This is a genomic window from Pseudomonas sp. TE12508, from assembly GCF_056279485.1.
The window spans coordinates 1-183,494 of record NZ_JBWCCN010000019.1; the positions used below are offsets into that span (position 1 = coordinate 1).

The window sequence follows — 183,494 nt, forward strand, 5'->3', positions numbered from 1 at the left end:
GTTTCCCCATGTGAGAGTAGGTCATCGTCAAGATTAAATTCCGAAACCCCTATCTGCGTATGCAGGTAGGGGTTTTGTTTTGCCCGCAGGAAAGTGCCGTGCTGGCTATTTTGGGTAAAGCTGCATTGTTCATGAAGTTTCGGGAGAACGGGCGCTAAAGTATCCATGCCGTTTTTGGAATGGTGCAGCCCTTTTGCACGGGCTGATTTCAAGCCTACGAATCGGCACCTCCTCTACAGTCAAAGAGCTGCTGCAGAAATGCCTGAACCGATACCAATCAAGGACCACGAAAAAGAGACGCGCCTGGTCAATAAAAGACTGATGGCCTGCGCCTTGTTCGTCGTTGCTATCACCTGCGCGCTGGTGGTGCGGCTGTATGTTCTGCAAGTGGTCGAGTACGACTACCACTCGACGATCTCCGAAAACAACCGTGTACACGTATTGCCGATCGCTCCTACCCGCGGGCTGATCTACGACCGCAACGGCGTGCTTCTGGCGGACAACCGGCCCAGTTTCAACCTGACCATCACCCGCGAACGCGCCTCCGACGTCAAAGAAGAGCTGGATGAGGTGGTCAACCTCCTGCACCTGCCAGATGAAGACCGCACACTGTTCGACAAGGCAATGAAGCAGGCTCGACACCCCTTCGTGCCCGTCACCTTGTTCTACGAACTCAGTGAAGAACAGATCGCCGTGCTGGCGGTCAACGAGTTCCGTCTGCCAGGGATCGACGTAGAGCCACAGTTCGTTCGCCACTACCCGATGGGCGCACACTTCGCACACTCGATCGGCTACGTCGGCCGAATCAACGAGAACGAATCCAAAGCCCTGGATACGGTGGAATACCGTGCCACCCAAACCATCGGCAAGACCGGCATCGAGAAATTCTACGAGCCCGAGTTGCACGGCCATGTGGGTTATGAAGAAGTCGAAACCAACGCTCAGGGCCGCGTGCTGCGAGTGCTCAAACACACCGATCCGATCCCCGGCAAAAACATCGTTCTGAGCCTCGACGTCAAACTTCAGGAAGCTGCCGAGGAAGCCTTGGGTGATCGTCGCGGTTCGGTTGTCGCTCTCGACCCGTCGACCGGCGAAGTGCTCGCGATGGTCAGCAAGCCAAGCTTCGACCCGAACCTGTTCGTGACCGGCATCAGCTTCAAGGAATACGCGGCGCTACACGATTCCATCGACCGGCCGCTGTTCAATCGTGTACTGCGTGGGCTCTACGCGCCGGGCTCGACCATCAAGCCGGAAGTGGCTATTGCCGGCCTCGACGCCGGGGTGGTCACTGCGCAGACCCGCGTCTTCGATCCGGGTTATTACCAACTACCGGATTTCGATCATAAATACCGTAACTGGAACCACAGTGGCGATGGCTGGGTGGACATGGACGCGGCGATCATGCGCTCCAACGATACTTACTTCTACGACCTGGCCCACAAGCTGGGTATCGATCGCCTGCATGACTACATGGCCATGTTCGGTCTCGGCGAGAAAGTCTCGCTGGACATGTTCGAAGAGTCTGCCGGTTTGATGCCATCGCAAGCCTGGAAGCGTGCCACGCGCCGTCAGGCATGGTTCCCGGGTGAGACCGTGATCCTCGGCATCGGCCAGGGTTACATGCAGGTCACGCCGCTGCAGCTGGCCCAGGCGACTGCACTGATCGCCAACAAAGGTGTCTGGAACCGGCCGCACCTGGCCAAGACCGTGGACGGTGTTGCACCAGTGGATGAGCATCCAATGCCAAACATCCTATTGAAAGACCCGCGTGACTGGGAGCAGGTCAACCACGGCATGCAGATGGTGATGCACGATGCTCGCGGGATTGCTCGAGCGGCAGCGGCGGGGGCTCAGTACCGCATCGCCGGCAAAAGTGGCACCGCGCAAGTGGTGGCAATCAAGCAGGGTGAACGCTACAACCGGGCTAAAACCCTGGAGCGCAACCGTGACAACGCCTTGTTCGTCGGTTTCGCCCCGGCCGAACATCCGAAGATTGTCATTTCGGTGATGATCGAGAACGGCGAGGCTGGTGGTCGCGTCGCCGGTCCCGTGGTGCGGCAGATCATGGACGCCTGGCTGCTCGATCAGGACGGCCACCTGAAGCCGCAATACGCCGTGCCGGGCAAAGCGTCGGGAGATCCTCACGTCTAAGGATCACCAACGAGACGATGAGCAACCTGTTACGGTCTTGAGACACCCGTTATTGAGGATTAGAATTTTCCGGCTAATGGGTGAATGAGGGAGCATTTGCCCGGCCATACACCTGGCGTAATGGAGGTAGCGATGTTCCTTTCAACCCTGGAAATTCAAAACATCATTGAACATAGTTTTTTGCCGGCTGTGTGCACTTGCAGCATGGAGGCGGACCAGTCCCTGACAATTCGGGTCTGCGATTGCATGACCGGGAAAGTGGATTTGGTGGCCACCCATGTTCCGGTATGGACACTGGATAGCCCCCACGCGATCGCATCACTGGTGGCTGATATGCGGCAAGAAATCGAGGCTCATAAAGGCATTCACGCGCCGTTTTACCGTTGAGCCTGCGTCACGCCGCACCACGTTGGTGGTGCGGCGTGACTCCCGAAGCCGAGAAGGAAGACTCGGCCACCGCCGAACACTCTATAGCCTGAAGCAGATCGGCAACATCAAGTTGTCGGGTGGATTTTTGGAGAACACACAATTTGTGTACCGCCAAGCCCCTTGCAGGTGCGAGGCTTGCCCGCGAAGAGGCCCTCAAGCACACCGCAGCATCAAGCCTCAGGTACCGGACAACTCAAATCCCCTTCCTGGCACTTCAAGTAAGTCTTGAACGCATCGACTCGCGCCTTGGTCAGCTCGGTGGTGCAGTTGCTGTAGATCAGCGGATACACACTGCCACCCGCCACCCCGGACGCCGAGAATTTGCACTCGGCATCGCGAAACGCAATCCATGAGCGCTGCGCACCGACCAACAGCTTTTTCGCGTCGGGGTCGTCCTTCAGCCGTGTGGTGATCTGCTGGTAAAGCGCATTCAGCTCCTTGTCGGCGGCCTTGTTCTGCTGCGCCGCGCATTGATTCATCGTCGACTGGTCAGTGGCGTTGTCGCAGTCGATGGCATGCGCCACGGTGGTGAACAGCAGCGGCGTCAACGCAAGGAGAAAACGTGGGGGCATGGTGGGCTCGTAGTGGTGATGGAAAGTTGGGGGGCAGTGTAGCGGGGCGCCGCCAGTCAACAAATCAGCAGCCTGATGCTGCACTTGTGGCGTGTCCGGAAACTATGTCTGCCATTCAGGACATTTCTCATTCGATTCAGATTCAAGCCAGGGCACGTCATGGGACGTCCAGATGTGAGCCTGAGGTGTCATTTTCGGATCATCGTCGAGAGTCGCCACGCGAACGATTACATGGGGTTGGGCCAAGCGCTCCGCCATCAGATGCGATCCGCAGATCGAACAGAAATGCCGAAGCTTGCCCGGCGACGACTCATAGGTGCTTAGCCGGTCCTGTCCTTTTATCCAGCGAAAATGCTCACGCATGACCCCGGCCGTCGAGGCGAATGCCGCTGCGTGTGCCTTGCGGCAGGTGTGGCAGTGGCAGTGACTGATGGGCATGTCGAGGCCATCAAGTTCGTATTCAACGGATTTGCACAAGCAGCTGCCATGCAGATTATTCATGGGGTTTCCCTGGTTGCACGATAACGTTCCGTGAGTGAAGGCTGCATGAATCTTCCTTGTAAGGGGGCACGTCGCTGCAAACGTTAGCAGTTTCAGCCCGCTGACTCCCCCTCCAAACCAGAACTTATGGCCAGAACTAAGGCCGAATATTTCAGGTACGGGTGATTGCGGCACCCATTTGATACAACTTTTAGGTTGGTCTTATGGTCTTTACGGGCCTACTGTTCAATACAGGAGGTGACTTATGAACCCAGCATCAGATCGCATCGAAAGGAAAATCCTGCTCAAGGTGCCGCGCTCGCAGGTCTGGCGCGTGCTGGCCAATGCCGAAGCCTTTGGGCAATGGTTCGGCGTGGCACTCGAAGGTAAGCGCTTTGTCGCCGGCGAGTGGACCCAGGGGCAGATTACTTATCCTGGTTATGAGCACTTGTTGTGGAATGTACTGGTGGAGCGGGTCGAGCCGGAGCGGGTGTTTTCATTTCGCTGGCACCCGTATGCGGTGGAGCCGGAAACCGATTACTCCCAGGAGCCCACCACGCTGGTGAAGTTCGAACTCCAGGATATGGACGAAGGCACGTTGTTGACGGTCGTCGAGTCCGGTTTTGATCACATCCCTCAATCGCGCAGGCTCAAGGCGTTCCGCATGGACAGCCGGGGTTGGGATGAGCAAATGAGCAATATCGAAAAATTTCTGGTAGACACCAAGGACCACGAGCGTCAGGGCGGCTGATGGCTGCAGGCCATGAAACTCGTGGCTTCAGCGCATGATGGCTGATCGATCTAAGGGTTTTCGGAGGGGCGGTTATAGCGAATGTCTTACACGCGGTAGTAGCTATGTCGTCTATTTCGGATTGGATCCGAAGGGTAATCTAGCTCCATCAACTGAAGCACAGGAAGTGCTCCAGGGTCACGGATGATCGACCATAGCAAGGATCGCTGCCGACAGGGAGTCGATATGGTCTTGGGAAAAACCCGCTTCGGCGGGTTTTTTTTCGTCTTTAGAAAACTGCAACCTGCATTGAATGGTCAATGGCTTACACGCAGCCAGTGGTATGTCGTCTTTTTAAGCTTCGCCGATGCGTTTAATCTGGATCCATCAACTGAAGCACAGGACGTGCTCAGGATCACGGATGATCGACCATACGCCAGGATGGCTGCCGACAGGATGTCGCAATGGTCTTGAGAAACCCGCTTAGGCGGGTTTTTTTATGGGCGTCAGAAAAGTCTGTCAGATGTCCACGACTTCACACAGTGTCTCCAGGGCGCGCTTCAACACGTCGAGGCTGATCGATCCCATGGCCACCCGCAGGGCAGGCGGCACATGAGTGGTCGTGGCAAAGGGTTCGGCGCTGGTCACCTGCACGCCTTTACGTTCCAACTCGGCAACCACCGTTTCGGCCCGTAATCCTTCGGGCAATCTGAGCCAAAGGTAGTAGGAACCGGGATGCGCCACCAGCTCGCAATTTTTCAGGATTTGCTGAGCCAGGTCTTGTCGCTGCCGGGCGTCCAGGCGCTTTTGCTCTTCGAGGTTGTCGACTTCGCCGCTATCGATCCAGTGGCAGGCCAGTGCAACGGTCAGCGACGGGGTGCTCCATGTCGACACGCGGATGGCTTGTTCCAGCACCGGCATCATCGCTTTCGGTGCAACGATGAAACCAATGCGCAGGCCCGAGGCAACGCTTTTCGACAGACCACTGATATACAGCGTGCGCTGCGGGGCCAAGGTAAACAGCGGTTTGGGTGCCGGTTCGGCGAGGAAGGCATAGGCGCCGTCTTCGATGATCAGAAAGTCGTAGCGTTCGGCCAATTGCACCAGGCGTTCACGGTCGGCGATGGACATCACCGTCCCCAACGGATTGTGCATCGTTGGCATGCTGTAGAGCGCCCGCACGGGGCGCCGTTTGCACAGCGCTTCCAGGGCGTCGAGATCGGTGTGCCCGGCGATTTGCGGCAGGGCTTCGAGGTCCAGCCGATGGGCCTGGGCCAGGGTTTTCAGGCCAGGGTAGGTGAGGGCGTCGAGGGCCAGAATATCTCCCGGTTTGAGCAGTGCCATCAGCGTCACGGCAAGACCTTGCTGGGCGCCGTTGACGATCAGCACCTGATCGCCCCCCACCCGAATGTCCCGATTGCGTAAATGCCGGGCCGCCGTCTGCCGTTCATGTGCGCGTCCGCCCTGAGGCGCGGAATGCAATAGCGCATCGATATCGCCGGAGGCGGCAATCGCTCGCAAACCCTCGCGCAATAACTCGTCCTGACCGGGTACCGACGGGTAATTGAAGGTCAGGTCCACCATGCCGACGCCCAGTGGTTGCTGTTCCAGCCCCAGTCCGCGTGGCAAGGACGTGTCGCGTACAAAGGTGCCACGGCCGGTTTCGCCGACCACCAGGCCAATCGCCTCCAGCTCGTGATAGACCCGCAATGCAGTGGCCAGGGCAATCCGCTCGCTCTGCATCAACGCACGAATGGGCGGCAACTGTGTGGCGGGTGGCAGTTCACCGCTGCGAATCTTCCCGGCGAACTGATCCACCAGGCGTTTGTAGCGAATACGGGTCATGGGTGAGTGCTCTTTGTATCTGGATCAATTTTTTGTTTGTATCAGATTGGCGTTCTAATCTACAGGCTTTCCAGGACGGAGACTTCGCTGTGATTGACCCTGCGAACTTATTGTTTTTCGTCGGCGCGGTGATGTTGTTGCTGCTGTCACCCGGACCGAACATGGCCTTCGTGATCAGCCATGGCGCCAGTTATGGCTGGCGCGGTGGTGTGGCGTCAGGATTGGGCATTGGCCTGGCCGATCTGATCCTGACGGCGCTGACTGCGATGGGTGTTACGGCACTGGTTGCCAGCTGGCCGCCGGCCTTCGACCTGATCCGTTATGCCGGGGGCCTGTACCTGCTGTGGCTGGCGTTCAAGGCATTGCAAAAAACATCGGCCAGCGGCACGTCGGATGTGGCGCAGGTGCCGCTCAAGACCCTGCTGATCCGGGCGATGCTCAACAGCCTGCTGAACCCCAAGGCTTTACTGTTTTTCATGGTGTTCCTGCCGCAATTCGTTAACGCGCAGCGGGGCTCGATTGCCGTACAGCTGGTGCTACTGGGCATGGTGCTGACCCTGGTCAGTGGCGTGTTTCACACCCTGCTCGGGGTTTTCGGCAGTACGGTCAGCCGGCTTGTTTCCAGTACTTCGACATTCGCCAAATGGCAGTCATTGGGGCTGGCCGCAGTACTGCTGTTGCTCGCCGTCCGGCTAGTCCTGATGACTCGTCCGGCCTGACTCATTCGCTGAAAAGGAACCTCTGCATGTACATCGCATCGTTTATCTACAAACCCGGGCAACGGGACGAGGAGTTCAACCGGTTGAGCGCGTTGATCGACGAAGTCGCGATCAGCATCGAAGGGTTTGTCGGCACCCAATCCTGGTGCTCGGCCGATGGCGAGTTAGTCAACGCCAGTTACTACTGGCAGGACGAAACCTCTATACGGGAATTCGCCAGCCATCCCAGGCACCTGGAGGCCAAGCGTCAGTACCGCAAGTGGTACGCGGGTTATCAAGTGGTGATCGCTAAAGTGGAGCGGGCTTATGGTGATGACTCGTTCGAGCTGTTTGTGCCCAATGGTCGACCTGAGTGACTGGCTGCGGGGGCGATAGCACCCGCAGCCGTTTCTTTCACTGGCGGGCGAGTTTCGCCGCTGCACGTTCGGTGATTTCCGAGCGCAGTTTCAACGACGCGGCAGCGCGTTTGCGGGCTTCTTCCAGCACGCTGACCGGCGCTGTCTCGGGACTGCCCGAAGCAAACGGTGGCGCCGGGGCGTATTCCAGCTGCAACTGCACCAGTTGCGCGGTGTCCTTATCGAACAATTCAGCCGCCAGGGTCAGGGCAAAATCGATCCCCGCGGTGATCCCGCCGCCGGTCAGCAGATTGCCGTCGCGCACCACTCGATCGTTCACCGGAATCGCTCCCAACAGCCCAAGCAATTCGTGATACGCCCAGTGAGTGGTAGCGCGCTTGCCCTTGAGCAACCCCGCCGCGCCAAGCACCAGCGCACCGGTGCAGACGGAGGTGACATACCGCGCGTTGGCGGCCTGGGCCTTGATGAAAGCCAGGGTTTCGTCATCCTCCATCAACGGCCCGACGCCGCCGCCGCCAGGAATGCAGATCACATCCAGCGGCGGGCAATCGTCGAAGGTGGCGGTCGGTTTCAACACCAGCCCGGTACTCGCGGTGACTGGCATCAGGTCCTTCCAGATCAGGTGCACCTTCACGTCCGGCAGCGAGGCCAGCACGTCATAAGGGCCGGTCAGGTCCAGTTGTTGAAGCTGTGGAAACAACAGAAAACCGATCTGCAACGTCATGGCTTTTTTTCTCCTGATTGGGGTAGACGGCTTCACTGTAGGCTCGTAGGATCTGGCGCATACGCCAATAACCCCACGAATTACGCCAAATATGCCGAACAACCCGAAAACCATTCACGTGCTGGCCTTTGCCAACGTGCAAGTGCTCGACGTCACCGGGCCGTTGCAGGTGTTTGCCTCGGCCAACGACATTGCCCGCCAGCAAGGTTTGCCGTCGCCCTACGCGCCGTCGGTGATTGCCAGCGGTGGTGGGGCGGTGATGTCGTCGGCGGGGTTGGCGCTGTTGGCTGAGCCGTTGCCGGATCGGGGCAGCGACACCTTGATCATTGCTGGTGGCTGGGGCGTTTACGCGGCGGCGAAAGATGAGTCACTGGTGGCCTGGGTGCGTGAGCATGCGACGGGTTGTCGGCGGGTGGCGTCGGTGTGTACCGGGGCGTTTTTGCTGGCGGCCAGCGGTTGGCTCGATGGCAGGCGGGTGGTCACGCACTGGACCCGTTGCGAGCAATTGGCGCAGCAGCATCCCAAGCTACAGGTCGAACCCAACCCGATCTTCATCAATGACGGCCCGGTCTGGACCTCGGCCGGGGTCACCGCGGGCATTGACCTCGCCTTGGCGATGGTCGAGGAAGATCTTGGCCGAACCATGGCTCTGGACGTCGCCCGCCAACTGGTGGTGTTTCTCAAGCGTCCGGGGGGGCAGTCGCAGTTCAGCGTGACCCTGTCCCTGCAAAAGGAAGGCAACCGCTTCGACGATCTTCATGCCTGGATCAGCGAAAATCTAACCAAAGACCTCGGCATCCCGACCTTGGCCTTGCAGGCCGGCATGAGCGAGCGCAGCTTCGTTCGTCACTACCGCGCCGACACCGGCCAGACCCCGGCGCGGGCCATTGAACTGATTCGGGTCGAGACCGCGCGACGGCTGCTCAGCGACACCGGTGTGCCGATCAAACGGGTCGCGGTGCAATGCGGGTTTGGCAGTGAAGAGACCCTGCGCCGCAGTTTTCTGCGAGCCATGGGCGTGACGCCGCAAGCCTACCGCGAGCGCTTTTCCGTCAGCCCTCCAGCAGATCCAGTAATGCCTTGAGGGTCGCTTCGGGCGCTTCTTCGGCAATGTTATGCCCGACGCCCGCCAATACTCGGCGTTCATAAGGGCCGGTAAAACGCTCGGCGTCTTCATCGATTTCAGACGCGGGGCCGACACCGTCATCGGCGCCGCACAGGGAAGTCGTCGGCACGCTGATTGCCGGTTGCTGGGTCAACGCTTCTTCCATCCACTCCAGCGCCGGATCGCCGGGCGCATACATGAACCGGTGTCGATACGAGTGAATCACCACCTCGACGAAATCCGGATTATCGAAGGCTGGTGCGCTCAAGGGATAACGCGCGGCATTGTTGGCCCAGGTCGGCGACCACAATGTCCAGAGTAGTTCGCACAGTGCCCGGCGGTTTTGGGTCAAGCCTTCAACACCGCGCGGGGTGTGGAAGTAGTACTGATACCAAAGGCGATGCTCGGTCTGCGGGTCCAGAGGCTGGGTGGAGTGAGGAATGTTCTGCAGGTTGTAACCGTCCCCGGTCACCAGGCAGCGCACTCGCTCCGGCCATAGCGCCGCAACAATGCACGCCGCACGACCGCCCCAGTCATAACCGCATAGAGCGGCTTGTTTGATGGCGAGGGCGTCCATCAGGTCCAGAAGATCCTGGGCGAGGGCGGCTTGCTGGCCGGAGCGCAGGGTGTCGGGGGAGTTGAAACGGGTCGGGCCGTAGCCGCGCAGGTACGGGACGATAACGCGGTAGCCCTTTGCGGCGAGGGCCGGGGCGATTTCGTCGTAGGCACGGGGGGAGTAGGGGAAACCGTGGAGCAGGATGACCGGGTCGCCGGTGGTGGGGCCGTGTGCTTCGTAGGCGAGAATCAAACTTGGAGTTTTGGTGAATTGGATCTGCACGTCCTTGTTCATTGGACACTCCATAGAGGCTGTAATGGGTTATCCGAACAGCACCTTTTGCCAATATTCTTCACTGATGATCGCTATCGGCACACCACTTTCTCTCAGTTCGACGGCTCTTTTGATCTTGGTCCCGTAGGTGCTATGCAGCCATTGATCATTGCCGATGCTGCCTACCACTAAATAGTGGATCTTCTTGCTGACGGATCCGCCGATAAGCCCGCCACGTTCAATAATCAGTGATTCGCAATCCTTGCGCGGACCGTAAGCCATGATCCCGGTAAACAGGAACACTCGGTCAGACCAACTTAAAGAGGGCGCCGGGTTGTCGAGAGGAAGACTGGTCGGCGCAGTGAACGTTTGGGCAGAACCAATCGGCAGGCCTGCAAACTGGTGAAGCATCTCCAACAACTCGCCAGACTCCTCGGCATCAAGCACGCCGTCGCTCAGCATGCCGGCGAGGCGTTTGTAGAGGATATTCACCACCGGATCGCCGAGATGGCTTAAATGGGTTTCGATCCAGGTCTTTAGAAACTCGGCTTCCTGCTGGTTGATCGTACCGTCGGCAGCGAGCCCGGCGGCGATTCCCACCAGTGCGTCAGCCGAGCGTCGATCAATCCGTGCTTCGTGGAAGAAACCGCTGTTTTGAAATTCCTGATGCAGGTCCACCATGCGTCCTTCTCCTTAAGCCTCCACGTCCGCCACCTGATTGAAATACTTCGACCGGTCCGGCGTAAACGTCACGACCATTTTGGTTCTGGAACAGGTCAACGCCCGTTCTGCGCTCAAATCAATATCCAGATCTTCCCCACGCAACCCCTGCCATTGGGCGAGGTATTTGAGGGATCCGTATTTTTCGAGTTTTTTCAGACTGCGGCTGACGCCTCCTTTCCAGCCTAGCACCGGAAGTTCACCAGTGAGGCATTGTCGGGCGAGGTCGGGGAAGCGGGCGGCGCGTTGGCGGCCGATTTCCCAGCATTTGATCAGGCCTTTGTCATGGCCCTCCCACAGTTCATCCCGGTTCAGGCCTGATCGGAGTGGGGTGTCGATGCTGCGATGGATACGCTGGGTCATTCTGGTTCCTTGAATTCGGGTTTTGTTGGACAGCTCCGCTGTGCCCGTTGACGTGGATGGTAGGGATGGATGTAAGCGCTGGCAACAAGGTATTTCTGGATGTAGGAATGAGTTACCGCGTGTTGATTGGGCTGGTTTTGTTTAGTGATTGTAGGTTCGGCCTGCCTGGTTCTGTGGCGAGGGGGCTTGCCCCCCGTTCGGCTGCGCAGCAGCCGCAAAGCCAGCAAATGCGGTGCTTCTGGAGGAATTTGGTTGTGGATTTCAGGGCCGCTGCGCGCCCCAACGGGAGCAAGCTCCCTCGCCACAGGAGGTCAGCAGTGTCAGATGGAGCGTGTTTAAGTTCATCGGGCGTAGCCTCGGTCCTACAAAAAACGTCGTAAAAGGGGATATTTCCGACGCGTTTTGGCGGTTGTAGGTTAGGAAAGGGAGCCGATAGTCTTTCCGGGTCGCTGCCAATTCAGCGGCCGGGTTTGGTCACCCGTGCAATGTCAGGCGTACAAGCGCCAACGTGAGCATGTCGGCGCTTTTTCGTGCGCTTGTCGGTATGCTTCGCGGTGGGCTGTGCGCGGGGCACTTTCGAGTGCGCCGGGTGCCTGACTTCCCGGTTGACCAACCTGCGTACCGCCCACCACCCTGGATAACGTCGACGTGCCAAAACCCGCGCCACACAGCTGATCCCCTGTGGGAGCGGGCTTGCTCGCGAAAGCGGTGTGTCAGGCGACATCAATGCTGAATGTGAAATCGCCTTCGCGAGCAAGCCCGCTCCCACAGTTTTGTACGGTGTACATATCCCACAATTGGAACGGTGTGCATCTGTAGCAGCGAGCGGTACCGCGATCGGGCTTGCCCGCGAAGAAGACGACTCGGTCTCAAGGCTGCCAGAAGTTTTTCTCCCCGCTCAATTTCCGATCCAGGAAACTCGCCGCGCTGATCAGTGCCAGGTGCGTCAGCGCTTGCGGTGTGTTGCCCAGGTGCCGGGCATGGCTGTCGAACTCTTCGGCATACAGCCCCAGCGGGTTGGCGTACTTCAGCAATTGCTCGAACTCCAGGTGCGCCTTCTCCACCTGGCCGGCACGGGCCAGGCATTCGACGTACCAGAACGAGCACGCGGCGAAGGCGCCTTCGGTGCCGGGCAGGCCGTCGATCTGGCTGTCGTCGTTGCGGTAGCGGTAGACCATGCCTGCGCGCACCAGGCTTTTCTCGATGGCTTCAAGGGTCGCGATCCAGCGCGGATCCTTGGCGCTGACGAAGCGCACCAGCGGCATCAGCAGCATCGAGCCGTCGAGGCCGGTGCCGCCGATGTGCTGGACGAAATGCCCGCGTTCTTCGTTCCAGAAGTTGCTCCAGATGTCGGCGTAGATCGCTTGACGGGTCTGGTCCCAGCGGGCAAACGGGGCGGGCAGTGAGCGTTTGGACGCCAACCGGATGGCCCGGTCCACGGCCACCCAGCACATCAATCGCGAGTGCAGGAAGTGATACTGCTCGCCGCGCATTTCCCAGATGCCAACGTCTTTTTGCTGCCAGGTTTCGCAGACCTGATCAACCACCTCCACAGTGTGTTTCCAGCCCTCATGAGAAATCGCTTCACCGTGCTTGTTGACCAGATACACCGCGTCCATCAGCTCGCCAAAGATGTCGAGCTGGATTTGATCGTAAGCCTGATTGCCGATACGCACCGGCGTTGCGCCGCCATGGCCGGACAAATGCGAGAGTTCGACTTCCGGCAGTTCCTGATGGCCATCGATGGCGTAGAGGATGTTGAGTTTCATGGTCTTGCCGTGACAATCCCTGACCCGACCGCGCAACCAGCGCGTGTAGGCGTTGGCTTCCTCGACGAAGCCCAGGCGCATGAAGGCATAGACGGTGAACGAGGCGTCGCGGATCCAGGTGTAGCGGTAGTCCCAGTTGCGTTCGCCGCCGGGCGTTTCCGGCAGGCCGAAGGTCGCGGCGGCGAGGATGGCGCCGTGTTTGCGTGAGGTCAGCAGCTTCAGGGTCAGGGCCGAGCGATTGACCATTTCCCGCCAGCGACCGCGATAATTGGACTGGCCGATCCAGTCGCGCCAGAACTTCAGGGTGCGTTCCAGGCACAATGCGGCGGCGCCTTCCTTGAAGCGTGCATCGTCAACGCCGCCGAGCAGGAACTCGGCGCCCTGGCCCTGTTCGAGGGTGAACTCGGCAACCGCTGCATTGCCCTCGATGCTCAAGGGCTGATCCGAACACAGTTGCAGGGCCGGCTGACCGGAGGCCTCGAAATACACACTCTGACCCCGTGTCCGGGCCTTGGTGTGAGCCCGGGCATAGTCATGCCGTACGGCACAATGCATGCGGATCGTCGCTTGTCCGCTGACCACTCGCACTCGACGCATCAGCATCGGCAAATCATCTTCGCTGTCGCCGATGGGCAGCAGGTCGGTGACTTCGACCACCGCGTGATCGCTGAGCCAGCGGGTTTGCAGGACGTTGGTGTCGGGCAGGTAAATCTGCTCGCGGCGAGCGTCGGGCAGGTCCGGGGCCAGCTGGAAGATGCCGGCTTCGGGGCTGTCCAGCAGCGCGCAGAAAATCGATGGACTGTCGAATTCCGGCCAGCAGAAAAAGTCCACGCTGCCCTTGTCGTTGACCAGCGCTGCGCTGCGCATGTCGCCAATGATGCCGTGGGCGTCGATGGCGCTTTGCCGTTCGGAATAATCAGTCATTACCGCGGAGCTCCGGGAACCGAGGGCCTAACTAGCTGACCGGTTTGAGCCACAGAGAGTTCATTTGCCGGCAGACCGTTGTTCACACTCAACCAACAATTCGACGCTTTCCCAGGGGCAGACGTTTGTGGCAAGTTGCAGGCCCTTGTTGAGGCCGGCCCCCCATGGCAAACCCCTACCGCGAGCTATTCCTCGCCCCAGGCGCACGCGCCTTTGTGCTGGCCGGGATGATCGCGCGCATGCCGATTTCCATGACTGGCATTGGCTTGATCACCATGCTTTCGCAGCTGCAGGGCGGTTACGGCCTGGCCGGTTCCATCGCGGCGACCTTTGCCCTGGCCACGGCGTTTTGTGCGCCACAGGTTTCGCGGTTGGTGGACCGTTTTGGCCAAGGCCGGATCTTGCCGGTGTCGGCACTGGTCGGTGGTGGGGCGTTGTTGATGCTGTTGCTGTGTACCCGCTTGCAGGCGCCGCACTGGACGTTGTTTGCGTTTGCCGCGCTGGCCGGTTGCATGCCGAGTATGTCGGCGATGGTGCGGGCGCGCTGGACCGAGTTGTATCGCGGTCGCCCCGAGTTACAAACCGCTTATGCGCTGGAGTCGGTGCTGGACGAGGTCTGCTTTATTGTCGGGCCGCCGCTGTCGGTGGGGTTGTGTGTGGTGGCGTTCCCGGAGGCAGGGCCGTTGGCGGCGTTGCTGATGCTGGCGATCGGGGTCACGGCATTTGTGTTGCAGCGCGGTACCGAACCGCCGGTACATCCTTATGAAGAACACCATCAGGGTTCGATCATCCGCTCGAGCGAGATCCAGTTGCTGATACTGTTGATGGTCGCCTTGGGCACCATCGTCGGTGTGGTGGATGTGGTCAGCGTCGCGTTCGCCGAGCAGCAGGGGCAACCGGCGGCGGCGAGTATTGTGCTGTCGGTGTATGCCATCGGCTCGTGCCTGGCCGGGTTGGCGTTCGGGGTGTTTCGTTCCAAGTTGCCGCTGGCGCAATTGTTCCTCTACGGCGGGGTGGCGACGGCGGTGACCACGCTGCCGTTGCTGCTGGCGGCCAATATTTTCGGGCTGTCACTGGCGGTGTTCGTCGCCGGGTTGTTTTTTGCCCCGACCCTGATTGTGGCCATGGCGCTGGTGGAGCGCATCGTGCCGCCGGCCAAGCTCACCGAAGGCCTGACCTGGCTGGTCACCGGTTTGAGCATCGGCGTGGCGATCGGCGCAGCCAGTTCGGGCTGGCTGGTGGATGCGTTCGGTGCACGCAGCGGGTTCTGGGTGGCGATTGCCGCGGGTGCCGTGGTGTTGGGGTCGGCGGTGCAGAGTTATCGCCATCTCAAGTGATAACTGACTGCTGATCCCTGCGGGAGCGAGCCTGCTCGCGATGGCGCCCTTAGCGCCACAACATTTGCTGAGTCCTAAATGGCCATCGCGAGCAGGCTCGCTCCCACAGGTAGATCTCATCCATCCCACAGACTAATTCTCACCACGCCCCATCCGTTCTCTTTTACAGATAACCAATTGAGGTAAGTGCGGTGACAAAGCTGACACTGCTGTGCCTGCCCTATTCGGGCGCCAGCGCCATGGTCTATAGCCGCTGGCGGCGCCAGTTGCCGCCGTGGCTGCACTTGCAGCCGGTGGAGTTGCCGGGGCGAGGCGCCCGTTATGACGAACCCTTGCAGACCGACATGCGCGCCCTGGCCCTGCAATTGGCCAGGGAACACAAGCCATCCTTGCACGGCCCTTACGCCCTGTTCGGCCACAGCCTGGGGGCGTTGCTGGCCTGCGAGATGGCCCACGCCTTTCGTGCCCTCGGTGCTCCAGAACCGGTGGCGCTGTTTGCTTCCGGCACGGCGGCCCCGACGATGCGCAGTGACTATGACCGTGGCTTCGCCGAACCGCAGAGCGACGAACAGTTGATCGATCAGCTGCGCACCTTCCAGGGCACCAGCGAGGAAGTGTTGGCCAATCAGGAGTTGATGAGCCTGACGCTGCCGATCCTGCGCGCCGATTTCATGCTCTGCGGACGCTTTCGCCCGATGCAGCGCCCGTTGCTCAAGTGCCCCGTGCATGTGCTCGGCGGCAAGGAAGACAAGGCCACCACCGAGCAATTGATCGGCTGGAGCCAGGAAACCCTGGGTAGTTTCTCGGTGGACATGATGACCGGCGGGCATTTCTTCATTCATGAGCATGAAGCCAAGGTGCTGCGGATTATCAAAAATCATCTGGAAGTCCATCACCGACGTCATGCGCAGCTGGCCGCGCCGGTTTTTTAGCGCGCGCGGTTCACTTTATTGAGTGTTAACAGGAGGCCCGTCATGGGTGTTGCTGTGGGTTTTGCCGTTCGGCCGTTGTTGCCGGCGCGGGGTCGCTTGCCGCTGTTGGTGGAGGCGACCGAGCCGAATACCAGCCTGTTGGCGGTGTTCGATGAATTGAATGAACTGGTGGATGAGCATCTGCTGCGTGACGGCGGCATTCTGTTTCGCGGGTTCCAACTGGACGGTGCCGAGCAGTTCCGCCAATTCGCCGCCGGCTTCGGCCATCCGCTGCTCAATTACGAGTTCGGTTCGACACCGCGCACCAACGTCACCCAAGGGGTTTATACCTCCACCGAATACCCGGCGCATCAGAGCATTCCGCTGCACAACGAGCAGGCCTATTCCCGGGACTGGCCGATGAAAATCTGGTTCTACAGCATGATCGCCGCCACCTCGGGCGGCGAAACGCCGATTGCCGACAGCCGGGAAGTCTATCGGCGCATGCCTGTCGCGATCCGCGAGCGCTTCGTCAACAAAGGCCTGATGTACGTGCGCAATTTCGGTAACGGGCTGGACGTGGCGTGGGAACAGGTTTTCAACACCGAAGACCGCGACGTGGCCGAGGCCTACTGCAAGGCCCACGGCATCATTTGCGAGTGGAAGGATGACGGAGAATTGCGCACCCGCCAGACCTGTCAGGCGGTGGCGCGTCATCCGGTGACCGGCGACATGGTCTGGTTCAATCAGGCTCACCTGTTCCACATTTCCAACCTGCAGCCGGAGGTGCGTGAAACCTTGCTGGACATCGTCGACGAGGAAGACCTGCCGCGTAACGTCTACTACGGCGACGGCTCGCCCATCGAGGATGAAGTGCTCAATGAAATTCGTGCGGTGCTCGATGACTGCGCCATCAGTTTTCCCTGGCAGGAGGGTGATGTGCTGATGCTCGACAACATGCTCTCGGCCCATGCCCGCGCGCCGTTCGAAGGCAAGCGCAAGGTGATTGTCGCGATGGCCGAAGGGCATTCCCAGGACGCACTCTGATCTGAACAGTCCTGTCGCCGAAGCCGGTCTTGCACCGGCTTCGGCGTTTTTGTGTTCACTTAAGAGCGTCTTGAGTCAGAGAACCCTGTGGCGAGGGAGCTTGCTCCCGTTTGAGTGCGTAGCACTCACAAAATCGGCGATGACTGTCAGATTTTTGGGGCCGCTGCTCAGCCCAGCGCGAGCAAGCTCGCTCGCCACAAAGGTAGGCATGACTGAGTCTCTGGCGCACTTGTCGCCGAAGCCGGTCTTGCACCGGCTTCGGCGTTTTTGTGTTCACTTAAGAGCGTCTTGACTCAGGGAAACCTGTGGCGAGGGAGCTTGCTCCCGTTTGAGTGCGTAGCACTCACAAAAATCGACAATCACTGCCAGATTTTTGGGGCCGCTGCGCAGCCCAACGCCAGCAAGCTCGCTCGCCACAGGGGGGCGGGGTTGTCTGTGCTGCTAAATCATCGCGCTAGCCATTCGTTCTTGTTGATACGACCGGGCCTCCTGGTCACGCCGCCGATCAGCAAGGACCCAATGCATGAATGCCGCAGACGCACAGAAACTCGCCCGCCGCTTTATCGAATTGCCGCAGGACAAGCGCCGCTTGTTTCTGGCCGGCATGGCCCGCGAAGGCATCGATTTTGCGCAGCTTCCCATGACCTGTTGTGTCGGGGTCGATGAGCGTGATGGCCTGTCCTATGCCCAGCAGCGGATGTGGTTCCTCTGGCAGCTGGATCCGCAGAGCGCGGCCTACAACCTGCCGATGGCGGTGCGCCTGAGCGGCGCGCTGCAAACCGAGGCGCTGGAGCGCGCGTTCAGCCTGTTGGTGGCGCGTCATGAGTGCCTGCGCACCACCTTCGGCCAGGAAGGCGAGCGTGCGTTCCAGCGGGTGGCCGACCCCCGTGACCTGACACTGGCGATCAACGACCTGAGTGCCTTGCCTGAAGAGCGGCGCTGGCCGCAGGCGCAGCAGCACATGATGGCTGAAGCCACTCAGGCGTTCGACTTGCAGCAGGGACCGTTGCTGAGCCTTCGCCTGTTGCGCCTGGCCGAACAGGAGCACGTGCTCCTGCTGACGTTGCATCACATCATTGCCGATGGCTGGTCGATGAACATTCTGATCGACGAGTTCATGCGCACATACGACGGGTTGGTGGCGGGGCGGCAACCGACCTTGCCGGCACTGACCGTGCACTACCGCGACTACGCCCTGTGGCAGCGCAGCTGGCTGGAAGCCGGGGAGCGAGAGCGCCAGCTCGATTACTGGCGTACGCAGTTGGGCGACACGCAGTTGGGTGGAGAGCCTCCGATCCTCGAGTTGCCCACCGACCGTGCCTATCCGGCCCAGTCCAGCCACCAGGGCGCGCGCCTGGAAAAAGTCATCGACGGAGCCCTGCGCCAGGCGCTGAAAACTCTCGCCCAGCGCCAGGGCGTGACGCTGTTTGTGGTGTTGCTGGCCGCCTTCAAGACCTTGCTGCATCGCTACAGCGGCCAGACCGACATCCGCGTCGGCGGCTTGATCGCCAACCGCACCCGCAGTGAAACCGAAGGCTTGATCGGCTTCTTCGTCAACACCCAGATACTGCGCAGCGAGGTCACCGCCAAGACTCGTTTCAGCGACCTGCTGCAGAGCCTGCGTCAGGCGGCGCTTGGCGCCCAGGCCCATCAGGAGCTGCCGTTCGATGCGTTGATCGAAGCCCTGCAGCCGGCCCGCAGTCAGAGTCACAATCCGTTGTTTCAGGTGATGTTCAACCACCAGCCGCTGGTGACCGATCTGCAGGACGTGCGCCTCGATTGCGGTTTGCAGGTCGGCTATCTGAGTGAGCAGCAACTGGCCGGCAGCGGGCGTCAGCATGCGGCCACCAGCGACCTGATGCTCGACACCCGAGAGGAGGGCGAGCAACTGTTCGCCGCGTTCACTTACGCCACCGACCTGTTCGACGCACCGACCATCGCCGCGCTGGCCGAGCATTGGCACAACGTGCTGGTGTCGGTCTGCCGTGATCCGCAACAACCGCTGGGCGAGGTGGCGATGCTCGGCACGGATGAGCGCGAGCGCTTGATTCAACCCGTCGCCATCCCGGCGCTGCTGCCCGGCATGCCGCAACTGTTCGAGGCCCAGGCGGCGCGCACTCCCGAGGCCAGCGCCGTGATCCTCGTTGGCGATCGGTCGCCCTCACTCAGCTATGCCGAACTGAATGTTCGCAGCAATCGTCTGGCCCATCAGTTGCGCGCCAAGGGCGTCGGCCCCGATGTGCTGGTCGGTGTGGCGTTGGGGCGATCGCTGGAACTGGCCGTGGCGTTGCTGGCCGTGCTCAAGGCCGGCGGCGCCTATGTGCCGCTGGACCCACACACCCCGGCCGAACGCTTGCGCCATGTGCTCGATGACAGCGGGCTGAAACTATTGCTGACTGAGAGCCCACTGCTGAGTAGCCTGCCGGCGCTCGATGGCATCGATTGCCTGTGCCTGGACCGACTGCCGGACGGCGACGCGGCGAGCCAGGACAACCTGCAAGTGGCGGTAGATCCGCACAACCTCGCGTACGTGATTTACACCTCAGGCTCCACCGGCCGGCCGAAGGGCGTGGCCGTCAGCCATGGCGCATTGAGTGAATTCATCGTGCGGGCGATCGACTACAGCGATTTGCGCGAAGGCGATCGCGTACTGCAATTCGCCACCAGCAGTTTTGACGGTTTCGTCGAGCAGTTCTTCCCGCCGCTGTGCCATGGCGCCTGTGTCGTCCTGCGCGATGCCGGACTGTGGGACAGTGCGACCTTGCACGAGGTGATCGTCGAACAGGGCATTACCCTGGCGGATTTGCCGGCCGCTTACTGGTACTCGGTGGTGCAGGATTACGCGGCCAATCCGCCTGCCCACTTCGGCGCCTTGCGCCAGATTCACGTGGGCGGCGAGGCGATGGCGGTGGACGGGCTGCGCCTGTGGCAACGCGCCGGGTTGGGCCATGTGCGTTTGCTCAACACTTATGGCCCGACCGAGGCGACGGTGGTTTCGACTATCCACGATTGCAGCGCATTGACCGCCGAAGCGGTGTCGTGGCGCGGCATTCCGATCGGTCACGGTCTGGAGCAACGCCGGCTGTACGTGCTCGACGACGATTTGAATCTGTTGCCGCAAGGGGCGGTGGGCGAGTTGTACATCGGCGGGCCGGGCCTGGCCCGTGGTTATCACCGACAACCAACGCTCAGCGCGCAACGGTTTATTGCCGATCCGTTCGCGGTCGGCGAGCGCCTGTACCGCACCGGCGACCGTGCCCGACTGCGCGACGATGGCGCGGTGGAGTACATCGGCCGCGTCGATCACCAAGTGAAGATTCGCGGGTTCCGCATTGAGTTGGGGGAAATCGAATCGCGGTTGCAGCAATGCCCGGGGATTCGTGAGGCGGTGGTGCTGGCCTTGCCCCTGACCGGTGGCGCGCAACTGGTGGCGTATCTGGTCGTCGATCAGGGCGTGCTCGGCAGTGCGGCGGAGCAGGCAATTCTGCGTCAGCAAATCCGGGCCTCACTGCAGAAGAACCTGCCGGACTACATGGTGCCCGGCCACTTGTTGCTGTTGCCGCGCCTGCCCCTGACCCCCAGCGGCAAACTCGACCGTAAGGCTTTGCCGATCCCCGATCCGAGCCAATTGCAGAGCAGCTATCGCGCCCCGCAAACCGACACCGAACAGGCTCTGGCACAGATCTGGATCGAGGTGCTGCAAGTGCCACGGGTCGGTGTCGATGACCACTTCTTCGAGTTGGGCGGGCATTCGTTGCTGGCCGCGCAAGTGATCGCGCGGATCAAAAGCCAGTTGGGCGTGGTGCTGCCGTTGCGCAGCCTGTTCGAGACACCGCTGCTGGGCGATCTGGCCCTGGAGCTGGCCGCGCTGGCTGGCGGTGCAAGCGATAACGACTGGTCCGACATGGATCAGTTCATGAGTTCTTTGGAGGGAGTAGAAGTATGAGCGGCAATATGGCGGAGCGTATCGCTAAAAGGTTCGTCGGTTTGCCGCTGGAGCAACGTCGACTGTTTCTCGCCAAACTGCGCGAGGAGGGCAAGGACTTCAGCCTGCTGCCGCTGCCGGTCAGTCGTCACGACTGCGCGGTGATCCCGCTCTCGTTTGCCCAGCAGCGTCTGCTGTTTCTCTGGCAGCTCGACCCGCAGAGCGCCGCGTACAACATGGCCGCCGGCCTGCGCTTGCACGGGCAGCTGAATGAGGCGGCGCTGGTGCGTTCGTTCGATCATCTGGTGGCGCGCCATGAAGTGCTGCGCACGGTGTTCCAGACCGACAACGACCAGCCGAGCCAGATCATCCTCGACCAGCAGAGCGTGCCGCTGCAACGCGTCGATCTGTCGAACGTTGCCGTGCAAGAACGTGAAGCCGAGCTGGCGCGGCGGGTTCAGGAAGCGGCTGCGCAACCGTTCGACTTGCTTCATGGACCGTTGCTACGGGCCAGCCTGTTCCGTCTGGCGGACGATGAATATGTGCTGATCGTGAGCATGCATCACATCGTCTCCGATGGCTGGTCGATGGACGTCATGGTCAAGGAATTCGTGCAGTGCTATCAGGCCTTCAGCCTGGAGCGCGAACCGCAGTTGCCGGCGTTGCCCTTGCAATACGCCGACTACGCGATCTGGCAGCGCCGCTGGCTGGAGGCCGGCGAGGGCGAGCGGCAACTCGATTACTGGCGCCAGCAGCTGGGTGAAGAGCATCCGCTGTTGGACGTGGCGGCGGATTTCCCCCGGCCGCTGACCCAGAGCTTTGAAGGCCAGACCCTGAGCTTTGATTTCGGTGCGGATCTGTCCCGGCAGTTGAACGGCTTTGCCCGGGCTCAGGGCATCAGCTTGTTCATGCTGGTGCTGGCCGGGTTTTCGTTGTTCCTGTCGCGTCTTGGCGGCGAGCGCGATATTCGCGTCGGCGTGCCCAATGCCAACCGCGGGCGCTCCGAGGTCGAAGGGCTGATCGGCTTCTTCGTCAACACTCAAGTGTTGCGTTGCCAGGTCGATGAGCGCGGCAGCTTCGACGATTTGCTGGCCCGGGTTCGGGAAGCATCGTTCGGTGCCCAGGCCCATCAGGAGCTGCCCTTCGAGCAACTGGTGGATGAGCTGGTGCCCGAACGAACCCTGGGGCATAACCCGTTGTTCCAGGCCAAGTTCAACCAGAACGTCGGCATGCAGACCCAGCGTTCGATGAGCCTGCCGGGCCTGAGCGTCACCGAGTATCCACTGGACAAACAAGGCACGCACTTCGATCTGGCGCTGGACATCACTGATGACGGCACGCTGATCCACGGGCAAATGACCTACGCCAGCGACCTGTACCAGCACTCGACCGTCGAGGGGTTTATCCCGGCGCTGCTCGGCCTGTTCCGCGAATTGCTGAGCGCCCCGCAGGCGCCGCTGCACAGTCTTGCAACCACGCCAGTACCAACGGCGCTGACGCCACGGCAGCCGGCGGAATCGGTGTTGCAGCAATGGGATCGTCAGGTTGCTGCACAGCCTGAGGCACTGGCCGCACGCTGCCTTGAACGGACATTGAATTTCCAGACCCTGGATCAGGACGCCAATCGCCTGGCCCACTACCTGCGAGCGCAAGGTGTGCAGAGCGGGCAGCCCGTGGCGGTGCTGATGGAGCGCTCCCTGGAATGGCTGACCTGTGTGTTAGGGGTGATCAAGGCCGGGGCGGTGTACATGCCGCTGGACGTCAAGGCGCCGGACGCGCGATTGCAGCAGATGCTCGCAGGCGCGCAGGCGAAAGTCCTGCTGTGTGCCGCAGGCGACGCGCGGGAAAGCACTCTGGCGGTCGCCGGTTGCCAAGGGCTGGCCTTCGCCCCCGAACGCTGGCAGGACCAGCCGACGACGAAACCTTCGCTGACCGTTTCGGCGGATGCAGCGGCCTATGTGATTCACACCTCCGGTTCCACCGGCCAACCCAAAGGCGTGCTGGTAAGCCACGGCGCCCTGGCCAGTTACGTGCGCGGTGCGCTGGAACGTCTGGCGCTGGAGCCTGCGGCAAGCATGGCGCTGGTCTCGACCATTGCCGCGGACCTGGGGTTTACCGTGTTGTTTGGTGCCCTGTGCTCCGGGCGCCTGTTGCATGTACTGCCGGAGGAACTGGGCTTCGACCCGGACCGGTTTGCCGATTACATGGCTGAGCACCAGGTGGGCGTGTTGAAGATCGTGCCGGGGCATCTGGCGGCGCTGATGCAGGCATCACGGGCCGCCGATGTGTTGCCGCAACACGCACTGATCGTCGGTGGCGAAGCCTGCTCGCCGGCATTGCTGGAACAGGTGCGGCGACTCAAGCCAGGCTGCCGGTTCATCAACCACTATGGCCCGAGTGAAACCACGGTCGGCGTGCTGACCCATGAGCTCAAGGATCTCGACTCGGGTGCTCGCGGCGTGCCGGTCGGCCGTCCGTTGTCGGGCGCGCATGTCTACGTGCTGGACGATGTGCTCAACGCGGTCGCCGATCAGGTGGCGGGCGAGTTGTACATCGGTGGCGACAGCGTGGCGCTGGGTTACCTCGGGCAGCCGGGGGTGACCGCCGAACGCTTCCTGCCGGATCCGTTTGGTGCTGTCGGCGCACGGGTGTACCGCAGCGGTGACCGGGTGCGCCGCAACCGTCAGGGCGCGCTGGAATTCATCGGTCGTGCCGACGATCAGGTCAAGGTGCGCGGCTATCGGGTGGAGCCGGCGGAAGTTGCTCGAGTATTGCTGGGCCTGAGCGGTGTAAGCGAGGCCGCGGTGTTGGCCTTGCCGCTGGACGGCGATGAAGCGCGCCTGCAACTGGTGGCGTACTGCGTGGCCGCGCCTGACCTGGCGTTGAATGTCGACGGCGTGCGCCAGCAGTTACAGGCCTGCCTGCCGGAGTACATGGTGCCGGCGCAGATCGTGGTGCTGGAGCGCCTGCCGCTGACCGCCAACGGCAAACTGGACAAGCGTGCCTTGCCGGCGCCGGGGCTGGTGACGCAGCAATTTGTTGCCCCGGTGGGCGAGATCGAACAGAAGCTTGCCGCCATCTGGGCCGATGTCCTGAAGCTTGAGCAAGTGGGCAGCACCGACAACTTCTTCGAGCTGGGCGGCGACTCGATTCTCAGCCTGCAAATCATCGCCCGGGCCAAACGCCAGGGCATCAAGCTGAGCCCCAAGCAACTGTTCGAGAAGCAAACCATCGCTCAGTTGGCGGCGGTGGCCAAACTGATCGAGAGCAAACCGGCGGCCAGCGTGGCGCAGAAAGTCAGCGGCGAGCTGCCGTTGTTGCCGATCCAGGCCCGCTTCTTCCAGACCGACATTCCCCAGCGTCATCACTGGAACCAGTCGGTGATGTTGCAACCGCAAATCCCCCTCGACGCGACCCATCTGAACAACGCATTGGCCGCCCTGATCGAGCAGCACGATGCGCTGAGCCTGAGTTTCCAGACGTCGGGCGAGACTTGGCAGGCGACATTCCAGGCGCAGCGCCACACGGACCTGTTGTGGGTGCGGGCACTGGACGACCTTGCCGATTTGTCCGCGTTGGCCTCCGAGGCCCAGCGCAGTCTCGATCTGCAACAAGGCCGGCTGGTGCGCGCGGTGGTGGTGAACTTGCCTGACGCTACACAACGTTTGTTGTTGGTGATCCATCACCTGGTGGTGGATGGCGTGTCCTGGCGGGTGCTGCTGGAGGATTTGCAGCAAGCCTATACCGCGTTGGCGGCTGGCAAGGCGATTGTCCTGCCGGGCAAAAGCAGTTCGCTCCAGGCCTGGGCGCAACACCTGCACCGTTACGGGCAAAGCGATGCCTTGAAGGCCGAGCGCGATTACTGGCAGCGCACGTTGGAGGGTGGCAACAGCGACTTGCCGAGGGATTTTCCCGAGACCGTCCAGACTCGTCGCCAGGCCGCTCGGGCCACTTCACGCCTGAACAAGACACTGACCCACGCGCTGCTCAAAGTGGCACCGGCCGCCTATCGCACCCAGATCAACGATCTGCTGCTGACGGCCCTGGCGCGGGTGTTGTGCGACTGGAGCGAACAGGATTCGGTGCTGATCCAGCTCGAAGGCCACGGCCGCGAAGACCTGTTCGACGACCTCGATTTGAGTCGCACCGTCGGCTGGTTCAGCAGCCTGTTTCCAGTGCGGCTGACCCCACAGGCAGAACCGGGCACTTCGGTGTGCGCGATCAAGGAACAACTGCGAGCGGTGCCGGGCAAAGGCATCGGCTACGGCGTGCTGCGCTACCTCGCAGGCTTCGAACCGCTGCGTGAGCTGGCGCCACCGCGCATCACCTTCAACTACCTGGGCCAGTTCGACGGTGCGTTCGATGCGGCTGACGGCGCGCTGTTGGTGCCGACTGCCGACAGCACCGGTGAGCATCAGGATGACGATGCGCCCTTGGGCAACTGTCTGAGCGTCGATGGCCAGGTCTACGGCGGTGAGCTGGAATTGAGCTGGACGTTCGGCCAAGGCATGTACCGCCCGCACACCATTCAGGCGCTGGCCGATGCTTATTGCCATGAGCTGGAGCGACTGATCGAACATTGTACTGGCGGTGAGCATGCCGGGGTCACGCCGTCGGACTTCAATCTGGTGCGCCTGACTCAGACGCAACTGTCGGCGCTGCCGGTACCGGCACGGGATATCAGCGATCTCTATCCGTTGTCGCCGATGCAGCAGGGCATCCTGTTCCACAGCCTCAACGAACCGGACGGCCCGGCCTACACCAACCAGTTGCGGGTCGATGTACGGCAGCTGGACACCGAGCGATTCCGTCAGGCCTGGCAGCAGACGCTGGAGGCCCATGAGATTCTGCGCACGGTATTCGTCTGGCCCGAGGACGCCGACGCGCCGGTGCAGATTGTAAGGCAGACGGTGCAGATGCCCATGACCGTGCAGGACTGGCGCGGTCGTGATGACCTTCACGCAGCGCTCGATCAGTTGGCCCGAGAGGATCTGGTCGCCGGTTTCGAACTGGACCAGGCGCCGCTGTTGCGCGTGTTGCTGGTGCGAACCGCTGAAGCGCAGCATCACTTGATCTACACCAGTCATCACATCCTGATGGACGGCTGGAGCACCTCGCAGCTGTTCGGCGAGGTGTTGCAACGCTATGCCGGCATGACCCCGGCGGCGACCCCGGGGCGCTATCGCGATTACATTGAGTGGCTGGGCCAGCGCGATACTCAGGCCAGTCGCGAGTTCTGGACGTCGGCGTTGGTTGACCTTCAGGAGCCGACCCGCCTGGCCAGCGCCATGCCGGTCAACCAGACATTGGTCAGCGGTTATGCCGATTACCAACATGTGTTCAGCGAACAACAAACCGGCGACCTGAACCGCTTCGCCCGCGAGCAGAAGGTCACCCTCAATACCCTGATGCAAGCCGCGTGGCTGGTGCTGTTGCAGCGCTATACCGGTCAGGACGCCGTGGCTTTCGGCGCGACTGTGGCCGGTCGGCCGACGGACTTGCCCGGCGTCGAACAGCAGATCGGCCTGTTCATCAATACCTTGCCGGTGGTGGCTTCGCCATCCGCCGAGATCCCGGTCGGGCAATGGATTCAGCAGGTGCAGAGCCTCAACCTGGCCCTGCGCGAACATGAGAGCACGCCGCTCTACGATATCCAGCGCTGGGCGGGGCAGGGCGCGGGCGCACTGTTTGACAGTATTCTGGTGTTCGAGAACTACCCGATGGCTGAAGCGCTGGCCCAAGGTTCTGCCACCGGGCTCGAGTTTTCCACCCTCTCGCGTCAGGAGCAGACCCACTATCCGCTGACGCTGGTGGCGGTTACCGGTCGTGAGTTGACCCTCGGCTTGAGCTTCGACCAGGCCTGTTTCGATCACGCCACCATCGCCGACCTGAGCACCCAACTCGAAGGCCTGATGATGCAATTCATGGCGGATGCTTCGCAGCCTCTGGGCGCGTTGCAACTGCTGGACGGCGCACCGCGTCAAGCGGCTGTCGACTGGGGCAAGGCCGCGATCACGGCGCTGGATTCGCGCAACGTGGTTGAGCGGATCGACGCGCAGGTACAACGCCAACCGCAAGCCGCAGCGGTGTTGTTTACCGAGCAGGCACTCGATTACCGCACCCTCGACGCCCGGGCCAATCGTCTGGCGCACAAGCTACAAGCGCTGGGTGTCGGGCCGGAAGTGCGGGTGGGCGTGTGCATGCGCCGCACCCCGGACATGCTGGTCGGGCTGCTGGCGATCCTCAAGGCCGGCGGTGCCTACGTGCCGCTGGACCCGGAATATCCGCAAGAGCGCTTGCTGCACATGCTCGAGGACAGTTGCGCAGCGGTGCTGCTGACCGAAGCCGCGTTGCAGGCGATGTTGCCCGAGGCGTTGCCGTCGCAAGTGCTATTGGTCGAAGAGGGCGCCGAATGGCTCGCCGGGTATCCGTCCACGGCACCGGTCAGCCGGATCGTGGCGCAGAACCTGGCCTACGTGATTTACACCTCTGGCTCCACCGGCAAACCCAAAGGCGTGGCGATCACCCACGCTAACCTCGCGGCGCTGATCCAGTGGTCGCAGGGTGTGTACCGCGATGAGCAGATGCGCGGCGTGCTGGCTTCGACTTCGATCTGTTTCGACCTGTCGGTGTGGGAGATTTTCGTCACCCTGGCCAGCGGCGGTTGCATGGTGCTGGCGGATAACGCCCTGGCGCTGTCCGAGTTGCCGGCCCGCGAGCGGGTGACGCTGATCAACACCGTGCCGTCGGCAATTGCCGCGCTGCAACGGGCCGGGCAGATTCCGGCGTCGGTCACCACCATCAATCTGGCCGGCGAGCCGCTCAAGCAGACGCTGGTCGATACGCTGTACGCCAGCACCTCGGTCAAGCAGGTTTATGACCTGTACGGGCCGTCGGAAGACACCACCTATTCGACCTTCACCCTGCGCACCGCCAACGGCCGGGCGAACATTGGGCGGCCGCTGGACAACACCGTGGCCTACCTGCTCGACAGCCAGTTGCAAGTGCTGCCGGCGGGGCTGGCGGCCGAGTTGTACCTGGCCGGTGCCGGCGTGACCCGAGGTTATCTGCTGCGTCCCGGCCTGACCGCGGAACGCTTCGTGCCGGACCCGTTCGCCGCTAATGGTGAGCGGCTGTATCGCACCGGCGATCTGGTGCGCCAGGGGCCAGGTGACACGATTGAGTACATCGGTCGTGCCGACCATCAGGTGAAGATTCGCGGCTTCCGCATCGAGCTGAGCGAGATCGAAGCCCGATTGCTGGAGCAGCCCGAGGTGCGCGAAACCGTGGTGCTGGCGCAGGAGGGCGCGGCGGGTAAACACCTGCATGCCTACGTCGTAGCGAGCCAGCCGGGCAGTTTATCGTTGGTGGAAAGCCTGCGGGCGGCCCTGGCCAATCGTTTGCCGGCGCACATGGTGCCGAGCCATCTGCACGTGATCGACGTGCTGCCGCTGACCCCCAATGGCAAGCTCGATCGCAAGGCCCTGATGGCGCTGGGCGGCAATCCGACGCTGCAGCGTTACGAAGCGCCGCGCACCGATCTGCAATGGGAAGTGGCGACCGTCTGGCAAGAGGTGCTGGAAGTCGAGCGCGTCGGTCTGACGGACAACTTCTTCCAGTTGGGCGGGCATTCGTTGCTGGCGACGCTGGTGGTGACCCGAATCAAGGAACGCCTGGGTGACAAGGTGCCGCTCAAGGAACTGTTCGAAGCCGACACCCTGCAAGCGTTCTGCACCCGCATCGAAGCGTTGCGCGTCGATTTATCACCGGTTCAGGACGAATTGGCTAAATCCCTGGAGGCCCTCAAACGTCTATCCCTCGATGATCTGGAAAAACTGATTTCTTGAGGGGAACAACGCGTGCAAGAGTTAATCGAGTCGGTAGGACAACTTTCGGCTAAGCAAAGAAAGGCTCTGGCGGTTCTGCTCAAGCAGAAAGGCGTCAACCTTTTTGACATTGCCCCGGTTTTCAAGCGCACGGCTGAAGAACCGTTGTTGCTGTCCTACGCTCAACAGCGCCAGTGGTTTCTCTGGCAATGGGCGCCGCACAGCGCGGCCTACAACATTCCCACGGCCCTGCGCTTGCAGGGCCCGCTGGATGTGGCCGCGTTGCAGCGCAGCGTCCAGGCGCTGATTGAACGTCACGAAACCTTGCGCACGGTGTTCACTCAAGACGCCGGGCAACCCTTGCAAACGATCCTGCCCGCAGGATCGTTTGCCCTGGATATTCACGAGCTGAGCCCTGAGCTGGCAGCAAACCCGCAGGCGGCGATCCAGGCCTTCGTCCAGACCCAGAGCCAGCAAGCTTTCGATTTGCAGACCGGCCCGCTGTTGCGCGCGGCCCTGCTGCAAGTCACCCCGCATGATCATGTGTTGGTGCTGACCCTGCATCACATCGTGTCGGACGGTTGGTCGTTGCAGGTGATGATCGAGGAACTGGTGCAGTTGTATGCCGGTTTCAACCTCGGGCATGACGCCGGGCTGCCGGCCTTGCCGATTCAATACGCCGACTACGCCCTGTGGCAGCGGCAATGGATGGAGGCCGGCGAACAGGAACGTCAACTGGCCTACTGGCAACACAAGCTCGGCGGTGAGCAGCCGGTGCTGGAGTTGCCCACCGACCGTGCGCGCCCGGTGGAGCAGAGCTTTGCCGGGGCCAGCCATAACCTGATTCTGGACCCGGCGCTGAGCGACAGCCTCAAGGCCTTCGCCCGACGGGAAAACGTCACGCTGTTCGTGCTGTTACTGGCCTCGTTCCAGGCCTTGTTGCACCGCTACAGCGGCCAGGCCGATATCCGCGTCGGTGTGCCGGTGGCCAACCGCGGGCGCGTGGAGATCGAGCGTCTGATCGGTTTCTTCGTCAACACCCAAGTACTCAAGGCGGACGTCGACAGCCAAGCCAGCTTCGTCGATTTGCTGCGTCAGGTTCGGCAAACCGCCCAGGAAGCCCAGGCGCACCAGGACCTGCCGTTCGAACAACTGGTGGAAGCCCTGGAGCCGGGACGTAGCCTGAGCCACAGCCCGTTGTTCCAGGTGATGTTCAACCACCAGGCCGAAAGCCGCATCAGCGTCGAGACCCGCTTGAACGGCTTGAGCATCGAGCCGCTGGAATGGCAAAGCGCAACCGCGCAGTTCGACCTGGTGCTGAACACCACCGAACAGGCCCATGGCATTGAAGCGGTGCTCAAATACGCCACCGACCTGTTCGAAGCTTCGACCATCGAACGCCTGGCGCAGCACTGGCGCAACCTGCTGCGGGCGATCGTTCAGGACCCGACCCAGCGCATTGCCCAGCTGGCGGTGCTCGATGACGCGCAGCAACAGCAACTGCTCGCGCACTGGAACCCGAGCCCGGTGGTGCATCCGGTCAACCAGTGCATTCATCAGTTGATCGAGGCTCAGGTCGAGCGTCATCCGCAGGCGCCGGCGGTGGTGTTCGCCGGGCAACGGCTGACGTATGTCGAACTCAATCACCGGGCCAACCAATGGGCGCATCTGCTGATCGCCCGTGGCGTCGGCCCCGATGTGCGGGTGGGCGTGGCGGTGGAGCGTTCGCTGGACATGATCGTCGCCATTGTCGCGGTGCTGAAGGCCGGTGGCGCTTATGTGCCGCTGGACCCGAGCTACCCCGACGACCGTTTGCGCTACATGATCGAGGACAGCGGGATCGAGCTGTTGCTGACCCAGGGTCACCTGTTGGCGCAACTGCCGATTCCCCCGGGGCTGGCCTGCCTGGACCTGAATCAACCACCGCAGGACAGCAGCACGGCCAATCCGCCGTGCATGACTACGGCAGACAACCTCGCCTATGTGATTTACACCTCCGGGTCCACCGGCAAGCCCAAAGGCGCGTTGCTGCCCCATGGCAATGTCATTCGCCTGTTCAGCGCCACCGATCACTGGTTCGGTTTCGGCCCCGAGGACAGCTGGACGCTGTTCCATTCCTACGCGTTCGATTTCTCGGTCTGGGAAATTTTCGGTGCATTGCTTTACGGCGGCAAACTGGTGGTGGTGCCCCACGACGTCACCCGTTCGCCGGAAGAGTTCTACACCTTGCTCTGCGATGAACAAGTCACCGTTCTGAACCAGACGCCGTCGGCGTTCAAACCGCTGATGCAAGTGGCCAGTGCCTCGTCGCGCAACCATGCGCTGCGTTACGTGGTGTTTGGCGGTGAAGCGCTGGAAGTGCAGAGCCTGCGCCCCTGGTTCGAGCGTTTCGGCGACCGCGCGCCGACCCTGATCAACATGTACGGCATCACCGAAACCACCGTGCATGTGACCTACCGCCCGCTGTCCATGGCGGACTTGCAACAGAGCCACAGCAGCCCGATCGGCGAGCCGATTGTCGACCTGTCGTGGTACTTGCTCGATGACGCGCTGAACCTGGTGCCCCAAGGGTGCATCGGCGAGTTGTACATCGCCGGGGCCGGGCTCGCGCGGGGCTATCTGAACCAGCCAGGCATGAGCGCCACCCGGTTCGTTCCGGATCCGTTCAACCCTGTGGCCGGCGAACGCCTGTACCGCACCGGCGACCTGGCGCGGCTGCGCGGTGACGGGGTGATCGAGTACATCGGCCGTATCGACCATCAAGTGAAAATTCGCGGTTTCCGTATCGAGCTGGGAGAAATCGAAACCCAATTGCTCAAGCATGACGCGGTGCGTGAAGCCGTGGTGCTGGCGGTCGAAGGGCTTAGTGGGCAGCAATTGGCGACCTGGATTGTGCCGAGCGAGTCACTGGACGCGGAGGCCCATGCCGGCTTGCGCGATTCGATCAAGGCGCAATTGCGTGAAAGCCTGCCGGACTACATGGTGCCGGTCAGCTGGGTGTTCCTCGATCGCCTGCCGCTGACGGCCAACGGCAAGCTCGATCGCAAGCAACTGCCCAACCCCGATGTAAGCCTGGTGCAAGAAGCTTATGCGGCACCGCGCAGCGAACTCGAACAGCGTTTGGCCGAGATCTGGCAGGACGTGCTGAAAGTCGAGCGGGTCGGGCTCAACGACAATTTCTTCGAACTGGGCGGCGATTCGATCATCTCGATTCAGGTGGTTAGCCGGGCGCGTCAGGCGGGCATCCGTTTCTCGCCCAAGGACATCTTCCAGCACCAGACCGTACAACGCCTGGCCACCGTCGCACAGCAGAGCGATGCGGTGCAGGCGATGCAAGGTGATGTGCTTGGCGCTGCCGTGCTGACCCCGATTCAACAGTACTTTTTCGCCACCGACATTCCCCAGCGTCAGCACTGGAACCAGTCGATCCTGCTGACCCCGGCCGCGCCTCTGCAAGCGGTTGCGCTGGAGCAGGCCCTGGAACATCTGCAACGGCATCACGATGCCTTGCGTCTGCGCTATCGCCAAACCGCAGGTGGCTGGGCGCAAGAACATGCCGCCGTCGATCAGCCGAACGCACTGCTGCGCACTGTGGCGTTGCCTGACAGCGAGGCTTTGCCAGCGCTGTGCCTGGAGCTGCAGCGCAGCCTGAACCTGAGCGACGGCCCGTTGATTCGTGCTGCATTGGTGGACTTGCCCGACGCCAGCCAGCGACTGCTGTTGGTGATCCATCACCTGGTGGTCGATGGTGTGTCGTGGCGGATCCTGCTCGAAGACCTGCAAACCGCTTATCAACAACTGAGCGCTGGCACGCCGTTGCGCCTGCCGGCCAAGACCACGGCGTTCAAGGATTGGGGCGAACGCCTGCAAGGTTATGCGCGCAGCGCCGGGCTGGAAGCCGAGCTGGATTACTGGCGCGGGCAACTGGCCGAAGCGCCGGCAGACTTGCCGCTGGACAACCCTGATGGACAACTGCAGAACCGTTTCGAGCGCAGCGTCGATACGCGCCTGGATGCCGAGCGCACCCGGCAATTGCTGCAACAGGCACCGGCGGTGTATCGCACCCAGGTCAACGATTTGCTGTTGACCGCACTGGCCCGGGTTTTGTGTGAGTGGACCGCCTCCGACAGTACCCTGGTGCAGCTCGAAGGGCATGGCCGCGAAGACCTGTTCGACGACCTCGACCTGAGCCGTACCGTGGGCTGGTTCACCAGCATGTTCCCGGTGCGCCTGACTCCGCAGGCCAGCCTTGAAGCGTCCATCAAGGGCATCAAGGAACAACTGCGCTCGATCCCCAACAAAGGCATCGGCTATGGCTTGCTGCGTTATCTGGGAAGTGATGAGGCGCAAGCGGCCCTGAGCGGCGTGTCCCAACCCAAGGTGACGTTCAACTACCTGGGGCAGTTCGATAACAACTTCGACGAAGGCGCCCTGTGGGTGCCGGCCACCGAAAACAAGGGCGCCGGTCAGGACGAACAGGCGCCGATGAGCAACTGGCTGACCATCGACGGCCGCGTCTACCAGGGGCAATTGAGCCTGACCTGGACCTACAGCGGCGACGTGTTCGAAGAGGCGACCATCAATGCCCTGGCTCGCGCTTATGAAGTCGCGCTGGGCGAGTTGATCGACCATTGCCTGAATCATCCGAGCGGCGGCCTGACGCCGTCCGATGTGCCATTGGCCGGGTTGTCCCAGGCGCATCTGGACAGCCTGCCGATTGCGGCGCAGCGGATCGAGGACATTTACCCGCTGGCGCCGATGCAGCAGGGCATTCTGTTCCACAGCCTGTACGACGCCGACGCCAGCGCTTATGTCTATCAGATGCTGCTGGATATCGACGGGCTGGATGTACCGCGCTTCCAGCAAGCCTGGCAGCGGGTGGTGGACCGTCATGAAGTGCTGCGCGCCGGTTTCATCTGGGGACGCGACGGCCTCGATACACCGCTGCAAGTGATCAATCGCCAGCTGACCCTGGAAATGCCGGAAGTGGATGTGCGCGCCGTACCGGATCTGCAAGCCGTGCTTGAGGCCCGTGCCTTGGCTGATCGCGAGCGCGGTTTCGACTTGCAGAATCCGCCGCTGCTGCGCCTGTGCCTGCTGCGCACCGCCGATGATCGTCATCGCCTGATCTTCACCTGCCACCACATTCTCATGGACGGCTGGAGCAACTCGCGGATGTTTGGCGAAGTGCTGCAAGATTACGCCGGGCATCCGGTGCCGAGTGCCCAGGGCCGTTATCGCGACTTCCTGGCCTGGCTGCAACGTCAGGACAAGGACGCGGCGCAAGCTTTCTGGCGCGGGCAGTTGACCGAACTGGACGAGCCGACGCGGTTGGCCTCGGCCTGCCACGGGCAAACCGTGCCCGGCCCCGGCAAAGGCGTGCATAAGCTGACCTTTGACGCAGCCTTTACCCAGCGTCTCAACGGTTTCTCGCGTCAGCAGCAAGTGACGCTTAACAGCCTGGTGCAAGCCGCGTGGCTGTTGGTATTGCAGCGCTATACCGGGCAGAGCAGCGTCGCCTTCGGCGCGACGGTGTCCGGTCGTCCGGTGGACCTGCCGGGCATCGAGCAACAGTTGGGCCTGTTCATCAATACCCTGCCGGTGATCGCCAGCCCGCAAGCGACCTGCAGTGTCCGCGACTGGGTGCGCAGCGTGCAGGACAAGAACCTGCTGCTGCGCGATTACGAACAGACGCCGTTGCAAGACATCCAACGCCTGGCCGCGCTCAACGGCGAAGCGTTGTTCGACACCTTGCTGGTATTCGAAAACTACCCGGTGTCCGACACTCTGGAGGCCAATCCGGGCGGCTTGCGTTTCAGCGGTCTCGAACATCGCGAGCAAACCAACTACGGTCTGACACTGATCGCCGGTGCCGGCGAGGTCTTGAGCCTGGACTTCAACTACCTCACCGAGCACTTCGCCGAGCGCAGCATTGTCGGCCTGGCCGCTCATCTGGAAGAAGTGCTGCGCCAGTTCCTCGACGCGCCGCAACGCTTGCTGGGCGAGATCGGCCTGTTGCCGGCGAGCGAGCTGCGCACCCTGGCCGAATGGAATGACCATCATGCGGTGTACCCGGCCCAGGCGTTGATCCATCAGGGCTTCGAAGCCCAGGTCGAAGCGCAGCCACAGGCGATTGCCTTGCGCCATGCCGGTGCTGGTTTGACCTATGCCGAACTCAATCGCCGCGCCAATCAACTGGCCCGTCATCTGCAAACACTGGGGGTCGGTGCGGAAATCCGCGTGGGCGTGGCGATGCCTCGTTCCGCCGAACTGGTGATTGCCCTGATGGCGGTGCTCAAGGCTGGTGGCACCTACGTGCCGCTGGACCCGGACTACCCGGCGGATCGCGTGGCCTACATGCTCGACGACAGTCAGGCGCGGGTGCTGCTGACCCAGCCGCATTTGCTGTCGCAATTGCCCGAGACCCAGGCGCAAGTGGTGTGGGTCGAGGCGGGCGGGCAGGCCTTCGCCGACCTGGCACCGCACAACCTTGAACGCCGGATCGACTCCGCCAACCTGGCGTATGTGATTTATACCTCCGGTTCCACCGGTAAACCGAAGGGCGTGGCGATTGCTCATCGCAACGTGCAGGCGTTGATCCACTGGTCGCACGAGGTGTACAGCGAAGAGGACCTGCAAGGCGTGCTGGCCTCGACCTCGGTGTGCTTCGACCTGTCGGTGTGGGAGATTTTCGTCACCCTGGCCCGCGGCGGTTCGATCATCGTGGCGCGTAACGCCCTGGAATTGCCGGACCTGCCGGAGCGCGATCAGGTGCGCCTGATCAACACCGTGCCGTCGGCCATCGCGGCCTTGCAGCGCGCCGGGCAGATCCCTTCAAGTGTGCGCATCATCAATCTCGCCGGGGAACCGCTCAAGCAAGCGCTGGCGGATACGCTGTACCGCGAGACCTCGGTCGAGCACGTTTACGATTTGTACGGGCCGTCGGAAGACACCACCTATTCGACCTGCACCCGCCGCGAAGCCGGCGGCCAGGCCAACATCGGCCGGCCGCTGGTGAACACCACCGCGCACTTGCTCGATGCCCAATTGCAGGCCGCGCCGATTGGGGTTGCCGCCGAGCTGTACCTGGCCGGTGACGGCATTACCCGTGGCTATCTGTTCCGCCCGAGCCTCACCGCCGAACGCTTTGTGCCCAACCCGCTGGCCAGCAATGGCGAGCGGATGTACCGCACCGGCGACCTGACCCGTTTGAGTGAAGACGGTGTGATCGAGTACGTCGGCCGCATCGACCATCAGGTCAAGGTGCGCGGGTTCCGTATCGAACTGGGTGAAATCGAAGCGCGATTGTTGGCTCACGACAGCGTGCGCGAAGGCGTGGTGCTGGCGGTGGAAGGCCATAGCGGCCAGCAACTGGTGGCCTATGTGGTGCCGACACAAGCAGACCTGAGCCCGCAACAGCAGGACGATCTGAGCGAGGCACTCAAGGCCGGACTCAAGGCGCACCTGCCGGATTACATGGTGCCGGCGCAATGGCTATTCATCGAACAACTGCCGCTGACCCCCAACGGCAAACTCGACCGCAAGGCTTTGCCGTCCCCGGACACCAACCAGCTGCAACGCGATTACGTGGCACCGCGCACTGCGCTGGAGCAGCAGATTGCCGGGATCTGGCAAGACATTCTGAAACTCGAGAGGGTCGGCGTGACCGACAACTTCTTCACCCTGGGCGGCGACTCGATCATCTCTATCCAGGTGGTGAGCCGGGCGCGTCAGCAGGGCATCAGCTTCACGCCCAAGGATCTGTTCCAGCAGCAGACGGTCCAGGGGCTAGCCACTGTCGCGCAGCTCGGCAAAGCCCTGGCGCCAATCGATCAAGGCCCGGTGACAGGTGAGACACCGTTACTGCCGATTCAGCAATGGTTCTTTGAACAACCCTTGCCGCAGCGTCATCACTGGAATCAGTCGGTGCTGCTCAAACCGTTGAACCCTCTGGTGGCCGCGACACTTGAGCAGGCATTGCACGCGCTGATCGATCATCACGACGGCCTGCGCCTGGGCTTTACCCAAACCCCAGGCAGCTGGTCGGCGAGCTATCGGACCGTGGAACAACGGCGCCTGTCACCGTTGTGGCTGGAATCGGTCAGCGATGCCGCCCACCTGGAACGCGTCGCCGAACAAGCCCAGCGCAGCCTGGATCTGCAACAAGGCCCGTTGTTGCGCGCGGTGTTGTTCGATTTGCCTGAGGGCGAGCAGCGCTTGTTGTTGATCGTTCATCACCTGGTGGTCGATGGTGTGTCGTGGCGGATCCTGCTGGAGGATTTGCAGGGCAGCTACCGCCAGTTACTGGCCGGCGAACCGTTGGCATTGGCGGCCAAGACCACGTCCTTCAAGCGTTGGGCGGAGCAGTTGCAAACTCATGCCCGCAGTGAATCGCTGCTTGGACAACTGCCTTACTGGCAGGCGCAGCGCCCGGACGGCGCGCCGCTGCCGCAAGATAACCCCCAGGGCAGCCTGCAGAGCCGCCATGCCTTGACGCTTTACAGTCGCCTGAACCCGACCTTGACCCGACGACTGCTGCAACAGACCCCGGCGGCTTACCGCACACAGGTCAACGACCTGTTGCTGACGGCGCTGGCACGGGTGATCGCCCGTTGGAGCGAACAGTCGTCGGTACTGATTCAGCTCGAAGGCCATGGTCGTGAAGATTTGTTCGACGGCCTCGATCTGACCCGCACGGTCGGCTGGTTCACCAGCCTGTTCCCGGTCAAATTGACCCCGACCCAGGAGCTGGCCGGCTCGATCAAGCAAATCAAGGAGCAACTGCGCGCAATTCCGGATCGTGGCATTGGTTACGGTGTGCTGCGTTATCTGGGGGACGAGGCTTGCCAGGCGTCGCTGCGAACCCTGCCGACACCGCGTATCACCTTCAACTACCTGGGCCAGTTCGACGGCAGCTTCGATAGCCAGAGCGGTGCCTTGTTCGTGCCGGCCGATGAGGGCAAGGGCGCAGAGCACAGTCACGATGCGCTGCTGGGTAACTGGCTGACGCTCAATGGCCAGGTGTATGGCGGCGAGTTGAGTGTCGGCTGGTCGTTCAGCACGCAGATGTTCAACGCCTCGACCATTGAACACCTGGCCGAGGAGTACGCCCGGGAACTGGAGCTGCTGATCGAGCATTGCTGCCAGCCGGACAGCCACGGCGTCACGCCGTCGGACTTCCCGTTGGCGTATCTGGATCAGGCCCGACTGGACGCCTTGCCGATAGCCCCGTCCCGGATCGAAGACATTTATCCGCTGTCGCCGATGCAGGAGGGCATGCTGTTCCACACCTTGTCGGACAATGGTTCGAGCCTGTACGTCAATCAGATCAGTTTGCCGGTGGGCGGTCTGGATATTGAGCGTTTCCGCAAGGCCTGGGAGGCGGTCATCGAGCGTCAGGCCATCCTGCGCACCAGTTTCCATTGGCACGATGGCTTGGCCAAACCGCTGCAAATTGTCCAGCGTCAGGCGACGCTCGATTTGCAGGTGCTCGACTGGCGCGATCGCGACGCCAGCGAGGCGGACATCGCCGCGCGGGCCGCCGAGGACCGCGCGCGAGGCTTCGAGCTGACCCATGCGCCACTGCAACGAGTGTTGTTGATTCGCAGCACTGAAGATCAGTACCAGATGGTCTGGACCAGTCACCACATCCTGATGGACGGCTGGAGCAGCTCGCGGCTGTTTGGTGAGGTGATCCAGCATTACGCCAAGGGTGAAATCAGCGCTGAAAACGGCCGCTACCGCGACTTCATCGCCTGGTTGCAAGCCCAGGACCAGGACGCCCGGGAGCTGTTCTGGAAAGCCCGGCTGGCCCCGGTCAACGAGGCGACGGCGTTGAGCCAGGCCATCCATCCACGGCATGTGTCCGATGAACCCGGCCACAACGCCATTTACTCCCATTGGGACGCGCAACAGACCGGTCGTCTGCTGCAGTTCTGCCGCGATCTGCGGATTACCCCGAACACGTTGATCCAGGGCGCATGGTTGCTGCTGTTGCAGCGTTATACCGGGAAAAACACCGTGACCTTTGGCGCCACGGTATCCGGGCGTCCCGAGAGTTTGCCCAATGTCGGCAACATGCTGGGGCTGTTCATCAACACCTTGCCGATCATTCAGACGCTGGAACCGGATCAGCCTCTGGCAGACTGGCTGAACCGGATCCAGGCTTACAACCTGGATATCCGCGACCATTCCCAGGCTCCGTTGGCGGACGTGCAACGCTGGTCCGGCTTGGGCGGGCAGGCGCTGTTCGACAGCATCATCGTGTTCGAGAACTACCCGATCGACGACCGCCTGCAAGAGGACAACGATAGCGGCCTGAGCTTCGGCAAATCCATCGGCCATGACGTGACGAACGTGCCGATGGACCTGGCGGTGACGCTCGGCGACGAATTGTCGATTGAGTACCTGTACCTGCGCAGCCACTTCAGTGCCGAGGCGGTGGAGGGGATTCGCCTGACGCTGGAAAACACCCTTGAGGCGATGATGCGCGCGCCTGACGAACGCCTGGGTAACCTGCAGCGCCTGTCGCTTGAACAATGGCAGGCGATGAAAACCTGGAGCGCCGAGCCGCCAGCGGATCATCAGCCGCAGCTGTTGCCGGAGCTGATCGGTCGACACGCACTGAGTCAGCCCGAGGCCATTGCGGTGCAATGCGCCGGGCTGAGCCTGAGCTACGGCGAACTGGAGCGACGGGCCAATCGTCTGGCCCATTGCCTGATCGAACACGGCGCGGGGCCGGAGGTGGTGATCGGCGTGGCACTCCCACGTTCGCTGGAAATGGTCGTCAGCTTCCTCGCCGTGCTCAAAAGCGGCGCGGCGTATGTGCCGTTGGACATTGATTATCCGCCGGAGCGTCTGGCGTACATGATCGAAGATTCCGGCATGGCGCTGCTGTTGACCCAGAGCAGCCTGCGGGCAACGTTACCGGCGCCTGAGGGCCTGTTGCGCCTTGAGCTGGATCAGCTCGACGAGTCCCGTTATGCCGATGAGGCGCCGGTGTGTCGCGTGTTGGAGCAAGGGCTGGCCTATCTGGTTTACACCTCGGGTTCCACCGGCCGGCCAAAAGGCGTGGCGGTCACCCAGGGCCCCCTGAGCATGCACTGTCAGGCCATCGCCACACTGTATGAAATGGACACCCGCAGTTGCGAGCTGCACTTCATGTCGTTCGCCTTCGACGGTGCTCATGAGCGCTGGTTGAGTACGCTGTACAGCGGCGGCCGGCTGGTGGTGCGCGACGGTTGCCTGTGGACGCCGGAGCAGACCTATCAGGCGCTGCACGAGTACGGCGTGACCATCGCTTGCTTCCCGCCGGCCTACCTCAAGCAACTGGCCGAGTACGCCGCGGCCAGCGGAATTGCACCGCCACCGGTGCGCATCTATTGCTTCGGTGGCGATGCGGTGCCGGACCAGACCTTCGAACAGGTCAAGGCGGCGCTGCGTCCCGAGTACTTCACCAACGGCTATGGCCCGACGGAAACCGTGGTCACCCCGATGTTGTGGAAAGTGCCGGTGAGCCAGCAGTGTGAAGCGGCCTATGCGCCGATTGGCCGGGCGGTGGGCGCGCGTTCGCTGTATGTGCTGGATGAAGAATTGAATCCGCTGCCGCCCGGTTTTGCCGGCGAGTTGTACATCGGTGGCTACGGGGTTGCCCGTGGTTACCATGGCCGGCCGGACCTGACCTGCGAACGCTTCGTGCCCAACCCGTTTGCCAGCGGTGAGCGGTTGTACCGCACCGGCGATCTGGTGCGCTTGCGCCAGGACGGCGTGGTCGATTACGTCGGCCGCATCGACCATCAGGTCAAAGTGCGCGGGTTCCGCATCGAGCTGGGTGAAGTCGAGGCCTGCCTGCGGCAACTGGCGCCGGTCCGCGACGCCCTGGTGATCGCCCGGGACAATGCCTCCGGCAAGCAACTGATCGGCTACGTCGTCACCGACGCCGGCCAGCAGCTGGGCGATGAACTCAAGGCCGGTCTGCGCAGCACCTTGCCTGAATACATGGTGCCGGCGCAGATCGTCTGCCTCAGTGCCTTCCCGATCACCCCCAACGGCAAGCTCGACCGCAAGGCATTGCCCGAGCCGGAGTTCAAAAGCGAGGAATACGTTGCCCCGCGCAATCAACAGGAACAACTGCTGGCGGACATCTGGGCGCAGGTGTTGCAGGTGGAGCAGGTCGGTATCAGCGACAACTTCTTCGAACTGGGCGGCGACTCGATCCTGAGCCTGCAAGTGATTTCCCGGGTCAGGAACCACCCGACCCTGCAGATGGACCTCAAGCTGCGCGATCTGATGCGCTACCAGACCATCGCCGGCATCGTCGAACAGGACGTGGTCAAGGCTGGCACCGCGCAACCGGCGGTGGACCTTACTCATGTGGCCAGTGAAGGGTTGTTCAATCTGCTGCCGATTCAGGAGTGGTTCTTTGCCGAGGGCATGGCCGAGTCTCATCACTACAACCAGTCGTTTTTGCTGAGTGCGCGTCAGACGCTGGATCTGGATGCCCTGGAACAGGCGCTGGGCTGGATCGAAAACCACCACGACACCTTGCGCCTGCGCTTCTGTCAGGAAGGCGGGCGCTGGTTGCAGCGCTATGCCGCACCGACCGAGCGCCGCGAGCCGGTGCTGTGGCGCCGCGAGGTCGAGAGCAGTGAGCAGGTCGAAGCCTTGGCCAACCTGACTCAGCGCAGCCTCAAACTCGACGATGGGCCGGCCTGGCGTGTGGTGCACATCGCCTTGCCGGACGGCCAGGCGCGGCTGTTGATGGTCATCCACCATCTGGTGGTCGACACCGTATCGTGGCGGATTCTGCTCGATGACTTGAAGGTGGCCTATGAGGCCTGTGTGATGGGCATCGAACCGCAATTGCCGATCCGCACCAGCAGCTATCGTGCGTTTGCCGAAGCGTTGCAGGCGCAGGCGCCGGTGATTGCCGAGCAGGAATTGGCCTACTGGCTGGAGCAACTGGATCAGCCGGGTATCGACCTGCCGTGCGACAACCGTCGCGGCAAGAATCAGGTACGTCACCAGGCTCAGGCGCGGCTCAAATTGTCTCGCGAACACACCGAGCAGTTGCTCAAGCAGGCGCCGGCGGTCTATCGCACGCAGATCAACGATTTGCTGCTGTCGGCCCTGAGCCGGGCGCTGTGCCGCTGGAGCGAACAGCCGTCGGCGCTGATTTTGCTGGAAGGGCATGGCCGCGAGGACCTGTTCGAGAACATCGACCTGAGTCGCAGCCTGGGCTGGTTCACCAGCATGTTCCCGGTCCGGCTTACCCCCGACAGCGCGGACATCGGCGCGTCGATCGTCAACGTGCAAGCGCAGTTGGCGGCCATCCCGCAGAAGGGCATCGGCTATGGCGTGTTGCGTCACCTGGCCGGCCCGCAACTGGCCCGCCAGTTGGCTGATCTGCCGCAGGCACGGGTGACGTTCAACTATCTGGGGCAGTTCGACCAGAGCTTCGACGAGCAGGCCTTGCTGGTGCCGGCGCTGGAAGAAACCGGTGACAACTACAGCCTGCAGGCCAATCTGGGCAACTGGCTGGAGATCGTCGGCCAGGTGTACGACGGTCAGTTGGCGCTGCGTTGCATCTACAGCAGCCAGCGTTATCGGGCCAGCACCCTGGAGCGGCTCATGCAGGATTATCAGCGCGAGCTTGAGGCGTTGATCGAGCATTGCATGGCGCGGGTGGGCTGAGAGCCGGGGTTTTAATCATTGCTGGGGGGCGTTGCTCAGGCGCGCCCCTTTTTTACGGACATAAGGATTCTTTCGATGTCGCTACACCCTGATCTGGAAGCCTTCCTCGACCTGGCGCAAGACGGCCAGGACGCAGGCCAGCCAGCGCTGCATCAACTGACCCCGGTCGAGGCGCGGGCGATTTTCGAACAAACCACCGCGCAATTGCGTTGGGATGCTCCTCAGGATCTTGACGTGCTGGAGGTCAGCACCACGGCCCGGGACGGCGCGCCGCTGGCGTTGCGTTTGTATCGCCCGAGCGGGGCGACGGCACCGATGCCGGTGCTGGTGTACTTCCATGGCGGTGGTTTTGTAGTGGGCAGCCTGGACTCCCATGACGGAGTCTGCCGCGAATTCTGCCGGCGTACGCCATGCGCAGTGTTATCGGTTGGCTATCGGCTGGCGCCGGAGCATCGTTTCCCGATAGCGCTGGAGGACGGTGAAGACGCCTTGTCCTGGCTGGCGGAACAGGCGCCGGCCCTGGGGCTGGATGCCGGTCGCGTCGCGTTCGGCGGTGACAGTGCCGGTGCCACATTGGCAACGGTGCTGGCCTTGCAAGCGGTGGTTCAGCCACACACCGTGGCCATCGTCCCCAAGGTGCAGTTGCTGTGTTATCCGGTCACTGATGCGTCGCGAACCCACGATTCGCGTTTGTTGTTCAGTGAGGGGTATTTGCTGGAGAACGACACGCTGGACTGGTTTTACCAACACTACGCCCGCAGCCCCGAAGATTTGCTGGACTGGCGCTTCTCACCGTTGCTGGCTGAGGACTTGCGCGGGGTTGCGCCGGCGATTGTGTTGCTGGCCGGGTTCGATCCGTTGCTCGATGAAGGCCAGGCCTACGTCGATAAACTGCGCGCGCAGGGAGTGAGTGTCGAACTCGAACATTGCCCGGGGCTGACCCATGACTTGCTCAGATTGGCCTCGGTCATGCCGGATGTGCTGGGTGTGCATGAAAGCTTGAGTCGGGCGCTGAGTCGGCATTTGGGTTGAGCATGGAAACTGCGGGGTAGTGTGATGTTGATCGTTCCCACGCTCCGCGTGGGAATGCCTCAACGGACGCTCTGCGTTCGGCTCTGGAAGGGACGCGGAGCGTCCCGGGCTGCATTCCCACGCAGAGCGTGGGAACGATCATCCTCGCTAGCCTCGCGGATCGAAGTTATCCAGCACCCGGTTCACTGCCAGCTCCCCGAGCATGACCACCGATTGAATCCCCAACATCATGTTGCGATGTGGCATGTCCATCAATCCGGCGAACTCGCTGAGCATCATGCTCGCTGACGCCAGGGACTCGCAGGCGTTGACCAGTAGGGTTTCGTTATCGACCTCGGTGCCTACATGGTAAATGGTGCTGGGTTTGCGCTTGGTGTCTTTGGGGATGGGCGGTTTGAGGTGGTAATCGAGGGCGCGGTCGGCGGCTTCGTTGAGTTTTTTGGAATCGAGGGATTCGTAGGGGGATGCCGGATCGGTTTCCGGTGGGTTCGGTGTAGGTTTGAACATGGTAAAACTCCTTGATCAATGGAGTCGCCACACGTCGCTGCTAAACGAGAAAGGGTGGCGACTGTACGCGGGTTAGCAGACCAGGGATCAAGGAACCCGGCGCACCGAAGTGCCCCACGCACAGTCACCATAACGCAGACCAGCGTAGGCAAAAGTAGCCGGCTGATCGAGAGATGACACTGCGTGCCTTGATATTTACCGAGCTGCTAAACCCGATCGCTGATTCGTCAGCGACCCGGAAACGATAGAGCCCGGCCTCAAGGCGCACAAGCCGGCGGATTCTGGCGTAGTCGTAGGCAGCGGCGCAAGGATGTGTAGCCTGAGTGAGTATCTGGAAGTGTCTTTTAAACAGTGTTTGTTTAGCGGTCTCGCTTCGGGTTTTGTAGTGGATGGGCTGGCCTCATCGCGAGCAGGCTCGCTCCCACATTTGATCTGAGGCGTTCGCAAAAAATGGATTCACCGCAGGTCCCCTGTGGGAGCGAGCCTGCTCGCGATGAGGCCCGAAAGAACACCCTCGAACCCAGGGTCAAACCCCCGGATAAACGAATGCATCCGCTTTCTTGCTAAAAACCGGTAAGTGTCTGATTAAGTCTTCTTTCAAAACTCGAATAGCTCTGTAGGTAGACCTGACTCCTGCCTGAGTAGAGGCCACGCTGTCGTCCACCCCTTGGACTTCAAGCGCTCTTGGTACATAGCTTTTTTTTCTTCAGTGAATCTCCAAGTGGGCCTGATGATCAGGTTGAAAAGATCATCCAGTCCCAACGGGGCAGATACCTCACAGGTGTTTCCTTCGCGCAATCTGACGGCTATTGCCGTTGCTGTCTCTGGCCAGTAACGCATTGCATCACTAGTGGAGATGTAAGGTTTATCGCCGTTCTGAACATGCATTCTCGCCTGATTTTTTACTGACCAGAGGACGGTCGGGTCCAAATCTCGCAGAGCTGCTTCTAAAGCCCTGTCATCTGAGGGAGTGCAATGACATGGATCAAACCAGATTACGTCGACGTCGGTCGAGATAGGGGACGGGAAGCGTCCGTGCAAGTGATCCCAAACCGCGTTCCGGACAAAACCTGCACCTATCCAACAATCCGGCAACCCCAGGGAATGAACAAGCTGGAGTAGGCGCCATCGAGCGGGGTCTGCTGAAATGATTGTCTGGACTCTTGAAGCGTTATTCATTGACATCTCCAAGCCATCGTTGGGTAGAAGGATTCCCATCACTACATCTTATGGTGTGCGGGAAATGTCGATGAAACATCATTTGTTTAGCAGTCTCACTTTGGATTTTGTAGTGAATGGACGGGCGTCATCGCGGGCAAGCCCGCTCCCACAGGTATCTGCTTAGACCAAAGGATTTGTGAACGACACCAATCACTGTGGGAGCGGGCTTGCTCGCGATGAGGCCCGAAAGGACACCCTTGAACTTTCAGTTAAAAACCACCGCCATTGATCGTTCCCACGCTCTGCGTGGGAATGCCTCAACGGACGCTCCGCGTTCGGCTCTGGAAGGGACGCGGAGCGTCCCGGGCTGCATTCCCACGCAGAGCGTGGGAACGATCAACGTCAGCTTTTCCCGCACAAAAAAACGCCCCGCAATTGCGGGGCGTTTTCATTGAGGCTGCAATCAGAAGTCAGCCTTGACCGACATCACGAAGTTGCGCGGTTCACCGTAGAAGTTACCCCAGCCTTCGGTACCGACCGTGGCGTAGTAGCGCTTGTCGAACAGGTTGTTGCCGTTCAGTGCCACGGACCAGGTGTCGTCGATGCGGTAGCCGATGCGACCGTTCCAGACCGCATAGCCGGCCTGGGTGACGTTGTTGTTGCTGGTAGGCGAGACGCGGTAGTTGCCGCTCTGGGCATTGACGCCGGCACCGACGGTGACACGTTCCAGCGGGCCGCTGAGCGCATAGTCGCCCCACACACGCAGCAAGTGGCGCGGCACATAGGTGTTGTACGACACGCCATCCTGACTGACGTCGGCATCTTCCAGAATCTTGGTCTGGGTGTAGGTGTAGCCGGCGAGCAATTGCAGACGATCGATGACTTCACCGCTGACTTCAGCTTCGAAGCCCTGGGCGCGCACTTTTCCGGAGTTCAGCGAGCAGCTGCTGTCCGGGCAGGCCGGGTCATCCTGGGCTGCGTCTTTCTGGACGGTGCGGAACAGGTTGAAGGAGCTGTTCAGGCGACCGTCGAACCATTCACCCTTGATCCCCAGTTCATAGCTCTGGCCGATCAATGGCTTGAGCGTCGAACCGTTGATGGTCTTGTAGCCGCCCTGTGGGGTGAAGATATCCGCATAGCTGGTGTAGACGGTCAGGTTGTCGTTGATGTCGAACAGCAGCGCGGCGAACGGGGTGACTTGCCCGGTTTCCTTGGCCTCGGAGCTTGTCGGCGTGCCTTCGCCGCGCCAGAACGAGACGGAGTCGGTTTCGGACTTGTACCAGCTGACGCGGCTGCCCAGTACGAAGGTCAGCGGATCGGCCAGTTTCAGGCGTGCCGTGGAGTAGGCGCCGTATTGCTTGATCCGCATGTCCACCGGACCACCCCGGGAGGCGTTGGCCAGGTAAAAACTTTCATCCGGCTGGGGCAGGTGATGGTTGGGGTTCAGCACATTCTGAGTTTGAGGCAGGAGGGCCACGGCGTAGAAGTCGTCCTTGTGGGAGCGGCTGGCGTTGGCACCGACGATCAGCTCGTGCTCTTGGCCGAATGCGTTGAACTTGCCGTCCACATACGCGTCGAGGCCGTAGTCGACCTGATCGTAGTCAAAGATGCTGCCGATCATCGCGGTACTGGTGCTGGTGGCGCCAACCGGTACTGAACCGCTGGGGAAGGCGTATTCCATGTCCTGGGTGTTTTTCGAGTAAACCCCCGCGACCTTCAGCGCCCAGTTGTCGTTGAACTCGTGTTTCAGGTCGCCAAAGTAAGTGGCCCGCTTGCTGCGCTGGTTGTTCCAAGCGGTGTTCAGGCACGTGGAACGAGAGAGCTTCAGGTCGCTGCCATCGGCGTAGCGCGGCAAGCCGCCCCAGCACGGAGTGGCATCGACGTCTTCATAGGCCATGCCCAGGCCGAGAGTGGTGTAGTCGCTCAGGTCGAAGTCCAGCGCACCGTAGTAGATCTGGTCCCTGCGTTCGCCCACGTCATAGAAATACTGACGGGTCTGCTGGGTCACCACGGCCCGGCCACGAATGGTGCCGGCGTCGTTCAGCGGGCCGCCGGTGTCGACCTGGCCACGGTAGTTGTCCCAGGTCCCGGCAGACAACGACAGTTGAGTGTGCGGGGTGTCCTGGCCGCGCTTGCGCACGAAGTTCACACCCCCCGCGGTGCCCCCGGCGCCCTTCATCATCCCGGCCGCACCGCGCAACACTTCGACCCGATCATAGATCGCCATGTCGCTGTTGAAGGCATCGGCCTGCACGTAGCTGCTGCCGATGTCCAGCGGCACACCGTCGTACTGGTACTGGCCGGTCATGCGGAAACCCCGGGAGTAGAAATACTTGCCGCCCATGGGCGAATCGTAAACGGTAATGCCCGGGGTCTTTTCCATGACCTGTTCGATGGTGTTCAGGTTCTGGTCATCGAGCATCTTGCGCGTGATGACGGTGATCGACTGCGGGGTTTCCCTGAGCGAGTGCTCGCCCTTGCCAATGGTCACCGCGCCGGTGGTGTAGGAGTTGCTGCCTTCGGTGGTCGCGCCCAACCGCTGACCGTTGATGCTGGTCGGTGCCAGTTCCATCGCACTGCCGGTGGCCGGCGCCAGCAGCGTGACCGTGTTGCCGTCGCGTTGATGGCGGATCCCGGTGCCCTTGAGCAGCGCGCTGAGCGAATCATCTTCCTGATAGCGGCCGTTGAGGGCGCTGGAGCGCAGGTTCTGAATGCTCTCGGGGCTGTAGATGATTTGCAGATTGGTCTGTTGACCGAGGGTCTGCAGCGCCTGAGCCAATGGCTGGGCCGGGATGTTCAGGGTCCATTCCTGGGCCTGGACATACGGCGTCACCGCCAGGGTCATCGCCAGGCCGAGGCCGGTGGACGTCATGCGCGAGCGGGTCGTGCTGCTCATTAACAGGGCGCGGGTCAGAGGTCGAAGCATGAAACGGGATGCGGACATGAGGTTAAGACCTTGGCAGGTATAGTTGGTAATGGTTCTTATTCATCTCATTAAGACGAGGAGGCCGCGGCAAACCGGAAAATTATTTTTCCGGTCCAGGGGCAATGCCGGTCAGTTAAGTGGAGGCCAAGACTCTGTGGCGAGGGGGCTTGCCCCCGTTGGACTGCGAAGCAGTCCTGAACCTGCAACCTCGTTCTGCCTGGCACACCGCATGCAACGTAATTGCGACTGCTTCGCAGCCGAACGGGGGCGAGCCCCCTCGCCACAGGGGGCTTGGCACGCCCCCAGGCCTCGTCAGTCAGGCGGGTTGCAGTTCGCTTTTGACCTTGCCGGCCTCCATGCGCACCAGTTGATCGGCTACGTCGAAATAGCGGTCATCGTGGGAGATGACGATGATGGTCTTGCCCAGGCGTTTCAGGTCGGGCAGCAGTTCGGTGTAGAAAATGCGCCGGAAGGTCGGGTCCTGATCGGCCGCCCATTCGTCGAACACCAGCACCGGCCGTTCTTCGAGCCAGGCATTGACCAGCGCCAGGCGTTTGCGCTGGCCGGTGGAAAGGTCGGTGGTGCTGAATGCGCCGTCGCGCACGCTGACCTTGTGCGCGATCTCCAGCCGTTCGAGGTAGCGCGTGGCATCCTGGGGCACTTGCCGGTCGCCCTGAATCAGGTCATCGAACAGGTAATAGTCGGCAAATATCGTGGTGAAATTCTGCCGGTAGTCATCGCGATTGAGGGCGGTGATCGGCTGGTCGTTCACGCGGATCTCGCCTTCGGTGGGCGCATAAAGACCCAGCAGCAGTTTGATCAGTGTGGTTTTGCCGCAACCGTTTTCACCGACGATGAAGACAATGTCGCCTTGCTCGATGCGCAGGTTGACCGGGCCGAGGCGGAAGGGCTCGCTGCCCTCCACCGGGGGGAACGCGTAACGCACGTTGCTCAGTTCCAGGCTGTGGACCGGGCCGGGTTTGTGGCCCTGATCTTCCAGCAGCAGGTGCGGTTCCGGGGAGGAAAACTGTTCGCTGAGCTCGGCGATCCGGCGAAACGCAATCTGCGCACGGCTGATGATCGGCAGGGTGCTGACCAAATGTTCCAGCGGGCCCTTCATGTACAGCAGCACCAACACAAAACCGCTCATCACGGCCTTGTCGGCACTGGGCCAGAACGATTGCAGGGCCAGTGCCAGGCCGATGACCACGAAGAACAGCATCGAGCCGAACGACTTGGCAATGACGAAGGTATTGATCGAGCGGATCTGCGTGTCACAGATTTTCTCGGCGGTTTTCTGGATGCCGGAAACGAACATCCGCTGACGCCGCGGGCGGTGGATGCGCAGTTCCTTGGCCCCTTCGGCGATGGCGTTGTAGTGCTTTTGCAGCTCGTCTTCGGAGTCTCGCGCCGCGTAGAAACCGCGCATGCCCTTGGCCCGGGCGATGGCCTGGATGGTGGTGCCGATGGCGATGGCCACCAGCATCATCAGAAACATCGGCCACGACAGCATGGCCAGGTAGCCGAGGCAACCCAGGGTCACGGTCAGGGAAATCGCCAATGGCGCGAAGGCGAAGGCGAAATCGCTGATGGTGTCCACGTCATGGGTCAGCACCGGGATCAGCCGGTGGCTGCGGTAGCGCTCGATCTGGTCGATCGGCGCCGACAGCACTTTCTCCCCCAGCTCTTTGCGCAGCCTGGCGATGATGTGCTGACCGACGTAGTTGGTGCCGATGTCGGAAAGAATCGAGGTCAGCAGCGCCAGCACGCACAGCCCGGCGAAAATCATCACCACGGTGCGGGTCAGGCCATCGGCGGAATGCAGCGCATTGTTGATGGTTGCCAGCAACACGGTGACGCTCAGGCCACCGATCATGCCGAGCACGATGGACACAGAGACAATCAGGCGGAAGGGCTTGAGCAGGGCGAACAATTCGTTGATCGCCCCACGCGTTGGCTTGGTCATGGAGGATTCCTGCTTCGATGCGGAGGGAGTGCCGGTACTTAAGGAAAACGAATGGTCGGGGACTTTATTTAAACGGCTGCGGAGGGTAATTGCCGGTTAGTCACAACACCTGCGGCGAGGGGCTTGCCCTAATGCTGGTAGCTAAAGCCGCGCAAACTTGTGGGAGCGAGCCTGCTCGCGATAGCGGTGGGTCAGGCAACATTGATGTTGAAGGTGCCGCCGTCATCGCGAGCAGGCTCGCTCCCACAAGGGCAAGCCCCTTACCCCAAGGGATTCAGAACTCACGCACTACACGAAACCCCAGCCAGTCGCCGCTGCTAGTGGGCAGGCTGCTGTTGCGATTGCCGGAGCGGGAAAACACCGGTGCTTCGCCCCAGTCGTTGCCGCGCATGACCTGGCGTTTGCAGTTCTGCTCCAGCCACGGGCTGCCGTCGCTGGGCACGCCGACATAGTCTTCGCGGTAGCAGTCGGCGACCCACTCATAAACGTTGCCGTGCATGTCGAACACGCCAAAGGCGTTGGCCGGGAAAGTGCCGGCCGGGGAGGTGAAGTTGTAGCCGTCGGCGGCGCCGTAGGTGTTGGCGTTTTTGGAGATCTGGTAATCGGCGCCTTCATCGAACGCAAAGGGGAAAGCCCCGGTGCTGCCGGCGCGGGCGGCGTACTCACGGATCGACTCGCTGGGCATGCGATAGGCATGACCGGTTTTCTCCGACAGCCAGGCAATGTAACCCTCGGCTTCGGCCACGTTCATGCACACGGCCGGGTGGCGTGCCGTCTGTTTGAAGCTCGGTTTGCCGGCCGTGCAGCGACGACCCGGCCGATCATCGAAGTCGGCGGGGGTGTTGCCGGTGGCGCGCGTGTACGCGTCCCATTCGCCGGCCAGTACCTGGAAGCGACTGATGGCGAAGGGGCGGGTGAAGGTCACTTCATGCAGCGGACCTTCATCGGGCTGGTGGCCGACTTCATCCGCTGGTGTGCCCATGGTGTAGCGGCCGGCGGGCAGCACGACCATTTCCGGACAGTCCTTGCAGTCCTTGAACACCTTGCCGGGAGTTGGCGGGCTTGCGGCCTGAGCCGTACCGGGCAGCAGGCTGGCGAGCAGTGCGGTCAGTGCCAGGGCCGATAGGGTTCGCAGGGAAGAGGGCATATGGAGCGTTTTCATAAGTCGTCTCGGTTAAAGGAAAACGGTGCCTCGCAGCTCACTCATCAGTCATGCCGACCATTGTGGCGAGCGAGCTTGCTCGCGCTGGGCTGCGCAGCGGCCCCAAAAATCTGCCAGTCATTGCCGATTTTTGTGAGCGCTACGCACTCAAGCGCGAGCAAGCTCGCTCGCCACAGGTCTCTGACTCAAGACTTTCCAAGTGAGCTGCATTGGCCTGGGAGCGAGAGTTCACGCGGAGCGCTTTTTGCCCAGCACATCGATGAAGCGGTCCACCTCGGCTTCGGTATTGAGCAGGCCGGGCGCGGTGCGGATCACCGGGCCGACGTCGCGGCTGACGGCATCGCTGACAATCCGGTTTTGCATCAGGTGGGCAGCCACGGCATCGCCGTCCTGACCCTTGACCCGGAAGAAGCTGAACCCCGCCGAAAACTTCGGATCGACCGGGGTGACCAGCTCGACACCCGGTTGCTCCAGCAATCGCTGTTTCAGGTAACTGTTGAGCTGATGGATACGTGCCTGGACGTCGGCCTTGCCCAGTTCCAGGTGCAATTTGAACGCTTCGTCCACGGCCCAGCGATGTTCGAAGGCGTGATAGCCGCCCGGGGACATGGTGGTGGAAAAGCTCGTGGCTTCGGAGAAGGTCGGCACGCTCGGGCTGACGTATTTCAGCTCTTCGCTGCGGCTGCAAACGATGCCGGTACCGCGAGGGCCGAACATCCATTTGTGGGTGCCGGCAATGAAGAAGTCGCAGTTCATCGCCGGGAAACTCAGGTCTTCGACGCCGAAACCATGCACGCCGTCGACCACGTAAACAATCCGGTCCTTATCGTCGCGCTGGCGATTGTGTTCATCGACGAGTCCGGCGATGTCGCTGATTGGCAACTTCACGCCACTGCCCGAGTGCACCCAAGTCATGCCCAGCACGCGGGTCTCGGGGCGGATGTTGCGGTTGATGGTATCCAGCACCTGATCGGCCGAGATCGACTGTGGCTGCTCGAACAACTGAATCTTGCGCACGCGGGTGCCATCGCGCTGGTTGCGAAAACGCAGGATGTTGTTCGTGGAGTAATGCTCGTGAACCGTAGTGAGGATTTCCTGATCGGCGCGCACTTGCACGCCGCCATAAATCATCGCCAGGCCTTCGGTGGTGCTGCCGGTGAGGGCGATCTGTGTCGGTTTGGTCTGCAAATACCGACCGGCCCAAAGCCGTACGTTTTCTTCGCGCTGGTGGGTCACGCCCAGGTCCCAGTCCATGGCCAGCCCGGGATTCAGGTCCAGCGCGGCGCGGTGACGGGCGATGGCCTCGCGCACGGGTTTGGGGTGGGAGGTCACCAGAAAGTTGGCGAAGTGGATGTAGTTAGGGTCCTGGTCGAACAGCTGACGCAATTGCGCCCACTTGTCCCGGGGCAGCGCTTGCGATTGCGCGGCGGCGACCGGTGAGCCGAGGCTGGCAGCCAACGGCAGGCCAGCGGCGAGGATCCCGGCCTGTTTCAGAAAGGTCCGACGGTCACTCATGGCTTGAGCGGTTCCTGGCGAGAAATCAGCGTGGGCTTCGCGGCTTTTTGCACCTGTTCCCAGACCCGCAGGAAGTTGCCGCCCCAGAGCTTGGCGATATCGGCTTCGGAGTAACCGCGCTGGATCAATTCGGCGGTGACGTTGCGGATTTCGCCGACGTTTTCCCAGCCCTTGATGCCGCCGCCGTCGTTGAAGTCCGAAGCGATGCCGACGTGGTCGATGCCGACCTTGCGCACGGTGTAATCGATAGCGTCGCCGAGGTCCTTGAGCGTGGCCTTGGGTTCTTCCTCAAGAATGGCGTACAGACCGCTGGCGTATTGACCGAGCTTCTGTTCGGACCAGGCGGTGATGATCGGATCACCCGGCATCAGCGCCATCGCCAGGTTGGGCAATGGCGGCAAATCGAAACGTGCGCGCAGGGCGTTGAGTTTGTCCTGTGTGCCTTGGGTCAGCGGTTTGAGGTATTGCGAGAAACCGACCACCTGCACCACACCGCCGCTGTTCTTGATCAGCTGCAACTCTTTGTCGCTGAGGTTGCGCGGGATGTCCACCGAGGCCCGTGGTGCCGAGTGCGAGGCCACCATCGGCGTGCGGCTCAGCTGCGCCACTTGCTCCAGGCCCTTGGTCGACATCTGCGACACATCAATGATCACGCCCAGATCGTTGAGGCGCTGCACCGCTTGTTTGCCGATGTCCGACAACCCGTCGAGGGCATCGGGGGAGTCGTTGAAAAACGGCAACGGTCGTGACGAATCGGCCCAGCTGTTGTTGCCGATGTAGCTGAAACCGAACATGCGCATGCCGCGAGCGGCCCACAGGTCCAGTTTGCTCAGGTCATTGCCCAGCGGGTAGGCGTTGAGCATGCTGATGAAAATCGCAAACTTGCCTTCGCCGTGCAGGCGTCGGAAGTCGTCGGGGGTGTAGGCGATGCCGACCTGATTGGGAAAGTCGCGCACCAGTCCGGAGATGATTTTGTAGCGCACTTCCTGCTGGTTGCGCGCTTCTTCGACGAAACCGTCGGTGGGCCTGTGCGGGGCGTTCGGGCCGTTCCACATTTCCGGCCAGCCGAAGACCGTCAGCGCCGCGCCGGACAGTCGGCCACGGTTGGCCTTGATCAGGTCGAACTGGCCGGAACCGTCCTTGTCGGCCTCGTTGCCGTGGGCACCGAAACTCAGGGGAACGGTGATGTGGCTGTCGAAGGAAAGGATCCGCTCCTGCAGTTCGGTGGCCTGTTTCATCACCTTGACCGGATAGCCGGGGTTGTCCTTGAACCAGTAATCCCAGACCAGCCAGCCTGCGCCAGCACTGATGGCCAGGGCCAGTGGCAGGCCGAGGTACAGGGCCTTTTTCGAACGTGTTTTTGTCATCGCCATCTCAGTCAGGTTCGCCGTTGAGTGCAGGCGCAGGGGCCTTTGCTATCTGGGAAGAACGAGTGACCAACAGAAAAAATTAGCGGCTTGTGCGATTCCCTGTGGCGAGGGAGCTTGCCTGTGGTGCAGGCTTTTTTGTGGCGAGGGGGCTTGCCCCCGTTCGGCTGCGAAGCAGTCGCAAACCGGCTTACACGTTCTGACTGCGGAATCGCGGTGAGCGGATTCAGGGTCGCTTCGCAACCCAACGGGGGCAAGCCCCCTCGCCACAAAAGCCTGCGCCACAGGAAAGGAAAGCCCTCTATCCACAGAAAGCCCCCCACAAGGGACTGTCTGGTGCGCTTAAATTTCCCCCCACAACAAACGTTCTAGCTTGGATAAAGCCTGCTTCAAGGCTGACACAGGTAGGGCAATGACGATTTCTCGACGCTGGTTCATGGCGGGCCTGGCGCTCACGAGCGCTGCGGTGCCTGCCGCTTTTTATGCACATCGTGAGTTGACCCGGGAAAAGGAACCGATCACGCCGGGGGAGGCCACGGTCGACCTGGCGAGCACCGCCGGGCAGCAACTGGCCGACAGCTTGCGTGGAATCTGGGACATTCGTTTTGTCGGCAGCGATGCCGGGCTTGAGGGCTTGCCGCAGGACGGGCTGGAGCTGTTTCTCGACATCGCTCATCGCGGACGAGGGTTGCGCGGCTACCTGGACACCGGCACTCATCTGCGTGGGGAAGGGGTGCCGCACTATCAGGTCATCGGCGATCTGGCACCGGCCAATGGCGCCGAACTGTACTGGCGGCTGATGCGCACCGACGCCCCGTTGGTGGCGCCAGTGTATGAGTTCAAGGCCAAGCTCGATGAGGTTTGGGCCGCTTTCGGCAACGCTGGCAGCGGTACGTTCAACGGCCAGGTGCTGAGCCTGAATCGCCCATTGGGTTTACCCGAACTCGACAACCGTTTTATCGCCATCAAGCGCCGGTTTCCCGAAGCGCGGGAGCGCACCGCCCTCAACCCGACATTTCTGGCGTGGCTGGTGTCCCCCGAGCATCGATTGTTTCATCAGCTCTGGCACGCTTCCCGGGACAAATGGCACAAGCTCTCGGAGAAAAAACGCGAGGCCTTGCGCGGTATCGGCTGGCAACCCGGCCCACGGGACAAGGAGCGTGATGCCCGCGGACCGCGCAAGGACCGCAACGGTTCGGGCATCGATTTCTTCTTCATGCACCGGCACATGCTCGGCATCGCCCGGTCCATGCAGGAGTTGCCGTCATGGCCGGCGTTCCCCTTGCCGCAGCCGGAACTCGAGCGGGATCGCCAGGGCTTCGCGCGCTATTTCGATAATCACGATGGCAATGCCTTGCCGCCAACCTGGTTGACCGAAGGCGACGACGAATACACCAAGTGGGTCAGTGACATCAAAGCCGCAGAGACCTATCACAGCAACTTCCAGGTTTGGGAGTCGCAGTACCGGGATCCGCGTTACCTGTCGAAACTGACCCTCGGCCAGTTCGGCTCGGAGGTCGAGCTGGGCCTGCACGACTGGCTGCACATGCGCTGGGCCTCGGTGGCTCGGGATCCGTCCAACGAGATACCAGTGCCGATGGCTCGGGATCAGGCCGACTTTGCGGCGCGCTGGTATGCCCCGGAAAACGACTTTCTCGGCGATCCGTTTTCGTCCCACGTCAACCCGGTGTTCTGGCGCTTCCACGGCTGGATCGACGATCGCATCGAAGACTGGTTCCGCGCCCATGAACGTTTTCACCCCGGCGAACTGAGCCGCCTGGAGGTCAACGGCGTGCCGTGGTTTGCGCCGGGGCGTTGGGTGGAAGTGGGCGATCCGTGGCTCGGGCCGGACACCCACGGTTGCAGCACGACGCCGGGCCTGCAGGTGGGGCGTTCGGTGGAAATGGATCCGGAAACCATGAAGCTGGCGTTGCGCATCACCTTTGGCGATGAAGACAACATGGGTGACCTGTTGCGCAAAGTGCCGCGACGGCCGTGGTATGCGCGGCATTTGAAGGTCAAGGGATGGCCGGTTTAAGCAGATAGACCGCGTTATCGTTCATCGCGAGCAGGCTCGCTCCCACAGGATCCGGGCTGGACACAATGTTTGTGTACGACGCCGATCCAATGTGGGAGCGAGCCTGCTCGCGATAGCGATCTCAAAGCTCACACCGAGCTAAAGCACCTGCCAACCCCCACCCAACGCCTTGTACAGCGCAATACTGGCCTGCAACCGCGACAATCTCAGCTGCACATTCAGATCCTGGGCGGCATACAGCGTGCGCTGGGTTTGCAGCACCGTGAGCAGGTCTTCGGCACCGGCCTGGTAACGGCTCTGGGCGATGTCGAAAGCGCTCTGCGCCTGGCTCAGTTCCTCTCCCTGCCACTGGCGTTGCTCGTCCAGCCCGCGAATGCTGTTGAGGGCTTTTTCTACATCGGCGAAGCCATTGATGATTGCCCCGCGATAGGTTTCCAGCAGTTCCTGTTGGCGCGCCGTGGCCTTGTCGCGCTCGGCGCTGAGGCGCCCGTTGTTGAAGATCGGCGCCACCAGTCCCGAGGACAGGTTGTAAAAGGTGGTGCGCAACAGATCCGAGGCCAGGTCGGCACCGGTGCCCAGGCTGGCGGTGAGCGTCAGCTTGGGCAGCATCGCCGCGCGGGCGACGGTCACATCGGCCTGGGCGGCGGCGAGTTTGGCTTCGGCGCTGGCGATGTCCGGACGGCGGCTCAACAATTCACTGGGCACGCCGCTGGCAATCTCCGGCCAGTGCAATTGATCGAATGGCTGCTCCGCCAGCGTCAGTGCCTGCACCGGTTGGCCGAGCAGGGCGGCGAGGGTGATCCGCGCTTCCCGTGCCTGTTGTTGCACCAGTGGCAGTTTGCGTTGCTGTTCGGCCACCAGGCTTTTTTGCTGAGCCAGTTCCAGCGCCGTGGCGCTGCCGGCGTCGTAGCGAGTCTGCACCAGTCGCAAAACGTTTTGGGCGTTGGCCAGGTTCAGCTCGGCGATCCGTTGCTGTTCACGTAACGACAAGGCCTGGGTGTAGCTGTTGGCCACGCCGCTTTGCAAGGTCAGCTCCACGGTGGCCCGATCGAACTCACTGGCCTGCAAGCCAAAAAGGGCGCTGTCTCGGGCCGCCCGTTTACCGCCCCAGAAATCGATCTCGTAACTGGCGCTCAGTTCCGCATCGTAATAATTCAGCGAGCGATTATCGGGGCTGACGTCCAGTTGGCTGTAGCCCTTGCCGTGCAGCAAGCGTTGGCGATTGGCGTTGAGGCCTGCCTTGAGTTCGGGCAGCAGCGGGGCGCCGGCGATGGTGGCGCTGGCCTGGGCCTGCTGCACCCGGGCGACGGCGGCGGCCAGATCGTGGCTGCCCACGCTGGCCTGTTCGATCAGGCGATTGAGTTGCGGGCTGCCGAACTGCGTCCACCATTGCCGATTGCTGTGTGCAGCGGCGGCGGTGTTCGGCGATTGCCAGGCGACGGGTGGTTGCAGGCCGCTGTCGGGGCGCGGCGCAGGGTTGCTGCAGGCGGCCAGCAACAGGCTGGCGGCCAGAAGGGTCAGGGGCACTTTCATAGGTCGATCATTCACTGGTAAGGGCCGTGACCGGATCGAGCCGGGCAGCCTTGCGGGCAGGCATGAAGCCGAAGATGACACCGGTGACCAGGGCGCAGCCGAAGGCGCCGAGCACGGCGAACAACTGGAACGCAACCGCGACATTGCCGAGCAGCAGCACGCCACCGACCAGCAGCGCCAGACCGATCCCGGCGACACCGCCGACCACCGAGAGCATCACCGCCTCGGTGAGAAACTGGCGCAGGATGTCGCGCTGACGGGCGCCGGTGGCCATGCGAATACCGATTTCCCGGGTGCGTTCACGCACGGTCATCAGCATGATGTTCATGACGCCGATACCGCCGACCAATAACGAAATCGCTGCAATCGAACCGAGCATCAATGACAGCGTGCCTTGGGTGCGGGCCTCGGCCTGGATCATGGCGGCGTTGTTGGTCAGCTCGAAATCGCGCTTGCCCTTGTGCTCGCGCAGCATCGTTTGTTCGATTGCCTGCTCGGCCTCCTTGACCTTGCGCGCATCCTTGGCGGCGATCACCACATACTCGGGATTGCGGCTGCCAAACAGACGCACACTAGCAGCCGAATAGGGCACGGCGATGCGGTTGTCGCTGTCGGAATCGCCGGAACTGGAGCCTTTTTCCGCCAGCACGCCAAGCACCTGAAACGGCACGTTTTCGATCAGGATGTACTGGCCAATCGGGTCGGCCAGGTCTTTGAACAGCTTCTCCCTGACCTTGTGGCCGATCACCGCAACGGCGGCGGCGCTGTCTTCATCGGCCTGGGTGAAATAGCTGCCCTGAACCACCGGCCAATTGAAAATGCTCGGGAAGTTGGTGTCGTTGCCGCCCACATAGGCGGTGTGATCGGCGTTGCCGAAACGCACGCCGGCCGTCGAGCCGTTGACCGGCATGATCCGCTGCACCTGAGGCAGATTGGCGAGCGCGGCGACGTCGTCGAGGGTAATGATCCCGGGCGGCGTACGCGGATTGGGCGCGGCGCCGCTGAGGTAAATGATGTTGGAACCGAAGGCGCCCATCTGCGCCATCACCTGGCGCTTGCTGCCTTCGCCCACCGCCAGCATCACCACCACTGACGCAACGCCAATGACAATCCCCAGCAGCGTCAGGGCAGTGCGGAAGCGGTTGATCCACATCACGCGCCAGGCCGCCTGAACCGCGTCCAGCAGTTCGCCTTTCCAGGCGCCATTGGGCTCGCTGCCGGCGCTCAGGCGCTGGCGCAGGTCCACGGCTTGCAGCGCGCCGGGACGGGCCGTGCGCGGGGCGGCCGAGGGACTTGTGGCGGTGTCGCTGATGATCAGGCCGTCGCGGATTTCGATGACCCGGTTGGCACGCCTGGCCACTTCGCGGTCGTGGGTGATCAGGATCACCACGTGCCCCTGACTGGCCAGTTCGTCGAGCAGGCTCATGACTTCGGCGCCGCTGTGGCTGTCGAGGGCGCCAGTGGGTTCGTCGGCGAGGATGATGTGGCCGCCGTTCATCAAGGCGCGGGCGATCGACACCCGTTGCTGCTGACCGCCGGAAAGCTGATGTGGACGGTTGCCTGTGCGCGAGCCCAGGCCGAGGCGCTCGAGCAGGGCCGCCGCGCGGGCATGGCGTTCGTCCGCCGGGGTGCCGGCATAAATGGCCGGCATTTCGACGTTTTCCTGGGCCGATCCGGACGGGATCAGGTGGTAACCCTGAAACACGAAGCCGAAGGCCTCGCGCCGTAGCCACGCCAGTTCGTCGCTGCCAAGGCCAGCGACGTTTTCTCCGGCGAACAGGTAGTCGCCGCTGGTGGGGCGGTCGAGGCAGCCGAGGATGTTCATCAGGGTCGATTTGCCGGAGCCGGAAGCGCCGACAATGGCGACAAATTCGCCGGCATGGATCGACAGGTCGATGCCGCGCAGCACTTCCACCACGGGGCTGTCGCCACCGCCGTAGGCTTTGCGAATCTGTCGCAGGTCAATCAGGGGCGTTTGCATTCAGCCTCCGCTGCCGGTGAGCGGGGCGCTCAGCACGTGATCGCCTTCCGCCAGCCCCTCGAGAATCTGCGTGCGCAGCCGGTCGCTGATCCCGGTGCGAACCTCGCGGCGCTGAACCTCGCCGTCGGCCGCCACCACTTGTGCCACTTGGCGATCCGCCGCGGTGCCGTTTTGCAGGGCCGCGGTGGGCACCGTCAGCACGTTCTGCGCCTGCTGGGCGACGAAAAATACCTGGGCGGTCATGTCGGTCATCAAGGCGTTGTCGGCGTTGTCGACATCCAGCAACACGGTGTAGAGCACCACCCGTTCGCTGCCGCTGCGACCGCTGGTGGGGCTGCCCTGCGTCTGTTCGAGCGGGCGCGGCGGCACCGGCAAAATCTGCCGCACGGTGCTGCTCCAGCGCCGGCTGCCACCGCTGAGGGTGGTGAACCAGGCGGTCATGCCGGGTTTGACCTGGCCGATATCGGCTTCGGAAACTTCGGCCCATACGGTCATCGGTGACAATCTTGCAATGCGCAATATCAGCGGCGTCTGTTGTTGGGCATTGAGCGTCTGGCCTTCCCGGGCGCCGACGGCGACCACCGTGCCGGACATTGGCGCGTAGATCCGTGTGTAACCGAGCTCTGCTTCATCGCTGCGCAAACTGGCCTGGGCTTGACGAATCTGCGCCTGGAACATGTCGATGCGCGCTTGTCTCGCCCGGACTTCGGCGCGGGCGGTCTGCACATCTTCTTCGCGGGTCGCGCCGCCAGCCTTGAGGTTCTGCTGGCGCTGGTACTTTTGCTGCGCCAGATCGTGCTGGGCGCGCTGCTCTTGCAATTGGGCCTTGAGGTTGTCGATGGAAAAGCGCCCGGCGTCGAGTTTGGCTTTCTGGGTCGAGGGATCGATCTCCACCAGCAATTGGCCTTCCTTGACTTGATCGCCGGCCTCTACATGAATTTTCTGGATCTGCCCGGACGCCTGGGCGCCGACGTCGACGTAACGTCGCGGTTGCAGGGTGCCGAGGGCGGTCACGCTGTTTTCGATATCGGCGCGGGTCACGGCGGCGGTGGCAAGTTTTTCACGCCCCGGCGGGATCACTTGCCAGGCGGCCAGGGCAACGGCAGGGATCAGGCACAGAGCGACAAACAGGGCGCGTCGGGTGGGGCGGGGACGTTTCATGCGGGGTTCCAGCCGGTAAAAATCGGCCCGTCGCTCGGCGTGCGCGGCAGTGACCGGCGCCGCTGAACGCTGTCGGTGGACCGACAGACACGGGAAGCTGTCCTGTAAACGAGAACCCCGGAGCAGAATTTAAGCCTTGAGACATGGGGTTACAGCACGACAAATGAGGTTATTTCTCAAGTAAATGGATCCAGTGCTTTAAATCTATATGAGAATTACTATAAATTACGCCTCTTGCGCGCTGCCATCATCGTGCCGCCATCTCTTTTATGGCGCACTCTTTATGGCACAGATTGGCCCAAGAACCGGGAGTCATGTTGGAAAACTACTATCGCGAGCTGGTGTGTTTCCTGAACGCCAAGCTAGGCAACCGTCAGGTGGCCGAAGATGTGGTGCATGACGCTTATCTGCGGGTGCTGGAGCGTTCCAGTGACACGCCGATCGAACAGCCCCGGGCGTTTCTTTATCGCACCGCGCTCAATCTGGTGATCGACGACCACCGACGCAATGCCTTGCGCCAGGTCGAATCCCTGGACGTACTCGACAGCGAAGAGCGCTACTTCACGCCATCCCCCCACAACAGCCTCGATCATGGCCAGCGCCTGGACATGCTTCAGCGCGCACTCGCGGAGTTGCCAAAGCTGTGTCGCGAGAGTTTTCTTTTGCGCAAGATCGACGGCTTGTCGCACCCGGAAATCGCCGAGCACCTGGGGATTTCCCGGGCGCTGGTGGAAAAGCACATCGTCAATGCCATGAAGCATTGCCGGGTGCGAATGCGCCAGTGGGACGCCCATTGATCGGCACCGTTTAATCAGGCCTCGTTAAATTTTTTTTCATTGTCCTCGTTCCTATTCAACAGACGATCTGCTGCCGCACAAGGCCGGTCAGGTCACCCAGGCTTTATCCCCGCTGGTCCGGGGTTCATCCAGAGGACACTGGAAATGACACAGGCAATTGCATCGCCCATCGTTCACGACCTGATCGGCGTCGGTTTCGGCCCTTCGAACCTGGCCCTGGCCATCGCCCTGCAAGAGCGCGGGCCGAGCCAGGGCGAGCTGGATGTGCTGTTTCTCGACAAGCAGGCGGACTACCGCTGGCACGGCAATACCCTGGTCACCCAGAGCGAACTGCAGATTTCCTTTCTCAAGGATCTGGTGACGCTGCGTAACCCGACCAGCCCATATTCTTTCGTCAATTACCTCAAGCATCACGGTCGTCTGGTGGACTTCATCAACCTCGGCACCTTCTATCCGTGCCGCATGGAGTACAACGATTATCTGCGCTGGGTCGCCGGGCAATTTACCGAACAGAGCCGCTACGGCGAGGAAGTGTTGGCCATCGAGCCAGTGCTGCACCACCAGCAGGTCGAAGCACTGCGAGTGATCTCGCGTGATACGCAAGGTCAGCAGCATGTGCGCACCACCCGTTCGGTAGTGGTCAGCGCCGGCGGTACACCGCGCATTCCCGAAGCGTTCAAGGCACTGAAGGATGACGGCCGGGTGTTCCATCACTCCCAGTACCTGGAGCGCATGGCCAGGCAGCCGTGCGTGAACAACCAACCGATGAACATTGCGATCATCGGCGGCGGGCAGAGTGCGGCGGAAGCCTTCATCGACCTGAACGACAGCTTCCCGTCGGTGCAGGTGGACATGATCCTGCGTGGCTCGGCCCTGAAACCGGCCGATGACAGCCCCTTCGTCAACGAAGTGTTTTCGCCGGAGTTCACCGACCTGGTGTTCCAGCAGGCCAGCAGCGAACGCGAGCGTCTGGTCAACGAGTACCACAACACCAACTATTCGGTGGTGGACATCGACCTGATCGAACGCATCTACGGCATCTTCTACCGGCAGAAAGTCTCGGGCATTGCGCGACATGCGTTCCGTACCCTGACCACCGTCGAAAAGGCCACCGCTACCGAGCGCGGTATCGAGCTGGCGGTGCGCAACAACGCCACTGGAGAAGTCACGGTTCGCTGCTACGACGCCGTGGTGCTGGCCACCGGTTACGAGCGCCAGATGCACCGCAAATTGCTGGCGCCGCTTGCACAGTATCTGGGCGATTTCGAGGTCGATCGCCACTACAAACTGATCACCGACGAGCGCTGCAAGGCCGGCATCTACATGCAGGGCTTCTGCCAGGCCAGCCACGGCTTGAGCGACACCTTGCTGTCGATCCTGCCGATCCGCGCCGATGAAATCGCCGGCTCGCTGTATGACCATGGCAAGTCGCGTGGGCATGGCCGGTCGGTGATGGATTTGTTGTTGGCGACTGCCAGCTGAGATTTGTGGCGGCTATAAGGCCGCCATCGCGAGCAGGCTCGCTCCCACATTTGATCTCTGTCTTACACAAACTCTGTGTTCACTGAGGATCCACTGTGGGAGCGAGCCTGTTCGCGATAGGCCCCTGCGAAGCACCACAAATCTTGAATCCTGAACCCTCCTGACTAACTCCTCGCTGCAACGGCGCGGCGAAACCCGACCCGTTCCGAGGGCCATGTACTGAAGGGATAAATGGCGCAGTTTTTAGGAAACGTCCTACAGAACGCTTCCTCGGTCTTGCGTAGCCTTGCCGCCTCACTCATCAGTCATTGATTGACCTGGAGGCACGCGATGATCAACAAAACCTTGCGTATCCTGATCGCCGACGAACAGCATTTTCACCGGATGAAAACCGAGCGGCTGTTCAATCAGCTCGGTTATTACCGGGTGGCCCCGGTACAAAGCCTTGTGGAGATGCTGACCCTCATCGAGTACGCCAGCGAGCCATTTGATCTGGTGGTCATCAACGCCTCGCTGGCGGATGGGGCATTGAACCTGCTCGGGTTCTTCCTCGTTAACGGCCAGGTTCACCACGCCTTGATCTACGATGGCCAGCAGGCACAGTTGTCGCCGACCCCGGCCGCAGGTGTTAAACAGAAGGTTCAGCAAAAGGTTCAGGTGAGCCACGGGGCGCGGCCTGATCTGGTGTCCATTCAACGGCTGATGGCGCTCATCGATCCGCCTGCGGGTGAAGCTTCACAGTCCCCCGTGCCTGCGCGATATCAGCATCAAATGGCTTGATTCTGGGTTACCGCTCGTCGGAACTATCATTTCTGACAGGTACCTTCTTCCTGTCCATCATGCAAAAGTCTTAGCGCAGCCGTTGCATCCGGTTCGTCGTTATCCGGCGTGCATTGGTGCGCAATCGTCAGATCTTTGCACAGGGAATTACCATGAAGTCAGTGCTGATTGTGGACGATCATCCGGTGGTACGTGCCGCAGTCAAAATCGTATTGGAGAAGGAGGGCTTCAAACGGATTTATGAGGCGTCCAGCGGTAGCGAGGCGTTGTCGATGCTCCGAGAGCATTCACCCACGCTGGTGCTGCTGGATCTGGTCATGCCCGAGGGCGATGGGCTGGATGTGCTGGACCGGATCAGGGCCAGTGACTGGTCATGTCTGGTACTGGTTTTCACGTCCCTGGATCCGCTGTTTTTTCAAGAGCGTTGCATGCGCGCCGGGGCCATGGCGTATGTCGCCAAGACCAACGACCTGAGTCAATTGCACAAAGCCGTGCATGCGGTCATGACCGGTTACACCTATTTTGCGCGGCTGCCTTCGGGATCGCAGGACGCCCTGCAACGCAGCGAAAAACAGATGATCGACAAACTCTCCAACCGCGAACTGACCATCCTGCAATACCTGGCCCGGGGCACGAGCAACAAGGCCATCGCTGAGCTTATGCACCTGAGTCACAAGACCGTCAGCACCTACAAGACCCGCTTGATCGAAAAGCTTGGCGTGAACGCGGCGGTGCACCTGCGGGACTTCGCCAAGCGCAATCATCTGATCTGAATGAAACCGACCGTGCGCATCGTCCTGTTGGCCTTGATGTTGAGCCTTGTGCCGCACGTTTCAGCGGCACTGGCTGACGAGCCGCAGCGGTTGCATCTGCTGGGGCGCTCCACCGTGGAGGGCTTTGAGGTCAAGCTGGATGAAAAGGACTGGCAATGGCTACGCGATAAACGAGCCCTTCGCCTGGGTGTAACGGGGGCGGATTACCCGCCGTTCGAAGTGACGCGTCACCGCGATGAACTGGAGGGCATCACGGCCGATTACGCCGAGCTGCTGGGGCAACTGCTGCATGTCAAAATCGATGTGCTGCGTTATGCCACTCGTGAGGCCGCCATGGACGCCCTCAAACGACATGAGCTGGATCTGCTCGGAACCTCGAACAACTTCGAAGCCGCCGACCCTGCGCTAACCCGGTCCCGAGCCTATGCCGAAGATCAGCCCATGCTGGTCACCCGACTGAACGAGCGAGTGCCCGTCGACCTTGCCGGCAAACGCATCGCCATGGTCGAAGACTATTTGCAGGCGCAGACCGTTGAAGATTTTTATCCCGATGCAAGTTTGCAACTCTATCCCTCGGCACTCGATGCGCTCGGAGCGGTAGCGTTCGGGCCAGACGATGTGTACCTCGGCGACTTCATCAGCGCCAATTATCTGATCAACAATAACTACCTCAACAATGTTCATCTGGCGGGGCCTTCCGGTCTGGATGCCAATCCATTCGGCTTTGCTTTGGCGAAGGACAATCCGCGTCTCAAAAGCATCATCGACAAGGCTCTGGCGGCGATTCCGATGGAACAACGCGTGGTCATCGAAGTGCGCTGGAGTGCCGGCAGGGCTAATGCGGCGGGTCAGGAACAGGTGCGTTTGAGCCCCAGTGAACAACGCTGGCTGGACCGGCATCCGACGGTCACTGTCGGTGCGATCGACAACTTTGCCCCGCTGACGTTCTACGATGCCCAAGGCCGGTTCAACGGGTTGACGGCGCAGTTGCTGACGCTGATCAGCCAGCGCAGCGGTTTGACCTTTGAGGTGCAACGCGGCCACTCACTGGACCGGCAGATTGAGCAACTCCAGGGCGGCGAAATCGACCTGTTGCCTGTGGTCACTCCCAGTACCGAGCGTGAAGACGCATTGCTGTTTACCCGCACCTACCTCAGCAATCCATTTGTGCTGGTCAGTGCAACGACGACGGGCAGCCCAAGGACGCTGGACGATCTGGCCGGTAAACGCCTGGCGATTTATCGTGGTCATCCGTTGTTCGGATTCCTGCAGGCCCGGGCGCCGCAGGTGCGCCTGGTCGAAGTGCAAAGCCCGGCCGAGGGCATGGAACGGGTGATCAAGGGGCAGGCTGATGCGACGCTCAGTTCATTGATCGTCGCCCGTTACCTGATCGCTCGGCACTACCCGGATCGTCTGCGCGTCAGCAGCACCGTCGGCGACCAACCCGCCCGTATCGCCCTGGCCACGCACCGCGGCGCGCTGGAGTTGCATTCGATTCTGAACAAGGCGTTGCTGAGCATTTCGCCTCAGGAAATGGACGATCTGGTGGCCCGCTGGAGCAATGATGTGGTGCTGGATGACAGCTATTGGCTACGCCATCGTCAAGGCATTCTTCAGGCGTTTGCCGTGGCTGGCGCCCTGTTGTTGCTCGCCCTGGGCTGGATCGCCTGGCAGCGCCGGCAAATCCGTCAGCGCCAACACTGGTTACGGCAATTGCAGGAGGCCAAGAACGAGGCGGACGATGCCAACCGCGCCAAAACCACTTTTCTGGCCACCATGAGTCATGAGATCCGCACACCGATGAACGCCCTGATCGGCATGCTCGAACTGGCCCTCAAACGTGCGGACGAGGGCGTCACCGATCGCTTTGCCATTGAGGTGGCGTCCGGTGCCGCACAACAATTATTGGCGCTGATCGGTGACATTCTGGACATCGCCCGTATTGAGTCCGGGCATTTATCCCTGACACCTGAACGCGCCAATCTTCGGGAGTTGGTGGAGTCGGTGTGCCGGGTTTTCGAAGGCCTTGCACGGCAGAATGAACTGGCGTGGCGAATCGATCTGGATGAGCACAGTGATTGCGATGTGTTGATCGACCCCACCCGTTTCAAGCAGGTGCTGTCCAATCTGCTGAGCAACGCCATCAAGTTCACCCGTGAAGGCGAGGTGAGCCTGACGCTGCGGGTGACGCCCGTGACGCCGGAGCATCTGGCGGTCAGTGTGCGCATTGAAGACACCGGCATTGGCATCAGTGACGTCGATCGGCAACGGTTGTTCAGCCCGTTCGCCCAAGCCAGCAATAACCAGCAGTCAGCTCGCGGCGGCTCCGGGTTGGGCCTGGTAATCAGCCGTACCCTGTGCGAAATGATGGGCGGCCAGTTGCAACTCGACAGCGTCCTTGGGCAAGGCACACAGGTCGACATCACCCTTGAGCTGATCGCACTGCAACCGTTGCCTTCCATTGCGGCAGTGGATAGCGGGGGGCAGGTGCCGACGCGACCACTGACGATTCTGGTGGTCGACGATCACCCGGCTAATCGTTTGTTGCTTTCATGGCAACTGAGCCACCTGGGGCATCGTGTTCTGGAGGCTGAAGAGGGCGCCCGGGGGCTGGAGCTGTGGCGCGAACATGAGTTCGATCTGGTGGTTACCGACTGCAATATGCCCAGGCTCAGTGGTTATGAACTGGCGGGTGCAATACGCGACGAAGAGCGCGTCCAGGGATTACCGTCGACGCTGATTCTGGGCTTTACCGCCAATGCGCAGCGTGAGGAAAAAGTCCGCTGCCTGGAGGCGGGTATGGACGATTGCCTGTTCAAACCCATCCTGCTGGCGGATTTGAGCGCATGGCTGGCGTCCAGGTTTGCAAACGAAGCACCCGAGACGCTCGAAGAGCAACCCGCGTCCGAGATGGACCTGAGCGGCTTGGAGCAATATGTCGGTGCGGACCGCACACTGCTCGATCGGCTGGTGCGCGAACTGGCGGTGACCAACCGGGTTGATCGGGATGATCTGCTCGAGGCGCACGCCAGAGGCAATCGCCATGACCTGCAAGCCCTGGCGCACCGCATCAAGGGCGGTGCGCGCATGGTCCGTGCGGTGCGTTTGATCGAGCATTGCGAGCAACTGGAGCGTGTCATCAATGAAGGGAACACGGTGCTGCTCAATGAAGCCGTCGATCGGTTGCAGCACGCTATGTCATTGCTGGACAAGCATTTGAGCGCAGATTCGAGCCAGGTCTGAAGCTTTTAAGCAATATCGCTATGGCTAAATTCCTCGCCCAGAAAGTCGATCAAGGTCCGCACCGACGGCAGCAATCCGCGTCGTGACGGGAAGATCGCATGCACGATCCCGCACTTGGGTGTCCAGCCCGGCACCAGTTCCACCAGTTGGCCGGCGGCAATCTCATCGCGCACCACCACACTCGGCAGGTGGGCGATGCCGATGCCGGCGAGCACCGCATGACGCAAGGCCAGCAAGTCGTCGGTGACCATCCGCGGGGTATGACGAATCAGCGCGCTGGCGCCATCGGCACCGAACAATTCCCACTGATATTCCCGCTGCGCGCCACCCCAATGCACGCTCGGCAGACCGCTGAGATCAGCCGGCGTAGCCGGTGACGACAAGCGCTGCACAAATGCCGGACTCCCCACCAGGCATTGGGTGCTGTTGCCCAGCACCTTCATCACCATGTCAGTGTTTTCCAGCGGTGGAAAGCGCACGCGCAACGCGATATCGAACCCTTCGTGGATCAGGTCGACCCGGCGGTTGGTGCTTTCGATGAACAACTCCACCAGCGGGTATTTGAGCATGTAGCGGGTCAGCATCGGCCCGACCCAGGAATTCAGCAGTGCTGTCGGGCAACTGATGCGCACCAGGCCTTGGGGTTCGGAGCGATTGCGTTCGATCAGTTCGGCGGCGCTTTCGGCTTCCACCCGCATGGCCAGGCAACGCTGGTAATACGCCTGGCCGATTTCGGTCAACGAGCAATGCCGGCTGCTGCGGTGCAGCAAGCGCACACCGAGGCGTTCTTCGAGCTCGGCAATGCGTCGGCTGAGCTTGGATTTGGGCATGTCCAGCGCGCGTCCGGCCGGGGCGAAACCGCGGTGCTCCACCACTTGGGTGAAGTAGTAGAGGGTGTTGAGGTCTTCCACCATCGTTCTCCAAATAGAACGCTAAGGCTGATTTTTGCAGTCTAGCGCACCAAAGGCGCCGGTTTTAAGCTTTGTCCATCGCGTCACAAACAGATTTGGAGGAAAAGATGAAAAACATCATCGGTATCTACACCAGCCCACGACCTCACTGGGTCGGCGACGGTTTTCCGGTTCGCACGCTGTTTTCCTACGACAACCTGGGCAAACACATCAGCCCGTTTCTGCTGCTGGATCACGCTGGCCCTGCCGAATTCACCCCGACCACCGAGCGTCGTGGCGTTGGTCAGCATCCGCACCGCGGTTTCGAAACCGTGACTATCGTCTACAAGGGCGAAGTGGAACACCGCGACTCCACCGGCAGCGGCGGCAAAATCGGCCCCGGCGATGTGCAATGGATGACCGCAGCGTCGGGGATTCTCCATGAAGAGTTCCACTCCGAAGCTTTCGCCAAGAGCGGCGGCACCCTGGAAATGGTGCAGCTGTGGGTCAATCTGCCGGCCAGGGACAAGATGGCCGAGCCCGGTTACCAGACGATTCTCGACGCTGACATTCCGAGCATCCCACTGAAGAACAACACTGGCAGCCTGCGCTTGATCGCCGGTGAGTTCGAAGGCCACAGCGGCCCGGCGCGGACCTTTACGCCAATCGACGTATGGGACGTTCGCTTGAACGCCGGCAAGTTGCTGACCCTGGATCTGCACCAAGGGCGCAACACCGCACTGGTGGTGCTGCGCGGCACGGTTCAGGTCAATGGTGTGGAACTGGTTCGGGAAGGGCAGTTGGCGTTGTTCGAGCGCGATGGCAATCAGCTCAGTCTGCAAGCCAATAACGACGCCGTGGTGTTGCTGCTAAGCGGTGAGCCGATTGACGAGCCCATTGTTGGCCACGGCCCGTTCGTGATGAACACCGAGCAGGAAATTCACCAGGCCTTTGCCGACTTCCAGTCGGGACGCTTTGGCCGGATGAGTGATTGAAATCATTGTTGTTGCGCTGTGGCGTGCCGGGTTTGGCTGACTACGCTTGCCTGGCCACGTTTAAACGAAAAATCAGAGTTCACTTCCGCCGGCCCGTTCGGCATCGATAAAAAGCGAGGATTACCCCATGACTACTTCCTACAAACGTCTCGACAAGGATAACGCCGCCGTTCTGCTGGTCGATCATCAGGCAGGTTTGCTTTCTCTGGTGCGCGACATCGATCCGGACCGTTTCAAGAACAACGTGCTGGCCCTGGCCGACCTGGCCAAGTACTTCAAGCTGCCAACGATTCTGACCACCAGTTTCGAAACCGGCCCCAACGGCCCGCTGGTGCCGGAACTCAAGGCACTGTTCCCGGACGCGCCGTACATCGCTCGCCCAGGCCAGATCAATGCCTGGGACAACGAAGACTTCGTCAAGGCGATCAAGGCCACTGGCAAGAAACAACTGATCATCGCCGGTGTGGTGACCGAAGTCTGCGTGGCGTTCCCGGCGCTGTCGGCACTGGCCGAAGGTTTTGAGGTGTTCGTGGTGACCGATGCTTCCGGCACGTTCAACGAACTGACCCGTCAATCGGCGTGGGATCGCATGTCTTCGTCCGGTGCCCAACTGATGACCTGGTTCGGCCTGGCCTGTGAACTGCATCGCGACTGGCGCAACGACGTGGAAGGTCTGGCGACTTTGTTCTCCAACCACATTCCGGACTACCGCAATCTGATGACAAGCTACAACACCCTGACTAACGCCAAGTAAACACTGATCAACTGTGGGAGCGAGCCTGCTCGCGATAGCGGTCCGACAGTCACTGCAAATGTGTCTGTTCTACCGCCATCGCGAGCAGGCTCGCTCCCACAGTGTTTTGTGTTGTTCTCAGGCCATCAATTGCTCCTACACTGTGCCCAATCTGTGAGATCTTCGCGCCATTGGCCCTTACTGGAGTTGCTTGATGCTGTCACTGCTTACCGATCACCCGTTGCTCAGCGCGCTGATTCTGATCCTGATCGATCTGGGATTGTGGCGTTTGATCACGGCCAGCGGCAGCAACTGGAAACTGGTGGTGCGGCTGGTGATTTTCGCGCTGTTCAGCATGCTGCTGTTCAACGAAGGCTTGAACCCCATGGAGCCGGCGCCCTGGGCCGACAATGTGCCATTGCACCTGGCGGCGACCGGTTTGCAAATTGGCTGGTGGCTGTTCGGCGCGCGCACCCTGACGGTGTTGATCGGCGCGGTGATGATGCAACGGGTCGGGCACACCGGGCGTTTGTTGCAGGATCTGCTCGGCGCAGTGATTTTCCTGATCGCGATCATCGCCGCCCTGGCGTACGTTCTCGATCTGCCAGTCAAGGGCGTGCTGGCAACGTCCGGTGCGTTGGCGATCATTGTCGGCCTGGCCTTGCAAAGTACCCTCAGCGACGTGTTTTCCGGGATCGTCCTGAACACCACCAAACCCTATCAACTGGATGACTGGATCTCCATCGACGGCACCGAAGGCCGGGTCATCGACATTGACTGGCGCGCCACGCGCCTGCAAACCGCGCAAGGTAGCATGGCGGTGATTCCCAACTCGTTGGCGGCCAAGGCCAAGATCATCAACTTCAGCCGACCCAGTGACATTTTCGGGGTGTCGATCAGCTTGCAAGTAAGCCCCCATGCTCGTCCGCAAAAGGTGATCGATGCGCTGGAGCGGGCCATGCAGGGCTGTCGTCTTCTGTTGAACAAACCGGCGGCGAGCGTGGCGTTGAAAACCTCCTGCGGCACCGGCGCGGAATACGAAATCAGCGGTTTCGTGGTCTCCATGGATCAGAAGCGCGTGGTGCGCAATCAGCTGTTCGACTTGGCATTCCGGCACTTGCAGGCATCGGGTATCAACTTGCTGTCGAGCGCTGAGCCCAACTCGCCCGTGGCCCTGTCACGGCCACTGGCATTGCTGGAAAGCTCGAGCATTTTCTCGACCCTGCGCCAGGAAGAGAAGGAAGCCTTCAGCCAGAACATGACCCTGCAAACCTTCCGCGCCGGGGAAATGATCTTGTCGGCGGGGGAGGTCAGCGATCATTTGTTCATTATCGAATCAGGCGTGGTGTCGGTGGAACTGAGCCGTGGCGGGGTCAAGTTCGAGTCCGGACGCATGGGGCCGGGAGAGGTGATTGGCGAGGCCGGGATACTGTCTGACTCGTCAGTGCCGGCGGACATCAGCGCCAAGACTTTTTGCAGTTTGTACCGGATCGAGAAGGAATACCTCAAACCGTGCCTGGAGGCGCGGCATGACATCAGCGAAGCGATGAAGACTTTGCTCGATTTCCGTTTGCAAAAGGCCCAGACGTTTGCTCAGGAAACACCCAAGATGGTGGAGAAAAAAGGGTTTTTGCAGTGGTTGCGCAAGCGTAGCGGCTGATGTGTTGGTTGCCTGTTCGGGCCCCTTCGCGAGCAAGCCCGCTCCCACATTAGATCTTCAGTGAACACAGGTTTTGTGTCCGGCGAAGTCCAATGTGGGAGCGGGCTTGCTCGCGAAAGCGCCGGTACAGTCACTGAAAATCTTCTGGTCTATTGGCATCCTCAACTTCCCAATAATTGGCTATTTGTACAACCTCAGGTCGGCATTAACGTAGCGCCAACCCCACCTGTTATTGGAGCTCACCATGCAACCTCGTATCGATTTCTACACCGCTTCCCCAGACGGCCTGAAAGCCATGATGGCCCTGGAAGCCGCCGTCTCGAAGCTGCCGCTCGAAAAGTCGCTGATCGAACTGGTCAAGCTGCGCGCATCACAGATCAACGGCTGTGCCTTCTGCATCGACATGCACACCGCCGATGCCATCAAGGGTGGGGAAACGCCACGCCGGCTGTTTGCCGTGACGGCCTGGCGCGAGGCACCGTTCTTCACCGATCGTGAACGTGCCGCACTGGCCTGGACCGAATCCTTGACCCAACTGAGCCTGACCCACGCCCCGGACGAAGACTACGCACTGCTCAGCGCCGAGTTCAGCCCCAAGGAAATGGTCGACCTGACCGTGGCGATTTCCACCATTAACAGCTGGAATCGGCTGGCCGTGGGTTTTCGCAAAATGCCTCAGACGTAACGCCCTGGCTCTAATTTCAGTCAGTTAAGACGCAAAACCTGTGGGAGCGGGTGCGGCGATCCGACTTGCTCGCGAAAGCGGCATGTCAGGCGAAATCAATATTGATTGTGCTGCCGTCTTCGCGAGCAAGCCCGCTCCCACCAGGATTACGCGTTATTGAGTCGCTGTTAATCAGCGAATCCCCCTACAGCTATTTCCACCTTTCCCGACTTCTTTCCTGATCGATCCCCCGCAAAGTCCCCGCGCCTAATTTTCTGCGCGAGGGATTGCTCATGTTCGACTCCTTTTCTCCAGCAACTCCGTACTTTGCGGTGCATTGATGGAGCACGTTACCCGCATCGAGCAGGAACTCGACAGCTTCTCGCACACCCTCTCGCTCTATCGCGAACAGCTCAATCACTGGCTCAGCCAGACCGCCGACCAGGCCAGCCACGTGTCGGATCTGCCGTCACTGATGGGCATGGAACGGATCATCCGATTCGGAAGTTCCAGCACCGCTGTCAGCAGTGGTGACGACGACTTTATCTCCACCGTCGTCCAGTGCCCGAAAGGCGGGATTCTGGAAATCGAGAGCAAGTTCGAATCGGTTTACGACATTCCGTTGGGGAATATTCAGGTCGATGTGATCGCTATGGATGGGGAGAAGTCGACGCCGGTCACGCTCGATGAAAACGGCAAAGGGCAGTTCGAAGGCTTACCCGGCAAGTTCTACCGCGTTCATGTCCAGGGTGAAGTTGCACCCTCGAAAATCGATGAGCTTTTTGATTCCTACAAAGGCCTGACCACCGAGCTGGAGGGCTGGCTACGCAAGGAGTGGGAAGGGTTCAAACCACAATGGTCGCAGTCGACTTTTGCGGCCGCCGCTAACGGCATGCTGGCGGGCAGTTGGGCGGCGGTCATCGGTGTTTGGGACAGCCTCAGCCTGCTCTCGGACATTCTTCAGGATCCCCGCAAGTTCGCTGAACGGCTGGGCAGCGGCGCCGATGAATTGGCCAGGCTTGCGGAGACGGCGCCGGAGGTCATGGCCAAAGTCCAGCTACTGGCGAGTGACGAAGCGGCGCTCTGTTTACTGCTGCGTACCGCGAGTCTCTGGCTGGAAATGCTCCCACCCAGCGAGATCGCCGGCAACTCGGCGGAGGTGACCAGCCAAGTCATCGTTTCGGTGCTGATCGATATTCTGATTGCTTCAGCGCTGGCTTTCACGCGAGTCGGTATAACCGCCGCCAAGGCCTATCTCACACTTCGTGGGATTAAGTACGGGGCGTTGTTGGCTGGCCTTGCGATGCGTTTCGTCGAGGCCACTTTCAATATCCTCAACACCTTCATGAAGTACGTCGACCAGTACAAAGCAGTCGCCGCACGCGGTGTGGCAGCGGGTCTGAAAAAAGGTCGGATGCAACTGCGCTGGGATGCCAAACGCAACACCACGCTCAAGCAAAACGAACACCACGATGACGCGTCGAAACAGGCAACAAACCCCAATGGCGACAGCGCCACTTGCGTGCCGTCCACCTGCAAGAACGGTTGCCCGGTGTCGATGGTCACCGGCGAAGAGCTGCTGACCCTCACCGACGGTTCGCTGGACGGCATCCTGCCGTTCAACTTCACCCGGCTCTATCGAACCAGCGCCGCCGAGATCGACTGCGGGCTGGGTTTTGGCTGGAGTCATTCGCTGGCCCATCGGTTGGAAATCGACGGCGATCAGGTCATCTGGATCGACCACGAAAACCGCCGTACCCCGTTTCCATTCCCGAACCATGAACGCCCGGCGATCCACAACAGCCTCTCGCGCGCGGCGATTTATCTCGGCGCTGAACCCGAAGAACTGATCCTCGCCCAGACTGGCGACGACGCGCGTTTCTACCACTTCCACAACGGTCGGCTGACGGCGATCAGCGACGCCTACGACAACCGCCTGCGCATCACCCGCGACCGCCAGCAGCGCATCCAGCGCCTCGACAACGGTGCCGGCCGCGCTTTGCGGTTGCGCTATGACCGCGCTCATCTGATCGCCGTCGACTACCAGCGTTTCGTTCCGGCGCAGACCCTCGCCGAGGCCTGGTACACCGAACAAACGCTGGCCAGTTACCGCTACGACGAATGCGCGCAACTGATCGAAGCGAGCAACGCCGTCGGGGAAAGCGAGCGTTACGACTACGATGATCAGCACGTCATCCTGCAGCGGCAACTGGCCGGTGGGGCGAGTTTCTTCTGGGCGTGGGAAGGGTCCGGCAAAGCGGCACGCTGCATCCGGCACTGGGCGTCGTTTTCGCAGATGGATACGCGCTACGTCTGGGATGACCAGGGCAGCGTCACCGTCCAGAACATCGATGGCAGCGAAGAGGTTTACGTCCACGACGACCGTGCACGGCTGGTGCGCAAGGTCGAGCTGGACGGTGGCGAACACCTCAAGGCCTATGACGATCAGGGCCGCTTGGTGGCCGAGCAGGATCCGCTCGGCGCCTTCACTGAATACCGTTACGACGAAGTCGGACGGTTGGTGGCGCTGATTCCGCCGGAAGACGAGCCAACGGCCTACGAGTATCGCAACGGTTTCCTGCATGCGCGCTATCGCGGCCAAGCCGTGTGGAAATACCAGCGCAACGCCCAAGGCGACATCACGGAAGCGACCGATCCTGACGGTCAGGTCACCCACTATCACTACGACGAAAAAGGTCAGCTGCTGTCGATCCGCTACCCGGACACCAGTCGGCATGTGTTTGTCTGGAATGCCTTGGGCCAACTGGTCGAGGAAACGTTGCCGGACGGCGGTCAGCGGCGCTTTTCCTACGATGCGTTGGGGCGGCAGACGATCCGTCAGGACGAACACGGTGCCGTCACCCAGTACCAATGGGACGCCGTCGGCCGACTGATCCAGACGACTTTGCCTACCGGTGCCACTCGCGCCTTCAGCTACAACGCCTACGGCAAGATCACCGCCGAACGCGATGAACTGGGCCGCGTCACCCGCTACGAATACGCCGACGACCTGCACCTGGTCAGCCGCCGGATCAACCCCGATGGCACCCAGCTCCAGTACCGCTACGACAACGCGCAGCTGTTGCTGACGGAAATCGAAAACGAATCTGGCGAACAATATCGCCTGGACTACACGCCCAACGGCCTGATCCGACAGGAAACCGGCTTCGACGGCCGTCGCACCGCGTACGTCTACGACCTCAACGGTCATCTGCTTGAGAAAACCGAGTTCGGCGACGACGGCTCGCAGCTAATCACCGGCTATCAGCGGGACTCAGTTGGGCGTTTGCTGACCAAGACCCTGCCTGACGGTATCAAGGTCGAATACTGCTACGACTCGTTGGGTCGACTGACCAGCGTCGACGACGGCCACGACCATCCGCTGGAATTCGAGTACGACCAGCAGGACCGCCTGATCACCGAGCATCAGGGCTGGGGCACCTTGCGGTATGGCTACGACGCCTGTGGCCAGCTCAACCGCCTGCGCTTGCCGGACGGCAGCAAACTCGATTACCACCACGCCAAGGGCGGCGCGCTGACGTCCATCGACCTCAATGGTGCGCGGCTAACCAGTCACCAATTTACCCTCGACCGCGAACAAAACCGCCAGCAAGGCTTGCTGCTCAGCGAATACGCCTACGACGACCAGGGCCGTTTGAAGGCCCACGCCGTCAGCCAACAGCAAAAAAACCTCTACCGCCGCGACTATGCCTACAGCGCCAACGGCAATCTCGACCAGATCGCCGACACCCGCCACGGCCAGCGCAGCTACCAGTACGACCCCCTCAACCGCCTGACCCGCGTCCGCCACACCCGCGACGACCTACCGGAAAGCTTCGCCCACGACCCGGCCGGCAACCTGCTGATGCAGGACCGTCCCGGCGGCGCGAAAGTGCGGGGTTATCGCCTGCTCATGCAAGGCGACCGCCACTACGACTACGACGTCTTCGGCAACCTGATCAGCGAACGCCGTGGCACCGCACAAAAACTCGTCACCGAATACCGCTACGACTGCCAGCACCGACTGGTCGGCGTCACCACGCCGGACGGTCGCACCGCCAGCTACCGCTACGACGCCTTCGGCCGCCGCATCAAGAAAACCGTCGACGGCCATACCACCGAGTTTTTCTGGCAGGGTGACAACCTCGTCGCTGAAAGCAGCCGCGAGCACTACCGCAGCTACCTCTACGAACCGGGCAGCTTTCGCCCGTTAGCCATGCTCGACGGCAAAGGCCCGAAAAAGGCCTGCCCGTTCTACTACCAACTCGATCACCTCGGCACACCGCAGGAACTGACGGATTACGGTGGCGAGATTGTCTGGTCGGCGAAGTACAACGCCTACGGCAAAGTCACGCGTCTGGCGCTGGGCGGGGGCGAGCAGCTCGAGCAGCCGCTGCGCTTTCAGGGCCAGTACTTCGATACCGAGAGCGGCCTGCATTACAACCGGCATCGCTACTATGATCCGGACGTTGGGCGATACCTGACCCCGGACCCGATCAAGTTGGCGGGTGGGCTGAACCAGTACCAGTACACGCCGAATCCGACGGGGTGGGTTGATCCGTTGGGGTTGAGTACTTGCCCCGGCGGCGATGGTTGTGAAAAGCCGTCGGTGGAAGAGCAGGATCCGTCGGATACGGCGGTAGCTGACGGGGAGCCTCAATTGCCGGAGGTGTCTCGTGATACGCCTCAGATGGGATATCACGAAGAAACTTATGCGAATAAGCCAGTTAAACCCCAGGATGCCACCAATAGGTGGGAAGAGTTTTTAGGTGAGGGTCCCTATACAAACAATCACCCAAGGACGAATCTTCCTGATTCTGACAGATTGGTTTCAGCGGACGGTAAGAGAAGCATTCGATACGGGGCACATGAAATGGGTGGCAAGCCGAGTAAGCATCATTACCACGAGGAGAAGTGGATACTCCAGTTAAGGGAGAATGTTATGAACGTTGAAAATACCGTTGTCCGCGTCCCATTACTGAAGAAATAAGTATGAAAATAACCATAGATCTCGTGATTCTTGTTGCCAAAGAAGTTTTAGTTGGGTTTTCAACCAGTGTCGGGGCCGCAATCGCAGTTTGGCGTGCTGCCCCACCGAAAGTTGGTGAACAGTATGATGTCGAATTAGAAATCAATGATGAGTTTGTTTGGGGAGAGAATGCTTGCTCTTCGCTCAATAACGCTCACTCTATTGGAGTGATGGATGGCATCGTAACTATGACGGGGACTTTGATTTCAAATGATATGGAGGGCGGCGCAGTTGTTGAAGTGGGTGGGTCAATAATATTTATTGAGTTGATTGGATGTGCGGAAGCTGATTCGGTGTTCGTGGATTTAAAGGTTAAGAATATAAATGTATTTCCGACAGGTATCTGAAGAGATTCAGCAGTTTTCAATTGGTGTCGAAAAAAATAGTTGGGAGGATGAACAGCTACAAATAAATCCGTCCACTTTTTGCTTTATGTCCAATTTAGAGTGAAAAATTCTTATTGATCTTGGAACTGGGCGGCCGTATATCCCTGCACTCTCTTATTTTTTGGGGTGTTTTGATATTTATGATCGTGAAGAGACTCTGGGTGGGGAATTGGAGGGGTTCGATCCTAATGATCCGACGGGCAGGGAGGAGCTAATTCTCAAATATTACCTACCCAGAAAGCGATCATATCGGCAAAGATTTTTACTCTACAAATGTCTGGAGGAAGCTCTTCAGGACAGAAATTATGATTTCCAATCATTGCTGAAGTATGACTCTGAGGTGTATTCATCATTTCCTGATAGGTGGGATAAGATGAAAAATACCAGGGCATTTTTTTAAGACGTTTTTCGCTTGGCAACTGTTGTGTGGGAAGACGACCTTCAAAAAGCCAGCCTTGAAGATCAATCCACTTGGACGACTATCGGTTAGTTACGTTGATGGTCGTACATGCTGCGAAATTTCTGGACAAGGTCGTCGGAAGTTTCCTTCAACTCGTATCGGTTTCCATGAACTGGTGCGAAATGTTTTCCATCGATAGTCTCTGGTGGTCACTGAAGATTCAGTGGCAGGGTGTAGGAACCCTTCAATACCGTTAGAGCTACATTGACGTCGATGCTTGGTTTGCGGCCGTTAACGTGCGTCCGTAATATCTGTTGCGGCGGCTATGCGCGGGCACGCTTCGGCGTGGTCGAGTTTTGCTCTAAGGGTCTCGATATTCCTACCCCGTGCATAGCTGCCACCCTAGCCTGTAGGAAGGCCTAAGGCAGCTCCATTTCTTCCTTGGAGCATCTCAAATGGAAAATCTTCACCCCGATCCACCCTACGAAAAACCAATTCCCCACCCCAAAAGCCGCTTCATGGCGCTCACCAGCAATTGCACCGACATGCCCACTCTGTTCGTCGATACCCACGCGCCGTTGGATATCCTGACCGACGCCGCCAGCTATCGAATTCGTGCCGTAACGCAGGTGCTCGAAAACATGTCCATGCGCGGCTCAGTCGAATGCGATTCGATGATTCTCAGTGACTTTGCCTTGCTCTGCGCCATTCCGTTACGGGATGGGTGCGATGTGCTGGATGTGATTGGGCGACGGTTGAGGGCGCAGTCAGCAGCGGATTAGTTTCAGAGATTTCGGGTGTCTGAGCCGGCGTATTCGCGGGCAAGCCTCGCTCCTACAGATTTTGTGTCGGGTGTAATTATTGCGAACGACGCAAGACCCTGTAGGAGAGCCAGGCTTTCCGCTTCGCGACCCAACGGGGGCAAGCCTTAATGAGCATCCGCACTCGGCGCGGCCGGTGGTTGCACCTTGCGCATCAAGGGCACCATCGCCGTGGCGAGGATGAAGCAGACCATGATCATCAGGAACGTGTCGCCATAAGTTTGCGTCTGCGCTTCGCGGTAGGTCAGCAGCCACAACTGACGCAGGCTGGCGGTGACGCCGATGTCACCGCTCTGGCCGAGGGCGGCGAAGTTATGGCCGACCTGGGACAGCCACTGATTCAGCGCTTCGTTGGTGCTGTTGAGGTTCTCCGCCAACCGGGTGAAGTGCAGGTTGGTGCGGTCATTGAGGATCGTGGCGCACGCGGCGATACCCATCGCGCCACCAAGGTTGCGCATCAGGTTGAACAACCCCGAAGCATGTTTGAGCCGCGCGGGCGCCAGTCCGCCGAGGGTCAGGGTCACCGCGGGCGGTACTGCCAGTTGTTGAGCGATCCCGCGCAAGGCTTGCGGCAGCATCAACTCTTTAGCTCCCCAGTCATGGGTGATCGGGCTGAAATCCCACATCGACAAGGCGAACAGCCCAAGGCCGGTCATCATGATCCAGCGCAGGTCGATGCGGTTGGCCAGAAAGGCGTACAGCGGAATCGCCAGAATCTGGAACACCCCGGTGGAAAAAACCGCCAAGCCAATGTCCAGCGCGCCGTAACCGCGCACCCGGCCGAGAAACAGTGGCGTCAGGTAAATCGTCGCGAACAGGCCGATCCCCGTGACGAATGAAAAGAAACAGCCGAGGGCGAAGTTGCGGTCTTTCAAGGCACGCAGATCGACGATCGGATTGGCCACGTGCAGGGTTCGACCGATGAAAGCCAATCCGGCCAGGCCGCTGATCCAGGCGGTGGTCAGAATCGTGCTGTCGCTGAACCAGTTCCAGCGCGGGCCTTCTTCGAGGGTGTATTCCAGGCAGCCGAGAAACACCGCCATGAACAGCATGCTCAGGTAGTCGGCGCCCTTGAGCAGCGACAATTCCGGCTGGTCGATTTTCACCAGCATCGGTACCGCCACCGCGACGAAAATCCCCGGCACCAGGTTGATGTAGAACAGCCAGTGCCAGGACGAAATGTCGGTGATCCAGCCACCGATCACCGGCCCCAGCGTCGGTGCCAGCGAGGCCACGGCGCCGATGGTTGCGGCGGCGATCACCCGTTGTTTACCGGTGAAGAAAAAGAACGCGGTGGTGAACACCAGCGGGATCATCGAACCACCGAGAAACCCTTGCAGGGCACGGAAGGCGATCATGCTCTGGATGTTCCATGCCGCGCCGCAGAGCAGGCTGGCCAAGGTGAAACCCACCGCCGAAGCGCAGAACAACCAACGGGTCGAGAACACCCGGGACAGCCAGCCCGACAGTGGAATCACGATGATTTCGGCGATCAGGTAACTGGTCTGCACCCACGCGGTTTCGTCGGTGCCGGCCGAGAGCCCGCCGCCGATGTCACGCAGCGACGCCGAGACGATCTGGATATCCAGCAGCGCAATGAACATGCCGATGCACATGGTGGCGAAGGCGAACACCTTGGTCGCCGTCGCCATGTTGGCGGCATTGAACGGCTGCGCAGGGGCGGCGAGGGCGCGGTTCATGGCGCGCTGGCCACGGTCGGGGTTTCAGGCTCGGCGCGGGTGTCCACTTCGGCCGTCACCGACAGACCGGGACGCAGATGACCGAGCACGCCGTCGGCCGGATCGAGCAGGATTCGCACCGGCACCCGCTGAACGATTTTGGTGAAATTGCCGGTGGCGTTTTCCGGTGGCAGCACGCTGAACTGCGAACCGCTGGCCGGCGCGAGGCTGTCCAGATGACCGTGGAATTCACGTCCCTTGAGCACGTCCGCATGAACGATCACGCGCTGGCCTGGCGTCATCCGCGACAGCTGATCTTCCTTGAAATTGGCATCGACCCATAGTCCGCTGGCCGGCACCACCGACAACAGTTGCGAACCGGCCTGAGCGTAAGCGCCGACCCGTGCCCGACGATTGCCGATCACGCCGTCGACGGGGGCTTTCAACTCGGTGTAACCGACGTTCAACTGCGCCAGATCACGCTCGGCCCGCGCCTGGATCAACGCGGCGCGCGCTTGCTGCTTCTGGGTTTCTATCACGTTCAACTGACGTTGCGCGGCCAGCAGTTCGGCCTGAGCCCGGGCACTCTGCGCCTGTGCAGTCTTGAAAGTGGCGTCGGCCCGTTGCGCGCTTTCCACCGAGACGGCATTGCTGTTCACCAGGCGTTTGTAGCGGGCGTTATCGTCCCGCGAGCGGGCCGTTTCGGCGCCGGTGGCATCGATGCCGGCGCGGGCCTGGCCGATCACCGCGTGTTGCAGTTGTTCGGTGGCGTCGAGGTTGGCGAGTAACGCTTCTTCGGCAGCCACCGCACCCTCGGCCTTTGCCAGGTTGGCGCGATAGTCGCGGGCGTCGAGCCGAATCAGCACATCGCCGGCCTTGACCTTCTGGTTGTCGGTGACCAGCACCTGTTCGATGTACCCCGCGACCTTCGGCCCGATCACCGTGACGTCGCCACCGATGTAGGCATCGTCGGTTTCTTCGATGAAACGGCCGGCGGTCCACCAATGGGTTGCGTACAGCCCGATAAACACCAGCGCCGCGATGGCCACCGTCAGCAAGAGCAGCCTTTTAAGCAGGGGAGGCTTGGGTGTGTTCATCGCGACAGCAAGGTCGGGTTCAGGGCTGGGCATGCTGGTCATAGAGAAGTACCTGTGAGAAATGATGCTTTATTATGGATGCAATATGACGCTAGTAATATTTTCTGGCAATGGGTTTAGGCTGCCGGTGGTCAGGTTGGCTTTGAGTTAGAGGACGCATCGCGGACTTCTTTTATCGAACGCCTTGGCCGCCCGCCCTCGTTTTTTGATACTGATTCAACATCCCATCCAGTCTTCCGACGGGGTCACAACACGGGGGATCGAGGGAATCCATTGCTTCCGGTTAATAGGAAGCATTACTATTCGCGCCTCATCTCCACAGCACACCGCAATGACCCCCAAGCTGCCCCGCAGACACGGCTTTTTCGAGCATTACGAAGAGTTGATCGGCACCTGGACCCGTCGCCTGAGAAATCGTCAGCAGGCCGAGGACCTGGCCCACGACACCTTCGTGCGGGTGCTTGAGTCCGATTCGGCGGCGGTGCAACAACCTCGGGCGTATTTGCACCAGACCGCGCGCAATATTGCGGTGGACGGTTATCGGCGTGAGGATCGGCGGGGCGCCATGGAGTCGGAGGCGATTGATCACAGTGTGTCGTCGTCCGGCGACCCGGAGCATTTCATGCACGCGATCCAGTTGGCCGATTCCATCGAACGGGCGCTCACCGAGCTGCCGGTCAACTGCCGCAAGGTGTTCGTCTGGCAGAAGATCGAAGGCCTGACCCAGGCCGAAATCGCCGAACGCTTGGGGCTGTCCAAGAACATGGTGGAAAAGTATATGATCCGCACCCTGCGGCATTTGCGTGATCGCCTGGACGGGTTACAGCCATGATTCGCCGCGCCTTCTCATCCCCAGCCCAACAGGACTTTCCATGATGGATACTCGTGATTGTGCGTGCGGGCAAACAACGGTTCGCGACGACGCGGCGCGGTGGTTTGTGCGTTTGCAGGAGCCTGCCGTCAACGCCGAAGAACAGCGTGGCTTCGAGAGCTGGCTGGACGAACACCCTCAGCATCGCGACGAATATCAAATGCTCCAGAGCCTGTGGGCGGCAGCCGATCTGCTGCCGGCCAAGCGTTTGCACGCCTTGTGCGAAACTTCGCCGGCCCGCGGCAAACGTCGTCCGCTGGTGCGTTATGCGGTGGCCGCCAGTGTGTTGGCGGTGGCGCTTGGCCTGGGGCTGTTCAGTGGCTTGAACCCTCCGGCGACCTACACGGCTGAGTATTCCACGGCCCTTGGCGAACGTCGTCATGTGGCGTTGCCGGACGGTTCGGTGATTGATCTGAACAGCCGTAGCCGGGTGCAGGTGCGCTATGAAAAAGATCGTCGCGGCATCGAGTTGACGCAAGGCGAGGCGATGTTCAGCGTCGAGCACGATAGCAGCCGACCGTTCGTGGTCGAGGCGGGTAGCGGCAAAGTGACTGTCACCGGCACCCGTTTCGACGTGCGTCGCGACAGCACCGAAACCCGCGTCGTCGTAGAACAGGGCACGGTCAAGGTTCAAGGTGACGGCGCTGATTTCATCAGCCTCACCGCCGGCCTCGGTACTCGCGTCAATGCCCAGGGCATTGTCGCCGCCGCTTATGCGGTCAACCCTGCAGAACTGACCGCATGGCGCAGCGGCAAACTGGTGTTCAACAACGCCAGCCTCAGCGAGGTGGCCGAAGAGGTGTCGCGCTATCGGCAAAAACCGCTGACGGTCGGCAGCGCCAAAGTGGGTAATCTGCGCCTGACCAGTGTGTTCAAATCCGACAACACCGACGCGCTGCTCAAGGCCTTGCCGAGCATTCTGCCGGTGGCCATTCGGACCCTCGATGACGGCAGTCAGGAAATAATTGCCCGATAGATTCAGGTTTTTTTCGAGTTCTTCGTCTTCTTGTCCAACTGCAACTGGTTTGCATTAACAGCCGCACACTTTTGCGATCCACAGGACAATGTTCGACGTGAAGAAAACCACCGCTAAAAATAACAAATCATCCTGGCTGCCCCTCGCTCTCGCCTTGGCGGTCAGCTCGGCGCTGCCCCAGGCGTTCGCTGCGGATACCATTCATATTCAGGCGCAGCCGTTGGGCCAGGCCTTGAGTCAGCTGGGCCAGCAAACCTCGCTGCAGGTTTTTTTCAGCCCTGAACTGGTGGCCGGCAAACAAGCCCCGGCGGTCGACGGCAATCTCTCGCCGGAACAAGCCTTGCGCCAATTGCTGCAAGGCAGCGGCCTGCAATACCAGATCGATGAAGGCTCGGTGACCCTGATGCCAGCCCCGACTTCCGCCGCCAACGGTCCGCTGGAGTTGGGCGTGACGGACATCAAAGTGGTCGGCGACTGGCTCGGTGATGCCGACGCCGCCGTGGTGCAAAACCATCCCGGCGCGCGCACGGTGATCCGTCGTGAAGCCATGGTCGAGCAGGGCGCGATGAACGTTGGTGATGTGTTGCGTCGTGTACCCGGCGTGCAAGTGCAGGATGCCAACGGCACCGGCGGCAGCGATATTTCCCTGAACGTTGGCGTGCGTGGCCTGACCTCACGCCTGTCGCCACGCTCCACTGTGCTGATCGACGGCGTGCCGGCGGCCTTCGCCCCTTATGGCCAGCCGCAGCTGTCCATGGCGCCGATTTCCTCCGGCAACCTCGACAGCATCGACGTGGTGCGCGGCGCCGGTTCCGTGCGTTATGGACCGCAGAACGTCGGTGGCGTGATCAACTTCGTTACCCGCGCGATCCCGGAGAAAGCCACCGGTGAAATCGGCACCACCCTGGAAACCACTCAGCGCGGTGGCTGGAAACACATCGACACCGCGTTTCTCGGTGGCACCGCCGATAACGGCATGGGCGTGGCGCTGTTGTATTCCGGGGTGAACGGCAACGGTTATCGTAAAAGCAACAACAGCAATGACATCGACGACGTGATCCTCAAGACCCATTGGGCACCCACCGATCAGGACGATTTCAGCCTCAATTTCCATTACTACGACGCCAGCGCCGACATGCCCGGCGGCCTGACGCAGAAGCAGTACGATGCCGATCCGTTCCAGTCCGATCGTGACCATGACAACTTCAGCGGCCGTCGCAAGGATGTGTCCTTCAAGTGGATTCGGCAGATCGACGACCGCACCCAGGCCGAAGTGCTGACCTACTATTCCGACAGTTTCCGTGGCAGCACCATCGCCGCTCGCGACCAGAAAACCCTCAGCTCCTATCCGCGTACTTATTACACCTTCGGCATCGAACCGCGGGTGTCCCATGTATTCGATCTGGGCCCGACCACTCAGGAAGCCAGCGTCGGTTATCGCTACCTGAAAGAGGGCATGCATGAAGAGGCGAGCCGCCTGGCGCTGGTGAACAATCAGCCGGTGGTCACCAAAACCTCCGATGGTCATGTGTTCCAGGACCGCACCGGCGGCACCGAAGCCCACGCCGTGTACATCGATGACAAGATCGACGTCGGCAACTGGACCGTGACCCCCGGCATCCGTTTTGAAAGCATCAGCACCGAATGGCACGACCGACCGGTTCTCGACACCGCCGGCAAACCTGTGCAGGAAAAACGCCGCAGCATCGACAGCAACGAACCGCTGCCGGCCCTGAGCGTGATGTATCACATGTCCGAGGCCTGGAAGCTGTTCGCCAACTACGAAACCTCGTTCGGCAGCCTGCAATATTTCCAGCTCGGTCAGGGTGGTTCGGGTGACAACACCGCCAATGGCCTGAACCCGGAAAAGGCCAAGACCTACGAGATCGGTACGCGCTACAACGATGACGTGTGGGGCGGGGAAGTGACGCTGTTCTACATCGACTTCGATAAAGAACTGCAATACATCAGCAACGATGTGGGCTGGACCAACCTCGGCGCCACCACGCACCAGGGCCTTGAAGCCTCGGTGCACTACGACATGGCGGCACTGGACCCACGGCTCGACGGCCTGACCGCCAACGCCGGTTTCACCTACACACGCGCCGTTTATGAAGGCGAGATTCCAGGCTTCAAGGGCCGTGACCTACCGTTCTACTCGCGTCAGGTGGCGACTGCCGGGCTGCGTTACGACATCAACCGCTGGACCTACAACCTCGATGCCTTTGCCCAGTCCAAACAGCGCTCGCCGGGCACCGCGGTGAACGCTGATGGCAGCTTCAGCGGCAACTACATCACCGAAGGCAGCGCGGACGGCCAGTACGGCGACATCCCGGGTTACGTCACCTGGAACGTGCGTGGCGGGTATGACTTTGGCTCGCAACTGTCGAACCTGAAAGTCGGGGCAGGGGTGAAGAACATCTTCGACAAGCAGTACTTCACCCGCTCCAGCGACAACAACTCGGGGATGTACGTCGGCGCACCGCGTACGTTCTTTGTGCAGGCCAGCGTCGGGTTCTGATTGACCGAGGTGAATTCATCGCGAGCAGGCTCGCTCCCACAATAAATCTTCGGTGAACACAAGATTTGTGTACGACGCAGATCAAATGTGGGAGCGGGCTTGCCCGCGATGCTTTTAAACTTTCAACACCTTCCCGCCAATCGCCACGGCCACCAGCAACACCGCCATCAACCCAAAGGCAAAACTCAAGCTGCTGCCGTGGGCGATAAAGCCGATCACTGCAGGCCCGGCGAGAATGCCTGCATAACCCAGAGTGGTGATGGCCGGCACGGCGATGCTTTCCGGCATGACGGTCTGTTTGCCCACGGCGGTATAGAGCACCGGCACAATGTTTGAACAGCCAGCGCCCAGCAACGCATACCCCACCAGTGCCGCTTCCCAGCTCGGGGCAAATGTCGCCAGCGCCAGGCCCGCCGCGGCCGTCAGCCCACCGAACACAATCACCCGCGTATAACCAAGACGCCGAACAATTCTGTCGCCGGTCAAGCGCCCGACGGTCATGGTCAGCGCAAACGCCGCATAACCCAGCCCGGCATACGCCGTGTCGATCCCGCGCTCCTGCGCCAGGAACACCGCGCTCCAGTCGAGCGCCGCGCCTTCGGCCAGGAACACAATGAAGCACATCCCGCCGATAAACAGCACGATGCCATGGGGCACGGCGAATGCCGGGCCGGAGCTTTCACTGCCGTAAGGCAACAGGTGCGGCGCGGCTTTAAGCAATGCCAGCACTAGAATCACGATCACCACCAACATCGCCCCCAGCGGCGAAAAACCCAAACCGAGCAGGGCGCTGACACCCGCCGCGCCGACGATCCCGCCGAGGCTGAACAGCCCATGAAAACCCGACATCATGGTCTTGCCGCTGACCCGCTCGACGATCACCGCTTGCAGGTTCACCGTCGAATCCACCGTGCCCAGGCCCGCGCCGAACATGAACAACGCCGCGATCAACGCCGGAATCGTAGACACCGTCGCCAACAGCGGCAGTGCCGCACAGATCAACAAGGTGCCGCCGCTCAACACCCGACGGCAGCCGAAGCGCGTCGCCAGAATCCCGGCCATCGGCATCGCCAGAATCGAGCCCACCCCCAGACACAACAGCAACAGCCCAAGGGTTCCTTCATCCAGCCCGGCCCGCGCCTTGGCGTAAGGCACCAACGGCGCCCAGGCCGCGATGCCGAAGCCTGCGATGAAAAAGGCGATGCGGGTGGACATCTGTTCCAGACGTCCGGGGACGAAGGTCGCTTGGGTGTTGAGGTTGGTCATATCGATCCTTGGCAAAAAACGTCGCGTCCCCAAGGGACATTGAACAACCGCAAAGGGTTCGATCATCACGTCCGGGCGGGGGAGCAGTCAGGCAGGGTGACATCCTTGCACAGCCGGCCGCTGTTTCGCGATATCGTCGACACATCAATTGTTCATAGAGAGGGGCGCCATGACGCGGATGTACGATGCTCGGGGCAATATCTATGCGGTGGTGGCGCCTGACGCCCTGCGCGGCAGCGGTATAGAGCTGCCTGAACAGGCCTGCCGTGCCGCGCAAATCCGGGAAACCTGGGCGTTGTCGGCCATCGAGGCATTCTGCGGCTGGGCTCCCGGGACACAACCACCCGGCAGCAAGGCGCATCGTTGCGATGGTCTGCTGGTGGGGCCGTTTCAATCGTCGCCGCCGTTTGACCTGCTGATCGTCAACACCGACGGCAGCCTGGCCGAGCGCAGTGGCAACGGCCTGACGATTTTTTCCCAGGCCCTGAGTGAACAAGGGCTGATGCCGGAAGAGGCCTGTCAGCTGCGGGTTCATCACGACAAGAGCGACGCGGTTTCGCCGGTGGAGACTTCAGTGAAACCCGCTGAAATCGATGGTGTGCAAGGGTTCTGGCTGGATTTGGGAAAGCCTTCGTTCGGGCCGCAAGCGGTGGGTGCGCGCGAGGTTGAACGCGTGACGCTGAATGATCGTGAAGTCAGCCATGTGCAGCCGTTGTCAGCGCTTGATCCTGCCTGGAGCCGGAGCCAGTTTGTGCGCATCGGCAATCCGCATTGCGTGACGCTGCTGGCGAATGCCGACGCGTTGCCGAGCAATGAGCAGATGCGTGAGCCGCCATTGGCGCAAGGCTTGATGCGTATTGCCTATGCCATGCCGACCGGGGCAGGGCAGCCGTGTCCGGCGGGTGTGAATCTGCAATGGGCGATGCTTGAATCCGAGGGCCGAATCGTTGCACGGGTGTTCGAGCGTGGCGAAGGGCCGACCGCCTCGTCGGGCACCAGCGCCAGTGCGGTGGCGTGTGCGGCGTGGCGAGTGGGTTGGGTGGCGGCCGGGGCAGTGAAGGTGGTCATGCTTGGCGGCACGGCGCCGATTTTGCTGGAAGAAGTGGATGGTGAATTGAGTCGGGTGAGGTTGTTTGGTACGGCGCGGTTGATGGGTTGAAATTTAGATCGCCATCGCGAGCAGGCTCGCTCCCACAGTGGATCGTTGTGTACACAAATACCGTGTCCACCGAAGATCTAATGTGGGAGCGAGCCTGCTCGCGATGGCGTCAGCCCAGACAACCTGAACTTCAGCTCAGATCGCTGAAAAAATCCACCACCGGCATCTGCCGCTTCATCAACACCTTGCCCCCGCGAACCGAGTACAGCGGCAGGCCCTGGCTGCGGATCACCTCATAATCGCTGTCCGCCGACAGAATCAGCAGATTCGCCGGCCGTCCTTGTTCCAGCCCATAGCGATCACCCAGGTTCATGGCCTTGGCACTGTTGTCGGTCACCAGATCCAGCGCGCTCTGCAGATTGCGATAACCGAGCATGTGGCAGATGTGCAAACCAGCCTCGAGCACCCGCAGGATGTTGCCGTTACCCAGCGGATACCACGGGTCGACAATCGAATCCTGGCCGAAGCACACATTCATCCCCGCTTCGAGCAACTCATTCACCCGAGTCACGCCACGGCGTTTCGGGAAGCTGTCGAAGCGTCCTTGCAGGTGAATGCTTTCGGTGGGGCAGGAGACAAAGCTGATCCCCGAATGCCCGAGCAGCCGAAAGAGCTTGGCGCAGTACGCGTTGTCGTAGGAGCCCATGGCCGTGGTGTGGCTGGCGGTGACGCGCGAACCCATGTCGCGGCTGCGGGCCTCTTCGGCCAGCACTTCAAGGAAACGTGAGTGCGGGTCGTCGGTTTCGTCGCAATGCACGTCCACCAGGCAACCGGTGCGTTCGGCCAGGTCCATGAGGAACTTCACCGAGCTCACGCCCTGATCTCGGGTGTATTCGAAATGCGGAATGCCCCCGACCACATCGGCGCCCAGGCGGATCGCCTCTTCCATCAGCTCCCGACCGTTGCGGTACGACTCGATGCCTTCCTGAGGGAACGCGACGATTTGCAGGTCGATCAGATGACGGCTTTCTTCGCGGACTTCGAGCATTGCCTTGAGCGCGGTCAGCTCCGGGTCAGTGACGTCGACGTGGGTGCGCACATGCTGGATGCCGTGGGCGGCGAGGGTCTGGATGGTCTTCTTGGCGCGGGTCTTGGTGTCTTCGTGGGTGATGGTGGCCTTGCGTTCGCCCCAGCACTCGATGCCTTCGAACAGCGTGCCGCTCATATTCCAGCGCGGCTCGCCGGCGGTCAGGGTGGCGTCGAGGTGAATGTGCGGCTCGACGAAGGGCGGTACCACCAGATTACCGCCGGCGTCCAGGTCGTCAGGCCCCAGTGATGGGGCTTCGGTTTGCCGGGCGATGCTGTGAATCAGGCCGTTTTCCAGGTGCAACTCATGCAGGCCTTCTTGGTTGCGCAGACGGGCGTTGATGATGTGCATCAGGCAATCCTTCTTATAGATCTTGGAGTGGCGCGTCGGCGGTACGGGCACCCAGTACGCCGGTCAATAACACATACGTTAGCGCGGCAGCGGCAATCCCTACCAGCGGCGCGACCCATGGCGAGTTGAAGGCGGCGACCGTGCCGACCGCATAGGCAGTCAGGCCAGACCAGTTGAACGCGGGCAATTGCGTATCCGCCAGGCGGGGATAGTGACCCCGATAGCGGAAGAAAAAGTCCGCCATGATCACCCCGCCAATCGGCGGAATCACCGTGCCCAGCAGAATCAGGTAAGGCACCAGCATGTCGTACATGCCCAGCAGGGCCAGCAGCGTGCCGATCACCGCGCCGGCCAGGGTCACGGTTTTGCGACGGTCGGTGCGCAGCAGGTTGCAGCCAGCGACGGCGAAGTTGTAGATGGTGTTGTCCTGAGTACTCCAGATGTTGAGCAGCAACATCGCCATCGCGGCCATGGCGAAGCCTTGCAACAGCAGCACTTCGACCACATCCGGTTGCTGATAGACGATGGCGCCGTAGGCACCGATTAGCACCATCAGACCGTTGCCGACGAAGAAGCCGATCAGGCTCGCCAATACCGCCACCCGCGCCGAACGGGAGAAGCGTGTCCAGTTGGTGGCTTGCGTCGCACCGCTGACGAATGTGCCGAACACCAGGGTAATCGCGGTCGACCAATCCAGCGTCCCTGTCGGAACCACCGCGAGCAAGCCCTCGAGACCGCCGACCTTCACCGTCGCGACCCACATCGACAGCATCAGCAGCAACATCATGGCCGGCACGGCGATGTACGACAGAATCTCCAACCCGCGATAGCCGATGTAGGCCGTGGCACAGAAGCCCAGGCCGAACAGCACCATCAACCCGAGAACCGTGCCCTCGCTCAGTTCGAAATATTTTCCCAGCACCACTGCCGCCGTCGCGGTGCCCCAGGCATACCAGCCAATTTGGGTGAAGCCGAGGATCAGATCGCTGAGTTTGCTGCCCACTTCACCAAAGCAGAAACGTCCCATCAGCACCGAGTTCAGGCCGCTCTTGAAGGCGATGTAGCCCAGCCCAGCGGCGTAGATCCCCAGCAGCAGATTGCCGACGATAATCACCGCCATCATCTCGCCGAAACTGAACGCCACACCGAGCTTGCCGCCGGCAAACATGGTCGCGGTGAAGAAGGTAAAACCCAGTAGCACCATGGCGGTGGAGGCTAGTCCCTTGCGAGCATGCATAGGGACTTCGCTGAGGGGGTAATCGTTGCCCGAATCGTTCTGCGTCATATGGCGTTCCTTGCTGGATGGAGGACGCGGGGGGTGTTGCAGTGCTCGTGCCAAGCGTGGGGTGGCGTAGTTATTTATAGCCGAGCCGACGGAGTTGGCCCGCAGAGAGGCACGAAAGCGGTGCGGGGTTGAGTCAAATTGGAACATTTGTTGATCGTTCCCACGCTCTGCGTGGGAACGCAGCGCGGGACGCTCCGCGTCCATTCCGAGGCGGACGCAGAGCGCCCATTGAGGCGTTCCCACGCAGAGCGTGGGAACGATCATCATCAACCGGCCAACGGCAAAAACCGCAGCAGCGCCGCCACAATCACCTCCGGCGCATCCTCCTGAACCAGATGCCCGGCATTCGCAATGGCATGAAACTGCGACCCGGCAATCATCTGTTGCAGCGCCCGGCCGCGCTCGATGGGAATCCACTGATCGTCCTCTCCCCAAAGAATCTGCACCGGGCAGCGAACCGTCGGATACAGCCCTTCGACCTCGCGGGTATAACGTTCATCCATCTGCGCGATCTGCCGATAGAACGCTGCTTGCCCAGGCTCCCCAAGCCATGGCCGCACATAGGGCGCCAGCTCTTGATCGGGAATCTCGCGCTTGATCGCGCCGCGAATATAGGCCGGCACAATCGCCTGCTGAATGTAATCGGGCAATCCGCTGAATGCGGCTTCATGCTGACGCACATGCTGCACGAATGGCGAACCCCAGGGCGACAGCGCCACTGGATCGATCAGCGTCAGGCTGCGGTAATCCTTGCCATTGAGCAGATGCGCGCGCAACGCGGTGGCGCCGCCGAAATCGTGGGCCACCACGTCTGGCCGTTGCAGGCCCCAGTGCTCCAGCAACTGCGCCAACAGTTGGTTTTGTACGCCCAACGACACATCGCCGTCGGGCTGTGTGGATTGCCCGTAACCCAGCAGATCGAAGTAGTGCACCCGGTGCGTGGTGATGAAGTGCGGCGCAATCCGGTGCCATACATAAGAAGAGAAGGGCGTGCCATGCACGAACACCAGCGGCGGACCGTCGCCACGTACGGCGTAGCGCACGGAGTGCCCATTGAAACGATAGGTCTGAGCCAGCGGCCAGTCAGCCATGGGAGCGTCCTCTTGGCATGTGCGAGCCAAGAAGCATAAGCATAAAAAAACAGCCATTGAAGGCTGTTTCTCTATTCACTGACGAAACGCAGTTGCCCCTTGTGGGAGCCCTGTGGCGAGGGGGCTTGCCCCCGTTTGAGTGCGTAGCACTCACAAGATCTTTGGTGTATCAGAGATTTTAGGGCTGCTTCGCAACCCAACGGGGGCAAGCCCCCTCGCCACAGAATCTCCCTCGGGGGTTACTCACCGCGATAGATGCAACCGCTGGTGCAGGTCTCGTGGATGCGAATCGCGCTGAGTTCCGGCAGCAGGGGCTTCAATTCATTCCAGATCCACTTGGCCAGCACTTCGCTGGTCGGGTTTTCCAGGCCGGGAATGTCGTTCAGGTAGTTGTGGTCCAGGCGCTCGTAGAGCGGCTTGAAGATCGCCTTGATTTCCGAGAAGTCGCGGATCCAGCCGGTGTGCGGATCGAGGTCGCCGCTCAGGTGAATCGCCACTTTGAACGAGTGACCGTGCAGGCGACCGCACTTGTGGCCGTCCGGCACGTGGGGCAGGCGGTGGGCGGACTCGAAGGTAAACTCTTTGAAGATTTCCACAGTGATGTTCAGCTCTGTCAGGTGGCGATCGCCGCGGCGATAGGGGCAGGTGGCGAGTTTACCAGCTTGTGTTTGGCGATGCGGGAAAACACTGACCAGTGTCCTGTCTCACCAATACGTTCCTCTTTTGGCGAGTGGCTGTTGTCGTCAGGCAAGGCGCCGCGACGAGTCATAGCCCGCTATGGCGAGGAGCGGCAACGCAGCATGGCGACAACAGCCACCGTCAAAAAGGAACAGTATTAGCGAGACAGGGCACTAGAGGGTCAGCAAGCGCTCGCCGAGGCGACCGTTGGCGGTCAGTTCGAGAAACTCGTCACCTAGCCTGCGGCTTTCATCCATCGTCACGCGCCAGTACTTTTGCCGGCTCGGGGCGTCGCCCATGAAGCGCTTGAAATCGTTACGGTCCGGCAGTTTGCCGAAGGGCAGGCGCGCCAGATATTCCTTTGACGGCGCCAGCAGCAGAACATCCTGCAAGCGCGCAGGACAGGCGCGGCGCCACGGCAGGGTCTTGTCGAACCAGCCGGGGATCACTCGATCAGTGAAGTGCGGATACAGCACAATGTCGTTGCCGCTGTAGGGCAGGTCGAGGTGATAGTCCAGCAGTCCGCCATCGCGAAACGTCCCGGCACCGGCGCCCGGCAGGTCACGCACGCCTTGCATGACCATCGGGATCGAACCCGAGGCGAGCAGGGCCTGGCGCAGGTTGCCGGTATCCAGCGCAACGAAGCGCGACGGGAAGTCATTCAGCGCGTTGACCGGTGGCGCCAGACGCGGGTCATGGATGATCAGCCGCTCGAAATGCCGCGACAGCCGCGCCCGTCCGCGCAGGTTGTCGGCGATCACCGATGACAGGCCCAGCCCCAGCCGACCGCGATGATCGTCCGCCAGCAGGCCATGGCTTTTGACCACCATGATGTTCAGTCGGTAGTGGGCGTTGTCCAGAATCGAGGCATCGCGGCCGTCGAGCAAGTCATCGAGCATGCGTCGGGAACTCTGGCTGATCTGCGCCATGGTCACACCCTTGGCGAAATTCTGCTCGGTGTACAGATGACCGAGGCGGCGGATGCCTTCGGCGGCATCCGGCAAGCAGGCGCTGGCGAACCGCCAGGAACCCACCGAGGCGCCGATCAGCGAACGCTCCCGGGGCGCCGCCGGCAGCCATTCGCCGAACAGCGCCAGATCCAGCCCCTGAATCCCCAACGCCTTCGGGCCACCGGCGGCGCCCGGCAGCGTGCCCACATCCGCGGCGCTCAAGCCATCGGCACGGATGCGCGCCAGGGCACGCGGGCCGGCCTTGAGCGTCAGGGAAGGGAACTTGATGTGGATCGCGGTCATACCGGTCTCGATGTCTGGCAGGCGGGGGATTATGTGGGAGCGGGCTTGCTCGCGAAAGCGGTATAACAATCGACATATTTGTTGAATGTTAAGCGCCCCCGATCAATGTAGGAGCTGCCGAAGGCTGCGATCTTTTGATTTTGATTTTTGGCGTTCATGACGCAGCCAAAGATCAAAAGATCGCAGCCTTCGGCAGCTCCTACCGGGATTTGTGTAGGTCAGTAATGTCGCGTTGCAATCATCAATGATGGCAATTCAGTTTCAGTTAAGTTCGAATCACTAAGGTAGCTCTCAATAGCAACACATAAAAAAATACGGAGACACCCATGAAAATCCTGACTGCCCTGTTCACCGCCTCCATCATCGCCATGACCGCCAGCATCGCCCACGCGCGCGACCTCGGCCCCGACGAAGCCCTGAGACTGCGCGACGCTGGTACCATTGTGTCCTTCGAGACGCTCAACGCCACGGCATTGGCCAAACACCCCGGCGCCAAAATCAGCGAAACCGAGCTTGAAGAAGAGTACGGCAAGTACATCTACCAGGTGGAACTGCGCGACCCGCAGGGCCTTGAGTGGGACCTGGAATTGGACGCTGTCAGCGGGCAGGTTCTCAAGGATCATCAGGATACGTAATGAAGGTGTTTTGTTTAAATCGGCGCGCCAGCAGTCGGATGGCGCTGGCGCTCCTGGCATTTTGCTCGGTGGTCATGGCCCGCGACCTGGATCAGGACGAGGCCCTGCGCCTGCGCCAACAAGGTGTGATCCTGCCGCTGGAGCAGCTCTTGCAGCAAGCACTGGACCTCTATCCCGGGGCCAAGCTGCTGGAAGCCGAGCTTGAGGAAAAGCACGACGTCTACATTTACGAGGTCGAGCTGCTGACCGCCGAAGGTATGGTGCGCGAGCTGGACCTCGACGCCATCACCGGCCATTTACTGAAAGACAAGGAAGACTGACCGATGCGTTTGCTCCTGGTGGAAGACCATGTGCCGCTGGCCGACGAATTGATGGCCGGCCTCAACCGGCAGGGTTACGCGGTGGATTGGCTGGCCGACGGCCGCGATGCGGTGTACCAGGGTAGCAGCGAGCCTTATGACCTGATCATCCTTGACCTGGGACTGCCGGGTTTGCCGGGGCTCGACGTGCTGGCGCAATGGCGGGCCGGCGGCTTGGCCACGCCAGTTCTGATCCTCACTGCGCGCGGTTCCTGGGCCGAGCGGATCGAAGGTCTCAAGACCGGCGCCGACGATTACCTGACCAAACCGTTTCACCCCGAAGAGTTGCACCTGCGAGTCCAGGCATTGTTACGCCGCTCCCACGGTCACGCCAATCAGCCGACGCTCAAGGCCGCCGGTTTGCATCTGGATGAAGGTCGCCAGTGCGTGACCCGCGACGGTGCAGACATCCAGCTCACCGCCGCCGAGTTTCGCCTTCTGCGTTACTTCATGCTGCACCCTGAACAAATCCTTTCCAAAAGCCACCTCGCTGAACACCTCTACGACGGTGAAACCGAGCGCGATTCCAATGTGCTGGAGGTTCACGTCAACCACCTGCGACGCAAGCTCGGCCGCAGCGTGATCGAAACCCGTCGCGGTCAGGGTTACCTGTTCGGCGGGCAAGCCCAGTGAGGTCGATCCAGCGCCGCTTGAGCCTGGGCCTGATCAGCGTGATGGTGATCGTCGGCCTGGTGCTGGCGCAAACCAGCCTGTGGCTGTTCGAAATGGGGTTGCAACGCTACCTCGAAGACGGGTTGCGCAACGACAGCGAAAACCTGCTGGTGGCGCTGGTGCGTGGGCCGCAGGGTTTGCAACTGGATGAGCGGCATTTGTCGCCGGCCTATCAGCGACCGTTCTCCGGGCATTACTTTCGTATCGATTTCGCCAACAGCCATTGGCGTTCCCGCTCGTTATGGGATCAGGAGCTTCCGCAGCTTGGACATCCTGGCCTGCATAGCAATCTGCAATTGGGGCCGGAAGGCCAGCAGTTGTTGGTGTTGCGTTCGGACTATCGCCGGTTGGGCCAGGCGATTTCCATCAGCGTCGCCCAGGACTACACCCCGGTGCGCGAGAGCTTTCGGCGCATGCAGCAGGTCGGTCTGGGGTTGGGGCTGGCGGGGCTGTTGTTGATTTTGCTATTGCAACGGATCACCGTGCGCCGCGCCTTGCGCCCCCTGGAAAAGGCTCGCGAGCAAATCGCCCAATTGCAGCAGGGCCAGCGTTCGCAACTCGACGAAGAAGTACCGCTGGAGCTGGAACCGCTGGTGGCGCAGATCAACCATTTGCTGGCCCACACCGAAGACAGCCTCAAGCGTTCACGCAACGCCTTGGGCAACCTCGGCCATGCCTTGAAAACCCCGCTGGCGGTGTTGTTGAGCCTGGCTTGCAGCGAAAAACTCGATGCTCACCCGCAGTTGCGCAAAGTCATGCAGGCGCAACTGGAACAGGTTCAGCAACGGCTCAATCGCGAACTCAACCGCGCCCGGCTGTCCGGGGATGCACTGCCGGGAGCGTTGTTCGATTGTGATGCCGAGCTACCGGGGTTGTTAGCCACGTTGAACATGATCCACGGCGAACACCTCGACTTGAGCTACCGCGCGCCTGCCGGTTTGCAACTGCCGTGGGATCGCGAAGATCTGCTGGAGTTGCTCGGCAACCTGCTGGACAACGCCTGCAAATGGGCGGATGCCGAGGTGCGGCTGAGCGTGGTCGAAACGGCGGAAGGGTTTGAGTTGAGCGTGGAAGACGATGGGCCGGGAATTCCCGAAGACCAGCGCGCTCAGGTATTCAGCCGCGGTACCCGGCTGGATGAACAGACGGATGGGCATGGGCTGGGGTTGGGCATCGTGCGCGACATCGTCGATACGTGGGGCGGGGTGCTGAGGCTGGAGGAAAGTGAGTGGGGCGGGTTGAAAGTGACGATCGAGCTACCCAAACGCTGACCCCGATCCAAAGAACACTGCTTAACCTGTGGGAGCGGGCTTGCTCGCGAAGACGGCGGCACAGTCAACATCGATATGCCTTCAAAGTAAAAACCATCAAGACAGTTGCTCCCACATTGGATCTGTATTGCCTGCAAATTTTGCGGACAACCACTACCCCTGTGGGAGCGAGCCTGCTCGCGATAGCGGCGGTACAGTCAATATCAATGTCGCCTGACACAACTCATACCCTTATGACACTGATTCACATCCCGTAGGCGCTGCCGAAGGCTGCGATCTTTTGATCTTCTGGCGTCATCGAGGTCGTTGAAAATCAAAAGATCGCAGCCTTCGGCAGCGCCTACAGGTGTTGGCTTTGACAAGGCGGCAGCGGTCCGGCACAGTGCGCGCCCTCTAATAAAACCCATTTCTCCTAATCCGCTGGCGGCGCTCATACAGACTGCCGGCCGGACTCATTCCGTTTGGCGGTGATTGCCTCACCGCGCTGCTTTGAGGTAACAACAATGAATGCAGTAATTGCCGCGGTCGGCATCATGCTGATACTCAGCCTGTCCCGCGTGCATGTGGTGATCGCGCTGATTGTGGGGGCGCTGGTCGGTGGCTTGACCGGTGGCTTGGGCATCGACGCGACCCTTAAAGCTTTCAATAGCGGCCTCGGCGGCGGGGCGACGGTTGCGTTGTCCTATGCCTTGCTCGGCGCGTTCGCGGTGGCCATTGCCAAGTCCGGCCTGGCCCATGCGCTGGCCGACAGGGCCCTGGCTATGGTCGATCGCCAGCACGCCAACGGTGGCGGAAACGTCAAATGGCTGCTGATCGGCCTGCTGTGGGTGGTGGCCATCGCCTCCCAGAACATTTTGCCGATTCATATCGCCTTTATTCCGTTGCTGGTGCCGCCACTGTTATATGTGCTGACCAAACTGCAACTGGACCGTCGATTGATTGCCTGCGTCATTACGTTCGGTCTGATCACGCCGTACATGTTCCTGCCCGTGGGCTTCGGCAACATCTTTCTCAATGAAATCCTGCTGGCCAACGTCGCCCGTAGCGGGGTAGACATCAGCGGTATCAACGTCACCCATGCCATGGGCATTCCGGCGCTGGGCATGGTTTTTGGTCTCGCGGCAGCCTTCATCAGCTATCGCAAGAAGCGCGTTTACGATCTGGAAAAGATCGAGCAGGTTGAACAGGTCGCGGTGCAGTACAACCCCATGAGCCTGGTGATTGCCGGTCTGGCGATTGCCGCTGCGTTCATTGTTCAGTTGCTGCTGGACTCGATGATTATCGGGGCGCTGGTGGGCTTCCTGATCTTTTCGGTGTCGGGCATCGTCAAATGGCGCGACACCGATGACCTGTTCACCGAAGGCATGAAGATGATGGCGATGATCGGCTTCATCATGATCGCCGCCTCCGGGTTTGGCGAAGTGATCAAAGCCACCGGGCAAGTGCAAACGCTGGTGGAGTCCTCGGCTTCGTGGATCGACCACAGCAAAGCCATTGGCGCGTTGCTGATGCTGCTGGTGGGCCTGTTGGTGACCATGGGCATTGGCTCGTCGTTTTCCACCGTCCCGATTCTGGCGGTGATTTTCGTGCCGTTGTGCGTGCAACTGGGCTTCAGCCCGATCGCCATCGTGTGCATCGTCGGCACCGCCGGCGCATTGGGCGATGCCGGGTCACCCGCGTCGGACTCGACCCTGGGCCCGACCTCCGGTCTGAACATCGACGGCCAGCATCACCACATCTGGGACACCGTGGTCCCGACCTTCCTGCACTACAACCTGCCATTGCTGGCGTTTGGCTGGGTGGCGGCGATGGTTCTGTAACGGCTACTACCCCTGTGGGAGCGAGCCTGTTCGCGATTGCGATCTGTCAGTCACATTGATGCTGAAGGTATCGCCGCCATCGCGAGCAGGCTCGCTCCCACAATGATCGCGTTCAACTTTTGAATTGGCCTGCCGTTATAGCCTTTAACCACGCCAACAAAATCAAAAGAGTGAACGTCATGCGCATGAGCCTGAAGGCTAAAGTCCTGTCCCTTGCCGTCCTCCCGGTGCTGCTCTTTGCGCTGGTCATCAGTCTGACCACGTTGTTTATCCTGCAAGAGCAGGCGAGCAAGGAAGTCGAGCAAACCCGTCAGCGCCTGCTCAGCGATGCCAAGGCGACCCTGCAAAGTTACGTTGCCGTGGCCATGACCACGATCAAACCGCTCTACGACGCGGCCGCCCCCGGCGATGACGCAGCGCGGGCGCAGGCGATCAAATTGCTGTCGAGCATCACCTATGGCAAGGACGGCTACTTCTTCGGCTACGACTCCAATACCGTGCGCCTGTTCAAGGCCAACAGCCCCGAAGGCGTGGGCCAGAGCTTCAAGGACAACCGCGACCCGAACGGCGTCTACGTCAACCGTGACCTGGTGAAAGTCGCCAAGGACGGTACTCACTACCTGCAATACAGCTCGCCGCTGCCCGGTAACACCCAAGTGCTGGTGCCCAAGCTCGGCTACACCGAATACCTGCCGAAGTGGGACATGGCGGTCGGCACCTCGGTCAACCTCGACGGCATCGAAGCCCAAGTGGCAGTGGTCGAGGCCAAGGTCCAGGAACGCATGCAAGGCGTGGTGCTGAGCATTGTCGGGATTGCCGCGGTGGTGTTGTTGGTGATTGCTGCTGCCGGGATGCTGCTGGCCAACACCATTCTGCGTCCGCTGAACCTGATGAAAGCCAACCTCGACGACATCGCGGCGGGCGAGGGCGACCTGACCCGGCGTCTGACCATCACCAGCCAGGATGAACTCGGCCAACTGGCCGGCTCGTTCAACCGTTTCGTCGACAAGATCCACGGTCTGGTACGCCAGATCACTGAAATGACCTCGCAACTGACCGGGCTGGTGAATCAGGTGTCCGATCAGGCCCAGCGCTCGGATCAAGCCATGGAGCGCCAGCGTCACGAAACCGATCAGGTGGCCACGGCGATCAATGAGATGTCAGCGGCGGCCCAGGAAGTGGCCAAGAGTGCGCAAAACGCGGCGGTCGCTGCCCAGCAGACCGACGAAGAAGGCCAGGCCGCCAAGCGTGTGGTGGCCGGCAGCATCGTGAAGATTCATGCGTTGGTGAATGACATTCGCAGCAGCGGCGTATCGCTCGACAGCCTGCAGAAAGACGTGTCGTCGATTGTCAGCGTGCTCGGGGTGATCCGTTCGATTGCCGAGCAGACCAACCTGCTGGCGCTCAACGCCGCTATTGAAGCCGCCCGCGCCGGTGAGGCCGGGCGTGGTTTTGCGGTGGTCGCCGACGAAGTGCGTGCATTGGCCAGTCGCACGCAAATCAGCACCCAGGAAATCCAGGGCATGATCGACCGCTTGCAGGCCGGCACCCAATCGGCGGTCGAAGCCATGCGCCGCTCCAGCGAGGCCGGCGACGGCACGTCGGCCCAGGCCAACGAGGCGGGGGCGTCTCTGGATGCCATGGCCCAATTGATCGGCACCATCAACTCGATGAACGCCCAGATCGCCAGCGCCGCCGAAGAGCAAACTGCCGTGGCCGAAGAGATCAACCGCAGCGTGCACCAGATCGCCGTGGCCGTAGACAGCGTCGCCGACGAAACCCAGCTCGGCGCCCAGACCTCGCGCAGCCTGGCCGATCTGGGGCAGCGCCTGGGGCAACTGGTCGGGCAATTCCGTATCTGATTGAGAGTGCTTGTGTGGCGAGGGGGCTTGCCCCCGTTGGGTTGCGAAGCGACCCCAGAACCAATCAACTTGGTTATATCTGATAAACCGCATTCGCCGGTTTTACAACTGCTGCGCAGTCGAACGGGGGCAAGCCCCCTCGCCACAGGGCAGTGTTCGTCCATGAGTAGCTGCATCGCGACTACCCTCATTAGTAAGCAAACACCGTCCAAGGGTTTGTTTGAACCCGTTTGGGGGACGAGCGGTCATTTGCTTCAGGTGTCGCGCACCCGCGGCACCTTGACGACCACAACAATGGAGTCAGACTCATGATCGACAGTGAAGGTATCTGCGACTGCCCCAAATGTTCCTGCAAACTGGGCGAACATCCGATCGCGCGTCACGGCAAGCACTATTGCTGTGAAGCCTGCGCCAAACATCACGAACACGGCGAAGCATGCTCCACCAAAGGCTGCAAGTGTGCAAAGCACTGACCGTTCAGCCAAAAAAGTGGAGCCGTCCAGGCTCCACTTCGGATTGAATCTTTCCCCTCCTTTTTGACGCTCAACTGGCCGGTCGCCAGGTCACATTCTCGATGCCGAATTTCTCTGCCAGCGGTTTGCTGGTCTTTTGCACCCTCTCACGGCCAAAGCGCGGGATCCGGCCGACTCCGGCATCGCAACTTGCCCAGTGCCAAGCCTCTGCATTGTCCATTTTGTCGAGGCGGATAATGAAAGACTTGGGCTGGCCATGAAGGGTGTATTCAATGACGAAAAGTTTTGCGTTGTTCATAAAACCCGTATTCCTCCCTGTAGTTATAGAGGGATCACGAGGCGCGGCGAAAATTCAGTCGAATTGTCGGACGGTGACAGTGACTGGCGACAGCCGGGCGCCTCGTGATCCTGGAGCGTTCCTGACCCCAGATGATCCTAGCCTATGGCCCAAGGTGCGCCGGCGGAACCATCCCAGTCGGCATCTTTGTCGAATGTTCTGGCCCTATCGCGAGCAGGCTCGCTCCCACAGTTGATCTGCGCCGCTCACATGATTTGTGACCAACACAGACCTCTGTGGGAGCGAGCCTGCTCGCGATGACGGACTGAAGCTGGACTCAGACCTCAGGCACACCTTTCTCCCAAACCGACCAATTCTGCAAAATCTCCTGCACCAACGGATTCCCCGTGCGGTACAGGTTCTCCAGCGCCGGCACAAACCCACCTTGATCGGCATATTTGAGCAGGTTATCCACCTCGCTCTGGCCCGGCGCCGGCCGGTCGAAGTCGGAACCGGCGCGCACCACCGCCAGGCGCCGGACATCCACCAGCCCCTCGCGGCTGGCGCGCAGCAGCGCCTCGTAGGTGGAGTTGTCTTCCTGCTGAGTCGTGCAATAGACCCCTTCGTTATTGGTCAGCAGTTTGGTCCAGACTTCGGCCCGCTCACTCAACCGCGTCCCGGAAAACCAGGTATTGCCCGCCAGCGTGTCGCACTGGGTCACCACCGGTGGTTGATTGGCAGGGGCCGATGGATATTTCAAGCGCCATGCCGCTGATTCCTTACTCTCGCTCAGCTGAACCTTGTGGCTCAGGGCGAACGCCTTGGCCTGCAACTTCGGATTGAGTTCGAACACTTCAGTCTTGTAGTCCAGCGGCGGTTTTTCGTTCGGGCCTTTGGTGTTGATGCCCAGGTAACCGGTCGGCCAGTCTTTCGGCGCGTCCCGGGAATCCAGCTCCCACTGGGTGCCGAACTCCACCAGGTAGTGCGCCCACGCGGTGGTGCCGATGGTGCCGTGGTGCGGGCTGATGCCGGCAATCCCGGCAATCAGGAAGTAACTTTTGCGCAGGTCGAATTTCGACGACAGCGCCAAAGCCAGGGTCGAGGCCGCGGCATTGGTCTGGCCCATGCCGGTGACCATCAGGCACACCTGTCGGGTGTTGCAGCGAATATTCGGGTACTCGGCGGACAGGCCCGGTACGCGCACTTCTTGCTTGAGCTCCAGGCGATCGATCCAGTTCTGCGCCTCGGGGGCGAACATGGTGATCAGCATCACTTTCGGCTGGATCGGTGCGTCGCTAGCCCAGGCAGCAGAAGAGAGCAGAGTGCCGCAGGCCAGGGCCACGGATAAGGAAAGACGCGTCATTGCATTCATAAAACCTCCTGATTCAAATGAGCCTTAAAACTGATAACCGACACCGGCGTAGTAACCCCAGCCGTTGGAACGGGCGCGGAAGTCACCGTCGCCGAAATTCAACTCACTGCCGTCGTCCCAGTTGCCGCCGTTGTGGAAGTAACGGCCGACCAGGGTGAAACGCAAGTGGGTGAAGGCGTAAAGCAACACGTTGGTGGCCACGGTGGCGTTGGCGGTGCGGGCCGGGTTGTCCTTGTGCAGGTCGGAGCCGAAGTCGAAGTTGGTGAAACCGATGTAGGTCAACGAAGCGCCGTTGCTGAAACTGCTGATGGGCACGATGTACTTGAGCTGGGCGCGGTAGCCGTCCCACGAATATTCATTACTGGCACCGTAGTTTTCCCATTGGTAGCGACCATAGAAGTTGGCCGACAGGTTGACCCGCGAATGGGTGTCGATGTCGGTGCCCAAGCCGCTGTACAGCGTGTTTGCGCGGTTGGCGCTGTTGCTGCCGTGGTCGTAGATCCAGTCGAACGCCACGTACCATTCCTTGAACGGCCCGATGGCCAGACTGCGGCCGGCCAGGTAGTCGATGGAAATCCGCGGTTCGTGCTCCATGAACACCGGCGAGCCGTGGTCCCAGACACCTTTGTCATGGCTGTTGCCGATGTCGAAGATCTTTGGAATGTCGATGTAGCCGTACAACTCGAACGGGCCCTTGCGGCCGAAGTATTCATATTCCAGGTAGATATCGTCGGCCGGTTGTGGGCCGAAGCTGATGTCTTTGCTGCCGATGACGGTCAGGTCCTGGTTGAACCAGTCCGACAGGTAGGCGCCTTTTTTCGGCGGGCTGGCTTCAGGGCTGAGGGCTTCGCCCTGGGCGGATTCTTCGGCGCTGGCCGGTTGGGCCAAAACGTGGCTGCTGAGTAGTCCTGTAACGCTGGCCAGCAGCAAGGAAACAGCAAAAGTGCGTGAGCAAGTCACGCGGCTGGAGGTGCAATGCATTAAAAGTCCCTTTTCGTGCGGATCGAAAGCCCGGTGGTGCGGGTTTTACGCGGTTAGGTGGCGAACAGGCCGGTATCGGCGACTCGCAAACGTTTGCACAAGGCATACCAGTTTTGTTCAAAGTGCTGAAAAATTGAGGGAATTGGTAGTTTTACTGTCCTTTTGGTCAAGGATTTCGGGGCGATGAGCAGAAGGAGTGGTTTTCAGGGCGAAGGGGATCTGGCGGGGATATGCACCAAAGTGGTGTCGACTGGCAGATGATCAACCCGATCTGTGGCAAGGACGGGCAAAGGAGATTTTGTGGCGAGGGGGCTTGCTGTGGCGAGGGGGCTTGCCCCCGTTCGGCTGCGCAGCAGTCGTAAACCAAAACCGCATTGTCTGGTTTTGGGGCCGATGCGCAGCCCAACGGGGGCAAGCCCCCTCGCCACAGGGTTGCTGTAGAATCCTCGGCATTGACTTCACAAGGTGCACCCCTGATGAGCGAGCCGATTCGTCTGACCCAATACAGCCATGGCGCAGGCTGTGGCTGCAAGATTTCGCCCCAGGTGCTGGAGGTGATTCTGGCCGGCAGCGGCGCACAAAACCTGGACCCGAAACTCTGGGTCGGCAACGCCTCGCGCGATGACGCGGCGGTGTATGCCATCGACGAAGAACGCGGCGTGGTCTCGACTACCGACTTCTTTATGCCGATCGTCGACGATCCCTTCGACTTCGGCCGTATCGCCGCCACCAATGCCATCAGCGATATCTACGCCATGGGTGGCGATCCGTTGATGGCGATTGCGATCCTCGGCTGGCCGGTCAATGTGCTGGCGCCGGAGATTGCCCGGGAAGTGATTCGTGGCGGGCGTTCGGTCTGCGACGAGGCGGGGATTCCACTGGCTGGCGGCCATTCCATCGACGCGCCAGAGCCGATCTTCGGCCTGGCCGTGACCGGACTGGTGGAAAAACGCCACATGAAGCGCAATGACACCGCCACCGCCGGTTGCTTGCTGTACCTCACCAAACCCTTGGGCATCGGCATCCTCACCACGGCCGAGAAGAAGGGCAAGTTGCGCCATGCCGACATCGGCCTGGCCCGCGACTGGATGTGCACCCTGAACAAACCCGGCAGCCGTTTCGGCAAGCTCGACGGTGTGACCGCGATGACTGACGTCACCGGTTTCGGCCTGCTCGGGCACTTGGTGGAAATGGCCGACGGCAGCAACGTGACCGCTCGCATCGAATATGACCGGGTGCCGCGCCTGCCGGGCGTCGAGTATTACCTCGATCAGGGCTGTGTGCCCGGTGGCACGCTGCGCAATTTCGACAGCTACGCCAGCAAGGTCGGCCGGCTCCAGGAGTTGCACAAACGCGTGCTCTGCGATCCGCAGACCAGCGGTGGTCTGCTGATTGCGGTCACGCCTGAGGGCAGTGAACAGTTTTTGGTGGTGGCGGCCGAACTCGGCCTGACCCTTGAGCCGATCGGCGAACTGGTTGAGCGACAGACTAACGCGGTAGAGGTGATTTGATGTCCATCGACTTCACCGATTACCGCGACATCTTTCTCAACGACCGGCCGATGATGGATACCCGCGCGCCGGTCGAATTCCTCAAGGGCTCATTCCCTGGGGTGGTCAATTTGCCGCTGATGAATGACCTCGAGCGGCAACGGATCGGTACCTGCTACAAGCAGCAAGGTCAGCAAGCGGCCATCACGCTGGGGCATCAATTGGTGGCCGGCGAGATCAAGGCCGAGCGCATCCAGGCCTGGGCCGAATTTGCCCGGGCGCATCCAGATGGGTATTTGTATTGTTTTCGTGGCGGGCTGCGTTCGCAGATCGTTCAGCAGTGGCTCAAGGACGAAGCGGGTATCGACTATCCGCGGGTCGGTGGCGGCTACAAGGCCATGCGCACCTTCTTGCTCGACACGCTCGATCAGGCCATTGCCCAGTGCGATTTCGTTTTGCTGGGCGGTATGACTGGCACCGGCAAGACCGAGGTGCTCACGCAATTGAGCAACGGGCTGGACCTTGAAGGCCACGCCCATCATCGCGGCTCCAGCTTCGGCAAACGCGCCACCGGCCAACCCTCCAACATCGACTTTGAAAACCGCCTGGCCGTGGATGTGCTGAAGAAACGTGCCCGTGGTATCGAACAGTTCGTGCTGGAAGACGAGAGCCGCGCGATTGGTAGTTGCGCCTTGCCGCTGCCGCTGTATCAGGGCATGCAGCAGTTTCCGATGGTCTGGCTGGAAGACAGCCTGGAAGGGCGGGTCGAGCGAATCCTGCGCGATTACGTGGTGGACTTGTGCGCCGAGTTCATCGAAGTGCATGGCGATGAAGGCTTCGCGCTGTTTTCCGAGCGTTTGCTGGCGAGCCTGAACAATGTCCAGAAAAGGCTGGGCGGCGAACGCCATCAGCGGATGTTGACCTTGATGGAAGATGCGCTGGCGGAACAGGCGAACAGCGGTGCGGTGGATTTGCACCGAGGCTGGATCGAAGGGTTACTGCGCGAATATTACGACCCGATGTATGCGTTTCAGCGGGAGAAGAAGGGGACGCGGATCGAGTTTGTCGGGGAGCGGGGGGCGGTGCTTGAATACCTGCGGGAGCGGGGTAATCAGCGGGGATAATGTAGTTTTTGCCGGCCCCATCGCGAGCAGGCTCGCTCCCACACTGGATCTCGGTAGTACGCAGAATCTGTGTTCACTGAAGATCAAATGTGGGAGCGAGCCTGCTCGCGATGAGGCCCTGACAAGCGCCCGACCACTTACGTCGGACAGGTCTCCTGACCGTTATCCAGACCTTGCTTGTAGCTGTGGCTCTTCAGGCTGGCCTTGCCGTTGTGCCAGGTCAGTGTGAGCACGTACAGCGAGTCGTAGTCGCTGGATGCCCAATCATCGGTGATGTTCTGTTTCTCGCCGACGGCTTCCCCGGCGACCTTGTTGATCAGCTCGGGCAGGTACCCGTGGGACCAGGCCGTATAAATGACCGAATTGTGATACTTGTCGTGCAGCAGTTCATCCGCCAGGTCGCTGGTGTCGTTGGCCGAGAATTCGATGTTCACCGGCAAACCGAGCTTGATTGCGCTGGGGCTGATGGTCATCAGGGGGCGAATGTAACTGTAGGAATTATCCAGTTCACCTTCCTCGACATTGCGTGTCGGGTTGGCGGCAAACACGTAGTTGGCCTTGCCGAATTTTTCCGGCAACAAGGTGGCCAGGTCGATGGCGCGGTTCAGCCCCTGACAATTGAGCTGGCCCAGTCCGCCGGCGGGTTTTTCCGCGTGGCGCAGGAATACCAGCGTCTGGGTACCGTCCGCCGGTTGGGCGCGGCTTTCACTGGACTCAAGCGACAAAAACAACGCGCTGACCGCCAGCAGGGAAGGCAGGAAGATATAGGCGCGATGTTTGAAGCGTTTGGCGAATTTCAATGCGTTCATCATCGAATAGGTCATCTTCAGCGTATTCGGTTAAGGCTGACAAACCTTGACACCGCGAGCTCCCAGCATCGGGTGTATTCCATGTCGTTGACCCGATCCGTTTCCTACAGGGCAATGCTCAGAGTCCTCTGAAGCCCTTTGGTTCGATCCGAGTGAGGTGCCCGACACTTTAACGGCAACCTTGAACGGATTGGGGAAAAGGTTATCGACTGGATGTTGCGGATTTATGGACACGGCACATACCTTACTCCTTGCAGGAGCTGCCGAAGGCTGCGATCTGTTGATCTTTCTCTTCGGCGCGCCCCCTGAGGACGCCAAAAGATCGCAGCCTTCGGCAGCTCCTACATTATGATCTTCACTCCGTTTTTCCCGTGGATGCCCCTTATGACCGATTTGTCTGCATTCCCCATCACTCGAAAATGGCCGGCGCAATACCCGGAGTGGATCCAGCTCTATTCCTTGCCAACGCCCAATGGCGTCAAGGTTTCGATCATGCTCGAGGAAATCGGGCTGCCCTACGAGCCGCATCGTGTGGGCTTCGACACCAACGATCAGCTGTCCCCTGAATTTCTCTCGTTGAACCCCAATAACAAGATCCCGGCGATCCTCGACCCCCACGGTCCGGGGGACCAACCGCTTGCCTTGTTCGAGTCCGGGGCGATTCTGATTTACCTCGCCGACAAGAGCGGGCAACTGCTGGCGCAGGAATCGGCGGCGCGTTACGAGACCATTCAGTGGCTGATGTTTCAGATGGGCGGTATCGGGCCGATGTTCGGCCAGCTCGGTTTTTTCAACAAATTCGCCGGCAAAGACTACGAAGACAAGCGTCCCCGTGATCGCTACGTTGAGGAAAGCAAGCGCTTGCTTCAAGTCCTCGACGGCCGTCTGCAAGGGCGCGACTGGATCATGGGCGAACGCTACACCATCGCCGACATCGCGACCTTTCCGTGGGTGCGCAACCTGATCGGCTTCTACGAAGCCGGTGAGCTGGTCGGCATCCAGAATTTCCCCAATGTTACCCGCGTTCTGGAGCGTTTTCTGGCAAGGCCGGCGGTGATTCGCGGGCTGGAAATCCCCAAGCAACCGCTTTGAATCCCTCATCACCAAGGCAGGCAATGAACTCATTTGCGCCGAACCTGTGGGAGCGAGCCTGCTCGCGATAGCGGTCTGTCATTCAGCATCTATGGTGGCGGTTATGGCCTCATCGCGAGCAGGCTCGCTCCCACAGGGGAATGCGGCGATTGTGCGCCGCGCCTTGCAGGGCATAAGCTTCGCCCCCTATAAGTTTCGTCTTTTCCGCTGTTATTCAGGAAGACCCATGCCCAGTCAGTTCCCCGAAGCACGTCCACGCCGTCTGCGCCGCAATGCGAGCCTGCGCAGCCTGTTCCAGGAAACCGAGTTCAGCTTGAATGATCTGGTGCTGCCGATTTTCGTCGAGGAAGAAATCGACGATTTCGTGCCGATCAAGAGCATGCCCGGGGTGATGCGCATTCCCGAGTCGAAGCTGGCTGGCGAGATCGAGCGTTACGCTCGGGCCGGGATCAAATCGGTGATGACGTTTGGCGTGTCCCATCATCTGGACAGCAATGGCAGCGATACCTGGAGCGACAACGGCCTGGTGTCACGCATGTCGCGCATCGCCAAAGACGCCGTGCCGGAAATGATCGTGATGTCCGACACCTGTTTCTGCGAGTACACCGATCACGGCCACTGCGGCGTGCTGCACCACCACGAAGTCGACAACGACCAGACCCTGATCAACCTCGGCAAACAAGCCGTAGCCGCTGCCCGCGCTGGCGCCGATGTGATCGCACCGTCGGCGGCCATGGACGGGCAGGTCCAGGCCATTCGCCGGGCGCTCGATGAAGCGGGTTTCAGCCAGACCGCGATCATGGCCTATTCGACCAAATTCGCTTCGGCGCTTTATGGTCCGTTCCGCGAGGCCGGCGGCAGTGCGCTGAAGGGCGACCGCAAAAGCTATCAGATGAACCCGATGAACCGCCGCGAAGCCGTGCGGGAATCGCTGATGGACGAACAGGAAGGCGCCGACGCGCTGATGGTCAAACCGGCCGGCGCGTACCTGGACATCATCCGCGACATCCGCGAAGCCTCGCGTTTGCCGCTGTCGGCGTATCAGGTGAGTGGCGAGTACGCGATGATCAAATTCGCCGCCCAGGCCGGGGCGATTGATGAAGCCCGAGTGGTGCGTGAGAGCCTGGGGGCGATCAAACGGGCCGGGGCGGATTTGATCTTCACCTACTTCGCGATGGACCTGGCCCTGGCCGGGATCTAACTGTCTTGAATGATCGTTCCCACGCTCTGCGTGGGAATGCCTCCTGTGACGCTCCGCGTCACGCTTGTTGGGACGCGGAGCGTCCTTGGCTGCATTCCCACGCAGAGCGTGGGAACGATCATCAAAAGATCTTCAGCCGAAGAAAGGCCGAATCCCACGGTCCCGGAAATACCGCTCGATCACCTTCGGATCGGCGCTGTAGTCGGCAATCGCTACATAGGTATCCGGCCGTAACAGGTAAAACCCGTTGCGTGTGAGTCCCGCCGCTTCAAACGCCGGCCGCCAGTCGAACACCTGCAACGGCAGGTGATGCTCGGTGCACCAGGCGATCATCTCGTCGCTGGTATCGCCATACACATGCACCTGCCAGGTCGGATTTTTCAGCGACTCGAAATTGTCCCCTTCACCGTCGTGGGCCCAAGGCAGGCGATCACCGCCGTGAACATGGCCAGCAACGCCCTCGCTCAATGGCATGCCGCGATAGTTGAGGGTGGTCTGCGACACCGTGCGAAACAGGAACTCCCGAGCGGCTTCCAGCGATGTCATTTTCGGGATCAAAAAGGGTGCCACGCGGGTGCGCAGCACGTCGGCAATTCGCCCTTCGGCGGTGACGAAACTGAAGACCCGGTCGGTAGTCGCCACCAATCGCCGGGCAAAGGCGATGCGTTCGGTTTCATAACTGTCGAGCAGTTTGGCCGAGGCGCCACCGCTCAACACCGCCGCGAGTTTCCAGGCCAGATTGATCGCATCGCCAATCCCGGTGTTCATGCCTTGGCCACCCGCCGGGCTGTGGACATGGGCGGCGTCACCCAACAGAAACGCGCGCCCCGTGCGAAAGTGATCCGCAACCCGGTGATGCACGCGGTAAGTCGAGAACCAGTTCACCTGATCGATCTGCACTTTTAGATGCTCGATGGCCCGGCTGCTGACGTCTGCAAACTGGAGGGTTTCGGCACGGTCGGCGCGCTCGTCGCGAACCGTGCCGATCAGTCGGGCGCGACCTTCGCCGGCCAAGGGGAATACGGCGAGGAAGTCGGCTTCATCAAGGTCCACATGCAGTTCACCGTTGAACGTGGGGCCACGAGCCTGCACGTCCGCCACGTAGAAAATCTGCTGGTAGGTGCCGCCTGGAAAACCGGTGTCCAGCGTTTTGCGCACAATCGACCGGGCGCCATCGCAGCCTGCGAGGTAACAGGCCTGACAGGTTTCCTGCTGGCTATCGGGCAAGCGCAGCCGGGCGGTGATGCCGTCGCCGGTTTCCTCGAAGCTTTGCAGTTCAGTATCGCGCTCCACTTTAATACCGAAGGCCTCCAGGCGTTCGATCAGCAGGCGTTCGTGCTCGTCTTGCGGATACATTTCCAGAAACGCGTAGGGCGTCAGACCCTCGCCGATGGTGCTCAGCGGCAGGCGTGCGACAGGTTCGCCTTTGACCCAGAAATTCGCTGCGGACACTTTATGGCCGTTTTGCACAACGGCGTCGCTGAGGTCGAGCTGGCGATACAGTTCAAGCGTTCGCGCCTGTACCGCCAGCGCACGTGAAGTGGTGCCGGGTGTCGACGTCTTGTCGATAATGCGCACCGCAATCCCCAGTTTGCTCAACCACAGCGCCAGTACCAGCCCGGTCGGGCCGGCGCCGATGATCAGCACGTCGCTACGGTTCATGAGCCTGTCCTCCGCGGTATGTGGATCAAGTATGGTTCAGCCCAAATGCACTGGCCTCCCGGCTGCCCAACGGAAAACCACCCCTACAGCGCAGGGGAACAGTCCGCGACTGTCACAGTCATAGCCTGCGCCATGCCATTGATCGTATGGTTAACCCGGCTCAACGGATTTTGATGGAGCACCATGCAAGCCAATCGATTGATCATGAGCGTCGCGGCACTGTTGGTTCTGGCCGGTTGCGGTAGCCAGCGCACGCAGGAACCGCCGGCCCGCAAGCCCGCCGAGGTTAAGGCCGAGATCATGCGCCTGTTGCCGGCCAAGACGGTCGATCGCCAAGGCTGGGCCACGGATATCTACGCGGCATTTGCTGCCCAGAACATTTCGCCGACCACGCAAAACCTGTGTTCGGTACTCGCGGTCACTGAGCAGGAGTCGACGTTTCAGGCTGATCCGCCGGTGCCGGGCCTGGGCAAGATCGCCCGGGACGAGATCGACCGTCGCGCCGCCAAGGCTCACATCCCCGGCCTGCTGGTAAGCGGTGCGTTGCAGGTCAGTTCACCCAATGGCAAAAGTTACAGCGACCGGCTGAATGCCGCGCGCAGCGAAAGAGAACTCAGCGCGATTTTCGATGATTTCATTGGCATGGTGCCCATGGGGCGGACGCTGTTCGATGGTTTCAATCCGGTGCACACCGGTGGGCCGATGCAGGTCAGCATCGACTTCGCCGAGCAGCAGGCGCGTCATTATCCCTACCCGGTGGACGGCTCGATTCGCCGCGAAGTGTTCACGCGTCGCGGTGGCCTGTATTTCGGTATTGCCCACTTGCTCGGTTACCCGGTGAGCTACAAGCAGCCGCTGTATCGCTTCGCCGATTTCAATGCCGGTTGGTATGCCAGCCGTAATGCGGCGTTTCAGAACGCGGTAAGCCGTGCGACCGGCATCCCGTTGGCGCTGGATGGCGATCTGGTGCGCTACGGTTCGATCATGCCTGGCGCTACGGAATTGGCGGTGCGCACTCTCGGCAAGCAACTGGACATGCGCAACCTGACCATTCGGGATCAATTGGAGGAGGGGAAAGGTCTCGAGTTCGAGGACACCAAGCTTTATCGGCGCGTCTTTGCCTTGGCCGAACAGGCCGAAGGCCGGCCATTACCTCGGGCGGTATTGCCGGGAATCGTTCTGCAAAGCCCAAAAATCACCCGCAAGCTCACCACGGCATGGTTCGCCAAGCGGGTCGATGAGCGTTATCAGCGCTGTATGAAGCGCGCGGGGATGTGAACGAGCCAGACTGAGAAACCCGGCTGGGGAGGCTAATGCCGGTCAGTTAAGACGCAGAACCTGTGGGAGCGGGCTTGCCCGCGAAGGCGGTGTTACAGACCACATTGATATCGACTGACACACCGCTTTCGCGAGCAAGCCCGTTCCCATAGGGATTGCGCTTACCGACTGGTATTGTTGATGAGGTATTCGAGCGCAATCTTCGGCAACTGCTACAAAGAGAGAGTCGCAGAGGAGATTTAGTCATGTACCAGCTCTACGGGCATCAGAATTCGGGTGCGGCCGCCATCGAAGCCGCGCTGGAACTGTGCGAGGTCGCTTATCGCTTCATCGATGTTTCTGCGTCCCCGGAGGCGTTTCAGGCGCTGGAGAAGCTCAACCCGCTCAAGCAGGTTCCCACCCTGCTGCTGCCCGATGGCGGCGTTCTCACCGAGAGTGCGGCCATTCTTATTCATCTGGGCCTCACGTTCCCGGAGTCGAACCTGTTGCCGGAAAACCCGATCAAGCGTGATCAGGTGATTCATGGCCTGGTGTACATCGTCAACAATTGCTACGCGGCCATTGGCATCATCGATTACCCCGAGCGCTGGCTGGCCAAGGTTGATGAGTCAGCCCGGCAAAACCTCATGGCCGGTGCCCGCCAGCGGCTGCATTGGAGTTGGGAGGTGTTTGCCGATCAGTTCGCCGGCAAGTTGTACCTGGGCGATGGAAAACCGGGTGCGCTGGATATTCTGGCGGCGGTGGTGACGCGGTGGGCGGGCACCCGGGAACACTTGCGTGTTGCGCGGCCGGGGTTCTTCGCCTGGCTCGAACGCTTCGACCGGCACCCTGCGTTGGCACCGGTTTTCGCGCGGCATTGGCCGTAAGAACACCAACAAACTATTGTGGGAGCAAGCTTTTGTGTTGAGTGAGCTTTGTGGCGAGGGGGCTTGCCCCCGTTCGGCTGCGAAGCAGTCGCAAGGCTTTCGGGGGCGCTTCGCGACCCAACGGGGGCAAGCCCCCTCGCCACAGAAGCCCGCTCCCACAGGGGGATTTGCGGTGTGCCGCAATCACTCGCCGCGAATGTACTGCTCCAACTGGCGAATCAGTTCAGCCTGTTCGGCAATGGCTTCCTTGACCAGGTCGCCGATGGACAGCAAGCCTATCAACTCGCCGTTTTCCACCACCGGCAAGTGCCGCAGGCGCTTTTCGGACATGATGCCCATGCAGGTTTCGACGGTTTGATGGGTGTCCACGGTGATGACCGGCGCCACCATGATGTCGCTGACCGGTGTGCCAACCGAGGAGCGCCCCTTGAGCACCAGTTTGCGCGCATAGTCACGCTCGCTGATGATGCCGACGACCGCGCCATCTTTCAGCACCGGTAACGCGCCGACGTTTTTTGCGGCCATCACCATCAGCGCTTCCAGCACCATTTGATGAGGCGCAATGGTGTGGACTTCCTGATTCTGTTGGGCCTTTAACTTGAGCAGTTGGGCGACGGTTTTCATGGCGGATTCTCGGGTGTTGTCGTTGTTCTTGAAGAATCGTAGAGACGCGCTCACAGAGCAAGGCAGAAAGCGGCAGATACCGCGCAAAAAGCGTCATTCAGCGATTTTTCTTTGTAAAAGTCCGCCCCTGATGCCGGTAAGTTGAGGCGCAGAACCTGTGGGAGCGAGCCTGCTCGCGATGACGGCGGTACATCCGGCATCAATGTAGGCTGACACGACGCTATCGCGAGCAGGCTCGCTCCCACAGGTTCTGCGGTGTTCAGTCCTTAACTGACAGGTATCAGGCCTTGCCCCAATGCCAGGTCGATCACGCGTAGAATTACCCCTTGAATCAGTTTGTTGAGGTTGCAGTGGTGGATTTACAGCAGGGCTTCGTCCTGACCCGGCATTGGCGCGATACCCCGGCCGGCACGGAAGTCGAGTTCTGGCTGGCGACCGATGCCGGTCCCCGACGGGTCCGCCTGCCGCATCAACCGTCGGTAGCGTTCATTCCCGCAGCCCAGCGTGAGCAAGCCGAAGCGCTACTGCGCGGCGAGAAAAACGTCGAGCTGAAGCCCTTGGCCCTTCTGGACTTCGAACATCGCCCGGTGCTCGGCCTGTATTGCCAGCAGCACGGTCAGTTGATGCGCCTGGAAACCGCGCTGCGCAGATCAGGCGTCGATGTATTCGAAGCCGATATCCGCCCGCCGGAACGCTACATGATGGAGCGTTTCATCACCGCCCCCGTTTTGTTCGGCGGCACGCCCAGCGCCGAAGGTCTGCTGCTCGACGCGCAAATGAAACCTGACCCCGGCTACCGACCGAAGCTCAGACTGGCCTCGCTGGACATCGAAACCACCGCTCAGGGCGAGTTGTATTCCATTGCCCTGGAAGGCTGCGGGGAGCGGCAGGTGTACATGCTCGGGCCGCCCAATGGCGATGACAGTGGGGTGGATTTCCAGCTCGAATACTGCGACTCGCGAACCCTGCTGCTGAAAAAACTCAATGAATGGTTCGCCCGGCACGATCCCGACGCGATCATCGGCTGGAACGTCGTGCAGTTCGATCTGCGCGTACTGCACGAACATGCCAGGCGCTTGGCGGTACCGCTGAAGCTGGGGCGTGGCGGCGAAGAAATGCAATGGCGCGAGCATGGCAGTCGCAATCATTACTTCGCCTCGGCTGCCGGCCGGTTGATCATCGACGGCATCGAATCGCTGCGTTCGGCGACCTGGAGCTTCCCCTCGTTCAGCCTGGAAAACGTCGCACAAACCCTGCTGGGTGAAGGCAAGTCAATCGACAATCCGTACCAGCGCATGGACGAAATCAATCGCATGTTCGCCGAGGACAAACCGGCCCTGGCGAAGTACAACCTCAAGGACTGCGAACTGGTGACGCGGATCTTCGCCAAGACCGAATTACTGACCTTCCTGCTCGAGCGCGCCAGTGTCACCGGTTTGCCGGCGGACCGCAGCGGTGGCTCGGTGGCGGCGTTCACTCACCTGTATATGCCGTTGATGCACCGTCAGGGTTTCGTCGCGCCGAACCTCGGCGGCAAACCACCGGAGGCCAGCCCCGGCGGTTTTGTCATGGACTCGCAACCCGGGCTGTACGAATCGGTGTTGGTGCTCGACTACAAAAGCCTCTATCCGTCGATCATCCGCACCTTCCTGATCGACCCGGTGGGCTTGATCGAAGGGCTCAAGCATCCTGACGACAGCGAGTCGGTGCCGGGCTTTCGCGGTGCGCGTTTCTCAAGAACCCGGCATTGCCTGCCGGCCATCGTCGCCCGGGTTGCCGAAGGTCGTGAAACCGCCAAGCGCGAACACAACGCACCGTTGTCCCAGGCGCTGAAAATCATCATGAATGCCTTCTACGGCGTGCTGGGTTCCAGCGGTTGTCGATTCTTCGATACACGGCTGGCCTCGTCCATCACCTTGCGCGGTCACGAGATCATGCTGCGCACCCGCCAGTTGATCGAGGCCCAAGGCCACGCGGTGATTTATGGCGACACCGACTCCACCTTCGTTTGGTTGCGCCGTGCCCACGGTCAGGCAGAAGCCGCGCAGATCGGCCATGCGCTGGTGGACCACGTCAACCAGTGGTGGCGCGAGCATGTGAAACAGGAATACGGGCTGGAAAGTGCTCTGGAGTTGCAGTTCGAAACCCACTACAAGCGCTTTCTGATGCCGACCATTCGCGGCGCCGAGGAGGGCAGCAAGAAGCGCTATGCCGGGTTGGTCACCCGCGCCGATGGCACCGATGAAATGGTCTACAAGGGCCTGGAAACCGTGCGCACCGACTGGTCACCGCTGGCCCGGCAATTCCAGCAGGAGCTATACCTGCGCATCTTCAATCGCAAACCCTATCAAGACTATGTTCGTGACTATGTGCGCAAGACCTTGGCCGGCGAATTCGACGAACGCCTGATCTATCGCAAACGCCTGCGCCGTACCCTCGACGACTATCAACGTAACGTGCCACCCCACGTGCGGGCCGCGCGAATCGCCGATGACTACAACGACCAGCAGGGACGCCCGCGGCAATATCAGAATGGCGGCTGGATCAGTTATGTCATCACCGTCGCCGGCCCCGAGCCGCTGGAAATCCGCAGCGCGCCCATCGACTACGACCATTACGTCACCCGGCAGCTGCAGCCGGTGGCGGATGCGATCCTGCCGTTCGTGGATGACGATTTCTCAACGCTGATTGGGGGGCAGTTGGGCCTGTTTTGAGTCCAGCAGCGACAACGTCCAGTCATCCGGTATGCCGTGAAAATACTGATCCAGCGCCTGATGGAACAGGCTGCCTTTTGGCGAAACCTGGGCGAACAGTGTCATCGATGAGTGAAACTTGAGGTTGTCGGGGTGACCGAAAATCTTGGCGATCGAGCTTTGAGGAATGTCCAGAACCAGTTGCGTGCACATGCGCAAGCGTGGCCCCAATAACGGATGCTTCAGGTACGCCGTGGCTTCTTCACTGGAGCGAATGGCGAAGTAGCGGGACATCTCGCTGTCGCCCAATCCGGAAAACTGCGGAAAGATAAACCACATCCAGTGCCGGCGCTTCTGGCCGGCGCGCAGCTCTTCCTGCACCCACTCGAACACAGGGTCTTGCGCCTGAACGAAGCGTGGCAAATTGAAAGCGTCGAGCTGATCGGTACTTCTCATGCCGATGCCCTCTGACAAACCGCGATGGCTCAGACCATGGCCAACCGCTGCTTACGTTGTGGCGCGCGAAACGCTTGGTCCAGCGCCTCCAGATCCCCGACTTCAAGCCGCAACTGCGCCGTTTGTGCATTGAGCTGCACATGCTCGGGGCGGACCGCTTTGGGGATGGCGATCACGCCGTTCTGACGCAGAATCCATGCCAGCGCTACCTGCGCCGGTGTCGCCTCGTGACGGGCGGCAATCTGCTTGAGCGTCGAGTTGGCCAGCATGTGCCCGCCCTGGCCGATCGGACAATAGGCCATCACCGGCATCCTGAGATGCTGGCTCCAAGGGAGCAGATCGAACTCGATGCCGCGTTCTTCCAGGTTATACAGCACCTGATTGGTGGCACAGGCCGGCGAAGCCAGTTCTTCCAGGTCATCCAGGTCAAAATTGGACACGCCCCAACGGCCGATCTTACCGTCGTCGCGCAGGCGCTCGAAGGCTTCGACGGTTTCCGCAAGGGGATAGTCGCCGCGCCAGTGCAACAGGTAGAGATCGATGTAATCGGTATTCAACCGCCGCAGGCTGCGCTCGCAGGCCTGGGGAATGCCTTTGCGGCTGGCGTTGAAGGGATAGACCTTGCTGACCAGAAAAACCTGGTCGCGAAGGCCTGCGATGGCTTCACCCACCACCTCTTCAGCGCCTCCTTCTGCGTACATTTCAGCGGTGTCGATCAGGGTCATGCCTAACTCGATGCCCAAACGCAAAGCTGCAACTTCCTTTGTGTGTCGGGAGCGTTCCTCTCCCATGCGCCAGGTTCCTTGGCCGATGACCGGCACTTGGCTGCCGGCCAGCTCAAGAGTACGCATGCATCCTCCTTTCGAAAGTCCGATCGATACTTCAGTTGGCAGCAAAATGGCCCGGTGGTTCCGTGGACATCTCGAAAGATCGCAGCCTCTGTAGGCGCTGCCGAAGGCTGCGATCTTTTGATCTTCTGACCTACAGGGTGGAAAACTTGTACACCGTAGTCTGGCTATAGCGCTTGCCCGGATCCAGCCGTGTGGACGGGAAGTTCGGCTGGTTCGGCGAATCCGGATAATGCTGAGTCTCCAGAGTAAACGCCCCCCAATGCGGATAAACCTTGCCAGCCTTGCCCTTGACCGTGCCATCGAGGAAGTTGCTGGTATAGAACTGCACGCCGGGCTCGGTAGTGTAGAGCTGCAAGCGGCGGCCGGATTGCGGATCGCTGACATCGGCAGCGAGTTTGCCCAGATCACCCTTGGCGTCCAGCACCCAGTTGAAATCGAAACCGCCTTGTTTCGGTTCGGCGAATTTCAGTTGCGGGTGATCAGCCTTGATGTGTTGACCGATGGCGGTCGGTTGGGTGAAGTCCATGGGTGTGCCGGCGACTAGGGCCAGTTCACCGGTGGGGATCAGTTTGCCGGTGACCGGCGTGTAACGGGCTGCATGCAAAGTCGCAAGCTGCTTCAGGACGTCGCCATTGCCCGCGCCGGCCAGATTGAAATAACTGTGGTTGGTCAGGTTCAGCACGGTGGGTTGGTCGGTGCTGGCCTTGTACTCGATGCGCAGCTCATTGTTCTCGGTGAGGCTGTAGGTGACTTCGGTTTTCAGGTTGCCCGGGAAACCCATCTCACCGCCCGCCGACAGATACGTCAGGGTCACGCCCACCGAATCCTTGCCTTTGCTCGGTTCGGCTTTCCACACCCGTTTATCAAAACCCTGCGCCCCGCCGTGCAGTGAATTGCTGCCGTCGTTGAGTGGCACCTGATAGCGCTTGCCGTCCAGCTCGAAGGCACCGTTGGCCAGGCGATTGCCGAAGCGGCCAATGGTCGCGCCGAAGTACGCGGTGCCGCTTTGATAACCCTGCACGTCGTCGAAGCCCAGCACCACATCGTCGAACTTGCCGTTTTTGTCCGGCACTTTCAGTGACTGCAGAATCCCGCCGTAGGTAATGACCGTGGCTTGCAGACCATGGCTGTTGCGCAAGATGTATTGCTCGACGGGCGTGCCATCATTGGTTTTGCCGAAGGCTTTCTGTTCGCTGGACAAGCCAGCGGCGTGAGCGGGGAGGGTGGCGATCATCAGGGACAGTCCGAGGCCGGAGAGCAGGTATCGAGATTGAAGCATGGTTGACCTTCCTTTTTGTTGTTTTGTAAGAAGTAGTCATACTAATAATCGAGTTTTAACGCGATCAAGGAAGGATTTATAGCTTATCTACGTAGTGTTGCAATTATAAAGTATGACTAATAAGGAGCAGCTTTCACGGTGATCCGCGTTTACGGACCACCGGCACTGCACTTTTTCGGCTTTCGCGGTTCTATCCTTGGCCAGCCCGCGGCGATCCCCACCGCCGGCCCATGCCCAAGTTCAAGAACCCATGGCTCGAGTTTTACCCCGCTTTACCCCGCACATTCGCCGTTATTGCTGGCTGTTGACAGGCCTGTCGATGCTCTTCGCCAGTGGCTGCAGCCATCAGCCGGGCAACGATATCGTCAGCCAGTTTCGCAACGGCCAACCCCAGGAATTCCTCCAGACCAGCGTCGACCGTATGGCGACCCTGACGATGCGTGACAACCTCGAAAGCCTCTACCTGCTGATGAACAAGCTCTACCTGCGCAACCCGCAGGAGCTGAAGAAATCCGGCTTCCTCGATGTCGGCACCGCGGAAAAACAAGTGCGCATGGCCATCGAACAGCAACAGCCGCTACCCACTCTCGGTGGCAAAAAAGACCTCGCCGCGCTGAGCTACGCCATGAGCCCGGAATTTCTCGGGGACCGGGTCGGTGCCTTTATCTATGCCATCGGCAGCATGCTGGTCACCGCTCATGGCAATCGGCTGGAGTTCTACATGACGGATGCGATCAACCCGACCTTCGTCAGCAATGCCGCGCGCAACATCGAGAAGGCCACCTGGATCTTGAGTCAGCGGCAAAACAAGCAAGGCGAGCCCTTGCTGTTTTCCAACGAAATCTCGGAGGAGGGCAGCAACCTGAGCTTTGCCGTGGAGTTCGGCAAAATCGTCGCACGGCTGGATCTGCTGACCCAGATGCTCGACGAACGCTACCGGCGGATCGGCCTTAACTATGCCCAGAGTTTGCTGTTCCTGAATTTTTTGCCGGTGCAGTAATTCGAGTAGTGAACCCAATCCCTGTGGGAGCCAGCTCCCACAAGGGATTGTGTTGAGGGGGAGATCGTTGTTCCAATCAATAAATAGATATAAATATAGATCGCATCGATATAAGTGGTTATAAGAAAAATCGCTATGCTGCGGGCCAGATTTTTCCTGCGGTCGATGTGGACGGATTAATGGATTTTGTTAACTTCGGGTTGGTCGTTGCCGGGCTGGTGGTCGGTTTTATCGTCGGCATGACTGGCGTGGGCGGCGGGTCGCTGATGACACCGATCCTGCTGTGGTTCGGGATCAACCCGGCTACGGCGGTGGGCACGGACTTGCTGTACGCGGCCATTACCAAATCCAGTGGTGTGCTGGTTCATCGCAAGAACAAGAACATCGACTGGGCGATCACCGGTTGGCTGACCCTCGGCAGTGTGCCGGCAGTAGCGCTGACGCTGTGGTTTTTGAGCAGTTTGCAGACCTCGCCCGACGCGATGAACGCCGTTATCAAACAAGCGCTGGGCTTCGTATTGTTCGCCACGGCGCTGGCGATTTTCTTCAAGAAACGCTTGCTCGATTTCGCCCACAAACGGGCGGGCGGCCACTACAACCCTAGCGGCTCGCGGTTGAATGTGCTGACCGTTATCACCGGATTGGTCCTTGGCACCATGGTGGCCCTGACCTCCATCGGCGCTGGCGCCCTGGGCACCGTCGCGCTGTTCATCCTGTATCCGCTGCTGCCTACTCGCCGCCTGGTCGGCACCGAAATCGCTCACGCCGTGCCCCTGACCCTGGTCGCCGGCCTGGGCCATGCGAGCATGGGCAATATGGATTGGCACGTTTTGGGCTACTTGCTGGTCGGTTCGCTGCCGGGGATTTACCTGGGCAGCCATTTGACCGGGCGGATCTCCGACGAACTGTTGCGTCCATGCCTGGCCACGATGCTAGTGCTGATCGGCTACAAGCTGGCGTTCTGATCCGGCACCGTATAGATCCCTGAATTTAGCGGAATCATGCCCTCACTGGCGTAGTCAAAATTATGACCACGTTCAGATGAGGTCATGACGTCCATGAACAGCCCCGTAAACGATCTTCTACGACGGTTCCGCCGCCCCCGCGGCGAGCCACCCGGCAACGCGGCCGAGGTGCTGCGCCGTCATGCCGAGCCGTTGCCTGCACTCGACTCACCTGAATTCGGCAAACTCTTCGACCGCTTTGGCGATGCCAGCGTGGTGCTGATCGGCGAAGCCAGCCACGGCACCCAGGACTTCTACCAGACCCGAGCGGCGATCACCCGCCGCCTGATCGAGCAGCATGGCTTCGGCATCGTCGCGGTCGAGGCCGACTGGCCCGATGCCGGCCAGATCGATCGATGTGTCCGCGACCTGGGCCGCTCTGCCTGGAAAAAACAGGCCTTCGCCCGATTCCCCACCTGGATGTGGCGCAACACCGCTGTGCAGACTTTCACCCGCTGGCTGCACCACCATAATCGCGGCTTGGCGCTTGAGCAGCGGGTGGAATTTCGGGGGCTGGATGTTTACAGCATGCGTCATTCCATCGACGAAGTGCTGGGCTATCTCGATAAGACCGACCCGCAACTGGCGAAAGAGGCCCGTCATCGCTACAGCTGCCTGACGCCGTGGCATGACGACCCGGCGCTGTACGGTCATTTCGCTGAGCGGGGCAACATGGCCACGTGCGAGGACGCAGTGGTCGAGCAATTGAATGTGTTGCTGGGCGAACGGCTTGACCCGATGGTCGCCGACGACGAGGCGTTTTTCAGCGCCACCCAGAACGCCCGCGTGGTGCGGGCCGCCGAACAGTATTACCGCGCCATGTATCGCGGCTCGACCGCCTCGTGGAACCTGCGTGACCTGCACATGTTCGATACCTTGCAAACCCTGATGGTGCATCGCGGGGCAGGCGCCAAAGCGGTGGTGTGGGCGCATAACTCACACATCGGCAACGCCGCCGCCACGCAAATGGGCTGGGAGGGGCAATTCAACATCGGCCAGTTGTGCCGCACGGCCTACGGTTCACAAGCGGTGCTGATCGGCATGGGCACCGACCATGGCACCGTCGCCGCCGCCGACGACTGGGACGAGCCGATGCAGGTCAAACAGGTGAACCCGGCATTGGCCGACAGTTGGGAACAACTGTTTCTCCAGGCCGGCATTCCCGCAGCGCTGCTCGACTGGTGGACGTCACCGAGCGAGGAACTGCTGGACGTACTGGCCGGGCCGTTACTTGAACGCGCCATCGGCGTCATCTATCGACCCAGGACCGAGCGCCAGAGCCATTACTTTCAGGCAGTGCTGGCGGAGCAGTTCGACGCTTTTGTCTGGATCGAAAAAACCCATGCGGTCTCGCCATTGCCGGCGCCTGAATTCATGGAGCACGAGGAAGACACCTTTCCGTTCGGTATATGACGGATCTCTATTCCCGGGTAAAAATCTCCAGCAGATGCCCGTCCGGGTCATCGAAATACACCCGCCGGCCACCGCCGTAATCATTGATCTCGTTCGGCCGTTGCTTGCCAGGATCGGCCCACCAGGGCTGCCTGCACGCTTGCAGGCGAGCGAAGGCCGCATCGAAGTCTTCGTCGCCAATCAGAAACGCATAGTGTTGGGACGCGATCGGCGGGTCGTTGTTGTAGAAATCCAGCGACACACCATTATCGAATTTGACCACCAGCATCGGTCCGAACGGCTCGGCATCGGGCAGGCCGAGGAGGTCGGTCAGGTAGCGGGCCGACACCTGTTTGTCACGGCACCAGACGATGGTGTGGTTCAGCTGAGCGCTCATGGAAAAATCCTCACGGCGAATCAGGTGGTGCGAGTCGTGCTATGAGATTAGCTCAGGCTGTTGCGCAATGACTGCCCTGACCTAAGCTTGGGGCAAGGTGAACACAAATACGTTGCCTCACCCGGAACGTTCGCCGCGATGCGCAATCATTAGAGCGTGGATATCAAAAGGAGATGCGCATGCTCATCAGGTCTTTGACCCTGGCTACTCTGCTGGCTTTCGTCGGCCCCTTGTTCGCCGCCGATGACGATTCCCCTCTGGTTAAAGACGTGGGCAGGGCCCGTCCCCTGATCGTCATCGCGCCCAGTTCGGTTGATCCCACCTGGGTCAGCCTGAAAAAGTCACTGGATGAACCCGCCAGCCGCAAGGGCTTCACCGAGCGAAACATGGTGCTGTACACCGTGATCAATACGATGGGGCAACGCGACGGCAAAGACCTCGACCCGCAAACGACAATGGCGTTGATCCGTTCGCTCAAGTTGGGCGCCGGGGCGAAGAGCAAAATCATCCTGGTCGGCAAGGACGGCGAAAAGAAGCTTGAAAAGGATGTGGTCGAGCTGAAAGAGATTTTCAGCACCATCGACGCGCTGCCAGCCGCCGAAAAGGAAGCGACAGTACCGGTGCCAGCGCCGGTGGCTGAGGTTGCACCGGCCAAAGGCGCAAAGGGCAAACCGGCGAAGCCCGCCAAACCGCCTGAAATGCCGGATGATTGAATTTCCTCCATGGGGGTGAAAATCCCTGTGGCGAGGGGGCTTGCCCCCGTTGGCCTGCGAAGCAGGTCGCACACCACAGAGTGATCATCGACCAAAATGCCAAGTGATCAGATCGAGAGCGATCAATTCCTCATTGGATAAATAACCAAACGTGCTAGAAAACTATCATTTATGACAGTTGGAATCAGTGTGGGTTTGACCAAACATGGGCGTCATGACGCGCGGTACTGATTGCGTCAAAACTGATCTGCATTCTTGCTTTCGAGGCGAAAAAATGGGCGTAACACTAGAAACGTTAGAACCAGGAGACGGAACAACATTTCCCAAAGGGGGACAGATTGTCTCCGTCCACTACACCGGCACACTTGTGAATGGTGAAAAGTTTGATTCAAGTCATGATCGTGGTGAGCCGTTTAAATTCAAAATTGGCGTGGGCCAAGTAATCAAGGGTTGGGATGAAGGGGTTGCACAGATGAGCGTGGGGCAGAAGAGCAAACTGACTATCTCGCCAGATTTTGGCTATGGCACTCGAGGCGCGGGCGAGGTCATCCCACCGAATGCAACGCTGATATTTGATGTGGAACTAATAAGCATCGAATAACGCTATGCCCAGGAAAGGCTCAGGCGATCCGGCGACCTCATGTCGGTAGCCACTTTGATTTTCACTGCTCAACAAAAAACTGTGGCGAGGGGGCTTGCCCCCGTTCGGCTGCGCAGCAGTCGTAAACCCGGCATCTGAGGTCTATCTGATGCAACGCGTTGATTGGTTTTGGGGCCGCTTCGCAGCCCAACGGGGGCAAGCCCCCTCGCCACAGGGTTTGGCGCAGGTTTAAGTGCCGTAACGAAAATGGGCGACCTCAAGAGGTCGCCTATTTTGTTTGCCTTCAGATATCCGTAGCAGCTGCCGAGCCCGCGAGGCTGCGTTCGGCCGCGAAGCGGTCGTAATACTTGCCACTGCGCTCTTTCAGGCAAACCGCATCCGCCGGATTACGACTGCTGCGCAGCCGAACGCAGCCTCGCGGGCTCGGCAGCTGCTACGGAATCGGAGCGTCCTAGGACGTTATGTATGGGCCTTCGTTTGCTTCGGACATTTCCTGCAAGACGTGGTGCACTCCATGAACTATCGCTCGGCCGGCTGCCCGGATAACCTTCTTCTGCCGCTGCAAAATCAGTGGTCGGATGTGGAAGTCCGGTGGTCAGAGACACTTACCAACGCTCGTAAAGCGCATGGCGACATTTTTTATGTCAACATTGCCGCGTTATGGCGGCTGTGCGCGGGGCACTTTCGAGTGCGCCGGGTTTTGGTAGGTTCCCCCTGGTCTTCCACACCTGCGTACAGCTGTCACCCTCATGTGGAAGTGAGATTGGCAGTTTTCCTAAATTGTTAATGGAGCTTTACATATGAAGAAAGTTACTCCCAATCCCCCCGAATCCCCATCCGACCCCCTTGATCCCGTTCCACTATCTGAAATCACCGAGCCCGCCGTCAGCGCTCGCTTACGTAACCCCAACCACGCTGACCCTATCAGCCATATCTTCACCATCGTCCCCGGCGTCCATACAGAAACCCTGCTAAGCCACGCCTGTGATACCCTCGCATCCCTGAATGTCCTGATCACGGACCTAGCCTGCAAGCTGGAAAGCTCCAACCGCAACGTGGCGCTGTCGATTCAGCAGTTGGCGGTAGTCGCGCAATTGCTGGTGAACCGCGCACTGGACAACATCGATTCGCCCGAAGGCGCGCCTGCCGTTCAGCCAAGCACTCAACATTGATCAGGGAGGTTCCGTTATGGCTCGATACATGCCGATTACGGGCATCGACTGCACAATTGCATCGTTGCTGATTGATACCGAGGCGCCTGTGGACGTGTTGCATGACACAGCGGCCTATCGCATCAGAAGCGTGACTCAGTTGCTGGAAACCCTTTCCATCGGCGAGGGGAACAGCCGCGATGCATTACTGTTGCAGGACTTTGCTCGAGTGCTGGCGATTCCGATGCGCGACGGTTGTGACTTAATGGATGTGATCGGACGACGATTGCGGGCGCAGGTTTAAGTGCAGTAAAGAAAAATGGGCGACCTTAAGAGGTCGCCCATTTTATTTGCCAACGCCAAACCCTGTGGCGAGGGGGCTTGTCGGAATGCCGCATCACCCCGTTCGGCTGCGCAGCAGTCGTAAATCCGGCATCAGAGGTCTATTTGATACAACGCGGTGGCTGGTTTGGGGCCGCTGCGCAGCCCAACGGGGGCAAGCCCCCTCGCCACAGGTGCGCGGTTGCCCAGCCGTGATGGATTGTCGGGATTATTCCGCCAGGGCACTCAATATTTTGTGGGCGATTTTGATTCGCTCGGGGTTTGGGTAGTTTTTGTTGGCCAGGATCACGATGCCGATGTCCTTCGCCGGGATAAAAGCTACATAGGCGCCAAAGCCGCCGGTTGAGCCGGTTTTGTTGATCAGGACATGATCGTGTTGCAGTTGAGGCGGGTTCAGCGGTTGGACTGCATGAGCCTCAAACGCCATCTGCGACGAGTTGCCCGCCAGCAATGTATCGAGCGTTACCGGATAGTTGTAGAACTCCCACCCCAACCCTTGAGTCATCTCGCCAACGGTGTAGTAGCCGGTATGTGTGGTGGCGATGGCTTGCTGCAAGGGCTTTTCCAGCGAAGCCGGATTCATGTTCGCTTCAACATAGCGAAGCAGGTCCGAGGCACTGGTTTTCACGCCATACGCTTCGGAATCCAATGCGCCCGGGCCGACCCGCACAGGCTTGTCGTCCTTGTTGTAACCCTGGGCGTAAAGCGCCATCTGATCCTGCGGCACCTTGAGGTAGCTATGCTTGAGGCCGAGTTTCGGCAGCAAGGTTTTTTCCATCAGCTTATCGAACGGCGCCCCCATGCTTTGCGCCGCCAGATAGCCGAACAACCCAAGGCTGGGGTTTGAATACAGGCGATGAGTGCCGGCGGCGTAGGCCGGTTTCCACTGCTTGAAATAGCCGAGCATTTTGTTCTGATGGTCTGCATCGCTGGGGAATTGCAGGGGCAAACCACCGGCGGTGTAGGTGCCGAGTTGCAGCACGTTGATGTTGTCGAACGCGCTGCCACGTAATGTCGGTAGAACCTTACTGGCGTTGTCTGAGAGGGCCAGTTTGCCTGTCGCCTGGGCATAGGCGGCGAGGGTGGCGGTGAAGGTTTTACTCACCGAACCGATCTCGAACAGGGTGTCTTCGGTAACGGCTTTGCCGTTTTCTTTCGAGGCCACGCCGTAGTTAAAGTAATGCGGTTGGCCGTTGACTGTAATCGCGACCGCGACACCGGGGATCTGCTGTTGCTGCATCACCGGTTCAACGGCGGCCTTGACGATCGCTTCGATGCGGTCGTCAGCAAAGCTGTGACTGACGCCTAGCAGAAGTGCGAAAGCGCTGTAAGACGCGAGTTTTCTCTGATTTTTTATACGCATGATTGAGTCACTTTCCATGAGTTTCTGTTGTGTTAACCGCTACACTCCGAGCGGTTTTTCAAGCCGGTCCGTTGCTGGGCGAGCCAAATCTATGCAGTTTGGCGAATACCGACAAACGACGATATTTCGGATGAGCCATTAGAAATTTTTTGGAGTGGGCATGATTCGTCCTCATCTACCGCTGAATGCGCTACGCGCTTTCGAGGCGTCGGCGCGCCATTTGAGTTTCACCCGGGCGGCGGTGGAGTTGTGTGTCACGCAGGCGGCGGTGAGCCATCAGGTCAAAAGCCTTGAAGCCCAGCTTAACGTGACTTTGTTCAAACGCCTGCCCCGAGGCCTGATGCTGACCAACGAAGGTGAAACCCTGCTGCCGGTGTTGCGCGACTCTTTCGACCGGATCGCCGAAACCCTTGAGCGTTTCGAGGGCGGGCATTTTCGCGAGGTGTTGACAGTGGGGGCGGTGGGGACGTTTGCGGTCGGTTGGCTGTTACCGCGGCTGGCGGATTTTCAGACGAAACATCCGTTTATCGATTTGCGTCTGTCGACCAACAATAACCGGGTGGACGTGGCCGCTGAAGGGCTGGATTACGCCATTCGCTTTGGCGCAGGGGCGTGGCATGGGATCGAAGCGGTACGGCTGATCGAGGCGCCGCTGTCGGTGCTCTGCGTTCCCGAGATTGCGCGGCAATTGCACACACCGGCCGATCTGTTGCAGCAAACGCTGTTGCGTTCCTATCGCACGGATGAGTGGCCGGAGTGGTTTCAGGCGACCGGTCTCTCGGCCCATGCCGCACCGCCCCGGAGCATCGTCTTCGATTCCTCGCTGGCGATGATGGAAGCGGCGTTGCAAGGGGCGGGCGTAGCATTGGCGCCGCCCTTGATGTTCTCTCGACAACTGGCGGCGGGCGTAATCGAGCAACCATTTGCCATCGGGATCACCACGGGCAGCTACTGGCTGACCCGCTTGCAGTCGCGCCCTGAAACGTCGGCGATGGCCGCGTTCAAGGACTGGCTGCTGCAAGCTTCGCTTTAATACAAAAACCTGTGGGAGCGAGCTTATGTGGCGAGGGGGCTTGCCCCCGTTGGAGTGCGCAGCACTCCCAATACCATCACCGGGTTTCGTCTTAAAGAACCGATTGGCCATTTTTGCGACTGCTTCGCAATCGAACGGGGGCAAGCCCCCTCGCCACACAGGCTCTCCCACAGGGATTGAGGTGTTTTCAGAGGGTTACCGCACCAGACACGGCCGCTTGTTATCGAATTTCCACCCCGGAATCAGAAACTGCATCGCCACGCTGTCATCCCGAGCGCCCAGCCCCATGCCTCTGTACAGCTCATGGGCCTTGGCCAGTTGATCCATGTCCAGCTCAACCCCCAGGCCAGGTTTTTTCGGCACCTGCACACAGCCGTCGACGATTTGCAGCGGGGCTTTGGTCAGGCTCTGACCGTCCTGCCAGATCCAGTGGGTGTCGATGGCGGTGATTTCACCCGGCGCGGCGGCTGCGACGTGGGTGAACATGGCCAGGGAAATATCGAAGTGGTTGTTGGAATGCGAGCCCCAGGTCAGGCCCCATTCGTGGCACATTTGCGCGACTCGAACCGAGCCTTGCATAGTCCAGAAGTGCGGGTCTGCCAAAGGAATATCTACTGACTGCAACTGGATCGCATGGCCCATTTCCCGCCAGTCGGTGGCGATCATGTTGGTCGCGGTTTTCAGGCCCGTGGCACGACGGAATTCGGCCATGACTTCCCGGCCCGAGTAACCGTTTTCCGCACCGCATGGGTCTTCGGCGTAAGCGAGAACGTGATGCTGATCCCGGCACAGGCGGATCGCTTCTTTGAGCGACCAGGCGCCATTCGGATCAAGGGTGATGCGCGCATCGGGAAAACGTTCGGCGAGGGCTGTGACCGCTTCGATTTCCTCGTCGCCACTCAACACGCCGCCCTTGAGTTTGAAGTCCTTGAAGCCATAACGGGCGTGGGCAGCTTCGGCCAGGCGCACCACGGCGCCGGCGCTCATGGCTTTTTCGTGACGCACACGGAACCAGTCGTTGTCGGCGTCCGGTTCGCTGCGGTAGGCCAGATCGGTTTCATTGCGATCACCGACATAAAACAGGTAACCGAGCATCTTCACTTCGTCGCGCTGCTGGCCTTCGCCGAGCAGGGCCGCGACCGGTACGTCCAAATGCTGGCCGAGCAAGTCGAGCAGGGCGGCTTCAAGGCCAGTGACCGCGTGAATGGTGATGCGCAGGTCGAAGGTCTGCAGGCCGCGACCACCGGCATCGCGATCGGCAAAGGTCTGGCGCACTTGATTGAGGATCTTCTGGTAAGTGCCGATCGGGCTGCCGACCACCAGTGCGCGCGCATCTTCCAGCGTCTGACGAATACGCTCGCCACCCGGCACTTCGCCGACGCCAGTGTGACCGGCGTTGTCCTTGAGGATCACGATATTGCGGGTGAAAAACGGGCCGTGCGCGCCGCTCAGGTTGAGCAGCATGCCATCGTGGCCGGCCACCGGCACAACCTGCATGCTGGTGATGATCGGGGCTTTTGCGGCTTCTTGTGGGTTCATTTTCTTGTCCTTAAAACCAATGTTCAGGCGTGATTAGGTGCTGGTTTGCTCAGGGCAACCACAGGTGCGGTTTTCGGTTTGTTGCGCGCGGCGAAAACGATGATCGCGGCAATGATCGAGGTGGCGGCCAGGCCGTACAGCCCGCCCTGAATCGACCCGGTGTGTTGTTCCAGCAGACCGAAGGTGGTCGGCGCAACGAAGCCACCGAGGTTGCCCACCGAGTTGATCAGTGCGATCACGCCTGCAGCAATCCGAGCATCCAGGTACGCCTGGGGAATTGGCCAGAACAGCGACGATGCCGATTTGAAACCCAGCGCGGCGAAGCAAATGGCGACGAAGGCGAAGATCGGCCCTCCCGTGGTGGACATGAACATCCCGGCGGCAGCGATCAGCAGCGCAGCGGCGACCCAGGCTTGCTGGTGTTTCCATTTGGCCGACAACGTGGCGAAGGCGTACATGCCGACGATTGACAGCAACCATGGAATCGAGTTGAACAACCCGACCTGGATGTCGCTCAGGTCGCCCATCTTCTTGATGATGCTCGGCAGCCAGAAGGTCGCGGCGTAGATGGTCAACTGGATGAAGAAGTAGATCATGCAGAACAGGATGATCTGACGATCCTTGAGCAGTGTGCCCAGCGACGGTTTGATCGGCGTCGCGGCTTCGCGGGCCAGTTGTTCGTCATCGATGGCTTTGACCAGTGCGTCCTGCTCAGGAAGGGTCAGCCATTTGGCGTCATGGGGCTTGGAGTCCAGCCAGAACCAGACGAACACGCACAACCCGACCGAGAACATCCCTTCAATGAAGTACATCCACTGCCAGCCGTGCATGCCCAAACCACTGATTTGCAGCAGCAGCCCGGACAGCGGGCCGGAGATCAGCGACGCTATGGCTGAGCCGCTGAGGAAGATCGCAATCGCCTTGCCGCGTTCGACGCCAGGCAACCAGCGGGTGAAGTAATAAATCACCCCGGGGAAGAAGCCGGCTTCGGCGACACCGAGCAAAAACCGCAGAATGTAGAAGTGGGTTTCGTTCTGGATGAACGCCATACAGGCGGCCACCAGGCCCCAGGTCAGCATGATGCGGGTCAGCCAGATTCGTGCGCCGACTTTTTGCAGGAGGATGTTGGAGGGGACTTCGAACAGCGCGTAACCAATGAAGAACAGACCGGCACCGAAGCCGTAGGCGGCAGCGCCAATGCCCAGGTCATGCTCCATGTGCGCGCGGACGAAGCCAATGTTCACGCGGTCGATGTAGTTGACGATGAACATGATCACGAACAGCGGCAGAACGTGGCGTTTCACTTTCGAGATGGCGGACTTCAGGACCGAATCGGCGCCCTCGGTCATCCCGGATATGGATGTATTCACTGCTTTTTCTCCCACTCGTTATTTTTATGCGGGGTGTGGCTGGATGCTGCGTTGTTGATAGACATCATACAACTAGGCTTTTTTGTCCTACAAGTACCGTCACTCAACAAAATGGTGCTAGGCGGAAGGGTTTTTATTCGTTTTACGGGTTTGTATGGCGTATTTGTTGGGTTGTTCACGGATGTGTTCAGCCGATAATTTTCCCTTTGTCGCGGCGGAGCGCTTGGGTGCGATGGTGTAAATCGTCTTTTGTGCAGTAAATATTGAGTGTTGTCATACAAGTTGAGCGGCGTTTTATTGAGATTCCCGTCATCGAAAAGCGCACACGGTGATACGATCCGGATACCCGCTTTACGGATAAATCACCATGCAAGAAGACATCGACGCACCTGCCCGCAAGCGTGCCCATAACCTGGCCCATGATCTGGTGAGCAAACTGACCCAGAGCATCCTGCTCGGCCAGATGGTGCCGGGGGACAAGCTGCCGTCGGAAAACTCGATTGTTCAGGAGCATGGCGTCAGTCGCACAGTGGTGCGCGAAGCGATCTCGAAGTTGCAGGCTTCGGGGCTGGTTGAAACCCGTCACGGCATAGGCACTTTTGTTCTAGAGCGCGCACCGGATCAGGGGCTGCGTCTGAATGTCGATACGGCGCTGGGCGTGCGCAGTATTTTGGAGTTGCGCATGGGCCTGGAAACCCAGGCTGCGGCGCTGGCAGCGGTGCGTCGCACAGACAGGCAGTTGGCGCAGATGCGTGAAGCGCTGGATGACTATCAAAGCCTGTTGGCCAACAACGACAGTTGCGTCGAGGCGGACAAACGCTTTCATCTGCTGATCGCCGAAGCCACCGGCAACGTCTGCTTCACCGAGATCATGCAGCACCTGGGCAGCGCCATGATCCCCCGGACCCGCGTCAATGCCGCCGAGCGCGGGTCGGCGGATTTGAGCAAGCTGGGGCAACTCGCCAACCTCGAACACGAAGCGATTCTAAACGCCATCAAACGCCAGGATCCGGATGCGGCGCGGGCGGCAATGTGGTTACACCTGACTAACAGCCGCGACCGCTTTTCGGCTGATCGGTAGTCGCCGTTGGTCTCCTTGATAGCACCTCTTTTGCAGGCTCGTTTCCAACCTGTACGGCCCAGACTCGCTGGACCTCATCAGTGAGGTGCGTCATGGCTAACGATCAAATCCTTCAAGGTGGAACTTCCGATAACGAGCCTGTCAGACCCATTCCCGATATGGACGATCCGTCGATGGATCACGACGCGCCACCCGGCATGGACCCATCACGAGATCCGGCCGATACGGACGTCGATCGTCCTGAAGACTGGAGGGACCCAGCCCTGGACCCGGCTCTGGATGACGATATTCCAGCGCCGGATGAAGAAACGCCATTGTCCGACGACAGGCGATAAACGAAACCCGGCCGATGGGCCGGGTTTTTTGTGGGCACTGGTTGGCCTCAATCCCCCTTCGGCAACTCAATCACAAACCGCGTCCATCCCTTATCCGATTCGCAACGAATCTGCCCGCCATGGGCGCGGATGATTGACTGGGTGATGGCCAATCCCAACCCCGCATGCTCACTGCTGCCTTCACGGCGCGCCGGGTCTGCCCGGTAGAAGCGGTCAAACAAGCGCGGCAACAAGTCTTCAGAAATCACTTCCCCGCTGTTTTCAACAATCAGGCTCAGGCCTGTCGGCTGCTCAACAATCTTCACCCGAACCTCGCCACCGCCCGGGGTAAACCGCAGTGCATTGTCCAGCAGATTGGACAGCGCCCGACGCAACATGCTGCGGTCGCCCTGCATGCGCGCGCTGCCGTCACGACTCAATTTCACCTGAGCGTCCTCGGCCAGCGGCGCAAAAAACTCCAGCAGCACATCGGCTTCTTCCGCCAGTTCCAGCGCTTCGCGCTTGGGCATCAGCAAGCCGTGGTCAGCCTTGGCCAGGTACAACATGTCATTGACCAGTTGCGCCATCCATTGCAGTTCTTCGAGATTGCTGTGCAGTGCCTCGCGGTAATCCTCGATGGGGCGAGGGCGGGTGAGGGTGACCTGGGTGTGGGTCAGCAGGTTCGACAGCGGTGTGCGCAGTTCATGGGCGATGTCGGCGGAAAACGCCGAGAGCCGCTGAAAAGAGTCGTCAAGGCGTCCGAGCATGGCGTTGAAACTGTGGGCCATTTCCGCGAGTTCTGGCGGCATGTCTGCTTCCGGCAGGCGTGCGTTGAGCGATTGCGCCGAAACACCGCTGGCGACCGCACTCATGCGCCGCAGCGGGCGCAAGCCACTGCGCGCCGCCCAGGCACCGAGCAGGGCGGTGGCCAGCGCCGACAAACCGACCGTCAGCCAAATCAGGTGCTGCATGCGTTGCAGAAAGTGTTGGTGATGGGTGATGTCCAGTAGCAGGGTCAGTTGTGGTGAATCGGGTTTATCGAGGAACAGCGGTGCATTCAGGACGCGGTAGTCAGTACCGTCATCACTCACCGTCGATAGGCCCAACTGGCGCGGCAAGTCTTTGGGTAAGCGGGCTGAGCTGTCGTACAAGCGTTGGCCATCGCTGCCGATGATGCGCAGCGAAAGATCGGCTTGTCGGCTCAATTCATCGGCCAGTTTGGTCTCGCTTTCGCTGGACGGAATGTCATCCAGAGCCCGGCGCAAGCCAATCAGTTTGCCGTCGAGCAACTGCTGGTCCAGTTCGACAAAATGCGCCTCGCTCGCGCGGCTGAATAACACCCCGGCGAACAACGACACCACCGCGGTGCAGGCCGCAAACAGCAGCGCCAGGCGATTGCTTAGTGAAAGTCGGCGCATCAGGCAGGGCGCTCTTCAAGGACGTAGCCCATGCCGCGCACGGTGTGGATCAATTTATTCGGGAAGTCGTCGTCGATCTTCAGGCGCAAACGGCGGATCGCCACTTCGATAACATTGGTGTCGCTGTCGAAATTCATGTCCCACACCTGGGAAGCGATCAGCGACTTGGGCAGAACTTCACCCTGACGTCGCAGGAGCATTTCCAGCAGGGCGAATTCCTTGGCGGTCAGGTCGATGCGCTGACCGTTGCGTTCGACCCGGCGACGAATCAGGTCCAGGCGCAAGTCGGCCAGTTGCAGGCTGGTTTCCTGAGGCAGGGTGCTGCCGCGGCGCAGCAGGCTGCGAACCCGCGCCAGCAGTTCGGAGAAGGCGAACGGTTTGACCAGATAGTCGTCGGCACCCAGTTCCAGGCCGTGAACCCTGTCCTCCACAGCGTCTCGCGCTGTAAGAAACAGTACCGGTGTGTCGAGACCCGCGGCGCGCACAGCTTGCAAAATCTGCCAGCCATCGCGACCAGGCAGCATCACATCGAGGATCAACAAGGCGTAATCGCCGCTCAACGCCAGTTGCTGGCCGGTGTTGCCATCGGCCACCAATTCGGTGGTGAAACCGGCCTCGGTCAGGCCCTGGCGCAGGTAATGGCCAGTTTTCGGTTGGTCTTCGACAATCAGCAGTTTCATGGGCGACTCGGGCAGTTGGAACGGTTGCGTTATACCGTGGGCGGCGGCGATACAGGCCAACCTGACAAAGTTGTAATCTGCCTGTCAGGTGGCTGCCAGAGCCCGCGGGTTAAGTTTCCCACAAGCTGAACCTCATCTTGTTGGAGTGCGACTATGTTTTTGCAAAATCGTCTGGTACTGACCGCTTGCTTGCTGACTCTGAGCTTGGGACTGGAAGCTTCACCGGCGCATTCCTACGACTTCGGTCAACCGGCGGTAGCGACCAAGGCTACCCGTAGCGTTGAAGTGGTGATGGGCGATATGTCCTTCACTTCCAAGGCGATTGATATCAAGGCCGGAGAAACCGTGCGTTTTGTAGTGGTGAATAAAGGCCAGTTACTGCACGAATTCAACCTCGGCGACGCGGCGATGCATGCCAGGCATCAGCAGGAAATGCTCCAGATGCAGCAAAGCGGCATGCTGATGCCTACAGGCATGAAGGTTATGGATCACGGCTCCATGGCCACAATGGACCATTCCTCCAAAGGGCATGGGATGAAACACGATGACCCGAACAGTGTGCTGGTGGAACCAGGCAAAACCGCCGAGCTGACCTGGACTTTCACCAAGGCCACCAACCTGGAATTTGCCTGCAATATCCCCGGCCACTATCAGGCCGGTATGGTCGGCAAACTGACAGTCAGTCAGTAAGCACTCAAAGGCGGGAGCAAAGGCTGGTAGAATCCGCTGATTCTTCAGTCAGGTTTCCGCCATGCATCCCGCAGCCGAACATTCGCCGCTGGGCAAGTCCAGCGAATACATCGCCACCTACACGCCGTCCCTGCTGTTCCCGATCCCGCGTACCGCGAAATGGGCGGAGCTGGGCCTGACGGCTGAAACCCTGCCGTACAAGGGCGTGGACTTCTGGAACTGCTTCGAGCTGTCGTGGCTGTTGCCGTCCGGCAAGCCCGTAGTGGCGATTGGCGAGTTCAGCATTCCGGCGGATTCGCCGAACATCATCGAATCGAAGTCGTTCAAGCTGTACCTCAACTCGCTGAACCAAACAGCGTTTGCCGATACCGCAAGCCTTGAAGCGACGCTGGCAAAAGACCTTTCGGCCGCTGCCGGCAAACCGGTGGGCGTGCGGATTCGCAGCCTGAAAGATGTTGAGGCGGAAGGCGTCGTGGCGTTGCCGGGTGTGTGTATCGATGACCTGGATATCAGCGTCAGCAACTACGAGCATCCGCGTCCGGAACTGCTGCGGTGCAATGAGTCGCTCATTATTGAAGAGTGCGTACACAGCCATTTGCTCAAATCCAACTGCCCGGTTACCAGTCAGCCAGATTGGGGCAGCGTAGCGGTGGAGTATCGCGGCGCGGCGCTGGACCATGCGAGTTTGCTGGAGTACATCGTGAGCTTCCGTCAGCACTCGGACTTCCATGAGCAGTGTGTGGAGCGGATTTTTCTCGACCTGCAACGGTTGCTGAAGCCGGAGAAACTGACGGTGTATGCACGGTATGTGCGTCGTGGCGGGTTGGACATCAACCCGTATCGCAGCACCGAAGACGTGCAACTGCCGAACCACCGCCTGGTCCGTCAATGAAGAACCAATGTGGGAGCGAGCCTGCTCGCGATGAGGGCGGCACATCCAACATTAATGTTGGCTGATACTCCGCCATCGCGAGCAGGCTCGCTCCCACAGGGGATTGCATTTGCAAATCCCGGATATGAAAAAGCCCCGCTACCGATAGCAGGGCTTTTTTGTACATGGCGGGTTCAGATCCCCATGTTGCCCAACGCTTGCACGATGTTGCGCAAGGTGCCGGCAAGGGTCGGGTGTTCGAGTTCGAAGCGCTCGACGGCCAGGTTCACATTGTCGGCGAGGTTGGTGTCCTGGGTTTTGGTTTCCAGCTCAAGTTCGAGTTCGATCTGTTGCATCAGCGCGTGCAGGTCAGCGCGCTCTTCTTCGGAAAGCGGTGGATTCTGTTCCAATTGCTCGCGCAGTTTGTTGAGCTGTTCTTGCAGTTCGCGGGCAGGCATGGCGTTCTTCCTTTTATCGATAGGCACTGGCATAGACCGCAGCGGCGCGCCAAAGGTCTATGGCTGACCTGTAGATTAATCCACTCCCGGGCAAACTGCATGATCTCGATCAGGGCTTTTCGCCCTTGAGCCGGCGCAGGCTGATATCGGCCAGGCAAGTGTCGAGTTCGCCCAAATGATCGATCACCGAATGCACGCCCAGGCCGAACAACTGCATTGTCGCCTTGCCGCGCAGATGTTCCCGTTCCCTTTGGCTCAAGACCTGCCATTCGCTGGGGGCCAGCCCGCACAGCGAGCCGCAGGACGCCAGGCCAATGGTCCACAACCCGGCATTCAGGCCCGATTGCAGAAGACGCGGTTCACCGCTGACCAGCACGCAACCGTCCAGGCGTTCGACATTCAACGCCATCAACGCTTGCCAGCAGGCGTTCGGGGCCGGCCATGGATTGATTGTTGCCAGGTGTTGCGAAGGTTTAATCCAGTCCGGAAGTGCCGCTGCCAGAGAGTGGCTGAGGGCGGGGGGCAGTTCGTCGAGCCAGGCGCAAGGAATCTGTTGGTGCTGCAAGCTGGACAGGCTGTCCAGAGCGCCAAGCGTGACTTCGGCATGCTCGGCAGTCAGTTTGCCAGCTTGGCGAGTACGTGCGCCGAAATCCACCAGGCATCCGCTGAGGCCGAACAGTACAGCGGTCAGGCTGGGGGCGACGAGAGGTGTGTTTTCGGCGCGTGGCATATCAACATCCTTGAAATAGTAACAAGGCTATTCGTGGACGGTGACAGTTGAGTGACACTGATGTGAATCGCTTCCAGCCAGGAGAATCATCCGGAGGCCATCGCGCACGATGCTGCCTAAACCGGGTTTTCCGTCATATACTAGCGGCCTTTGCGCCTGGGCCAAGCCCCCGCGCCAGTACGAATCCAAGGAGTTTCTCTATGCGCTGGAGCAATCAGCTCGCTCAGCTTTGTATGTGTGCCAGTGTATTGCTGGTTCCGTTCGCGGCCCAGGCGGCCACGGAAGAAGACCCTTGGGAAAGCATTAACCGCCCGATCTACAAGTTCAACGATTTCGTTGACACTTATGCACTGAAGCCATTGGCTCAGGGCTATCAATTCGTCACGCCGCAGTTTCTGGAAGATGGCATCCACAATATGTTTCGCAACGTCGGCGACGTGACCAATCTCGCCAACGACGTGTTGCAAGCCAAGCCCGCTGCGGCAGGCGTCGACACCGCGCGTTTGATCTTCAACACCACCTTCGGCCTGCTGGGCTTCTTCGACGTGGGCACCCAAATGGGCCTGCATCGCAATGATGAAGACTTTGGCCAGACCCTCGGTTACTGGGGCGTGGGCAGCGGTCCGTACCTGATGTTGCCGCTCATGGGGCCAAGCACCTTGCGTGATGCGCCTTCCAAGTATGTCGACGGCTATACCGGCCCGTACCGCTACATCCACGACGTGCCGGTGCGTAATTCGATCTTCGGCCTGAACATCGTCGACACCCGCGCCAATCTGCTGTCGGCCGAAAAACTGGTCAGCGGCGACAAATACACCTTTATTCGCAATGCATACCTGCAAAACCGCGAATTCAAAGTCAAGGACGGCCAGGTCGAAGACGATTTTTAATCTCGACCGGTAAAAACGAAGAAGGCGGCCATTTGGCCGCCTTCTTTCGTTTGGCTTGCGGGTAAATTCGGGGCTATTTCATTTTCAGGATTGTAAGCCCGAGTTTCTGATTGGAACCGTCCTGTGTTTTCACCCACACCACTTCGGTATCGGCCTCAAGGCCTTTGAGCGCTGCATGATCGGAATCAATCCGCACGCTGAGATGGTCACCGACCTTGAATAAGCGGGGCGCCTCAACTTGCATACCGCTGCTGGAAAGGTCGATGCAGACGGCTGGCACCTCGTCGCCTTCATGAATCAGCGCCACATCGGCATCGACCCGCATGCGGATGAAATCGCGCTTTTCGCTGTAGTCCCGATCAGTTTGGCTCATGGGCTTGATCCTTCCTTTGGGTTACGGTTTTGCCTGTTCTTATAACTCCCGGTGATTTGACAAGTAAAGACGTCAAGCGACCATCGGCGTGAGCTTGAAACGCCTCGCGGATGGGAGTACCGTCTGCGCCTTAGAAGGGCACCTTTGGTGTACCTGTAAGTAGGGCTAACGCTCGAAAACGGTGCAGCAGAGAGGCTAGAAAGCGAATCCAGTAGTGTGTGCGGGGGCCAATGCCCAGCCTGCTACGCCAACCTAATTCTGGCGCCGTTTGCCCACATGCCAAAAACCAGTGCCACGCTGCTGATAATCGATGATGACGAAGTAGTGCGCGCGAGCCTCGCGGCCTACTTGGAAGACAGTGGTTTCAGTGTCCTGCAGGCCAGCAACGGCCAGCAGGGTCTTCAGGTATTCGAGCAAGACAAGCCCGACTTGGTCATCTGCGATCTGCGCATGCCGCAGATGGGCGGACTCGAACTCATTCGCCAGGTCACTGAGCTGTCGCCGCAGACCCCGGTGATCGTGGTGTCGGGCGCGGGCGTGATGAACGACGCGGTCGAGGCCCTGCGCCTGGGCGCGGCGGACTATCTGATCAAGCCTCTTGAAGATCTGGCCGTGCTCGAGCACTCCGTGCGCCGGGCCCTGGATCGTGCGCGCCTGCTGCTGGAAAACCAGCGCTATCGCGAGAAGCTGGAAAAGGCCAACCGCGAGCTCGAAGCCAGCCTGAACCTGCTCCAGGAAGACCAGAACGCCGGTCGCCAGGTGCAGATGAACATGCTGCCGATCAGCCCCTGGAGCATCAACGAGTTCCAGTTCGCGCACCAGATCATTCCGTCGTTGTACCTGTCGGGCGATTTCGTCGACTACTTTCGGGTCGATGAGCGTCGGGTAGCGTTTTACCTGGCGGACGTTTCCGGCCATGGCGCCTCTTCAGCCTTCGTTACCGTGCTGCTGAAGTTCATGACCACGCGCTTGCTGTTCGAATCCAAGCGCAACGGCACATTGCCAGAGTTCAAGCCTTCAGAGGTTCTTGGTCATATCAACCGGGGCCTGATCAGTTGTAAGCTGGGTAAACACGTCACAATGGTCGGTGGAGTCATCGACGAGGAGACCGGTTTGTTGACCTATAGCATCGGCGGTCATCTGCCGTTGCCTGTGTTGTACACGCCAGACAGTGTTCGTTACCTGGAAGGGCGCGGTCTGCCGGTGGGCCTCTTCAATGAAGCCACCTACGAAGACCACATACTGGAATTGCCGCCAGTGTTCAGCTTGACGCTGATGTCTGATGGCATTTTGGACCTTTTGCCAGAACCCACACTCAAAGATAAAGAAGCTGCTTTGCCTCAACGGGTGAAGGCAGCGGGCGGCAGCCTGGATGGTCTGCGCCAGGTTTTTGGATTGGCCACGCTAGGGGAGATGCCGGATGATATCGCCCTGTTGGTGTTGAGCAGGAATCTTTAATGAGTACCGGTAGAATCCAGTTCGCCGAGCAGGATGGCACCTTCGTCCTGAAGTTCGTCGGTGAAGTTCGCCTGACCCTGTGTTCGGCGTTGGATGCGACTATTGAGCGGATCTTCACCGCGTTGAATTTCAACGCCATCGTGATCGATCTGACCGAAACCCGCAGCATCGACAGCACCACCCTGGGCCTGCTGGCCAAACTGTCGATCCTGTCGCGGCAAAAGGTCGGCCTGCTGCCGACCGTCGTCACCACCCACGAAGACATCACCCGTCTGTTGCAGTCCATGGGCTTTGAGCAAGTGTTCAACATCGTTGATCGCCCGATCCCATGCCCTGAATGCCTGACCGACCTGCCAGACCAGGATCAGTCCGAAGAAGTGGTGCGGATCAAAGTCCTCGAAGCGCACAAAATCCTCATGGGCCTGAACGACTCCAACCGTGAAGCGTTCCATGACCTGGTGAATGCGCTGGAGCGGCACTGATCCTTTGAAGTGATGGAGGGCCGCTCTGGCCCCATCGCGAGCAGGCTCGCTTCCACAGCGACCTCAGCCATACCATAAACCCGTGGGAGCGGGCTTGCCCGCGAAGGCGTCCGCACACCCACCACGGCCACCAGCGCGAAGCCAACCTAATCCTCACTACCAAACGCGCACAAAAAAGGGCGAACCCGCTAAGGTTCGCCCTTTTTGCACAGCTTCGAACTAGATCACAGCTTGGCCTGCAACAACGCCTCAAGCTTCTCCTGATCCCGAGCAAACTGACGAATCCCCTCAGCCAGCTTCTCGGTTGCCATCGCATCCTCATTGGACAACCAACGGAACTGCGCTTCATTCAGGCTCAGACGCGCCTCGCCAGCATGCCCCGGCGCCAATTTGCGCTCCAGCTTGCCAGTATCCGCCGCCAGCTTCTCCAGCAGATCCGGGCTGATGGTCAACCGATCACACCCCGCCAGCTGCTCGATCTGATTCAGATTACGGAAGCTCGCACCCATCACCACAGTCTTGTAGTCATTGGCCTTGTAGTAGTTGTAGATACGCGTCACCGACTGCACGCCCGGATCATCCGCGCCGGTGTAGTCGTTGCCAGTGGCTTTCTTGTACCAGTCGTAGATACGGCCAACGAACGGCGAAATCAGGAACACCCCAGCGTCAGCACAAGCCGCAGCCTGAGCGAAAGAGAACAGCAAGGTCAGGTTGGTCTGAATGCCTTCCTTTTCCAGCTTCTCGGCAGCGCGGATACCTTCCCAGGTCGAAGCGATCTTGATCAGCACACGGTCACGGCCAACGCCGGCCTTGTCGTACAGGTCGATCAGACGGTGCGCACGCTTCAATACGGCGTCAGTGTCGAACGACAGGCGCGCATCCACTTCAGTGGAAATACGGCCCGGTACAACCTTCAGAATCTCTTGCCCTACCGCAACGCCAAAACGGTCACTGGCCAGGCCCACATCGCCCTTGCAGTCATGAACGCAAGCGTTCAGCAACTCGGCATAAGCGGGAATGGCCGCCGCTTTGAGCAGCAGGGAAGGGTTGGTGGTAGCGTCCACCGGTTTAACGCGAGCGATTGCTTCGAAGTCGCCGGTGTCGGCAACCACGGTGGTCATTTGTTTGAGTTGTTCCAGCTTGGAAGTCATGAGCGTGCTCTGTCCTATGGGTCTAATGACATTACCCGAGCGCTTGCAGCCACTCAAGGGTGCGTACGTGTATCGATAGCCCCAGCGGCAACAACCTGAAAACGGATGTTTGAAAGGCGGGGCGTGGTATCGGTAGATACGATGCTGAAATAGGGGACAGGTTCAACGCAGGTGACGGTTAACGCCCCTCCAACAACTCCGCCGCCTGATCCAGCAACGCCAAAGGCTCTTTGGCCTTATGAATATCCACCGACAACAGCTGGCGAAACTTCCGCGCCCCCGGAAACCCGGTGCCCAGCCCCAGCACATGCCGGGTGATGTGGTGCATTGACCCACCCGCCAGCAGATGCTCGGCGATATAAGGCCGCAACTGCGCCAGCGCCTCGGCCCGGCTGATCACCGGCGCCTTGCTGCCGAACAGCTGTTGATCCACCTCAGCCATCACATAAGGATTGTGATACGCCTCACGGCCCAGCATCACGCCGTCAAACGTCTGCAAATGCTCGTGACAAGCCTCCAGCGTCTTGATTCCGCCATTGAGAATAATCTCCAACTCTGGAAAATCCGTCTTCAACCGCGCCGCCACGTCATAGCGCAGAGGCGGAATGTCGCGGTTCTCCTTCGGCGACAGCCCCTCCAGAATCGCAATTCGCGCATGCACGGTAAAACTCGTGCATCCAGCATCCCGAACCGTGCCGACGAAATCACACAACTCCTCGTAACTGTCCCGCCCATTAATCCCGATCCGATGCTTCACCGTCACTGGAATCGACACCGCATCACGCATCGCCTTCACACAATCGGCCACCAACTGCGGATGCCCCATCAGGCACGCGCCGATCATATTGTTCTGCACCCGATCACTCGGGCAGCCGACGTTCAGGTTTACCTCGTCGTAGCCGTGGTCCTGGGCCATGCGCGCGCAGGCGGCCAGGTCCAGCGGGACACTGCCGCCGAGTTGCAGGGCGAGCGGGTGTTCGGCTTCGTTGTGGCGCAGGAAACGGTCGTGATCGCCGTTGAGGAGCGCGCCGGTGGTGACCATTTCGGTGTAGAGGAGGGCGTGCTTGGAGAGCAGGCGCAGGAAGAAGCGGCAGTGGCGGTCGGTCCAATCCATCATGGGGGCGACGCTAAAGCGTCTAGACACTGTAGAGCTTGAGTTTACTGGGTATGTAGCTGAATTCTTTGACATTTTGCTCTACGTGTTTAAAGCCGGTTTTCGGGGGTAAATGGGCGTTTTTTGGAGGGGCGTTGGTACGTACCACCCTCTTTTAGCAATTGTACCAGTTGACCATGGCCACGATCAGAGCAGGAAAACGCATCGACGGCAGCACCAGTTACACGGCACAGATACGCCTGTTTCGCGATGGTGCGCAAGTTTACCAAGAGAGCCAGACCTTCGCCCGAAAAGAGGCTGCCAGGGCCTGGGTTCTAAATCGCGAGTAAATAAATCAGTCCCGCCGTTGCGTGATCTGCCTGATGCATCGCGAGTTCTGATTTTGCGACTGCTGCGCAGCCGGACGCAGGCTTCGCCAGCTGCTACATGGAATGTGTCGCGGCGAGCTATTTAGCCTCTGGCACCGCTATCCACTGACCCAGAATTTTCTGGTAATTACCCGTCACCTTGGCCAAGTGCAGCCACTGATCGACATACAACTTCCAACTAATGTCATCGCGCGGCAACAGATAAGCCTTCTCCCCATACTGCATAAATTGCGTCGGGTTGACCGCGCAAAGGCCCGGTTTAAGTTTCTGCTGGTACAGCGCTTCCGAAGCATCGGTAATCATCACGTCAGCCTTCTTATCCAGCAACTCCTGGAAGATGGTCACGTTGTCGTGAAGCTGCAATTGCGCTTTGGGCAGGAAGGCGTGGACGAAGGCTTCGTTGGTGCCGCCGGCCGGTTCGACCAGGCGAACGGAAGGTTGGTTGATTTGTTCGATGGTCTGGTATTGCGCCTGGTTTTCGCAGCGCACCAGTGGAATTTTGCCGTCGACATCCAGCGTGGTGCTGAAGAAGGCTTTTTTCTGGCGTTCCAGCGTGACGGAGATGCCGCCGACGCCAATGTCGCATTTGCCCGCGAGCATGTCGGGCATCAGGGTTTTCCAGGTGGTCTGGACCCACTCAACCTTCACGCCCAGGCTGTCGGCCAATGAGCGGGCCATGGCGATGTCGATCCCCGAGTATTCGCCGTCTTCACCTTTGAAGGTATAGGGTTTGTAGTCGCCGGTCGTGCAGACGCGCAGTTGGCCTTGTTGCAGGACGGTGTCGAGATGGGAAGGGGGTTGCTCTGCCTGAACGCCGCTGGCTAGCGCGAGCAGGCCGCAGAGTATCATTGTGCTTTTTATGGTTTTCATTGTTATCGGGCTTTTTTGAGGGAGTGGGGGGCAAGCGGGAATCAGTGTAGTGAAACCGCTTCTCGACTGTCATCCGCTGTCCCAATACCCATTCACTCCAGCGCATGATACGTGCCAGGCAAGACCCGACACGTATCCCTCCACATTAGTGTTTATCCACAAGCCAAGGACTTCGAATGCTTAAGATGCGCTTCAATCGAGTTGTTGGCAGAGTGGACTCTTACTCCCTTGAGTTTATCGAGTGGCGGCTCTTTCCAACGCTTTGATGCGTCGAGGGGGAGGATGACCTGTATAACAGTTCCTTGGGGCGGATCAGCAACAAAATCGAAGTCTTGAATGCCGTCAGGCGGGAACTGAATATAAACCCGTGGTTCCAGTCTCGGGTTTGTCCATCCAGCAGAACCCATCAGACCAATTGCCGATATAGGTAGCTGTGGTGGGTTTTATTTAAGTAATTTTAACTCGGTGTCCACCACTTTCATTACTTCTTAATGCCATTGACGCTTGATTTCCTGCCACTGGTTGTCTGACAGCCACTTATCTGCCACCGGAAAGAAAATATTTTCCTCAGCGTCCATATGATCGTAATATTTTTTGATGAAATCATCGATAGTGTCAGCAATGACTCTCGTTTCCTGAGTTGTGTCCTCCAACATCTTCAGCTGTCCGGCAATGCGCCCAAATGCCTGATGATCTCGCTCGATATCCTTGACCCGTTGGTGGATCGGTGCCTCAGTCGTTAGCAAGGCCAGCCGAATAAGTTCTTCATTTTCGTGGTGGTGTCGCTCTGCATCACCATGCAAGGCTTCCAGCATCTTGAACAACAGCTTGCAGTCATCAGCACCATCGGATTCATGCCTTATTTTCCTCAGCAACTCTTTGATCTGAGTAATTTTCATAGCCACTTCATGATGATAGGCCTGAAGTTCTTTTAATAAGACGTTCATATTAAATCCTCGTTATGACCAAACCATCACGGGTTCCTGCACCTTTAAATTTCAATACCTTGTCAAACACACTCGCCAGTACTATTTAACCTTTTTAGTATAGGTGAGCACAAAGCACTCACCTCAGGAAATTTGCCGCCCTTGGAAAAAATTGAAATATCAAGTTTATGTTTATATGCACTATTTTATCTGCCGGATATCCGCCAGCGAAAACGGAAGGAAAAAGCAGCGCCCAAATCGACGCGATCCACTTCTTGACTGTCATCCATCACAATAAAGAGGTCGCAGCGGCCGCACACTGGATGACGACGCCACGACTTCCTCCGATGGCCCGGGCTTCAACGACAGCAACAACCGGCCCCACCGCACCCGGACGTTTTCCTGACCTGCTCGTGACTGTCTGCGGCCAACAGGCTTGCCGGATAACCAGCCTCCGTCAGCGCAGAAATCAGGGTGTTGCTTTGTATATCGCCCGTCACCTTGACCCGGCCATGGGCCAGATCGACCGTCACCTCGCCAACTCCCTCCAGCGGTTGCAGCGCCGCGTTGACGTGTTTGACGCAGCTGCTGCAACTCATGCCTTCGACGTGCAACTCAATACTGTTCATGGATAAACCTCTTTGGTGGCGGCGCCCATCAGCGCTTGAAGTCATCGTTGACCTTGTCACGATGGCAAGGTCAAGCGCTTGTTTCGTGCTCAGTCAATCGAGGCCTGGCGCAGGCGCAAGGCGTTAAACACCACTGAGGCAGAGCTCACGCTCATGGCCAGTGCAGCCACCAACGGGGACAACAGATGCCCGGTCAACGGGTAGAACAACCCGGCGGCGAGGGGGATGCCCATGGCGTTATAGGCCAGGGCAAAGGCCAGGTTCTGGTGCATGTTGCGTACGGTTGCCACCGATAGGCTGCGGGCATGCAGAATGCCGAGCAGGTCGCCCTTGACCAAGGTCACCTGAGCGCTGTTCATGGCAACATCGGTGCCGGTGCCCATGGCGATACCGACGTCGGCTCGGGCCAGGGCCGGGGCGTCGTTGATGCCGTCGCCGGCCATTGCCACACGGTGCCCGCGTTCCTGCAATCCGGCGACCAAGCGTTCCTTGTCCTGTGGTTTGACCTCGCCGTGGACTTCTTCGATGCCCAGTTGGCGGGCGACGGCGCGGGCGGTGGTGAGGCCGTCCCCGGTCGCCATAATCACCCGCACGCCATCGGCCTGCAGGCGTTCGACGGCGAGCCGGGTGGTGGGTTTGATCGGGTCGGCGACGGCGAGTAGCCCCGCGAGCACGTCATCCACGGCCAGGTACATGATGCTGGTTCCGTCGCTGCGCAGCTGCTCGGCGTGGGGCTGCAGGGCTTCGATGGCGACGCCGGCTTCAGCCATCAGGGCGGTGTTGCCCAGTTGAACACGGTGCCCGTCGACTTGTCCGCGCACGCCGATCCCTGACGCCGATTCGAACGTCTGCGCTGTGCTCAATACCAGTCCGTTGGCGCGAGCGCGCTCGACGATGGCGTGGGCCAACGGGTGCTCACTGCCCTGGTCGAGACTGGCGGCCAGGCGCAGCACTTCGTCAGCACTGTAGCCAGGCGCAGGTTCGACGCTGTGGAACGCCGGGCGACCTTCGGTAAGAGTGCCGGTTTTGTCCACGATCAGGATGTCGACCTTGCGCAGGTTCTCGATCGCCGCCGCATCCCGGAAGAGCACGCCGCTGCCGGCAGCCTTGCCGGTGGCGACCATCACCGACATGGGTGTGGCCAGGCCCAGAGCGCACGGGCAGGCGATGATCAGCACGGCCACCGCATTGATGAGGCCGAACACCCAGCTCGGTTGCGGCCCCCACAGCCCCCAGCCGACAAAGGTCAGAACGGCGATGGCGATCACTACCATGACGAAGTAGCCGGCAATCACGTCTGCCAGGCGTTGCATCGGTGCCTTGGAGCGTTGTGCCTGAACCACCATCTGCACAATTTGCGCGAGCACGGTCGCTGAACCTACTTTTTGCGCCTGCATCACCAGGCTGCCGTGGGTATTGAGGGTGGCGCCGATCAGTCCGTCACCAGGGCGTTTCATCACGGGGAGCGGCTCGCCTGTGAGCATGGACTCGTCCACCGCGCTTTCACCCTGCAGCACCACACCGTCGACCGGGACTTTCTCGCCGGGGCGCACACGCAAGGTGTCGCCGCTGTGCACATGGCTCAGGGCAATGTCCGCTTCGCTGCCATCGGCGTTGATCCGGAGCGCGGTCTTGGGCGCCAGGCCAAGCAGCGATTTGATCGCGGCAGAGGTTTGTGAGCGCGCCTTGAGTTCGAGCATTTGTCCGAGCAGTGTCAAGGAGATGATCACCGCCGCCGCTTCGTAGTACACGCCAACCCGGCCATCCATCATGAAGGTGGCTGGAAACAGGCCGGGTGCCAGCGTGGCGGCAAGGCTGTAGAGGAAGGCTGCGGCGGTGCCGAGGCCGATCAGCGTCCACATGTTGGGGCTGAGCTGGATGATCGAGCGCACGCCGCGCACATAGAACGGCCAGCCGGCCCACAGCACGACAGGCGCGGCGAGCACCAATTCGACCCCGTTCTGTGTGGCACCGTGAAACAGATTCAAGCCATGACCACCCATGGCCAGTGCAGTCACTGCCAGAGTCAGCGGCAGGGTCCACCAGAAGCGCCGGGAAAAGTCCTCGAGCTCAGGATTGCTTGCTTCCTCCAGTTCGGGCAATACCGGTTCCAGGGTCATGCCGCACTTGGGGCATGTACCCGGGCCGCGCTGGCGGATTTCCGGGTGCATGGGGCAGGTGTACTCTTTTTCGGTCGCCGCCGACTCCGGCGCCTGCTCCGTCTGAGCAGGTGACTTGAGGTCATCCGGATGTCCGTTATGGCGATGCATGGGTCAGCGCCTGCCACCATGGTGATGACCAAACAGGTGCATCAACGGGCACAGCAATAGAATCAGGTAAGGCAGAATCGGGGAGATATGGCCGTAATGTTCGCGGGCCAGGTAAAACAGACCGATTACTAGCAGCATGCCCAGCGCGATGCCGGGTTTACTGCGCCAGAAGGAGGAGGCTGGAGGCGTCGAGGGTGGTGAGTGGTTCATGTGGCGAGCTCCATTCCGACGAAGTGAGATTTATTGGCCCATCGGCATCTTCATCATGCTGGATTGCTGATCCATCATTTTCATCATCATGTCCATCATCGCTGTGCCCGAGCCGTCCTTGCTGCCGGACATGCCCTTGCCCATCCCCATGCCTGTGCAATGGTCGTGCATCATGCCCATGCTGTTTTTCATCGTGGTCATGGCTTCCTGCATTGCCGCCTGGCGTTCGGCCGGGGTTTTGGCGGCGATCATTTTGTCGTGGGCCGCCTGCATTTTCTGCATCTGTTCGCTCATGGCCTTGTCTTGCATGGGCATGGCTGGGGTGGTGGTAGTTGCCATCGGTGCTGCTGGCGGCTGGTCGGGGTGATGTTCGTCGACTGCCAGGGCCATCAACGGGCTGCAGACGATCAGAGCGGCGAGCGATTTAATGTAGGCGTGCATGGCAATCTCCAGAGAGTAAGGGCTGATCAGCCGCCGCCAGATGGCCGCTGATCAGAACATGTCGTATTTCCCCATCAAGGGCATGAGCCTGAAATTACGCCATGGCCGCAGCGTGTTATTGATCCATATCAAACGATCTCTTCAGGCTTATTGCGCTGCCATTTCCATCTCCGGGCTCAACGTTCCGAGCCAGGCCACCAACCCCACGATCACCACAGCAGCCACCCATTCCACCAGCACGCTGCGCCGCAACGCATTAGCGGCGACGGCGTATTGCCCGTCCCGCAACGATCGCTCCAATAACGGCCCAAGGTGAAACCGGTTCAACGCGGCGAGCACGAGCATTCCTGCAAACAGCACCACTTTGATGAACAGCAAAACCCCGTAAGTACTGAGAAATACCTCGTCCAGTTTCGGCCCGACAATGAACAGATAATTCACAACCCCTGTCACCGTAATGACCACCACGATGGCCGCGCCAATCACCTCAAATCGATTAACGGCGCGGACCAGCAACCTGATGCGCGCTTCAGTGTGCAGGGCGTTGATTCTTGCCATCAGCGCAAACGCCATCAATGCGCCAAGCCAGGCCCCTGCCGTCAGCAGGTGCAGAATGTCCACCGTGAAATGCCAGAAACGACGACTGCCTTCATCCATAGCGCCATGCCCGTTCCAGGCCAGGCTGGAAAGGGCAACACCGCCGGCAAAAGCTGCAACCCATAAACTGAAACCAGGTGCACGGAGCATCACCACTAAACCTGCGATGACCAGCGCAACAATGCGAACCCCCCAAGCCAGCCCGACATTCGTCTCGAACAGCATCATCTCGATGTGCGGACGCAGCTCGGCGAAGTCCGATTCCCCGCTCATGGCACTCGCCATCATCACCATGCTCGCGACGGACAACACCACCCCCAGCACTGCCGTCCCCGCCAACATCGGCCGAAACGGCAACACCGCTCCCGACAGCCGCTCCTGTCCTTTAAGGCTGTACAGCCCAAAGAGCGCCACCCCAAACAACAGCATCAAATCCACATACAACGCAAAGCGCAGGGCAATGCTGACCGAGTCGCTCATCAATCACTTCACTTTGAACGTAACGTTGCCGGTGATCGGGTGAGTGTCCGAAGACACGGCGCGCCATTCGACTTTGTAGCTGCCGGTGGGCAATGGCGAGAGCGGGGTGATGACCATGGTTTTCGGGTCGCTGCCGCCGGAAACTTTGGCCTTCATCGGCATGGGGGAATGGGCCATGCCGGGCATTGCGGTCATGACCAGTTTGGCACCGGAGAATTGGGTCATGAGGTTTTCCGAGAAATGCAGTTCGATGTTGCTCGGCGCTACACCGTCCGCACCTTCAGCCGGGGTGGAGGAGAGCAGTTTCGGGTGGGCTTGAGCCAGTGTGCTCATGAGCAGCCCGGTTGAAAGTGCGATGGCAACAGCGGTGGTTTTGATGGTGCGCATGCAAGGCCTCTTACCGCTTTAAGCGGTTGGTTTTTAGGTTTTTGAGTTAAAGCGTTTAGAACCACAACCGAACGCCGAGCACGAGGCGGGCTTCGCTGCGGTCCTCGCCTTCGTCCTTGGCGTAGTCGGCGGTTTTGCCGTAGGTGCGGTTCCAGGTCACCCCGATGTAAGGCGCGAATTCCCGGCGGATTTCATAGCGCAATCGCAGGCCGGCTTCGGTGTTGGACAGCCCGGAGCCGATGCCCCGTTGCGGGTCGTTTTTGCCGTAGACGTTGAGCTCGGCGGTCGGCTGCAAAATCAGTCGGTTGGTGAGCAGGATGTCGTAGTCGCCCTCCAGCCGTGCAGCGGTCTGGCCACCTTCGCCGATGAAGGCCGTAGCCTCGGCTTCGAAGTTGTACAGCGCCATGCCTTGCACGCCTAGTGCGGCCCAGGTTTGTGGGGCGCCGGGTTTGAAATCCTGGCGCACGCCGGTCACCACGTCCCACCAGGGGGAGATGGCGTGGCCCCAGAGAGCCTGGACTTCGGCGTCTTCGGTCTTGCCATTGACGCGTTCGCCTTCGGAGCGCAGCCACAGGCGATCGATGTCGCCGCCGACCCAGCCGGACAGATCCCAGGCCAGGGCGCTGCCGTCGTCGGCGTCCTGCCATTCGAGTTTGTCGGCGAGGAAGTAATAGTTGAGCGCGGTGTCATGCACATTGTGGCCGGTGGGGCTGGCGTATACGGCGGCGCGGTCGGCGTCGGTCAATGCCGGGATCGGCGTGCGGCTTTGGGTTGGCGCGGCGGGCTGCATCTGGCCGTCGTCCATGCTCTGCATTTGGCTGTGATCCATGCCCGGCATCTGGCTATGGTCCATGCCCTGCATATCGTCGGTAGCAGCCATGGCCGAAGAAACCGTGAAGCCAGCGAGTGCCAAAGCGAGGCGGGTAGAGCGATTCAGTCTGGTCATGGGTAGCGCCTCATTCTTCCACGCGAACTTCACGGAACATGCCCATTTCCATGTGGTACAGGAGATGGCAGTGATAGGCCCAGCGGCCGAGCGCGTCGGCGGTGACCCGGTAGCTGCGCTTTGATCCCGGTGGCATGTCGATGGTGTGTTTACGCACCATGAACTGGCCGTTCTCGTCTTCGAGGTCGCTCCACATGCCGTGCAGGTGAATGGGGTGAGTCATCATCGTGTCGTTGACCAGCACCACACGAATTCGCTCGCCGTACTTGAGTCGCAGCGGTTCGGCGTCGGAAAATTTCACGCCGTTGAACGACCAGGCGAACTTCTCCATATGGCCGGTGAGGTGCAGCTCGATAGTGCGACCGGGCTCGCGGCCATCCGGGTCTTCGAAGGTGCTGCGCAGGTCGGAGTAGGTCAGCACGCGGCGACCGTTGTCGCGTAGGCCCAGGCCCGGGTCGTCAAGTTTCGGCGAGGTGCTCATGGCTTGCATGTCCACCAGCGGGTTGTCCTTTTCCGTGTCTGGATGGGATTGCATACCGGCCATGCCGCCCATGGCCATGCTGCTGTGATCCATGCCGGCCATGTTGTCCATGCCCTGCATATCACCGCCGTCCATGCCCGTCATGCCTTGCGGTGCACTGTGATCCATCCCCGCCATGTCGCCGCCCATGCTGCCGTGATCCATCCCGCCCATGCCCATGTCATCCATGGTCACCAGCGGTCGCGGATCCAGCGGAGGCACTGGCGCCGACAAGCCGGCCTTCACCGCAAGGGTGCCTCGTGCAAAACCCGTTCGGTCCATCGACTGGGCGAACAGGGTGTAGGCGTCCTGGGTCGGCTCGACGATCACATCGAACGTCTCCGCCACCGCGATGCGGAATTCGTCGACGCTCACTGGTTTGACGTGTTGGCCATCCGCGGCGACCACGGTCATTTTCAGGCCGGGGATGCGCACGTCGAAGTAGGTCATCGACGAGCCGTTGATGAAGCGCAGTCGCAGCTTTTCGCCGGGGCGGAACACGCCAGTCCAGTTCATGCTCGGCGCCTGGCCGTTCATCAAGTAGGTGTACGTGGCGCCGCTGACGTCGGCCAGATCGGTGGGGTTCATCTTCATCTCGGCCCACATCTTGCGATCGGCAACTGTCGAGCCCCAGCCTTTCTCGCTGACGTCGTGGATGAAATCGCCCACGGTGCGCTTGTGGTAGTTGTAATAGTCGGATTGTTTCTTGAGTTTGCTCATCAGGCCGACCGCGTCTTCATCGGTCCAGTCGGTCAGCATCACCACGTAATCGCGGTCGTACTGGAAAGGCTCCGGTTCCCTGGCGTCGATCACCAATGGCCCGTAAACCCCGGACTGTTCCTGAAAGCCGGAATGGCTGTGATACCAGTAAGTACCGTTCTGCCGGACCTTGAATTGGTAGACGTACATGCCATCCGGTTCTATCCCGTGAAAGCTCAACCCCGGCACGCCGTCCATGTTGGCGGGCAGCAGAATGCCGTGCCAGTGAATCGAGGTGCTGTCCTTGAGTTTGTTTTTTACCCGCAGTGTGACGGTGTCGCCTTCACGCCAGCGCAGCAGAGGGCCGGGAATGCCGCCGTTGATGGTCATCGCGGTTCGAGGGTTGCCGGTGATGTTGACCGGGGTTTCGCCGATGAACAGGTCGAACTCGGTACCGGCCAGCACGTTCGGTTCGCCGGGGCTGCTGACCGCCCAGACCGGCGTGCGCCATAGCCCGAGGCCCGCGAGGGCTCCACCCGCGGCCAGGCCCTTCACGAAAGTGCGTCTTGAGGTGTTGGAGTGCATGCCGTTTTTCCCATCCGTCAGCTTGATGAAGCCCTCAAGTCCATCCTGAGCGAAGGGAGGAGAACTTAATGAGGTGAAGGCTAACGGGCGGCGCCTTTCAGCAGACTGAGGCCAAGATTACATTTCTGACAGTTTCACTCTGTGTTTAGTGACTTCTGTTCGGCTTGGACGAGTCCGCCACGGTGGCGTTACCGCAATTGATATACGAGGAAGACTTCAACCAGCGCTGATCCGGATAGTAAGAAAACAACAGCTGCCCATCCTTCATCGAGTCGATCAGCTGATGCGCAATCGCAGGCCTCACCGCCGGGCAACCCAGGCTTCTGCCGATCCGGCCATTCGCCCGCGCCAGATCCGGACTGACATACGGCGCGCCATGAATAACGATCGCCCGCTCGAAAGCATTGTCGTTGAAACCCGGCTCCAAACCTTCCATGCGCAACGAGTAACCATTCTGCCCGACATAGCTGGACTGGGTTCGGTACAAACCCAGACTGGTGGCGAAGCTGGCATTGCGGTTGGAAAACTGACTGGCCATGTTTTCGCCGCTGTTGCGACCGTGGGCGACCAGTTCGTGGAACAACAATTTGCGTTGTTTAAGGTCGAACACCCAAAGACGCTGCGCGGTCGAGGGCAGGGAATAATCGATCACTGCTAGTCTTTGAGCCGGGGCCGCACTCCGGGCCCGGCTGCATTGGGAAGCGCGTACGGCCAGGGCAATCACCTTGGCGTTGGCATTGGGGGCCGCTTTGATCAGCGCGGCTTCAAGCGAATCGGCGTAGGCTGCCGGTAAGGTAAAAGCGGTCAGCAACAGGGCCGTCATTAAAAAGCCGAAGCGGTCTAGGGCCATATGCAAGTCTCATCTGATTGTTTCGAGTCTAGCAGCGCGCACGACACTAGCCGGTTGAAAACGGGAGATTAAGGATTATCCATGGGGCAGTTAACAAGGTTATTCGTCATAAGCCGCATATTTTTTATGGGCTTTCTGATAAGCGGCATGGCAATTGCGGAAACTTCGCCGATTGAGCCGCCATCTCCCGTTAGCGTGGTCGCGGATGCCGCGCCTGGCGATTATGTCGGTCAGGCGATTCAGGCGGCGCTGGCGCCATTGAGTTCGGCGTTTCCCCCGTTGCTCACGTCACCAGGCCATCAACGGGTCGACGTCAATCGAGCGGTGATGGACTTTTATAGCCATCGTGGCTATCGCGCTGCCTGGACGGACGATGACGATGTCGTCCAGCTGTTGAAAAGCCTGAGCGACACCGGGGTTGATGGCCTGGACCCCGAGGATTTTCGAATTGCCGAACTGGTCACGGCCAGAAACTCGATGCAGAAAACAGCGCCAACCCCCGGGCAACGGGCGGCTTTTGATATCTCGGCGACCCAGACGTTTATCACGGCGCTGCTGCAGTTGCGGCGCGGCAAGGTCGACCCTTCGCGGCTGGACATCCATTGGAATTTCGACCCGGTCGGCATCGACCCTCGGGAGGACGTCAACCTTTTCTTCGCCGCCCTCGACAGCCATGACGTCGCGCGCGCGTTCGCCCAGGCGCCGCCACAAGAAGCGATTTATGGCACGTTGCGACAGGGCCTGGCGCAATTGCGCAGGGTTCGCGACAGTGGCGGCTGGCCAAAGGTCCCGGGAGGGCAGACCCTCAGGCCCGGCATGGACGACGCCTCGGTTGCGCAATTGCGCGCCCGTTTGGTGGCAGGTGGTTATCTAACCGCGAAAATGAACGCGCGCTCCGACTACGACGACACCGTCATGGCGGCGGTGAAGAAGTATCAGGCCGAGCAATACCTCGGGGCGGATGGTGTGGCGGGGCCGGCGACACTCGCGGCGCTGAACGTGCCGGTCGAGGCGCGAATCGATCAGGTCCGCGTGAACATGGAGCGGGCGCGGTGGCTGCTGTACAAACTGCAGGGTACTTTTGTCATCGTCGACATCGCCGGGTACAAGGTTTCGTTCTATCGCGATGGCAAGCTGATATGGCGCTCCCGGGTGCAGGTCGGTAAACCGTATCGCAGCACACCGATTTTTCAATCCGAGATCACTTACATCACGTTCAACCCGACCTGGACCGTGCCGCCGACCATACTGGTCAAGGACATGCTGCCGAAGATTCGCAACAATCCCGGTTATCTTGATGCAAACCGGATCCGCGTGATCGATCGAGAAGGCAACGTGCTCGACCCGTCGACCGTCGATTGGGACAACCCGCGCGGCCTAACGCTGCGTCAGGATGCAGGGTCGGATAACTCGCTGGGGCAGGTGGTCATTCGCTTTCCCAATGACTATGCGATTTACCTGCACGACACCCCGCATCGCGAGTTGTTTGCGCAATCCAATCGCGCGACCAGTTCTGGCTGTATTCGGGTGGAAAACCCGCTGCAATTGGTGGAGCTGTTGTTCAACGACCCGGTTCGCTGGGGCAGCGAAGGGATTCAAAAGCAGTTAGCCAACGGCAAGACAGAGAACATCAGGCTCCCCGTGAAAGTGCCGGTGCTGTTGGCCTACTGGACGGTGGACCTGAGTCTTGATGGGCGAGTGACGTTCAAACCCGATGTGTATGGGTACGATAACCCGGTGTTGCGGGCGCTGAATCTGCCTTCGGAACGGCCAACGCTGGACGGGAGGCGAGCGGCGCCTCCCTCGATGGCGGTGGGGCAGAACGAGCTTTAAAGCCCCAGCCCTTCTTGCACCGCCAGAAGCAGGTTGTGTTCCGTCAGTGCGATCGCATCCGGTTGTTGTCCGGACTGTTCGATCGCCTGAAGCCACCAATGCGTCTTGCCGTGTTCATCCACGGTTCGCAACAGGGCGAGTTCCTTGTCTGTCGAGTGGATTTCGACTCGCCCGGCACCGTCGGTGGTGAAGCGGGCGACAGGGTCGAAGGTGATGCTGTGGTGGTTACCGTCGATCAGCAGTTGGTCGATGGCGTAGTCGTAGGTCGCACCGTCCGGGGCACTCTCGAACACGTGCGTGGAGTTGCGTCGCAGCTTCAGGCCCACTTCGATCAGTGGCTGCAGCCAGGCTTCAATCTGGTGATACAGCTCATAGACCTGGGCGGGCCAGCTGTCGATGGCCTGATCGGCGATGGTCGCGTCGGCACTGGTTTGCCGGGATTGTTTCAGCTTCTCGGCGAGCTCGTCTGCTTTACTCATTTCGATTTCCTGTCGTGATGTCAGTTAATCGTAGCTCCTTCAAGGTCATGCGGTTTTGCCTTGCGTCATGCGATTGAAACACCCGCGGTCCTTAGGGATAAATGCCAGTCAGTCAAACGGTAATGCGATCCTGTAGCAGCTGCCGAGCTTGCGAGGCTGCTACAAAAAAGTGCGTCGCGGCTAATTGCTTAACTAAAGCTGTCGCGGGTGAAGGCGCTGATTACCCCTCGGCTCGTATTTCACTCGTCGGGAAGTCGATCTCTGTAGATCTGGCGCATTTACCCCGCACAACCCCGTAGACTAAGCTCACAAAAAATAAGGGTTTTGGGCCTTCGCCCATGCCTTACCCTTTCAGGACTCGCTTTTGCCTATCCCCATTCCCGATCCGCACCACGCGCCCGATGGTGCCTTGAGGCGGTTGCCCCTGCTCAAAGCCGCGGTGCTGTTTATTGCGGCGGTGTGCCTTTGTCTTTGTGGGCTGCTTTATCTGCAACTGGAGCAGTCGCGCCGTCACGATCTGGCGTTGGCCGAGGTGTCTTCGTCGAACCTGACGCGGGCCATGGCGCAACAGGCCGAAGACACGTTCATGAAAGCCGATCTGGTGCTGACCAGTCTGGTGGACTGGATTCAGGCTGAAGGTTTCGACGCTGTCCAGACGCCACGCTTGCAGAAAACCTTCGCCCGGCGGGTGCAGGCGCTGCATCAGTTGCACGGGATATTTCTGTTCGACAAGCAGGGGCAACGGGTCGTGACGTCGTTCGAAAACCTGTCCCGTGGCCCAGGTGTGGCGGACCGCGAGTACTTCAGGTTTCACCAGCAGAACGTATCGTCCCCGGCACACATCGGCCCGGCGATTCGCAGTCGGGAAAATGGCGAGTGGATCATTCCGGTTTCCAGGCGAGTAAACGACCCGAGCGGCAATTTCCAGGGGGTGCTGGTGGCCGGGATCAAGATGTCGTACTTCGACCAGTTCTTCAAAAGCTTCAGCCTCGATAACAACGGCGCGATGTTTTTGGCGTTGACCGATGGAACACTGCTGGCGCGACGGCCGTTTGTGGATTCGCAGATCGGCACGTCATTGGCTCAGGGGGAGATTTTTCAAAAACTTCTGCCCAGCGCGACATCCGGCAACGCCATGATCGACTCGGTGGTGGATGGCATCGTTCGGTTGTATGGCTACCGACAACTCGATACCTATCCGGTGGTGGTCGCGGCGGCATCTTCCAAAGACGCGATCCTCAAGGACTGGTATGACACGGCGATTCAATCCAGTGTGATCGTCGCTCTGGTCGTCCTCGGCGTGGGGTTGTTCGGTTGGGTGTTCATTCACCAGGTGCGCGCGGGCGAGCGCATCGAGGCGGATTTGCGTGAGGCGCAGAAAACCCTGGAATTGATCGCCACCCACGACAGCCTGACCGGGTTGGCCAACCGTCGATTGTTCGAGCGGGCGCTGGAGATCGAGTTCGGGCGCGGTGCCCGGCGGTCGAGTCCGCTGAGCCTGATCATGCTCGATATCGATTATTTCAAGCGCTATAACGACGCCTACGGTCATGTGGCGGGGGACCATTGCCTGGCCGAAGTGGCGCGGGCACTGAAGAGTTGCTGTCACCGCAACGCCGATCTGGCGGTGCGTTACGGCGGTGAAGAGTTCGCGGTGTTGCTGCCGGACACCGATATTCATGGTGCACTGACGATCGCCGAGCAGATCCGCCGTAGCGTCATGGACAAAAACATCATCCACAGCGGCTCACCCACGGGCTACGTGACGGTCAGCCTTGGCTGTTATTCGTTTGTGCCGACGGGGCACGACAGTGCCGAAATGTTGATCAAGCGCGCGGATGCGGCGTTGTACCAGGCCAAGCATTCGGGACGAAATCGTTCGGCAGTGTTGTCGATGGAAGGGGGCGTCGAGGCACTGATGCGCTCGGACCGCTAATGCTAGTCAGTTAAGTGCAATCCATGTGGGAGCGGCGGTGCGGCGATCCGACTTGCTCGCGAAGTCGGCGGCACAGTCAACATTGATGTCGCCTGACACACCGCCTTCGCGAGCAAGCCCGCTCCTACAGGTTTCGCATTGGTCGTCATGGATTGCTTTTATGCGTCGAACTGCCCGTCCAGCCGCCAGCGCCACCGGTGCTACCACCGGCAGACCCCGTACCGCTGACTTGCGTTATTCAGGGGCGGTGACCGGGCAGGGCTGCTATGGTCAGTGGAGAGCCTGGCTGCCATGACGACAGACCAGACCCCGCCGGCCTCACCCGATAAGGCGATCGATTGACAGGAACAAGTGCATGGATTTGACTGCCGTTACCACCGCTGCACCTGCGCGTCATACACCGATTACCCGTAACCTGATGTTCGTCATCGGCCTGCTGTTTGTGGTTGGGGTGCTGATTGCACTGATCGCCTTGTTCAGTATTGCCGGACGGCTCGATGCTCAGGATCTGAGCAAAACCACGTTCTACACGCAACGCGCACTTGAGAACCGCATCACCGCCTCGAAAAACTACATCGCCAGCTACGCCAACTGGACGACCGCCTACGACCACCTGAACGGCGAGGTCGATGTGCAGTGGGCCTACGTCGATCAGAACGTGGGTAAAACTCTGTTTACCATCGATCACTACGACGCGGTTTTCGTAATCGGTGGTCAGCGAACCAAATACGCCACGGTGCGCGGGCTGCTGGTTCAGGATCAGGCGACAGCCTATCTGTCGACCTCGATGGCGACGCTTGTAGACGAGGTTCAAAGTCAGGAAAGCCTCATCGAGCCCGTCAGCCGGTACACCTTGTTCGAAGGCAAACCGGCGCTGTTGACGGCGGCCGCGATCGTGCCCAATGACGAACGCCCTGCGGTCGATCCCAAGAGCACCTCAGTGCTTATATACGTCGACCAGTTGAACCCTGAAAAGCTCGCTACCTTGAGCGCCGATTACGGTTTGCATGACTTGAGCCTGACGGCCGACGACGTCATTGTTCCCGGTCAACCAGCCGTCGCTCTGACCGGCACCGGTTACAGCCTGGTCTCCCGGCTTGAGCAGCCGGGTCACCAATTGCTTTGGTCGTTGCTGCCGCCACTGGGCGGGGCGCTGTTGATTCTGGCGTTATTGACGGCTTACTTCTTTCGTTATGTCCTGCGCACGTCGGGGCATGTGGATGCGAGTTACACCAGCCTCGATTTGTCGAATCAGGCGCTTGAGGCCAGTGAAGAACGCTTTCGTGCGGTGGCCGAAGCCGCGTCCGACTGGATCTGGGAAACCGACGACCAGCATTGCATCACTTATCTGTCGGGGCGCTTCAGCACCGTCACCGGGTTCTCGGATCAGCAATGGCTGGGGCAGAACATCGGGCAACTGCTCAATTGCGAAACCACGCCCTTGTCGCTGTGGCTGAACAAACTTGATGAAGAACAAGCCGTCAGCCACTTGCGCTGTTCCTACCGTGATCAATCGGCGCAACAACGGGTCTGCCGGGTGTCGGCGCGACCGATCCAGCGCAAGGGCGCGCTATTGGGTTTTCGCGGGACGGCCAGCGACATCACTGATGAAGTCGCCGCCCATGCGCAGATCCAGCATCTGTCGATGCACGACGCACTGACGGGCTTGCCGAACCGCAACAAACTGGCGCGCTACCTCGAAGACGCACTGGCCCTGAAAGAGCAATCGACGGCGTTGACGTTGTTGATGATCGACCTGGATAACTTCAAGCCGATCAACGATTCCCTCGGCCACCCGGCGGGCGATGCGGTATTGCTGGAAGTGGCGATCCGTTTGCGCGAATGCACGCGGGATATCGATCTGGTTGCGCGATTGGGGGGCGACGAGTTCGTGCTGGTGCTCCACGGCATGGACAGCCACGCGGAAATCGACCGCTTTTGCGAGCGCTTGCTCGACAGCCTGCATCAACCGATCCATTACGATCACCACACGCTGCACATCGGTGCGAGCATCGGTATCGCCCTGAGTCGGCGCCAGGGGCATCTTCCGGAGGAGCTGATTCGCTGTGCCGATATCGCGTTGTATCAGGCCAAATCCAATGGCAAGAAGACCTGGTGCTACTTTGCGCCGCACATGAACGATCAGATCCAGCACCGCCGGCAACTGGAAAGCGACCTGCGTCAGGCGATCAAGAACAACGAATTCGTGATGCATTACCAGCCGCGTTATCACGTCGATGGCAAGCAGATCGTCTCGGTCGAAGCGTTGTTGCGCTGGCAGCATCCGGTGCAAGGCTTGTTGAACCCCGACGCGTTTATTCCATTGGCCGAGCAGACCGATCTGATCGTGCCATTAGGGCGCTGGGTGTTGCGCGAGGCGTGCGAGACGGCCTTGACCTGGCCTTGTGCGATGATGGTCTCGGTCAACCTGTCGCCGGTGCAATTTGCCCGTAGCGATGTGATCGAGGACGTCCGGGAGGCGTTGATCCAGAGCCGATTGCCCGCCAGTCGACTGGAACTGGAGATCACGGAAAATGTGATGCTCATTGATGTCGACGGCGCTCTGGCGACCATGAATGCGCTCAAGGAGTTGGGCGTACGGTTGAACATGGACGATTTCGGCACCGGTTATTCTTCGCTGGGTTACTTGCGCACGTATCCGTTTGACGGGATCAAGATCGACAAGCGCTTCATCGCGTCCATGAGCAACGGCAGCAATGATCGCGCCGTGGTGCAGGCGATCATCAACCTGGGCAAGGCCATGGGCCTGACCGTGACTGCCGAAGGTGTCGAGACGCTGGAGCAACTGGACTTTCTGATTTCGGACCAGTGCCATGAAGTGCAGGGGTTCTACCTCAGTCGGCCGGTGGACAGATATGCACTGCTGCCGTTGCTCAAGGCATCATGGGAAGATCACCCGCTGTAAGTCTCGCGCCTTTAGTCGCCTGTTTCGTTCGCCGCGGCAACTGCCGTGGCGCATCCCGGTCACAACTGGATACCGCCCCATCCGTTGCGAGCGTCGGATCATGAAGAACCTGAAAATCGCCACCTTCAACGTCAACGGCATGCGCGCCCGCTTGCCGAATCTGCTGGCCTGGCTTGCGCGAGAACAGCCAGACATCGCCTGCTTGCAGGAACTCAAATCGGTCGACGGCGCATTCCCCGTCGCGGAGCTGGAGGCAGCCGGGTATGGCGCCGTCTGGCACGGCCAGGTGTCGTGGAACGGGGTGGCGATTCTGGCGCGCGATGCGCAGCCGTTGGAGAGCCGGCGCGGTTTGCCAGGTGATGACAGCGATACCCATAGCCGCTACGTGGAAGCCGCCGTGCATGGGGTTCTGGTGGGATGTCTGTACCTGCCCAACGGCAACCCGCAGCCGGGGCCGAAGTTCGATTACAAACTGGCGTGGTTCGAGCGGCTGATCTCGCACGCCAAGGAGTTGCAGAGCAGCGACCATCCTGTGGTGCTGGCCGGTGATTACAACGTGGTGCCCACCGATCTGGACATCTACAACCCGCGCTCCTGGCTCAAAGATGCGCTGCTGCAACCCGAGAGTCGCGTGTGTTATCAGCGGTTGCTGGATCAGGGTTGGACCGATTCCCTGCGTCATCTGTATCCAGAGGAGCGGATCTACACCTTCTGGGATTATTTCCGGCAGCACTGGCAGAAGAACTCGGGGTTGCGCATCGATCATCTGCTGCTCAACCCGGCACTGAGTCCTTACCTGCAGGAGGCGGGCGTCGATGCCTGGGTTCGCAACGAACCTCATGCCAGCGATCATGCACCGACATGGATTCGAGTGGGTTCGCGCAAGCGGCGATAGGTCTGGCACGTGCGGCGATTGGCTAAATCAATTGTCAGTCCGACCGTGTTATCCCTTATACATGGCGCCCATCGGTGGAGCGATCCGCGGACCCCTGCATAAAGGATTGAGCGATGAGCGAGACACGACTGACGAATCTTGCGCTGTACCTGCAACGCCTGGGCTTCGATGCGCCCCCGGCGCCAACCCTGGAAACCCTGCGCCAACTGCAACTGCGCCACACCGGTGCCTTCCCGTTTGAAAACCTCACCACTTTAATGGGCGAACCGGTGCTTATCGATCTGCCGTCCATCGAGCAGAAAGTCCTGCACGACGGTCGTGGTGGCTACTGCTACGAACTCAACAACCTGTTCCTGGCCTTGCTTCAGAGGCTGGGTTTCGAGGCGCGCGGCATCACCGGCCGCGTGGTCATGAACCAGCCGGAAGGCGGATGGACCGCACGCACTCACCGCTTGAGCCTGGTAACCCTCGGCGGTGTACGCTACATCACTGACGTCGGCTTTGGCGGCATGGTGCCCACCGCCCCGTTGATGCTCGACACCGAGGCCGAACAGCTCACTCCCCACGAACCCTATCGCATCGAACCGCATGCCGACGGCTACACCCTGCGCGCCAACGTCGGTGGTGAATGGCGGGCGATGTACATCTTCGACCTGCAACGGCAGGAAGACATTGATTACACCCTCGGCAACTGGTACGTCTCGACCCATCCCGAATCTTCCTTCGTGAAACAATTGATGGTGGCGCGGACGGGGGAGGGATGGCGACGCACATTGAATAACGGCAGCTTTGCCATTCACCGCATGGGCAGCGAGAGCGAGCGGCGGCAGGTGGCGGATGTGGATGAGTTGATCGGGTTACTGGAAAGCGAATTCGGGATTCGAGTGCCGGCGCAGGAAGTGTTGAAGCGGATGCTTGAGCGGTTGATTGAGCCTGTATCGCAGGAAAACTGAGGACCCCGTAAAGGGGCGGATTTGATCAATTCGCTCCTTTTTCTTTTGCTCGATCCAGGCGTGGGTGTGTTGGTTTTGTGCCTAGGAACGAACTTCAAGCTCCATCACGTGATGGATTTCGCTGAGGACCTCTGACAACTTTTTCTCCAGGCTTTTCAGCTCGGAGGCGGTGAGGCCTTTTTTCAAATGTCCGACATTTGCACCGGCAGTGTTCTGATCGGGCTTCGCCGCTTTGCCTTTATCGCTGAGCAATGCCTGGCGCAAGGTGTTGTTGATCACCGTCTGATAGCCATACCCCTCGCTTTCTGCCAGCGCGCGCGCGGTCTCTATGACGACATCATCGAGCATGATGGTGATTCGGGTCTTGCCTTTGCTGGAGGCAACCGCTCCACGCTTGGCATTGCTGAAGTCGTATTCATCTTTCATCGGTCAAGCCTCCATATAGTGGCGACGCTCGTTTTTGGTGGCGATGCGCGCGGAAATGATTCGCACGAAATTCGGGTCGCGGTAGGTGTATGCAACGACCAGCAGTCGACCTTTGGCATCCAGCCCGATGATGATCCATCGCTGCTCATCATGGTGGTTGTCCTGAAACATCAGAGCTCGTTCGTCATAAAACACGGGTTCTGTCTCGGCGAGGCTGACGCCTTGATGCTTCAGTTTGTTGGCCGCGTTCTTTGCCTTGTGGTACTGAATTTCGAATGACTTCATTATGCATACTTTATATGTATAAGCGAGGGGCGGCCGTGCCGGCGGTCGCTTGGAAAGCAAAAGATTAGCGGTGGGGAGGGAAAGGGGAGGAAGGATGTATTTCAAGAGTTTTTTAGGCCGGGGGGCTCTACGGCTAAAGGGCAGTGTGAACATCTGTCCGTAATCTGACTGGTTAGTTGTATACAACTATATAGACATTTGTCCTGACTATTGAATACAGTGTGCGCACAACAAAAACCAGGGAACCCCCCAACCATGAAAACGCCCCATGTTTCACAACAACGGCCCGAGGATGAGAATCTTGGGATCGGCGCGAATATGGCTTACGGCCTGCAACACGTTCTGACCATGTATGGTGGTATCGTCGCGGTGCCCTTGATCATCGGCCAAGCGGCCGGGCTCTCGCCGGCGGACATCGGTTTGTTGATTGCTGCTTCATTGTTTGCAGGGGGGCTGGCGACGTTGCTGCAGACCCTGGGTTTACCGTTTTTCGGTTGTCAGTTGCCGCTGGTGCAGGGCGTGTCGTTCTCCGGCGTTGCGACCATGGTGGCGATTGTCAGCAGCGGTGGAGAGGGTGGCTTTCAGTCGATTCTCGGGGCGGTGATTGCCGCGTCGTTGATCGGCTTGCTGATCACGCCAGTGTTCTCGCGAATCACCAAATTCTTTCCGCCGTTGGTAACCGGCATTGTGATCACCACTATCGGCCTGACGCTGATGCCGGTGGCCGCGCGCTGGGCCATGGGCGGCAACAGCCATGCCCCGGACTTCGGCAGCATGGCAAACATCGGCCTGGCGGCGGTGACGCTGGTGCTGGTACTGCTACTGAGCAAGATCGGCAGTGCGAGCATCTCCCGTTTGTCGATCCTCTTGGCAATGGTCATTGGCACCGTCATCGCCGTGTTCCTCGGCATGGCGGATTTCTCGTCCGTCACCCAAGGCCCGATGTTCGGCTTCCCGGCACCGTTCCATTTCGGCATGCCGACCTTCCACTTCGCCGCGATTCTGTCGATGTGCATCGTGATCATGGTGACCCTGGTGGAAACCTCCGCCGACATTCTGGCCGTCGGTGAAATCATCGGTACCAAAGTCGACTCCAAACGCCTGGGCAACGGCCTGCGCGCCGACATGCTGTCGAGCATGATCGCGCCGATCTTCGGCTCCTTCACTCAGAGCGCCTTCGCCCAGAACGTCGGGCTGGTGGCGGTCACCGGAATCAAGAGCCGTTTCGTGGTGGCCACCGGCGGTGTGTTCCTGGTGGTGCTCGGTTTGCTGCCCTTCATGGGCCGGGTCATCGCTGCCGTGCCAACCTCCGTACTCGGCGGCGCCGGCATCGTGCTGTTCGGCACTGTGGCGGCCAGCGGCATTCGGACACTGTCCAAGGTCGACTACCGCAACAACGTCAACCTGATCATCGTCGCCACCTCCATCGGTTTCGGCATGATCCCCATCGCCGCACCGAATTTCTACGACCACTTCCCCAACTGGTTCGCGACGATCTTCCACTCGGGCATCAGCTCCTCGGCAATCATGGCCATCGTGCTGAACCTGGCCTTCAACCACCTCACTGCCGGCAACTCGGATCAACAATCGGTGTTTGCGGCCGGTACCGAGCGAGTCTTGCGTTATCAGGATCTGGCGGCATTGCGGGAAGGGGATTACTTCAGTGAAGGTAAGCTGCGTGACTGCGACGGGAACGAGATTCCGGTGGTGGAGGCAGAGCATGGGCATGCCGAGCCGCGGGCGGTGCATGCGAAAAGCAGTGAGCATGTTTGACGGCGGTACCCGGTAAAAAGGCAGGTAGATCAAAAGATCGCAGCCTGCGGCAGCTCCTAAGGGAATTCGTGTGAGATGCGATCTCCGTAGGAGCTGCCGCAGGCTGCGATCTTTTGACTTTATGGCGAGCACAAAAAAGCCCCTGAGTCTTTCGAATCAGGGGCTTTTCGGTCCGTATTCTATTGGGGTTCTTTCGATATCCCTGGATCAGGAAAAAACATTCGAGTTCCCGCTCTTTTTGAGATAACGCGAGCATCTGAGTCGTCCCGCTGCCAACCGCCGCCCAATGCTTTGAACGTGGCCACTGCAGCGCGAGCCGATTCAGTTTGTGCCTGAGCTCTGCCATCAGATGCCGCTAAAAGGTGTTCATCGGCATCCAGTACTTCGATCAGGCTGACCACGCCTTTTTCATAGGCGACAAACGACGTCGCTCGGGCTTTCGCATACGCCGACTCACCCTGGGCGAGTTGTGTCGATTGTTGCTCGCGGTTGATCAGCGCTGAAAAAGCGCTTTCCACATCTTCGCAGGCCCGCAGAACGGACTGGCGGTAAGCGGCTAAGGCTTCGGCTTCCTGGCCTTTCGCCAAATCAATTTGAGCGTTGATGCGGCCAAAATCGAACAGCCTCCAACGTAATCCCAGTGCCGCCGAAGCCTGACTGGCGCCGTTGCTGAACAGGTTTGTGCTGGATACCGAGGTAGCACTGCCGAGCAGCGCCCCCACAGACAGTTTGGGGTAGTACTCGGACATGGCTTCGCCGATGCGTGCGTTGGATGCCGCAAGTCGGCGCTCAGCGACGATCAAGTCTGGACGCCGACGCAGCAGGTCGGCCGGAGCCCCCATGTCCGAGAGGCCTGGCACATCAGGGATGGGCGCCGGCTTAGTCAACTGCGCACTATAAGTGCCGGGCGCCTTGCCCAACATGACATCCAGCGCATTCATTGCCGCGTCAATGCCTGCTTGCAGTACCGGAACGGTGGCCTGCGCTTGATTCAGCGCGCCTTGGGTCTGGTTCAACTGCAGTTCAGCCGCCAGGCCTTTTGCGTAGAGATGTTCGATGGTGGTGAGCAGTTGTTGTCGTGTGTCTACTTGCTGGCGGGCTATTTCCAGGCGTGCTTGAAGGCCACGGAGGCTAATGTAAAGATCGGCTGTCTGCGCGACCACTGCCAGGCGTGTGGCAATCGCCCCGGCTTGTGAGGCCTGATAATCGGCGAAGGCGGCTTCTTTACCTCGGCGCAGCCCGCCAAACACATCCAGCTCCCAACCGGCATTCAAATTCGCCTCATAGGCACTGCCGTAGCGATTGTAGGAAGGGGCTGAATTCAGCACTTGACCCAACGGAGTCTCCAATGACTGACGGGCTCGGGCCGCTTGACCGTTGACGGTAGCCGACGGCAGGAGAGCTGCGTTAGCTGCGCCCAAACCGGCGCGAGCCTGCTCGATCCTTGCGCTTGCCTGGGCTAAATCGAGGTTCTGTTCAAGTGCTCGATTTATCAGCTGATTGAGTATCGGGTCATTAAATGCGTTCCACCAAGCGGCGAGATCGGCATTTGCGGCGCCCATTTGTCGTGCCTTGGACGTTTGCGCCGAGAAATGCTCGGGCAATTCCACACTGGGTTCTGAGTAGTCGGGGCCCACTGCGCAACCTGCAACCATACCCAAACACAGTAAGACGGCGAAACGAGGAGGAGGGTGCATGCGATACCTGCGAAAGGGTCGTTTTGTGACGATATTACAATTTGGTCACAAGTTGTCAACCACCTTTGGGATGAGTAAGCTGCTCGCATGAATCAGCCATCAGTTTCTTCGCCCAGCGCCCGTGGCCCAGTCGATCATGACATTCGAGACCAGATTGTCGCGGCGGCCAACGAGCATTTCAGTCAGTACGGTTATGGCAAAACAACGGTTTCTGACCTAGCCAAGACCATCGGCTTTTCCAAGGCTTACATCTACAAATTCTTTGAATCCAAGCAGGCGATTGGTGAAGCAATCTGTACAAATTGCCTGACTGAAATCGTTGCGGCAGTTGAGCAGGCCATCAATGTAGACGGCATCTCGCCGACTGAACGTTTTCGGCGCCTGGTCAAAACCTTAATCGCTACAGGTGTGAGCCTGTTCTTTAATGACCGTAAACTCTATGACATCGCAGCGTTCGCCGCATCGGAGCGCTGGCCCAGCTCACAAGTCTATGACGCTCAGATCAAGAGCTTCGTGTCGCAAATCGTGCGTGAGGGGCGAGAGCTCGGCGAGTTTGAACGCAAGACACCGCTGGACGAGACGGTAGAGGCGATTCATCTCGCTCTGCGGCCCTTTATCAATCCTTTGCTATTGCAGTACAACCTCGATTTTGTTGAAGAAGCCCCTTCTCTTATCTCCAATCTTGTTCTGCGCAGCCTGATGCCTTAAACCGTCCGCTGACGGATGCGCTACGCATCCGTATCAGCGTGTGCGCCTGAAAAAACCAGATATCAAGCCTCTCTGCCTTGCTCTGATCAAGTTGGGGAATGTTCATTCGTCTCGGCGGTGACTATTGACAGAATTGGTCACTTGAATAAGCATGGTGCATCCGCTACCGAGAGGTCTTTATGATCCAGCGCCATCGCATGTCACTCATTTTCATTGCCTTGTTGCCGTTTGCCCTGGCGGCCTGCAACGAGGCCACGCCTGCCGATCCTCGCCTTCAAGTGCCCTTGGTGCGCATCGGCGTGGTTCAACCCTCCGCGCCTGCGGCACGGGTATTCACCGGTATCGTCGCGGCTCGAGTTCAGAGCGATCTCGGTTTTCGGGTGCCTGGGAAAGTCTTGGAGCGCTTGGTGGACGCTGGGCAGAGTGTCAAACGTGGGCAGCCACTTATGCGCATCGATGCCAACGACCTGACGCTGACCGCCAGGGCGCAGCAGGAAGCGGTGCTGGCCGCTATGGCCCGAGCCCGGCAGGCCTCCGATGATGAACTTCGCTACCGTGATTTGGTGTCCGTCGGTGCGGTATCTGCCTCAGCTTACGCAGGGATCAAAGCGGCTGCCGACTCGGCGAAGGCTCAGCTAAACGCTGCCCGGGCTCAGGCTGATGTGGCGAAAAACGCGACCGGTTATTCGACGTTGCTGGCGGATGCTGATGGGGTTGTAGTGGATACCTTGGCGGAGCCGGGTCAGGTGGTTGGCGCAGGACAGATGGTGGTAAGCGTTGCCCATTCAGGGCAGCGCGAGGCCGTGATCCAGTTACCCGAGACGCTACGTCCTGCGCTGGGCTCGGCGGCGACGGTTGAGCTCTACGGGCAGAACCAGCGTGCAGGCAGCGCCCGTTTACGTCAGCTGTCCGACTCTGCAGACCGACAGACCCGAACGTTTGAAGCGCGTTATGTGCTGGAAGGGGCGCTCTCCAACGCCACCCTGGGTTCGACGATCTCAGTGGTTATCGCCGACACGGATGTTGCTGATGCCAAGGAATTCCAGGTCCCCATGGGGGCCCTCTACGACGCGGGTAAAGGCCCGGGTGTCTGGGTGGTTGGGGGAGAGCCGGAGCATGTGGTATGGCGCCCGATCAAGGTTCGCAGCCTGAATAACGAGGCCAGCGTGCGCGTGACGGGTGATCTGCAGGTGGGTGATCGTGTTGTCGCATTGGGTGCTCACTTGCTGAGCGAGGGAGAGAAGGTCAGGACTGAACTCGCCGATGCTCCGCAAAATTCAGTGGTTGAGGTAAGTCGATGAGCGGCTTCAATCTTTCGGCGCTGGCCGTACGCGAGCGCTCAATCACCCTGTTTTTGATCCTGCTGATTTCTGTGGGTGGGTTGTACGCCTTCTTCAAACTGGGGCGTGCGGAAGATCCCGCATTCACCATTAAACAAATGACGGTGGTCACCGCCTGGCCTGGGGCGACGGCCCAGGAGATGCAAGACCAGGTGGTAGAAAAGCTGGAAAAACGCATGCAGGAACTGCGTTGGTACGACCGGACCGAGACCTTTACCCGGCCCGGCTTGGCATTCACCACGGTTTATCTGCTTGATAGCACGCCGCCCTCAGCCGTCCAGGAGGAGTTTTACCAGGCGCGCAAGAAAATCCTGGATGAGCAGAAGGGGTTGCCGTCAGGGGTGATCGGCCCGATGGTCAATGATGAGTATTCCGATGTCACCTTCGCGCTCTATGCGCTCAAGGCCAAGGGCGAGCCGCAACGTCTGTTGGTGCGCGAAGCCGAGAGCTTGCGCCAGCGTCTGCTGCATGTGGCGGGTGTGAAGAAGGTCAACATCATCGGTGAACAGGCCGAGCGCATTTTTGTCGAGCTGTCCTACGAGCGTCTGGCGACATTGGGCATTTCCGCACGAGACATCTTCAGTGCGTTGAACACGCAGAACATGATAACGCCGGCCGGCTCGGTTGAAGCTAAGGGCCCACAGGTTTTCATCCGCCTGGATGGCGCGTTTGATGACCTGCAGAAGATTCGTAATACCCCACTGACGGTGCAGGGCAGAACCCTCAAGTTGTCCGATGTGGCTGAGGTCAAGCGCGGTTATGAGGACCCTGCGACGTTCCTGGTACGCAACAACGGCGAGCCCGCATTGTTGCTCGGCGTGGTCATGCGCGATGGCTGGAACGGTCTGGATCTGGGGAAGTCGCTGGAGGCCGAGGCAACAGCGATCAACGAGCAGATGCCTTTGGGCATGAGCCTGACCAAGGTCACGGATCAGGCGGTGAACATTGGCGCATCCGTCAACGAGTTCATGGTGAAGTTTTTTGCTGCCCTGGGCGTGGTGCTGCTGGTGTGTTTCCTCAGCATGGGCTGGCGTGTCGGCGTTGTGGTTGCCGCGGCGGTGCCGCTGACCCTGGCGGCCGTGTTCATTGTCATGGCGGCCACGGGCAAAGACTTCGATCGAATTACCCTGGGTTCGTTGATTCTGGCATTGGGGCTGCTGGTGGACGATGCAATCATTGCCATTGAAATGATGGTGGTGAAGATGGAGGAGGGCTACGACCGAATCAAGGCCTCCGCTTATGCCTGGAGCCACACGGCCGCGCCGATGTTGTCGGGGACATTGGTGACGGCGATCGGCTTTATGCCCAACGGTTTTGCCAAGTCGACCGCAGGTGAATACACCGCGAACATGTTCTGGATCGTTGGCATTGCGCTGATCACTTCCTGGGTGGTGGCCGTGGTGTTTACCCCTTACCTGGGCGTCAAACTGCTGCCGCAGATCAAGGTGCCTGAAGGCGGGCATACGGCGATTTACGGTACACCGAACTACCAGCGTTTCAGGCGCCTGCTGGGCAGTGTGATCCGCCGCAAAGGCCTGGTGGCTGCATCCGTCGTTGGCTTGTTTGTTGTTGCGATTCTGGGCATGGGCGTGGTCAAGAAGCAGTTCTTTCCAACGTCCGACCGACCTGAGGTGCTGGTTGAGGTGCAGATGCCTTACGGCACCTCTATAGAGCAGACTGATGTGGCCGCGGCCAAGGTCGAGGCGTGGTTGGCTCTGCAGTCGGAAGCCAGGATCGTCACCGCTTACATTGGCCAGGGCGCACCGCGCTTCTATTTGGCGATGGCCCCTGAGCTACCCGATCCATCCTTCGCAAAAATCGTCGTCCTGACCACGAGTCAGCAAGAGCGCGAGGCGCTCAAGCTCCGCCTCAGGCAAGCCGTAGCCGATGGCTTGGCGCCTGAAGCCCGGGTGCGGGTGACGCAGTTGGTATTTGGTCCTTATTCACCGTATCCGGTGGCCTTTCGGGTGATGGGCGCCGACCCCGCAGTGTTGCGGGATATCGCCGCGCAGGTGCGTGAGGTCATGACCGCCAGCCCCATGATGAGGACCGTCAACACCGATTTGGGCGAGCGCGCGCCGGCACTTCATCTCACGCTGGATCAGGATCGCCTGCAAGCATTCGGCTTGACCTCGACCGATGTCGCGCAACAGCTGCAATTCCTGCTCACGGGGGTGCCTGTCACCGAGGTGCGTGAGGATATTCGTTCGGTTCAGGTGGTTGCTCGCTCGGCGGGAGAGACGCGTCTGGATCCGTCGAAAATTGCCGCCTTCACGCTGACCGGTGCCCAAGGGCAGCGCGTGTCGCTGTCCCAGGTAGGGGCGGTGGATGTGCGCATGGAGGAACCCATTCTGCGACGTCGTGATCGTACGCCGACGATAACTGTGCGTGGTGACGTGGCTGAAGGTCTTCAGCCTCCCGATGTCTCCAACGCCTTGATAACGCAGTTGCAGCCCATCATCGAAAAACTGCCGGCGGGCTATCGGATTGAGTTTGCCGGCTCGATCGAGGAGTCGGGTAAAGCGAACAAGGCATTGCTACCGTTGTTCCCGATCATGATCGCGCTGATGTTGCTGACCATTATTATTCAGGTGCGCTCGATGTCGGCAATGATGATGGTGTTCGCCACTGCGCCTTTGGGCCTGATTGGTGTGGTGCCAATTCTGCTGCTGTTCCAGCAACCCTTCGGGATCAACGCGTTGGTGGGACTGATTGCCTTGTCAGGGATTCTGATGCGCAACACGCTGATCCTCATCGGGCAGATTCACTCCAATGAGCAAGCCGGCCTGTCGCCTTACAACGCCGTGGTCGAAGCCACTGTGCAGCGCGCGAGGCCCGTGATTCTCACGGCGTTGGCGGCAATGCTGGCGTTCATTCCGCTGACCCATTCGGTGTTCTGGGGAACGCTGGCCTACACCCTGATTGGCGGTACGTTTGCCGGCACCGTGCTGACCCTGGTGTTCCTGCCAGCGATGTACGCCCTCTGGTTCAAGATCAAGCCCGAGCCCGCGTATGAGCTTGCAGCGAACACTCATGTTGCTTGATACCTGCGTGCCGACAAAACGCCAAAACGAAAAAACCCGCCAAAAGGCGGGTTTTTCGGGGGGTTCAGAGATTTTGAAAGCCTTCTCTGGAACCTTGTCTGGCTCCACGACCTGGACTCGAACCAGGGACCCAGTGATTAACAGTCACTTGCTCTACCAACTGAGCTATCGCGGAATGGCGTCTATGTTACTGATTCAAAAAGAGAAGTCAAGCCTCTGTCGGCAGTTTGATGTTTTCATCGGATCGGAGGGGGTTATCGGCCATTGGCGGTTACCAGAATCGCGGTAGAGGTCTACCATGGTCGCCCGGAAGTGGTGACACGCGCTGCCGGCCCTCAGCCGAAAAGGTACGCGCCATGAATCATCCAGCCCTCACACTTCAAAACAGCGGGGTGTTCGCATGAGCATCGCTCAGATCAGCCTGCCCAAAGGCGTTGGTCCGCACGCCGAGAAACTGTTCGACGCAATCACTCAGGCCAGCACCGCTGACGAATTGAACCGCGCGGGCGGCAAGGCCGAAGGTTTTGTTTTGGGCCTGGAAAGCACCAAGGCGATCAAAAGCCAGGTGGCCGAGTCACTTTATGTGGCCTATGACGACGCGGCCAGCCAGCGCGCGGGCGAACTGGCCTAACCGCCGAAGGTAATGGTGCCGAGCATCAGCTTGGCGTAAAGCATCGTGGCGGTCAGTTGTACCAGCCACAACGCCAGACCGCCAAGGAACACGCCCGCAGCCACTTGCAGCACCAGGTTATTACCGCGTTTGGCCGAAGAGCGGGGCACGAAGTGGTCCAGCTCGTCGCGGTCGGCGCGTAGGTCATCGTTTTTCATGTGGGTTCTCAAGAATTCTCGGGTGTACATAAAACCTGTGGGAGCGAGCCTGCTCGCGATGGCGGCGGCACAGCTTGTATCTATGTGACAGAAAGACCGCTATCGCGAGCAGGCTCGCTCCCACATTGGATTTGTGTGGAGTTTAAAGGGCGGAGCCGCTGCTTTGAGATTTATCAAAGACAAATAAAAAACGGGAAGCCCTGCGGCTTCCCGTTTTCGTATCACGCGAGGACTCAGATCACCTGAACGATGGCCTTGGTCACGGCGTCGATGTTGCTCTGGTTCAGCGCGGCAACACAGATGCGGCCGGTGTCCAGGGCATAGATGCCGAACTCGCTGCGCAGGCGGGTAACCTGCTCAACCGTCAGGCCGGAGTAGGAGAACATGCCGCGCTGGCGACCGACGAAGCTGAAATCGCGCTGTGGAGCGTTTTTCGCCAGCAAGTCGACCATCTGGGTGCGCATGCCGCGAATCCGCAGGCGCATTTCTGCCAGTTCCTCTTCCCACTGGGCACGCAGTACCGGGCTGTTCAGCACGGCGGCGACGATGCTTGCACCGTGGGTCGGCGGGTTGGAGTAGTTGGTGCGGATCACGCGTTTGACTTGCGACAGTACGCGCGCGCCTTCTTCTTTCGATTCGCTGACGATCGACAGAGCGCCAACGCGCTCGCCGTACAGCGAGAAGGATTTGGAGAACGAACTGGAAACGAAGAAGGTCAGGTCCGATTCGGCGAACAGGCGCACGGCCGCGGCGTCTTCATCGATGCCGTCGCCGAAGCCCTGGTAGGCCATGTCGAGGAACGGTACGTGACCTTTGGCCTTGACCACTTCCAGTACGTTTTTCCAGTCTGCCGGGCTCAGGTCCACGCCGGTCGGGTTGTGGCAGCAAGCGTGCAGCACAACGATGGAGCCGGACGGCAAGGCGTTCAGGTCTTCGAGCAGGCCTGTACGGTTAACGTCGTGGGTGGCGGCATCGTAGTAGCGATAGTTCTGCACCGGGAAACCAGCGGTTTCGAACAGGGCGCGGTGGTTTTCCCAGCTCGGGTCGCTGATGGCCACGACGGCGTTCGGCAGCAGTTGCTTGAGGAAGTCGGCGCCGATTTTCAGCGCGCCGGTACCGCCGACGGCTTGGGTGGTGATAACCCGGCCAGCGGCGATCAGCGGCGAATCATTGCCGAACAGCAGTTTTTGCACGGCCTGATCGTAGGCGGCGATGCCGTCGATCGGCAAGTAGCCACGGGAAACGTGTTGAGCAGCGCGAATCGTCTCGGCTTCGACAACGGCGCGCAGGAGTGGAATTCGCCCCTCCTCGTCGCAGTAAACACCGACCCCCAGGTTGACCTTGTTGGTACGGGTATCGGCATTGAATGCTTCGTTGAGGCCCAGGATTGGATCGCGTGGTGCCATTTCGACAGCGGAGAACAGGCTCATTATTGCGGCGGCTCTGAATGGAGTGTGGAGGGACGTGTCGCGCTCCAGCCGAATGCACTAGAGCGGTGCACAAACGGGGAGCTAGTATAGAGGCCATCAGCGATTGATGGCGACAGGCGATTCGGCTTTTACGGTAAGTTTTTCCAATTATTTTTCGATCGTGGGTCGAGTGGTGTCGTCAAAGGTTTTACCCGATGTAGGACGTTTGCCTTGAAAGCGACGGCAATCGGCTCCACATTGAGCACAATCCAGTTTTTTCCTTGGGCGACATCGGTCGTTTGTGGTTTTTTTCGTCGCTGTCCGGTTTGACTGGGCAGGCGCGAATCCAGAGGTATGTATGTCTGAATTCCAGCTAGTCACCCGCTTCGAGCCCGCCGGCGATCAGCCGGAAGCCATCCGCCTGATGGTCGAGGGCATTGAGGCCGGGCTGGCGCACCAGACGTTGCTCGGTGTGACCGGCTCGGGCAAGACCTTCAGCATCGCCAACGTGATCGCCCAGATACAGCGCCCGACGCTGGTGCTGGCACCCAACAAGACCCTGGCCGCGCAGTTGTATGGTGAATTCAAGGCGTTCTTCCCGAACAACGCCGTTGAATACTTCGTGTCTTATTACGACTACTACCAGCCCGAAGCCTACGTGCCGTCATCCGACACCTTCATCGAGAAGGATGCCTCGATCAACGACCACATCGAGCAGATGCGCCTGTCCGCCACCAAAGCGCTGCTGGAGCGCAAGGACGCGATCATCGTCACCACGGTGTCCTGCATCTACGGTCTGGGCAGCCCGGAAACCTATCTGAAGATGGTGTTGCACGTGGATCGCGGCGACAAGCTCGACCAACGCGCGCTGCTGCGTCGCCTGGCCGACCTGCAATACACCCGCAACGACATGGACTTCGCCCGGGCGACCTTTCGGGTGCGCGGCGATGTGATTGATATCCACCCGGCGGAATCCGATTTCGAAGCGATCCGTATCGAGCTGTTCGATGACGAAGTGGAGAGCCTGTCCGCCTTCGATCCGCTGACCGGTGAAGTCATCCGCAAACTGCCGCGTTTCACCTTCTATCCGAAGAGCCACTACGTGACCCCGCGGGAAACCCTGCTCGAGGCCACCGAAGGGATCAAGGTCGAATTGCAGGAGCGCCTGGAATACCTGCGCTCCAATAACAAACTGGTGGAAGCCCAGCGACTGGAGCAGCGCACCCGTTTCGACCTGGAGATGATCCTGGAGCTGGGCTACTGCAACGGCATCGAAAACTATTCGCGCTACCTGTCGGGCCGTGAATCCGGCCAGGCGCCGCCCACTTTGTTCGACTATCTGCCGGCTGACGCCTTGCTGGTGATCGACGAATCCCACGTCAGCGTGCCGCAAGTCGGCGCCATGTATAAAGGTGACCGTTCCCGAAAAGAAACTCTGGTGGAGTACGGCTTCCGTCTGCCGTCCGCGCTGGACAACCGGCCGATGCGTTTCGATGAGTTCGAAAGCATCAGTCCCCAAACGATTTTTGTCTCGGCCACGCCGGGCAATTATGAGGCGGAACATGCTGGCCGAGTGGTCGAGCAATTGGTGCGCCCGACCGGTCTGGTGGACCCGCAAATCGAAATCCGTCCGGCGTTGACCCAGGTCGACGACTTGCTCTCGGAAATCACCAAGCGTGTGGCCCTGGAAGAGCGGGTGCTGGTCACCACGCTGACCAAGCGCATGTCTGAAGATTTGACCGATTATCTGGCCGACCACGGCGTGCGCGTGCGTTATCTGCACTCGGACATCGACACCGTGGAGCGGGTCGAAATTATCCGTGACTTGCGTCTCGGCGTCTTCGATGTGCTGGTGGGGATCAACCTGCTGCGTGAAGGCCTGGACATGCCGGAAGTCTCGCTGGTGGCGATTCTCGACGCGGACAAGGAAGGTTTCCTGCGTTCCGAGCGCTCACTGATCCAGACCATTGGCCGGGCGGCGCGCAACCTCAATGGGCGGGCGATTCTGTATGCGGATCGCATCACCGGCTCCATGGAGCGGGCGATCGGCGAGACCGAGCGTCGTCGCGACAAGCAGATCGCCTTCAACCTGGCCAATGGCATCACGCCGAAGGGGGTGTTCAAGGACGTCGCCGACATTATGGAAGGCGCGGTCGTGCCGGGTTCGCGCAGCAAGAAGCGCAAAGGCATGGCCAAGGCCGCCGAGGAAAGTGCCAAGTACGAGGCCGAACTGCGCTCGCCGAGCGAGATCAGCAAACGCATTCGTCAGTTGGAAGAAAAAATGTACCAGCTCGCTCGCGACCTGGAATTCGAAGCCGCGGCGCAGTTGCGCGACGAAATCGGCAAGTTGCGGGAGCGGTTGATCGCTGTTTGATTTGTGGTGTCTGACAGGGCCTCTTCGCGAGCAAGCCCGCTCCCACAGTTGACCGAGTTGTCCAGGCGGACGCGGTCTAATGTGGGAGCGGGCTTGCTCGCGAAGGCGTACGACTGAACGCTATATTCGTCAGCTAAAGCGCTTCCCCCAGCCCTCAACCCACCTCGGCCTACGAGTGATGTGGAGGTAAATACCCCACTCACTGGAGCCGGGCGGCTATCGCCTGTTACCATTCGCCTCTTGTTTGATCTTCGCTTTTTATTCTTTTCGAGACATGCCATGACCACCGTCCGCACTCGCATCGCGCCATCGCCTACCGGGGACCCCCACGTAGGTACCGCTTACATCGCTTTGTTCAACTACTGCTTTGCCAAGCAGCATGGCGGTGAGTTCATCCTGCGGATCGAAGACACCGACCAGTTGCGTTCGACCCGCGAGTCCGAACAGCAGATTTTCGACGCCCTGCGCTGGTTGGGTATCGACTGGAGCGAAGGCCCGGATGTCGGTGGCCCGCACGGTCCTTATCGTCAAAGCGAGCGCGGCGATATCTATCAGAAGTACTGCCAGCAATTGGTCGACTTGGGTCATGCCTTCCCGTGCTTCTGCACGGCTGAAGAATTGGACCAGATGCGCGCCGAGCAAATGGCCCGCGGCGAAACCCCGCGTTACGACGGCCGTGCGCTGTTGCTCTCCAAGGAAGAAGTCGCGCGCCGCCTGGCTGCCGGCGAGCCACACGTCATCCGCATGAAAGTGCCGACCGAAGGCGTGTGCGTGGTGCCTGACATGCTGCGTGGCGACGTCGAGATCCCGTGGGATCGCATGGACATGCAAGTGCTGATGAAGACCGACGGCTTGCCGACGTACTTCCTGGCCAACGTGGTCGATGACCACCTGATGGGCATTACCCACGTTCTGCGCGGTGAAGAATGGCTGCCTTCGGCACCGAAACTGATCCTCTTGTACGAATACTTCGGCTGGGAACAACCGCAGCTGTGCTACATGCCGCTGCTGCGTAACCCGGACAAGAGCAAGCTGTCCAAGCGCAAGAACCCGACCTCGGTGACCTTCTACGAGCGCATGGGCTTCATGCCGGAAGCGATGCTCAACTACTTGGGCCGCATGGGCTGGTCGATGCCGGACGAGCGCGAGAAGTTCTCCCTGCAGGAAATGGTCGATAACTTCGACCTGAGCCGCGTCTCCCTCGGTGGGCCGATTTTCGACATCGAGAAGCTGTCGTGGCTCAACGGCCAGTGGCTGCGTGACCTGCCGGTGGAAGAGTTCGCCGCTCGTCTGCAAAAGTGGGCACTGAACCCTGAATACATGATGAAGATCGCGCCGCACGTGCAGGGCCGGGTTGAAACCTTCAGCCAGGTCGCACCGCTGGCCGGCTTCTTCTTCGCTGGTGGCGTGAACCCGGACGCCAAACTGTTCGAATCCAAGAAGCTCTCGGGCGATCAGGTTCGTCAGTTGATGCAGTTGATTCTGTGGAAGCTGGAAAGCCTGCGTCAGTGGGAGAAGGACAGCATTACCGCGACGATTCAGGCGGTGGTCGAATCCCTGGAGTTGAAGCTGCGTGATGCCATGCCGCTGATGTTCGCTGCGATCACGGGGCAGGCCAGCTCGGTGTCGGTGCTCGATGCGATGGAAATCCTCGGTCCGGACCTGACCCGTTTCCGTCTGCGCCAGGCTATCGACCTGCTGGGCGGCGTGTCGAAGAAGGAAAACAAGGAGTGGGAAAAACTCCTGGGCGCTATCGCTTAAGGCTGTTTAACCTTGTGTAGGAGCTGCCGAAGGCTGCGATCTTTTGATCTTGCTCTTCGGCGCCACCCCCGTTTTTCGGGGGGAGGGCGGTAAGTGATTGTTATGTGGGCAAAAAATTTTAGAAATTGTTAAAAATAAGTTTGACAGCCTTCCGATGCGCCATTAAGATTCGCCCCGTCCTCAGCGATGAGGGGCTATAGCTCAGCTGGGAGAGCGCTTGCATGGCATGCAAGAGGTCGACGGTTCGATCCCGTCTAGCTCCACCAATTTACACTTCAAGGTCTGGCCACACCGGCCTTGAAGCGATCAACACTCAGCGTTGATCAGTTGTATAGAAGGGTTTGCGTCCCCTTCGTCTAGTGGCCTAGGACACCGCCCTTTCACGGCGGTAACAGGGGTTCGAGTCCCCTAGGGGACGCCAGTTTTACAGAAGCGATGTTGCAAGATGTCGCTCCGCCGCGAGGCGAAAAATCCGGGGCTATAGCTCAGCTGGGAGAGCGCTTGCATGGCATGCAAGAGGTCGACGGTTCGATCCCGTCTAGCTCCACCAATTTTACAGTTCAAGGTCTGGCCACACCGGCCTTGAATCGATCAGCTCTCAGCACTGATCAGTTGTATAGAAGGGTTTGTGTCCCCTTCGTCTAGTGGCCTAGGACACCGCCCTTTCACGGCGGTAACAGGGGTTCGAGTCCCCTAGGGGACGCCACGATTACCCGCTCTGCGGGATTTTTAAGGGTCATTCAATTATTGAATGGCCCTTTTGTTTGTCTGGCGTTTGGCCAACTCTCCTTTTTTCTCAAAACTGTTCTTCAGACCAGCGGTCACATCCGCGACTTGCGAAAAATTATTATGAGAATAATATTCTAGTCGTAATATTCGGAGGCAACGATGAACGATAAAAAAGCTCAAACCCGCGAACGCATCCTCAAGGCTGCCAGTGCAGCGCTGATCCAGCGCGGCCCGGCCGAGCCGAGCGTGGGTGAAGTGATGGGCGCAGCCGGCCTGACGGTCGGCGGCTTCTACGCGCACTTCGAAAGCAAGGACGCATTGATGCTGGAAGCGTTCAAGCAACTGCTCAGCCATCGTCGTGGCTTGATCGCCGACATGGATGCCGAGTTGACCGGCGAAGAGCGTCGCGCGTTGGTCGCAGCGTTCTACCTGTCGCGCAAGCACCGTGATTCCACCGAGCAGGCATGTCCGATTCCGGCGTCGGTCGGCGAGCTGGGCCGTCTGCCGGACGAATTTCGTGTGGCATTGAATGAGCATATTGAGTTGATGGTCGCGCAGTTGGCGGCCAGCCCGGAAGAGACCGACAAAGCCTTGGCCGACATGGCCTTGATGGTCGGTGGTTTGGCTCTGGCGCGGGCGCTGGGGCCAGGAGAGTTGTCCGATCGATTGCTGCGCGCCGCCAAGTCGGCGGTGCTGTGACCTAAAGGCATCAGCCTGAGGAGATGAGCGATGAACACGTTGAGCTGGGTTCGTGGCGTTAATGGCACCTTGGGCTGGTTCGCGCCGAAGCTGGTGGCGAGCAAGATGCGCCTGGCGTTCATGACTCCGCGAGAATTGCCGCCGCGTGATTGGGAATTGCCGCTACTGGCGAAATCCGAACGGATCACCTTGCGCTTCGGCCTCTCGGCGCTGCGCTGGGGCCAGGGGCCGGCAGTGTTGTTGATGCACGGCTGGGAAGGCCGGCCAACGCAGTTTGCTTCGTTGATCACCGCGCTGGTCGATGCCGGTTACACCGTGGTTGCCCTGGACGGCCCGGCTCACGGTCGCTCGCCTGGTCGCGAAGCAAATGTGGTGCTGTTCGCCCGAGCCATGCTCGAGGCGGCCGCTGAGTTGCCGCCGCTGCAAGCGGTCATCGGACACTCCATGGGTGGCGCCAGTGCCATGCTCGCAGTTCAGTTGGGCTTGCGCACCGAAACCCTGGTCTCAATCGCCGCCCCGGCGCGAATTCTCGGGGTACTGCGTGGGTTCGCACGCTATGTGCGCCTGCCGCCCAAAGCGCGTTCGGCGTTTATTCGCCAGGTCGAGAAAGACGTCGGCATGCGCGCCGCTGCGCTGGATGTTGCGCGCTATCAGCTCGACATGCCGGGGCTGATCGTCCATGCCGAGGACGACAACTTTGTTCCGGTCAAGGAATCCCAGTTGATCCACGAAGCCTGGTTCGACAGCCGTCTGTTGCGCCTGGAAGAGGGTGGGCATCAGCGGGTGCTGGCCGATCCTCGGGTGATCGACGGCGTTCTTTCGCTGCTGGCCGGTCGCAGTCTGCAATCGCGCCAATCGGCCTGAGCATCCGTTACACTGCCCCGGTCGAAATAATCTGACCAGGAGTGGGGCATGGGCTGGGATCGGGCAACGCCGTTTATCATTGATCTGGAAGTGGGCGCCGAGGACATCGACGGGTTGGGCCATGCGAACAACGCCGTGTACGTGACCTGGCTCGAGCGTTGCGCCTGGCGCCACTCGCAACGGCTTGGCCTGGATCTGGTCGAGTACCGGCGGCTGGACCGGGCGATGGCGGTGGTACGGCACGAGATCGATTATCTGGCGGCGGCCTATGAGGGCGATGAGTTGCAGTTGGCGACCTGGATCGTCGATTGGGACCAGCGTCTGAAAATGACCCGACACTTCCAGTTGAAGCGCCCCAGCGACAACACGACGTTACTGCGGGCGCAAACCACTTTCGTGTGCATCGAACTGTCGACCGGCAAGCCCAAGCGCATGCCGGCGGAGTTTATCGAGGGTTACGGCCCGGCGTTGCAAGTTCCAAGCTGACACGATCCTGTGGCGAGGGGGCTTGCCCCCGTTCGGCTGCGTAGCAGTCGTAAAATTTGGGGGGCGCTACGCAACCCAACGGGGGCAAGCCCCCTCGCCACAGAGGTATGCGCAAGTCTTTCATTAGATTATCCAGTAAACTGCCGCACGTTTTTCGCTGAGTGTGTTTTTCATGCAAATTGCTTTGGCGCCCATGGAGGGGTTGGTCGACAACATCCTGCGGGACGTGCTGACCCGTGTGGGCGGTATCGATTGGTGCGTGACCGAATTTATTCGGATCAACGATCAACTGCTTACGCCTGCCTATTACCACAAGTTCGGCCCGGAACTGCTGACTGGCGCCCGAACCGCGTCCGGTGTGCCGCTGCGGGTGCAACTGCTGGGCTCCGATCCGGTGTGCCTGGCGGAAAACGCCGCGCTGGCCTGCGAGTTGGGTTCCGAGGTCATCGACCTGAACTTCGGCTGCCCGGCCAAGACCGTCAACAAATCCCGTGGCGGTGCGGTGCTGCTCAAAGAGCCTGAACTGCTCAACCAAATCGTTGAACACGTCCGTCGTGCGGTGCCAGCGCACATTCCAGTGACCGCCAAGATGCGCCTCGGTTTCGACAGCCCGGACGGTGCGCTGGTTTGCGCCACGGCCCTGGCTGAAGGCGGGGCGGCGCACATCGTGGTCCACGCGCGGACCAAGACCGATGGCTACAAGCCGCCAGCCCACTGGGAATGGATCCCTCGGGTGCAGGACGTGGTCAAGGTCCCGGTGTTTGCCAATGGCGACATCTGGAGTGTTGAGGACTGGCGTCGTTGCCGCGAGATCAGCGGCGTCGAAGACATCATGCTCGGTCGTGGACTGGTATCGCGCCCGGATCTGGCCCGGCAAATCGCTGCCGCTCGCGCCGGTGAAGACGTCGTTGAGATGACCTGGGCCGAGCTGCTGCCGCTGATTCAAGACTTCTGGCTGCAAGCCAAGGCGCAGATGACGCCACGCCAATCGCCGGGTCGCTTGAAGCAGTGGCTGGCGATGCTGACCCGCAATTATCCCGAAGCGGTAGAGCTGTTCACCGTCCTGCGTCGTGAGACCGAACTGGATAATGTCTCGCGTTTACTGGGGCTGCAGGTGTCTGAAGCGGCCTGAAAAAATCTTGAAATAATCTCTTGAAAAGCAATCAGCGGTCCTTATCTAAGGATTACGCGATGCCGAATTCGGGTCGCGGAGACAAAAAAACTTGCTGATTATGTTCAGGAGATTTGAATCATGAGTACTGCATTTTCCCTGGCCCCACTGTTCCGTTCCTCGGTAGGTTTCGACCGTTTCAACGACCTGTTCGAAACCGCCCTGCGCAATGAGCCAGGCAGCACCTATCCACCCTACAACGTTGAAAAATACGGTGATGATCAATACCGCATTGTCGTAGCGGCCGCCGGTTTCCAGGAAGAAGACCTGGACCTGCAAGTGGAGAAAGGTGTGCTGACCATCAGTGGCGGCAAACGTGACGCGGACGAAAGCGTCACTTACCTGTACCAAGGCATCGCTCAGCGCGCCTTCAAACTGTCGTTCCGTCTGGCGGACCATATTGAAATCAAGGCCGCCGAACTGCGCAACGGTTTGTTGAGCATCGACCTGCTGCGCGTAATTCCGGAAGAGGCGAAAGCCAAACGCATCCCGATCAACGGGACGCAGAAGCCGGCTCTGCAACACTGAGTCAGATGTCTAGTCCTGAAATAGGTTTACACCTGTTTCACCCTAACGCCCGATGCACCGCATCGGGCGTTTTGTATTTCAAAGACAGGTGCGGACGCTC

Annotated in this window: 143 protein-coding genes, 5 tRNA genes and 2 pseudogenes; 84 read left to right on the plus strand and 66 right to left on the minus strand. The window is 60.0% G+C overall.

Annotated elements, in window-relative coordinates; genetic code table 11:
- Positions 1-212, minus strand: a 212-nt coding sequence (locus ACZ9IM_RS24035; RefSeq protein WP_427627216.1) for a hypothetical protein, incomplete at its 3' end; no start/stop codon positions are given.
- A gap of 46 nt (positions 213-258) precedes the next feature.
- Between ACZ9IM_RS24035 and mrdA the strand changes: the two genes are divergently transcribed.
- Positions 259-2,151: a penicillin-binding protein 2 gene (mrdA, locus tag ACZ9IM_RS24040; protein ID WP_476225106.1), complete on the plus strand. Its 1,893-nt coding sequence runs from the start codon at positions 259-261 to the stop codon at positions 2,149-2,151.
- Between the two features lie 132 nt (positions 2,152-2,283).
- Positions 2,284-2,538, plus strand: coding sequence for a DUF1652 domain-containing protein (locus ACZ9IM_RS24045; protein ID WP_123497993.1), 255 nt, complete (start codon positions 2,284-2,286; stop codon positions 2,536-2,538).
- Between the two features lie 212 nt (positions 2,539-2,750).
- On the opposite strand, the gene ACZ9IM_RS24050 is transcribed toward ACZ9IM_RS24045, so the two are convergent.
- Positions 2,751-3,152, minus strand: a complete 402-nt coding sequence (locus ACZ9IM_RS24050; RefSeq protein ID WP_427627212.1) for a lysozyme inhibitor LprI family protein — start codon at positions 3,150-3,152, stop codon at positions 2,751-2,753.
- A 102-nt stretch (positions 3,153-3,254) separates the two neighbouring features.
- Entirely contained in the window at positions 3,255-3,653 is a 399-nt protein-coding gene (locus ACZ9IM_RS24055) for a GFA family protein (protein ID WP_476225107.1), read from the minus strand.
- A 244-nt stretch (positions 3,654-3,897) separates the two neighbouring features.
- Here ACZ9IM_RS24055 and ACZ9IM_RS24060 point away from each other — a divergent pair, with 244 nt between their 5' ends.
- Together ACZ9IM_RS24060 and ACZ9IM_RS24065 are read left to right on the plus strand one after the other, a co-directional pair.
- On the plus strand, positions 3,898-4,383 hold the full coding sequence (locus ACZ9IM_RS24060) for an SRPBCC family protein (RefSeq protein WP_038982309.1): 486 nt from the start codon (positions 3,898-3,900) through the stop codon (positions 4,381-4,383).
- A 183-nt stretch (positions 4,384-4,566) separates the two neighbouring features.
- Positions 4,567-4,836, plus strand: coding sequence for a hypothetical protein (locus ACZ9IM_RS24065; protein ID WP_476225108.1), 270 nt, complete (start codon positions 4,567-4,569; stop codon positions 4,834-4,836).
- Between the two features lie 45 nt (positions 4,837-4,881).
- On the opposite strand, the gene ACZ9IM_RS24070 is transcribed toward ACZ9IM_RS24065, so the two are convergent.
- Positions 4,882-6,207, minus strand: coding sequence for an aminotransferase-like domain-containing protein (locus ACZ9IM_RS24070; protein WP_476225109.1), 1,326 nt, complete (start codon positions 6,205-6,207; stop codon positions 4,882-4,884).
- Between the two features lie 89 nt (positions 6,208-6,296).
- On the opposite strand from ACZ9IM_RS24070, the gene ACZ9IM_RS24075 reads away from it, so the two are divergent.
- Together ACZ9IM_RS24075 and ACZ9IM_RS24080 are read left to right on the plus strand one after the other, a co-directional pair.
- A complete protein-coding gene (locus tag ACZ9IM_RS24075) occupies positions 6,297-6,926 on the plus strand; it encodes a LysE family translocator (RefSeq protein ID WP_427627202.1) in 630 nt (209 codons plus the stop codon).
- A gap of 26 nt (positions 6,927-6,952) precedes the next feature.
- A complete protein-coding gene (locus tag ACZ9IM_RS24080; RefSeq protein ID WP_008013488.1) occupies positions 6,953-7,282 on the plus strand; it encodes an antibiotic biosynthesis monooxygenase family protein in 330 nt (109 codons plus the stop codon).
- Between the two features lie 37 nt (positions 7,283-7,319).
- On the opposite strand, the gene inhA is transcribed toward ACZ9IM_RS24080, so the two are convergent.
- On the minus strand, positions 7,320-8,006 hold the full coding sequence (gene inhA, locus ACZ9IM_RS24085; protein ID WP_427627199.1) for an isonitrile hydratase: 687 nt from the start codon (positions 8,004-8,006) through the stop codon (positions 7,320-7,322).
- A 91-nt stretch (positions 8,007-8,097) separates the two neighbouring features.
- Between inhA and ACZ9IM_RS24090 the strand changes: the two genes are divergently transcribed.
- Complete coding sequence (locus ACZ9IM_RS24090; protein WP_427627197.1) at positions 8,098-9,090, plus strand: GlxA family transcriptional regulator; 993 nt, start codon at positions 8,098-8,100, stop codon at positions 9,088-9,090.
- Here the strand turns inward: ACZ9IM_RS24090 and ACZ9IM_RS24095 are convergent.
- The 4 genes from ACZ9IM_RS24095 to ACZ9IM_RS24110 all read right to left on the minus strand — a co-directional run bounded on the left by ACZ9IM_RS24095 (position 9,059) and on the right by ACZ9IM_RS24110 (position 13,716).
- Positions 9,059-9,961: an alpha/beta fold hydrolase gene (locus ACZ9IM_RS24095; RefSeq protein WP_476225110.1), complete on the minus strand. Its 903-nt coding sequence runs from the start codon at positions 9,959-9,961 to the stop codon at positions 9,059-9,061. The two genes, ACZ9IM_RS24090 and ACZ9IM_RS24095, sit on opposite strands and share 32 nt — an antisense overlap.
- Positions 9,962-9,988: 27 nt before the next feature.
- Positions 9,989-10,621, minus strand: coding sequence for a BRCT domain-containing protein (locus tag ACZ9IM_RS24100; protein ID WP_427627194.1), 633 nt, complete (start codon positions 10,619-10,621; stop codon positions 9,989-9,991).
- 12 nt (positions 10,622-10,633) lie between these two features.
- Positions 10,634-11,023: a hypothetical protein gene (locus ACZ9IM_RS24105; protein WP_123497975.1), complete on the minus strand. Its 390-nt coding sequence runs from the start codon at positions 11,021-11,023 to the stop codon at positions 10,634-10,636.
- 869 nt (positions 11,024-11,892) lie between these two features.
- Complete coding sequence (locus tag ACZ9IM_RS24110; RefSeq protein ID WP_476225112.1) at positions 11,893-13,716, minus strand: glycoside hydrolase family 15 protein; 1,824 nt, start codon at positions 13,714-13,716, stop codon at positions 11,893-11,895.
- 164 nt (positions 13,717-13,880) lie between these two features.
- Between ACZ9IM_RS24110 and ACZ9IM_RS24115 the strand changes: the two genes are divergently transcribed.
- The 7 genes from ACZ9IM_RS24115 to ACZ9IM_RS24145 all read left to right on the plus strand — a co-directional run bounded on the left by ACZ9IM_RS24115 (position 13,881) and on the right by ACZ9IM_RS24145 (position 43,486).
- Positions 13,881-15,053, plus strand: coding sequence for an MFS transporter (locus tag ACZ9IM_RS24115; RefSeq protein ID WP_476225113.1), 1,173 nt, complete (start codon positions 13,881-13,883; stop codon positions 15,051-15,053).
- Between the two features lie 191 nt (positions 15,054-15,244).
- On the plus strand, positions 15,245-15,985 hold the full coding sequence (locus tag ACZ9IM_RS24120) for a thioesterase II family protein (RefSeq protein WP_476225114.1): 741 nt from the start codon (positions 15,245-15,247) through the stop codon (positions 15,983-15,985).
- Between the two features lie 42 nt (positions 15,986-16,027).
- Positions 16,028-17,011 carry a TauD/TfdA family dioxygenase gene (locus ACZ9IM_RS24125; protein WP_476225115.1) on the plus strand — a complete coding sequence of 328 codons (984 nt, stop codon included), beginning with the start codon at positions 16,028-16,030 and terminating at the stop codon, positions 17,009-17,011.
- A gap of 523 nt (positions 17,012-17,534) precedes the next feature.
- On the plus strand, positions 17,535-20,957 hold the full coding sequence (locus ACZ9IM_RS24130) for an amino acid adenylation domain-containing protein (RefSeq protein WP_476225116.1): 3,423 nt from the start codon (positions 17,535-17,537) through the stop codon (positions 20,955-20,957).
- Positions 20,954-28,783, plus strand: a complete 7,830-nt coding sequence (locus ACZ9IM_RS24135) for an amino acid adenylation domain-containing protein (protein WP_476225117.1) — start codon at positions 20,954-20,956, stop codon at positions 28,781-28,783. Before ACZ9IM_RS24130 ends, ACZ9IM_RS24135 begins: the two co-directional genes overlap by 4 nt.
- Positions 28,784-28,795: 12 nt before the next feature.
- On the plus strand, positions 28,796-42,454 hold the full coding sequence (locus ACZ9IM_RS24140) for a non-ribosomal peptide synthase/polyketide synthase (RefSeq protein ID WP_476225118.1): 13,659 nt from the start codon (positions 28,796-28,798) through the stop codon (positions 42,452-42,454).
- 75 nt (positions 42,455-42,529) lie between these two features.
- A complete protein-coding gene (locus ACZ9IM_RS24145; protein WP_476225119.1) occupies positions 42,530-43,486 on the plus strand; it encodes an alpha/beta hydrolase in 957 nt (318 codons plus the stop codon).
- Between the two features lie 147 nt (positions 43,487-43,633).
- Here the strand turns inward: ACZ9IM_RS24145 and ACZ9IM_RS24150 are convergent, their stop codons facing one another.
- The 7 genes from ACZ9IM_RS24150 to pvdM all read right to left on the minus strand — a co-directional run bounded on the left by ACZ9IM_RS24150 (position 43,634) and on the right by pvdM (position 54,090).
- Complete coding sequence (locus tag ACZ9IM_RS24150; protein WP_476225120.1) at positions 43,634-43,993, minus strand: DUF6124 family protein; 360 nt, start codon at positions 43,991-43,993, stop codon at positions 43,634-43,636.
- A gap of 597 nt (positions 43,994-44,590) precedes the next feature.
- The gene (locus ACZ9IM_RS24155) at positions 44,591-45,172 is read right to left on the minus strand and encodes a nucleotidyltransferase family protein (RefSeq protein ID WP_476225121.1); all 582 of its coding nucleotides are present in this window, start codon (positions 45,170-45,172) and stop codon (positions 44,591-44,593) included.
- Positions 45,173-45,617: 445 nt separating this feature from the next.
- Positions 45,618-48,098 (minus strand): TonB-dependent siderophore receptor, encoded by a 2,481-nt coding sequence (locus tag ACZ9IM_RS24160; RefSeq protein WP_476225122.1) that lies wholly within the window; start codon positions 48,096-48,098, stop codon positions 45,618-45,620.
- A 298-nt stretch (positions 48,099-48,396) separates the two neighbouring features.
- Positions 48,397-50,046, minus strand: a complete 1,650-nt coding sequence (locus ACZ9IM_RS24165; RefSeq protein WP_427624388.1) for a cyclic peptide export ABC transporter — start codon at positions 50,044-50,046, stop codon at positions 48,397-48,399.
- Positions 50,047-50,320: 274 nt separating this feature from the next.
- On the minus strand, positions 50,321-51,208 hold the full coding sequence (gene pvdO / locus ACZ9IM_RS24170) for a dihydropyoverdine dehydrogenase (RefSeq protein WP_476225123.1): 888 nt from the start codon (positions 51,206-51,208) through the stop codon (positions 50,321-50,323).
- A gap of 228 nt (positions 51,209-51,436) precedes the next feature.
- Complete coding sequence (gene pvdN / locus ACZ9IM_RS24175; RefSeq protein ID WP_476225124.1) at positions 51,437-52,723, minus strand: pyoverdine-tailoring periplasmic protein PvdN; 1,287 nt, start codon at positions 52,721-52,723, stop codon at positions 51,437-51,439.
- Positions 52,720-54,090: a pyoverdine-tailoring dipeptidase-like protein PvdM gene (gene pvdM, locus ACZ9IM_RS24180; protein WP_476225126.1), complete on the minus strand. Its 1,371-nt coding sequence runs from the start codon at positions 54,088-54,090 to the stop codon at positions 52,720-52,722. The genes pvdN and pvdM overlap by 4 nt, the downstream gene beginning before the upstream one ends.
- A gap of 412 nt (positions 54,091-54,502) precedes the next feature.
- On the opposite strand from pvdM, the gene pvdP reads away from it, so the two are divergent.
- Entirely contained in the window at positions 54,503-56,128 is a 1,626-nt protein-coding gene (pvdP, locus tag ACZ9IM_RS24185) for a pyoverdine maturation tyrosinase PvdP (RefSeq protein WP_476225128.1), read from the plus strand.
- A gap of 138 nt (positions 56,129-56,266) precedes the next feature.
- Here pvdP and ACZ9IM_RS24190 read toward each other — a convergent pair whose 3' ends face one another.
- The 3 genes from ACZ9IM_RS24190 to ACZ9IM_RS24200 are packed head-to-tail and all read right to left on the minus strand — an operon-like array spanning position 56,267 to position 60,803.
- Positions 56,267-57,661 (minus strand): efflux transporter outer membrane subunit, encoded by a 1,395-nt coding sequence (locus ACZ9IM_RS24190; RefSeq protein WP_476225130.1) that lies wholly within the window; start codon positions 57,659-57,661, stop codon positions 56,267-56,269.
- A 7-nt stretch (positions 57,662-57,668) separates the two neighbouring features.
- Entirely contained in the window at positions 57,669-59,642 is a 1,974-nt protein-coding gene (locus tag ACZ9IM_RS24195) for a MacB family efflux pump subunit (RefSeq protein ID WP_427624398.1), read from the minus strand.
- Positions 59,643-60,803 (minus strand): efflux RND transporter periplasmic adaptor subunit, encoded by a 1,161-nt coding sequence (locus tag ACZ9IM_RS24200; RefSeq protein WP_427624400.1) that lies wholly within the window; start codon positions 60,801-60,803, stop codon positions 59,643-59,645.
- Between the two features lie 314 nt (positions 60,804-61,117).
- Between ACZ9IM_RS24200 and ACZ9IM_RS24205 the strand changes: the two genes are divergently transcribed.
- The 5 genes from ACZ9IM_RS24205 (at position 61,118) to ACZ9IM_RS24225 (ending at position 67,878) form a co-directional block, all read left to right on the plus strand.
- Positions 61,118-61,600, plus strand: a complete 483-nt coding sequence (locus tag ACZ9IM_RS24205) for a sigma-70 family RNA polymerase sigma factor (RefSeq protein WP_427624402.1) — start codon at positions 61,118-61,120, stop codon at positions 61,598-61,600.
- A gap of 144 nt (positions 61,601-61,744) precedes the next feature.
- Positions 61,745-63,082: a lysine N(6)-hydroxylase/L-ornithine N(5)-oxygenase family protein gene (locus tag ACZ9IM_RS24210; RefSeq protein WP_476225133.1), complete on the plus strand. Its 1,338-nt coding sequence runs from the start codon at positions 61,745-61,747 to the stop codon at positions 63,080-63,082.
- A 330-nt stretch (positions 63,083-63,412) separates the two neighbouring features.
- Positions 63,413-63,862: a response regulator gene (locus tag ACZ9IM_RS24215; protein ID WP_476225135.1), complete on the plus strand. Its 450-nt coding sequence runs from the start codon at positions 63,413-63,415 to the stop codon at positions 63,860-63,862.
- Positions 63,863-64,014: 152 nt separating this feature from the next.
- Complete coding sequence (locus tag ACZ9IM_RS24220; protein WP_427624408.1) at positions 64,015-64,635, plus strand: response regulator; 621 nt, start codon at positions 64,015-64,017, stop codon at positions 64,633-64,635.
- Positions 64,636-67,878, plus strand: coding sequence for a transporter substrate-binding domain-containing protein (locus ACZ9IM_RS24225; RefSeq protein ID WP_476225136.1), 3,243 nt, complete (start codon positions 64,636-64,638; stop codon positions 67,876-67,878).
- A 5-nt stretch (positions 67,879-67,883) separates the two neighbouring features.
- On the opposite strand, the gene ACZ9IM_RS24230 is transcribed toward ACZ9IM_RS24225, so the two are convergent.
- Complete coding sequence (locus ACZ9IM_RS24230; RefSeq protein WP_476225138.1) at positions 67,884-68,792, minus strand: LysR substrate-binding domain-containing protein; 909 nt, start codon at positions 68,790-68,792, stop codon at positions 67,884-67,886.
- Between the two features lie 104 nt (positions 68,793-68,896).
- Between ACZ9IM_RS24230 and ACZ9IM_RS24235 the strand changes: the two genes are divergently transcribed.
- The 7 genes from ACZ9IM_RS24235 (at position 68,897) to ACZ9IM_RS24265 (ending at position 79,417) form a co-directional block, all read left to right on the plus strand.
- Positions 68,897-69,763, plus strand: coding sequence for a pirin family protein (locus ACZ9IM_RS24235; RefSeq protein ID WP_427624414.1), 867 nt, complete (start codon positions 68,897-68,899; stop codon positions 69,761-69,763).
- A 127-nt stretch (positions 69,764-69,890) separates the two neighbouring features.
- Positions 69,891-70,517 carry an isochorismate family cysteine hydrolase YcaC gene (ycaC, locus tag ACZ9IM_RS24240; protein ID WP_052963111.1) on the plus strand — a complete coding sequence of 209 codons (627 nt, stop codon included), beginning with the start codon at positions 69,891-69,893 and terminating at the stop codon, positions 70,515-70,517.
- Positions 70,518-70,710: 193 nt separating this feature from the next.
- Positions 70,711-72,156: a mechanosensitive ion channel domain-containing protein gene (locus ACZ9IM_RS24245; protein ID WP_476225142.1), complete on the plus strand. Its 1,446-nt coding sequence runs from the start codon at positions 70,711-70,713 to the stop codon at positions 72,154-72,156.
- Positions 72,157-72,400: 244 nt separating this feature from the next.
- Positions 72,401-72,841, plus strand: a complete 441-nt coding sequence (locus ACZ9IM_RS24250; RefSeq protein WP_123497921.1) for a carboxymuconolactone decarboxylase family protein — start codon at positions 72,401-72,403, stop codon at positions 72,839-72,841.
- Between the two features lie 319 nt (positions 72,842-73,160).
- Entirely contained in the window at positions 73,161-77,810 is a 4,650-nt protein-coding gene (locus ACZ9IM_RS24255) for an RHS repeat-associated core domain-containing protein (protein ID WP_476225144.1), read from the plus strand.
- 2 nt (positions 77,811-77,812) lie between these two features.
- Entirely contained in the window at positions 77,813-78,196 is a 384-nt protein-coding gene (locus ACZ9IM_RS24260) for a hypothetical protein (RefSeq protein ID WP_476225146.1), read from the plus strand.
- Positions 78,197-79,090: 894 nt separating this feature from the next.
- Positions 79,091-79,417 (plus strand): hypothetical protein, encoded by a 327-nt coding sequence (locus ACZ9IM_RS24265; RefSeq protein WP_123497913.1) that lies wholly within the window; start codon positions 79,091-79,093, stop codon positions 79,415-79,417.
- A 146-nt stretch (positions 79,418-79,563) separates the two neighbouring features.
- Here the strand turns inward: ACZ9IM_RS24265 and ACZ9IM_RS24270 are convergent, their stop codons facing one another.
- Both ACZ9IM_RS24270 and ACZ9IM_RS24275 read right to left on the minus strand, forming a co-directional pair.
- The gene (locus tag ACZ9IM_RS24270; protein WP_476225149.1) at positions 79,564-81,156 is read right to left on the minus strand and encodes a DHA2 family efflux MFS transporter permease subunit; all 1,593 of its coding nucleotides are present in this window, start codon (positions 81,154-81,156) and stop codon (positions 79,564-79,566) included.
- A complete protein-coding gene (locus tag ACZ9IM_RS24275) occupies positions 81,153-82,274 on the minus strand; it encodes an HlyD family secretion protein (RefSeq protein WP_476225151.1) in 1,122 nt (373 codons plus the stop codon). Before ACZ9IM_RS24275 ends, ACZ9IM_RS24270 begins: the two co-directional genes overlap by 4 nt.
- 289 nt (positions 82,275-82,563) lie before the next feature.
- Here ACZ9IM_RS24275 and ACZ9IM_RS24280 point away from each other — a divergent pair, with 289 nt between their 5' ends.
- The 3 genes from ACZ9IM_RS24280 to ACZ9IM_RS24290 all read left to right on the plus strand — a co-directional run bounded on the left by ACZ9IM_RS24280 (position 82,564) and on the right by ACZ9IM_RS24290 (position 86,600).
- Positions 82,564-83,064, plus strand: coding sequence for a sigma-70 family RNA polymerase sigma factor (locus tag ACZ9IM_RS24280; RefSeq protein ID WP_007907700.1), 501 nt, complete (start codon positions 82,564-82,566; stop codon positions 83,062-83,064).
- Positions 83,065-83,104: 40 nt separating this feature from the next.
- The gene (locus ACZ9IM_RS24285; RefSeq protein WP_427624426.1) at positions 83,105-84,079 is read left to right on the plus strand and encodes a FecR family protein; all 975 of its coding nucleotides are present in this window, start codon (positions 83,105-83,107) and stop codon (positions 84,077-84,079) included.
- A 97-nt stretch (positions 84,080-84,176) separates the two neighbouring features.
- The gene (locus ACZ9IM_RS24290) at positions 84,177-86,600 is read left to right on the plus strand and encodes a TonB-dependent siderophore receptor (RefSeq protein ID WP_427624428.1); all 2,424 of its coding nucleotides are present in this window, start codon (positions 84,177-84,179) and stop codon (positions 86,598-86,600) included.
- 114 nt (positions 86,601-86,714) lie between these two features.
- Here ACZ9IM_RS24290 and ACZ9IM_RS24295 read toward each other — a convergent pair whose 3' ends face one another.
- Positions 86,715-87,866, minus strand: coding sequence for an MFS transporter (locus tag ACZ9IM_RS24295; RefSeq protein WP_476225152.1), 1,152 nt, complete (start codon positions 87,864-87,866; stop codon positions 86,715-86,717).
- A 169-nt stretch (positions 87,867-88,035) separates the two neighbouring features.
- Between ACZ9IM_RS24295 and ACZ9IM_RS24300 the strand changes: the two genes are divergently transcribed.
- A complete protein-coding gene (locus ACZ9IM_RS24300; protein WP_476225153.1) occupies positions 88,036-89,025 on the plus strand; it encodes a diaminopimelate epimerase in 990 nt (329 codons plus the stop codon).
- Positions 89,026-89,155: 130 nt separating this feature from the next.
- On the opposite strand, the gene codA is transcribed toward ACZ9IM_RS24300, so the two are convergent.
- The 5 genes from codA to ACZ9IM_RS24325 all read right to left on the minus strand — a co-directional run bounded on the left by codA (position 89,156) and on the right by ACZ9IM_RS24325 (position 94,710).
- A complete protein-coding gene (gene codA / locus ACZ9IM_RS24305) occupies positions 89,156-90,403 on the minus strand; it encodes a cytosine deaminase (protein ID WP_427624437.1) in 1,248 nt (415 codons plus the stop codon).
- Positions 90,404-90,416: 13 nt separating this feature from the next.
- Positions 90,417-91,688, minus strand: coding sequence for a cytosine permease (gene codB / locus ACZ9IM_RS24310; RefSeq protein WP_192343261.1), 1,272 nt, complete (start codon positions 91,686-91,688; stop codon positions 90,417-90,419).
- Positions 91,689-91,954: 266 nt separating this feature from the next.
- On the minus strand, positions 91,955-92,779 hold the full coding sequence (locus tag ACZ9IM_RS24315) for an alpha/beta fold hydrolase (RefSeq protein WP_218399068.1): 825 nt from the start codon (positions 92,777-92,779) through the stop codon (positions 91,955-91,957).
- 239 nt (positions 92,780-93,018) lie between these two features.
- Complete coding sequence (gene queD / locus ACZ9IM_RS24320; RefSeq protein ID WP_003173033.1) at positions 93,019-93,375, minus strand: 6-carboxytetrahydropterin synthase QueD; 357 nt, start codon at positions 93,373-93,375, stop codon at positions 93,019-93,021.
- A 255-nt stretch (positions 93,376-93,630) separates the two neighbouring features.
- Entirely contained in the window at positions 93,631-94,710 is a 1,080-nt protein-coding gene (locus ACZ9IM_RS24325; RefSeq protein WP_476225155.1) for a patatin-like phospholipase family protein, read from the minus strand.
- 326 nt (positions 94,711-95,036) lie between these two features.
- Between ACZ9IM_RS24325 and ACZ9IM_RS24330 the strand changes: the two genes are divergently transcribed.
- The 8 genes and pseudogenes from ACZ9IM_RS24330 (at position 95,037) to ACZ9IM_RS24365 (ending at position 101,802) form a co-directional block, all read left to right on the plus strand.
- Positions 95,037-95,345: a PepSY domain-containing protein gene (locus tag ACZ9IM_RS24330; protein WP_476225157.1), complete on the plus strand. Its 309-nt coding sequence runs from the start codon at positions 95,037-95,039 to the stop codon at positions 95,343-95,345.
- Positions 95,345-95,665 (plus strand): PepSY domain-containing protein, encoded by a 321-nt coding sequence (locus ACZ9IM_RS24335; protein ID WP_427624444.1) that lies wholly within the window; start codon positions 95,345-95,347, stop codon positions 95,663-95,665. Before ACZ9IM_RS24330 ends, ACZ9IM_RS24335 begins: the two co-directional genes overlap by 1 nt.
- A 3-nt stretch (positions 95,666-95,668) precedes the next feature.
- Entirely contained in the window at positions 95,669-96,337 is a 669-nt protein-coding gene (locus ACZ9IM_RS24340; RefSeq protein ID WP_008071174.1) for a response regulator transcription factor, read from the plus strand.
- The gene (locus tag ACZ9IM_RS24345) at positions 96,334-97,647 is read left to right on the plus strand and encodes a sensor histidine kinase (protein ID WP_476225158.1); all 1,314 of its coding nucleotides are present in this window, start codon (positions 96,334-96,336) and stop codon (positions 97,645-97,647) included. The genes ACZ9IM_RS24340 and ACZ9IM_RS24345 overlap by 4 nt, the downstream gene beginning before the upstream one ends.
- A 503-nt stretch (positions 97,648-98,150) precedes the next feature.
- Complete coding sequence (locus tag ACZ9IM_RS24350; RefSeq protein WP_427624449.1) at positions 98,151-99,467, plus strand: Na+/H+ antiporter family protein; 1,317 nt, start codon at positions 98,151-98,153, stop codon at positions 99,465-99,467.
- A 185-nt stretch (positions 99,468-99,652) separates the two neighbouring features.
- Positions 99,653-100,471: pseudogene (locus tag ACZ9IM_RS24355) on the plus strand (cache domain-containing protein); the annotation flags it as partial.
- Between the two features lie 102 nt (positions 100,472-100,573).
- A complete protein-coding gene (locus ACZ9IM_RS24360) occupies positions 100,574-101,329 on the plus strand; it encodes a methyl-accepting chemotaxis protein (protein WP_427624553.1) in 756 nt (251 codons plus the stop codon).
- A gap of 308 nt (positions 101,330-101,637) precedes the next feature.
- Positions 101,638-101,802, plus strand: coding sequence for a metallothionein (locus tag ACZ9IM_RS24365; protein ID WP_427624451.1), 165 nt, complete (start codon positions 101,638-101,640; stop codon positions 101,800-101,802).
- Positions 101,803-101,872: 70 nt separating this feature from the next.
- Here the strand turns inward: ACZ9IM_RS24365 and ACZ9IM_RS24370 are convergent, their stop codons facing one another.
- The 3 genes from ACZ9IM_RS24370 to ACZ9IM_RS24380 form a co-directional block, all read right to left on the minus strand.
- Positions 101,873-102,100: a DUF6555 family protein gene (locus tag ACZ9IM_RS24370; protein WP_008071169.1), complete on the minus strand. Its 228-nt coding sequence runs from the start codon at positions 102,098-102,100 to the stop codon at positions 101,873-101,875.
- A gap of 316 nt (positions 102,101-102,416) precedes the next feature.
- Entirely contained in the window at positions 102,417-103,451 is a 1,035-nt protein-coding gene (locus ACZ9IM_RS24375) for a purine-nucleoside phosphorylase (RefSeq protein WP_476225160.1), read from the minus strand.
- Positions 103,452-103,475: 24 nt separating this feature from the next.
- Positions 103,476-104,432 (minus strand): nucleoside-specific channel-forming protein Tsx, encoded by a 957-nt coding sequence (locus ACZ9IM_RS24380; RefSeq protein WP_401173155.1) that lies wholly within the window; start codon positions 104,430-104,432, stop codon positions 103,476-103,478.
- 476 nt (positions 104,433-104,908) lie between these two features.
- Here ACZ9IM_RS24380 and selD point away from each other — a divergent pair, with 476 nt between their 5' ends.
- Together selD and mnmH are read left to right on the plus strand one after the other, a co-directional pair.
- On the plus strand, positions 104,909-105,943 hold the full coding sequence (gene selD, locus ACZ9IM_RS24385) for a selenide, water dikinase SelD (protein ID WP_427624456.1): 1,035 nt from the start codon (positions 104,909-104,911) through the stop codon (positions 105,941-105,943).
- Positions 105,943-107,046, plus strand: coding sequence for a tRNA 2-selenouridine(34) synthase MnmH (mnmH, locus tag ACZ9IM_RS24390; RefSeq protein WP_427624458.1), 1,104 nt, complete (start codon positions 105,943-105,945; stop codon positions 107,044-107,046). The genes selD and mnmH overlap by 1 nt, the downstream gene beginning before the upstream one ends.
- A gap of 137 nt (positions 107,047-107,183) precedes the next feature.
- Here the strand turns inward: mnmH and ACZ9IM_RS24395 are convergent, their stop codons facing one another.
- Positions 107,184-107,858, minus strand: a complete 675-nt coding sequence (locus ACZ9IM_RS24395) for a histidine phosphatase family protein (protein ID WP_476225164.1) — start codon at positions 107,856-107,858, stop codon at positions 107,184-107,186.
- Positions 107,859-108,239: 381 nt separating this feature from the next.
- Here ACZ9IM_RS24395 and ACZ9IM_RS24400 point away from each other — a divergent pair, with 381 nt between their 5' ends.
- Positions 108,240-108,947, plus strand: a complete 708-nt coding sequence (locus ACZ9IM_RS24400; RefSeq protein ID WP_192343274.1) for a glutathione binding-like protein — start codon at positions 108,240-108,242, stop codon at positions 108,945-108,947.
- Positions 108,948-109,173: 226 nt separating this feature from the next.
- The gene (gene hemB / locus ACZ9IM_RS24405) at positions 109,174-110,148 is read left to right on the plus strand and encodes a porphobilinogen synthase (RefSeq protein ID WP_476225166.1); all 975 of its coding nucleotides are present in this window, start codon (positions 109,174-109,176) and stop codon (positions 110,146-110,148) included.
- Positions 110,149-110,280: 132 nt separating this feature from the next.
- Here hemB and ACZ9IM_RS24410 read toward each other — a convergent pair whose 3' ends face one another.
- Positions 110,281-111,810, minus strand: coding sequence for an FAD-dependent monooxygenase (locus ACZ9IM_RS24410; protein WP_476225168.1), 1,530 nt, complete (start codon positions 111,808-111,810; stop codon positions 110,281-110,283).
- A 183-nt stretch (positions 111,811-111,993) separates the two neighbouring features.
- Between ACZ9IM_RS24410 and ACZ9IM_RS24415 the strand changes: the two genes are divergently transcribed.
- Positions 111,994-113,088, plus strand: a complete 1,095-nt coding sequence (locus tag ACZ9IM_RS24415; RefSeq protein ID WP_476225170.1) for a DUF1615 domain-containing protein — start codon at positions 111,994-111,996, stop codon at positions 113,086-113,088.
- Between the two features lie 245 nt (positions 113,089-113,333).
- Positions 113,334-113,954, plus strand: coding sequence for a glutathione S-transferase N-terminal domain-containing protein (locus ACZ9IM_RS24420; RefSeq protein WP_427624470.1), 621 nt, complete (start codon positions 113,334-113,336; stop codon positions 113,952-113,954).
- A gap of 183 nt (positions 113,955-114,137) precedes the next feature.
- Here ACZ9IM_RS24420 and ACZ9IM_RS24425 read toward each other — a convergent pair whose 3' ends face one another.
- On the minus strand, positions 114,138-114,578 hold the full coding sequence (locus ACZ9IM_RS24425) for a CBS domain-containing protein (protein ID WP_038982372.1): 441 nt from the start codon (positions 114,576-114,578) through the stop codon (positions 114,138-114,140).
- Between the two features lie 353 nt (positions 114,579-114,931).
- Between ACZ9IM_RS24425 and ACZ9IM_RS24430 the strand changes: the two genes are divergently transcribed.
- Positions 114,932-117,292, plus strand: a complete 2,361-nt coding sequence (locus tag ACZ9IM_RS24430; protein ID WP_476225201.1) for a DNA polymerase II — start codon at positions 114,932-114,934, stop codon at positions 117,290-117,292.
- On the opposite strand, the gene ACZ9IM_RS24435 is transcribed toward ACZ9IM_RS24430, so the two are convergent.
- The 3 genes from ACZ9IM_RS24435 to ACZ9IM_RS24445 form a co-directional block, all read right to left on the minus strand.
- Positions 117,257-117,727, minus strand: coding sequence for a DUF1810 domain-containing protein (locus tag ACZ9IM_RS24435; RefSeq protein ID WP_008071147.1), 471 nt, complete (start codon positions 117,725-117,727; stop codon positions 117,257-117,259). The genes ACZ9IM_RS24430 and ACZ9IM_RS24435 overlap by 36 nt on opposite strands.
- 29 nt (positions 117,728-117,756) lie before the next feature.
- Positions 117,757-118,578: an aldo/keto reductase gene (locus ACZ9IM_RS24440; RefSeq protein WP_476225173.1), complete on the minus strand. Its 822-nt coding sequence runs from the start codon at positions 118,576-118,578 to the stop codon at positions 117,757-117,759.
- Between the two features lie 130 nt (positions 118,579-118,708).
- A complete protein-coding gene (locus ACZ9IM_RS24445; protein ID WP_476225175.1) occupies positions 118,709-119,857 on the minus strand; it encodes an aldose epimerase family protein in 1,149 nt (382 codons plus the stop codon).
- Between the two features lie 250 nt (positions 119,858-120,107).
- On the opposite strand from ACZ9IM_RS24445, the gene ACZ9IM_RS24450 reads away from it, so the two are divergent.
- The 3 genes from ACZ9IM_RS24450 (at position 120,108) to ACZ9IM_RS24460 (ending at position 123,274) form a co-directional block, all read left to right on the plus strand.
- Positions 120,108-120,857, plus strand: coding sequence for a hypothetical protein (locus tag ACZ9IM_RS24450; protein WP_218399086.1), 750 nt, complete (start codon positions 120,108-120,110; stop codon positions 120,855-120,857).
- Positions 120,858-121,036: 179 nt separating this feature from the next.
- Positions 121,037-121,822, plus strand: coding sequence for a sulfite exporter TauE/SafE family protein (locus ACZ9IM_RS24455; RefSeq protein ID WP_427624478.1), 786 nt, complete (start codon positions 121,037-121,039; stop codon positions 121,820-121,822).
- A 93-nt stretch (positions 121,823-121,915) separates the two neighbouring features.
- Positions 121,916-123,274, plus strand: a complete 1,359-nt coding sequence (locus tag ACZ9IM_RS24460) for an erythromycin esterase family protein (protein ID WP_476225176.1) — start codon at positions 121,916-121,918, stop codon at positions 123,272-123,274.
- 7 nt (positions 123,275-123,281) lie between these two features.
- Here the strand turns inward: ACZ9IM_RS24460 and ACZ9IM_RS24465 are convergent, their stop codons facing one another.
- Positions 123,282-123,650, minus strand: a complete 369-nt coding sequence (locus tag ACZ9IM_RS24465; protein ID WP_427624482.1) for a VOC family protein — start codon at positions 123,648-123,650, stop codon at positions 123,282-123,284.
- A gap of 179 nt (positions 123,651-123,829) precedes the next feature.
- Here ACZ9IM_RS24465 and ACZ9IM_RS24470 point away from each other — a divergent pair, with 179 nt between their 5' ends.
- The 4 genes from ACZ9IM_RS24470 (at position 123,830) to ACZ9IM_RS24485 (ending at position 126,419) form a co-directional block, all read left to right on the plus strand.
- On the plus strand, positions 123,830-124,363 hold the full coding sequence (locus tag ACZ9IM_RS24470; protein WP_192343285.1) for a DUF4174 domain-containing protein: 534 nt from the start codon (positions 123,830-123,832) through the stop codon (positions 124,361-124,363).
- A 205-nt stretch (positions 124,364-124,568) separates the two neighbouring features.
- A complete protein-coding gene (locus tag ACZ9IM_RS24475; RefSeq protein WP_427624484.1) occupies positions 124,569-124,964 on the plus strand; it encodes an FKBP-type peptidyl-prolyl cis-trans isomerase in 396 nt (131 codons plus the stop codon).
- A gap of 800 nt (positions 124,965-125,764) precedes the next feature.
- The gene (locus ACZ9IM_RS24480; RefSeq protein ID WP_476225177.1) at positions 125,765-126,136 is read left to right on the plus strand and encodes a DUF6124 family protein; all 372 of its coding nucleotides are present in this window, start codon (positions 125,765-125,767) and stop codon (positions 126,134-126,136) included.
- A 16-nt stretch (positions 126,137-126,152) separates the two neighbouring features.
- Positions 126,153-126,419, plus strand: a complete 267-nt coding sequence (locus ACZ9IM_RS24485) for a hypothetical protein (RefSeq protein WP_476225178.1) — start codon at positions 126,153-126,155, stop codon at positions 126,417-126,419.
- A gap of 246 nt (positions 126,420-126,665) precedes the next feature.
- Here ACZ9IM_RS24485 and ampC read toward each other — a convergent pair whose 3' ends face one another.
- The gene (gene ampC / locus ACZ9IM_RS24490; protein ID WP_476225179.1) at positions 126,666-127,820 is read right to left on the minus strand and encodes a class C beta-lactamase; all 1,155 of its coding nucleotides are present in this window, start codon (positions 127,818-127,820) and stop codon (positions 126,666-126,668) included.
- Between the two features lie 160 nt (positions 127,821-127,980).
- Between ampC and ACZ9IM_RS24495 the strand changes: the two genes are divergently transcribed.
- A complete protein-coding gene (locus tag ACZ9IM_RS24495; protein WP_427624490.1) occupies positions 127,981-128,853 on the plus strand; it encodes a LysR family transcriptional regulator in 873 nt (290 codons plus the stop codon).
- Between the two features lie 195 nt (positions 128,854-129,048).
- On the opposite strand, the gene gudD is transcribed toward ACZ9IM_RS24495, so the two are convergent.
- Entirely contained in the window at positions 129,049-130,392 is a 1,344-nt protein-coding gene (gudD, locus tag ACZ9IM_RS24500; RefSeq protein ID WP_427624492.1) for a glucarate dehydratase, read from the minus strand.
- A 23-nt stretch (positions 130,393-130,415) separates the two neighbouring features.
- Entirely contained in the window at positions 130,416-131,762 is a 1,347-nt protein-coding gene (locus ACZ9IM_RS24505) for an MFS transporter (RefSeq protein ID WP_476225180.1), read from the minus strand.
- A gap of 367 nt (positions 131,763-132,129) precedes the next feature.
- Between ACZ9IM_RS24505 and ACZ9IM_RS24510 the strand changes: the two genes are divergently transcribed.
- The gene (locus tag ACZ9IM_RS24510) at positions 132,130-132,843 is read left to right on the plus strand and encodes a FadR/GntR family transcriptional regulator (protein WP_476225181.1); all 714 of its coding nucleotides are present in this window, start codon (positions 132,130-132,132) and stop codon (positions 132,841-132,843) included.
- Positions 132,844-132,935: 92 nt separating this feature from the next.
- Positions 132,936-133,178 (plus strand): hypothetical protein, encoded by a 243-nt coding sequence (locus tag ACZ9IM_RS24515; RefSeq protein WP_476225182.1) that lies wholly within the window; start codon positions 132,936-132,938, stop codon positions 133,176-133,178.
- Between the two features lie 47 nt (positions 133,179-133,225).
- On the opposite strand, the gene ACZ9IM_RS24520 is transcribed toward ACZ9IM_RS24515, so the two are convergent.
- Positions 133,226-134,575, minus strand: coding sequence for a heavy metal sensor histidine kinase (locus ACZ9IM_RS24520; protein ID WP_476225183.1), 1,350 nt, complete (start codon positions 134,573-134,575; stop codon positions 133,226-133,228).
- A complete protein-coding gene (locus tag ACZ9IM_RS24525; protein WP_427624498.1) occupies positions 134,575-135,255 on the minus strand; it encodes a heavy metal response regulator transcription factor in 681 nt (226 codons plus the stop codon). Before ACZ9IM_RS24525 ends, ACZ9IM_RS24520 begins: the two co-directional genes overlap by 1 nt.
- Before the next feature lie 153 nt (positions 135,256-135,408).
- Here ACZ9IM_RS24525 and copI point away from each other — a divergent pair, with 153 nt between their 5' ends.
- On the plus strand, positions 135,409-135,945 hold the full coding sequence (copI, locus tag ACZ9IM_RS24530; protein WP_427624500.1) for a copper-resistant cuproprotein CopI: 537 nt from the start codon (positions 135,409-135,411) through the stop codon (positions 135,943-135,945).
- Positions 135,946-136,006: 61 nt separating this feature from the next.
- On the plus strand, positions 136,007-136,837 hold the full coding sequence (gene queF, locus ACZ9IM_RS24535; RefSeq protein WP_427624501.1) for an NADPH-dependent 7-cyano-7-deazaguanine reductase QueF: 831 nt from the start codon (positions 136,007-136,009) through the stop codon (positions 136,835-136,837).
- A gap of 173 nt (positions 136,838-137,010) precedes the next feature.
- Here the strand turns inward: queF and ACZ9IM_RS24540 are convergent, their stop codons facing one another.
- Together ACZ9IM_RS24540 and ACZ9IM_RS24545 are read right to left on the minus strand one after the other, a co-directional pair.
- A complete protein-coding gene (locus ACZ9IM_RS24540) occupies positions 137,011-137,274 on the minus strand; it encodes a DUF4404 family protein (RefSeq protein ID WP_007897109.1) in 264 nt (87 codons plus the stop codon).
- Positions 137,275-137,383: 109 nt separating this feature from the next.
- Positions 137,384-138,004 (minus strand): HAD family phosphatase, encoded by a 621-nt coding sequence (locus ACZ9IM_RS24545; protein ID WP_427624504.1) that lies wholly within the window; start codon positions 138,002-138,004, stop codon positions 137,384-137,386.
- A 200-nt stretch (positions 138,005-138,204) separates the two neighbouring features.
- Between ACZ9IM_RS24545 and ACZ9IM_RS24550 the strand changes: the two genes are divergently transcribed.
- On the plus strand, positions 138,205-138,894 hold the full coding sequence (locus ACZ9IM_RS24550) for an MlaA family lipoprotein (protein ID WP_008071107.1): 690 nt from the start codon (positions 138,205-138,207) through the stop codon (positions 138,892-138,894).
- A gap of 73 nt (positions 138,895-138,967) precedes the next feature.
- Here ACZ9IM_RS24550 and ACZ9IM_RS24555 read toward each other — a convergent pair whose 3' ends face one another.
- Positions 138,968-139,267: a PilZ domain-containing protein gene (locus tag ACZ9IM_RS24555; RefSeq protein WP_123497823.1), complete on the minus strand. Its 300-nt coding sequence runs from the start codon at positions 139,265-139,267 to the stop codon at positions 138,968-138,970.
- 276 nt (positions 139,268-139,543) lie between these two features.
- Between ACZ9IM_RS24555 and rssB the strand changes: the two genes are divergently transcribed.
- The gene (gene rssB, locus ACZ9IM_RS24560; RefSeq protein WP_476225185.1) at positions 139,544-140,725 is read left to right on the plus strand and encodes a two-component system response regulator RssB; all 1,182 of its coding nucleotides are present in this window, start codon (positions 139,544-139,546) and stop codon (positions 140,723-140,725) included.
- Complete coding sequence (rssC, locus tag ACZ9IM_RS24565) at positions 140,725-141,207, plus strand: anti-sigma factor antagonist RssC (protein ID WP_007935262.1); 483 nt, start codon at positions 140,725-140,727, stop codon at positions 141,205-141,207. The genes rssB and rssC overlap by 1 nt, the downstream gene beginning before the upstream one ends.
- A 224-nt stretch (positions 141,208-141,431) precedes the next feature.
- Here the strand turns inward: rssC and tal are convergent, their stop codons facing one another.
- Together tal and dusA are read right to left on the minus strand one after the other, a co-directional pair.
- Positions 141,432-142,358 (minus strand): transaldolase, encoded by a 927-nt coding sequence (gene tal, locus ACZ9IM_RS24570; protein ID WP_008007128.1) that lies wholly within the window; start codon positions 142,356-142,358, stop codon positions 141,432-141,434.
- A 178-nt stretch (positions 142,359-142,536) separates the two neighbouring features.
- Positions 142,537-143,547: a tRNA dihydrouridine(20/20a) synthase DusA gene (gene dusA, locus ACZ9IM_RS24575; protein WP_427624506.1), complete on the minus strand. Its 1,011-nt coding sequence runs from the start codon at positions 143,545-143,547 to the stop codon at positions 142,537-142,539.
- Between the two features lie 101 nt (positions 143,548-143,648).
- Here dusA and ACZ9IM_RS24580 point away from each other — a divergent pair.
- A pseudogene (locus tag ACZ9IM_RS24580) lies at positions 143,649-143,798 on the plus strand (site-specific integrase); the annotation flags it as partial.
- 120 nt (positions 143,799-143,918) lie between these two features.
- Here ACZ9IM_RS24580 and ACZ9IM_RS24585 read toward each other — a convergent pair.
- From ACZ9IM_RS24585 to ACZ9IM_RS24635, 11 genes are all read right to left on the minus strand, one after another.
- On the minus strand, positions 143,919-144,710 hold the full coding sequence (locus ACZ9IM_RS24585; RefSeq protein WP_476225186.1) for a transporter substrate-binding domain-containing protein: 792 nt from the start codon (positions 144,708-144,710) through the stop codon (positions 143,919-143,921).
- Positions 144,711-145,198: 488 nt separating this feature from the next.
- The gene (locus ACZ9IM_RS24590; protein ID WP_427624508.1) at positions 145,199-145,657 is read right to left on the minus strand and encodes a hemerythrin domain-containing protein; all 459 of its coding nucleotides are present in this window, start codon (positions 145,655-145,657) and stop codon (positions 145,199-145,201) included.
- A gap of 338 nt (positions 145,658-145,995) precedes the next feature.
- The gene (locus ACZ9IM_RS24595; RefSeq protein WP_218399137.1) at positions 145,996-146,265 is read right to left on the minus strand and encodes a heavy-metal-associated domain-containing protein; all 270 of its coding nucleotides are present in this window, start codon (positions 146,263-146,265) and stop codon (positions 145,996-145,998) included.
- 89 nt (positions 146,266-146,354) lie between these two features.
- Positions 146,355-148,436, minus strand: a complete 2,082-nt coding sequence (locus ACZ9IM_RS24600; protein ID WP_401173241.1) for a copper-transporting P-type ATPase — start codon at positions 148,434-148,436, stop codon at positions 146,355-146,357.
- Between the two features lie 102 nt (positions 148,437-148,538).
- Positions 148,539-148,745, minus strand: a complete 207-nt coding sequence (locus ACZ9IM_RS24605) for a DUF2933 domain-containing protein (protein WP_123501411.1) — start codon at positions 148,743-148,745, stop codon at positions 148,539-148,541.
- Between the two features lie 30 nt (positions 148,746-148,775).
- Positions 148,776-149,186, minus strand: a complete 411-nt coding sequence (locus tag ACZ9IM_RS24610) for a hypothetical protein (protein WP_401173218.1) — start codon at positions 149,184-149,186, stop codon at positions 148,776-148,778.
- A 147-nt stretch (positions 149,187-149,333) separates the two neighbouring features.
- Positions 149,334-150,263, minus strand: a complete 930-nt coding sequence (gene copD, locus ACZ9IM_RS24615) for a copper homeostasis membrane protein CopD (RefSeq protein WP_476225187.1) — start codon at positions 150,261-150,263, stop codon at positions 149,334-149,336.
- A gap of 3 nt (positions 150,264-150,266) precedes the next feature.
- Positions 150,267-150,650 (minus strand): copper homeostasis periplasmic binding protein CopC, encoded by a 384-nt coding sequence (gene copC / locus ACZ9IM_RS24620; protein WP_476225188.1) that lies wholly within the window; start codon positions 150,648-150,650, stop codon positions 150,267-150,269.
- A 55-nt stretch (positions 150,651-150,705) separates the two neighbouring features.
- Positions 150,706-151,596, minus strand: a complete 891-nt coding sequence (locus ACZ9IM_RS24625) for a copper resistance protein B (RefSeq protein WP_476225189.1) — start codon at positions 151,594-151,596, stop codon at positions 150,706-150,708.
- 10 nt (positions 151,597-151,606) lie between these two features.
- Complete coding sequence (locus ACZ9IM_RS24630) at positions 151,607-153,400, minus strand: copper resistance system multicopper oxidase (protein ID WP_476225190.1); 1,794 nt, start codon at positions 153,398-153,400, stop codon at positions 151,607-151,609.
- 145 nt (positions 153,401-153,545) lie between these two features.
- Positions 153,546-154,250 (minus strand): murein L,D-transpeptidase catalytic domain family protein, encoded by a 705-nt coding sequence (locus tag ACZ9IM_RS24635; RefSeq protein WP_476225192.1) that lies wholly within the window; start codon positions 154,248-154,250, stop codon positions 153,546-153,548.
- An 81-nt stretch (positions 154,251-154,331) separates the two neighbouring features.
- On the opposite strand from ACZ9IM_RS24635, the gene ACZ9IM_RS24640 reads away from it, so the two are divergent.
- Entirely contained in the window at positions 154,332-156,083 is a 1,752-nt protein-coding gene (locus ACZ9IM_RS24640; RefSeq protein WP_476225193.1) for a L,D-transpeptidase family protein, read from the plus strand.
- Here the strand turns inward: ACZ9IM_RS24640 and ACZ9IM_RS24645 are convergent.
- Positions 156,080-156,562, minus strand: coding sequence for a hypothetical protein (locus tag ACZ9IM_RS24645; RefSeq protein ID WP_427624520.1), 483 nt, complete (start codon positions 156,560-156,562; stop codon positions 156,080-156,082). The genes ACZ9IM_RS24640 and ACZ9IM_RS24645 overlap by 4 nt on opposite strands.
- Positions 156,563-156,926: 364 nt before the next feature.
- Between ACZ9IM_RS24645 and ACZ9IM_RS24650 the strand changes: the two genes are divergently transcribed.
- The 5 genes from ACZ9IM_RS24650 (at position 156,927) to ACZ9IM_RS24670 (ending at position 163,272) form a co-directional block, all read left to right on the plus strand.
- Positions 156,927-158,498 (plus strand): sensor domain-containing diguanylate cyclase, encoded by a 1,572-nt coding sequence (locus ACZ9IM_RS24650; protein WP_476225194.1) that lies wholly within the window; start codon positions 156,927-156,929, stop codon positions 158,496-158,498.
- Positions 158,499-158,658: 160 nt separating this feature from the next.
- On the plus strand, positions 158,659-158,793 hold the full coding sequence (locus tag ACZ9IM_RS24655; RefSeq protein ID WP_427624522.1) for a hypothetical protein: 135 nt from the start codon (positions 158,659-158,661) through the stop codon (positions 158,791-158,793).
- A 60-nt stretch (positions 158,794-158,853) separates the two neighbouring features.
- Positions 158,854-161,424 carry a bifunctional diguanylate cyclase/phosphodiesterase gene (locus tag ACZ9IM_RS24660; RefSeq protein ID WP_476225195.1) on the plus strand — a complete coding sequence of 857 codons (2,571 nt, stop codon included), beginning with the start codon at positions 158,854-158,856 and terminating at the stop codon, positions 161,422-161,424.
- Between the two features lie 100 nt (positions 161,425-161,524).
- Positions 161,525-162,319, plus strand: a complete 795-nt coding sequence (xth, locus tag ACZ9IM_RS24665; protein WP_427624525.1) for an exodeoxyribonuclease III — start codon at positions 161,525-161,527, stop codon at positions 162,317-162,319.
- 113 nt (positions 162,320-162,432) lie between these two features.
- Positions 162,433-163,272 carry an arylamine N-acetyltransferase family protein gene (locus ACZ9IM_RS24670; protein ID WP_476225196.1) on the plus strand — a complete coding sequence of 280 codons (840 nt, stop codon included), beginning with the start codon at positions 162,433-162,435 and terminating at the stop codon, positions 163,270-163,272.
- Positions 163,273-163,353: 81 nt separating this feature from the next.
- On the opposite strand, the gene ACZ9IM_RS24675 is transcribed toward ACZ9IM_RS24670, so the two are convergent.
- Both ACZ9IM_RS24675 and ACZ9IM_RS24680 read right to left on the minus strand, forming a co-directional pair.
- Positions 163,354-163,698, minus strand: coding sequence for a BrnA antitoxin family protein (locus ACZ9IM_RS24675; protein ID WP_476225197.1), 345 nt, complete (start codon positions 163,696-163,698; stop codon positions 163,354-163,356).
- 3 nt (positions 163,699-163,701) lie between these two features.
- A complete protein-coding gene (locus ACZ9IM_RS24680; protein WP_427624556.1) occupies positions 163,702-163,983 on the minus strand; it encodes a BrnT family toxin in 282 nt (93 codons plus the stop codon).
- A 255-nt stretch (positions 163,984-164,238) separates the two neighbouring features.
- Here ACZ9IM_RS24680 and ACZ9IM_RS24685 point away from each other — a divergent pair, with 255 nt between their 5' ends.
- Positions 164,239-165,756, plus strand: a complete 1,518-nt coding sequence (locus ACZ9IM_RS24685) for a nucleobase:cation symporter-2 family protein (protein WP_476225198.1) — start codon at positions 164,239-164,241, stop codon at positions 165,754-165,756.
- Positions 165,757-165,935: 179 nt separating this feature from the next.
- On the opposite strand, the gene ACZ9IM_RS24690 is transcribed toward ACZ9IM_RS24685, so the two are convergent.
- The gene (locus tag ACZ9IM_RS24690; RefSeq protein WP_476225199.1) at positions 165,936-167,453 is read right to left on the minus strand and encodes an efflux transporter outer membrane subunit; all 1,518 of its coding nucleotides are present in this window, start codon (positions 167,451-167,453) and stop codon (positions 165,936-165,938) included.
- An 87-nt stretch (positions 167,454-167,540) separates the two neighbouring features.
- Here ACZ9IM_RS24690 and ACZ9IM_RS24695 point away from each other — a divergent pair, with 87 nt between their 5' ends.
- The 3 genes from ACZ9IM_RS24695 to ACZ9IM_RS24705 all read left to right on the plus strand — a co-directional run bounded on the left by ACZ9IM_RS24695 (position 167,541) and on the right by ACZ9IM_RS24705 (position 172,545).
- Positions 167,541-168,161: a TetR/AcrR family transcriptional regulator gene (locus tag ACZ9IM_RS24695; RefSeq protein ID WP_476225200.1), complete on the plus strand. Its 621-nt coding sequence runs from the start codon at positions 167,541-167,543 to the stop codon at positions 168,159-168,161.
- Positions 168,162-168,340: 179 nt separating this feature from the next.
- Positions 168,341-169,462, plus strand: coding sequence for an efflux RND transporter periplasmic adaptor subunit (locus tag ACZ9IM_RS24700; protein WP_427624531.1), 1,122 nt, complete (start codon positions 168,341-168,343; stop codon positions 169,460-169,462).
- Entirely contained in the window at positions 169,459-172,545 is a 3,087-nt protein-coding gene (locus ACZ9IM_RS24705; protein WP_008075954.1) for an efflux RND transporter permease subunit, read from the plus strand. Before ACZ9IM_RS24700 ends, ACZ9IM_RS24705 begins: the two co-directional genes overlap by 4 nt.
- Before the next feature lie 99 nt (positions 172,546-172,644).
- Here the strand turns inward: ACZ9IM_RS24705 and ACZ9IM_RS24710 are convergent.
- Positions 172,645-172,720: transfer RNA gene (locus ACZ9IM_RS24710), tRNA-Asn, on the minus strand.
- Positions 172,721-172,945: 225 nt separating this feature from the next.
- On the opposite strand from ACZ9IM_RS24710, the gene ACZ9IM_RS24715 reads away from it, so the two are divergent.
- Positions 172,946-173,176: a hypothetical protein gene (locus tag ACZ9IM_RS24715; protein WP_218399152.1), complete on the plus strand. Its 231-nt coding sequence runs from the start codon at positions 172,946-172,948 to the stop codon at positions 173,174-173,176.
- On the opposite strand, the gene ACZ9IM_RS24720 is transcribed toward ACZ9IM_RS24715, so the two are convergent.
- Together ACZ9IM_RS24720 and ACZ9IM_RS24725 are read right to left on the minus strand one after the other, a co-directional pair.
- A complete protein-coding gene (locus tag ACZ9IM_RS24720; protein WP_007905992.1) occupies positions 173,173-173,373 on the minus strand; it encodes a hypothetical protein in 201 nt (66 codons plus the stop codon). The two genes, ACZ9IM_RS24715 and ACZ9IM_RS24720, sit on opposite strands and share 4 nt — an antisense overlap.
- Positions 173,374-173,606: 233 nt before the next feature.
- On the minus strand, positions 173,607-174,803 hold the full coding sequence (locus tag ACZ9IM_RS24725) for an amino acid aminotransferase (RefSeq protein ID WP_427624533.1): 1,197 nt from the start codon (positions 174,801-174,803) through the stop codon (positions 173,607-173,609).
- A gap of 337 nt (positions 174,804-175,140) precedes the next feature.
- Between ACZ9IM_RS24725 and uvrB the strand changes: the two genes are divergently transcribed.
- From uvrB to ACZ9IM_RS24780, 11 genes are all read left to right on the plus strand, one after another.
- The gene (gene uvrB, locus ACZ9IM_RS24730) at positions 175,141-177,156 is read left to right on the plus strand and encodes an excinuclease ABC subunit UvrB (protein ID WP_008007189.1); all 2,016 of its coding nucleotides are present in this window, start codon (positions 175,141-175,143) and stop codon (positions 177,154-177,156) included.
- A 279-nt stretch (positions 177,157-177,435) separates the two neighbouring features.
- Entirely contained in the window at positions 177,436-178,917 is a 1,482-nt protein-coding gene (gene gltX / locus ACZ9IM_RS24735; protein WP_007905986.1) for a glutamate--tRNA ligase, read from the plus strand.
- 190 nt (positions 178,918-179,107) lie between these two features.
- A tRNA-Ala gene (locus ACZ9IM_RS24740) sits at positions 179,108-179,183 on the plus strand.
- Positions 179,184-179,262: 79 nt separating this feature from the next.
- A tRNA-Glu gene (locus ACZ9IM_RS24745) sits at positions 179,263-179,338 on the plus strand.
- Between the two features lie 53 nt (positions 179,339-179,391).
- Positions 179,392-179,467: transfer RNA gene (locus ACZ9IM_RS24750), tRNA-Ala, on the plus strand.
- Positions 179,468-179,547: 80 nt separating this feature from the next.
- A tRNA-Glu gene (locus ACZ9IM_RS24755) sits at positions 179,548-179,623 on the plus strand.
- A gap of 182 nt (positions 179,624-179,805) precedes the next feature.
- Entirely contained in the window at positions 179,806-180,345 is a 540-nt protein-coding gene (locus tag ACZ9IM_RS24760) for a TetR/AcrR family transcriptional regulator (protein ID WP_427624535.1), read from the plus strand.
- A 30-nt stretch (positions 180,346-180,375) separates the two neighbouring features.
- On the plus strand, positions 180,376-181,209 hold the full coding sequence (locus ACZ9IM_RS24765; RefSeq protein WP_427624536.1) for an alpha/beta fold hydrolase: 834 nt from the start codon (positions 180,376-180,378) through the stop codon (positions 181,207-181,209).
- A 48-nt stretch (positions 181,210-181,257) separates the two neighbouring features.
- Positions 181,258-181,695: an acyl-CoA thioesterase gene (locus tag ACZ9IM_RS24770; protein WP_017337624.1), complete on the plus strand. Its 438-nt coding sequence runs from the start codon at positions 181,258-181,260 to the stop codon at positions 181,693-181,695.
- 172 nt (positions 181,696-181,867) lie between these two features.
- Entirely contained in the window at positions 181,868-182,827 is a 960-nt protein-coding gene (locus ACZ9IM_RS24775) for a tRNA dihydrouridine synthase (protein WP_038980070.1), read from the plus strand.
- A gap of 120 nt (positions 182,828-182,947) precedes the next feature.
- Positions 182,948-183,394 (plus strand): Hsp20 family protein, encoded by a 447-nt coding sequence (locus ACZ9IM_RS24780; protein WP_007905974.1) that lies wholly within the window; start codon positions 182,948-182,950, stop codon positions 183,392-183,394.
- Positions 183,395-183,494: the final 100 nt, after the last annotated feature.

Bases quoted from the DNA above. Each gene is read 5' to 3' on its own strand.
- ACZ9IM_RS24780 (WP_007905974.1), top strand. From the start codon at position 182,948: ATGAGTACTGCATTTTCCCTGGCCCCACTGTTCCGTTCCTCGGTAGGT.
- ACZ9IM_RS24095 (WP_476225110.1), bottom strand. From the start codon at position 9,961: ATGAACAAGGACGTGCAGATCCAATTCACCAAAACTCCAAGTTTGATT.
- codA (WP_427624437.1), bottom strand. From the start codon at position 90,403: ATGCACATCATCAACGCCCGTCTGCGCAACCAAGAAGGCCTGCATGAG.
- ACZ9IM_RS24515 (WP_476225182.1), top strand. From the start codon at position 132,936: ATGGCTAACGATCAAATCCTTCAAGGTGGAACTTCCGATAACGAGCCT.
- ACZ9IM_RS24660 (WP_476225195.1), top strand. From the start codon at position 158,854: ATGGATTTGACTGCCGTTACCACCGCTGCACCTGCGCGTCATACACCG.
- inhA (WP_427627199.1), bottom strand. From the start codon at position 8,006: ATGACGTTGCAGATCGGTTTTCTGTTGTTTCCACAGCTTCAACAACTG.
- ACZ9IM_RS24770 (WP_017337624.1), top strand. From the start codon at position 181,258: ATGGGCTGGGATCGGGCAACGCCGTTTATCATTGATCTGGAAGTGGGC.
- ACZ9IM_RS24115 (WP_476225113.1), top strand. From the start codon at position 13,881: ATGGCAAACCCCTACCGCGAGCTATTCCTCGCCCCAGGCGCACGCGCC.
- pvdN (WP_476225124.1), bottom strand. From the start codon at position 52,723: ATGAGTGACCGTCGGACCTTTCTGAAACAGGCCGGGATCCTCGCCGCT.
- ACZ9IM_RS24150 (WP_476225120.1), bottom strand. From the start codon at position 43,993: ATGTTCAAACCTACACCGAACCCACCGGAAACCGATCCGGCATCCCCC.
- ACZ9IM_RS24235 (WP_427624414.1), top strand. From the start codon at position 68,897: ATGAAAAACATCATCGGTATCTACACCAGCCCACGACCTCACTGGGTC.
- ACZ9IM_RS24225 (WP_476225136.1), top strand. From the start codon at position 64,636: ATGAAACCGACCGTGCGCATCGTCCTGTTGGCCTTGATGTTGAGCCTT.
- ACZ9IM_RS24360 (WP_427624553.1), top strand. From the start codon at position 100,574: ATGGAGCGCCAGCGTCACGAAACCGATCAGGTGGCCACGGCGATCAAT.
- ACZ9IM_RS24110 (WP_476225112.1), bottom strand. From the start codon at position 13,716: ATGACTGATTATTCCGAACGGCAAAGCGCCATCGACGCCCACGGCATC.
- ACZ9IM_RS24420 (WP_427624470.1), top strand. From the start codon at position 113,334: ATGTACCAGCTCTACGGGCATCAGAATTCGGGTGCGGCCGCCATCGAA.
- ACZ9IM_RS24255 (WP_476225144.1), top strand. From the start codon at position 73,161: ATGGAGCACGTTACCCGCATCGAGCAGGAACTCGACAGCTTCTCGCAC.
- gudD (WP_427624492.1), bottom strand. From the start codon at position 130,392: ATGAACCCACAAGAAGCCGCAAAAGCCCCGATCATCACCAGCATGCAG.
- ACZ9IM_RS24590 (WP_427624508.1), bottom strand. From the start codon at position 145,657: ATGAACGTCTTATTAAAAGAACTTCAGGCCTATCATCATGAAGTGGCT.
- copD (WP_476225187.1), bottom strand. From the start codon at position 150,263: ATGAGCGACTCGGTCAGCATTGCCCTGCGCTTTGCGTTGTATGTGGAT.
- pvdO (WP_476225123.1), bottom strand. From the start codon at position 51,208: ATGAAAACGCTCCATATGCCCTCTTCCCTGCGAACCCTATCGGCCCTG.
- ACZ9IM_RS24545 (WP_427624504.1), bottom strand. From the start codon at position 138,004: ATGCCACGCGCCGAAAACACACCTCTCGTCGCCCCCAGCCTGACCGCT.
- ACZ9IM_RS24215 (WP_476225135.1), top strand. From the start codon at position 63,413: ATGATCAACAAAACCTTGCGTATCCTGATCGCCGACGAACAGCATTTT.
- ACZ9IM_RS24495 (WP_427624490.1), top strand. From the start codon at position 127,981: ATGATTCGTCCTCATCTACCGCTGAATGCGCTACGCGCTTTCGAGGCG.
- ACZ9IM_RS24645 (WP_427624520.1), bottom strand. From the start codon at position 156,562: ATGAGTAAAGCAGACGAGCTCGCCGAGAAGCTGAAACAATCCCGGCAA.
- ACZ9IM_RS24485 (WP_476225178.1), top strand. From the start codon at position 126,153: ATGGCTCGATACATGCCGATTACGGGCATCGACTGCACAATTGCATCG.
- ACZ9IM_RS24525 (WP_427624498.1), bottom strand. From the start codon at position 135,255: ATGAAACTGCTGATTGTCGAAGACCAACCGAAAACTGGCCATTACCTG.
- ACZ9IM_RS24060 (WP_038982309.1), top strand. From the start codon at position 3,898: ATGAACCCAGCATCAGATCGCATCGAAAGGAAAATCCTGCTCAAGGTG.
- ACZ9IM_RS24275 (WP_476225151.1), bottom strand. From the start codon at position 82,274: ATGACCAGCATGCCCAGCCCTGAACCCGACCTTGCTGTCGCGATGAAC.
- ACZ9IM_RS24365 (WP_427624451.1), top strand. From the start codon at position 101,638: ATGATCGACAGTGAAGGTATCTGCGACTGCCCCAAATGTTCCTGCAAA.
- ACZ9IM_RS24600 (WP_401173241.1), bottom strand. From the start codon at position 148,436: ATGCACCCGGAAATCCGCCAGCGCGGCCCGGGTACATGCCCCAAGTGC.
- ACZ9IM_RS24705 (WP_008075954.1), top strand. From the start codon at position 169,459: ATGAGCGGCTTCAATCTTTCGGCGCTGGCCGTACGCGAGCGCTCAATC.
- ACZ9IM_RS24550 (WP_008071107.1), top strand. From the start codon at position 138,205: ATGCGCTGGAGCAATCAGCTCGCTCAGCTTTGTATGTGTGCCAGTGTA.
- tal (WP_008007128.1), bottom strand. From the start codon at position 142,358: ATGACTTCCAAGCTGGAACAACTCAAACAAATGACCACCGTGGTTGCC.
- rssC (WP_007935262.1), top strand. From the start codon at position 140,725: ATGAGTACCGGTAGAATCCAGTTCGCCGAGCAGGATGGCACCTTCGTC.
- ACZ9IM_RS24165 (WP_427624388.1), bottom strand. From the start codon at position 50,046: ATGACCAAGCCAACGCGTGGGGCGATCAACGAATTGTTCGCCCTGCTC.
- ACZ9IM_RS24335 (WP_427624444.1), top strand. From the start codon at position 95,345: ATGAAGGTGTTTTGTTTAAATCGGCGCGCCAGCAGTCGGATGGCGCTG.
- ACZ9IM_RS24375 (WP_476225160.1), bottom strand. From the start codon at position 103,451: ATGAATGCAATGACGCGTCTTTCCTTATCCGTGGCCCTGGCCTGCGGC.
- ACZ9IM_RS24690 (WP_476225199.1), bottom strand. From the start codon at position 167,453: ATGCACCCTCCTCCTCGTTTCGCCGTCTTACTGTGTTTGGGTATGGTT.
- ACZ9IM_RS24510 (WP_476225181.1), top strand. From the start codon at position 132,130: ATGCAAGAAGACATCGACGCACCTGCCCGCAAGCGTGCCCATAACCTG.
- ACZ9IM_RS24155 (WP_476225121.1), bottom strand. From the start codon at position 45,172: ATGAATAACGCTTCAAGAGTCCAGACAATCATTTCAGCAGACCCCGCT.
- ACZ9IM_RS24775 (WP_038980070.1), top strand. From the start codon at position 181,868: ATGCAAATTGCTTTGGCGCCCATGGAGGGGTTGGTCGACAACATCCTG.
- ACZ9IM_RS24655 (WP_427624522.1), top strand. From the start codon at position 158,659: ATGCGTCGAACTGCCCGTCCAGCCGCCAGCGCCACCGGTGCTACCACC.
- mrdA (WP_476225106.1), top strand. From the start codon at position 259: ATGCCTGAACCGATACCAATCAAGGACCACGAAAAAGAGACGCGCCTG.
- codB (WP_192343261.1), bottom strand. From the start codon at position 91,688: ATGACGCAGAACGATTCGGGCAACGATTACCCCCTCAGCGAAGTCCCT.
- ACZ9IM_RS24610 (WP_401173218.1), bottom strand. From the start codon at position 149,186: ATGCACGCCTACATTAAATCGCTCGCCGCTCTGATCGTCTGCAGCCCG.
- ACZ9IM_RS24425 (WP_038982372.1), bottom strand. From the start codon at position 114,578: ATGAAAACCGTCGCCCAACTGCTCAAGTTAAAGGCCCAACAGAATCAG.
- ACZ9IM_RS24460 (WP_476225176.1), top strand. From the start codon at position 121,916: ATGAACAGCCCCGTAAACGATCTTCTACGACGGTTCCGCCGCCCCCGC.
- ACZ9IM_RS24370 (WP_008071169.1), bottom strand. From the start codon at position 102,100: ATGAACAACGCAAAACTTTTCGTCATTGAATACACCCTTCATGGCCAG.
- copC (WP_476225188.1), bottom strand. From the start codon at position 150,650: ATGCGCACCATCAAAACCACCGCTGTTGCCATCGCACTTTCAACCGGG.
- ACZ9IM_RS24260 (WP_476225146.1), top strand. From the start codon at position 77,813: ATGAAAATAACCATAGATCTCGTGATTCTTGTTGCCAAAGAAGTTTTA.
- ACZ9IM_RS24445 (WP_476225175.1), bottom strand. From the start codon at position 119,857: ATGCTTCAATCTCGATACCTGCTCTCCGGCCTCGGACTGTCCCTGATG.
- ACZ9IM_RS24220 (WP_427624408.1), top strand. From the start codon at position 64,015: ATGAAGTCAGTGCTGATTGTGGACGATCATCCGGTGGTACGTGCCGCA.
- ACZ9IM_RS24045 (WP_123497993.1), top strand. From the start codon at position 2,284: ATGTTCCTTTCAACCCTGGAAATTCAAAACATCATTGAACATAGTTTT.
- ACZ9IM_RS24195 (WP_427624398.1), bottom strand. From the start codon at position 59,642: ATGCAAACGCCCCTGATTGACCTGCGACAGATTCGCAAAGCCTACGGC.
- ACZ9IM_RS24080 (WP_008013488.1), top strand. From the start codon at position 6,953: ATGTACATCGCATCGTTTATCTACAAACCCGGGCAACGGGACGAGGAG.
- ACZ9IM_RS24125 (WP_476225115.1), top strand. From the start codon at position 16,028: ATGGGTGTTGCTGTGGGTTTTGCCGTTCGGCCGTTGTTGCCGGCGCGG.
- rssB (WP_476225185.1), top strand. From the start codon at position 139,544: ATGCCAAAAACCAGTGCCACGCTGCTGATAATCGATGATGACGAAGTA.
- ACZ9IM_RS24065 (WP_476225108.1), top strand. From the start codon at position 4,567: ATGATCGACCATAGCAAGGATCGCTGCCGACAGGGAGTCGATATGGTC.
- ACZ9IM_RS24100 (WP_427627194.1), bottom strand. From the start codon at position 10,621: ATGGTGGACCTGCATCAGGAATTTCAAAACAGCGGTTTCTTCCACGAA.
- ACZ9IM_RS24415 (WP_476225170.1), top strand. From the start codon at position 111,994: ATGCAAGCCAATCGATTGATCATGAGCGTCGCGGCACTGTTGGTTCTG.
- ACZ9IM_RS24670 (WP_476225196.1), top strand. From the start codon at position 162,433: ATGAGCGAGACACGACTGACGAATCTTGCGCTGTACCTGCAACGCCTG.
- gltX (WP_007905986.1), top strand. From the start codon at position 177,436: ATGACCACCGTCCGCACTCGCATCGCGCCATCGCCTACCGGGGACCCC.
- ACZ9IM_RS24210 (WP_476225133.1), top strand. From the start codon at position 61,745: ATGACACAGGCAATTGCATCGCCCATCGTTCACGACCTGATCGGCGTC.
- xth (WP_427624525.1), top strand. From the start codon at position 161,525: ATGAAGAACCTGAAAATCGCCACCTTCAACGTCAACGGCATGCGCGCC.
- queF (WP_427624501.1), top strand. From the start codon at position 136,007: ATGCATCCCGCAGCCGAACATTCGCCGCTGGGCAAGTCCAGCGAATAC.
- ACZ9IM_RS24595 (WP_218399137.1), bottom strand. From the start codon at position 146,265: ATGAACAGTATTGAGTTGCACGTCGAAGGCATGAGTTGCAGCAGCTGC.
- hemB (WP_476225166.1), top strand. From the start codon at position 109,174: ATGCCCAGTCAGTTCCCCGAAGCACGTCCACGCCGTCTGCGCCGCAAT.
- ACZ9IM_RS24050 (WP_427627212.1), bottom strand. From the start codon at position 3,152: ATGCCCCCACGTTTTCTCCTTGCGTTGACGCCGCTGCTGTTCACCACC.
- ACZ9IM_RS24715 (WP_218399152.1), top strand. From the start codon at position 172,946: ATGAGCATCGCTCAGATCAGCCTGCCCAAAGGCGTTGGTCCGCACGCC.
- ACZ9IM_RS24350 (WP_427624449.1), top strand. From the start codon at position 98,151: ATGAATGCAGTAATTGCCGCGGTCGGCATCATGCTGATACTCAGCCTG.
- ACZ9IM_RS24070 (WP_476225109.1), bottom strand. From the start codon at position 6,207: ATGACCCGTATTCGCTACAAACGCCTGGTGGATCAGTTCGCCGGGAAG.
- ACZ9IM_RS24105 (WP_123497975.1), bottom strand. From the start codon at position 11,023: ATGACCCAGCGTATCCATCGCAGCATCGACACCCCACTCCGATCAGGC.
- ACZ9IM_RS24760 (WP_427624535.1), top strand. From the start codon at position 179,806: ATGAACGATAAAAAAGCTCAAACCCGCGAACGCATCCTCAAGGCTGCC.
- ACZ9IM_RS24450 (WP_218399086.1), top strand. From the start codon at position 120,108: ATGGCTCGAGTTTTACCCCGCTTTACCCCGCACATTCGCCGTTATTGC.
- ACZ9IM_RS24470 (WP_192343285.1), top strand. From the start codon at position 123,830: ATGCTCATCAGGTCTTTGACCCTGGCTACTCTGCTGGCTTTCGTCGGC.
- ACZ9IM_RS24395 (WP_476225164.1), bottom strand. From the start codon at position 107,858: ATGATGAACGCATTGAAATTCGCCAAACGCTTCAAACATCGCGCCTAT.
- ACZ9IM_RS24400 (WP_192343274.1), top strand. From the start codon at position 108,240: ATGACCGATTTGTCTGCATTCCCCATCACTCGAAAATGGCCGGCGCAA.
- ACZ9IM_RS24520 (WP_476225183.1), bottom strand. From the start codon at position 134,575: ATGCGCCGACTTTCACTAAGCAATCGCCTGGCGCTGCTGTTTGCGGCC.
- copI (WP_427624500.1), top strand. From the start codon at position 135,409: ATGTTTTTGCAAAATCGTCTGGTACTGACCGCTTGCTTGCTGACTCTG.
- ACZ9IM_RS24380 (WP_401173155.1), bottom strand. From the start codon at position 104,432: ATGCATTGCACCTCCAGCCGCGTGACTTGCTCACGCACTTTTGCTGTT.
- ACZ9IM_RS24675 (WP_476225197.1), bottom strand. From the start codon at position 163,698: ATGAAAGATGAATACGACTTCAGCAATGCCAAGCGTGGAGCGGTTGCC.
- ycaC (WP_052963111.1), top strand. From the start codon at position 69,891: ATGACTACTTCCTACAAACGTCTCGACAAGGATAACGCCGCCGTTCTG.
- ACZ9IM_RS24455 (WP_427624478.1), top strand. From the start codon at position 121,037: ATGGATTTTGTTAACTTCGGGTTGGTCGTTGCCGGGCTGGTGGTCGGT.
- ACZ9IM_RS24480 (WP_476225177.1), top strand. From the start codon at position 125,765: ATGAAGAAAGTTACTCCCAATCCCCCCGAATCCCCATCCGACCCCCTT.
- ACZ9IM_RS24585 (WP_476225186.1), bottom strand. From the start codon at position 144,710: ATGAAAACCATAAAAAGCACAATGATACTCTGCGGCCTGCTCGCGCTA.
- ACZ9IM_RS24435 (WP_008071147.1), bottom strand. From the start codon at position 117,727: ATGAGAAGTACCGATCAGCTCGACGCTTTCAATTTGCCACGCTTCGTT.
- ACZ9IM_RS24555 (WP_123497823.1), bottom strand. From the start codon at position 139,267: ATGAGCCAAACTGATCGGGACTACAGCGAAAAGCGCGATTTCATCCGC.
- pvdP (WP_476225128.1), top strand. From the start codon at position 54,503: ATGACGATTTCTCGACGCTGGTTCATGGCGGGCCTGGCGCTCACGAGC.
- ACZ9IM_RS24130 (WP_476225116.1), top strand. From the start codon at position 17,535: ATGAATGCCGCAGACGCACAGAAACTCGCCCGCCGCTTTATCGAATTG.
- ACZ9IM_RS24685 (WP_476225198.1), top strand. From the start codon at position 164,239: ATGAAAACGCCCCATGTTTCACAACAACGGCCCGAGGATGAGAATCTT.
- ACZ9IM_RS24330 (WP_476225157.1), top strand. From the start codon at position 95,037: ATGAAAATCCTGACTGCCCTGTTCACCGCCTCCATCATCGCCATGACC.
- ACZ9IM_RS24410 (WP_476225168.1), bottom strand. From the start codon at position 111,810: ATGAACCGTAGCGACGTGCTGATCATCGGCGCCGGCCCGACCGGGCTG.
- ACZ9IM_RS24475 (WP_427624484.1), top strand. From the start codon at position 124,569: ATGGGCGTCATGACGCGCGGTACTGATTGCGTCAAAACTGATCTGCAT.
- ACZ9IM_RS24725 (WP_427624533.1), bottom strand. From the start codon at position 174,803: ATGAGCCTGTTCTCCGCTGTCGAAATGGCACCACGCGATCCAATCCTG.
- ACZ9IM_RS24230 (WP_476225138.1), bottom strand. From the start codon at position 68,792: ATGGTGGAAGACCTCAACACCCTCTACTACTTCACCCAAGTGGTGGAG.
- selD (WP_427624456.1), top strand. From the start codon at position 104,909: ATGAGCGAGCCGATTCGTCTGACCCAATACAGCCATGGCGCAGGCTGT.
- ACZ9IM_RS24700 (WP_427624531.1), top strand. From the start codon at position 168,341: ATGATCCAGCGCCATCGCATGTCACTCATTTTCATTGCCTTGTTGCCG.
- ACZ9IM_RS24720 (WP_007905992.1), bottom strand. From the start codon at position 173,373: ATGAAAAACGATGACCTACGCGCCGACCGCGACGAGCTGGACCACTTC.
- ACZ9IM_RS24640 (WP_476225193.1), top strand. From the start codon at position 154,332: ATGGGGCAGTTAACAAGGTTATTCGTCATAAGCCGCATATTTTTTATG.
- ACZ9IM_RS24465 (WP_427624482.1), bottom strand. From the start codon at position 123,650: ATGAGCGCTCAGCTGAACCACACCATCGTCTGGTGCCGTGACAAACAG.
- ACZ9IM_RS24605 (WP_123501411.1), bottom strand. From the start codon at position 148,745: ATGAACCACTCACCACCCTCGACGCCTCCAGCCTCCTCCTTCTGGCGC.
- ACZ9IM_RS24765 (WP_427624536.1), top strand. From the start codon at position 180,376: ATGAACACGTTGAGCTGGGTTCGTGGCGTTAATGGCACCTTGGGCTGG.
- ACZ9IM_RS24625 (WP_476225189.1), bottom strand. From the start codon at position 151,596: ATGACCAGACTGAATCGCTCTACCCGCCTCGCTTTGGCACTCGCTGGC.
- ACZ9IM_RS24630 (WP_476225190.1), bottom strand. From the start codon at position 153,400: ATGCACTCCAACACCTCAAGACGCACTTTCGTGAAGGGCCTGGCCGCG.
- ACZ9IM_RS24270 (WP_476225149.1), bottom strand. From the start codon at position 81,156: ATGAACCGCGCCCTCGCCGCCCCTGCGCAGCCGTTCAATGCCGCCAAC.
- ACZ9IM_RS24295 (WP_476225152.1), bottom strand. From the start codon at position 87,866: ATGACCAACCTCAACACCCAAGCGACCTTCGTCCCCGGACGTCTGGAA.
- ACZ9IM_RS24190 (WP_476225130.1), bottom strand. From the start codon at position 57,661: ATGAAAGTGCCCCTGACCCTTCTGGCCGCCAGCCTGTTGCTGGCCGCC.
- ACZ9IM_RS24695 (WP_476225200.1), top strand. From the start codon at position 167,541: ATGAATCAGCCATCAGTTTCTTCGCCCAGCGCCCGTGGCCCAGTCGAT.
- ACZ9IM_RS24340 (WP_008071174.1), top strand. From the start codon at position 95,669: ATGCGTTTGCTCCTGGTGGAAGACCATGTGCCGCTGGCCGACGAATTG.
- ampC (WP_476225179.1), bottom strand. From the start codon at position 127,820: ATGCGTATAAAAAATCAGAGAAAACTCGCGTCTTACAGCGCTTTCGCA.
- uvrB (WP_008007189.1), top strand. From the start codon at position 175,141: ATGTCTGAATTCCAGCTAGTCACCCGCTTCGAGCCCGCCGGCGATCAG.
- ACZ9IM_RS24265 (WP_123497913.1), top strand. From the start codon at position 79,091: ATGGAAAATCTTCACCCCGATCCACCCTACGAAAAACCAATTCCCCAC.
- ACZ9IM_RS24145 (WP_476225119.1), top strand. From the start codon at position 42,530: ATGTCGCTACACCCTGATCTGGAAGCCTTCCTCGACCTGGCGCAAGAC.
- ACZ9IM_RS24205 (WP_427624402.1), top strand. From the start codon at position 61,118: ATGTTGGAAAACTACTATCGCGAGCTGGTGTGTTTCCTGAACGCCAAG.
- ACZ9IM_RS24250 (WP_123497921.1), top strand. From the start codon at position 72,401: ATGCAACCTCGTATCGATTTCTACACCGCTTCCCCAGACGGCCTGAAA.
- ACZ9IM_RS24285 (WP_427624426.1), top strand. From the start codon at position 83,105: ATGATGGATACTCGTGATTGTGCGTGCGGGCAAACAACGGTTCGCGAC.
- ACZ9IM_RS24200 (WP_427624400.1), bottom strand. From the start codon at position 60,803: ATGAAACGTCCCCGCCCCACCCGACGCGCCCTGTTTGTCGCTCTGTGC.
- ACZ9IM_RS24315 (WP_218399068.1), bottom strand. From the start codon at position 92,779: ATGGCTGACTGGCCGCTGGCTCAGACCTATCGTTTCAATGGGCACTCC.
- ACZ9IM_RS24635 (WP_476225192.1), bottom strand. From the start codon at position 154,250: ATGGCCCTAGACCGCTTCGGCTTTTTAATGACGGCCCTGTTGCTGACC.
- pvdM (WP_476225126.1), bottom strand. From the start codon at position 54,090: ATGACAAAAACACGTTCGAAAAAGGCCCTGTACCTCGGCCTGCCACTG.
- ACZ9IM_RS24090 (WP_427627197.1), top strand. From the start codon at position 8,098: ATGCCGAACAACCCGAAAACCATTCACGTGCTGGCCTTTGCCAACGTG.
- ACZ9IM_RS24055 (WP_476225107.1), bottom strand. From the start codon at position 3,653: ATGAATAATCTGCATGGCAGCTGCTTGTGCAAATCCGTTGAATACGAA.
- ACZ9IM_RS24245 (WP_476225142.1), top strand. From the start codon at position 70,711: ATGCTGTCACTGCTTACCGATCACCCGTTGCTCAGCGCGCTGATTCTG.
- ACZ9IM_RS24440 (WP_476225173.1), bottom strand. From the start codon at position 118,578: ATGCGTACTCTTGAGCTGGCCGGCAGCCAAGTGCCGGTCATCGGCCAA.
- ACZ9IM_RS24300 (WP_476225153.1), top strand. From the start codon at position 88,036: ATGACGCGGATGTACGATGCTCGGGGCAATATCTATGCGGTGGTGGCG.
- dusA (WP_427624506.1), bottom strand. From the start codon at position 143,547: ATGTCAAAGAATTCAGCTACATACCCAGTAAACTCAAGCTCTACAGTG.
- ACZ9IM_RS24540 (WP_007897109.1), bottom strand. From the start codon at position 137,274: ATGCCTGCCCGCGAACTGCAAGAACAGCTCAACAAACTGCGCGAGCAA.
- mnmH (WP_427624458.1), top strand. From the start codon at position 105,943: ATGTCCATCGACTTCACCGATTACCGCGACATCTTTCTCAACGACCGG.
- ACZ9IM_RS24680 (WP_427624556.1), bottom strand. From the start codon at position 163,983: ATGAAGTCATTCGAAATTCAGTACCACAAGGCAAAGAACGCGGCCAAC.
- ACZ9IM_RS24160 (WP_476225122.1), bottom strand. From the start codon at position 48,098: ATGTCCGCATCCCGTTTCATGCTTCGACCTCTGACCCGCGCCCTGTTA.
- ACZ9IM_RS24135 (WP_476225117.1), top strand. From the start codon at position 20,954: ATGAGCGGCAATATGGCGGAGCGTATCGCTAAAAGGTTCGTCGGTTTG.
- ACZ9IM_RS24280 (WP_007907700.1), top strand. From the start codon at position 82,564: ATGACCCCCAAGCTGCCCCGCAGACACGGCTTTTTCGAGCATTACGAA.
- ACZ9IM_RS24325 (WP_476225155.1), bottom strand. From the start codon at position 94,710: ATGACCGCGATCCACATCAAGTTCCCTTCCCTGACGCTCAAGGCCGGC.